General features: G+C 66.2%; 200 protein-coding genes and 5 pseudogenes (1 of these 205 only partly in view). 91 read left to right on the top strand and 114 right to left on the bottom strand.

Going from position 1 to position 228750, the window contains the following annotated elements; genetic code table 11:
- Positions 1-83: 83 nt before the first annotated feature.
- A pseudogene (locus BMZ19_RS07465) lies at positions 84-968 on the top strand (IS110 family RNA-guided transposase); the annotation flags it as partial.
- Between the two features lie 791 nt (positions 969-1759).
- Here BMZ19_RS07465 and BMZ19_RS22085 read toward each other — a convergent pair.
- Positions 1760-2794 (bottom strand): hypothetical protein, encoded by a 1035-nt coding sequence (locus tag BMZ19_RS22085; protein ID WP_139214644.1) that lies wholly within the window; start codon positions 2792-2794, stop codon positions 1760-1762.
- A gap of 334 nt (positions 2795-3128) precedes the next feature.
- Between BMZ19_RS22085 and fabI the strand changes: the two genes are divergently transcribed.
- The 3 genes from fabI to BMZ19_RS07480 all read left to right on the top strand — a co-directional run bounded on the left by fabI (position 3129) and on the right by BMZ19_RS07480 (position 5833).
- The gene (gene fabI / locus BMZ19_RS07470) at positions 3129-3911 is read left to right on the top strand and encodes an enoyl-ACP reductase FabI (protein WP_090309201.1); all 783 of its coding nucleotides are present in this window, start codon (positions 3129-3131) and stop codon (positions 3909-3911) included.
- A gap of 124 nt (positions 3912-4035) precedes the next feature.
- Positions 4036-4611, top strand: a complete 576-nt coding sequence (locus BMZ19_RS07475; protein WP_170847717.1) for a DUF922 domain-containing protein — start codon at positions 4036-4038, stop codon at positions 4609-4611.
- An 85-nt stretch (positions 4612-4696) separates the two neighbouring features.
- On the top strand, positions 4697-5833 hold the full coding sequence (locus BMZ19_RS07480) for a glycerate kinase (RefSeq protein ID WP_090309206.1): 1137 nt from the start codon (positions 4697-4699) through the stop codon (positions 5831-5833).
- Positions 5834-5837: 4 nt separating this feature from the next.
- Here the strand turns inward: BMZ19_RS07480 and BMZ19_RS07485 are convergent, their stop codons facing one another.
- The 10 genes from BMZ19_RS07485 to zwf form a co-directional block, all read right to left on the bottom strand.
- Positions 5838-6299, bottom strand: coding sequence for an Lrp/AsnC family transcriptional regulator (locus tag BMZ19_RS07485; protein WP_090309208.1), 462 nt, complete (start codon positions 6297-6299; stop codon positions 5838-5840).
- A 247-nt stretch (positions 6300-6546) separates the two neighbouring features.
- A complete protein-coding gene (locus tag BMZ19_RS07490) occupies positions 6547-7236 on the bottom strand; it encodes an ABC transporter permease (protein WP_090309211.1) in 690 nt (229 codons plus the stop codon).
- The gene (locus BMZ19_RS07495) at positions 7233-7928 is read right to left on the bottom strand and encodes an ABC transporter permease (RefSeq protein WP_090309212.1); all 696 of its coding nucleotides are present in this window, start codon (positions 7926-7928) and stop codon (positions 7233-7235) included. The genes BMZ19_RS07490 and BMZ19_RS07495 overlap by 4 nt, the downstream gene beginning before the upstream one ends.
- Positions 7929-7979: 51 nt before the next feature.
- Positions 7980-8735, bottom strand: coding sequence for an ABC transporter substrate-binding protein (locus BMZ19_RS07500; protein ID WP_090309214.1), 756 nt, complete (start codon positions 8733-8735; stop codon positions 7980-7982).
- A gap of 14 nt (positions 8736-8749) precedes the next feature.
- Positions 8750-9523, bottom strand: coding sequence for an ABC transporter ATP-binding protein (locus BMZ19_RS07505; RefSeq protein ID WP_090309216.1), 774 nt, complete (start codon positions 9521-9523; stop codon positions 8750-8752).
- A gap of 300 nt (positions 9524-9823) precedes the next feature.
- A complete protein-coding gene (locus BMZ19_RS07510; protein WP_090309219.1) occupies positions 9824-11449 on the bottom strand; it encodes an NADP-dependent glyceraldehyde-3-phosphate dehydrogenase in 1626 nt (541 codons plus the stop codon).
- Positions 11446-13080 carry a pyruvate kinase gene (pyk, locus tag BMZ19_RS07515; RefSeq protein ID WP_090309221.1) on the bottom strand — a complete coding sequence of 545 codons (1635 nt, stop codon included), beginning with the start codon at positions 13078-13080 and terminating at the stop codon, positions 11446-11448. Before pyk ends, BMZ19_RS07510 begins: the two co-directional genes overlap by 4 nt.
- A 197-nt stretch (positions 13081-13277) precedes the next feature.
- Complete coding sequence (locus BMZ19_RS07520; RefSeq protein ID WP_244517125.1) at positions 13278-13967, bottom strand: bifunctional 4-hydroxy-2-oxoglutarate aldolase/2-dehydro-3-deoxy-phosphogluconate aldolase; 690 nt, start codon at positions 13965-13967, stop codon at positions 13278-13280.
- Between the two features lie 17 nt (positions 13968-13984).
- A complete protein-coding gene (pgl, locus tag BMZ19_RS07525; protein WP_090309224.1) occupies positions 13985-14701 on the bottom strand; it encodes a 6-phosphogluconolactonase in 717 nt (238 codons plus the stop codon).
- Positions 14688-16157 (bottom strand): glucose-6-phosphate dehydrogenase, encoded by a 1470-nt coding sequence (zwf, locus tag BMZ19_RS07530; RefSeq protein ID WP_090309227.1) that lies wholly within the window; start codon positions 16155-16157, stop codon positions 14688-14690. The genes pgl and zwf overlap by 14 nt, the downstream gene beginning before the upstream one ends.
- Before the next feature lie 181 nt (positions 16158-16338).
- On the opposite strand from zwf, the gene BMZ19_RS07535 reads away from it, so the two are divergent.
- Positions 16339-17199: a MurR/RpiR family transcriptional regulator gene (locus BMZ19_RS07535; protein WP_170847724.1), complete on the top strand. Its 861-nt coding sequence runs from the start codon at positions 16339-16341 to the stop codon at positions 17197-17199.
- 53 nt (positions 17200-17252) lie between these two features.
- Here BMZ19_RS07535 and BMZ19_RS07540 read toward each other — a convergent pair whose 3' ends face one another.
- The 12 genes from BMZ19_RS07540 to BMZ19_RS07600 all read right to left on the bottom strand — a co-directional run bounded on the left by BMZ19_RS07540 (position 17253) and on the right by BMZ19_RS07600 (position 32507).
- The gene (locus tag BMZ19_RS07540; protein WP_090309233.1) at positions 17253-18476 is read right to left on the bottom strand and encodes a maltoporin; all 1224 of its coding nucleotides are present in this window, start codon (positions 18474-18476) and stop codon (positions 17253-17255) included.
- Positions 18477-18549: 73 nt separating this feature from the next.
- Positions 18550-19707 (bottom strand): ABC transporter ATP-binding protein, encoded by a 1158-nt coding sequence (locus BMZ19_RS07545; RefSeq protein WP_090309237.1) that lies wholly within the window; start codon positions 19705-19707, stop codon positions 18550-18552.
- Positions 19708-19718: 11 nt separating this feature from the next.
- Complete coding sequence (locus tag BMZ19_RS07550; protein WP_090309239.1) at positions 19719-20555, bottom strand: carbohydrate ABC transporter permease; 837 nt, start codon at positions 20553-20555, stop codon at positions 19719-19721.
- Complete coding sequence (locus BMZ19_RS07555; protein WP_090309241.1) at positions 20548-21456, bottom strand: carbohydrate ABC transporter permease; 909 nt, start codon at positions 21454-21456, stop codon at positions 20548-20550. Before BMZ19_RS07555 ends, BMZ19_RS07550 begins: the two co-directional genes overlap by 8 nt.
- A gap of 212 nt (positions 21457-21668) precedes the next feature.
- On the bottom strand, positions 21669-22922 hold the full coding sequence (locus BMZ19_RS07560) for an ABC transporter substrate-binding protein (RefSeq protein WP_090309244.1): 1254 nt from the start codon (positions 22920-22922) through the stop codon (positions 21669-21671).
- Positions 22923-23154: 232 nt separating this feature from the next.
- Positions 23155-24594, bottom strand: coding sequence for an ATP-binding protein (locus BMZ19_RS07565; protein WP_090309246.1), 1440 nt, complete (start codon positions 24592-24594; stop codon positions 23155-23157).
- Positions 24587-25318, bottom strand: a complete 732-nt coding sequence (locus tag BMZ19_RS07570) for a response regulator (protein WP_090309249.1) — start codon at positions 25316-25318, stop codon at positions 24587-24589. The genes BMZ19_RS07565 and BMZ19_RS07570 overlap by 8 nt, the downstream gene beginning before the upstream one ends.
- A 35-nt stretch (positions 25319-25353) precedes the next feature.
- Positions 25354-26334: a glucokinase gene (locus tag BMZ19_RS07575; protein WP_090309253.1), complete on the bottom strand. Its 981-nt coding sequence runs from the start codon at positions 26332-26334 to the stop codon at positions 25354-25356.
- Positions 26331-28157, bottom strand: coding sequence for a phosphogluconate dehydratase (gene edd, locus BMZ19_RS07580; protein ID WP_090309256.1), 1827 nt, complete (start codon positions 28155-28157; stop codon positions 26331-26333). The genes BMZ19_RS07575 and edd overlap by 4 nt, the downstream gene beginning before the upstream one ends.
- A gap of 563 nt (positions 28158-28720) precedes the next feature.
- Positions 28721-30109: a 2-oxoadipate dioxygenase/decarboxylase HglS gene (gene hglS / locus BMZ19_RS07590; RefSeq protein ID WP_090309262.1), complete on the bottom strand. Its 1389-nt coding sequence runs from the start codon at positions 30107-30109 to the stop codon at positions 28721-28723.
- A gap of 135 nt (positions 30110-30244) precedes the next feature.
- Complete coding sequence (locus BMZ19_RS07595; protein WP_090309265.1) at positions 30245-31495, bottom strand: 2-aminoadipate transaminase; 1251 nt, start codon at positions 31493-31495, stop codon at positions 30245-30247.
- A gap of 121 nt (positions 31496-31616) precedes the next feature.
- Positions 31617-32507 (bottom strand): LysR family transcriptional regulator, encoded by an 891-nt coding sequence (locus BMZ19_RS07600; protein ID WP_090309268.1) that lies wholly within the window; start codon positions 32505-32507, stop codon positions 31617-31619.
- A gap of 141 nt (positions 32508-32648) precedes the next feature.
- On the opposite strand from BMZ19_RS07600, the gene amaB reads away from it, so the two are divergent.
- Positions 32649-34139 carry an L-piperidine-6-carboxylate dehydrogenase gene (amaB, locus tag BMZ19_RS07605; protein ID WP_090309271.1) on the top strand — a complete coding sequence of 497 codons (1491 nt, stop codon included), beginning with the start codon at positions 32649-32651 and terminating at the stop codon, positions 34137-34139.
- 127 nt (positions 34140-34266) lie between these two features.
- Here amaB and BMZ19_RS07610 read toward each other — a convergent pair whose 3' ends face one another.
- The 4 genes from BMZ19_RS07610 to BMZ19_RS07625 all read right to left on the bottom strand — a co-directional run bounded on the left by BMZ19_RS07610 (position 34267) and on the right by BMZ19_RS07625 (position 39231).
- Positions 34267-35211, bottom strand: a complete 945-nt coding sequence (locus tag BMZ19_RS07610) for a DMT family transporter (protein WP_244517136.1) — start codon at positions 35209-35211, stop codon at positions 34267-34269.
- 214 nt (positions 35212-35425) lie between these two features.
- Entirely contained in the window at positions 35426-36790 is a 1365-nt protein-coding gene (locus tag BMZ19_RS07615) for an OprD family porin (RefSeq protein ID WP_090309276.1), read from the bottom strand.
- Positions 36791-37088: 298 nt separating this feature from the next.
- The gene (locus BMZ19_RS07620) at positions 37089-38444 is read right to left on the bottom strand and encodes an MFS transporter (protein ID WP_090309279.1); all 1356 of its coding nucleotides are present in this window, start codon (positions 38442-38444) and stop codon (positions 37089-37091) included.
- Between the two features lie 94 nt (positions 38445-38538).
- Positions 38539-39231: a hypothetical protein gene (locus tag BMZ19_RS07625; protein ID WP_090309283.1), complete on the bottom strand. Its 693-nt coding sequence runs from the start codon at positions 39229-39231 to the stop codon at positions 38539-38541.
- 143 nt (positions 39232-39374) lie between these two features.
- Between BMZ19_RS07625 and BMZ19_RS07630 the strand changes: the two genes are divergently transcribed.
- The gene (locus tag BMZ19_RS07630) at positions 39375-40043 is read left to right on the top strand and encodes a flavin reductase family protein (protein WP_090309286.1); all 669 of its coding nucleotides are present in this window, start codon (positions 39375-39377) and stop codon (positions 40041-40043) included.
- A 66-nt stretch (positions 40044-40109) separates the two neighbouring features.
- On the opposite strand, the gene BMZ19_RS07635 is transcribed toward BMZ19_RS07630, so the two are convergent.
- From BMZ19_RS07635 to BMZ19_RS07670, 8 genes are all read right to left on the bottom strand, one after another.
- The gene (locus BMZ19_RS07635) at positions 40110-40901 is read right to left on the bottom strand and encodes an IclR family transcriptional regulator (protein ID WP_090309290.1); all 792 of its coding nucleotides are present in this window, start codon (positions 40899-40901) and stop codon (positions 40110-40112) included.
- Between the two features lie 15 nt (positions 40902-40916).
- Positions 40917-41672, bottom strand: a complete 756-nt coding sequence (locus BMZ19_RS07640) for an IclR family transcriptional regulator (protein ID WP_090309293.1) — start codon at positions 41670-41672, stop codon at positions 40917-40919.
- A 285-nt stretch (positions 41673-41957) separates the two neighbouring features.
- Positions 41958-42731, bottom strand: a complete 774-nt coding sequence (locus BMZ19_RS07645) for an SDR family NAD(P)-dependent oxidoreductase (RefSeq protein WP_170847718.1) — start codon at positions 42729-42731, stop codon at positions 41958-41960.
- A 96-nt stretch (positions 42732-42827) separates the two neighbouring features.
- Positions 42828-43439 (bottom strand): NAD(P)-dependent oxidoreductase, encoded by a 612-nt coding sequence (locus BMZ19_RS07650; RefSeq protein ID WP_090309297.1) that lies wholly within the window; start codon positions 43437-43439, stop codon positions 42828-42830.
- 29 nt (positions 43440-43468) lie between these two features.
- On the bottom strand, positions 43469-44773 hold the full coding sequence (locus BMZ19_RS07655) for a TRAP transporter large permease (RefSeq protein WP_090309300.1): 1305 nt from the start codon (positions 44771-44773) through the stop codon (positions 43469-43471).
- Positions 44766-45293: a TRAP transporter small permease gene (locus BMZ19_RS07660; RefSeq protein WP_090309304.1), complete on the bottom strand. Its 528-nt coding sequence runs from the start codon at positions 45291-45293 to the stop codon at positions 44766-44768. The genes BMZ19_RS07655 and BMZ19_RS07660 overlap by 8 nt, the downstream gene beginning before the upstream one ends.
- 79 nt (positions 45294-45372) lie before the next feature.
- Positions 45373-46401: a TRAP transporter substrate-binding protein gene (locus BMZ19_RS07665; protein ID WP_090309307.1), complete on the bottom strand. Its 1029-nt coding sequence runs from the start codon at positions 46399-46401 to the stop codon at positions 45373-45375.
- Positions 46402-46519: 118 nt separating this feature from the next.
- Positions 46520-48256, bottom strand: coding sequence for an FAD-dependent oxidoreductase (locus BMZ19_RS07670; protein WP_090309309.1), 1737 nt, complete (start codon positions 48254-48256; stop codon positions 46520-46522).
- A 260-nt stretch (positions 48257-48516) separates the two neighbouring features.
- Here BMZ19_RS07670 and BMZ19_RS07675 point away from each other — a divergent pair, with 260 nt between their 5' ends.
- Complete coding sequence (locus BMZ19_RS07675) at positions 48517-49515, top strand: LLM class flavin-dependent oxidoreductase (protein WP_090309312.1); 999 nt, start codon at positions 48517-48519, stop codon at positions 49513-49515.
- A 17-nt stretch (positions 49516-49532) separates the two neighbouring features.
- On the opposite strand, the gene BMZ19_RS07680 is transcribed toward BMZ19_RS07675, so the two are convergent.
- Positions 49533-51092 (bottom strand): sigma-54-dependent transcriptional regulator, encoded by a 1560-nt coding sequence (locus tag BMZ19_RS07680; protein WP_090309315.1) that lies wholly within the window; start codon positions 51090-51092, stop codon positions 49533-49535.
- A gap of 275 nt (positions 51093-51367) precedes the next feature.
- Here BMZ19_RS07680 and BMZ19_RS07685 point away from each other — a divergent pair, with 275 nt between their 5' ends.
- Positions 51368-52561 carry an amino acid aminotransferase gene (locus BMZ19_RS07685; RefSeq protein WP_090309318.1) on the top strand — a complete coding sequence of 398 codons (1194 nt, stop codon included), beginning with the start codon at positions 51368-51370 and terminating at the stop codon, positions 52559-52561.
- Between the two features lie 190 nt (positions 52562-52751).
- Here BMZ19_RS07685 and BMZ19_RS07690 read toward each other — a convergent pair whose 3' ends face one another.
- The 4 genes from BMZ19_RS07690 to BMZ19_RS22345 all read right to left on the bottom strand — a co-directional run bounded on the left by BMZ19_RS07690 (position 52752) and on the right by BMZ19_RS22345 (position 59441).
- The gene (locus BMZ19_RS07690; RefSeq protein WP_090309320.1) at positions 52752-54140 is read right to left on the bottom strand and encodes an amino acid permease; all 1389 of its coding nucleotides are present in this window, start codon (positions 54138-54140) and stop codon (positions 52752-52754) included.
- 298 nt (positions 54141-54438) lie between these two features.
- On the bottom strand, positions 54439-56907 hold the full coding sequence (locus BMZ19_RS07695; RefSeq protein ID WP_090309323.1) for a VCBS domain-containing protein: 2469 nt from the start codon (positions 56905-56907) through the stop codon (positions 54439-54441).
- Between the two features lie 689 nt (positions 56908-57596).
- Positions 57597-59057, bottom strand: a complete 1461-nt coding sequence (locus BMZ19_RS07700; RefSeq protein ID WP_090309326.1) for a sodium-dependent transporter — start codon at positions 59055-59057, stop codon at positions 57597-57599.
- Between the two features lie 246 nt (positions 59058-59303).
- Complete coding sequence (locus tag BMZ19_RS22345; RefSeq protein ID WP_170847716.1) at positions 59304-59441, bottom strand: hypothetical protein; 138 nt, start codon at positions 59439-59441, stop codon at positions 59304-59306.
- 288 nt (positions 59442-59729) lie between these two features.
- On the opposite strand from BMZ19_RS22345, the gene BMZ19_RS07705 reads away from it, so the two are divergent.
- Both BMZ19_RS07705 and BMZ19_RS07710 read left to right on the top strand, forming a co-directional pair.
- Positions 59730-61055 carry an MATE family efflux transporter gene (locus tag BMZ19_RS07705; RefSeq protein ID WP_090309329.1) on the top strand — a complete coding sequence of 442 codons (1326 nt, stop codon included), beginning with the start codon at positions 59730-59732 and terminating at the stop codon, positions 61053-61055.
- Positions 61056-61155: 100 nt separating this feature from the next.
- A complete protein-coding gene (locus tag BMZ19_RS07710) occupies positions 61156-61401 on the top strand; it encodes a DUF2970 domain-containing protein (protein ID WP_090309331.1) in 246 nt (81 codons plus the stop codon).
- A 9-nt stretch (positions 61402-61410) separates the two neighbouring features.
- On the opposite strand, the gene BMZ19_RS22785 is transcribed toward BMZ19_RS07710, so the two are convergent.
- A complete protein-coding gene (locus BMZ19_RS22785) occupies positions 61411-61539 on the bottom strand; it encodes a hypothetical protein (RefSeq protein ID WP_280142146.1) in 129 nt (42 codons plus the stop codon).
- A 143-nt stretch (positions 61540-61682) separates the two neighbouring features.
- On the opposite strand from BMZ19_RS22785, the gene BMZ19_RS07715 reads away from it, so the two are divergent.
- From BMZ19_RS07715 to BMZ19_RS07730, 4 genes are all read left to right on the top strand, one after another.
- The gene (locus BMZ19_RS07715) at positions 61683-63254 is read left to right on the top strand and encodes a GGDEF domain-containing protein (RefSeq protein WP_090309335.1); all 1572 of its coding nucleotides are present in this window, start codon (positions 61683-61685) and stop codon (positions 63252-63254) included.
- Positions 63255-63341: 87 nt separating this feature from the next.
- Positions 63342-64931 carry a sensor domain-containing diguanylate cyclase gene (locus BMZ19_RS07720; RefSeq protein ID WP_090309338.1) on the top strand — a complete coding sequence of 530 codons (1590 nt, stop codon included), beginning with the start codon at positions 63342-63344 and terminating at the stop codon, positions 64929-64931.
- A gap of 219 nt (positions 64932-65150) precedes the next feature.
- Positions 65151-66809, top strand: coding sequence for a nitrite/sulfite reductase (locus BMZ19_RS07725; RefSeq protein WP_090309340.1), 1659 nt, complete (start codon positions 65151-65153; stop codon positions 66807-66809).
- The gene (locus tag BMZ19_RS07730; protein WP_090309343.1) at positions 66793-67287 is read left to right on the top strand and encodes a DUF934 domain-containing protein; all 495 of its coding nucleotides are present in this window, start codon (positions 66793-66795) and stop codon (positions 67285-67287) included. Before BMZ19_RS07725 ends, BMZ19_RS07730 begins: the two co-directional genes overlap by 17 nt.
- 72 nt (positions 67288-67359) lie before the next feature.
- Here BMZ19_RS07730 and BMZ19_RS07735 read toward each other — a convergent pair whose 3' ends face one another.
- The 3 genes from BMZ19_RS07735 to sohB form a co-directional block, all read right to left on the bottom strand.
- On the bottom strand, positions 67360-67701 hold the full coding sequence (locus BMZ19_RS07735) for a hypothetical protein (RefSeq protein WP_090309345.1): 342 nt from the start codon (positions 67699-67701) through the stop codon (positions 67360-67362).
- A gap of 99 nt (positions 67702-67800) precedes the next feature.
- Positions 67801-68796, bottom strand: coding sequence for a YhdH/YhfP family quinone oxidoreductase (locus tag BMZ19_RS07740; RefSeq protein WP_090309348.1), 996 nt, complete (start codon positions 68794-68796; stop codon positions 67801-67803).
- A gap of 27 nt (positions 68797-68823) precedes the next feature.
- Positions 68824-69846, bottom strand: coding sequence for a protease SohB (sohB, locus tag BMZ19_RS07745; protein ID WP_090309350.1), 1023 nt, complete (start codon positions 69844-69846; stop codon positions 68824-68826).
- A 228-nt stretch (positions 69847-70074) separates the two neighbouring features.
- On the opposite strand from sohB, the gene BMZ19_RS07750 reads away from it, so the two are divergent.
- The 11 genes from BMZ19_RS07750 (at position 70075) to BMZ19_RS07800 (ending at position 79862) form a co-directional block, all read left to right on the top strand.
- The gene (locus BMZ19_RS07750; protein WP_090309353.1) at positions 70075-70389 is read left to right on the top strand and encodes an SCP2 sterol-binding domain-containing protein; all 315 of its coding nucleotides are present in this window, start codon (positions 70075-70077) and stop codon (positions 70387-70389) included.
- A 139-nt stretch (positions 70390-70528) separates the two neighbouring features.
- Complete coding sequence (epsC, locus tag BMZ19_RS07755; protein WP_090309355.1) at positions 70529-71464, top strand: serine O-acetyltransferase EpsC; 936 nt, start codon at positions 70529-70531, stop codon at positions 71462-71464.
- A 292-nt stretch (positions 71465-71756) separates the two neighbouring features.
- Positions 71757-72623, top strand: a complete 867-nt coding sequence (locus BMZ19_RS07760; protein ID WP_090309358.1) for an MBL fold metallo-hydrolase — start codon at positions 71757-71759, stop codon at positions 72621-72623.
- A gap of 33 nt (positions 72624-72656) precedes the next feature.
- Positions 72657-74399, top strand: a complete 1743-nt coding sequence (locus tag BMZ19_RS07765) for a bifunctional protein tyrosine phosphatase family protein/NAD(P)/FAD-dependent oxidoreductase (protein WP_090309361.1) — start codon at positions 72657-72659, stop codon at positions 74397-74399.
- Positions 74399-76213 carry a SulP family inorganic anion transporter gene (locus BMZ19_RS07770; protein WP_090309364.1) on the top strand — a complete coding sequence of 605 codons (1815 nt, stop codon included), beginning with the start codon at positions 74399-74401 and terminating at the stop codon, positions 76211-76213. The genes BMZ19_RS07765 and BMZ19_RS07770 overlap by 1 nt, the downstream gene beginning before the upstream one ends.
- A complete protein-coding gene (locus BMZ19_RS07775) occupies positions 76197-76577 on the top strand; it encodes a rhodanese-like domain-containing protein (RefSeq protein ID WP_090309367.1) in 381 nt (126 codons plus the stop codon). The genes BMZ19_RS07770 and BMZ19_RS07775 overlap by 17 nt, the downstream gene beginning before the upstream one ends.
- A gap of 80 nt (positions 76578-76657) precedes the next feature.
- On the top strand, positions 76658-76846 hold the full coding sequence (locus BMZ19_RS07780; RefSeq protein WP_090309370.1) for a YgaP family membrane protein: 189 nt from the start codon (positions 76658-76660) through the stop codon (positions 76844-76846).
- A 31-nt stretch (positions 76847-76877) separates the two neighbouring features.
- Positions 76878-78005, top strand: coding sequence for a glutaredoxin family protein (locus BMZ19_RS07785; RefSeq protein WP_139214645.1), 1128 nt, complete (start codon positions 76878-76880; stop codon positions 78003-78005).
- A 24-nt stretch (positions 78006-78029) separates the two neighbouring features.
- Positions 78030-78212, top strand: a complete 183-nt coding sequence (locus BMZ19_RS22350; protein ID WP_090309373.1) for a hypothetical protein — start codon at positions 78030-78032, stop codon at positions 78210-78212.
- 162 nt (positions 78213-78374) lie between these two features.
- Positions 78375-78905 carry a hypothetical protein gene (locus BMZ19_RS07795; protein ID WP_090309377.1) on the top strand — a complete coding sequence of 177 codons (531 nt, stop codon included), beginning with the start codon at positions 78375-78377 and terminating at the stop codon, positions 78903-78905.
- Positions 78906-79367: 462 nt separating this feature from the next.
- The gene (locus tag BMZ19_RS07800) at positions 79368-79862 is read left to right on the top strand and encodes a Dps family protein (protein ID WP_090309380.1); all 495 of its coding nucleotides are present in this window, start codon (positions 79368-79370) and stop codon (positions 79860-79862) included.
- 163 nt (positions 79863-80025) lie between these two features.
- Here BMZ19_RS07800 and BMZ19_RS07805 read toward each other — a convergent pair whose 3' ends face one another.
- On the bottom strand, positions 80026-80361 hold the full coding sequence (locus BMZ19_RS07805; protein ID WP_139214646.1) for a hypothetical protein: 336 nt from the start codon (positions 80359-80361) through the stop codon (positions 80026-80028).
- 427 nt (positions 80362-80788) lie between these two features.
- On the opposite strand from BMZ19_RS07805, the gene katG reads away from it, so the two are divergent.
- The gene (gene katG / locus BMZ19_RS07810; protein WP_090309385.1) at positions 80789-82963 is read left to right on the top strand and encodes a catalase/peroxidase HPI; all 2175 of its coding nucleotides are present in this window, start codon (positions 80789-80791) and stop codon (positions 82961-82963) included.
- A gap of 183 nt (positions 82964-83146) precedes the next feature.
- Here the strand turns inward: katG and BMZ19_RS07815 are convergent, their stop codons facing one another.
- The 12 genes from BMZ19_RS07815 to BMZ19_RS07870 all read right to left on the bottom strand — a co-directional run bounded on the left by BMZ19_RS07815 (position 83147) and on the right by BMZ19_RS07870 (position 92429).
- On the bottom strand, positions 83147-83383 hold the full coding sequence (locus BMZ19_RS07815) for a hypothetical protein (RefSeq protein ID WP_090309388.1): 237 nt from the start codon (positions 83381-83383) through the stop codon (positions 83147-83149).
- Between the two features lie 147 nt (positions 83384-83530).
- Positions 83531-85087 carry an alkyl hydroperoxide reductase subunit F gene (gene ahpF / locus BMZ19_RS07820; protein ID WP_090309391.1) on the bottom strand — a complete coding sequence of 519 codons (1557 nt, stop codon included), beginning with the start codon at positions 85085-85087 and terminating at the stop codon, positions 83531-83533.
- A gap of 133 nt (positions 85088-85220) precedes the next feature.
- Positions 85221-85514, bottom strand: a complete 294-nt coding sequence (locus BMZ19_RS07825; RefSeq protein ID WP_090309394.1) for a cyd operon YbgE family protein — start codon at positions 85512-85514, stop codon at positions 85221-85223.
- The gene (gene cydX / locus BMZ19_RS07830) at positions 85504-85620 is read right to left on the bottom strand and encodes a cytochrome bd-I oxidase subunit CydX (protein ID WP_090309398.1); all 117 of its coding nucleotides are present in this window, start codon (positions 85618-85620) and stop codon (positions 85504-85506) included. The genes BMZ19_RS07825 and cydX overlap by 11 nt, the downstream gene beginning before the upstream one ends.
- A gap of 16 nt (positions 85621-85636) precedes the next feature.
- Positions 85637-86779, bottom strand: coding sequence for a cytochrome d ubiquinol oxidase subunit II (gene cydB, locus BMZ19_RS07835; protein ID WP_090309400.1), 1143 nt, complete (start codon positions 86777-86779; stop codon positions 85637-85639).
- A gap of 10 nt (positions 86780-86789) precedes the next feature.
- Complete coding sequence (locus BMZ19_RS07840; RefSeq protein WP_090309402.1) at positions 86790-88364, bottom strand: cytochrome ubiquinol oxidase subunit I; 1575 nt, start codon at positions 88362-88364, stop codon at positions 86790-86792.
- Positions 88361-88585: a cytochrome oxidase putative small subunit CydP gene (gene cydP, locus BMZ19_RS07845; RefSeq protein ID WP_090309405.1), complete on the bottom strand. Its 225-nt coding sequence runs from the start codon at positions 88583-88585 to the stop codon at positions 88361-88363. The genes BMZ19_RS07840 and cydP overlap by 4 nt, the downstream gene beginning before the upstream one ends.
- A gap of 167 nt (positions 88586-88752) precedes the next feature.
- Positions 88753-90075: an ATP-binding protein gene (locus BMZ19_RS07850; RefSeq protein WP_090309407.1), complete on the bottom strand. Its 1323-nt coding sequence runs from the start codon at positions 90073-90075 to the stop codon at positions 88753-88755.
- The gene (locus tag BMZ19_RS07855; protein ID WP_090309410.1) at positions 90072-90749 is read right to left on the bottom strand and encodes a response regulator transcription factor; all 678 of its coding nucleotides are present in this window, start codon (positions 90747-90749) and stop codon (positions 90072-90074) included. Before BMZ19_RS07855 ends, BMZ19_RS07850 begins: the two co-directional genes overlap by 4 nt.
- Complete coding sequence (locus BMZ19_RS07860; protein ID WP_090309413.1) at positions 90749-91054, bottom strand: PepSY domain-containing protein; 306 nt, start codon at positions 91052-91054, stop codon at positions 90749-90751. The genes BMZ19_RS07855 and BMZ19_RS07860 overlap by 1 nt, the downstream gene beginning before the upstream one ends.
- Positions 91054-91362, bottom strand: coding sequence for a PepSY domain-containing protein (locus BMZ19_RS07865; protein WP_090309416.1), 309 nt, complete (start codon positions 91360-91362; stop codon positions 91054-91056). Before BMZ19_RS07865 ends, BMZ19_RS07860 begins: the two co-directional genes overlap by 1 nt.
- A 173-nt stretch (positions 91363-91535) precedes the next feature.
- A complete protein-coding gene (locus tag BMZ19_RS07870; RefSeq protein ID WP_090309418.1) occupies positions 91536-92429 on the bottom strand; it encodes a LysR family transcriptional regulator in 894 nt (297 codons plus the stop codon).
- 180 nt (positions 92430-92609) lie between these two features.
- Here BMZ19_RS07870 and BMZ19_RS07875 point away from each other — a divergent pair, with 180 nt between their 5' ends.
- The 4 genes from BMZ19_RS07875 to BMZ19_RS07890 all read left to right on the top strand — a co-directional run bounded on the left by BMZ19_RS07875 (position 92610) and on the right by BMZ19_RS07890 (position 97445).
- A complete protein-coding gene (locus BMZ19_RS07875; RefSeq protein WP_090309421.1) occupies positions 92610-94121 on the top strand; it encodes a CoA-acylating methylmalonate-semialdehyde dehydrogenase in 1512 nt (503 codons plus the stop codon).
- A 166-nt stretch (positions 94122-94287) separates the two neighbouring features.
- Positions 94288-95184: a 3-hydroxyisobutyrate dehydrogenase gene (gene mmsB, locus BMZ19_RS07880; protein ID WP_090309424.1), complete on the top strand. Its 897-nt coding sequence runs from the start codon at positions 94288-94290 to the stop codon at positions 95182-95184.
- Complete coding sequence (locus BMZ19_RS07885) at positions 95181-96260, top strand: enoyl-CoA hydratase/isomerase family protein (protein ID WP_090309428.1); 1080 nt, start codon at positions 95181-95183, stop codon at positions 96258-96260. The genes mmsB and BMZ19_RS07885 overlap by 4 nt, the downstream gene beginning before the upstream one ends.
- A gap of 33 nt (positions 96261-96293) precedes the next feature.
- Positions 96294-97445 carry an acyl-CoA dehydrogenase family protein gene (locus tag BMZ19_RS07890; RefSeq protein ID WP_090309431.1) on the top strand — a complete coding sequence of 384 codons (1152 nt, stop codon included), beginning with the start codon at positions 96294-96296 and terminating at the stop codon, positions 97443-97445.
- Between the two features lie 145 nt (positions 97446-97590).
- Here the strand turns inward: BMZ19_RS07890 and BMZ19_RS07895 are convergent, their stop codons facing one another.
- The 3 genes from BMZ19_RS07895 to BMZ19_RS07905 all read right to left on the bottom strand — a co-directional run bounded on the left by BMZ19_RS07895 (position 97591) and on the right by BMZ19_RS07905 (position 100273).
- Positions 97591-98667: a hypothetical protein gene (locus BMZ19_RS07895; protein ID WP_090309433.1), complete on the bottom strand. Its 1077-nt coding sequence runs from the start codon at positions 98665-98667 to the stop codon at positions 97591-97593.
- Between the two features lie 241 nt (positions 98668-98908).
- Positions 98909-99292, bottom strand: a complete 384-nt coding sequence (locus BMZ19_RS07900; protein ID WP_090309436.1) for a DUF3775 domain-containing protein — start codon at positions 99290-99292, stop codon at positions 98909-98911.
- Positions 99293-99388: 96 nt separating this feature from the next.
- Positions 99389-100273 carry a DMT family transporter gene (locus tag BMZ19_RS07905; protein ID WP_090309439.1) on the bottom strand — a complete coding sequence of 295 codons (885 nt, stop codon included), beginning with the start codon at positions 100271-100273 and terminating at the stop codon, positions 99389-99391.
- Between the two features lie 92 nt (positions 100274-100365).
- On the opposite strand from BMZ19_RS07905, the gene BMZ19_RS07910 reads away from it, so the two are divergent.
- The 5 genes from BMZ19_RS07910 (at position 100366) to BMZ19_RS07930 (ending at position 105083) form a co-directional block, all read left to right on the top strand.
- Positions 100366-101277: a LysR family transcriptional regulator gene (locus BMZ19_RS07910; RefSeq protein ID WP_090309442.1), complete on the top strand. Its 912-nt coding sequence runs from the start codon at positions 100366-100368 to the stop codon at positions 101275-101277.
- A 306-nt stretch (positions 101278-101583) separates the two neighbouring features.
- Complete coding sequence (locus tag BMZ19_RS07915; RefSeq protein WP_170847719.1) at positions 101584-101877, top strand: cupin domain-containing protein; 294 nt, start codon at positions 101584-101586, stop codon at positions 101875-101877.
- A 91-nt stretch (positions 101878-101968) separates the two neighbouring features.
- Positions 101969-102799 carry a hypothetical protein gene (locus tag BMZ19_RS07920; protein ID WP_090309447.1) on the top strand — a complete coding sequence of 277 codons (831 nt, stop codon included), beginning with the start codon at positions 101969-101971 and terminating at the stop codon, positions 102797-102799.
- Between the two features lie 149 nt (positions 102800-102948).
- A complete protein-coding gene (locus BMZ19_RS07925; RefSeq protein ID WP_090309450.1) occupies positions 102949-103827 on the top strand; it encodes a PhzF family phenazine biosynthesis protein in 879 nt (292 codons plus the stop codon).
- An 86-nt stretch (positions 103828-103913) separates the two neighbouring features.
- The gene (locus tag BMZ19_RS07930) at positions 103914-105083 is read left to right on the top strand and encodes a glycerophosphodiester phosphodiesterase (RefSeq protein WP_090309453.1); all 1170 of its coding nucleotides are present in this window, start codon (positions 103914-103916) and stop codon (positions 105081-105083) included.
- A gap of 414 nt (positions 105084-105497) precedes the next feature.
- Here BMZ19_RS07930 and BMZ19_RS07940 read toward each other — a convergent pair whose 3' ends face one another.
- Positions 105498-106427 carry a hypothetical protein gene (locus tag BMZ19_RS07940; protein WP_244517127.1) on the bottom strand — a complete coding sequence of 310 codons (930 nt, stop codon included), beginning with the start codon at positions 106425-106427 and terminating at the stop codon, positions 105498-105500.
- 133 nt (positions 106428-106560) lie between these two features.
- The gene (locus BMZ19_RS07945; protein ID WP_090309458.1) at positions 106561-107532 is read right to left on the bottom strand and encodes a magnesium and cobalt transport protein CorA; all 972 of its coding nucleotides are present in this window, start codon (positions 107530-107532) and stop codon (positions 106561-106563) included.
- 138 nt (positions 107533-107670) lie between these two features.
- Between BMZ19_RS07945 and BMZ19_RS07950 the strand changes: the two genes are divergently transcribed.
- Complete coding sequence (locus BMZ19_RS07950) at positions 107671-108540, top strand: patatin-like phospholipase family protein (protein ID WP_090309462.1); 870 nt, start codon at positions 107671-107673, stop codon at positions 108538-108540.
- Positions 108541-108549: 9 nt separating this feature from the next.
- On the opposite strand, the gene BMZ19_RS07955 is transcribed toward BMZ19_RS07950, so the two are convergent.
- Positions 108550-109356: a YiiX/YebB-like N1pC/P60 family cysteine hydrolase gene (locus tag BMZ19_RS07955; RefSeq protein WP_090309465.1), complete on the bottom strand. Its 807-nt coding sequence runs from the start codon at positions 109354-109356 to the stop codon at positions 108550-108552.
- Positions 109357-109587: 231 nt separating this feature from the next.
- Here BMZ19_RS07955 and BMZ19_RS07960 point away from each other — a divergent pair, with 231 nt between their 5' ends.
- Entirely contained in the window at positions 109588-111534 is a 1947-nt protein-coding gene (locus tag BMZ19_RS07960; protein WP_090309468.1) for a DNA topoisomerase III, read from the top strand.
- A gap of 18 nt (positions 111535-111552) precedes the next feature.
- On the opposite strand, the gene BMZ19_RS07965 is transcribed toward BMZ19_RS07960, so the two are convergent.
- Positions 111553-112503, bottom strand: a complete 951-nt coding sequence (locus tag BMZ19_RS07965) for a helix-turn-helix domain-containing protein (RefSeq protein ID WP_090309471.1) — start codon at positions 112501-112503, stop codon at positions 111553-111555.
- 129 nt (positions 112504-112632) lie between these two features.
- On the opposite strand from BMZ19_RS07965, the gene BMZ19_RS07970 reads away from it, so the two are divergent.
- Complete coding sequence (locus BMZ19_RS07970; protein ID WP_090309474.1) at positions 112633-113262, top strand: cysteine hydrolase family protein; 630 nt, start codon at positions 112633-112635, stop codon at positions 113260-113262.
- A 264-nt stretch (positions 113263-113526) separates the two neighbouring features.
- Positions 113527-115746 carry an LTA synthase family protein gene (locus tag BMZ19_RS07975; RefSeq protein WP_170847720.1) on the top strand — a complete coding sequence of 740 codons (2220 nt, stop codon included), beginning with the start codon at positions 113527-113529 and terminating at the stop codon, positions 115744-115746.
- A 94-nt stretch (positions 115747-115840) separates the two neighbouring features.
- Here the strand turns inward: BMZ19_RS07975 and BMZ19_RS07980 are convergent, their stop codons facing one another.
- A complete protein-coding gene (locus BMZ19_RS07980; RefSeq protein ID WP_090309477.1) occupies positions 115841-116062 on the bottom strand; it encodes a hypothetical protein in 222 nt (73 codons plus the stop codon).
- Positions 116063-116358: 296 nt separating this feature from the next.
- Between BMZ19_RS07980 and BMZ19_RS07985 the strand changes: the two genes are divergently transcribed.
- Together BMZ19_RS07985 and BMZ19_RS07990 are read left to right on the top strand one after the other, a co-directional pair.
- Complete coding sequence (locus BMZ19_RS07985; RefSeq protein WP_090309480.1) at positions 116359-117255, top strand: diaminopimelate dehydrogenase; 897 nt, start codon at positions 116359-116361, stop codon at positions 117253-117255.
- 144 nt (positions 117256-117399) lie between these two features.
- The gene (locus tag BMZ19_RS07990; RefSeq protein ID WP_090309483.1) at positions 117400-118011 is read left to right on the top strand and encodes a hypothetical protein; all 612 of its coding nucleotides are present in this window, start codon (positions 117400-117402) and stop codon (positions 118009-118011) included.
- A gap of 693 nt (positions 118012-118704) precedes the next feature.
- Here BMZ19_RS07990 and BMZ19_RS07995 read toward each other — a convergent pair.
- The 9 genes from BMZ19_RS07995 to hmpA form a co-directional block, all read right to left on the bottom strand.
- On the bottom strand, positions 118705-119790 hold the full coding sequence (locus tag BMZ19_RS07995) for a CaiB/BaiF CoA transferase family protein (protein ID WP_090309486.1): 1086 nt from the start codon (positions 119788-119790) through the stop codon (positions 118705-118707).
- Complete coding sequence (locus tag BMZ19_RS08000; protein WP_090309882.1) at positions 119791-121413, bottom strand: long-chain fatty acid--CoA ligase; 1623 nt, start codon at positions 121411-121413, stop codon at positions 119791-119793. It lies immediately after the preceding gene.
- A 102-nt stretch (positions 121414-121515) separates the two neighbouring features.
- Positions 121516-122289 (bottom strand): enoyl-CoA hydratase, encoded by a 774-nt coding sequence (locus BMZ19_RS08005; protein ID WP_090309489.1) that lies wholly within the window; start codon positions 122287-122289, stop codon positions 121516-121518.
- Between the two features lie 2 nt (positions 122290-122291).
- Positions 122292-123425 carry an acyl-CoA dehydrogenase gene (locus BMZ19_RS08010; RefSeq protein WP_090309492.1) on the bottom strand — a complete coding sequence of 378 codons (1134 nt, stop codon included), beginning with the start codon at positions 123423-123425 and terminating at the stop codon, positions 122292-122294.
- Positions 123426-123436: 11 nt separating this feature from the next.
- Positions 123437-124621 carry an acetyl-CoA C-acyltransferase gene (locus BMZ19_RS08015; RefSeq protein WP_090309495.1) on the bottom strand — a complete coding sequence of 395 codons (1185 nt, stop codon included), beginning with the start codon at positions 124619-124621 and terminating at the stop codon, positions 123437-123439.
- 14 nt (positions 124622-124635) lie between these two features.
- Positions 124636-125400 (bottom strand): SDR family NAD(P)-dependent oxidoreductase, encoded by a 765-nt coding sequence (locus BMZ19_RS08020; RefSeq protein ID WP_090309497.1) that lies wholly within the window; start codon positions 125398-125400, stop codon positions 124636-124638.
- 298 nt (positions 125401-125698) lie between these two features.
- Positions 125699-126706, bottom strand: coding sequence for an AraC family transcriptional regulator (locus BMZ19_RS08025; protein WP_090309500.1), 1008 nt, complete (start codon positions 126704-126706; stop codon positions 125699-125701).
- 210 nt (positions 126707-126916) lie between these two features.
- Positions 126917-128107 carry an NnrS family protein gene (locus BMZ19_RS08030; RefSeq protein WP_090309503.1) on the bottom strand — a complete coding sequence of 397 codons (1191 nt, stop codon included), beginning with the start codon at positions 128105-128107 and terminating at the stop codon, positions 126917-126919.
- Positions 128108-128333: 226 nt separating this feature from the next.
- The gene (hmpA, locus tag BMZ19_RS08035; RefSeq protein ID WP_090309506.1) at positions 128334-129515 is read right to left on the bottom strand and encodes an NO-inducible flavohemoprotein; all 1182 of its coding nucleotides are present in this window, start codon (positions 129513-129515) and stop codon (positions 128334-128336) included.
- Positions 129516-129695: 180 nt separating this feature from the next.
- Here hmpA and norR point away from each other — a divergent pair, with 180 nt between their 5' ends.
- Positions 129696-131249 carry a nitric oxide reductase transcriptional regulator NorR gene (gene norR / locus BMZ19_RS08040; RefSeq protein WP_090309508.1) on the top strand — a complete coding sequence of 518 codons (1554 nt, stop codon included), beginning with the start codon at positions 129696-129698 and terminating at the stop codon, positions 131247-131249.
- Positions 131250-131297: 48 nt separating this feature from the next.
- On the opposite strand, the gene BMZ19_RS08045 is transcribed toward norR, so the two are convergent.
- Positions 131298-132218 carry a LysR family transcriptional regulator gene (locus tag BMZ19_RS08045; protein WP_090309511.1) on the bottom strand — a complete coding sequence of 307 codons (921 nt, stop codon included), beginning with the start codon at positions 132216-132218 and terminating at the stop codon, positions 131298-131300.
- 133 nt (positions 132219-132351) lie between these two features.
- Here BMZ19_RS08045 and BMZ19_RS08050 point away from each other — a divergent pair, with 133 nt between their 5' ends.
- From BMZ19_RS08050 to BMZ19_RS08095, 10 genes are all read left to right on the top strand, one after another.
- Complete coding sequence (locus tag BMZ19_RS08050) at positions 132352-133056, top strand: pirin family protein (protein ID WP_090309514.1); 705 nt, start codon at positions 132352-132354, stop codon at positions 133054-133056.
- 165 nt (positions 133057-133221) lie between these two features.
- On the top strand, positions 133222-133902 hold the full coding sequence (locus BMZ19_RS08055; RefSeq protein ID WP_090309518.1) for a hydrolase: 681 nt from the start codon (positions 133222-133224) through the stop codon (positions 133900-133902).
- Between the two features lie 188 nt (positions 133903-134090).
- Positions 134091-134372, top strand: a complete 282-nt coding sequence (locus BMZ19_RS08060) for a XapX domain-containing protein (protein ID WP_090309521.1) — start codon at positions 134091-134093, stop codon at positions 134370-134372.
- The gene (locus BMZ19_RS08065; protein WP_170847721.1) at positions 134369-136267 is read left to right on the top strand and encodes an amidohydrolase; all 1899 of its coding nucleotides are present in this window, start codon (positions 134369-134371) and stop codon (positions 136265-136267) included. Before BMZ19_RS08060 ends, BMZ19_RS08065 begins: the two co-directional genes overlap by 4 nt.
- A gap of 65 nt (positions 136268-136332) precedes the next feature.
- On the top strand, positions 136333-137931 hold the full coding sequence (locus BMZ19_RS08070) for an MFS transporter (protein ID WP_090309527.1): 1599 nt from the start codon (positions 136333-136335) through the stop codon (positions 137929-137931).
- A gap of 291 nt (positions 137932-138222) precedes the next feature.
- A complete protein-coding gene (aroQ, locus tag BMZ19_RS08075) occupies positions 138223-138663 on the top strand; it encodes a type II 3-dehydroquinate dehydratase (RefSeq protein ID WP_090309530.1) in 441 nt (146 codons plus the stop codon).
- Positions 138664-138671: 8 nt separating this feature from the next.
- Entirely contained in the window at positions 138672-139523 is an 852-nt protein-coding gene (locus BMZ19_RS08080) for a shikimate dehydrogenase (RefSeq protein ID WP_090309533.1), read from the top strand.
- A 107-nt stretch (positions 139524-139630) separates the two neighbouring features.
- A complete protein-coding gene (locus BMZ19_RS08085) occupies positions 139631-140191 on the top strand; it encodes a TRAP transporter small permease (protein WP_090309536.1) in 561 nt (186 codons plus the stop codon).
- Positions 140191-141471 carry a TRAP transporter large permease subunit gene (locus tag BMZ19_RS08090; RefSeq protein WP_090309540.1) on the top strand — a complete coding sequence of 427 codons (1281 nt, stop codon included), beginning with the start codon at positions 140191-140193 and terminating at the stop codon, positions 141469-141471. The genes BMZ19_RS08085 and BMZ19_RS08090 overlap by 1 nt, the downstream gene beginning before the upstream one ends.
- A 50-nt stretch (positions 141472-141521) precedes the next feature.
- Complete coding sequence (locus BMZ19_RS08095; RefSeq protein WP_090309543.1) at positions 141522-142541, top strand: TRAP transporter substrate-binding protein; 1020 nt, start codon at positions 141522-141524, stop codon at positions 142539-142541.
- Positions 142542-142680: 139 nt separating this feature from the next.
- Here the strand turns inward: BMZ19_RS08095 and BMZ19_RS08100 are convergent, their stop codons facing one another.
- The 4 genes from BMZ19_RS08100 to BMZ19_RS08115 are packed head-to-tail and all read right to left on the bottom strand — an operon-like array spanning position 142681 to position 146962.
- Complete coding sequence (locus BMZ19_RS08100; RefSeq protein WP_342028234.1) at positions 142681-143271, bottom strand: nucleotidyltransferase family protein; 591 nt, start codon at positions 143269-143271, stop codon at positions 142681-142683.
- 48 nt (positions 143272-143319) lie between these two features.
- Positions 143320-144303 (bottom strand): XdhC family protein, encoded by a 984-nt coding sequence (locus tag BMZ19_RS08105; protein WP_090309550.1) that lies wholly within the window; start codon positions 144301-144303, stop codon positions 143320-143322.
- A gap of 2 nt (positions 144304-144305) precedes the next feature.
- Positions 144306-146486: a xanthine dehydrogenase family protein molybdopterin-binding subunit gene (locus BMZ19_RS08110; RefSeq protein WP_090309553.1), complete on the bottom strand. Its 2181-nt coding sequence runs from the start codon at positions 146484-146486 to the stop codon at positions 144306-144308.
- A gap of 2 nt (positions 146487-146488) precedes the next feature.
- Positions 146489-146962 (bottom strand): (2Fe-2S)-binding protein, encoded by a 474-nt coding sequence (locus tag BMZ19_RS08115; RefSeq protein ID WP_090309556.1) that lies wholly within the window; start codon positions 146960-146962, stop codon positions 146489-146491.
- A 330-nt stretch (positions 146963-147292) separates the two neighbouring features.
- On the opposite strand from BMZ19_RS08115, the gene BMZ19_RS08120 reads away from it, so the two are divergent.
- On the top strand, positions 147293-147520 hold the full coding sequence (locus BMZ19_RS08120) for a cysteine-rich CWC family protein (RefSeq protein WP_090309559.1): 228 nt from the start codon (positions 147293-147295) through the stop codon (positions 147518-147520).
- Between the two features lie 43 nt (positions 147521-147563).
- On the opposite strand, the pseudogene BMZ19_RS08125 reads toward BMZ19_RS08120, so the two are convergent.
- Positions 147564-147752: pseudogene (locus tag BMZ19_RS08125) on the bottom strand (hypothetical protein); the annotation flags it as partial.
- Between the two features lie 64 nt (positions 147753-147816).
- Entirely contained in the window at positions 147817-150117 is a 2301-nt protein-coding gene (locus BMZ19_RS08130; protein WP_244517128.1) for a heavy metal translocating P-type ATPase, read from the bottom strand.
- Between the two features lie 133 nt (positions 150118-150250).
- Between BMZ19_RS08130 and BMZ19_RS08135 the strand changes: the two genes are divergently transcribed.
- The 3 genes from BMZ19_RS08135 to BMZ19_RS08145 are packed head-to-tail and all read left to right on the top strand — an operon-like array spanning position 150251 to position 153824.
- Positions 150251-150721 carry a DUF2271 domain-containing protein gene (locus tag BMZ19_RS08135; RefSeq protein WP_090309562.1) on the top strand — a complete coding sequence of 157 codons (471 nt, stop codon included), beginning with the start codon at positions 150251-150253 and terminating at the stop codon, positions 150719-150721.
- A gap of 18 nt (positions 150722-150739) precedes the next feature.
- The gene (locus BMZ19_RS08140) at positions 150740-152917 is read left to right on the top strand and encodes a PepSY domain-containing protein (protein ID WP_090309565.1); all 2178 of its coding nucleotides are present in this window, start codon (positions 150740-150742) and stop codon (positions 152915-152917) included.
- Complete coding sequence (locus BMZ19_RS08145; RefSeq protein WP_244517129.1) at positions 152901-153824, top strand: FAD:protein FMN transferase; 924 nt, start codon at positions 152901-152903, stop codon at positions 153822-153824. Before BMZ19_RS08140 ends, BMZ19_RS08145 begins: the two co-directional genes overlap by 17 nt.
- 2 nt (positions 153825-153826) lie before the next feature.
- Here the strand turns inward: BMZ19_RS08145 and BMZ19_RS08150 are convergent, their stop codons facing one another.
- Positions 153827-154642 carry a sugar phosphate isomerase/epimerase family protein gene (locus tag BMZ19_RS08150; protein ID WP_090309570.1) on the bottom strand — a complete coding sequence of 272 codons (816 nt, stop codon included), beginning with the start codon at positions 154640-154642 and terminating at the stop codon, positions 153827-153829.
- A gap of 13 nt (positions 154643-154655) precedes the next feature.
- Positions 154656-155714 (bottom strand): Gfo/Idh/MocA family protein, encoded by a 1059-nt coding sequence (locus tag BMZ19_RS08155; RefSeq protein WP_090309573.1) that lies wholly within the window; start codon positions 155712-155714, stop codon positions 154656-154658.
- A gap of 262 nt (positions 155715-155976) precedes the next feature.
- On the opposite strand from BMZ19_RS08155, the gene BMZ19_RS08160 reads away from it, so the two are divergent.
- Both BMZ19_RS08160 and BMZ19_RS08165 read left to right on the top strand, forming a co-directional pair.
- A complete protein-coding gene (locus BMZ19_RS08160) occupies positions 155977-156378 on the top strand; it encodes a hypothetical protein (protein WP_090309889.1) in 402 nt (133 codons plus the stop codon).
- Between the two features lie 158 nt (positions 156379-156536).
- Positions 156537-158477, top strand: coding sequence for an aconitate hydratase (locus tag BMZ19_RS08165; protein WP_090309575.1), 1941 nt, complete (start codon positions 156537-156539; stop codon positions 158475-158477).
- Between the two features lie 117 nt (positions 158478-158594).
- Here the strand turns inward: BMZ19_RS08165 and BMZ19_RS08170 are convergent, their stop codons facing one another.
- The gene (locus BMZ19_RS08170) at positions 158595-159371 is read right to left on the bottom strand and encodes an IclR family transcriptional regulator (protein ID WP_090309578.1); all 777 of its coding nucleotides are present in this window, start codon (positions 159369-159371) and stop codon (positions 158595-158597) included.
- Positions 159372-159612: 241 nt separating this feature from the next.
- Here BMZ19_RS08170 and BMZ19_RS22355 point away from each other — a divergent pair, with 241 nt between their 5' ends.
- From BMZ19_RS22355 to BMZ19_RS08190, 5 genes are all read left to right on the top strand, one after another.
- Positions 159613-159789, top strand: a complete 177-nt coding sequence (locus BMZ19_RS22355; RefSeq protein ID WP_170847722.1) for a hypothetical protein — start codon at positions 159613-159615, stop codon at positions 159787-159789.
- 77 nt (positions 159790-159866) lie between these two features.
- Entirely contained in the window at positions 159867-160340 is a 474-nt protein-coding gene (locus tag BMZ19_RS08175) for a tripartite tricarboxylate transporter TctB family protein (protein WP_090309580.1), read from the top strand.
- A gap of 10 nt (positions 160341-160350) precedes the next feature.
- Positions 160351-161865 carry a tripartite tricarboxylate transporter permease gene (locus tag BMZ19_RS08180; protein ID WP_090309582.1) on the top strand — a complete coding sequence of 505 codons (1515 nt, stop codon included), beginning with the start codon at positions 160351-160353 and terminating at the stop codon, positions 161863-161865.
- 31 nt (positions 161866-161896) lie between these two features.
- Positions 161897-162898 carry a tripartite tricarboxylate transporter substrate binding protein gene (locus BMZ19_RS08185; RefSeq protein WP_090309585.1) on the top strand — a complete coding sequence of 334 codons (1002 nt, stop codon included), beginning with the start codon at positions 161897-161899 and terminating at the stop codon, positions 162896-162898.
- A gap of 194 nt (positions 162899-163092) precedes the next feature.
- Complete coding sequence (locus BMZ19_RS08190) at positions 163093-164811, top strand: FAD-dependent oxidoreductase (RefSeq protein WP_090309588.1); 1719 nt, start codon at positions 163093-163095, stop codon at positions 164809-164811.
- Between the two features lie 122 nt (positions 164812-164933).
- On the opposite strand, the gene BMZ19_RS08195 is transcribed toward BMZ19_RS08190, so the two are convergent.
- Complete coding sequence (locus BMZ19_RS08195) at positions 164934-165935, bottom strand: zinc-dependent alcohol dehydrogenase family protein (RefSeq protein ID WP_090309592.1); 1002 nt, start codon at positions 165933-165935, stop codon at positions 164934-164936.
- A 107-nt stretch (positions 165936-166042) separates the two neighbouring features.
- On the opposite strand from BMZ19_RS08195, the gene BMZ19_RS08200 reads away from it, so the two are divergent.
- Positions 166043-166921 carry a LysR family transcriptional regulator gene (locus tag BMZ19_RS08200; protein ID WP_090309892.1) on the top strand — a complete coding sequence of 293 codons (879 nt, stop codon included), beginning with the start codon at positions 166043-166045 and terminating at the stop codon, positions 166919-166921.
- Between the two features lie 58 nt (positions 166922-166979).
- Here the strand turns inward: BMZ19_RS08200 and BMZ19_RS08205 are convergent, their stop codons facing one another.
- Entirely contained in the window at positions 166980-167327 is a 348-nt protein-coding gene (locus BMZ19_RS08205; protein WP_139214647.1) for a nuclear transport factor 2 family protein, read from the bottom strand.
- Between the two features lie 504 nt (positions 167328-167831).
- Between BMZ19_RS08205 and BMZ19_RS08210 the strand changes: the two genes are divergently transcribed.
- The 3 genes from BMZ19_RS08210 to BMZ19_RS08220 all read left to right on the top strand — a co-directional run bounded on the left by BMZ19_RS08210 (position 167832) and on the right by BMZ19_RS08220 (position 173594).
- Entirely contained in the window at positions 167832-169472 is a 1641-nt protein-coding gene (locus BMZ19_RS08210; RefSeq protein WP_090309595.1) for a VRR-NUC domain-containing protein, read from the top strand.
- The gene (locus tag BMZ19_RS08215) at positions 169469-171742 is read left to right on the top strand and encodes an ATP-dependent DNA helicase (RefSeq protein ID WP_090309598.1); all 2274 of its coding nucleotides are present in this window, start codon (positions 169469-169471) and stop codon (positions 171740-171742) included. The genes BMZ19_RS08210 and BMZ19_RS08215 overlap by 4 nt, the downstream gene beginning before the upstream one ends.
- A gap of 169 nt (positions 171743-171911) precedes the next feature.
- Positions 171912-173594, top strand: a complete 1683-nt coding sequence (locus BMZ19_RS08220; protein WP_090309602.1) for a SulP family inorganic anion transporter — start codon at positions 171912-171914, stop codon at positions 173592-173594.
- 8 nt (positions 173595-173602) lie between these two features.
- Here BMZ19_RS08220 and BMZ19_RS08225 read toward each other — a convergent pair whose 3' ends face one another.
- The 3 genes from BMZ19_RS08225 to BMZ19_RS08235 form a co-directional block, all read right to left on the bottom strand.
- The gene (locus BMZ19_RS08225) at positions 173603-175009 is read right to left on the bottom strand and encodes a phospholipase D-like domain-containing protein (protein WP_212633205.1); all 1407 of its coding nucleotides are present in this window, start codon (positions 175007-175009) and stop codon (positions 173603-173605) included.
- 121 nt (positions 175010-175130) lie between these two features.
- A complete protein-coding gene (locus BMZ19_RS08230) occupies positions 175131-175871 on the bottom strand; it encodes a sulfite exporter TauE/SafE family protein (RefSeq protein WP_090309606.1) in 741 nt (246 codons plus the stop codon).
- 120 nt (positions 175872-175991) lie between these two features.
- Positions 175992-176762 carry an IclR family transcriptional regulator domain-containing protein gene (locus tag BMZ19_RS08235; RefSeq protein WP_090309609.1) on the bottom strand — a complete coding sequence of 257 codons (771 nt, stop codon included), beginning with the start codon at positions 176760-176762 and terminating at the stop codon, positions 175992-175994.
- 147 nt (positions 176763-176909) lie between these two features.
- Here BMZ19_RS08235 and BMZ19_RS08240 point away from each other — a divergent pair, with 147 nt between their 5' ends.
- From BMZ19_RS08240 to BMZ19_RS08260, 5 genes and pseudogenes are all read left to right on the top strand, one after another.
- The gene (locus BMZ19_RS08240; protein ID WP_090309612.1) at positions 176910-177719 is read left to right on the top strand and encodes a shikimate dehydrogenase family protein; all 810 of its coding nucleotides are present in this window, start codon (positions 176910-176912) and stop codon (positions 177717-177719) included.
- Between the two features lie 23 nt (positions 177720-177742).
- Positions 177743-179498: pseudogene (locus BMZ19_RS08245) on the top strand (FAD-dependent oxidoreductase); the annotation flags it as partial.
- Positions 179486-179806: an NIPSNAP family protein gene (locus BMZ19_RS08250; protein ID WP_090309620.1), complete on the top strand. Its 321-nt coding sequence runs from the start codon at positions 179486-179488 to the stop codon at positions 179804-179806. The pseudogene BMZ19_RS08245 and the gene BMZ19_RS08250, both read left to right, overlap by 13 nt.
- A gap of 137 nt (positions 179807-179943) precedes the next feature.
- Positions 179944-181692 (top strand): FAD-dependent oxidoreductase, encoded by a 1749-nt coding sequence (locus tag BMZ19_RS08255; RefSeq protein WP_090309624.1) that lies wholly within the window; start codon positions 179944-179946, stop codon positions 181690-181692.
- Between the two features lie 185 nt (positions 181693-181877).
- A complete protein-coding gene (locus BMZ19_RS08260; RefSeq protein WP_244517131.1) occupies positions 181878-183218 on the top strand; it encodes an MFS transporter in 1341 nt (446 codons plus the stop codon).
- 152 nt (positions 183219-183370) lie between these two features.
- Here the strand turns inward: BMZ19_RS08260 and BMZ19_RS08265 are convergent, their stop codons facing one another.
- Both BMZ19_RS08265 and BMZ19_RS08270 read right to left on the bottom strand, forming a co-directional pair.
- The gene (locus tag BMZ19_RS08265) at positions 183371-184756 is read right to left on the bottom strand and encodes an FAD-binding oxidoreductase (protein WP_090309627.1); all 1386 of its coding nucleotides are present in this window, start codon (positions 184754-184756) and stop codon (positions 183371-183373) included.
- Between the two features lie 101 nt (positions 184757-184857).
- Positions 184858-187221 carry a DNA polymerase II gene (locus tag BMZ19_RS08270; protein ID WP_090309630.1) on the bottom strand — a complete coding sequence of 788 codons (2364 nt, stop codon included), beginning with the start codon at positions 187219-187221 and terminating at the stop codon, positions 184858-184860.
- A 312-nt stretch (positions 187222-187533) separates the two neighbouring features.
- Here BMZ19_RS08270 and BMZ19_RS08275 point away from each other — a divergent pair, with 312 nt between their 5' ends.
- The 8 genes and pseudogenes from BMZ19_RS08275 (at position 187534) to amrS (ending at position 197702) form a co-directional block, all read left to right on the top strand.
- Entirely contained in the window at positions 187534-188817 is a 1284-nt protein-coding gene (locus BMZ19_RS08275) for a GTPase-associated system all-helical protein GASH (RefSeq protein ID WP_090309632.1), read from the top strand.
- Between the two features lie 172 nt (positions 188818-188989).
- Positions 188990-189775, top strand: a complete 786-nt coding sequence (locus tag BMZ19_RS08280) for a TRAFAC clade GTPase domain-containing protein (RefSeq protein ID WP_090309905.1) — start codon at positions 188990-188992, stop codon at positions 189773-189775.
- Between the two features lie 3 nt (positions 189776-189778).
- Entirely contained in the window at positions 189779-190618 is an 840-nt protein-coding gene (locus BMZ19_RS08285; RefSeq protein ID WP_090309908.1) for a TRAFAC clade GTPase domain-containing protein, read from the top strand.
- Positions 190619-190622: 4 nt separating this feature from the next.
- The gene (locus tag BMZ19_RS08290; protein ID WP_090309635.1) at positions 190623-193112 is read left to right on the top strand and encodes a GAP1-N1 domain-containing protein; all 2490 of its coding nucleotides are present in this window, start codon (positions 190623-190625) and stop codon (positions 193110-193112) included.
- A gap of 26 nt (positions 193113-193138) precedes the next feature.
- On the top strand, positions 193139-194239 hold the full coding sequence (locus BMZ19_RS08295) for a caspase family protein (protein ID WP_090309639.1): 1101 nt from the start codon (positions 193139-193141) through the stop codon (positions 194237-194239).
- A gap of 238 nt (positions 194240-194477) precedes the next feature.
- Positions 194478-194972: a hypothetical protein gene (locus BMZ19_RS08300; RefSeq protein WP_090309642.1), complete on the top strand. Its 495-nt coding sequence runs from the start codon at positions 194478-194480 to the stop codon at positions 194970-194972.
- A 604-nt stretch (positions 194973-195576) separates the two neighbouring features.
- Positions 195577-196435, top strand: a pseudogene (locus tag BMZ19_RS08305) (transposase).
- Between the two features lie 178 nt (positions 196436-196613).
- Positions 196614-197702, top strand: coding sequence for an AmmeMemoRadiSam system radical SAM enzyme (gene amrS / locus BMZ19_RS08310; protein ID WP_090309645.1), 1089 nt, complete (start codon positions 196614-196616; stop codon positions 197700-197702).
- Positions 197703-197766: 64 nt separating this feature from the next.
- Here amrS and BMZ19_RS08315 read toward each other — a convergent pair whose 3' ends face one another.
- From BMZ19_RS08315 to BMZ19_RS08335, 5 genes are all read right to left on the bottom strand, one after another.
- A complete protein-coding gene (locus tag BMZ19_RS08315) occupies positions 197767-198330 on the bottom strand; it encodes a TetR/AcrR family transcriptional regulator (protein WP_090309648.1) in 564 nt (187 codons plus the stop codon).
- A 2-nt stretch (positions 198331-198332) separates the two neighbouring features.
- Positions 198333-199622 carry a beta-ketoacyl-ACP synthase II gene (fabF, locus tag BMZ19_RS08320; protein WP_090309651.1) on the bottom strand — a complete coding sequence of 430 codons (1290 nt, stop codon included), beginning with the start codon at positions 199620-199622 and terminating at the stop codon, positions 198333-198335.
- 207 nt (positions 199623-199829) lie between these two features.
- Positions 199830-202937 carry an efflux RND transporter permease subunit gene (locus BMZ19_RS08325; protein ID WP_090309655.1) on the bottom strand — a complete coding sequence of 1036 codons (3108 nt, stop codon included), beginning with the start codon at positions 202935-202937 and terminating at the stop codon, positions 199830-199832.
- A complete protein-coding gene (locus BMZ19_RS08330) occupies positions 202934-204049 on the bottom strand; it encodes an efflux RND transporter periplasmic adaptor subunit (RefSeq protein WP_090309658.1) in 1116 nt (371 codons plus the stop codon). Before BMZ19_RS08330 ends, BMZ19_RS08325 begins: the two co-directional genes overlap by 4 nt.
- 71 nt (positions 204050-204120) lie before the next feature.
- Positions 204121-204738 (bottom strand): TetR/AcrR family transcriptional regulator, encoded by a 618-nt coding sequence (locus tag BMZ19_RS08335; RefSeq protein WP_090309661.1) that lies wholly within the window; start codon positions 204736-204738, stop codon positions 204121-204123.
- Positions 204739-204841: 103 nt separating this feature from the next.
- Here BMZ19_RS08335 and BMZ19_RS08340 point away from each other — a divergent pair, with 103 nt between their 5' ends.
- Both BMZ19_RS08340 and BMZ19_RS08345 read left to right on the top strand, forming a co-directional pair.
- The gene (locus BMZ19_RS08340) at positions 204842-206296 is read left to right on the top strand and encodes an efflux transporter outer membrane subunit (RefSeq protein WP_090309664.1); all 1455 of its coding nucleotides are present in this window, start codon (positions 204842-204844) and stop codon (positions 206294-206296) included.
- 27 nt (positions 206297-206323) lie between these two features.
- Entirely contained in the window at positions 206324-206608 is a 285-nt protein-coding gene (locus BMZ19_RS08345) for a hypothetical protein (RefSeq protein ID WP_090309667.1), read from the top strand.
- 43 nt (positions 206609-206651) lie between these two features.
- Here BMZ19_RS08345 and BMZ19_RS08350 read toward each other — a convergent pair whose 3' ends face one another.
- Positions 206652-207641 carry a DMT family transporter gene (locus BMZ19_RS08350; protein WP_090309670.1) on the bottom strand — a complete coding sequence of 330 codons (990 nt, stop codon included), beginning with the start codon at positions 207639-207641 and terminating at the stop codon, positions 206652-206654.
- Between the two features lie 103 nt (positions 207642-207744).
- Between BMZ19_RS08350 and BMZ19_RS08355 the strand changes: the two genes are divergently transcribed.
- Positions 207745-208644, top strand: coding sequence for a LysR family transcriptional regulator (locus BMZ19_RS08355; RefSeq protein ID WP_090309673.1), 900 nt, complete (start codon positions 207745-207747; stop codon positions 208642-208644).
- 142 nt (positions 208645-208786) lie between these two features.
- On the opposite strand, the gene BMZ19_RS08360 is transcribed toward BMZ19_RS08355, so the two are convergent.
- Together BMZ19_RS08360 and BMZ19_RS08365 are read right to left on the bottom strand one after the other, a co-directional pair.
- Complete coding sequence (locus BMZ19_RS08360; protein ID WP_090309676.1) at positions 208787-209284, bottom strand: hypothetical protein; 498 nt, start codon at positions 209282-209284, stop codon at positions 208787-208789.
- Positions 209285-209567: 283 nt separating this feature from the next.
- Positions 209568-210131: a TetR/AcrR family transcriptional regulator gene (locus tag BMZ19_RS08365; protein ID WP_090309679.1), complete on the bottom strand. Its 564-nt coding sequence runs from the start codon at positions 210129-210131 to the stop codon at positions 209568-209570.
- 108 nt (positions 210132-210239) lie between these two features.
- On the opposite strand from BMZ19_RS08365, the gene BMZ19_RS08370 reads away from it, so the two are divergent.
- Positions 210240-210740 (top strand): HPP family protein, encoded by a 501-nt coding sequence (locus tag BMZ19_RS08370; RefSeq protein WP_090309682.1) that lies wholly within the window; start codon positions 210240-210242, stop codon positions 210738-210740.
- Between the two features lie 73 nt (positions 210741-210813).
- Here the strand turns inward: BMZ19_RS08370 and BMZ19_RS08375 are convergent, their stop codons facing one another.
- Positions 210814-211473: a glutathione S-transferase family protein gene (locus BMZ19_RS08375; RefSeq protein ID WP_090309685.1), complete on the bottom strand. Its 660-nt coding sequence runs from the start codon at positions 211471-211473 to the stop codon at positions 210814-210816.
- Positions 211474-211555: 82 nt separating this feature from the next.
- Between BMZ19_RS08375 and BMZ19_RS08380 the strand changes: the two genes are divergently transcribed.
- Positions 211556-212119, top strand: coding sequence for a TetR/AcrR family transcriptional regulator (locus tag BMZ19_RS08380; RefSeq protein ID WP_090309688.1), 564 nt, complete (start codon positions 211556-211558; stop codon positions 212117-212119).
- A gap of 76 nt (positions 212120-212195) precedes the next feature.
- On the opposite strand, the gene BMZ19_RS08385 is transcribed toward BMZ19_RS08380, so the two are convergent.
- The gene (locus tag BMZ19_RS08385; RefSeq protein ID WP_090309690.1) at positions 212196-212504 is read right to left on the bottom strand and encodes an AzlD family protein; all 309 of its coding nucleotides are present in this window, start codon (positions 212502-212504) and stop codon (positions 212196-212198) included.
- On the bottom strand, positions 212494-213210 hold the full coding sequence (locus BMZ19_RS08390; RefSeq protein ID WP_090309692.1) for an AzlC family ABC transporter permease: 717 nt from the start codon (positions 213208-213210) through the stop codon (positions 212494-212496). The genes BMZ19_RS08385 and BMZ19_RS08390 overlap by 11 nt, the downstream gene beginning before the upstream one ends.
- A 203-nt stretch (positions 213211-213413) precedes the next feature.
- Here BMZ19_RS08390 and BMZ19_RS08395 point away from each other — a divergent pair, with 203 nt between their 5' ends.
- The gene (locus tag BMZ19_RS08395) at positions 213414-214283 is read left to right on the top strand and encodes a LysR family transcriptional regulator (RefSeq protein ID WP_090309695.1); all 870 of its coding nucleotides are present in this window, start codon (positions 213414-213416) and stop codon (positions 214281-214283) included.
- 88 nt (positions 214284-214371) lie between these two features.
- On the opposite strand, the gene BMZ19_RS08400 is transcribed toward BMZ19_RS08395, so the two are convergent.
- Complete coding sequence (locus tag BMZ19_RS08400; RefSeq protein WP_090309912.1) at positions 214372-214824, bottom strand: Lrp/AsnC family transcriptional regulator; 453 nt, start codon at positions 214822-214824, stop codon at positions 214372-214374.
- Between the two features lie 193 nt (positions 214825-215017).
- On the opposite strand from BMZ19_RS08400, the pseudogene BMZ19_RS08405 reads away from it, so the two are divergent.
- The 3 genes and pseudogenes from BMZ19_RS08405 to BMZ19_RS08415 all read left to right on the top strand — a co-directional run.
- A pseudogene (locus tag BMZ19_RS08405) lies at positions 215018-215482 on the top strand (LysE family translocator); the annotation flags it as partial.
- Between the two features lie 70 nt (positions 215483-215552).
- Positions 215553-216287 carry a 3-methyl-2-oxobutanoate hydroxymethyltransferase gene (gene panB, locus BMZ19_RS08410; protein WP_244517133.1) on the top strand — a complete coding sequence of 245 codons (735 nt, stop codon included), beginning with the start codon at positions 215553-215555 and terminating at the stop codon, positions 216285-216287.
- Positions 216288-216338: 51 nt separating this feature from the next.
- Positions 216339-216812, top strand: a complete 474-nt coding sequence (locus BMZ19_RS08415; protein ID WP_090309701.1) for a MaoC family dehydratase — start codon at positions 216339-216341, stop codon at positions 216810-216812.
- Between the two features lie 75 nt (positions 216813-216887).
- Here BMZ19_RS08415 and BMZ19_RS08420 read toward each other — a convergent pair whose 3' ends face one another.
- Together BMZ19_RS08420 and quiC are read right to left on the bottom strand one after the other, a co-directional pair.
- Positions 216888-217556 carry a TetR/AcrR family transcriptional regulator gene (locus tag BMZ19_RS08420; protein ID WP_090309704.1) on the bottom strand — a complete coding sequence of 223 codons (669 nt, stop codon included), beginning with the start codon at positions 217554-217556 and terminating at the stop codon, positions 216888-216890.
- 239 nt (positions 217557-217795) lie between these two features.
- On the bottom strand, positions 217796-219694 hold the full coding sequence (gene quiC / locus BMZ19_RS08425) for a 3-dehydroshikimate dehydratase QuiC (RefSeq protein ID WP_090309707.1): 1899 nt from the start codon (positions 219692-219694) through the stop codon (positions 217796-217798).
- Between the two features lie 413 nt (positions 219695-220107).
- Here quiC and BMZ19_RS08430 point away from each other — a divergent pair, with 413 nt between their 5' ends.
- A complete protein-coding gene (locus tag BMZ19_RS08430; protein ID WP_090309915.1) occupies positions 220108-221358 on the top strand; it encodes an OprD family porin in 1251 nt (416 codons plus the stop codon).
- A gap of 9 nt (positions 221359-221367) precedes the next feature.
- Here BMZ19_RS08430 and BMZ19_RS22525 read toward each other — a convergent pair whose 3' ends face one another.
- The 9 genes from BMZ19_RS22525 to BMZ19_RS08475 all read right to left on the bottom strand — a co-directional run.
- Positions 221368-221595 (bottom strand): cupin domain-containing protein, encoded by a 228-nt coding sequence (locus tag BMZ19_RS22525; RefSeq protein ID WP_212633206.1) that lies wholly within the window; start codon positions 221593-221595, stop codon positions 221368-221370.
- Positions 221596-222033: 438 nt separating this feature from the next.
- Positions 222034-222513, bottom strand: coding sequence for a MarR family winged helix-turn-helix transcriptional regulator (locus tag BMZ19_RS08440; protein ID WP_090309710.1), 480 nt, complete (start codon positions 222511-222513; stop codon positions 222034-222036).
- A 306-nt stretch (positions 222514-222819) separates the two neighbouring features.
- On the bottom strand, positions 222820-223755 hold the full coding sequence (locus BMZ19_RS08445; protein WP_090309713.1) for a flavin reductase: 936 nt from the start codon (positions 223753-223755) through the stop codon (positions 222820-222822).
- A gap of 47 nt (positions 223756-223802) precedes the next feature.
- Positions 223803-225119, bottom strand: coding sequence for a TRAP transporter large permease (locus tag BMZ19_RS08450; protein ID WP_090309717.1), 1317 nt, complete (start codon positions 225117-225119; stop codon positions 223803-223805).
- Positions 225120-225123: 4 nt separating this feature from the next.
- Positions 225124-225642, bottom strand: coding sequence for a TRAP transporter small permease (locus BMZ19_RS08455; RefSeq protein ID WP_090309720.1), 519 nt, complete (start codon positions 225640-225642; stop codon positions 225124-225126).
- An 11-nt stretch (positions 225643-225653) separates the two neighbouring features.
- Positions 225654-226853: a TRAP transporter substrate-binding protein gene (locus tag BMZ19_RS08460; protein WP_342028236.1), complete on the bottom strand. Its 1200-nt coding sequence runs from the start codon at positions 226851-226853 to the stop codon at positions 225654-225656.
- Complete coding sequence (locus tag BMZ19_RS08465) at positions 226777-227730, bottom strand: PDR/VanB family oxidoreductase (RefSeq protein WP_090309726.1); 954 nt, start codon at positions 227728-227730, stop codon at positions 226777-226779. The genes BMZ19_RS08460 and BMZ19_RS08465 overlap by 77 nt, the downstream gene beginning before the upstream one ends.
- Before the next feature lie 22 nt (positions 227731-227752).
- Positions 227753-228508 carry an SDR family NAD(P)-dependent oxidoreductase gene (locus BMZ19_RS08470; protein WP_090309730.1) on the bottom strand — a complete coding sequence of 252 codons (756 nt, stop codon included), beginning with the start codon at positions 228506-228508 and terminating at the stop codon, positions 227753-227755.
- 10 nt (positions 228509-228518) lie between these two features.
- Positions 228519-228750 carry the end of an aromatic-ring-hydroxylating dioxygenase subunit beta gene (locus BMZ19_RS08475; RefSeq protein ID WP_090309732.1) on the bottom strand. It continues 251 nt past the right edge of the window, so the window shows 232 of its 483 coding nt (coding positions 252-483); its start codon lies off the right edge, out of view — the gene reads right to left on this strand; the stop codon is at positions 228519-228521.

The following is a 228750-nucleotide window of genomic DNA, read 5'->3' on the forward strand; positions in this document are numbered from 1 at the left end:
GCGGCGTCACAGCACGTTGGGGCACATCAGCCCGGAGGCCTTCGAGGCCCGGATGAGTGCTTAAACCCGTGTCCACGACTGCTGGGCAAGATCACTATTGGGGGCGCTTCGCCTAGGCGCTGGGGCATCGGGTGACCCTGCTGCATCCCCGCTACGTGCGTCCCTACCGGCGCCGCAACAAGACCGACCGCAACGACTGCGACGCCATCCTCGAAGCGGCGCGCTGCGCCGACATCCATCCGGTGCCGGTGAAGAGCCACGAGCAGCAACAGCTGCAGCAGCTGCATGGTCTGCGCGAGATCTGGAAGAAGAGCCGCACCCAGCGCATCAACCTGCTGCGCGGCATCTTCCGCGAAATGGGCATCGAGGCCCCGGCGTCGACGGCCGCCTTCCTGCGGGCGGCCAACGAACTGGTCGAGCGCCCCGAGGTCGTGGCTCTGCGGGGTCAACTGCAGATCGTCCTGGCGGAGATCAACCTGTACGAGCAATGCATGGCCGAGTGCGAGCAACAACTCCAGCGCTGGCATGCCGACGACGCCATCGTGCGCAAACTCGACGAGGTCAGCGGCATCGGCGTGCTGACCGCCAGTGCCCTGAAAACCGCGGTCGGCCAGCCCGAGCGTTTTGCCAGTGGCCGCCAGTTGAGCGCCTGGCTGGGCATGACCCCGCGCGAATTCAGCAGCGGCGACCGGCGCAAGCTGGGACACATCAGCCGGCAGGGCAACACCTACGTGCGCACCCTGCTGATCCATGGCGCGCGAGCGGCCCTGCTGGCAGCCCAGCGTTGCCAGGCCAATACCCCGGAACGCCTGACCCGGCTGCAACGCTGGGCGGTGGAGACGGCCGCGCGGATCGGCCACAACAAGGCCGCGGTGGCGCTGGCTAACAAGCTGGTACGGATCTGCTGGGCGGTGTGGTGCCACGAGCGGCGCTTCAGCGGCGACTGGCAGAGCAGACAGCCCGCCTGACGGCGGGCCGGAGTAATCAGGAAGCGGTTTTCTTGTGGTTGTGGTGAACAGCGACACTGTCAGAACAGGCGAGTCCTGCAGCGGAACAAGGCCGATAACAATTCTGATCCCCGTGATCGATTGAACGCTTGGCCCCCGCTGCGCGAACTACAGAGTGGCCCGGGCGGCAACGCCCAGCGAAGGCCGGATATACGAATGAAACCGCACTGACGACAGGGTTTGCACGGCTTTACTCACCACTTGTGGGGAGAGTCCATATACGAGTTAGGCAGAGGAGCCCAGCCGAGCGCAGTGATTGAAGACTACACGAAACGAACAGCGCGCCTGCCAACAAAACGGGAAAAACAGGCACGCTACCGCTCACAGTCCGCACCGAATGAGGGCAGCCATTGATTCCATTCGGGCGCTGAATGTCACGGTCTGATGATGCGTGTGAATCACTTGGCTTTCACGAGCCAACGCATTGCCGCCCGAAAGATTATCCTTGTTAAGCTCGATATCGTGAAAATGGAAATTGCAGCACCAATTATGGCGGAGCCTGAAATAACTCCTTTGGTAATGTGTGATGATTCATGCTCTGAGCGAGTGAAGAAAATAACCCACAATGAAAACCAAGCTAATAACCACCCGATTATATAGGGTCTTCTCCAAGGTGCTGCGATAGGATAGAGCACTAAGAAGATTCCCAGGAGCCAAGGCAGCCCGTCGCCCATAGATCAATGCCTAACGTTTGGTTAAGGGGCGGGCTTTAGCCCGTCCCAGTGAGCGAAGCGAATGGTTTGAACCAGTTTTTATACGTCATTAACGATTACTTCGATAACTTGGGTTTTGACGTTGAGATATTCATACGCGGCTCTGGTTTTATGTATGAAGGCGGCATCCCGAGAGAATAGAAAATCTGAAAACGAAGCTATAGCGGCGTGCCCGGCATCACTCATTGCGGCAGTGAATCTTCTGTCATGCTTCATTTTGGAATCTGGGTAGTAGCCGATAACATTTAACACGTTGTATACAGATGTTACTTTTTCATGCAAATACATTTCTCTGTTGTAAATTGGGTTTTGTGACAAGCCTAAAAATTGCTCTATTGAGAAATTATTCTCCCTGTAGCCATCAAGAGTTTTATAGATGCTCCATATTTTCTCTATAACGTTCGGTGGCTCAATGTTGTTCAGCTGCACCGGCCCGACCTTCATATGATTGCGGTATGTCTGAACGCCAGAATAGTTTAATTCATCCTCTATGTTTTTACGCAGCTCTACTGTTGATTGGGCAAGGGCCTCGTTGAAGCTTTTCTGCATTTCTTTTGTATAGGCAGAGACTGCGGCATCTACTCCAGGAACTAAGTCTTTGACTTCGTCAACTCGGTCTGAAATATAGCTCATAAGGCCGCCAAATGAATCTATCTGCTCTCTGTTGATTTCCTCAAAGTCACTTCCTGCTCGACCGCCATAGAATTTAAGCAATGATTGCGCTGTGGCTTTTTCCATTGCCTCATAAATCGGTTCAATATTTTTGCAGTAATCTTCAAACGCATCGAACGGATTTAATTCTTTTAATATGGCCCGATCAGTTACTTTAAAGCTCTCAGTGACGAAGATTCGAAGGTGCATCGCTTCCAAGCTTTCAAGAGCTTCAAGAAATTGTGAGCCGTTATCTCCTGTACGTTTAATTTCCTTGAGTGTCTCATCTGAGTAAATAATCTGATATTTTTCTTTCAGTTCAGATGCGAATGGTAAATCTCTGGTTTTCACAAATAAATCAAGAATGTTGTGGTCTAGATATACTGTGGGCTTCCCATCATAATTGTTATTCGGAGTCTTCACTCAATACCCCTATGATGTATAACCATTATTAAACGCCACTTGGTGTCTAATACCCCGAACGGGGTTGGTGGATAACATTCTAGGGCGTAAACGCCTGACCGCACTGGAATGCGGTTTTCGGATGGGCGCTGGGGCGAGTTGGCGGTTATACACCATGGCAGCAAGTCCTTTTGCGAGAGAAGTTTGGCAGGTGTCGAGGTTAGCGCGGTGCACCGTGGAAAAACAACCGGGAGTGCGTCCGCAATCCCGGCGTTTCAGGTTAAATGGCCTTGCCGGTTACGACCGCCCCGTCAGCCCTTCGGGGTATCCCACCTGAAAACCGAGGAAAAAGGACATGACTCTGGAAATCCCCCGCCCGCCGCTCAAGGGCGCCAAGGCCCTGGTGGTCGGCGTGGCCAACGAGCACTCGATCGCCTACGGCTGCGCCCGGGCCTTCGCCGAACTGGGCGCCGAGGTGGCCATCACCTACGCCAACGACAAGGCCCGCCCCCATGTCGAGCCGCTGGCCCGGGAGCTGAACGCGCCGATCTTCATGCCGCTGGACGTCACCCGGCCCGGCGAGCTGGAGGCGGTATTCGCCGAGATCGAGCAGCACTGGGGGCAACTGGACATCCTGGTGCACTCCATCGCCTGGGCGCCGAAGGAAGACCTGCAGGGCGGCCTGCTCGACTCCTCTGCGGAGGGCTTCGCCCAGGCCATGGACATCTCCTGCCACTCCTTCGTGCGCATGGCCCGCCTGGCGGCGCCGCTGATGAAAAACGGCGGCACGCTGTTCGCCATGAGCTACTACGGCGCCAACAAGGTGGTGCCCAACTACAACCTGATGGGCCCGGTGAAGGCCGCGCTGGAGGCCAGCTGCCGCTACCTGGCCTACGAGCTGGGCCCCAGGGGCATCCGCGTCCACGCCATCTCTCCCGGCCCGCTGAAGACCCGCGCCGCCTCCGGCCTCAAGGACTTCGACCTGCTGCTCAACGAGGCCGCCCAGCGCGCGCCGCTGGGCGAGCTGGTGGACATCATGGACGTCGGCTTCACCTGCGCGTACCTGGCCACGCCCTACGCGCGGCGCCTGTCCGGCGAGACGCTGTATGTGGACGGCGGAGTGAACATCATGGCGTGAGCGCCGCGGCCGCCCGTCTCCCGCGCGGCGCCGGGATGGTCCCGCGCACTATCCTCATGCAGGACAAACCCGGAAAACAGACCTTCGCCGCCGCATGGATCGCCCGGGGCGACGGGGAGGCTTCATGCGCGGGATCTGGTTGTTGGTGGCGCTGGCCCCGCTGGCGCAGGCGGCCGAGCCGGTCACCTCGACGGTGCGCGAGCAGCACTACCTGGTGTACGGGCGGACCATCGCCGAGATCCGTCGCTCGATCAGCGAACGTACCCCGGTGCGCAACGCCCATGGCGCGTTCGGCGGCGGCACCAAGACCCACTACAGCGCCAGCTACCGGCTGGTCCCCGTATCGGAGACGCAGTGCGTGCTGAAGAATGCCGCGGTGAAGGCCGAGTCCCTGGTCACCCTGCCCCGGCTGGCGCCCGGCACCCTGCCCCCGGCGGTGTCGGCCGAATGGCGACGCTACTACCTGGCGCTGCGCACGCATGAGTACCAGCATGTGGAGAGCGCCAAGGCGTCGGCCCGGGTGGCGCAGCAATGGCTGGCCGGCCTGCAGCTCAGCGGTCCGTGCCATGCGGTGCGGCCCCGCGTGCGTGCCGCCATCGAGGCGCGCATCCGCATGCTGGACGAGCGCGACCGGCTGTTGGACAGCATGACCGATCACGGCCGTTCACAGGGCGCAGAGCTGGATGAGCGGGTCCGCTGAGAGAATCGCTGCTGATTTCGCCCCAGCCGCCGGTCAGAATCAGGCCTGCACCGAGCGCAGCCCATTCGCCAGGAAAAGCCCCGCCATGAATGTCGTCATCGCCCCCGATTCGTTCAAGGAAAGCCTCTCCGCCGCCGAGGTGGCCGCGGCCATCGCCGCCGGGCTGCGCGAGGTGTGGCCGCAGGCCGAACTGGTCTGCCGGCCGATGGCCGACGGCGGCGAAGGCACCGTGACCGCGCTGATCGCGGCGACCGGCGGCGAGTACCGCGAGAGCGTGGTGCGCGGCCCGCTGGGCGAGCCGGTGGCGGCGCTGTGGGGCTGGATCGCGCAGGGCCGCAGCGCGGTGATCGAGATGGCCGCGGCCAGCGGCCTGCAGCTGGTGCCGGCGGATAGTCGCAACGTGCTGCGCGCCTGCACCTTCGGCACCGGCGAGCTGATCCGCGCCGCGCTGGACGCCGGCGCCGAGCGCATCGTCCTCGGCTTCGGCGGCAGCGCCACCAACGACTCCGGCAGCGGCATGCTGCGCGCCCTCGGCGCGCGCTTCGCCGATGCCGAGGGCCGGCCGCTGCCAGCGGGCGGCGCGGCGCTGGCGCAACTGGCGCACATCGACCTTTCCGGCCTCGACCCGCGCCTGCAGGCAGTCGACTTCGAGGTGGCCTGCGACGTCGACAACCCGCTGTGCGGGCCGCGCGGCGCCTCGCAGGTGTTCGGCCCACAGAAGGGCGCGACGCCCGAGCAGGTGCGCCAGCTCGACGCCGCCCTCGGCCACTTCGCCGACCTCTGCGCGCAAACCCTCGGCCACGACGACCGCGAGCTGCCCGGCAGCGGTGCGGCCGGCGGTATCGGCTTCGCGGCGCGCAGCTTCCTTGGCGCGCGCTTTCGCCCCGGCATCGAGCTGGTCGCCGAGGTCAGCGGTCTGGAGCAGGCGCTGGTGGGCGCCGATCTGCTGATCACCGGCGAGGGACGGCTCGACCTGCAGACCCTGCACGGCAAGACGCCGCTGGGGGTGGCGGCCATCGCCAAGCGCCACGGCGTGCCGGTGGTCGCCCTGGCCGGCATGCTCGGCGCGGGCTACGAGCAGCTCTACGGCCACGGCATCGACGCCGCCTTCAGCCTGGCGCCGGGACCGATCAGCCTGGCCGAGGCGCTGGCCGACGCCCCGCGCCTGCTGCGCCAGCGCGCTGCCGACATCGCCCGGCTCTGGCAGCTGGCGAAGGGTTGAACCGCTACAGTCGCCCGCCGCGGTCGATCTTGCAGGACAGGATGATCGAGGTGTTGGTCTTCTCCACCCCGTCCACCGCGCTGATGTCGTCGAGCAGCTGGTCGAGCCGCTCGGGGGTTTCCGCATGCAGCCAGGCGACGAAGTCGAACTCGCCGCTCACCGTACACAGCTGCTGCACCTCGGGCATGTTGCTCAGGCGGCGCAGCACCTCCTTGCCCGAGCGCGGCTGCAGGGTGATGCCGACGTAGGCCTGCAGGCCGCCCTCCAGCACGCGCTGGCCGAGACGCACGCCGTAGCCGGTGATGACCTTGCTCTTCTCCAGGCGGGCGATGCGCGAGATCACCGTGGTGCGGGCGATGCCGAGCCGGCGCGCGAGCATGGCCGCACTCTCGCGGGCATCGACCTGCAGGGCGGCGATCAGCTGACGATCGATATCGTCGAGATGGATGTTGGTTAGCTCGGACATCTGGGTAACCGGCGACTGGAGAGTCGTCATCTTAACAAAACCGGGATCCGGCTCCGGCCAGCGGGGTGCGGCGTAGGGGCGAATTCATTCGCCCGGATGCCTCGTCAAGGCGAATGAATTCGCCCCTACAACGATTGCCCCAGCGCGGCGAAGCCAGTGCGAAAGAAAAACCCGGCCGCCTCGCGGCGACCGGGCAAGGGCATCGCGCCGGCTCATGGCTGACGATGCCAAGCACCACACGCTCAACTCAGCGCCCCTGGCACTGCTCCACCCGCAGGCGCTGTTCCAACAGGCGGAACAGGCGCACCAGGGCGTAGGACGCCAGCAGGTAGAACACCCCGGCCATCAGGAAGATCTCCACCGGCTGGTAGGTGCGGGCGATGATGGTGCGCGACATGCCGGTCAGTTCCAGCAGGGTGATGGTGCTGGCCAGGGCGCTGGCCTTGAGCATCAGGATCACCTCGTTGCTGTAGGCCGGCAGACCGATGCGACTGGCGCGCGGCAGGATGATGTGCAGCAGCGCCTGCCAGCGCGACATGCCCAGTGCCCGCGCCGCCTCGATCTCACCCGGCGGGATGGCCTGGATGGCGCCGCGCAGGATCTCGGCAATGTAGGCCGCGGTGTGCAGGGTCATGGTGATCACCGCGCACCAGTAGGGATCGCGCAGCACCGGCCACAGCGCGCTGTGGCGAATCGCCTCGAACTGCGCCATGCCGTAGTAGACCAGGAACAGCTGCACCAGCAGCGGCGTGCCGCGGAAGAAGAAGATGTAGCCGTAGGGCAGCGCTCGCACCCAGGCGTGCCGCGAGCTGCGCATCACGCCCAGCGGGATGGCCAGGATCAGCCCGGCCAGCACGGCGATGCCCACCAGCTCCAGGGTCAGCCAGGCGCCCTCGAGCAGGCGCGGCGTCCACTTGATCATCAATTCCCAGTTCATGCGTAAGCCCTCCGGAAGCCGCGCGAGGCGCGCTTCTCCAGCAACGCCAAGCTGCTCATGGCAACCACGGTCAGGCACAGGTAGATGCAGGCCGCCGCCAGGTAGAAGGTGAACGGCTGCTTGCTGGCGGTCACGGCGATCTGCGAATGACGCATGATTTCCTCCAGGCCGATCACCGAGATCAGCGCGGTGTCCTTCATCAGGATCATGAACAGGTTGCCCAGCCCCGGCAGCGCGAGACGCCACATCTGCGGCAGGATCAGGCGCCAGAGGATGGTCACCTTGCCGAGCCCCAGAGCCTGGCCGGCTTCGCAGTGGCCCTTGGGAATGGAGAGGATGGCGCCGCGGAACACCTCGGTGGCGTAGGCGCCGAAGCACAGGCCCAGCGCCAGCACGCCGGCGGCGAACGGGCTCAGCTCCAGGCTGTCCATGCCCAGGGCGTCAGCCAGGGCGCGCATCAGGTTGACGCTGCCGAAGTAGATCAGCAGCACCCAGAGCAGCTCCGGCACGCCGCGTACCAGGGTCGAATAGCTCGAACCCAGCCACTGCAGCGCACCGTACCTGGAAGTCTTGGCCAGCGCGCCGAGCAGACCCAGCACCAGCCCCACCGCCAGCGATGCCAGCGCCAGCTGGATGGTGATCCAGGTGCCCGCCAGCAGCGCTGGCCCAAAACCGTGCAAATCGAGAAACATGTTGGTCACCCTCGCCTGCAAGTGCGCCCGGCCGCAGCCGGGCGACGCCCGTCACTTGATGCTGAACGGGAAGTACTTGTCGTTGATTTGCTGGTAGGTGCCGTCGGCGACCATGGCCTGCAGCGCGACGTTCAGCCGCTCGCGCAGGTCGTCGTCGCCCTTGCGCAGGGCGATACCGATCTTGTCGTTGTCGTACACCGGCTCGCCCTTGAACTCGAAGCCCTGGCCCGGCTCGCTCTTGAGCCATTCCCAGTTGACCAGCTTGTCGGCCAGCACGCCGTCGACGCGCCCGGCGGCCAGGTCGAGGTAGGCGTTTTCCTGGGTGTCGTAGAGCTTCATCGTGACCACGTCGCCGAGGTTGTCCTCCAGCCAGGTACCGGCGATGGTGGCGCGCTGGGCGCCGATCACCTTGCCCTTCAGGCTGGCCTCGTCGGTCTTGAACTCGGCCCCCTTGGGCGCGATGAACTGCAGCTTGTTGGTGTAGTAAGGGTCGGTGAATTCCACCGCCTGCTTGCGCTCGTCGGTGATCGACATGGAGGCGGCGATGAAGTCGAACTTCTTGGCGTTGAGCGCCGGGATGATGCCGTCCCAGTCGGAGGTGACCACTTCGCACTCGACCTGCATCTTCGCGCACAGCGCATTGGCGATATCCACGTCGAAGCCGCCGACCTTGCCGCGCGCATCGACCAGGTTGAAGGGCGGGTAGGCGCCCTCGGTGCCGACCCGCAGCTTGTCGGCGGCGACCGCCTGACCGAGCAGGCCGAGGACGCTGGCGGCGACGAGCAGTGCTTTCTTGTAGTTATGCATGGGTATCGCTCCGATCAGTGATTGCTGGACATGAACTGCTGGCAACGCGCGGACTGCGGGTTGTCGAAGACCTGCTGCGGGGTGCCCTGCTCCTCGACGCGGCCCTGGTGGAGGAACACCACCTCGCTGGACACCTGGCGGGCGAAGTTCATCTCGTGGGTGACCAGCAGCATGGTGCGGCCCTCTTCGGCCAGCGCGCGGATCACGTTGAGGACTTCCTGGACCATCTCCGGATCGAGGGCCGAGGTCGGCTCGTCGAACAGGATGACCTTGGGTTCCATGCACAGGGTGCGGGCGATGGCCGCGCGCTGCTGCTGGCCGCCGGACAGCTGGGTCGGATAGACGTGGCGCTTGTCGGCGATGCCGACCTTGGCCAGCAGGGCCTCGGCGCGCTCGGTGGCCTCGGCCCTGGACAGGCCCAGCACGCGGCGCGGCGCCTCGATGATGTTGTCGAGCACGCTCATGTGCGGCCACAGATTGAAGTTCTGGAACACGAAGCCCAGCTCGCTGCGCAGGCGGTTGATCTGCTTGTTGTCGGCGGCGACCAGGTGCCCCTCACGGGCGGTCTTCAGCTTGAGCTGCTCGCCGGCAACGTGGATTTCGCCCTTGCAGGGGTTCTCCAGCAGGTTGATGCAGCGCAGGAAGGTCGACTTGCCGGAGCCGGAGGAGCCGAGGATGGAGATCACGTCACCATCGCGGGCGGTCAGCGAGATGCCCTTGAGTACCTCGAGGTCGCCGTAGCGCTTGTGCAGGTCACGGACTTCCAGAGCGGGGGCGGATGCTTGCATGGCTACACCTTTTGTTGTTCTTGTATCGCGTCTGGCCGTGGGGTTCGGCCGGCACGAAGGCTTTGGTCACGCCTCGATGAAAGCAACTCCGCGAGCAACGCTCAAACGAAAAGAACGATGGTTTCCATTCCGAAAACTACTGTTGCGCGAGCGGGGACACAGCTGGCCGGTGATGGTGCTGGAGGGCGTTGGCGGAGGTGCGTTGAGCGAGGCCGGTTGCAGACGCAGGCCGCGCCGGCAGGCGGGGGTGGCACCGGGGCACCGCGCTGCATCCTGACGAAGACGCAGCGCGGCCCGGTTTCAGAAGATGTAGTCGGTGCTGAGGAAGCCTGACTGGCGGTTGCGGATGATCTCGCTGATCAGCTCCTTGTTGTCCGGCTGGAATTTGGTCGCCACCAGGGTGCGGATGGAGAACACGCGCAGGGCGTCGTGGACCGACAGGGTGCCTTCCGCCGAGTTCTTACGGCCGTTGAACGGGAAGCTGTCCGGGCCGCGCTGGCACTGGGCGTTGATGTTGATCCGCCCCACCTGGTTGACGAAGGCATCCACCAACTGGCTGACCTGCCAGGCGTCGTTGCCGAAGATCGACAGCTGCTGGCCGTAGTCGGACTGCAGCACGTAGTCGATCACCTCCTCCAGCTCGCGGTACGGCACCACCGGCACCAGCGGGCCGAACTGCTCCTCGTGGTACAGGCGCATCTGCGGCGTCACCGGGCTGAGCAGCGCCGGGTAGAAGAAGCTCTGCCGGTGCGTGCCGCCGCCGGCATTGACCACCCGGGCGCCCTTGGCGGTGGCGTCCGCCAGCAGGTCGTTGAGGAACTCCACCTTGCCCGGCTCCGGCAGCGGGGTCAGCGCTACCCCCTCCTCCCAAGGCATGCCCGGCTTGAGCGCGGCGAGCCTGGTGCTGAACTTCGCCAGGAACGGCTCGAGCACGTCCTCGTGGACGAAGAGGATCTTCAGCGCCGTGCAGCGCTGGCCGTTGAACGACAGCGCGCCGGTGATCGCCTCGCTCACCGCGTTGTCGAGGTCGACCTGCGGCAGGACGATGCCCGGGTTCTTGGCGTCCAGGCCCAGCGCGGCGCGCAGGCGGTGCGGGCGCGGGTGCAGCTTCTTCAGGTCGCTGGCGCCCTTGTGTGTGCCGATGAAGGCGAACACGTCGATCTTGCCGCTGGCCATCAGCGCGCTGACCGTCTCGCGGCCGCGGCCGTAGATGATGTTGATCACGCCCGGCGGGAAGCTGTCGCGGAACGCTTCCAGCAGCGGGCGGATCAGCAGCACGCCGAACTTGGCCGGCTTGAACACCACGGTGTTGCCCATGATCAGCGCCGGGATCAGGGTGGTGAAGGTCTCGTTCAGCGGGTAGTTGTAGGGGCCCATGCACAGTGCCACGCCGAGCGGCACTCGGCGGATCTGGCCGAGGGTGCCCTGCTCCAGCTCGAAGCGGCTGGAGCGGCGGTCCAGCTGCTTGAGCGCCTCGATGGTGTCGACGATGTAGTCGCAGGTACGGTCGAACTCCTTCTCCGAGTCCTTGAGGTTCTTGCCGATTTCCCACATCAACAGCCTGACCACCGTGTCGCGCTGCTCGCGCATGCGCGCCAGGAAGCCCTCCACATACTGGATGCGCTCGGCCACCCGCAGGGTCGGCCACAGGCCGCGGCCGTGGTCGTAGGCCGCCACCGCGGCGTCCAGCGCCTCCAGGGCGGCCTCGGCGTCCAGCAGCGGCGTGCTGCCGAGCACCACCTGCCGGTCGCCCTGCTCGGTGGCGAGGAAGATCGGGCTGCGCACCGTGGCCAGCGGGCCTTCCCAGTGGCGCAGCTCGCCGTTCACCAGGTATTCGCGCTGCTCGATGGGCGCACCGACCCGGTAGCGCTCGGGGATCGCGTCCGCGGTGGGGAACAGGCCTTCGAGTTGGCTTGCAGTGGTCATGAACCAGCCTCCATATGAGGGTGCGCGCCGGAGCGCTGCGGGGATGTCTGCGCGGCGGTCGCCACGCCTGGGGCGTAGCCGGGATCGAACAGTTCCTGTTGCTCCGCGCACTCGGCGCGGACATCGAAATCGCGGGGCAGCGCCAGCCTGGCGTCCTGCGCGTCGGCGGGGCTCTCGGCCCGGCACGCCGACAGCAGGTCGCCCACCCGCGCGATGCGCAGGGTGTCGGTGCCGCCCGGGGCATGCTGATCGCCGGCGGTGATCAGCACGTGATCGTCGTCGGCGAGCAATTGGCGGCGTACCAGCTCGGCCACCGCCTGGCGGTTAACTTCGGCGCCGGGAAAGCGCCCGGCATCGAAGGGGATCGGGTGCACGCCGCGAAACAGCGCGACGCGGTTCTGCGTGCGCGGGTGGCGGGAGAAGGCGAAGATCGGCAGCGGCGAGCGGATGCGCGACATCAGCCGCGGCGTGTCACCGCTCTCGGTCAGGCAGATGATCGCCTTGACCCCCTGCAGGTGGTTGGCGGCGTACATGGCGGACATGGCGATCGATTCGTCGATGCGCTGGAACACCCGGTCGACGCGATGCCGCGAGCGCTGGGTGTGCGGGTGCTTCTCGGCGCCGAGGATGATCCGGTGCATGGCCTGCACCGTCTCCACCGGAAAGGCGCCGGCGGCGGTCTCGGCCGACAGCATCACCGCGTCGGTGCCATCGAGCACCGCGTTGGCCACGTCGAACACTTCGGCGCGAGTCGGCAGCGGCTGGGCGATCATCGACTCCATCATCTGCGTGGCGGTGATTACCACCCGGTTCAGCGCCCGCGCGCGGTCGATGATCAGCTTCTGCGCCGCCACCAGCTCGGCGTCGCCGATCTCCACGCCGAGATCGCCGCGGGCGACCATCACGCCGTCGGAAACCTCGATGATCTCCTCCAGCACGGCCATGTCGGCCACGGTCTCGGCGCGCTCGATCTTGGCGATCAGCCCCGCCGCGCCGCCGGCCTCGTGGAGCAGGCGGCGGGCCAGGCGGATGTCGTCGGCATCGCGCGGGAAGGACACCGCCAGGTAGTCGACCTGCATGCCGGCGGCGGTGCGGATGTCCGCGCAGTCCTTGGCGGTCAGCGCGGCAGCCGACAGGCCGCCGCCCTTGCGGTTGATACCCTTGTTGTTGGATAGCGGTCCGCCGACCAGCACCGAGCAGAGCACCCGGCGGCCCTCGACGCGCAGCACCTCGAGCTCGATGCGCCCGTCGTCGAGCAGCAGGATGTCGCCGGGGCGGCTGTCGTCGATCAGCGCCTCGTAGTCGATGCCGACGGCGTGCTCATCGCCGGCGTTCTTGTCCAGTTCGGCGTCGAGCACGAACGGTTGGCCCTTGTGCAGTTGCACCTTGCCTTCGGCGAAGCGGGCGATGCGGATCTTCGGCCCCTGCAGGTCGGCGAGGATCGCCACGAAGCGCCCGTGCCTGGCGGCCAGCTCGCGGACCAGCGCGGCGCGGGCGATGTGCTCGGCGGCGGCGCCATGGGAAAAATTCATCCGGACCACATCGACCCCGGCGCGGATCAGGCCCTCGATGGCCTCCGCCGAGGCGGTAGCCGGGCCCAGGGTGGCGACTATCTTCGTTCTGCGCAGCATGGCTTCTCCCAGAAAGTTGCTCGAACGGCGGGCGGCGCGGCCGCCCGGCCTGTACTCAGCCCCAGGGCAATTGCATGAATGGCTTCCGAGCCTGGTCAATCCGCTGTAGGGGCGAATTCATTCGCCCAAATACCCCGCCAAGGCGAATGAATTCGCCCCTACGGACCGGCAAACTGGCCTCATGCAACTGCCTGTACTCAGCCCAGCATCTGCAGGGCTTCGGCGCTGGCGGTCTGGATGCGGCCCCAATCGCCATTGCGGATCCACTCACGGTCGAGCATCCAGGTGCCGCCCACGCACATCACGTTGGGCTGCGCCAGGTAGCTGCGCGCATTGCCGGGGTGCACGCCGCCGGTCGGGCAGAAACGCAGGTTGCCGAACGGCCCGGCGAAGGCCTTGAGCGCGGCGATGCCGCCGCAGATCTCCGCGGGGAACAGCTTGAAACGGCGGTAGCCCTGGGCGTAGCCGAGCATGATCTCGGAGGCGCTGCCGATGCCGGGGATCAGCGGCAGCGGGCTGTACACTCCGGCGCGCAGCAGCTCGGCGGTGCTGCCGGGGGTGACGATGAACTGCGCGCCGGCTGCCTCGGCCTCGGCCAGCATCAGCTCGTCGAGCACGGTGCCGGCGCCGATGCATAGCTCCGGGCGCTGCTCGCGCAGCAGGCGGATCGCGGCCAGGCCGTACTCGGAGCGCAGGGTGACCTCGAGGGTGCGCAGGCCGCCGGCGGCCAGGGCATCGGCCAGCGGCAGGATGTCCGCCTCGCGCTCGATGGTGATCACCGGCAGGATGCGCGCGGTGTCGCAGAGCCGGTCGATCAGGGCGATCTTGTCGCTCATGCTCGGGACAGACTCGCGCTGGCTGGCCCGGCGGCTGGAGAGAATGGTCATGGGATGGTCCTTCGGGCTCAGGGGCACCAGTAGAGTTCCAGGGGAAGGTGGAGGAAGGCGCGGATCGGCATCTGCTCGGCATCGTCGCCGGCCAGAGCGTCGCCAAGGGTCGCCAGCTTGGCCTGGCCCTGCAGCGCCAGCAGGCGCAGGCGCGCGCCGGCGAGCAGCGGCAGGGTCATGCTGAGGCGCTGGTGCGGCACACTGGGCGCCAGCATCGGCAGGCAGTGCGCCGCGCAGGCGGGGTCGAGCGCCGCCGCGAGATGCGGGCTGCCGGGAAACAGCGAGGCGGTGTGGCCATCCTCGCCCATGCCCAGCACCAGCACGTCGATCGGCTGCGCCAGCCCGGCCAGCGCCTGGTCGGCCTTCGCCGCAGCCTGAGCCAGGCTCGGCTCGGCATGGTAGAGACCGATGAAGCGCGCCGCGGTCGCCTCACCCTGCAACAGGTGGCGGCGCACCAGGCCCTCGTTGCTGTCGGGATGGCTGACCGGCACCCAGCGCTCGTCGGCCAGGCTGACCGCCACTTTCGACCAGTCGAGGGGCTGCGCCGACAGGCGCTCGAAGAAGGCCACCGGGCTGCGCCCGCCGGACACCACCAGGCTGGCCGCGCCGCGTTCGGCGATGGCCGCGCGCAGGGCATTGGCCACGGCGATCGCCAGTTCACCGGCGAGCTGCAGCGGGTCGTTCAGGCTGAAGCCGATGACCTGCGCCGGCAGGTCGAGATTACAGATCGCCATACCAGCTCCTGCCATCACGGGTGATCAATGCGATGGAGGCCACCGGCCCCCAGGTGCCCGCCGCATAGGGCCTAGGCGCGTCGCCCTGCTGGCGCCAGCCGGCGATCAGTTGGTCGCACCACTTCCATGCGTGTTCGATTTCGTCCTTGCGCACGAAGAGGTTCTGGTTGCCCTTCATCACCTCCAGCAGCAGGCGCTCGTAGGCGTCCGGCGTCCGCGCGCTGCGGTAGGTATCGGAGAAGTTCAGTTGCAGCGGGCCGCTGCGCAGCTGCATACCCTTGTCCAGGCCCTGGTCCTTGGTCATCACCTGCAGGGAGATGCCCTCGTCCGGTTGCAGGCGGATGATCAGGCGGTTGCTGATCAGCGGGCGCTGCTCGGGGGCGAAGATGTAGTGCGGAGGCTCCTTGAAGTGGATGACGATCTGCGACAGCTTCTGCGGCATGCGCTTGCCGGTACGCAGGTAGAAGGGCACGCCGGCCCAGCGCCAGTTGCGGATCTCGGCGCGCAGGGCGACGAAGGTTTCGGTGTCGCTGCGGGCGTTGGCGTTGTCTTCCTCCAGGTAGCCGGGCACCGACTGGCCGAGGATGCTGCCGGCCACGTACTGGCCGCGCACCACCTGCTGGCCGAGCTGCTCGGGAGCGATGGGCGCCAGCGCCTTGAGCACCTTGACCTTCTCGTCACGGATGCTGTCCGCCGACAGGTCGCTGGGCGGGTCCATGGCGATCAGGCAGAGCAGCTGCAGCAGGTGGTTCTGGATCATGTCGCGCAACTGGCCGGCCTGATCGAAGTAGCCCCAGCGGCCCTCGATGCCCACCTGCTCGGCCACGCTGATCTCCACGTGGGAGATGTGGTTCTGGTTCCACTGGGTCTCGAACAGGCTGTTGGCGAAGCGCAGGGCGATCAGGTTCTGCACCGTCTCCTTGCCCAGGTAGTGGTCGATCCGGTAGGTGCGGTTCTCCGGGAAGTGCGCGGCGACCGCCTCGTTCACCGCCCGCGACGACTCCAGGTCATGGCCGATGGGCTTCTCCAGCACCACCCGGGTGCGCCCGGCCAGGCCGGTCTGCGCCAGGCCGGCACAGATGGCGCCGTACACCGCGGCGGGCGTGGCAAAGTAGGCGACCAGCCGATCCACCGGGCCCAGCTTGTCGGCCAGCACCGGATAGTCCTCGGCGCAGAGGAAATCCATCGACAGATAGTCGAGGCGCGCCAGGAAGCGCTGCAGCGCGCCCTCCTCGACCTCGTGCGCCGGTACGTGACGACGCAGATTCTCGGCGATGGTCGCCAGGTGCGCGGCGCTATCGCCGTTCTCGCGGGCCAGGGCCAGGACGCGGGTCTCGGCCGCCAGCAGGCCGGCGCGGTCCAGTTGGTAGAGCGCCGGGAACAGCTTGCGCAGCGCCAGGTCGCCGAGGCCCCCGAACAGGGCCAGGGTGCAGGGTTCGACAGCTTGCGAGGTCATGATATTTGTTCTTCTCTCAAACATGAGCTTATGAATACACCGGAAGAAACGACTTACCAAGCCAAATGTAGTAATAAAACTACATTCTCTAAATTCCCAGATTCCTATGGCTCCACCCTGACCCGCTCAGTACGATAGGCCACCGATTGCAGGCCCCTTGCCAGGAACCCCAATGGACCGCGTGCACAATCTCCTGGAGCAGATCCAGAACCGCCTCGCAGAGCTCAACAAGGCCGAACGCAAGGTCGCCGAAGCGATCCTGCGCGACCCGCAGCAGGCCACCCGCTTCAGCATCGCCGCGCTGGCCCAGGCTGCGCAGGTCAGCGAGCCGACGGTGAACCGTTTCTGCCGCTCCTTCGGCGTCAATGGCTATCCCGAGCTGAAGATGCAGCTGGCGCAGAGCCTGGCCAGCGGCGCCGCCTACGTCAGCCGCGCAGTGGAAGCCGACGACGGCCCCGCGGACTACATCCGCAAGATCTTCGGCAGCACCATCGCCTCGCTGGACAGCGCCTGCCAGAGCCTCGACCCGCAGCTGATCAGCAGCGCCGTGGACCTGATGATCCAGGCCCGACAGATCCACTTCTTCGGCCTCGGCGCCTCGGCCTCGGTGGCCCTCGACGCTCAGCACAAGTTCTTTCGCTTCAACCTGGCGGTGTCCGCGCACTCCGACGTGCTGATGCAGCGCATGCTCGCCTCGGTGGCGCGTACCGGCGACCTGTTCGTGATCATTTCCTACACCGGACGCACCCGCGAGTTGGTGGAAGTGGCGCGCCTCGCCCGGCAGAACGGCGCCTCGGTGCTCGGCCTGACCGCCGCCGGCTCGCCGCTGGCCAGGACCTGCACCATCAGCCTGGACATCCCGCTGCCCGAGGACACCGACATCTACATGCCGATGACCTCGCGGATCATCCAGCTCACCGTGCTCGACGTGCTGGCCACCGGCATGACCCTGCGCCGTGGCGTGGACTTCCAGCCGCACCTGCGCAGGATCAAGGAAAGCCTCAACGCCACCCGCTATCCGAGCGACGCGGAGCCGGGCTGAGCGCGCCATCGGCGAGCCCACCCGCGCCCGGCGACTGAGATGCGCGATCCGCATCATTTCCACCAGTACTCGAGCTGCACGCCGAAGTTGGAGCCGTGCAGGGCATCGCCGAAGGCGCCGCTGTCGGACAGCGCCGAGCCAGCCGCCATCTGGCTGGCCGCGCGCTGGGCCGCTTCGTTCCAGCTGGCGTAGGTGTAGTAAACGCGCAGTTCCGGGCGCTGCCAGAAGCCGGGACCGGCCGGCGACCAGGTCGGCGCAACGGTGAACTTGCTCAGCTTGCGGGTGCCGTCGGGCGCATCCACCTGGTCGTGGCCCAGCTCGACGACCAGCTTGAACTGCTCGTTGAGCGCATAGACCGGGCGCACGCCGACCGACAGCCAATCCTGGTCGGCGCCGTCCGGGCGGGTGTCCTTCTGGTAGACCACCTCGAACTGGCCGCCGAAGCGCGGCGTCATCTGCCAGTCGAAGAATTCCACCACGCGCCAGCTCCGGTTGCCGCTGTCCAGCGTCGGATCGCCGGTGTAGCCCAGGCCGGTACCCGGCCCGCGGCCGTACTGCAGGGCGAAGGTGTTCACCCCGCCGAGGAAGACCTGCTGCTTGTGCTGGGCGCTGACCGCCCAGCCGCTGTGCGCATCGGTGCTGTCCGGCTTGTCGATGTAGCTGACGCCGACCTCGACCTCGCCGCCGGGGTTGCTCTGCAAGCCGCCGACGTTGAAGTCGTGGCGGTTGATGTAGGGGTCCTGGAAGTAGCTGTCCTTGCGCGAGAACACGTAGCTGTACTTGAGGTCGCCGATCTTCACCTCGTCGAGGCCGAAGCCGGTGGCGCTCTGGTTCCAGTAGTAGAAGTCGGAGATGTGGATGTCGTTGCGCTTGTAGAAACGGCGTCCGGCCCACAGCGAGCCACCGTTGAGCAGCGGCATGTCGCTCCACTCGGCGTACATCTGGTTCATCCGCGCGAAACCGTAGTCGCCGGTGAACTCGGGGGTGTGGCCGTATTCGTTGTACAGCTGGGCCATGCCCTCGACGCTGATCGTCGAGCCGTCGTCGAGCTTGACCAGGTCCTGGCGCAGGTCCAACTCCATGTACTGCTCGCACTCGTTGCCCAGACGGTACTTGGACTGCGCGCCCGGCAGCTGGAAGCAGGATTGCGTGCCGCCCTCGTCCGCGCCACCGGCGCCGGCACGCACATAGCCGGTGAACTCCACCGCCTGTGCCGGCCCGGAAACCGCGAACAGCGCGCAAGGCAGTACCCACAAACCCTTGAAAGTCGTGCTCATAGCCACTCCAGATTCTTATTGTTGTGTTTGCTTGGATTGCCGGCCGCAGCGGCCGGCGTGGTCCTTTCCGTGCTCAGCGGCCCTTCAGCTGGGCGACCCTGGCCAGGCGCTCGGGACTGCGCGCCTTGCCCAGCGCGCCGAGGCGCTCGCCGCTCTGCGCGTCGAACAGCAGCACCTTGTCCGGGGCGAACTGCAGCTCCAGGCTGTCGCCGGCGCGTGGCGCGGCGTCCGGCGCCAGGCGCACGCACACCTTGGCTTGGTTGATCTCGACGAAGGCCAGGGTGTCCGGGCCGGTCGGCTCGAGCACCTGTACCTCGGCGCGGATGCCCGGCAGCGCGCCGCTGCCGGCGCCAACCAGGACCTGCTCGGGGCGTACGCCGAGGATCACCTCGCGGCCCTCCAGGCCCTCCTCCACCTCGCCCAGCGGCAGCTCGCAATGGCCATCTGCGCTGTCGAGCAGGCCGAACAGGCGGCCTTCGCGGCGCTGCAGGCGCAGGGGGATGAAGTTCATCGGCGGCGAGCCCATGAAGCCGGCGACGAACAGGTTGGCCGGATCGTTGTAGATCTCTCGCGGGGTGCCGAACTGCTGGATGATGCCGTCCTTCATCACCGCCACCTTGTCGCCCAGGGTCATCGCCTCGATCTGGTCGTGGGTGACGTACACCGTGGTGGTCTTCAGGCGCTGGTGCATCAGCTTGATCTCGGTGCGCATCTCCACCCGCAGCTTGGCGTCGAGGTTGGACAGCGGCTCGTCGAACAGGTAGATCTTCGGCCGCCGCGCCAGCGCCCGGCCCATGGCCACGCGCTGCTGCTGGCCGCCGGACATCTGTGCCGGCTTGCGCTCGAGCAGGTGCTCGATCTGCAGCAGCTTTGCCACGCGGGCTACCTCGGCGTCGATCTCCGCCTGCGGCAGCTTGCGGATCTTCAGGCCGAAGGCGATGTTCTCGCGCACGCTCATGGTCGGGTACAGCGCGTAGGACTGGAACACCATGGCGATGTCGCGATCCTTCGGGCTCATGCCGCTGATGTCCTGGCCGTCGACCAGGATGGCGCCGCCGCTGATGTCCTCCAGGCCGGCGATGCAGTTCATCAGGGTGGATTTCCCGCAGCCCGAGGGGCCGACCAGGATCAGGAACTCGCCGGAGTCGATCGCCAGCTCGATGTTCTTCAGGGTATCGGCCTGACCGTTGCCGTAGGTCTTGTTGACGTTGCGCAGTTCGAGGGTTGCCATGGAAGTGCTCCTCAGCCTTTGACGGCGCCGGCGGTGAGGCCGCGCAGGAAGTATTTGCCGGCGAATACGTAGACCAGCAGGGTGGGCAGGCCGGCGATCATCGCGGCGGCCATGTCGACGTTGTATTCCTTGGCCCCGGTGCTGGTGTTCACCAGGTTGTTGAGGGCCACGGTGATCGGCTGGCTGTCGCCGCTGGCGAACACCACGCCGAACAGGAAGTCGTTCCAGATCTGGGTGAACTGCCAGATCAGGCAGACCATGATGGTGGGGATCGACATCGGCAGCAGGATGCGCCCGAAGATGGTGAAGAACCCCGCGCCGTCGAGCCGCGCGGCACTCACCAGCGCATTCGGGATGCTCACGTAGAAGTTGCGGAAGAACAGCGTGGTGAACGCCAGGCCGTAGACCACGTGGACCAGCACCAGGCCGCCGGTGGTGTTGGCCAGGCCGAACTGGCCGAGGGTGAACGACGCCGGCAGCAGCACCACCTGGAAGGGCAGGAAGCAGCCGAACAGCAGCAGGCCGAAGAACAGCTGCGAGCCGCGGAAACGCCACATCGACAACACGTAGCCGTTCAGCGCGCCGAGCAGGGTGGAGATCAATACCGCCGGCACGGTGATCTTCACCGAGTTCCAGAAGAAGCCGCCGATGCTGTCCCAGGCCTTGACCCAGCCGATCAGGGTGAACACGTCCGGGATCGACAGCAGGTTGCCGGTGCGGATGTCGTCGGGGGTCTTGAAGCTGGTCAGCAGCATCACCACCAGCGGCACCAGGTAGACGGCGCAGGCGAGGATCAGCGTGGCGTAGATCGCCAGGCGAGCGAGGCTGAAAGAAGGTTGCTTAGGCATGGCGCTTGTTCCTCAGCTCGGAGTACAGGTAGGGCACCAGGATCGCCAGCACCGCGCCGAGCATCAGCATCGCGCTGGCGGCACCGAGACCCATCTGGCCGCGGGTGAAGGTGTGGGCGTACATGAACATCGCCGGCAGGTCGGAGGAGTAGCCGGGGCCGCCGGCGGTCATCGCCGACACCAGGTCGAAGCTCTTGATCGCGATATGGGCGAGGATCATCAGTGCGCTGAAGAACACCGGACCCAGGCTCGGCAGGACGATGCGCAGGTAGATGGTCGGCAAGCTGGCGCCATCGACCTGGGCGGCGCGGATGATCGACTGGTCGACGCCGCGCAGGCCGGCGAGGAACAGCGCCATGACGAAGCCGGAGGACTGCCACACGGCGGCGATCACCAGGCAGTAGACGACGCGGTCCGGGGCGACCAGCCAGTCGAAGCGAAAACCTTCCCAGCCCCAGTCGCGCAGCAGCTTGTCCAGGCCGAGGCCGGGGTTGAGCAGCCATTTCCAGGCGGTGCCGGTGACGATCATCGACAGCGCCATCGGGTACAGGTAGACGGTGCGGATGAAGCCCTCGCGGCGCACGCGTTGGTCGAGCAGTACCGCGAGCAGCACGCCAAGCACCAGGCTGATGGCGATGAACAGCCCGCCGTAGACCAGCAGGTTCTGGCTGGCCACCCACCAGCGGTCGTTGTCGAGCAGACGCTGGTACTGCTGCAGGCCCACCCACTTGTAGCTGGGCATGAAGCGCGAGTTGGTGAAGGACAGCACGAAGGTCCAGAGGATGTAGCCGTAGAAGCCGACCACCACGATCAGCATGCTCGGCGCCAGCACCAGCTTGGGCAACCAGCGCTGCAGGGCGTCCAGCGGCGAAGGCCGGGCGAAGACTGCGATTGAACTCATGGGCAAGGACTCCATGGTTTGGGCTTGGTTCTCCCCTCTCCCGCTTGCGGGAGAGGGGCCGGGGGAGAGGGTGTTTTTCGGGCAGCCCTCTCCCCAGCCCTCCCCCACATGCGGGAGAGGGGCTGGCGAGAGAGCGCAGGAACCCGTGGCGCCTGCCGGCACCCTCTAAATCGGGAGTGGAAAAGGGGCCGCCGCGCAGGCGGCCCGACCGCTTACTGCACCGCGGCTATCGCGGCGGCCAGTTGCTGCGCGGCCTTCTTCGGGTCGGCAGCCGGGTCGTTGAAGAAGTTGGTGACCACGTCGAACACCGCACCCTGCACGTAGCTGGAGGCGGCCATGCCGTGGGCCAGGCTGGGTTGCAGGCCATCGCCCGCGGCCGCCTGCTTGAAGTCCTGCATGGACTGCTGCGCGCAGGCGTCGAAGCTGCTCATGTCCTGGTCCAGGCGCACCGGGATCGAGCCCTTGTTCTGGTTGAAGAACTGCTGGAACTGCGGCTCCAGCACGGTGCGCGCCAGGTCGGCCTGCGCCTTGCGGTCGCCTTCGTCCTTGAGCGCGAACATGGCCAGCGAGTCGATGTTGTAGGCGAAGCTGCCCTGGGTGCCGGGGAACGGCAGGCACTGGTAGTCCTGGCCCGCCACCTTGCCGGCGGCGCTCCACTCGCTCTTGGCCCAGTCGCCCATAATCTGCATGCCGGCCTTGCCGTTGATCACCAGGCCGGCGGCGGTGTTCCAGTCGCGGCCGGCGGCGTCGGCGTCGATGTAGCCGCGCAGCTTCTTCAGGGCGGCGAACGCCGCGACCATCTGGTCGCCGGTGAGGGTGGCCTTGTCCTGTTCGACGAACGCCTTGTGGAAGCCCTGCGGGCCAAGGATGCTCAGCACCAGGTCCTCGAACAGGGTGCCGTCCTGCCAGGGCTGGCCGCCGTGGGCGACGGCGATGAAGCCGGCCGCCTTGAGCTTGTCGGCGGCGGCGAAGAACTCGTCGAGGGTGGTCGGCGGGGTGGCGCCGGCCTTGGCGAACACCTCGGGATTGATCCACAGCCAGTTGACCCGGTGCACGTTGACCGGCACCGCCACGTAGTGGCCGCCGTACTTCATGATGTCGGCCACCTGCGGGGACAGCAGGCTGTCCCACCGGCCCTCGCCGGCCACCTCGTCCATCTTGGCGAGCAGGCCGAGCTCGCCCCACTCCTGGATGTCCGGACCCTTGATCTGCGCCGCGGACGGCGGATTGCCGGACACCGCGCGGGTCTTCAGCACGGTCATGGCCGCCTCGCCGCCGCCACCGGCGACGGCGAAATCCTTCCAGGTGTGGCCTTTGTCTTCGACGAGTTTCTGCAGGGTATCGGCGGCGCGCTTCTCGCCGCCGGAAGTCCACCAGTGCAGGACTTCCACTTCGCCGGCGAGGGCGGACAGCGGCAACAGCGAGGCGAGGGAAACGACAGCGGTCAGGCGGGAGATGGCATTCATGAAGCGTTCACCTTGTTGTTCTTATCGGTGCAAGTCGAGATGCTTGCCTTGCCATGAAGTCTACCCACGACCCGCTGCGCCGCGGGTAACAAAGGGATGGTGGAAGGTCACCGAACGGTTACAAAAGGCGGGATTTGTCACGCGCCCCCATGGCCTGGCGTAGGGGCGAATTCATTCGCCTTTGCGAGGCATTTGGGCGAATGAATTCGCCCCTACAGGGTTGATCGAGACGTCAGGCGCCCTGGCGCGGCAGCCACAGGGTCACGCGCAGGCCGCCCTCGCGCAGGTTGCGCAGGCTCAGCTCGCCGCCGTGGCTGTGCGCCAGGTTGCGCGCGATGCCAAGGCCCAGGCCGTAGCCCTGCTGCTGGCCAGCCAGGCGAAAGTGCGGCTCGAACACCTGTTCGAGGCTCTGCTCCGGCACCCCCGGCCCCTCGTCGTCGACGTGCAGGGCGAAGGCCTCGGCGTTGTCCTCGATGTGCAGGTGGGCGCGCTGGCCGTACTTGAGCGCGTTGTCCACCAGGTTGCCGATGCAACGGCGCAGGGCCAGCGGCTTGCCGGGATAGGCGGCCAAGGCCTCGCCATCGAGGGTGACCCGGCCGCTGCCGAGGTAGGGCTCGACCAGGCCGTGCAGCAGGTGGTTGAGGTCGACTTGCTCGATGTTCTCGTGGATGTCGGTGTCCTTCACGCACTGGAGGGCGCCCTTGACCAGCAGTTCCAGCTCATCGAGGTCGCGGCTGAATTTGGCCTGAAGCGCCTCGTCGTCGAGCAGCTCGACGCGCAGGCGCAGGCGGGTGATCGGCGTGCGCAGGTCGTGGGAAATCGCACTGAACAACTGGCTGCGCTCGCCGAGATAGCGGCTGATGCGCTCGCGCATACTGTTGAAGGCGCGACTCACCTCCACCACCTCGCTGCCGCCGGCCTCGGCCAGCGGCTCCACCTCGGCGCCGAGCGACATCTCCCGCGCCGCTGCCGCCAGGCGTTTGAGCGGCCGGCTCTGCCAGTGCACCAGCACGCCGATGAACAGCAGCAGAAAGCCGCTGGTGAGCAGGATGAACCACAGTTGCTGGCGCGGCAGGCCCTGGTCTTCCAGGCTGACGTAGGGTTCGGGCAGCAGCGAGGCCAGGTACAGCCACTCGCCCTCGCCGATGCGAATCTGGGTGACCAGAATCGGCGGGTTGAGCGGCTCCAGGCTCAGCGCGTAGTGCGCCCAGGAGCGCGGCAGCTCGTTGAGCTTGAGGCCGCTGTTGAAGACGCGCAGGTCGTCCGGACTGACGAACTGCAGCGACAGCTCCAGCTGCTTGCCGAGGCGCTCGCGCAGCACTGCCTCCACCTCGTCGACCACCGCGCGCTTGCGCGGGGTCTCCGGTAGCACCGGCATCGCCAGAGGCTTGTCGTTGAGGGAGACGAAGAAGCGCGTGCCGCCCATGCTGCGCAACTGGTCGAGCACCATCGGCCGGTAGCCCACCGGCAGGGAACGGAAATAGCTGACGCTGGCCACCATCGACTGCGCCAGGCTGCGCGCGGTGCTGACCAGCCCCTCCATCTGGCTGGCGCGCAGCTGCGACAGCCAGATCAGGCTGGACAGCAATTGGGCGAGCAACACCGCCAGCAAAGTCAGCAGCAGCATGCGCCCGAGCAGCGAGCGCGGCACCAGGCGCCAGCCGCTAGACATGGGGACGCGGCGAGACCTGCGCCGCCAGCAGGTAGCCGGCGCCGCGCACGGTGCGGATCAGCCGCGGCGGCTTGCCGGTGTCGCGCAGGCGCTGGCGCAGACGGCTGACCGCCATGTCGACGATGCGCTCCAGCGGCATCACCTCACGACCGCGGGTGGCGCTGGCGATGGTGTCGCGGTCGAGGATCTGCTGCGGGCGGTCGAGGAACAGCTTGAGCAGGGCGAAGTCGGCGCCGGAGAGGATCACCTCCTCGCCGTCGTGGTGGAACAGGCGATGGCTGACCATGTCCAGGCGCCACTCGTCGAAGGCCAGCACCTCGCTGGCCGCACGCTCCTGGCCGAAACCGGCGCGGCGCAGCAGGGCCTTGATGCGCGCCAGCAGCTCGCGCGGGCTGAACGGCTTGCCCAGGTAGTCGTCGGCGCCCAGCTCCAGGCCGATCACCCGGTCGGCCTCGTCCGAGCTGGCGGTGAGCATGATCACCGGCACCGCGGCGAAGCGCTGGTGCTCGCGCACCCAGCGGCACAGGCTGAAACCGTCCTCGTCGGGCAGCATGACGTCGAGGATCACCAGGTCCGCCGGCTCCGCGGACATGGCCGCGCGGAACCCCGCGCCGTCGCCGACCGCGCGCACCTGGAAACCGGCGCGGCTCAGGTAGGTTTGCAGCAGTTCGCGAATCTCCTGGTCGTCGTCGACCAGGAGGATGGATCTTGCGGCTTGGCTCACTTCGGCCTTCCTTATTGTTCTGTCGCACACTCGAATCAGTGCAACTCGGGACGCTCTTCCAGCGCCTGCTGCAGCGCCACGCCCGCACCTTCCAGACCGGGGTATTCGGCGGTCACCAGCCACACCGGAATGCCGTCGAGATAGCCGCTCATGCAGCCCTTGTCGGCGAGACCGCGGCAGAAACCGCTGGTCTGGAAGAAACCGGCGAAGCGCGGTACCACTCCACCCACTATATACACCCCGCCGCGCGCGCCAAGGGTCAGCACATTGTTGCCGGCGACCCGGCCGAGCCACACGCAGAACTGCTCCAGCACCGCCGACGCCAGCGTATCGCCGGCCAGCGCCGCGGCGGTCACCGCGGCCGGCGAGGCCAGCACCGGGTCGTGGCCGTCGACGGAGCAGAAGGCGCGGTACAGTTGCAGCAGGCCGTTGCCGCTGAGGGCGTCTTCGGCGCGCACATGACCGAGCTGGGCGAACAGCGCCTGCCACAAGGCCGCCTCGCGCGGGTTGCCGATGGGCAGGTCGACATGCCCGCCCTCCCCCGGCAGCGCCTGCCAGCGGCCGCCGCCTAGGGGTAGCAAGGCGCCGACGCCCAGCCCGGTGCCCGGACCGATCACCACCGCCGGGCAACCCGGCTCGGCGACACCCGGGCAGACCTGCAGCCGCTCGTGCGGGCGCAGGCGGGTCATGCCCAGGGCCATGGCGGTGAAGTCGTTGACCAGCAGCAGCCCGCCCGCCGGCAGCCCCAGGCTGCGGCAGAACGCGCTGCGCTCGATGTGCCAGTGGTTGTTGGTGAAGCGGAAATGCTCGCCGCCGACCGGCCCGGCCACCGCCAGGCACACCGCGCCCAGCGCCTCGGCACCGAGGTCCAGGCCGACCAGGTAATGCTCGATGGCCAGCTCGGGAGTGGCGAAGTCGGCAGTGGCCAGCACCTGCACCGACTCCAGTCGTTCGGCGCGCCACAGGGCGAAGCGCGCATTGGTGCCGCCGATGTCTCCGACCAGGGCCAGCTTCACTTCAGGTGCTCCAGGTTGGCGGTGAAGGCGCTCGCGCCCTGCTCGGCGCTGCTGAAGGCCTGGCGCATGAAGGCGAACAGCTCGCGCCCGCAGCCGACGTTCGGCTCCAGATCCCAGCGCGCCGGCTCGCGGGCGGCGAACTCGGCGGCGTCGACCAGCACCTCCAGGGTGCCGGTGTGGCCGTCGACGCGGACCCGGTCGCCGTCGCGCACCCGCGCCAGCGGGCCGCCGTCGAACGCCTCGGGGCAGACGTGGATGGCTGCCGGAATCTTGCCGGACGCACCGGACATGCGCCCGTCGGTGACCAGCGCCACCTTGAAGCCGCGATCCTGCAGCACGCCGAGATAGGGGGTCATCTTGTGCAATTCGGGCATGCCGTTGCTGCGCGGCCCCTGGAAGCGCATCACCGCCACCAGGTCGCGGTCCAGCTCGCCGGCCTTGAAGGCGTCGGCCAGCGCCTGCTGGTCATGGAAGACCCGCGCCTCGGCTTCCACCACCTGATGCTCGGCAGCCACCGCGGACACCTTCATCACCCCGCGGCCGAGATTGCCGACCATCACCCGCAGGCCGCCTTCCGGCGAGAACGGCCGCGCCACCGGACGCAGGATGCTTTCGTCGAGGCTGGCGACCGGGCCCTCGCGCCAGACCAGGCGCTCGCCGTCGAGGAACGGCTCCTCGGTATAGCGGCGCAGGCCGCGGCCCAGCACGGTGTTGACGTCCTCATGGAGCAGGCCGGCGTCGAGCAGCTCGCGCACCAGGAAGGCCACCCCGCCGGCGGCATGGAAATGGTTGATGTCGGCCTTGCCGTTCGGATAGACGTGAGCCAGGGTCGGCACCACCTCGGAGAGGTCGGCCATGTCCTGCCAGGTGAGCTGGATGCCGGCGGCCTGGGCGATGGCCGGCATGTGCAGGGTGTGGTTGGTCGAGCCGCCGGTGGCGTGCAGGGCGACGATGGAGTTGATCAGCACGCGCTCGTCGACGATCTCGGCCAGCGGCAGGAACTGCCCGCCCTGTTTGGTCAGATTGGTGACCTGGCGCGCCGCCTCGATGGTCAGCGCGTCACGCAGCGGCGTGCCCGGATTGACGAAGGAGGAGCCCGGCAGGTGCAGCCCCATCACTTCCATCAGCATCTGGTTGGTGTTGGCGGTGCCGTAGAAGGTGCAGGTGCCGGGGCTGTGGTAGGCCTGCATCTCCGCCTCGAGCAGCTCGCCTCGGCTGGCCTTGCCCTCGGCATAGCGCTGGCGCACATCGGCCTTTTCCTTGTTGGACAGCCCGGACGGCATCGGCCCGGCCGGAACGAACAGCGCCGGCAGATGGCCGAAGCGCAGCGCGCCGATCATCAGGCCGGGGACGATCTTGTCGCAGACGCCGAGGAACAGCGCGGCGTCGAACATGTTGTGCGACAGCGCCACCGCGGTGGACATGGCGATCACCTCGCGGCTGGCGATGCCCAGCTCCATGCCCGGCTCGCCCTGGGTCACGCCGTCGCACATGGCCGGCACGCCGCCGGCGACCTGGCCCACCGAGCCGATGTCGCGCAGGGCCTGCTTGATCTGCTCCGGGTAGTGCTCATAGGGCTGGTGGGCCGAGAGCATGTCGTTGTAGGCAGTGACGATGGCGACGTTGGCCGAATCCATCAGGCGCAGGCGCTGCTTGTCGCCGCCACCGCAGCCGGCCACCCCGTGGGCGAAGTTGGCGCATTGCAGCTTGCCACGCTGCGGCCCCGCGCTGGCTGCCGCATGGATCATCGCCAGATAGCGCTCGCGGGTGGCGCGGCTACGCTCGATCAGGCGCTGGGTGACCTCAAGAACGCGAGGATGCATTGGTTCGACTCCAGGGTGCGGATTATCTTGTTTTTGTACAAACAAAATCCTACCAGATCAACCATAAATCGGAAACAAATGGCGATTTTGTTTTTATAACAACAACCAATCTGAGTGAGAGGCTCCGCAACCAGCCAGCCGACAAGGCCCGCACCCACCGCTCGGTGGCATGCCTCCCGGCGCAGCGGCCCGATGACTGCGAACGCATGTTCGGGGCGGCCGGCTCGCGTTCCGGCATGGGCGGTGGATCAGCCGGGGGTTTGGCAGTTGCGTCGGAGGGGGGCCTGGCCGATTACGACGGACTGCTTGACCGGTTGATTGTCACTGAGCGATTGCAGTCCCTCAAGCTGCATGTAGCGACAACACTGCAGGCACCACTTGTCGCCCTGCGCCAGCCGCATGGCTCCGACCTGCCGTGCGCTTGGGCGTTGCGCCAGCCTCATGCCGGAGTCTTCCAGCTTCGAATGGGGCCCGGTATTGCAGGGCAGCCGCACAGGCGCCAGCCATCCGGCGGCCCATGCCCTGCCCCGCAGGTGCGGCCTCAGCTGGAGCGTCGCCAGCTCTCAAGCCAGAGGCAGGTCCAGCTCCTGCGCACAGGCGGCGAGCGAGGCCTGCTGGGTGCGGGCATACAGCGCCAGCTCGTCGAGCACCGGGCGACCGAGGGCGCGCTCGAACTCGGCGCGGCTGGCCGACTGGTCGTAGGCATCGCGCGTGCTGTCGCCCAGGTTGGACTGGAAGATGCCCGCCGCACTGACCGGCAGGAAGTCCTCGTAGAGCTGCGGCTGCCAGCGCAGCAGGCCGGCCGCCAGCAGCGCCTCCAGGTCGCCCGCCAGGCGGCCCTCGCGCCGCGCGGCGCGACCGGCCTCGGTCACCTGGTAGCGGCCGTAGACCAGCCCCTCGCGGCGCAGCACCGCGTAGTCGTCGGGGAAGTCGGCGAAGCACTGGGCCAGCGCCTCGGCGTAGGCCTGCGGATACTGCGCCGGCGGCACGCCGCGGCAGCGCTCACGGGCGGCGCCGAGCAGCCGGTCGTACAGCGCGCGGCCCCTGGCGGTCAGCGCGGCGCCGCGCTGCTCGATCTCGCCGAAACGCGCGCTGTGCCAGCCCGGCGTGCCGCAGGCGAACTGCACCGCCTCGTCGAGCGCCTTGAAGCTGGTCTGGCGCAGCAGGATCGGGCAGCGCCGCGCCGGCGGCCCCTCCACCAGCTCCTTGGCCGCCATGCCGCGCGCGGGCATGCCGGCCTGCACCGCATCGATGTCCAGGCTGCACGGGGTCAGGTGGTTGATGTGCGGACCCTTGAAGGCCACCACGTCGGCGATCAGCCGGTGCTGCGCCTGCAGCTGCTGGTAGACCTCGGCGCTGACCCGTGCCTGGCGGTGCCAGCGAAAGGTCTGCAGCGCCTCGCGGATGAACACCCCGGCCTGCTCCTCGGTCAGTCCGCCGGCGCGCTCGAACTGCTCGATCAACGCCAGCGCCTGGGCGGTGAAGATCTGCCGGCCGGCGAGGATCTCCGCCGCCTGCTGGCGCAGCGCCGGGTCGTCGATCAGCTCCAGGCGCAGCAGCGAGGTGAACACGCGGAACGGACTGTGCGCCAGCGACGCCTCGTCGACGGCGCGGAAAGCGGTGGCGTGCACCGGGACACCGGCGCAGGCCAGGTCGTAGTAGCTCACCGGCTGCATGCCCATCACCGCGAACAGCCGCGCCATGGTCGCCAGTTCCTGCGCGGTGCCCAGGCGCACGGCGCCGTGGCGCTCCTCCTCGAGTCGCTGCAGGTCGCCGCTGGCGCGCAGCGCTTCGGCCAGCGGCGGGTGGTCGTCCAGCACCCGCCGATTGACCCGGCCGACCAGATCGAGCAGCTCGCCGTACATCGGCACCTCGCTCTGGTACATGGCGGACATGGCCAGGGAGAAACGCCCGCGGATCTCGTCCGGACTGGCAAAGGCATTCTGGTTCATCGCACTGCACTCCTCACTGTGCCCGCCGATGGCGGACGGCGCGGTTGATGTCGATCGGTCTCGCCAGCATTCTGTGCAGGACTGACCGATCGCTCAAACGACTAATTCTCTGTACTTCATTCGCCGCGGGAATCCTCAGAAGCTCACCTGCAGGCTGCGGCGGAAGATCGCCATGCCCTCGTCGAGGATCTCTTCCTCGGCGGTCAGCGGCGCCAGCAGGCGGACGATGTGGCGGTACTTGCCGCTCGGCATCAGCAGCAGGCCGGCCTCGCGGGCGGCGCCCAGCAGGCGGGCGAGGCGTTCGCTGCCCGGCCCGCCGTCGGCGGCGCGCAGCTCGATGCCGCGCATGGCGCCGACGCCGGTCAGGCGCGCCAGCGCCGGGGCCAGCGCGCTGTCCTGCCAGGCCTGGTAGTGGCGCAGGATGCACTGCTCCTGGCGCTCGCCCCAGGTTGCCAGGTTGGCGTCGCTCATCAGCTCGAGGGTGGCCAGTGCCGCCGCACAGGCCAGCGGGTTGCCCGAGTAGGTGCCGCCCAGGCCGCCCTTGGGCAGCGCATCGAGCAGGTGCTGGCGACCGACCACCGCGCCCAGCGGCAGGCCGCCGGCGATGCTCTTGCCGAGCAGCAGCAGGTCCGGCTCGATGCCCAGGCGCGAGAAGGCGAAGCGCTGGCCGGTGCGGCCGAAACCGGACTGGATCTCGTCGATGACCAGCACGATGCCGCGCTCGTCGCAGAAGCGCCGCAGATACTGGGCGAAGCCTGCGTCCAGCGCCTGGAAGCCACCCTCGCCCTGCACCGCCTCGAGGATCACGCAGCCGACTTCCTCGACGTCGATCTCGACGCTGAACAGACGCTCCATGGCGGCGCACGCGGTCTCGACGCTGACGCCGTTGTCCGCGCTTGGGTACGGCAGGTGGTAGACCGGGCCGGGCAGGCTGCCGACCTTCTGCTTGTAGGGGGCGACCTTGCCGTTGAGGTTGAGCGCGGCCAGGGTGCGGCCGTGGAAGCCGCCGTCGAAGGCGATCACCGCGCTGCGCCCGGTGGCGGCGCGGACGATCTTCAGGGCGTTCTCGGTGGCCTCGGCGCCGCTGTTGGTGAGCATGCCGGACAGGCCGTAGGACACCGGCACGAAGCGCGCCAGGGCCGCCAGCAACTGGCTGTAGCCCTCGTGGGGCAGCGCGTTGAATGCCGAGTGGGTCAGCCGCCCGGCCTGCCCGCGCACCGCCTCGACGATGCGCGGGTGGCAGTGGCCGAGGTTGAGCACGCCGATGCCGCCGACGAAGTCGATGTAGCGCTTGCCCTGGGTATCCCAGACCTCGGCGTTGCGGCCGTGGCTGAGGCTGATCGGGTGGACGATGGCCAGGGACTGGCTGACGTGGGTCGCTTGCATGGCGCGCTACTCCGCGAGGGGTTTTGGGTGCGCTTCATGAAATCGACAAGGGTTGCCCCCCGGCAAACGAATTAAACTCGGCCTTTGATTCCTTTTTTTCCTGCAAGAATCGAATGCGCCCTCAGCCGGCGTCCAGCTGGCCACGAATCCACTCCACGAAGGCGCGGATCTTCGGCACGTCGGCGGCATGCTCGGCGTAGGCCATGAAGTGCTTGCCGCCACTGGGCAGCTCGTGGTCCCAGGCGATCACCAGCTTGCCGTCATTGAGCTCGTCCTCCACCAGGAAGCGCGGCACCAGCGCCACGCCGCAGCCGGACTGGGCGGCGCGGATGCACATGTAGAAGGTCTCGAAGCGCGGCCCGTGGTAGCTGTTGCTGCTCTGCAGCCCCTGGCTGTGGAACCAGTCGTGCCAGGCCTCCGGGCGCGACACGCACTGCAGGAGCACCTGCTCGCCGAGCTGTTCGGCGCTGGCGATGCCGCCGGCGCACAGGTCCGGCGCGCAGACCGGCACCATCGACTCGCCGAACAGCTCGATGCATTCGGCCCCGGGCCAGGTGCCCTGGCCGAAGAAGAACACCACGTCGGCCTTGCCCTGCAGCAGGTCGAACGGCTCCAGCACGTTGTGCAGGTCGAGATGGATATTGGGGTTCGCCGCGCCGAAACCCTTGAGGTGGGGAATCAGCCAGCGCGCACCGAAGGTCGGCTGGGTCGCCACCTTGAGCACCTCGGTGTTGCCGCCGTAGGAGAGGATGTAGTGGGTGGACATCTCCACCTGCTTGAGGATCTTGTTGACCTCGGTCAGGTACAGCGCACCGGCCGGAGTCAGTTGCAGGCGGCGGCGGATGCGGCGGAACAGCAGGTGCTGGAGCATGTCCTCCAGCTGGGCGACCTGCTTGCTCACAGCGCTCTGGGTCAGGTGCAGTTCCTCGGCGGCGCGGGTGAAGCTCAGGTGGCGCGCGACGGCTTCGAAGCACTGCAGCGCGGTCATGGATGGCATCAGGCGTTTGGACATGGCGTTCTCGGCGGCCGGGGCAGGCCAAGCATGAATTCAAGGAATGACATAACAAAAAACGCTCGCTTGTGAGCGCGCAATATGCGGATTAATACTGGTCGGGAGGCCAAATTTCAATCAAACCTGCGACAGGAGCTATCCATGGTCGACAATCTTCTCAGCCGTCTGGGCGTTAGCGCCCAGGCCGCCAGCCAAGGCGCCCACGTCATCCACAGCCCCATCGACGGCAGCCGCATCGGCGCCGTGGCGCTGGAGCCGGCCAGCAGCGTCCCGGCCCGGATTGCCGCCGCCCAGCAGGCCTTCGAGGCCTGGCGCAGCGTACCGGCCCCGCGCCGCGGCGAACTGGTGCGCCTGTTCGGCGAAGTCCTGCGCGCCCACAAGGCCGACCTGGCCGAGCTGGTGTCCTGGGAGGCCGGCAAGATCACCCAGGAAGGCCTGGGCGAAGTGCAGGAAATGATCGACATCTGCGACTTCGCCGTCGGCCTGTCGCGCCAGCTGTACGGTCTGACCATCGCCTCCGAGCGCCCCGGCCACCACATGCGTGAGAGCTGGCACCCGCTGGGCGTGGTCGGTGTGATCAGCGCCTTCAACTTCCCGGTCGCCGTGTGGGCGTGGAACGCCACCCTGGCACTGGTCTGTGGCAACGCCGTGGTGTGGAAGCCGTCGGAGAAGACCCCGCTGACCGCCCTCGCCTGCCAGGCGCTGTTCGACAAGGCGCTCAAGGCCTTCGGCGACGCACCGGCCGGCCTCAGCCAGCTGATCGTCGGCGACCGCGATGCCGGCGAAGCCCTGGTCGAAGATCCGCGCGTGGTGCTGGTCAGCGCCACCGGCAGCACTCGCATGGGCCGCGAAGTCGCCCCGCGCGTCGCCGCCCGCTTCGGCCGCTGCATCCTTGAACTGGGCGGCAACAACGCAATGATCCTGACGCCGAGCGCCGACCTGGACATGGCCGTGCGCGCCATCCTGTTCAGCGCCGTCGGCACCGCCGGCCAGCGCTGCACCACCCTGCGCCGCCTGATCGCTCACGAGTCGGTCAAGGACGAGATCGTCAGCCGCCTCAAGGCCGCCTACGCCAAGGTGCGCGTCGGCCACCCGCTGCAGGGCAACCTGGTCGGCCCGCTGATCGACAAGCAGGCCTTCGAGTCCATGCAGAACGCCCTGGTAAAAGCCCGTGACGAGGGCGGCCAGGTGTTCGGCGGCGAGCGTCAGCTGGCCGACAGTTATCCGGACGCCTTCTACGTCACCCCGGCGCTGGTGGAGATGCCGGCACAGAGCGAGGTGGTGCGCCACGAGACCTTCGCGCCGATCCTCTACGTGCTGGGCTACCGCGACTTCGACGAGGCGCTGCGCCTCAACAACGAAGTGCCGCAGGGCCTGTCCTCGTGCATCTTCACCCTCGATGTGCGTGAGGCTGAGGCCTTCCAGAGCGCGGCCGGCAGCGACTGCGGCATCGCCAACGTCAACATCGGCCCGAGCGGCGCGGAGATCGGCGGCGCCTTCGGTGGCGAGAAGGAAACCGGCGGCGGCCGTGAATCCGGCTCGGACTCCTGGAAGGCCTACATGCGCCGGCAGACCAACACCGTCAACTACTCGCGCGAACTGCCGCTGGCTCAGGGCATCGTGTTCGACTGACCGGGCAACACCGACCGCGCCGCGCCATGCCTCCCCACATGGCGCGGCGCGGCCGTTTCTCCGCTCCACCCTTCCCTCTGGAGCGCCTGAAAAAGACGCTCAACGTTGCTCCCGCGCAGGTGGATGCCTAGGAGCATGGCCTGCTCCGGCCGCGTCCATCGACGATCCCCGGAGTGCAATCGAGCGCTTTCCCGGCGGCCCGCCCCGGAGCAGTCTCTGCAGCGCCACGCGCACTGCTGAGCAGCGTCCCCCCCAGCACCGCCACCACGCCGATGAAATGCCAGTACGTCAGCGGCTCATCGAGCAGCCACGCGGCGAAGCCCACCCCGAATACCGGGATCCACGCCAGATAGACGGCCGCCTGGCCAATGCCCAGCGCAGCGATACTGCGCCCCCACACCACGGCCCCCATGGCCGTGGCCAGCACGCCGGAAAACAGACAAAACCCCCAGCCCAAGCCACTCAGCGCCACTAGCGCGGGGAGTGCCTCGTCCACCGTGACGCCGGCATGAGCCGTCAGCAGCAAGGCTCCCAGCACATGCAGAAAACCACCAATGGCCAATGGGCTGCTGTTGCGCGCCAGGCGCTGCACTATCACCCCGCCACAGGCGAAGGAGGATATGGAAGCCAGAATCAGGAGGTCGCCGGCGGCGACACCAGACCAGCCAGCCCCCGGCCGATTGAGAATCACCAAGGCAACGCCTCCAAATGCCAGCAAAACCCCAGCCATGTAGGGCACTGTGAGGCGCTTGCGAAATATCAGGGCCTCCAGCAGCCCGGAAATCATCGGGGAAAGCGCCATGATCAAGGCACCATTGGTAGCTGTGGTGCGCTCCATCCCCGCGGCAAAAAGCACCTGATTGGCATAGACCATCAGAAAGGCGCAGAGCAATCCCAGCAACAGGGTGCGTCCCCGCCAGCGAGGAAAACGGCCTCTGCAGCAGTACAGCAAGACCACCAGCGCTACTGCCGCCAGGACCATGCGCACACTGGCCACCAGCATGACATCGAGCATGCCGGTCAACTGCTTGACCACCGAGATGTTCAGCCCCCAGACCACCATGAGTGCCATCAGGGCCAAATGGACCCTCAAGCTGCTCCCTGTACCGTGCATATATCTGACCCTCGACCTGAATAGCCGAGCTTCTGCCACGAGCAATGCAAAAGCCATAGGCAAAAAAAAGGGTAGCCCCGACAAGTGCTACCCCTGCTCTCCAAATGAGTTACCTCTCGCTGCCAGGCGGAAGAGCCAAGTTGCCGTGTTTCAGTCGTCCCCGTTAGATGACTTAGAACACGTTAAGCGGATACTCGGCGATGACGCGAACTTCATCGATATCGGTATAGCGATAGCCGGTAGTGCTGCGGTGGGTGGCATGGCGCACGCGCATGGACAGATTCTTCGCCGGGCCACTCTGGATGACGTACTTGACCTCCAGGTCGCGCTCCCAGTGCTTGTTGTCCTTGCTGGTGTCGTACACATGCCGCGCTGTGTAGCGAGCGTTGTTGCTGTCGGCGTTGTCCATGTCGTCGCCGCGGATATAGCGCGCCATGAAGCTCAGCCCCGGCACGCCATAGGCGACCATGTCCAGGTCATAACGCAGCTGCCAGGACTTCTCGTTGGCTTCGGTGAAGGTGGCGAATTGCGCGGCGTTGCCGATGGCGACGTTGCCACCCATGCTGCCGAAACCGACCCAGTCCAGCGGTTCGTCGCCATGCAGGCTCTGGTAGCCCACGGTGAAGGTATGTCCACCCAGGATATAGCTGGTGAGCAATGACCAGGAGGTGTTGTCGATCTCGCCGCCCAGGCTCTGCCCATGATCCTGCGTGTGATAGCCGGTGAGGTTGAAGCTCAGCGCCTGCCCGGTGGCCAGCGGCAGACGGTACTTGGCATTGCCGTAGTACTGGCGCCAGACGTCTTCCAGCTCGGAGCCGTACAGACTAGCACTCAAGTCGTTGCTGAACTTGTAGTTGGCCCCCAGGTAGTCGACCTTCTTCGAGGTGATGCCGACGGCGTAGTCGGTGGTCAGTTCGCCGTCGCTGTTGGTGGAGTCGACACCATTGACCGAGGTGAAGCGGCCGTAGTCGAGATTGAGGTCGGCGATCTCGTTGACACTCAGGGTCCAGCCGGTCGCGGTGGCCGGAAGCAGGCGCACGGTACTCACGGCAAAGACCGGGGCGGCGGGCATCTGGGCGCCGTACTTCAGTACGCTCTTGGAGACCCGCGCTTTCACCGAGCCGCCCAGCTCGGAATAGGCATCCTCGGGGTGACCCTCGGTATCCACGGCCAGCAGGTTGGTACCGGTGCGGCCACCACCGCTGTCCAGTTTAAGCCCCAGAAAGGCATGCGCATCCAGGCCGAAGCCAATGGTGCCTTGGGTGAAGCCGGAGGTGTATTGCGCCATCACGCCATGCGCCCACTCCTCGCGGTAACCGTTGCGCTCGGCAATCGGCTTGAAGCGGTTGCGGCCCGCCGAGTTGAAGGTGCCGTTACGCAGATCGCGGTGAAAGTAGAAGTTCCGATTGAGCACATCCAGACGACCGTCTTCGATGAAGCCCTTGGCGTCAGCCTGATTGGCCTGAGCGGTGCCGGAAGCAATGGCAATGGCGCTCAGCAGGGGAAGCGCCGCGAGATTGAGCGGAAATTTTTTCATGGTGTCCCTTTCTTGTTGTTGGAGCCGGGTCAGGTGACGTGATCGGACGCATGTCGCCGTTCCACCTGCCCTACGCGGGAAAAGCATCGGCAGAGCCTCGCCGCAGACGCCATTCAAATTATCCATAAACAAATTTATTTGCCAATACAAAATTTAAAAACTTCTCACCGACAAGAAAGCGAATAGAAATTCATCGAAAAAAGACAAAAACAGGCCATCCCCATTGAAAGGGAGATAGCCTGTCGAGCCAATGGAATGGGCTAGCTAGAAGCGGAATAGACCAACTGCGGACCGATGCTCAGTCCTCGCGGGCCCCCACATGGACGGCGCTCTGCGGGACCAGGAAGATCATCACCAGAGCGGACAACAACATCACGCCACCGATGGTGATCAGTCCAGCACTGCTGCTTCCGGTAAGGTCGCGGGTGTAGCCGATCAGCCAGGGCGCGGCGAAGCCGCTGAGGGTGGCCAGCGAGCTGACCATGGCGATGCCGGCAGGCGCCGCCTTGCCCTTCAGGTAGGTCGCCGGCAGCGACCACGCCACGGTGACGCCGCCGCTGAAGCCGAACCCGGCCAACCCCAGCAGCAATAGCGAGGTCAGCAGCGAACCCTGCCACTGGCTGGCCACCGTCAGCATCACGGCCGCAAACAGCATGCTCAGGGCATAGTGCCAGCGGCGCTCGCGGCGCAGGTCGGAGCTGCGTCCCACCAGCAGCATGCCCATGGCGGCCATGGAGAAGGGAATCACCGCGTACAAGGCGATCTGCGACACGTCCTTGATGCCCATCTGCTGGATCATGGTCGGCAGCCAGAAATTGAAGGCATAGGAACCGCAGTAGGCGCTGAAGGCCAACAGAGCCAGCAGGTAGACACGCGGATCGATCAGGGCGGAGAGAATGGCATCACGCCCGTGCCCATCGTCGTGCCCGTGGGACTCGCGGTCCTTGCGCATGATCTGCTCGTGCAGCTGCTGCTCCCCGGCCGAGAGCCAGCTGGCACCTTCGGGCTTGTCGCTCAGACAGAGGAAGCAGACCACGCCCACCAAGATGATCGGCAGCGCCTCGAGCAGGAACATCCACTGCCAGCCGGCCCAACCATTGATCCCGCCCATGTTCTGCATGATCAGCCCTGAAACGGGGCCGCCCAGGATCGGGGCGGTCAGGGTAGCCAGCAGCAGGATCGAGGTGACGCGACCACGCAGGTAGCTGGGGAACCAGTAGCTCAGGTAGAGGATGACGCCGGGGAAGAAGCCGGCCTCGAACACGCCGAGCAGGAAGCGCAGCACATACAGCTGGCTGGCGGTGGTGACGAACATGGTCATCGCCGAGGTGATGCCCCACAGCACCATGATGCGCGTCAGCGTCTTACGTGCACCGATCTTGTCCAGCAGCAGGTTGCTGGGAATCTCGAACAGGGCGTAGCCCAGGAAGAAGATGCCGGCGGCCAGTCCGTACTGGGTTTCGGTGATGCCCAGCAGCGGCTGCATTTGCAGCTTGGCGTAGCCGATGTTGACCCGGTCGAGGAAGGAGAAGAAGTAGGCCACGAAAAGGATGGGCAGCAGGCGCCAGAGCACCTTGCGGAACAGCTCTTGCGCAGCGTCAGGGCTGACAGCCAGGCCTCCGCCAACCGGGTAGCTCAGGGTTTGAGTCTTCATTGTTGTCTCTCTTGTATTTGTTTAGTGCCGCACCCATGGCAAGGGGGGGATTTCAAATATTCGTACTCATCCCTGATGCTGCTCAACGCGGCGCTCAGGCCGGCTTCAGTACATGCTCCCTGGCAAAGAACCTGTGGGTCCCGCCGCCGATGAAATGCCCGATGTCGTGCAGGATTTCTTCCTGTCCACGGGGCGAGTCGAAATAGCGTTCCAGCAGGGCCTCCTCGCTGGGGAAATGCAGCTCCGACAAGCCGCGAATGGCGGGCGCGTCCTCCGAGAGAACCTCGTCGACCCAGTGCCGCACGTAGCGCGCCAGACCGACATGCACCTTCACCGCCAGATGCTGGTGACGTTCCCAGCTGCGCTGGACCGCGCTATCGGGCATGTCCTCGTGGAAGAACAACCCGCGCAGCAGCTTGTAGCCCGGTGTGGGCTTGCCCACCAGCAAGTCGGGCTTGTGCAGGACCTCCGTCTCGGTGATGCGATAGCAGTGCAGCACCTCCACCCATTCCTGCAACTCGGCCTCGCCAACCGCGAGCAGCCGCTCGAAGTCGGCGCCGGACTCGCACCAGACCTGCAGGATCACCTCGTACTGCGGCCCGACCGTCACCTCCGCACCGCCATAGATGGCAAAGCCAGCAGGCGGGCAATCCGCAAGATTGACGATCAGCCGTTGTACCGGCACCGGCGCCATCTCCAGCAAACGAGGCGCAAGGGACTCGAGAAACCATTGGCGGAAGGCTCCGGTTCTTTCGGGGCGCGCTTTCAGGAAACACATGAACTGCATGGACATCCTCCTGATCCGGACGGTGACAGCCTGGGACTGCTGAACAGGCACAAACCAAAATTACGCTTTTGCAAATAACTTTGTCAATATGCAATAGTAGACCAAGGAAGTCGACAATCACCGCACACCTGGAGAACGACACCATGAGCAGTAACGCAGGCAGCGCATCCCCGGCTCAGCAGTCGGTGAGCTTTGACACCAGCGAGCTGGGCTGGGCCGATCAGTACAAACTGCTGTCCAGCACCATCATCCCCCGCCCCATCGCCCTGGTTTCCACCGATGGACCGCTGGGGCCTAACGCAGCCCCCTTCAGCGCCTTCAACTACATCAGCATCGATCCGCCGATGCTGATGTTCAGCGTCGGCCCCAACCAGGGCGCCAAGAAGGGCCAGGAAAAGGACACGCTGGTCAACGTGCGGGCGACCGGCGAGTTCGTCGTCAACGTGGTCGACGAGGCGAATATCGAAAAGATGAACCTGTGCGTGCCGGAGTACGCGGCCGGCGTAAACGAGATCGAACTGGCCGGCTTCACCACGGCCCCCTCGGTGCGCATCCAGCCGCCGCGCATCGTCGATGTGCCGGTACAGTTCGAATGCAAGCTGGTGCAGATCCTCGAACTGGGCAACAGCCCCTACCACGTGGTGATCGGCGAGGTGGTACAGGTGCACTGCCGTGAGGACGTGATCGACGAGCGCAAGCATATCGACATGGCGCGCCTGAACCCGATCGGCCGGCTGATCGGCCCCGGCATGTACTCGCGCATCACCGACAACTTCCAGCTACTGCCGCCCGCGCTGCCGGAACAGGCCTGAAACGACAGCGGCCAGCTCCGCAAGGGAGCTGGCCGCGCTTTACGTTCCGCTGTTGGGTGTGCCGCGTTACTGGCCGAAATGCCCCAGCCGCATGGACAACTCGCCAGCCCTGCGCCGCAGCTCTTGTGCCGTCTGGCCATCGAGTGCGAGGTCCATCGCCGGGGTTTCGTCGAACAACGTCAGCGCGAAGGCCATCTCGCCGCTGAGACCGAACACCGGCGCGCTCATCGCGCTCAGCCCAGGCATCGGCGCATCCTGGCGAACCTCCATGCCCTGGCTGCGGATCGTCGCCAGCCCGTCGATGAATCTCTTGCGCTCGGCCGCGCTCAGACTACGCCCGGCTGCCCGCACACCCTCCTGTGCCAGCGCTCCCTCGACGATGGCCTGCGGCATCCAGGCCGAAAAGACCCGGCCGATCGAGGAGTTCACCAAGGACATGACCGAGCCCAGGCGGATTTCCGAGTACAGGCTGTAGCGCGACTCCTCCATCCGCACCACCGTCGGCCCCAGGGCGCCCCAGACGCTGAGCGCCACGGCATGCCCGGTCGCACCGGCCAGCTCTCTGACCACCACCTCCGCCTCGTCCAGCGGGTTCAGATAGTGCAGACCGAGGATGCCCAGCTCCTGCGACAGCAGGCCCGGCTCGTAGAGCCCGGTCGCCTCATCCTTGTGTGCCAGTCCGGCGCGCACCAGGCTCACCAGGTAGGGGAAGGCCCGCGCCGAACTCATGCCCACCGCCGCAGCAAAGTCCTTCAGCGATACCGCCCCGCCAAAGCCGATCAACGCCTCCAGCAGCTCGGCGGCGACCTCCACCGACTGAATGCCACGCTGCTGCTTTTCTTCGTTCTGTTCGCTCATGCTCGCGCTCCCGACTCAGGGTTGGGCCGACAGGCCGTCGGCTGCCAGACGTATCGCTTCGGTCACCTCGGCGATGCGCCCCTCATCGAAGCTGGTGGCTGACGAGAAGACGCTCAGCGCCAGCAGCAGGCGTCCCTCGGCATCGAATATCGGTGCGGAGAAGGCGGACACCGAAGGCGTCGGATAACCCAGCGCCATCGACAGGCGCTGGGCCCGGATCTCCGTCAGGTCCTGCTGGAACTGGCCGGAGCGGAAGGCATCCAGGCTGTCGCGGGTGAAGGTCTGGTTGGCGATCACCTCCTCGCACAGCGCCTGGGGCTGGAAGGCCGAAAACAGCCGACCGGTCGCGGTGCGCGTCAGCGACATGATGGTACCCAGACGAAAGCCGATATTGAGCACCATGCCGTGCTCGATGTAGCGCACCACGGTCGGGCCGTGCCTGCTCCATACCGCGAGAAACACGTTCAGCCCCAGACGGCGACCCAGCTCGTCGGCGACCGGCATGGCTTCGCGCACCTTGGGCAGGTTGTGCAATGCGGCAACCCCGAGCCGGAAGGACAGAGGCCCCGGCTCGAACTCCTGGGTAAAGGGGTTACGCTTGAGGAGGCCGACTCGCGTCAGGCTGACCAGGTAGGTGAATACCTGCGCCGCAGGCGTATCCACCAGCTCTGCAATCTCCTTGAGTGTCAGCGGGCGTGCCTGAGCGACCACCGTCTGCAGGATCTGTCCCGCCACCTCGACACTCTGAATCCCTCTCTGCGTCGCCTTCATCGGTTCCCTTTCCAAAAAACAACACCGGCCGGGGCCGGTGTCGATGTTGTCTACACGCTGCCCCTGTCTGAAGCTTCAGCCAGGGTCGCGAGGTCAGCGCACTGTATAGCCCCCGTCGGCCATGTAGCAACTGCCGGTCACGAAGGATGCGCGCAGAGCTTGGCATCCTGCGCCACCTTGCCGGCGAACTCGTCGCCATCCTTGTTGAGTTCATGCGTGTTCTCCTCTACCCGGCCTTCACGGAGTGCCCATGCAAAGGCCGGGCTGGATAGCCAATCCGGACCATCAGGAGACCAGATAGCCACCGTCTACCGGCAGCACCACGCCGGTGACATAGCTGGCGGCCGGCGAAGCCAGGAAGGCGATCGGCCCGATCAGCTCGCTCGGATCGGCAGCACGCTTCATCGGCACGTGCTGGAGGAAGCTGGCCAGTGCCTGTTCGTTACCGCGGGTGCTGGCCGACATGGCAGTAGCGAACATGCCCGGAGCAACCGCGTTGACGCGGATGCCGTCATCGGCCAGCTCGGCTGCCAGGGTACGGGTGAACTGCGCTACGGCGCCCTTGGAAATGGCATAGGTCGGAGCAGTAGTGGCGGCGACGAAGGACTGGATCGAGGCCACATTGATCACGTTGCCGCGGGTGCTTTTCAGTGCCGGCAGGAAGGCCTGGGTCACGTTGAACGGACCATGGACGTTCACCGACAGGGTGATGGACAGCGCATCGCAGGCTTCCGGAGAGGCGAAGGGCACGCGCTTGAGCAGGCCGGCGTTGTTGACCAGCACGTCGATCTCGCCGATCTCTGCAGCAACCATTTCCGCCAGACCTTCACAGGCAGCGCGGTCGCTCACATCCAGGGCGAAGCCCCAAGCCTCGCCGCCGGAGGCACGGATGGAGGCAGCCGTGTTGGCGGCACCTTCTCCGTCGATGTCCACCACTACCACCTTAGCCCCGAGAGCGGAAACGCCTCTGGCGACCGCTTCGCCGTTGCCGCGTGCGGCACCGGTGATCAGGATCAGTTTGCCCGCCAGGGAGAACAGGGTTTGGTTTTGCTGAGTCATGATTGCTTCCTTATTGTTTTCGACGGGCCAGCCCATAAGCAGGGACTGGCGCTACACCGTGGCTACGCAAGGTATTTGCTTGGGTTCAGGGACTGCTCAATAACCGACCGTGATGCGCTGGGATGGATGGCGGCCTCTTTGCAGTTCATCCAGCAGGGCAATGGCGAAATCCTCCACCGAGATCCAGCTCTTGCCCTGCTCGTCCACCAGCAGGCGATCCAGGCCCAGGCGATAGCGGCCGGTTCGCTCGCCGCGGGCAAACTGCGCCGATGGCGCAATGAAGGTCCAGCTCAGCTCGGACTGGCTGGCCAGCGCGGCAAGAAACTCGCAACCGGCCAGCGCCTCGGCGCGAGCGACCGCAGGGAAGCTCGGGCTGTCCACCAGCCGGCTGCCATCAGGCAATTGCAGGCTTCCAGCACCACCCACGACCAGCAAACGCCCTACCCCGCTGGCTCGCACCGGCGCCAGCAAGGTCGCTGCAGAGAGTTGCAGGAAACGCACGCTGCTGATCACCGCATCGTGTCCGCGCAGCACTTCGCTCAACGACGCCATATCGGCAACGTCCAACTCGGCCACCGTCAACCCCGGACGGGGCGCCAGCGCTGCGGCATGCCGGGCAATCGCTGTGACCTGATGGCCGCGGCCAAGAGCCTCCTCCAGCAGAACGCCACCGACATTGCCGGTTGCACCTATCAAGGCAACTTTCATCTCAACACCTCGTTTCCTAGCAAATTGCCTCAGCCCATCTGCGAGGGCAGATAGAGCACCAGCATGGGGAAGGCGACCAGCAGGACCAGGCGGACGATATCCATCAGCACGAAGGGAAACGCCCCGCGCATGATCTGGACCAGATTGGTATCGGGGGCCACCGACTTGATGACGAACAGGTTCATGCCCACCGGCGGCGTGATCAGGCCCAGTTCCACCGCCACCACCATGATGATGCCGAACCAGATCGGGTCGAAACCGAAGTGCACGATCACCGGGAACACGATCGGCACCAGCAGGATCATCATCGCCATCGACTCCAGCACGCAGCCGAGCAGGATGAAGAAGCTGAGGATCAGCGCCAGCGTGCCCATCGGGCCGAGGCCCAGGCCGACCAGCAGGTCGGCCACCTTCTGCGGAGTCTGGGTAACGGTCAGGAAGTAGCCGAACAGCAACGCACCGATGATCACCGTATAGATGGACACCGAAGTCTTCAGCGCGTCGACCAGGCAAGTCAGGGTTCCACGCCAGGTCAGGCTCCTGCGGACGAAACCGATGATCAGGGTGACCACCGCACCCAGTGCTGCGGCCTCGGTCGGCGTGACGATGCCCTGATAGATACCGCCGATGATGGCGACGAAGACCAGCGCAATGGCCCAGGTGCCGCGCAGGGAGGCGAATTTCTCCGTCCAGCTGGTCTTCTGCCCGGCCGGCACGGTCCCTGGCCGGAAATAGCCAATCAGCCAGATCACCGTCATGTGCATCAGCACCGCGATCAAGCCGGGAATGACACCCGCGATGAACAGCCTGCCGACGTCCTGCTCGGTGATGAAGGCGTAGACCACCATGATCACCGACGGCGGAATCAGGATGCCCAGGGTGCCGCCCGCGGCGATCATCCCGGTAGCCAGGCTGTCGGAGTAACCCAGCCGGCGCATTTCCGGCAGGGCGATCTTGGTCATGGTGGCCGCGGTGGCAACCGACGAACCGCAGATCGCCGAGAAGCCGGCGCAACTGGCGATGGTCGCCGTGCCCAGCCCGCCGCGCCGGCCGCCGAACCAGGCGTTGGCCGAGCGGAACAGCTCGCTGCTCATGCCGCTGGCCGTGGCGAACACACCCATCAGCACGAACATGGGAATCACGCTCAGTTCGTAGTTGGTCACCGCCCGCAGGGGTGACATAGCCAGCAGATTCAGCGCCGGATCAATGCCCACCACAGCGGCGAAGCCGCCAACCCCCACCAGGCTCATGGCAATACCCACCGGCACCCTCAGCAACATCAGGGCAAAAAGGGAGATAAAGCCAATGATCGCAATGATATCGCGCTCACTCATAGTAATTGCTCCCTTCTTCTTTCTGACGCAGGCAATCGCTTTCTTCACCGGAAATAATCAAACGCATCAGCCTCAGCAAAGCCATCAGTGCTGCAGCCAGCACACCGAGCCAGGCCAATGCATAGGCCGGCCATATAGCCAAGCCCAGATCGAAGGTTTCCTCATTGGAGAGATAGGTCTTTTCCACCGTGCCAAACAATTTCCAGGCGAACAGCACTACAAAACAGAACACCAGAGACTCGGCGAATATATCCACCTTGCGCCGGGCCCAGGGACTCAGCACCGAACAAAAGATATCAACCTTGATATTTTCATTATGGCAACAAGCCGCTGCCAGACCCCACAGCACGGAAATTCCCAACAGCAAGCGCGATATGTCGTAGCCATCCGGCAGTGTGAACGGCATGAGGTAGCGCACCATTGCCGTGAGAAAAATCAGGACAGTCATAAGTCCCAGCATCACACCGGAAACGATCTCGATTTTCTTGGCAGTTCTATCTATCAAATCGAAAAATTGCACAAGGCCACCCTCCCCGCCAGCAACTGACGGAAAACCGGCCTCCCGGCACAGGAGGCCAGTTCAGACTTTTTGGTTATTTTTACTCGAACGCAGAGGAATGACTTTTCAAGCTGGCAATCAGATCACTCCAGACCTTACCGGCGTCATAACCCTGCTTGTTGACGCGCTCGGCCCATGCTTCACGGAGAGACTCACCATTCTTGATCCAGGCTTGGGTTTCTGCCTCGGAAGGCTTGACCATGATCTGGTTGGAGTCGGCACGCAGGCGATCAAGGCCAGCCATCTCGAACTCATTCCAGGGTTTGGCCAGACGCTCGGCCCACTCGGCGGTGCAATGGGCATCGATGACCGCCTTCTGCTCGACGTTCATCCCCTCGTACGCTGCCTTGTTGATGACTACCGTCGCCGCGTTGGTATAGAGCGGCAGATCGACGTGGTACTTCGCCACCTCATCCAGGTTGTACAGCCAGAAGGAGCCATTCGGATAGAAGATGGCGTCTGCCGAGCCCTTCTCCAGAGCGTCACGCGCCTCAGGTGCGGCAACCTGGACATTGGCGCCGCCCATCTTGGTGATATAAGTGGCCACCGATGCGTTGGAGGCGCGAATATTCAGCCCCTTCAAGTCCTCGGGGGCGCTGATCCTGGTTTTCGAGTGCAGGGTACCCGGGGTGTTGACGTGGGTGATGCACACCTTCACATCTTTCATCTCGCGCTTGGCATAGGGTGCATACCACTCATGCACTGCTGCGCTGCCCTTATCGCCATCGGTCAGGATAAACGGGAATTCGACCGCGCCCAGAACTGGGAAGCGACCCGGCTGGTAGCCCGGATTGACCCAGGTGACATCCGCCACGCCATCGCGGGCCATATCGTAGTGATCCTTGGCCGCGCCCAGTTGCTGTGCTGGGTAGAACTCGAACTTGATGGTGCCGCCCGAAGCCTCGGTAATCGATTTCGCCCAGTCGGGAAAACTGTGCTGTGCCAGCGGATGCTGATCGGGCAGCCAGTGGGCGAATCGCAGGGTTACATCGTCAGCAGCCAAGGCATGGCCGGTGAACAGCATGCCGACAGCTGCAGCAGAGAATACTTTCTTGTTGTTTTTGAACATGCTTTTGCCTTCTTGTAGTTGTAGTGGAGACACTAGCGCTACGACCGGGCGACAACTCCGACCCGGCTTTGTAAACCCAACCGGCAGCTGCCAAGGCAACCGGTCGGGATAACCCTGATCAGGACACTTTTTTCGCGTCCTTGATTTCCCTTACTTGCCCTGCCTGACTCAGGTGCATGCCCACGGCGTAGCCGAAGGTCAATGCCGGGCCAAGGGTGATACCCGCCCCCGGATAGTTACCGCCCATGATGCTGGTGGCGTCGTTGCCGACCGCATAGAGGCCGGCAATCGGCTGCTTGTCGGCACCCAGCACGCGCGAGTGGCGGTCGACCGGGATGCCGTCATAGGTGCCGATATCGCCAGGGACGATCTTCACGGCATAGAACGGGCCGTTCTCGATCGGCGCCACGCAGGGGTTCGGCGCGTGGTAGGCATCGCCCTGGTAGCGGTTGTAGGCCTTCGAGCCCTTGCCGAACTCGAGATCCTGACCGGTACGCGCCTGACGATTGAAGTTCTCCACCGTCTGCACCAGTTGCTTGGCATCGATGCCCGCGGTACTGGCCAGTTGCGCCAGAGTGCGCCCCTTGAGCAGGTAGCCGGACTTCAGATGGCGACCGATCGGCAACGGGAAAGGTGCAACGCAACCCAGACCGTAACGACGCAGGGTGCGGTGGTCGCAGATCAGCCAGGAGGCGACTTCATCCTCATGCTCACAGGCCTTGACCATCGCCTGCACATAGTCGTGGTAGGAGTTGGCCTCGTTGGTGAAGCGCTTGCCATGGCGGGTCACCGCGATCACCCCCGGCTTGGCGCGGTCGATGAAGTGCGGCATCACGCCCTGACTGCCGTCCTCGCGCTTGGTCAGCGAGACTGGCGCCCAGGCAGCCGGGTTCGGCAGGTGGGTATCCCCACGTCCGCCGATGGCCTCGAACATCTTCAGGCTGTCACCGGTATTGGTCTTCGGCGTCGGGCTCCAGTGTTCCATGCCGGTCGGTGCATGGGCATACAGTTCCTTGCGGCGGGCGATGTCATGGGGGAAACCACCCGCAGCCAGGACCACGCCGCGCGCGGCCTGGATGGTCACCTCACGACCGTCACGCAGGACCTTGGCACCGACCACCGCGCCCTTGTCCTGGATCAGCTCGTGCACCGGCGAGTTAAGCCACATCGGGATGTTCAAGTCGAACGCCGACTTGGCCAGTCGCCCGACCAGGGCGTTGCCGTTGGTCAGGGTCATCCCGCGACCCAGCTTGAAGGTCTGCCAGAGGTGCTTGGACAGGCGCTTGGTGGCGTAGACCGCGGACTCGACCGAGCGGGTGGCGCGCATGAAGTGCTTAATGTCGTTGCCCGAGCCGATCATCATGCCGAATACCGTCAGCTCCGGCAGCGGCGGTTCCAGCTCGTCCATGCGCTCACCCAGCTCACGGGCATCGAACGGCCGGGCGACCATGGAGCGCCCACCCTGGGCGGCCCCCGGCGCCTCGGCATGGTAGTCGGGGAAGGTCAGCGGCATGTCGAACTGCACGGCCGTGTGCTTGGTGAAGAAGTCGACCGCCTTGCCGCCGCTCTCCAGGAAGGCATCCACCCGCTCTTCGTTATAGGCACTACCGCCCTCGTGCTTGAGGTAGGCCTTGACCGCCTCAGGTGTGTCGGCATGACCCCAGGCCTTGCCCAGAGCGGTGCAGGGAATCCACAGCCAACCGCCCGAACGCGCCGAGGTACCACCGTAGGTGGCGCCCTTTTCGACCATCAGCACATTCAGCCCGTGGTACTTGGCGGTGATCGCCGCCGCCATACCTGCCGCACCAGTACCCACCACCAGTACGTCACAGCTGTAGGTTTCTTGTTGTGTCATGGAGTCCTCCAACCACTGCCGACCGTCCGCAGACGGCGCTTGTTGTTCACGCAGCCCATTCGGCTGCTCGGTGGAGGAAAACTAGCAGTATGTTAATCATTGTGCAATTGGTTTGATAAAGGATAATTTTAGTGAGGCACGTCCGTGTGACCACAGCCCTGCTGGCAAGGCCCACAAAAAAGCAGGCCGGCCAAGGCAACGCAGCCCTGCTGGGCTGCGGCGCATAGCCGCCGGCTTACCTGAATGACGAAGGAAAACTGATGAAATTTCTCTCTGAAGCCCGACTTTCGGCGCTGGATCTCGCCCCCATCACCGAGGGCGGCTCGGCCGGGCAGGCGCTGCGCAACTCCCTGGAGTTGGCGCAGCAGCTCGACAACCTGGACTTCACCCGTTTCTGGCTGGCCGAGCACCACAACCTCATCGATGTTGCCTGTGCGGCGACACCGCTGGTCATCGGCTACCTGGCGGCCAACACGCACAGGATCCGCGTCGGCTCGGGCGGGATCATGCTGCCCAACCACTCGCCACTGGTGATCGCCGAGCAGTTCGGCACCCTGGAAACGCTCTACCCCGGCCGTATCGACCTTGGGCTTGGCCGCGCTCCGGGGACCGATCAGGACACCTTGCGCGCCCTCGGCCGGGAGCCGGGCGATGGCTCCGAGTTCCCGCAACTGGTGGAGGAATTGCAGCATTTCCTGGCCGTCCCGAGTCCCGGACAGAGCGTGCGGGCCATCCCGGGCGCCGGCCTGGAGATTCCCCTGTGGCTGCTCGGCTCCAGCCTGTTCAGTGCCCATCTGGCAGCACAGCAGGGATTGCCCTTTGCCTTCGCCGCCCATTTCGCCCCGGATCACCTGCAGCAGGCCCTGCAGCTTTACCGCGCGCAATTCACGCCCTCGCCAGCGCTGGCAGAGCCCTATGTGCTGGTCTGCGTCAATGCCGTTGCGGCCCCCACGGCAAGCGAAGCCCGCTTTCTCGCCAGCACCGAGCAGCAGAAATTTCTCGGCCTGATCCGCGGCAAGCGCAGCCTGCTGCCGCCCCCCGTGGAGAACATGGACGAGCTGTGGAGCCCCGCCGAGGCCCACCACGTTCGGCGGATGCTGCGCGAGTCGATCGTTGGTGACCGCGAGCAGGTGCGCGAGGCTCTACAGGGGCTTGTGCAGAGAACGCAGGCGGACGAAATCATGATCAACTCGTGGATCTTCGATCAGCAGGCCCGCCTGCGTTCCTATCGAATCATCGCCGAAGCCTGGAAGGATTGAAGCCTCTGAGGCACGCCCTACCCCTTCTCCCCACCAATCCCGTACATGCGCAGCTTGTTGGCGATGGTGGTGTGCGACACGCCCAGGCGCTTGCCCAGCAGGCGGCTGCTCGGGTGCTCGCGGTAGAGGGTTTCCAGCACCACCTTCTCGAAGCGGCCGACGATCTGCTCGAGGCCGCCGTCGAGGCTGAATGCGCCCAGCGGCTGCGGAGTGTCGTAGTCCGGCAGGCGGATCTGTTCGGGCTTGATCAGCTTGCCGTCGGACAGCGACACCGCCTGGAACAGCACGTTTTCCAGCTGGCGCACGTTGCCCGGCCACTGATAGTGGCGCAGGCGTTCCAGCGCGCGCGGGGCGAGCTGCGGCAGCGGGCAGCCGATCTGCCGGCTGGCCTGGTCGATGAAGTGCGCTACCAGCGCATCCAGGCCGTCCAGGCATTCGCGCAGCGGCGGGATATGCAGCGACAGCACGTTGAGGCGGTGGTAGAAGTCGCGGCGGAATTCGCCGCGGGCGCACAGCTCGGAGAGGTCCTGCTGGGTCGAGCAGATCACCCGCACGTCGAGATGCACCTCCTCCTCGCTGCCGACCCGGCGGAAACCGCCATCCTGAAGGAAGCGCAACAGCTTGCCTTGCAGGCGCGGGCTCATCTCGCCGACGCTGTCGAGGAACAGGGTGCCGCCGGCGGTGAGTTCCAGCAGACCCAGCTTGCCTTCCGGGCGCGCGCCCTCGAAGGCGCCGGGGCCGTAGCCGAACAGTTCGGTCTCGGCCATCGACTCGGGCAGGCCGGCGCAGTTGAGCGCCATGAACGGCGCCTTGCCGCGCGGGCTGGCCAGGTGGCAGGCGCGCGCCAGCAGCTCCTTGCCGGTGCCGGTCTCGCCCTCGATCAGCAGCGGCGCATCCAGCGGCGCCATGCGCCGCGCCTCGCGGACCACCGCGGCGAGCACCCTGGAGCTCTGGAAGATGCTGTCGAAGCCGCGCAGCTCCTGGCGGCGCACGTTGTAGATGTGTTCGCCGATGCGGTCGGCGCGCTGCAGGGTGAGCACCGCGCCGGCCAGCGCCTCGCTGTCCTCGCCCTCGCTCTGCAGCGGGGCGATGTCGGCGAGGTAGACGTCGCCCTTGACCTTGACCCGCAGGCCGTTGATCCGCGCCTTGTTGGCGCGCACCAGCGCCGGGAGGTCGAAATCCTCGGTGTAGCGCGACAGGGCGATGCCCGGCACCTCGTCGACGCGCACGCCGAGCAGCTGGGCGGCGGCACGGTTGGCGGCGACGATCTGCCCGGCCATGTCCACCGACAGCACCGGGAACTCCAGGGCGCCGAGCAGCGCGTTGAGTTCGAGGGCGCGCCGCTCGCTGGGCATCAGGCCGACGCGCTGCACGCTGAACACGCCGGGAATCGCCTCGAAGCGCGGTCGCAGGGACTGCAGCTGCAGGTTGAACAGGTTGGGGCAGTTCAGATAGATGGCGTTGCCCTGCTCGCCGCCCACCTCGCCACGGGCGACGTTGACGCCGTAGTCGACCAGCAGGTTGAGCATGTCGCGCAGGATGCCCACGCGATTCTGACAGTGAACCTTGAGACGCATGTAAGTGCCCGTCTTGTGCTTGTTGTCGGGTCGCAAGCGCCTGACGGCGCATTCTTTCGTCAAGAATATGTGACAAATACTGGCCACGGAAGGGCCTCCAAGTCGCTGGCGGCCGGCGGCTTGCGGTTTTTCGTAACGAAAACATGACGCGCACGCCGGGGCAGCTGCGGCCGCCTGCCACAGGGAGGGCTGCGGACGGCCGGCCGCTGGGGTATCCATGACGTTCGACAGCCGCATGACATGGCGACCCCGCTCGCCACCGCAGAGGAACTTCCATGAGTCATTTCCAGCCTGTTGCCCGGGTACCCGGCGACCCGATTCTCGGCCTGATGGACGCCTACCGCGCCGATCCCAGCCCGGCCAAGCTCGACCTCGGCGTCGGCGTGTACAAGGACGCCCAGGGCCGCACGCCGATCATGCAGGCGGTCAAGCACGCCGAGCAGCGCCTGCTGACCAGCGAGACCACCAAGAGCTACACCAGCGGCCACGGCGATGCCGCGTTCGGCGATCTGCTGCTGCAACTGGTGCTCGGCCAGGATTCGCCGCTGCTGGCTGGCCAGCGCGCCGGCACCACCCAGACTCCGGGCGGCACCGGCGCCCTGCGCCTGACCGCGGACTTCCTCAGCCACTGCCTGCCGGGGCGCGGCATCTGGCTGAGCGACCCGACCTGGCCGATCCACGAGACCATCTTCGCCGAGGCCGGCCTCAAGGTCGGCCACTACCCCTACGTCGGCGCAGACAACCGCCTCGACGTGGCCGCCATGCTCGCCGCGCTGGAGCAGGTGCCGAGCGGCGACGTGGTGCTGCTGCACGCCTGCTGCCACAACCCCACCGGCTTCGACCTGTCCCATGACGACTGGCGCCAGGTGCTGGAGGTGGTGCGCCGCCGCGAGCTGCTGCCGCTGATCGACTTCGCCTACCAGGGCTTCGGCGACGGCCTGGAGGACGACGCCTGGGCGGTGCGCCTGTTCGCCGCCGAACTGCCGGAGCTGCTGATCACCAGCTCCTGCTCGAAGAACTTCGGCCTGTACCGCGAGCGCACCGGCGCGCTGATCGTCTGCGCCGCCGACCACGACAAGCTGCTCGACGTGCGCAGCCAGCTGGCTTCGCTGGCGCGCAACCTGTGGTCGACCCCGCCAGCCCACGGCGCCGCAGTGGTCGCCACCATCCTCGGCGACGCCGCGCTGCGCACCGAATGGCAAAGCGAGCTGGACCTCATGCGCGACCGCGTGCTGCGCCTGCGCCTCGGGCTGGTCGAGGCGCTGCAACCGTTCGGCCTGGCCGAGCGCTTCGCCCACATCGCCGCGCAGCGCGGCATGTTCTCCTACACCGGCCTCAGCCCGGAGCAGGTGCGCCGCCTGCGCGACGAGTCCAGCGTGTACATGGTCGGCAGCGGCCGCGCCAATGTCGCCGGGCTCGACGAGCAGCGACTGGGCGAGCTGGCCGCGGCCATCGCCAGAGTCTGCTGAGAGCCGGCTCACGATCTGCTGCGCGTCGGCCATGCTGCGTTGAAATCGGTTTCGGAATGCTCATTTGCACCCAGCAAACTCCGCTTCCTCAACCGATTTCGCCTTGCCTGGCTCTAGCTCGCGAGATCGTGAACAGGCTCTGACTCCCGCAATGCAACAGGGCGCCTTCTGGCGCCCCGCTCTCCCCCCTTCAGCGCCGCGCCGCCAGCGCCAGCTTCAGCCGGTAGCCGATCCAGATCAGCAACAGCCAGCCCGGAATCGCATAGACCGACAGGTTGATCCCCGGGATCTGCAGCATCACCCCGAGAATCAGCAGCACGAAGGCCAGGCACAGGTAGTTGGCGAACGGATACCAGAACGCCGGGAAGCCCGGCTGTACCCCTTCGCGCACCTTGCTGGCGCGGAACTTGAGGTGCGAGTAGCTGATCATCGCCCAGTTGATCACCAGCGCCGACACCGCCAGCGACATCAGCAGCTCCAGTGCGCCGGTGGGCAGCAGGTAGTTGACCAGCACGCCGAACAGGGTGATCAGCGCCGACAGGCCGATGGCCAGCACCGGCACGCCGCGCCGGTTGAGGCGCAGGAACACCCGCGGCGCATCGCCCTGCTCGGCAAGGCCGTAAAGCATGCGGCTGTTGCAGTACACGCCGCTGTTGTAGACCGATAGCGCGGCGGTCAGCACCACGAAATTGAGGACGTTCGCGGCCGCGTCGCTGCCGATCAGCGCGAAGATCTTCACGAACGGACTGCTGCTGTAGGGATCGCCCGCGGCATTGAGGCTGGCCAGCAGCGAATCCCATGGATACAGGCAGAGCAGCACGCTCAGCGCGCCGACGTAGAAGATAAGGATCCGGTAGACCACCTGGTTGATCGCCTTGGGGATCACCTTGCGTGGCTCGGCCGCCTCGGCGGCGGTGATGCCGACCAGCTCCAGGCCGCCGAAGGAAAACATGATGAAGGCCAGCGCCATCACCAGACCGGCAATCCCGTTGGGGAAGAAGCCGCCGTGCGCCCACAGGTTGCTGACCGTGGCCTGCTCGCCACCGGCGCCGCTGACCAGCAGGTACAGGCCGAGGACGATCATGCCGACGATGGCCACCACCTTGACGATGGCGAACCAGAACTCGGCCTCGCCGAACAGCTTCACGTGGGTCAGGTTGATCGCGTTGATCAGCACGAAGAACGCCGCCGCGGTGGCCCAGGTCGGCACCTCCGGCCACCAGAACTGGATGTACTTGCCCACCGCGGTCAGCTCGGCCATGCCCACCAGGATGTACAGCACCCAGTAGTTCCAGCCGGACAGGAAGCCCGCGTAGCTGCCCCAGTACTTGTGGGCGAAGTGGCTGAACGAGCCGGCCACCGGCTCCTCGACGATCATCTCGCCGAGCTGGCGCATGATCAGGAAGGCGATGAAGCCGGCGATGGCATAGCCGAGGATCATCGACGGCCCGGCGGTCTTCAGCACCCCGGCCGAGCCGAGGAACAGGCCGGTACCGATGGCGCCGCCCAGGGCGATCAGCTGGATGTGGCGGTTCTTCAGACTGCGCCGGAGTTCGCCCGGGTGCAGGTGGGTATCCATGGTCGGTACGGCCCTCTGGAATGGAAAAGCGACGCCGCGGCAGCCTCGTGAGCCGGCGGGTCAGGATGATTCACGTCGGGTGAACGGATTGCCTGTGCCGGCTGGCATCAAGCATGGTCGAGCACGGCCGTTTTCACACGGCCGGCGCACTGTAGCCCGGCGCGAAGGGCGCGCAGTATAGCGGCGACGTGGAGGGGACAGAAACCGGCGGGGGGCGCCAAAAAGAACCCCGGTCTCCTTGCGGGAGACCGGGGCTCGCAGGCTTGAACCATCCCCGAGGCTAGGGGGACGGGGTGGATCAGATGATATCGCTGGTAGTGAACTCGCCTGACAGGTTCACCCCTGTCAGGACGAGCAGGCTGTCACCGACATCGACCGCACCACTGTCGTTTTCGTCGATGACCAGCCAGCCGTTACCGGACCCCGCTGCGTTCCAGGCCATGTAGGCATCATTGGCGCCTGCACCGACGGCCAGTACAGCGTTGGCCGCGGAAAGGAAGGCGTCGAAGTCCGCCAGGCCCGCGCCATTGGCGATGGTGACGTTGCCTGCCACCTGGGAGGTGGCGATCACGTCATCAGCTGTAGTGAAGTCAGCGATGGTGTCGGCGGCCGCCAAGGTAATGCCGGTGTCGCCGGAGGCGAACGCGAAAGTGTCGATACCACCTCCACCATAGAGAATGTCGACGCCTGCGCCGCCGTGAATGGTGTCGTTCCCATTTTGGCCAAAGACGGTATCGTTGCCTGAGCCGGCCAGGATGATGTCTGCGCCATTTCTGCCATAGATGATGTCGTCCCCGGTGCCGAAGTCGAAACCACTATCGGGCAAGCTCTCAGCGGCATTGGTCCCGGTAACGATGCTGAAGGTTTCGTTGTAGGTAGCTGCGCCTTGGCTTACCTGAATGGTTACTTCATAAACACTGTCTCCAGCCAAACCCGCCGCAGCACTGGTGCGGAGTTCTCCGGTGCTGGCGTTGACCGAGAACAGTGCTGTCGCATCATCAGCGATCAGCGTATCGTCCAGTGCCCCCACTTTAGCGCTGACCAGGCTATAGCTGTACGCACCGCCATCATCCGGGTCGGCAGCTGCGGGTACGCCGATGTCACCGATCTTCGTATCCGCTCCGGGTATCCCGTTGCCATTTGCAAATGACACTGCAGCCAGAGCAAGGTCGCGTGGCGCATCGTTGGCGCCCGTAATGTCGATGGTGATGGTCTGGCTGTCCGAAGCCGCGCCGTCGGCCGAAGCCGTCACATTGAACACCACACTCGGATCGGAGCCCGCTTGCAGGGCCTCGATCGCGCCATCGTTGGCCACGAACTTGTAGGCACCGGTGAGGCTGTTCAGGTATATCGTGCCGTAGGCGCTGCTGGTGTTCTGCAGGTCAAACCCCGCGGTCTTTTCCGCCCCGTCCGGTGTCGCACTGCTGCCGTCCAGGGCAAAGGCGAAGCTGCTGTCGCCGTCGCGGCTGGTCACGCTCAGGGTGCCGGTCAGGTCGGCAAAGGTGTCGTCCGCGGCCGTGTCCTCATACGCGACGACCACCGCCGCCACCTCCGGCTTGTCTTCCGCACCATCAAGGGTGATCGTCAACATTTGGGTTGCGGTGGCACTGGAGCCGTCAGCCACCTTGAGGGTGAAGCTCTCGCTGGTGCTCGCTTCGAGTGCTTCGATCGCCGTATCGAGGGGGACGAACTCATAGGCGCCGCTGGCGTTCAGGTACAGCGTGCCGTGGCTACCCACCAGCTTCTGGCTGTAGCTGTTCAGGCCTACGGTGTAACTGCCGGTCTCCACGCCCACGTCATCGATCGAGTAGGTCGCCGTTTCGCCACTGTCGCGGTCTGCCGTCGACAGCGTGCCGGTCACGTTGGTGAAGCCGTCATCCTCTGCGGTGTCGGTGTAGGTGTGCGCAGTCAGCGTGGCCGAGAGTTCCGGCGTGTCATTGAAGCCGTCCAGGGTGATGGTGATCGTCTGCGGCGCGCTGTCGGCAACGCCATCCGAGGCATGGACCACGAAGTCCACTGTCTGGGTGGTCTTCAGGGCCTCCACCGCACCGTCGTCGGCCACGAACTTGTAGTCGCCGCTCGTCGTGTTCAGGTAGAAGGTGCCGTAGGCCGAACTCTTCTGAACATTGAAGCCTGCATCCTTTTCCGCACCGTCGGAGGTAACCGAGGAGTCGGACAGCGCAAAGGTCACCGTGGCGCCGTCGGGGTCCGCACCGCTCAGCTGACCGGTCACGTCGGCATAGGTGTCGTCGGCTGCCGTGTCGGTCACCGTGCCGCCACTCACGACCGCCAGGGTCGGAGCCTGGTTGCTGCTACTCAACAGGGTGCCGCTAGAGTCCACGAACTTGCCGTCGCCACTGAGCGAACTGGTGCTGGTGGCGCGGACGCCGATCGTCAGTAACGCCGGATCTGTTTCGAGCAAGGATGTGAGCGCAGGGGGGAGTTGCAGTGCATCCAGCGAGAGCGTTATCGACTCTCCTGCGGTGAGGTAGCTTGCCTTGGCTTCGCCCTCGGAGCCGAGTCCCGTGCTCGACACCTTGTAGTAGTCGTCCCAGGTGATGCCGATGCCGTTCAGGTTGAGGCTGCTGTCCGATTTCGTGAGCGTGGTTGCTCCCTCAACGGTTTTGTCTCCATCCGAGAACCAGAGAGCATTGAGATCCATTGATCCCGATATGCAGGTCACGGTGAAATTGGTGCCATCAAAGACAACCGTGAACTGCAAGCCGGACTCGACGGATCCGAAATCCCACTGATAAGAATCGCTCATGATCACCCCCTCAAAATTGAAATTTCAGCGCGTCGGAAAACCTTTTCCTCGCCCCCTTCCGCGAATCCCTGAATCAGGAGCCAGCGGATACGGAGCACAGGCTTTTCGAGTAGCCCAGCGGAACTGCAAATTTCTTGATCAGTACAGCCAGAACGAGGAGGGCCGTCATCGCCCAAAGGCCGCTGCTGGGAATCATGCCAACGCTCATTGAAACCTCCGTCCCTGTGACCGTTGCGGTCATTATTTTCGCGATATGGCTTTCGATCCCAGTGGATTCAGTGACGCTCGGGGCACCGGCAGCGGGAGGCTTCAGCACGGCATGCCGATCTTCCGGCTACTGATCTATGCTGAATCCACCGCAGTTCTTGCGACACAAGCGGACTTGAACCTCCCCTCTGAAAAAGTAGCCCACCGCGAGAGAATCGCCGTTAATTTGGCGAATTCCTATCAATCAATCACACTTTCAACCATAACTGACGCCTACCTGGCGTTCCCGTGGATCATCTGGGTGACCCTGCCCCCTGTCGCTGCACACAGCCAGCCGAACCAACGGTCTCCGCTGCACCGGCAATGCGCCGCCACTGATGTGCCTCCCAAAAGCAAACGCCCCGAACAAGGTCGGGGCGTTTGCGAAGGCCGCTGCCTTCTGCTTTCACAGCGTGGCAGGGGCGGGACAGAACCGCGCGGGATCAGCGCACGGCGAACTCCAGGCGCACGCGCGGGGCGAGTACCTCGCCGAGGATGGCCAGCACGCCGATGGCGCCGGCGATCCAGTACCAGCCGGCAAGCGGATCGAAACCCAGCCAGCCGAGGGCGTTGAGGAACACCACGAGGATCAGCACCGGGCTGACGTAGCGGACCATGAACAGCCACAGGGCGTAACCGACAGTCGGCAGCTGCAGCTCGTCACGCATGATCTCGCTGCGCAGGCAGTAGCCAACCAGGATGACCATGAGGATGCCGCCCAGGGGCATCATCCAGCGCGAGGTGACGTAGTCGAGGATGTCGAAGAAGTTCATGCCGAACAGCTTCCACTCGGCGCCGACGTTGAACGACAGCATGGCCAGCATGCTGATGACGATCAGCACCGCGCCGGAGGCGATGGACGCCTTGATGCGGCTGACGCCGTGCTTCTCGTTGAGGTAGGCAACGGTCGCCTCGATCATCGAGATGGCCGAGGTCAACGCGGCGACCGAGACCATGGCGAAGAACAGTACGCCGAACAGGGTGCCGAACGGCATCTGCTGGAAGGCCAGCGGCAGGCTCATGAAGATCAGCCCCGGACCGGCGCCCGGGCTCATGCCGTTGGCGAAGATCACCGGGAAGATCGCCAGGCCGGCGAGCAGCGCCACGCAGGTGTCGGCGATGGCGACCACGAAGGTGGTGCGGGCGATCGACTGGCCGTCCGGCAGGTAGGAGCCGTAGGTGAGGATCGCGCCCGAGGCCAGGCTGAGGGTGAAGAAGGCATGGCCGAGGGCAGCCAGGAAGGCTTCGCCGGTGACCTTGCTGGCATCGAAGGTGAACAGGAACTCGAAGCCCTGGCTGAAGCCGCCGCTGGTCAGTGCATAGCCGACCAGGATCAGCAGCATCACCGCCAGGCCCGGCATCATCCAGCGCACCGAGCGCTCGACACCGGCCTGCACGCCCTTGCCGACGATCCACAGGGTCAGCAGGGCGACCACGATGCTCCAGCTGCCGAGCAGCCAGGGGCTGGAGTTGTGCGACTCGAACACGCCGGCCAGCGCGTCGACGCTGGTGGCGGCCAGGGAGCCGTCGACCATCTTCCACGTGTAGGCGAAGGCCCAGCCGGCCACCACCACGTAGAAGCACAGGATCAGGAAGCCGCATAGCATGGCCATGCCGCCGACGGCCTTCCAGAGCGGATTGCCGTTGTTCTCCTTGGCCACCCGGGCGATGGCGTCCAGCGGGCTGCCGCGGCCGCGCCGACCCAGGGCGATCTCGGCCATCATCACCGGGATACCGATGGCGAGGATGCAGCCCAGGTACATCAACACGAAGGCACCACCGCCGTATTCGCCAGTGATGTAGGGGAATTTCCAGATATTGCCCAAGCCCACTGCGGAGCCGGTTGCAGCAAGGATGAAGCCCCAGCGGGACTGCCAGAGGTTCTTCGGTTTTTCACGGGTCATACGTCACCTGGTTTGTTCTTGTCTGTGACGGAAAATCACCCACCGGGCTTGTGGCGCGGCGGAATCTGCAAGGCGGTTTACCTTAGGTTCATGGCGCGTCGGGCTGCACCTCCGCTCGGCTGGCACGAGGCCTCGGCAGATCGGCAGCGCCCGACGAACGCCACGCTGCGTGGGTACGCAAGGGGGTCACAGGCGAAGCGGCGGGCATTGTACACCGACCATCACGGTCGGAATTGGCGGCCAGACTCATGCGCCGAACACCCGGTCGGCCAGGTATCGCAGCGAGTGGCCGCTGCGTTCGGCGGGCGCTGCGCTGTACTCGACGAAAGCGAAGTCGTCGGTGTCGATGGGATTGTGCTGCTCGATCTTGCTCAGGGCGTTCATGGCGCCTCCACCTTGTTGTTGTGCGCAAGCCGCTGGCGCGGCCTGGATGGCTGCATATCACCCTGTGTCGCCATGCTGAACAAGCCGCCCGCGCCACCATGGCGGCCCCAGCAGATACGTTGAAGTGGCACGTTTTCATTACAGCCACCCTGAGCGCGCGGAACTCCGCGTTCACACCCTGCAGTGCGTAACGAATTTGTTACAACCGAATGCGCAACCGAGCCGACCGGTCATGCCTGTGGCTTCTGCGGTAAACTGCCCGCCCCCTCGCCTGAGACCTCCACACCCATGCTCGAGCGCCAGCGCCTGCGCCAGATTCTCGTCCTCGGCCTGCCGATCATCGGCGGCATGCTCAGCCAGAGCCTGATCAATCTGGTGGACGCGGCCATGGTCGGGCATCTGGGCGAGACCGCCCTGGCCGGCGTGGGCATCGGCAGCTATGCGAACTTCATGGCCATCGCCCTGGTCATGGGCCTCGGCTCCGGGGTGCAGGCGTTGGTGGCGCGCCGGCGTGGCGAGGGGCGCCTGGATCAGGTGGCCACGCCGCTCAACGCCGGCCTGCTGCTGGCCCTGCTGGTCGGCCTGCCGCTGGGGCTGCTCTGCTGGCTGGCGGCGCCCTGGATCATCGGCCTGCTGGCCTCGGACCCCGAGGTCGCCGCCATTGGCGAGGATTACTTCCAGTGGCGGGTGCTGGCAGTCTGCGCGGTGGGGCTGAACTTCTCCTTCCGCGGCTTCTGGAACGGCAGCCACCGCTCCGGCATGTACCTGCGCATCCTGCTCGGCATGCACCTGCTCAATGCCGCGCTGAGCTACTGCCTGATCCACGGCCTGCTGGGCCTGCCGGCGATGGGCGCGGAAGGCTCGGGACTGGGCACCTGCATCGCCCTCTATCTCGGCTCGCTGGTCTATACGGTGCAGACCTGGCGGGTGGCGCGCCAGGGCGGTTTCCTGCGCCGCCGGCCGAAGGCCATCGAGTTCCGGGTGCTGCTGCGCCTGGCGCTGCCCAACTCGCTGCACCAGTTCCTGTTCGCCACCGGCATTACCCTGCTGTTCTGGATCATCGCCCAGATCGGTACCGCCGAACTGGCGGTGGCCCATGTGCTGATCAACCTGACCCTGCTGCTGATCCTGCCGGCCATCGGCCTGGGCATGGCGGCGACCACCCTGGTCAGCCACAGCCTCGGCGAGGGTGATGTCGACGCCGCCCACCGCTGGGGCTGGGAGGTGGTACGCATCGCCGCCCTCGGGCTGGCCCTGCTGGGCGTGCCGTTCTGGCTGTTTCCTGCCGAGATCCTCGGCCTGTTCGTCAACGATCCGGCGTTGATCGAGCTGGGTACCCTGCCGCTGCGCCTGACCGGGCTGGGCATGGTGCTGGATGCCGGCACCCTGGTGCTGACCCAGGCGCTGCTCGGCGCCGGCGCCAGCCGCACGGTGATGGCAATCAGCCTGGGCAACCAGTGGCTGGTGCTGCTGCCGCTGACCTACCTGATCGGCCCGGTGCTGGGCTACGGTTTGCTGGCGATCTGGAGCCTGTACATTCTGCAACGCGGGATCATTTCGGCGATCTTCGCCCTGATGTGGCAACGCCGCGGCTGGGCGCGGATCGAGCTTTAGTCACCCGCCGCTTGCGCAGTCGCCGCCGGCAGACAAAGCTTGTAGAAAACCAAGCTTGTGACAGACTAGGCTTGTGGCAATCACCGCTGCGGAGTTCGCCATGAACGACAGCAAACAACCCGCCGACCAGCAGGACGCTGACGCCCGGCCACTGACCCTCAAGCAGATGCTGCACAGCGTGCTGGCCGCCGCCCTCGGCGTGCAGAGCAGCAAGAACCGCACCCGCGACTTTACCCACGGCAAGCCCAGCCACTTCATCATCTTGGGCCTGCTGTTCACCGGTCTGTTCGTGCTGCTGCTGTTCGCCTTGGTCAAGCTGGTGCTGCACCTCAGCGGTGCCAGCTGACAATGGTTGCTACTGCTGACTGACCCACACCAGCGCCGTGACCACCGCGATCAGGATCAGGGCCAGAGCGGCCCGCGCATCCACCGTGCTGTCTGCCGTGTTGTCCGCCGTTTGCGGCTTGTGGTACTGGTTCACCATGACGTCCCCCTCGACTTGCCTATCCAGCAGTCAAGCCGCTAATCCGGACAAACTCAAGGCGCCCTCTCGCCCTGCGTGGCCAGCGGGATAACATGCTAGGATTTGCCAAACACATCACAAAACAATACCGGCGGCATCGCAACATGCACCTCCCCTCCGCGTTCAGGCTCGATCTGCGTCGCCTGATACTGCTGTTTGCGGTGACCACGGCCTTGCTCACACTGGCGAACACCTTCTATGCCAGCTATGTGACTCAGCGCGACCTGCTGATCCGCCAGACCCTGGAAACCAATCGGGTCTATGCGGCCAAGCTGGCGGACAGCACCGAGGGCCTCCTGAATCTTGCCCGCCAGCAACTGGCCTACAGCGTGGCCGTACTGGCGCCGGTCTTCGACCAGCCGCAGAAGCTGATGGCGGAAACCGAACGACTCAAGACCCAGACCAGCATCTTCAACTCGACCTACGTGGTCAGCGCCGATCGCAGTCTGCTGGCGATCTCGCCGCAGGCGCTGGCCAAACCGGGCAGCGTGGTCAACAGCGACGGCGCGCGGGAAGCCGTGGCCATGCGGCAACCGCTGGTCAGCCAGCCCTTCGTGTCGGTCATCGGACGCCTGGTGATCGCCGTGTCGCACCCGGTGTTCGCCACCGACGGCCGCTATCTCGGCTATGTCGGTGGCTCCATCTACCTGCGCGAGCGCAGTGCCCTCGACGTCCTGCTCAGCGACCACCACTACCGCGACGGCTCAGGCCTGTATGTGGTCGATCGGCAACGGCGCATCCTTTATCACCATGATGCCGAACGGATCGGCGAAGTCATGCCAGGCAACCCGGTCATCGAAGCGGCGATCAGCGGCGATGCGGGTGCGCAGCGGGTGACCGATACCGATGGGGTCGACATGCTCACCGGCTACGCGTCGGTCACCAGCACCGGCTGGGGCATAGTCGCGCAACGCCCCACCGAGGCCACCCTGGCCAAGCTGCATGGGCTGATGCTGGAGATTCTGGGCAACAGCCTTCCGGTGTCGCTGTTGACCCTGCTGTGCATCTGGTGGCTGTCCCGGCTGATTGCCCGACCGCTCTGGCAACTGGCCAGCAGCGCCCGGCAGATGGACTCGCAGCCGGCCGCGGAACAGATCCGCCAGGTCAGCTCCTGGTATTTCGAGGCCGCCGAACTCAAACGCGCCATGCTGGCCGGACTCGCCCAGTTCAACCACAAAATCGGCCAGCTCAATCACGACACGATAACCGACCCGCTGACCGGCCTGCTCAACCGCCGCGGCATGCTGGCGCGACTGGAGCAATGGCAGGCCGGCAACCGCCCCTTTGCGGTCATCGCCATCGATGTCGACCACTTCAAGCAGGTCAACGACAGCCTCGGCCATGACGCCGGCGACCAGCTGCTCCGCCAGCTGGCGCAACTGATGGAGCAGGTGGCGCGCAGCAACGACGTGCTGTGCCGCAATGGCGGCGAAGAATTCATGGCCCTGCTGCCGGAGACGTCCCTGGCGGATGCCTGTGCGGTGGCCGAGCGCCTACGCCAGTGCGTGGCCGACAGCCCGATCCCGGAGGGCATGTCGGTGACCATTTCCCTGGGCGTCGCCCACTGCCCGCTGAGCAGCGCCGGCATCGAGCATGCGCTGAAACAGGCGGACCAGGCGCTGTATGTCGCCAAGCACCAGGGGCGCAACCGGGTGGTGACTGCTGGGGCCGCGTGAGCGGCGTGCCCATCCCCAGTGGGAGCTTGAGATGGTTAATGTGTTAAAGTCTCGCGCCTTCCACGCAATGAACTCACCGGCGACGCAATGCCTTCACCCAGATTTCACCTGCGCTTCGACCTGCGCCGTCTGATCCTGCTGCTGACCATCACCACGGCCCTACTCACCCTCGCCAACACCTTCTATGCCAGCTACCTGGTGCAGCAGGACCTGCTGATCCGTGAGAGCCTGGAGGCCAACCGTGTCTATGCGGTGAAGCTGGCCGAAACCACCGAGCACTTTCTCGCCGGCAGCCGGCAGCAGCTAGCCTTCAGCGCCAGCCAGTTGTCCGAGCGGATGGACGACAGCACCGTACTGACCCAGGAAGTTGACCGCCTGCGCCTGCAGACCGCCAACTTCAACTCGGTGCTGGTGGTCGACGCCACAGGCACCGTGCTGGCCACCTCGCCGCAGACCTTGCAGCTGGTAAGCCGCCAGCTGAAGAGCCCCGGAGCTCTGCAGGCGCTGCGCGAGCAGCGGCCGCTGATCAGCGCCCCCTACATCTCTGCCGCCGGCAACCTGGTGGTGAACATTTCCCATCCGATCCGCGATCGTCAGGGCCACTACCTCGGCTATCTCGGCGCCAGCATCTACCTGCAGCAAAACAATATCCTCTACAACCTGCTCGGCGAGCACCACTACAAGGACGGCTCCTACCTGTACGTGGTCGACCGCGAGGGTGGCCTGCTCTATCACCCCGATCCGGCCAGGATCGGCGAAGTAGTGCACGGCAACCCGGTGATCGAGGCGGTAAACCAAGGTCACACCGGCAGCCAGAGGCTGGTCAACTCGCGCGGCGTGGACATGCTGGCCGGCTACGCGCCGGTCACCAGCACCGGCTGGGGCGTCGTCGCCCAGCGCCCCACGGCCAGCGTCCTGGCCAAGCTGGAAAGTCTGATGCTCGGCGTACTGCGCAACGCCATCCCCTTCTCGCTACTGAGCCTGCTGGCCATCTGGGGACTGGCGCGCCTGATCGCCCAGCCGCTGAGCCAGCTGGCCAACACCGCCCGGCAACTGGACTCGCCGGCGGCCAGCGAGGAGCTCGGCAAGGTACGCTCGTGGTATTACGAGGCGGCCCAGCTCAAGCGCGCCCTGCTCGCCGGACTGACCCTGCTGCAGCAGAAGATCGGCAAGCTCAACCTCGACAGCCTGACCGACCCCCTCAGCGGCCTACTCAACCGCCGCGGCCTGCAGATCACCCTGGAGCAATGGCGAGCCCGCGAGCAGCCCTTCGCCGTTCTGGCCCTCGACATCGACCACTTCAAGCAGATCAACGACAACCACGGACACGAGATCGGCGACCAGGCCATTCGCCACCTTGCCGACCTGATGCGCGAGTGCTCGCGCCGCGACGATGTGCTGTGTCGCTCCGGCGGCGAGGAATTCATCATGCTATTGCCCGGTACCGGTCTGGAGGGCGCCTGCCTGACCGCCGAGCGCCTACGCCTGCGCACCGAGGCCAGCGAAGCGCCGGGCGGCATACGCTTCACCGTCTCGGCTGGCGTCGCCCACTGGCCTGCCTGCGGCCAGACAGTGGAGGGCATCCTGCAACTGGCCGACCAGGCGCTGTACCGGGCCAAGCGCGAGGGACGCAACCGTGTGGGCCGCGCCGAGGAGCAAGTCGCTCCTCTGGCGTGACGGACCGTAGCCGGGCTTGGGCGATTCAGCCGGGCTATAAATCTATTTTGGTTATGTACTTATAGTTATTCTTCACTTTGTTGCATAAGAGCGAGCTGCTATCGTGCCGCCACTCCCTCGGAGTGCGCCGCAGTGCGCGCCGCCGATGCCCCGCGCGGGCCACCGGATGCCCCGCAGAGGGCAGCGGCCACCGCTGACAGCCTGAGAGCAGACCATTACATGTACGTATACGACGAATACGATCAACGGATCATCGAGGAGCGGGTCGCGCAGTTCCGCGGCCAGACCGAGCGCTACCTGGCCGGCGAACTGGGCGAAGAGGAATTCCGCCCGCTGCGCCTGCAGAACGGCCTGTATATTCAACGCCACGCGCCCATGCTGCGCGTCTGCGTGCCTTACGGTCTGCTCTCCGCTCCGCAGTTGCGCATGCTCGCCAAGCTGGCCCGCGACTACGACAAGAACTACGCGCACATCAGCACCCGCCAGAACGTGCAGTACAACTGGCCGAAGCTGGAAGACGTGCCGGACATGCTCGCCGAGCTGGCCAGCGTGCAGATGCACGCCATCCAGACCAGCGGCAACTGCATCCGCAACGTGACCACCGACCAGTTCGCCGGCGTCGCCGCCGACGAGGTGATCGACCCGCGTCCGTGGTGCGAGATCATCCGTCAGTGGGCCACCTTCCACCCGGAATTCGCCCACCTGCCGCGCAAGTTCAAGATCGCCGTGAACGGCTCGGCAGCCGATCGCGCCGCCATCGAGGTGCACGACATCGGCCTGGAGCCGGTGCGCAACGCAGCCGGCGAGCTGGGCTTCCGCGTACTGGTCGGCGGCGGTCTCGGCCGTACCCCGATCGTCGGCAGCTTCATCAATGAATTCCTGCCCTGGCAGCACCTGATTACCTACCTGGAAGCCATCCTGCGCGTGTACAACCGTTACGGTCGCCGTGACAACAAGTACAAGGCGCGGATCAAGATCCTGGTCAAGGCGCTGACCCCGGAAGTGTTCGCCGAGCGCGTCGCTGCCGAGTGGGCGCACCTCAAGGATGGCCCCGCCACCCTGATCCAGGAAGAACTGGACCGCGTCGCCCAGCACTTCGTCGATCCGGCCTACCAGGCCCTGGAAGACCAGAGTGCCGCCCTCGCCGCGCTGGATGCCGAGCACCCGGGCTTCGCCCGCTGGCGCTCGCGTAACGTGGTCGCCCACAAGAAGCCGGGCTACGCCGCCGTCACCCTGTCGCTCAAGCCCACCGGCATCGCTCCTGGCGACGTCACCGACCAGCAGTTCGACGCCATCGCCGACCTGGCCGAGCGCTACAGCTTCGGCGAGGCGCGCACCAGCCACGAGCAGAACATCATCCTCGCCGACGTCGAGCAGTCCAAGCTGTTCACCCTGTGGGGCGAGCTGCGCGAACTGGGCCTGGCCACGCCGAACATCGGTCTGCTGACCGACATCATCTGCTGCCCAGGCGGCGACTTCTGCTCGCTGGCCAACGCCAAGTCGATCCCGATCGCCGAAGCCATCCAGCGCCGTTTCGACGACCTCGATTACGTGTTCGACCTCGGCGAAATCGACCTTAACATCTCCGGCTGCATGAACGCCTGTGGCCACCACCACATCGGCAACATCGGCATCCTCGGCGTCGACAAGAAGGGCGAGGAGTTCTACCAGGTGTCGCTGGGCGGCGAAGCCGGCCGCAATGCCAGCCTCGGCCAGATCCTCGGCCCATCCTTCGCCCAGGATGACATGGCCGACGTGATCGCCAAGGTCATCGAGGTTTATGTGGAGAAGCGCAATGAAGAAGAGCGTTTCATCGATACCTTCCGCCGTATCGGCATCGATTCCTTCAAGGAGCGCGTCTATGCAAAGAATCATTAAGAACGGCGAGGTAATCGACGAGCGCTGGCACCTGCTGCCGGTCGACGCCACCCTCGACGGCATTTCCAACAGCGACGACCTGATCGTGCCGCTGGCTCTGTGGCTGGAATCCAGCCACGCCCTCAAGGTGCGCGACGGCGGCCTGGGCGTGTGGCTGCAGAGCCACGAGCAGATCGAGGACATCGTCGACGACCTCAAGTACTTCCAGGTCATCGCCCTCGACTTCCCCGCCTTCACCGACGGCCGCCACTTCTCCAGCGCCCGCCTGCTGCGCGAGCGCTATGGCTACCAGGGCGAGATCCGCGCCATCGGCGACGTGCTGCGCGACCAGCTGTTCTTCATGCAGCGCTGCGGTTTCGACGCCTTCGCCGTGCGCCCGGACCGCGACCCGTACGATGCGCTCAAGGGCCTGTCGGACTTCTCGGTGACCTACCAGACCGGTGTCGACCAGCCGCTGCCGCTGTTCCGCCGTCGCTGAGGCCGCCCGCCGCACCAACAAAAAGCCCCCGCTCATGAGCGGGGGCTTTTTTACGTCTGACGCAGCGAAAACTCAGCGATTCAGCTGCTCGTACAGGTAGTCGGGAAGCGGATCGATGACGATTTCCTGACCCTGATAACGGCCCTTGACCGACTCCAGGGGAATCACGCCGTGCGGCACACCGCTCTTGTCGTCCAGCTGCTGGGCGGCGCGGTAGTCGATGACGCAGCCTTCCGCCTCTACCCAGAAGTGCGGATAAACAACCTTGTCTTGCAGCTCCAGACGCCCCAGCATCACCCGATACGGGATGTGCTTCTTGGCCAGGCGGGTCACCACCAGACGGCTGACGCCATCGCCCGCGGCCTTGGTGGAATCCAGATCATCAAGCAGGTTCTTTAGCTGGGGATCGTTCACGAGCACTGTCCTCGGTGGACCGGTTTTGATGGTGCATATCTTAGACTAAGGTCTAAGGAATATGAATAACATCGAAACAATTTTCTGCTCGCAACCGCTTCAGTCGACCCGCACCAGCACGCGGCCCACCATGCGCCCGGCGAGGATGCGCTTGATCGCCTCCGGCAACTCCTCGAGGCCGATCTCGTGGCCCAGCTGCTCCAGGCCCTCGAGCTTCCACGGACCGGCCAGCTTCTGCCACATCGCCGCCTTGACCGCGCGCGGCAGCTCCACCGAGTCGATGCCGAGCAGGTTGACCCCGCGCAGGATGAACGGCAGCACCGAGGCAGTGGCCATCGCCGCGCCGGCGGTCAGCCCGCAGCAGGCCACGCTGGCGCCGTACTGAAGCGACTTGACCACGTTGAACAGGAGATCGCCACCCACCGAATCCACCGCACCGGCCCACTGCATCTTCAGCAGCGGCTTGTCGGCACCGTCGAGCAGCACGGCCCGGTCGATGATCTGCTGCGCGCCGAGCCGGTGGAGGAACTCGACCTGCTGCAGCTTGCCGGTGGAGGCCGCCACGGTGTAGCCGAGGCGGGTCAGCAAAAGCACCGCGACGCTGCCCACCCCCCCGCAGGCCCCGGTGACCAGCACCGAGCCGGCGCTGGCATCGAGACCGACATGCTGCAGCTTTTCCACGCACAAACCGGCGGTGAGACCGGCGGTGCCCAGCAGCATGGCTTCGCGTGGGCTCATGCCGGCCGGGCAACGCACCACCCAGGCGGCCGGCACGCGGATGTACTGGGCAAAGCCACCGGAGGTATCCATGCCCAGGTCATAGCCGGTGACGATCACCTCGTCGCCGGGCTGAAACTCGCTGGAGGCGGACTCCACCACCTCGCCGGCCGCATCGATGCCGGGCGTTTGCGGATAGTGACGGGTCACCCCGCGGGCGCCGGTGGCGGACAGCGCATCCTTGAAGTTGAGCGAGGAGTAGCGCACGCGAATCAGCACCTCCCCCGCGGGCAGTTCGGCGAGATCGCGCTCGATCACCTGTTGATCGAATACCCCTGGGCGACTTTCGGTGACCCACAGGGCCTTGAAACGGCTCATCATCGACTCCTTGCTGCGAAAACGGGATTACTGCCAGAAACGCGGCTGGGAAAGACGGCTCCACCAGCGCAGCAGCACGGTGTCGAGCACCAGGCTGGTGGCCAAGCCGACGCGTTCCTGCAGGCTCTTCTTCTCGTGGTAGCGCAGCTGGAACAGCTCGACGTGCTGGGCACGCTCGGACAGGTACTCATCACTGGTCTTCAGCTCGTCGACCAGCCGCATGCCCAGCGCCGCCTGGCCGAGCCAGACCTCGCCGGTGGCGACCTCGTCGATGGCCAGCTGCGGGCGGTAGCGGGCGACGAAGTTCTTGAACAGTTCGTGGGTGATGTCCAGGTCTTCCTGGAACTTCTCCCGGCCCTTGTCGGTGTTCTCGCCGAACACGGTCAGGGTGCGCTTGTACTCGCCGGCGGTGAGCACCTCGAAGTCGATGGCATGCTTCTTCAGCAGGCGGTGGAAGTTGGGCAGCTGCGCCACCACGCCGATGGAGCCGAGGATGGCGAAGGGTGCGGCGAGGATCTTCTCGCCGATGCAGGCCATCATGTAGCCGCCGCTGGCGGCCACCTTGTCGACGCACACGGTCAGCGGCACGCCGGCCTGGCGGATGCGCGCCAGCTGCGAAGAGGCCAGGCCGTAGCTGTGCACCATGCCGCCGCCGCTTTCCAGACGCACCACCACTTCGTCCTGCGGGGTGGCCAGGGTCAGCAGCGCGGTGACTTCATGGCGCAGGTGCTCGCCGGCCGAGGCCTTGATGTCGCCGTCGAAGTCCAGCACGTAGACCCGCGGCTTGTGGCCGGCAGCCTTCTTCTCGGCCTTCTCGGCCTTGGCCTCCTGCTTGCGCAGCGCCTTGAGCTGCTCCTTGTCCAGCACGCCATCCTGCAGGCGGTCGCGCAGGCTCTTGTAGAAGTCATTGAGCTTGTGCACTTCGAGATGCCCACCGGCGCGCCGCTCGCGTTGGCGCATCACGGCAATGGCGACCAGGACGATGAGGATGGCCGCCAGCACGGTCGCTGTCCTGGCCAGGAAACCGGCATACTCGACAAGAAACTCCACGGATTCTCCTTGGATGGCGAAGGCGCTCCACAGCGAGCGTCAATGGGCCAAGCATACCGGCGCAGCCCGATGGCGGCCAGCCGCAGGCGCTGGCGCGGGGGCCCGGTGGCGATTCAAACGCACGTATGCCTGGCCGTTGACAGCCCACGGGGCGCCCCATACGCTCGCTGGCATGAAGCCGCCTGCCGCCGGCACGAACTCACCTCCGCAATTAGTAAGGACGAAATCATGAGCAGCGTCGCCAAAGTCATCGAAACCATGCAGTCTCGCTTCAACGCCAGCGCCGCTGCGGGTCTCGACATGGTGTTCCAGTTCAATATCGAGGACGCGGAAAACTACTACCTGAGCATCAAGAACGGCACCTGCACCCTCACCCCCGGCGATGCCCCGTCGCCCAGCGTCAGCCTGATCATGAACAGCGACACCCTCAAGGGCATCCTCAAGGGCGAGATCAGCGGCATGGAGGCCTTCATGGGCGGCAAGCTGCGCACCGAAGGCGACATGATGCTGGCCCTCAAGCTGGGCGAACTGTTCCCGTCCTGACTGCCGCCGAAGTCCACGAAACCGGAGCCCATGCTCCGGTTTTTTTTCGCCTACCATTACTGCATGGACGAGTCAAGGAAAGGAGTGCCACGACGGCTTCCCACCCCACGTGGGAACCAACGACCCTTCGGGAGGCAACATGACCGATCAGCACTTGAAGCTGGCAGCTTTGCGACAGGACGGCTGGCAGTTGGAAAACATTGTCAAAAGATTGCGAGCCGTTCGCTGCGAATGGCTGGCCCAACATGGCCGCAGCAGCGAGCCGGACGAACGCGAGCTGCCGTCGAGCAAGATCATGGCCGAGGTGGTCGAGACTTTGTCGGGCGCATTGTTTCCCATGCTCCTGGGACCGCCCGACCTGCGCCAGGAAAGCGAGGATTTCTACGTCGGGCATACCCTGGACGAGGCGCTCAACTCCCTGCTGCAACAGGTATGCCTGGAACTGGGTCATGGTTTGCGACCGAGCCTGGAGATCGAGCGACAGGCTCGACGCATCGTGCAGGACTTTGCCCTGACGCTTCCCGAACTGCACCGACTGCTCGACGACGACGTGATGGCGGCCTTTCGCGGCGACCCGGCAGCGCGCAGCGTCGACGAGGTACTGCTGTGCTATCCCGGAATCAGGGCCATGATCCACCACCGCATCGCCCATCACCTGTTCAGGGACGGGCTACCGCTGCTGGCGCGGATCACCTCCGAGCTGGCGCATTCGGCCACCGGTATCGACATCCATCCGGGCGCACAGATCGGCCGCAGCTTCTTCATCGACCACGGCACCGGCGTGGTCATCGGCGAAACTGCCGTGATCGGTGAACGGGTACGCATCTACCAAGCGGTGACCTTGGGCGCCAAGCGTTTCGAGGCCGACGAGGCAGGTCAGCTGATCAAGGGCCAACCGCGCCACCCTATCGTTGAAGACGACGTAGTGATCTACGCCGGGGCCACCATTCTCGGGCGTATCACCATCGGGGCAGGCTCATCCATCGGCGGGAACGTCTGGCTGACTCGCAGCGTGCCTCCTGGCAGCAACGTCACCCAGGCGAACGTACAAAACCAGGTGGGCAACGCGGGGTAGTCGCATGCAACGAACCTTCCGGCCCGATCTAGCCGTGATCACTCAGTAGGTTGTTCATCCGGGGCATAAACCAGTACACCAGGAGCCCCGGATGAACCTCTGACATCGCCCCCCCCTCACCCCATACCCCCTGCAAACCACGCCGCCTGGCATCTTGGTCCACACTGAAGGGCCAGGATATTGGCCGCCTTTGAATATACGAATTAATTCTATGCATAGAACCAAAATTAGCAGTAGGCTTTAGGAACGATATACCCCGCCGGGTATCCAGCCACGCACGGAGAACCGTCCCATGAACGCCCATGTTGAAGCCTTCTTCGATCCTGCCACCTTCACCTACAGCTACGTGGTGAGCGATCCGCACAGCCGCCAGTGCGCCCTGGTCGATCCGGTGCTGGACTACGATCCCGCCGCCGGACGTACCTCACACCACAGCGCCGACCAGCTGATTGCCTACGTGCGCGAACATGGCCTGACGGTACAGTGGATCCTCGAAACCCACGTGCACGCCGACCACCTCAGCTCCGGCCACTACCTCAAGGAACAGCTCGGCGGCACCCTGGCCATCGGCGACCACATCACAGTGGTACAGAACACCTTCGGCAAGCTGTTCAACGTCGAGCCGGAGTTCACCACCGACGGCCGCCAGTTCGATCACCTGTTCCACGACGGCGAGACCTTCCAGGTCGGCGGCGTCGAGGCCCGCGCGATACATACCCCCGGGCACACCCCTGCGTGCATGACCTACCTGATCGGCGACGCCGCCTTCGTCGGCGATACCCTGTTCATGCCCGACTACGGCACCGCCCGCTGCGACTTCCCCGGCGGCGACGCGCATGCCATGTACCGCTCGATCCACGACAAGCTGTTCGCCCTTCCGGACGACACCCGGGTGTTCATGTGCCACGACTACAAGGCACCGGGTCGCGAGGAATATCTGTACGAGACGACCATCGGCGCCGAGCGCGAGAACAACGTGCACATCCACCAGGGCATCGGCGAAGAGCAGTTCGTCGCCATGCGCAGCGCCCGCGACGCCACCCTCGGCATGCCGACGCTGATCCTGCCCTCGGTGCAGATCAACATGCGCGCCGGTGAGCTGCCACCGGCCGAGGACAACGGTACCCGCTACCTGAAGATCCCGCTCGACCTGCTCTGATTCGGCCCAGGCAACCCTGAGGAGAACAACAAGATGCAACCGATCAAGCGTCTCACCCCGTTCATCGCCGTGGCTGGCCAGCTGGAACCCGCGGACATGGGCACGCTGGCCGCCAGCGGCTTTCGCTGCGTGATCAACAACCGTCCGGAAAACGAAGGCGAAGGCCAGCCGAGCAGCGCCGAAATGCGCACCGCCGCCGAAGCCTCCGGCCTGGAGTACCACGACCTGCCGGTGATTTCCGGCAAGATCACCGACCAGGACGTCATTGCCTTCCGCGAGTTGCTCGACCAGGTGAAGGGCCCGGTGCTAGCCTTCTGCCGCACCGGCACCCGCTCCACCACCCTGTGGGCGCTGGCCGAGGCCCATCACCTCGATCCCGAGGCGCTGCTGGCCACCGCCAAGGAGGCCGGCTACGACCTTGCCGCCCTGCAGCCGCGCCTCGAGCAGCGCTGGCAGACCCTGCCCAACCAGCCCCAGCCGGTGGCCGCCTACGCGCACACGCCGCGCTACGATGTGCTGGTTATCGGTGGCGGCGCCGCCGGCTGCGCAGTCACCGCCAGCCTGCTCAAGCGCGACCCGGGTCTGCGCATCGCCATCGTCGAGCCGCGCGACCAGCACTACTACCAGCCCGGCTGGACCCTGGTCGGTGCCGGGGTGTTCGACCGCGCGCGCACCGAGCGCGCCATGGCCCGCTGCATCCCCAGCAAGGCGCAGTGGATCCGCGCCGCCGCCAGCGCCTTCGAGCCGGAGCAGCAGCAGGTGGTGCTGGAAGACGGCAGCCGCCTCGGCTACCGCGCCCTGATCGTCTGCCCCGGCCTGACCCTAAACTGGGACGCCATCGAGGGCGCCCGGGAAACCCTCGGCAAGAACGGCGTGACCAGCAACTACGTGTTCGAGCTGGCGCCCTACACCTGGCAGCAGGTACAGGGTCTGCGCAGCGGACGGGCGCTGTTCACCCAGCCGCCGATGCCGATCAAATGCGCCGGCGCGCCGCAGAAGGCCATGTACCTGTCCTGCGACCACTGGCTGCGGCAGGGTGTGCTGCCCAGCATCCAGGTGGACTTCTGCTCGGCCGGCGCGGTGCTGTTCGGCGTTGCCGACTTCGTGCCGCCACTGATGAAGTACGTCGAGCGCTACGGCGCCCACCTCAACTTCAACGAGACCCTGGTCAAGGTCGACGGCGAGGCGCACAAGGCCTGGTTCAAGGTCGCCGGGGCCGACGGCACGACCAGCACGGTGGAGCGCGAGTTCGATCTCCTACACTTGGTGCCGCCGCAGCGCGCCCCGGACTTCGTCCGCAACAGCCCGCTGGCCAACTCCGACGGCTGGGTCGAGGCCGATCACGAAACCCTGCGCCACCCGCGCTACGGCAACATCTTCAGCCTCGGCGACGTCTGCGCCGCGCCCAACGCCAAGACCGCCGCGGCGGTGCGCAAGCAGGCGCCGGTGGTGGCCGAGAACGTGCTCAGCGTGCTCGGCGGGCGTGGCCTGCGGGCGATCTACGATGGCTACGGCTCCTGCCCGCTGACCGTCGAGCGCGGCAAGGTGATCCTCGCCGAGTTCGGCTATGGCGGCAAACTGCTGCCCACCTTCCCCCTCGACCCACGGGTGCCGCGTCGCCTGGCCTGGGAGCTGAAGACCAAGTGGATGCCGAGCATCTACTTCGACCTGATGCTCAAGGGCCACGAGTGGATGGCCGAACCCAAGCACCTGGACTTCGAGCCGCGCCCGGTGGAATCCCCCGCCGCCTGTGACTTCACCCAGGAGAAGAAGTAATGAGAGAGCGGCTCGCCCGCTACCTGCCTTGCCTGGAATGGGCACGGCAGTACGACCGCGAGGCCGCCGGCAAGGACGGCCTCGCGGCAGTGATCGTGACCCTGATGCTGATCCCGCAGAGCCTGGCCTACGCCATGCTCGCCGGGCTGCCGCCGGTCACCGGCCTGTACGCCAGCATCCTGCCGCTGCTGGCCTACACCCTGTTCGGCACCAGCCGAGCCCTGGCGGTCGGCCCGGTGGCGGTGGTCTCGCTGATGACCGCCGCCGCGCTGGGGCCGCTGTTCGCCGCCGGCAGCGCCGAATATGCCGGCGCCGCCCTGCTGCTGGCCATGCTCTCCGGCGCCATGCTGCTGCTGATGGCGGTGCTGCGCCTGGGCTTTCTCGCCAACTTCCTCAGCCATCCGGTGATCTCCGGCTTCATCAGCGCCTCGGGCATCCTCATCGCCCTCGGCCAGCTCAAGCACATCCTCGGCATTCAGGCCTCCGGCGAGCACGCCATCGAGCTGCTCCAAGGCCTGCTGCTCGGCCTGCCCGCCACCCACCTGCCGACCTTGGCCATCGGAGGCAGCAGCTTGGTATTCCTGTTTCTGGTGCGCAACAAGCTCAGCGGCTGGCTGCAGGCCGCGGGCTTCACCCCGCGCCTGGCCGGCAACCTGTCTAAGGCTGGTCCGGTGGTCGCCCTGCTGGCATCGGTACTGGCGGTCAGCCTGCTCGGCCTCGCCGATGCCGGCGTGCGCGTGGTTGGCGCCGTACCTACCGGGCTGCCGGCGTTCAGCCTGCCGCCGCTGGACCTGGGACTGGCCACCCAGCTGCTGCCGGCCGCCCTGCTGATCAGCCTGATCGGCTTCGTCGAATCGGTGTCGGTGGCGCAGACCCTCGCCGCCAAGCGTCGCCAGCGCATCGAGCCCAACCAGGAGCTGATCGCCCTCGGCAGCGCCAACGTGGCGGCAGCCCTGAGCGGCGGCTTCCCCGTCACCGGCGGCTTCGCCCGCTCGGTGGTCAACTTCGATGCCGGCGCGCAGACGCCGCTGGCCGGCGCGCTGACCGCAGTGGGCATCGCCATCACCGTGCTGTTCTTCACCCCACTGTTCCACAACCTGCCGCAGGCGGTGCTGGCCGCCACCATCATCGTCGCCGTACTCAGCCTGGTCGATCTGGGCGCATTGAAGCGCACCTGGCGCTACTCCCGACAGGATGCCGCCGCCATGGTCGCCACCATGCTCGGCGTGCTGCTGGTCGGCGTCGAGGCCGGCATCCTGCTCGGCGTCGGCCTGTCGCTGCTGCTGTTCCTCTGGCGCACCAGCCAGCCGCACATGGCGGTGGTCGGCCAGCTGCCGGGCAGCGAGCACTTTCGCAACATCGAGCGCTTCGCCGTGGTGGAAAGCCCGAAGGTCCTGTCGGTGCGCGTCGACGAGAGCCTGTACTTCCCCAATGCGCGTTACCTGGAGGACCACATTGCCGCACTGGTCAGCCAGCATCCAGAGGTCGAGCACCTGGTGCTGATGTGCCCGGCGGTCAACCTGATCGACGCCAGCGCCCTGGAGAGCCTGGAAGCGATCAGCGTGCGCCTCAAGGTCGGTGGTATCCAGCTGCACCTCTCGGAAGTGAAGGGCCCGGTGATGGATCGCCTGCGCCAGTCCGACTTCCTCGAGCATTTCGGCGGCAAGGTGTTCATCAGCCAGTTCGAAGCGCTGGCCGAACTCGATCCGCAGACCACCCATCACGCCCTGAGCCTGCGCCGCCACGGCCTCGCCGGCAGCCCTCTCCCCCTCAAACCCACAGTGCAGGAAAGCGACAGTGAAAAGCGCCCATGATCTAGTGGCCGAAGCCAAGGCCCGCATCCAAGAAATCGACCTCGATGCCACCGACGCCGCGATCCGCGACGCCGACGTGCTGCTCGACGTGCGTGAGGCCGACGAATTCCACGCCGGACACATCCCCGGCGCGGTGAGCATCCCCCGCGGCCTGCTGGAGTTCAAGCTCAGCAACACTCCGGAGCTGACCTCTCGCGATCTCAACATCGTCCTGTACTGCAAGACCAGCGGCCGCGCCGCGCTGGCCGCCTGCGCCCTGCACGACATGGGCTACCTGCAGGTGCAGTCGATCGCGGGCGGCTTCGACGCCTGGAGCGCAGCCGGCAAGACGGTGGTCACGCCGAGCCTGCCGGTATTCGACTGAACAGCCCTCACAACGCAGATGGATTGGCAAGGGCTGTGCCCGCAGGCACGACCCGTAGATCACCGAAGAGGAGCAACACCATGCAAACGAACGTTGGCGGCATCGACAAGATCATCCGCATCGTGGTCGGCATCGCCCTGATCGTCTGGGCCATCGCCGGCGGCCCGGTCTGGGCCTGGATCGGCGTCCTGCCGCTGGCCACCGGCCTGCTCGGCTGGTGCCCGGCCTACAGCCTGCTCGGCATCAAGACCTGCCCGATGAAGAAGTAGGGCTGCACTCCTGCGTCAAGCTACAGCAGGGATGGCCAGCCGACTCTGCGCGCTGCTCATCCTGCTGCTGATGCAGCCCATCGCAGCATCAGCAGTAGAGTCCCCTACAGCACCAGCCACGTCGCCGGTGCTCAAGGTCTTCGTCCGCGACGGCTGCCTGCACTGCGCCGCCGCCAAGGCTTGGCTCGCCGATCTGGCGGCCGAGCGCCCTGAGTTGCGCATCGTGCTGCGTCCGGTGGACCGCGATGCCAGAGCGCGCGCCGACCTGCTGCGTATCTCCCGCCAGGCCGGCTACTGGCCGCCAGGCGTACCGACCTTCGTGATTGGCGACCGCGTGCTGGTGGGCTTCGACGACACCGAGCACAGCGGCGCACAACTGCTCGCCTTGCTCGCTGACGGCCAGCCTGCAATCACCAGCGTCCAGAGCGGGCTGTTCGGCACCCTCAGCGTGGAGCGCCTCGGCCTGCCGCTGTTCACCCTCGCCCTTGGCCTGCTCGACGGCTTCAACCCCTGCGCCATGTGGGTGCTGCTGTTCCTGCTCTCGCTGCTGGTCCACCTGCGCGACCGCACGCGCATGGCGCTGATCGCCGGCACCTTCGTGCTGATCAGCGGCGCGGTCTACTACGCCTTCATGGCCGCCTGGCTCAACCTGTTCCTGCTGGTCGGGCTGTCGACCCTATTGGCCTGGGCGCTGAGCGCGGCTGCCATCGCCATCGGCGTGGTCAACCTGCGCGACGGACTGCGCCCGAATGGCGACTTTAGCCTGTCGATCCCGGCTGCCGCCAAGCCCGGTCTGTACGCACGCATGCGTGCCATCCTCCAGGCCGACAGTCTCCTGCCAGCACTCGCCGGCGTGGCGGCCTTGGCGGTGATGGTCAACTTCATCGAGCTGCTCTGCACCGCCCGCCTGCCGGCGCTGTACACCGCGGTACTCACCCGGCAGGGGCTGACTACCCTCGCCCACTACGCCTACCTTGGCCTGTACATCCTCGGCTACATCGCCGACGACGCGCTGATGGTCGCCACCGCGGTGATCGCCCTGAGCAGTCGCAAGCTGTCGACACGGGCCGGGCGCGGGCTGAAGATCCTCAGCGGCTTGGTCATGCTGGCTCTGGGCGTGGTCATGCTGCTGCGCCCGCAATGGCTGTTGCAGGGGTGAGGCCGGCGCCTGGGCAACAAGACCATGCGCAACGGCTTCTGCATCGGCGACCGCTCCAACGAGGCGTTCTGCCAGTCCTGCCACGTCGGCTATGGCTGGAAGGACGCCAGCTTCGACTTTCGCGCAAGCGCTGGCTGCTCGAAGTGGCGCAAGGCGAGCAGTTCGGAAATGTACGCAGGCTCGTGCCTGGCGAACCAGGCATCGTAACGCTCGTGATGCGTCTCGAAAGGGGCTGCGTTGGACATCCGCCGAGACCTCCATGGTTGCGGCATTGCGACGGCTGGGCCATAACACCGTTCATTTCACGGTTTAGCGATTAGACTGAATGTTGCTCTCCTTACCTTATAAGTATAGGCAGGACTCCCCCCCATGAAAGAGCAACTGGTGGAGCTGATCACCCTGATCAGCTCGGGCTGCATGCGTGACGAAGACATCCAGCGGATTGCCGGCGAGGCCGCCCTGGCCTATGCCGATCCGCCGGCCTTCCTCGCCACCAATCCGGACTCCGGCTACGACGACAGCCTGAGCATCCCGCTGGGCGAATGGGTGGTGGTCTGCAGCCTGCCGGATAATGTGCTGATCCAGGCCAGCCAGGCCGACGAATTGTTCCAACAGGTACTCGCCTCATTCGGTGCGCCGGTGCCTCTGACTCTGAAGGCCCGGGACGATCTGCTCAGCGCCCTGGAGCACATCCAGGTACAGCTGAGCAGCCTGTACCCGGAGAAAGAGGGCTATGTACTGGTCGACTTCAGCGAACCGATGGAGGACGAACTGCAGATGGTGCTGGTCTACTCCGTGGATCTGCCCCGGGTGCTGGATCTGTCGGCGCAGATCGGCATCTACGCTGCACCGGCCTACGAGAGTCGCTTGATCGTGGGCGGCGACGGCGAGGACGGCTGAGCCGTTGCGGATGCCCTTTCGTAAAAACCCTCCGCTCTGATCCAGAACAAGGGAATGCATCGGCCCGCTCGGGATAATCAATGTGAGCCGAGAGAAGAACGACCAAGGAAGCCCCCCGAGGAAGATGCTGACCGCCAGCCTGCTCTGCGCCGCCAACGTCTGTGACAGCGCGCCCAGCAACGAGCCCTTCCTTTAGGCGTAGAACAACGAAACCCCGTAACACAAGCCGTTCGATTGAAATTGCGGACGTCCCTTGCCGGGGTAGCCCGAGCCGGTTACAAATGAGAAGGCATCTCGGCACTGGAGCTGTCGTGACTGTCGGAGCAACTCCGCGCAATGGAGAGGCGGCGCTGGCCGCCACCAGCGAGCTGTCTTGACCTGCTGCACATACATGCGCGGGAGCGCCGATGGTATTGGATACCACTTTGGGCTAGAACCAGCCCAGTTGATAAGGAACGCCCCATGGCTACCAAGAAAGTTAAAGCGCAGAACATCGATATCGGCATCAGCGCCGGTGATCGCGAAAAAATCGTCCAGGGCCTGTCCGGACTGCTGGCCGATAGTTACACCCTCTATCTGATGACCCACAACTTCCACTGGAACGTGACCGGCCCGCAGTTCAACAGTCTGCACACGATGTTCATGACCCAGTACACCGAGCAGTGGAACGCCCTAGACATGATCGCCGAGCGTGTCCGTGCCCTTGGCTACCCGGCGCCGGGCACCTACAAGGAGTTCGTCAAGCTGGCCTCGATCAAGGAAGTGGAAGGCGTACCAAAAGCGACCGACATGATCCGCCATCTGGTCGAAGCCCAGGAAGCCACCGCCCGCACCGCGCGCAAGCTGTTCCCGGTGGTCGACGCGGCCAACGATCAGCCGACCGCCGACCTGCTCACCCAGCGCCTGGAAGTGCACGAAAAGACCGCTTGGATGCTGCGCAGCCTGCTCGAGGAGTAAGCGCTCGTCTTGCAATGGAGCTGCCATGAGCTCCATTGCGGGAGCACCCATTCGGGTTAATGTGCGGATCAATGCCCGTCAGGCTCACCTAGCTGGGCGACGGCGAAGACGGTTGAACCGCCGCACGTGCGCCCGACCCACGCCAGGCGCACGTCGGCGGCCCTCAGTAGTTGTAATCGTTGGCGGTGGTCAGCTCGCGCAGTTCGCCATAGTGGACGGCGTCACTGAACAACAGCGCACCACTCACCTCTGTGGGCAGAGCGTCGGCAGGACAGAAGCCGTCGTTGCAGGCCACATCGACCACCCAACAGCCACGGATGAAGTTCACCGCGTAGCCATCCCGGCCCAGCGCCGCCTCGGCTCGCTGCAACGCCTCGTGCAAGTCGTTGGCGCCGACATAGACATTCAGCTGGGCACTGACGAACTCCTCGGCCAAGGGGTTGGTCGAGTGCGGCGTGATCTCGGCACCCACGCAGAACAGATGTTTCTTCATTGTCATCGTTGTCCTCCTCGCAGACTTCATCTGTCGCCGGCCCGCCAGACGGCAGCCGGGAAGAACATCATTGCAAGCATGGCACATGGGCCAGACAGCAGACGCCATTTTCAGCAAGGCGCTGCGTCTCAGGACGAAAGGGGCTTGGATCAGTGCCGACATACCGCCATGGCCGCTGCCCTCCTCGACATGCCTGCCCCAGTGGTCAGCCCAAGCCATTCGAGTGATAAATCGCGGCCCGGCACCTGGGCAATTTTGCCTATCGGGCAGATAAATTTAATCCATGCCCTTTTTGGCTATGCTCCGGCACGACTGGGCTATAAAGGTTAGGACTGTTTCGAGCAGCCCACACGGAACCGTACCCACCCTCTGCCGGGGGTATGTCGCAAGATGCGCCAATTTTCAGGCTACGAAGACATGATCGGAGACGGATATGAGTGAGAACAATATGAAGACTGCCGGCAAGTGCCCGGTGATGCACGGCGCCAATTCGGCCACCGGCAACTCGAGCATGGATTGGTGGCCGAATGCCCTCAACCTGGACATCCTCCACCAGCACGACAGCAAGACCAACCCGCTGGGCAAGGCCTTCAACTATCGGGAAGAGGTCAAGAAGCTCGACGTCGCCGCGCTCAAGAAGGACCTGCAGGCGCTGATGACCGACAGCCAGGAATGGTGGCCGGCCGACTGGGGCCACTACGGCGGACTGATGATCCGCATGGCCTGGCACGCCGCCGGCTCCTATCGCGTGGCCGACGGCCGTGGTGGTGCCGGTACTGGTAACCAGCGCTTCGCGCCGCTGAATTCCTGGCCGGATAACGCCAACCTGGACAAGGCGCGTCGTCTGCTCTGGCCGATCAAGAAGAAGTACGGCAACAAGCTCAGCTGGGCCGACCTGATCGTCCTCGCTGGCAACATGGCCTACGAGTCGATGGGCCTGAAGACCTTCGGCTTCGGCTTCGGCCGTGAGGACATCTGGAGTCCGGAGAAGGACATCTACTGGGGCTCGGAGAAGGAATGGCTGGCGCCCACCGAGAACCCCAACAGCCGCTACTCTGGCGAGCGCGATCTGGAGAACCCGCTGGCCGCGGTGATGATGGGCCTGATCTACGTCAACCCGCAGGGCGTCGACGGCCAGCCCGATCCGCTCAAGACCGCCAAGGACGTGCGCGAGACCTTCGCGCGCATGGCGATGAACGACGAGGAAACCGTAGCCCTGACCGCCGGCGGCCACACCGTGGGCAAGGCGCATGGCAACGGCGACGCCGCGCTGCTCGGCCCGGAACCGGAAGCGGCAGACGTCGAGGAGCAAGGCCTTGGCTGGAACAACAAGACCAAGCGCGGCGTCGGTCGCGACACCGTGACCAGCGGCCTGGAAGGCGCCTGGACCACCAATCCGACCCAGTGGGACTACGGCTACTTCGACATGCTGCTCAACCACGAGTGGGAACAGAAGCTGAGCCCGGCCGGCGCCCATCAGTGGGAACCGATCGACATCAAGGAAGAGGACAAGCCGGTCGGTTCCGAGGATGCCTCGGTTCGCTACAACCCGATGATGACCGACGCCGACATGGCGATGAAGATGGACCCGGAGTACCGCAAGATCTCCGAGCGCTTCCAAAAGGACCCGGCAGCCTTCGAGGATGCGTTCGCCCGTGCCTGGTTCAAGCTGATCCACCGCGACATGGGACCCAAGGTGCGCTACCTCGGCCCGGATGTACCGCAGGAAGATCTTCTCTGGCAGGACCCGGTGCCGGCCGGTCGCAGTGACTACGATGTCGCCGCCGTGAAGGCGAAGATCGCTGCCAGCGGCCTGTCCGTGAGCGAGATGGTCAACACCGCCTGGGACAGCGCACGGACTTTCCGCGGCTCCGACATGCGTGGTGGCGCCAACGGTGCGCGCATCCGGCTGGCTCCGCAGAAGGACTGGGAAGGCAACGAGCCGGCGCGTCTGGCCAAGGTGCTGGCGGTATACGAGAAAATCGCTGCGGAGACCGGTGCCAGCGTGGCCGACGTCATCGTGCTGGCCGGCAACCTCGGCGTCGAGCAGGCGGCCAAGGCCGCGGGCTTCGACATCAGCGTCCCGTTCGCGCCGGGGCGTGGCGATGCGACCGACGCGATGACCGACGCCGCCTCCTTCGAGGTGCTGGAGCCGGTCCATGACGCCTATCGCAACTGGCTGAAGAAGGACTACAAGGTCAGCGCCGAGGAGCTGATGCTCGACCGTACCCAGCTGATGGGCCTGACCGCCCACGAGATGACCGTGCTGGTCGGCGGCATGCGCGTGCTGGGCACCAACCATGGCGGCAGCAAGCATGGCGTGTTCACCGATCGGGTCGGTGCGCTGAGCAACGACTTCTTCGTCAACCTCACCGACATGGCCAATACCTGGAAGCCGACCGGCAACAACCTGTACGAGATCCGCGACCGCAAGACCGACCTGGTCAAGTGGACCGCAACTCGCGTGGATCTGGTGTTCGGCTCCAACTCGGTGCTGCGTGCCTACGCTGAGGTCTATGCCCAGGACGACAACCAGGAGAAGTTCGTCAAGGACTTCGTCGCCGCCTGGACCAAGGTGATGAACGCCGACCGCTTCGATCTGGCCTGACGCCAGCCACACATCCCCCCGCAGCGTCCGCGCTGCGGGGGGATTTTTGTTTGCACGGTTTCTTTCCCTTGCGCCGCGTCCCCCTTTTCCCAGCCCTCTCCCTCCCGCGGGATTGAGCACAGTGCCTGCCAGCTGAGCCGCGTGCCCTCGGCTATCTGCAGGCCGGCACGGCGGAGTGGCCCTTCAGGTTATGCTCGGCTGCAGTGCCCGTGCGTAGTAGAACAGGAACAGGTTGTGCAGCAGCTCCTTGAGCACCGACGGCTCGCTGCTGGTGAGGCTGGCCAGGTCGAGGTCGCCCTGCTCCTGCAGTTCGGCGATGGCCTGCGGGCCGAACTGGGCGCAGACTCGGCCGCTGTCGCGGTCGAGGATACGCAGCCAGGGTTGCGGGCGATCCAGCCAGGCATCGATCAGAAAGGTCATGGCAGCACTCCTGTTAGGAAATCTCATTTGAGATTAGTTCCTATTTAAGGCTTAGCCAAGCCCCTTCATCGATTTCGAACACAAAAAAACGCCCGCCGCGGATCACTCCGCGGCGGGCGTTGCTACTAGTTGCTAGTGGAGGGCTGATCAGCCTTGGCGGATCAGGTGGTCGAAGGCGCTCAGCGAGGCCTTGGCACCTTCGCCAACGGCGATGACGATCTGCTTGTAGGGCACAGTGGTCACGTCGCCGGCAGCGAACACGCCGGGGACGCTGGTCTGGCCCCTGGCATCCACCACGATCTCGCCGAAGCGGCTCAGTTCGAGGGTGCCCTTGAGCCAGTCGCTGTTGGGCAGCAGGCCGATCTGCACGAAGATGCCTTCCAGTTCGATGGTGTGCACCTCGTCGTGGTGGCGATCCTTGTAGATCAGGCCGGTGACCTTCTGGCCGTCGCCCTTCACCTCGGTGGTCTGCGCCATGGTGATGACGGTGACGTTGGACAGGCTGCGCAGCTTGTTCTGCAGCACCGCGTCGGCACGCAGGTGCTCGCCGAACTCCAGCAGGGTGACGTGGGCGACGATGCCGGCCAGGTCGATGGCCGCCTCGACGCCGGAGTTGCCGCCGCCGATCACCGCCACGCGCTTGCCCTTGAACAGCGGACCGTCACAGTGCGGGCAGTAGGCCACGCCGCGGCCGCGGTATTCCTGCTCGCCCGGTACGTTCATCTCGCGCCAGCGGGCGCCGGTGGCAAGGATCACGGTCTTCGCCTGCAGCTCGCCGCCGTTGTCGAATTGCACGGTGTGCAGGCCGTCCTCGGTTTCGGCCGGAATCAGCTTGCTGGCGCGCTGCAGGTTCATGATGTCGACCTCGTACTGGCGCACGTGCTCTTCCAGGGCGCGGGCCAGTTTCGGGCCTTCGGTTTCCTGCACCGAGATGAAGTTCTCGATGGCCATGGTATCCAGCACCTGGCCGCCGAAGCGCTCGGCGGCGACACCGGTGCGGATACCCTTGCGCGCGGCGTAGATGGCGGCGGAAGCGCCGGCCGGGCCGCCACCGACCACCAGCACGTCGAAGGCGGTCCTGGCGTTGAGTTTTTCGGCGTCACGGGCACCGCTGCCAGTGTCCAGCTTGGCGAGGATCTCCTCGATGTCCATGCGGCCCGAACCAAAGGGCTCGCCGTTGAGGTAGATGCTCGGCACCGCCATGATCTGGCGCTGGTTCACTTCGTCCTGGAACAGCGCGCCGTCGATGGCCACGTGCTTGATGTTGGGGTTGAGCACCGCCATCAGGTTCAGCGCCTGCACCACGTCCGGGCAGTTGTGGCAGGACAACGAGAAGTAGGTTTCGAAGCTGAATTCGCCTTCGATGCCCTTGATCTGCGCGATCACCTCGTCGGAGACCTTCGGCGGATAGCCGCCGACCTGCAGCAGGGCCAGCACCAGCGAGGTGAACTCGTGGCCCATGGGCAGACCCGCGAAGCGCACGCCGACTTCCTGGCCGTCGCGGCGGAAGCTGAACGACGGTACGCGGGCATCGCTGCCGGCGGTGCTCAGGGTGATCTTATCGCTCAGGGCATTGATATCCTCGAGCAGGGCAAGCATTTCCCGCGACTTGGCGCCGTCATCCAGGGACGCGACGATCTCGAACGGCAGGGTGACTTTCTCGAGGTAGGCCTTCAACTGGGTTTTCAGGTTGGCGTCCAACATAGTGACGTTATCCTCTGGATCAGAATTCGGGGTGGAAAGTTGATGGAGAGAATCCTACGCCGCACCGCAGATCGCTCACAGTTGATTGATTCAAGCCTGCTGATTTGTTTTATCTATCACTCGACATCCGCATTCAGCCGCGGGCCTGCCACAAGATTCCATAGCCCAGTCCCATCAGCAGCCAGCCGCCCAGCGGATGGAACGCGGTGCGCCACAGCCGGCTGTAGGGGTCGAAGCCGACACCATGGATGAAGCCGCTGGAGATGCCCCACATCACCAGCATCAGCAGACCGTGGCTGTAGCCGCCCTCGGCGTCGAGCATGGCGGCGGGATGGATCAGCAGCACCAGCGCCAGCGGCGTGGCCAGCAGCAGGGAGACAACGCGGCTGGGGCCGCGCCGTAACCAGGGACGTGCCTCAGTCGTCACCCACCGTCTCCTCGTCGAGGTTCTGGGTGGTTTCCAGCCACAGCGCGTTGACGATGCCAAAGCTGCAGGCCAGCAGTACGCCGAGAATCCAGGTGAAGTACCACATGTGTCGTTCTCCTTGGTCAGTACAACCCGTGGGGGTTGCTCTCGATGGTCTGGTTGGTCACTCGGCCCCACATGCGGGTGTAGCACCACAGGGTGTAGAGCAGGATCAGCGGCACGAAGATCCCCGCCACCACCAGCATGATGCCCAGGGTCTTGTAGCTGGACACCGCGTCCCACATGGTCAGGCTCGACGCCGGGTCGAGGCTCGACGGGAACACAAAGGGGAACAGCGCAAAGCCCGCGGTGCAGATCGTGCCGACGATGGCCAGGCTGCTGCCGAGGAAAGCCACGCCGCCACGATTGAACAGTGCGCCGAGCAGCGCCAGCAGGCCGCCGGCCAGCCCCGCCAGCGGGGCGATGCGGGTCCATGGATACTGGGCGTAGTTGGCCAGCCAGCCGCTGTTGTCCAGACTGACCTGCTTGTTGAGCGGGTTGAGCGCTGCGCCCAGATCGCTGAAGCCACCGACTAGACTGAAGCCCTGGATGCCCAGCGCCAGCCAGGCCCCGGCCCCGGCGAAGGCGAGCAGGAACACCAGTGCGCACAGCTGGGTCGCCTTGCGCGAGCGCTGGTGCAGCTCTGCGTCGGTACGCATCATCAGCCAGGCGCCGCCATGGGCGCACAGCATGCTCAGGCTGACCACCCCGGCGAGCAGGGCGAAGGGATGCAGCAAAGCGAAGAACGAGCCCTCGTAGGTGGAGCGCATCAGCTCGTCGAGGCGGAACGGCAGGCCAAGGAACAGGTTGCCGAAGGCCACGCCGAACAGCAGCGCAGGTGCCGCGCCGCCGACGAACAGCGCCCAGTCCCAGGCGCTGCGCCACTGCTGGTTCTCCAGCTTGCTGCGGTAGTCGAAGCCGACCGGGCGGCAGAACAGCGCGAACAGCACCAGCAACATCGCCCAGTACAGTCCGGAGAAGGCCACCGCATAGACCATCGGCCAGGCGGCGAACAGCGCGCCGCCGGCGGTGATGAACCACACCTGGTTGCCGTCCCAGTGCGGGGCGATGGTATTGATCGCCGCGCGGCGCTCGTTGTCGGTCTTGCCGACGAAGGGCATCAGCGCCATGGCTCCCATGTCGAAGCCGTCGGTGAGGGCGAAGCCGATCAGCAGCACGCCGATCAACACCCACCACACCAGTTTCAGGGTTTCATAGTCGAACATGACGCTCTCCTCAGGCCTGGGCGGATTGTGCGGCGGCCTGCCGCTCGAAGTGGTAGCGGCCGGTGTGCAGGCTGGACGGGCCGAGACGGGCGAACTTGATCATCAGGTACATCTCGATCACCAGCAGCAGGCTGTAGAAAGCCACCAGGGCGATCAGCGAACCCCACACGTCGCCAGTGGTCAGGCTGGAAGCCGACAGGTGGGTCGGCAGCACCTCGCCGATCGACCAGGGCTGGCGGCCATGCTCGGCCACGTACCAGCCGGTCTGTGCGGCGATCCACGGCAGCGGCAGGCTGAGCAGCGCCCAGCGCAGCAGCCAGGGTTTGGACTCCTCGTTCTTGCGCGCCGAAGCCCAGAAGGCGCAGGCGAACAGCGCCAGCATCAGGAAGCCCGAGGCGACCATGGCGCGGAAGCTCCAGAACAGACTGAACACATGGGGAATGGTGTCCTGTGCGGCGAGCTTGATCTGCTCCTCGCTGGCATCCACCACGTTGCCCGTGTACTTCTTCAGCAGCAGGCCATAGCCGAGGTCGTGCTTGACCGCCTCGAAGGCCGTGATGGTTTCCGCGCTCTTGTCGCCGCCGCGCAGCTGCTCGAGCAGGGCGTAGGCGCCCATGCCGTTGCGGATGCGCCCCTCGTGCTCGGCGATCAGATCCTTGATGCCCTTGACCTCCTCGTCCAACGAACGGGTGGCGATCAGCCCCAGCGCCCAGGGTATCTTCACCTCGTAGTCGGTGCGCATCTCCTCCTGGTTGGGCAGGCCGAACAGAGTGAAGCCAGCCGGTGCCGGGTGGGTTTCCCACTCGGCCTCGATGGCCGCCAGCTTGGTCTTCTGCACGTCGCCGATCTCGTAGCCGGACTCGTCGCCGAGGACGATCACCGAGAGGATCGAGGCCAGGCCGAAGGCCGAGGCGATGGCGAAGGAGCGGCGGGCGAAGCCCAGATCGCGTTTCTTCAACAGGTAGTAGCTGGAGATGGCGAGGACGAAGATCGACCCGGTGACGTAGCCGGCCGCCACGGTGTGCACGAACTTGACCTGCGCCACCGGATTGAAGATCAGCGCGCCGAAGTCGACCAGCTCCATGCGCATGGTCTGATAGTTGAACTCGGCGCCGACCGGGTTCTGCATCCAGCCGTTGGCGATCAGGATCCACAGCGCCGACAGGTTGGAGCCCAGCGCCACCAGCCAGGTGACCACCAGGTGCTGCACCTTGGAAAGCCGATCCCAGCCGAAGAAGAACAGGCCGATGAAGGTCGATTCGAGGAAGAACGCCATCAACCCCTCGATGGCCAGTGGCGCGCCGAAGATGTCGCCGACGTAGTGGCTGTAGTAGGCCCAGTTGGTGCCGAACTGGAACTCCATGGTCAGACCGGTGGTGACGCCGAGGGCGAAGTTGATGCCGAACAGCTTGCCCCAGAACTTGACCATGTCCTTGTAGACCTGTTTGCCGGTCATCACGTAGACCGACTCCATGATCGCCAGCAGGAAAGCCAGCCCGAGCGTCAGCGGCACGAACAGAAAGTGATACATCGCGGTCATGGCAAATTGCAGACGCGACAGGTCGACGACGGCTTCCGAGATCATCTCGGTTCCTCCTCGTTCAGGGATGCAGGTGATGCGGGAGAGATTTGGGACGTGCCAAGCAGACGCTCGCTGACCCGTTCGCTGCCGTTGACCGGCACGATCGGTTCGGTGAACCAGACCGCCTTGATGGTCAGCAGGATGGCCAGCTTGATCAACAGGATGATGCCGATCTCGCGCACCAGGGGGATGCGCCAGGGCGACTGCGGAGGTACTTGCGGCATAGTGACAGCTCCATGACCTGCGTTCGCCAATCCGGCGGCGACCAGTAATCCACTCTAGTCGCTGTTCGGAACACCGTTGGCGTGCGGGCTGGAGCCATCATACTCCCCTGAGTATGACGAAAGACCTAGCGAGACACTTGGTCGCAGTGGCGGGCCGCTCTGCGCCGCTAGTTGCGACCTCGGCGCGGCAGGCGCATCCGCGCGCACAGCCCGCCCAGCTCGGCGCTGTCCTCCAGGCTCAGCTTGCCGCCGCAGGCCTGGACGATGTCGCGGACGATGGCCAGGCCCAGGCCGTGGCCGGCCACCTGCTCGTCCAGCCGGTTGCCGCGGTCGACCACCGCCTCGCGCTGCGCCAGGACGATGCCCGGGCCGTCGTCCTCCACGCACAGCCAGTAGCCCTCGGCCTCCTCGCCGGCACTGACCTTGACGGTGCTGTCGGCCCATTTGCAGGCGTTGTCGAGCAGGTTGCCGAGCGCCTCCAGCAAGTCCTCGCGGTCCCACGGGAGGCGCAGCCCGGCTGGCGCCTGCCAGTCGATATCGACGTGCGGGTGGATCTGCCGGAGGGTGGCGCACAGTGCCGGCAGCTCGGCGGCGCAGTCGAAGTGCGCACCGGGCAGCGCCTCGCCAGCCAGCCGCGCGCGGCCCAGCTCGCGGGCCAGGCGCTGGTCGATCTGCGTCAGCAGTTCGACCAGGGTGGCGCGCAGGGCCGGATGGGCGCGCAGTTCCTCACGATTGGCCAGGCTGACCAGCACCGCCAGTGGCGTCTTCAGGGCATGGCCGAGGTTGCCGAGGGCGTGACGCGAGCGCCTGAGGGTGTCTTCGGTGTGCCTGAGCAGGTGGTTGACCTCCCCGACCAGAGGCTCCAGCTCGCGCGGCACCCGACTGTCCAGAGCGCTGAGGCGGCCGGCCTGCAGCTCGGCGATCTGCCGGCGCACCCGCTCCAGCGGCGCCAGTGCGCGGCGCACGGTCAGCCATTGCAGCAACAGCACCAGCAGCAGACTGCCGGCACCCAGGCCCAGGCCCAGCCAGCGGATGCGCGCCAGACTGCTGAGCACCGGCGTGTAGTCCTGCGCCACGCTGATGCTCAGCTGCTGGCCGAAACGCCGATAGTCGCCGCGAAACACCAGCAACCGCTGGCCGGCGACGCCCTCGGCCAGCGCCGGCGCCAGCCCCTTGCCTGCCGGGCGCGGCAGTTCGCTGTCCCACAGCGAACGCGAACGCCAGATATCGTCGGCGAAGTCGATGCGGAAATAGCGCCCGGAATAGGCGCGCTGGTAGGCCGGGTGCAGGCGGCGCTCGTCCAACTGCACGCCCCCCTCGCCGCGCACCAGGGCGGTGAGCAGGGTTTCCGCCTCGTCCTGCAGGTTGCTTTCGTGGTAACGGCGCAGGCCGCTGTCGAACAGCCACAGGCTACCCTGCAGCAGCGCCAGCATGACCAACAGCAGAGTCGCCGCCAGACCGAGGCCGAGGCGGCTCTGGATCGACTTCACCGGCCCTGCTCCGCGTCGCCGGCGTAGCGGTAGCCCTGACCGCGGCGGGTCTCGATCACCTCGCGACCGAGCTTGCGGCGCAGGTGGTTGACGTGCACCTCGATGACGTTGGAGTCGCGTTCGCTCTCGCCGTCGTAGAGATGCTCGTTGAGCTGGGTCTTGGAGAGGATCTGCCCCGAATGCAGCATGAAGTAGCGCAGCAGACGGAATTCGCCGGCGGTGAGCACCACCTCCTCGTCACCGCGGCGCACGCACTGGCGCGCCTCGTCGAGTACCAGGCCGGCGGCCTTCAGCTCGTTCTGGTTGGCCAGCCCGTGGGCGCGGCGCAGCAGCGCCTGGATGCGCAGGGCCAGTTCCTCGGGATGGAAGGGCTTGCTCAGGTAGTCGTCGGCACCGGCCTTGAGGCCCTCGATGCGCTCGGCCCAGCTGCCGCGCGCGGTGAGCACCAGCACCGGGGTGGCCAGTCCGTCGCCACGCCACTGGCGCAATACGTCCAGCCCCGGCATGCCGGGCAGGCCGAGGTCAAGGACGATCAGGTCGTAGGGTTCGGTGGCCCCCTGCACCAGGGCGTCGCGGCCGTCGGCCAGCCAGTCGACCGCGTAGCCCTGGCGGGTCAGGTCGGCGAGCAGTTCGTCGGCGAGGGCGACGTTGTCCTCCACCAGCAGCAGGCGCATCAGTCGTCCTCCTCGTCCTTCAGCACGCGGCCAGTGACCGCATCCAGCTCCAGTTCGCGCACCTGGCCACCTTCGGTGAGCAGCTCAACTTCGTAGACGTAGTGATCGCTCTCCTCCTCCAGCTCGGCCTCAAGCAGGCGTGCGCCGGGGTAGCGCTGCATGGCCTGCTGCAGCAACTGCTGCAGCGGCTGGATCACGCCCTCCTGGCGCAGGCGCAGGGCCTCGTCCTGGTCGAGGTCGCGGGCCTGCGCCGTGGCGATCAGGCACAGGACAAGAGCGGCGAGGAAGGGCGTGGTTCTGATCATCAGTCGTCCTGGTGGTCCTTGAGGATCTGGCCGCTGGTGGCATCCAGCTCGAGGTCCCACTGTACGCCCTGGGCGTCACGCAGCTCGACCTGGTAGACGTAGCGGCCGTATTCCTCTTCCAGCTCGGTTTCCTCGACGGTGGAACCCGGGTGCTTGGCGATGGCGGCGGCGTTGAGTTTCTCGAAGGACATGATGGTACCGGCATCGCGCAGTTTCAGCGCCTCGTCCGGACCCAGATCGCGGGCCTGGGCGACACCGGCGGTGGCGGCGATGAGGGCAGTGGCAAGCAGAGCGGTCAGTTTGTTCATTTTTCAGTCTCCTGGGGAGTGAGTGGCTTTCGATGGGTTCACTGTAGCCCGTGCCGCTTAATCGAAACTGAATGGTCACCGACACCTGGCGCACGTCGATCTGTAGGGGCGAATTCATTCGCCTGACGGGGCCGCGCTGGCGAATGAATTCGCCCCTGCTGCGCTGGAGATCATTACCCGCGCCCCATCATCAGATCCTGGTTCTGCCCGGCCATCTCGCGCAGGAAGTCCCAGCACACGCGCATGCGCGCCAGGTCCTTGTTCTCCGCCGGCATCAGCATCCAGAAGGTGCGCACGAACTCGATCTCGTCGGCCAGCACCTCCTGCAGGCCCGGCTCGCGGCGAGCGCTGAAGCTCGGCAGGATCGCCAGCCCGGCGCCGGCCAGCACGGCGTTCTGCTGGGCGAGGATGCTGGTGCTGCGCAGGGCAACCTGGCCGGGACGGCCGATCTCGTCCAAGTAGTACAGCTCCTTGCTGTACAGCAGGTCCTCAATGTAGCTGACGAAGCGGTGCTCGCGCAGGTCCTCGCGGCGGCGGATCGGCGGGTGGCGGGCCAGGTAGTCGGTCGAGCCGTACAGGCGCAGCACGTAGTCGGTCAGCTTGGTGATGATGTACGGGCCACGCTCGGGACGGTCCAGGGTGATGACGATGTCGGCTTCGTGGCGCGCCAGCTGGACCATGCGCGGCACCGCCAGCAGGTCGATGCCCAGGTGCGGATAGCGCTGACCGAGGCCGGCCAGCTGCCCGGCCAGCAAGGCGACGCCGTAGCCTTCGGTGGCACCGATGCGCACCAAGCCGGACAGCGTGTCGGCACCGCCCTCCCCCGGCTGCTCGATGGCCAGGAAGGCGCTTTCCATTGCCTCGGCCTGCGCCAGCAGGCGCCGACCGGCCTCGGCCAGGCTGTAGCCGGCGCCGCCGCGAATGAACAGCGGCTGGCCGAACTGCTTCTCCAGCGCCTGCACGCGCCGCGCCACCGTGGTGTGGTCGACGTTCAGGCGGCGCGCCGCCGCGGTCAGCGTGCCGGCGCGCGACAGTTCGAGAAAGTAGCGCAGGTTGTCCCAGTCCATCGGTGGCTCCCGGATAACGCCCGTGAAACAGCCGGGCTTGAGCCATTGTGCAAAAACGCAGAGCAACTGTGCAAATCACCCGGCTATGCCAAGCAATTTTCCACTGCTAGTTTTGTTCCAACACGCCGGCAGCCCCCGGCAAGAACAACAACAAGGCAAGCCTGCAAAGGCGAGGTGACCATGACTGCTACCCGCTCCATCCCCACCGTCAAGCTGCTGATCAACGGCGAATTCGTCGAGTCCACCACCAGCGAGTGGCGCGACGTGATCAACCCGGCCACCCAGGAAGTGCTGGCCCGCGTGCCCTTCGCCACTCAGGACGAGATGAACGCCGCCGTGGCCAGCGCCAAGGCCGCCTTCAAGACCTGGCGCAAGACCCCGATCGGCGCCCGCGCACGCATCTTCCTCAAGTACCAGCAGCTGATCCGCGAGAACATGAAGGAGCTGGCCGCGATCCTCACCGCCGAACAGGGCAAGACCCTGCCGGACGCCGAGGGCGACGTGTTCCGCGGCCTGGAGGTGGTCGAGCACGCTGCCGGCATCGGCAACCTGCAGCTCGGCGAGCTGGCCAACAACGTCGCCGGCGGCGTCGACACCTACACCCTGCTGCAACCGCTGGGCGTATGCGCCGGCATCACCCCGTTCAACTTCCCGGCGATGATCCCGCTGTGGATGTTCCCGATGGCCATCGCCACCGGCAACACCTTCGTCCTCAAGCCCTCCGAGCAGGACCCGATGGTCACCATGCGCCTGGCCGAGCTGGCGCTGCAGGCCGGCATCCCGCCGGGCGTGCTCAACGTGATCCACGGCGGCGCCGAGGCGGTCAACCTGATCTGCGATCACCCGGACATCAAGGCGGTGTCCTTCGTCGGCTCGACCAAGGTCGGCACCCACGTCTACAACCGCGCCTCGCAGAACGGCAAGCGCGCGCAGTGCATGATGGGCGCCAAGAACCACGCCATCGTCCTGCCGGATGCCCACAAGCAGCAGACCCTCAACAACCTGGTCGGCTCCGCCTTCGGGGCCGCCGGCCAGCGCTGCATGGCGCTGCCGGTGGTGATCCTGGTCGGCGAGGCCCAGGCCTGGCTGCCGGAGCTGGTCGAGAAGGCCAAGACCCTCAAGGTCAACGCCGGCTGCGAGCCCGGCACCGACGTCGGCCCGGTGGTGTCCTGCGCGGCGCTGGAGCGCATCAACGGCCTGATCGAGCGCGGTGTGCAGGAAGGCGCAGAGCTGCTGCTCGATGGCCGCCATCCGCAGGTCGCCGGCTACCAGGACGGCAACTTCGTCGGCCCGACGATTTTCTCCGCCGTCAGCACCGACATGACCATCTACAAGGAAGAGATCTTCGGCCCGGTGCTCTGTGTGCTGCAGGCCGCGACCATGGATGAGGCGATCGCCATCATCAACGCCAACCCCAACGGCAACGGCACCGCCCTGTTCACCCGCTCCGGCGCCGCCGCCCGCCACTTCCAGGAAGAGATCGACGTCGGCCAGGTCGGCATCAACGTACCGATCCCGGTGCCGGTACCGACCTTCTCCTTCACCGGCTCGCGCGGCTCCAAACTCGGCGACCTCGGCCCCTACGGCAAGCAGGTGGTGCAGTTCTACACCCAGACCAAGACCGTCACCCAGCGCTGGTTCGACGAGGACGAGGTCGGCGGCCCGGTCAACACCACCATCACCCTGAAGTGAGGCACCGGCAGACGCATAAATGGTGTTCTCCCCTCTCCCATTCATGGGAGAGGGGCTGGGGGTGAGGGCCAGCAGGACCACCCTCACCCCGGCCCTCTCCCGCCAGCGGGAGAGGGCGCGCCTGCCCTGCGCCAGCCGTACCACCAGAACAAGAAGAGGACTCACCATGCATATCGGCTTTCTCGGTCTCGGCAACATGGGTGCGCCGATGGCGCGCAACCTGCTCAAGGCCGGCCACCAACTGACCGTATTCGACCTGTCCGTCGCGGCCGTCGCCTCGCTGGTCGAGGCCGGCGCAACCGCAGCGAACTCCCCGGCCGCGCTGGCCCGGGCGGACGTCGAGCTGATCATCACCATGCTGCCCGCAGCGGCGCACGTCAAAGCCGTCTACCTCGGCGACGACGGCCTGCTCGCCAACGCCCACCCCGGCGTGCTGCTGATCGACTCCTCGACCATCGACCCGCAGAGCGCCCGCGAAGTCGCTGCCGCCGCGCGCCAGCATGGCAACCCGATGCTCGACGCGCCGGTCTCCGGCGGCACCGGAGGCGCCGCGGCCGGCACCCTGACCTTCATGGTCGGCGGCGAGTCCGGCGACTTCGACCGCGCCCAGCCGATCCTCGCCGCGATGGGCAAGAACATCGTCCTCTGTGGCGGCGCCGGCAACGGCCAGGCGGCCAAGGTGGCGAACAACATGCTGCTCGGCATCTCGATGATCGGCGTAGCCGAGGCGATGAGCCTGGGCGTGGCGCTGGGCGTCGACCCCAAGGTGCTGGCCGGCATCATCAACACCTCCAGCGGCCGCTGCTGGAGCTCGGACACCTACAACCCCTTCCCCGGCGTGATGGACAACGTGCCCGCCGCGCGCGGCTACAGTGGCGGCTTCGGCAGCGACCTGATGCTCAAGGACCTCGGCCTGGCCAGCGAAGCCGCCAAGCAGATCCGCCAACCGGTGATCCTCGGCGCCCTCGCCCAGCAGCTGTACCAGACCTTCAGCACCCAGGGCCACGGCAACCTGGACTTCTCGGCGATCATCAACCTGTACCGCAAGGACGACCAGGCATGAGCGAAGCCCCCGTACTGGCCACGGTGTGCAACCGCATCGGCCATCTGACCCTCAATCGCCCGGCCGGCCTGAACGCCGTCAACCTGCCGATGGTCCGTCACCTGCACAAGCAGTTGCAGATCTGGGCGGACGATCCGGAGATCCTCGCCGTGGTCCTGCGCGCCAACGGCGAAAAGGCCTTCTGCGCCGGCGGCGACATCCGCGCGCTGTACGACAGCTACCAGCGCGGCGACGGCCAGCACGAGCAGTTCTTCGTCGAGGAATATGCCCTCGACCAGTACATCCACGCCTACCGCAAGCCGATCCTGGCGCTGATGGACGGCTTCGTCCTTGGCGGGGGCATGGGCCTGGTGCAGGGCGCCTCGCTGCGGGTGATCACCGAGCGGACGAAGATGGGCATGCCGGAAACCGCCATCGGCTACTTCCCCGACGTCGGCGCCAGCTACTTCCTCTCGCGCCTGCCGGGCGAGCTGGGCACCTACCTCGGCGTCACCGGGGTGCAGATCCGCGCCGCCGATGCGCTGTATGCGGGCCTCGCCGACTGGTGCCTGCCCAGCGAACAGATCGCCGAGCTGGACCGCTGCCTCGACAACCTGAGCTGGACCGTGCACCCGCAGGAAGCCCTGCGCACCCTGCTCGCCACCCTCGCCTCGCGCAAGCTGCCGGGCGCCGAACTCAAGGCCCTGCACCCGGCCATCGAGGAACACTTCGCCCAGCCGGACCTCCCGGCGATCCGCGCCTCGCTGCAGGCCGAGGCACGCCCGGAGTTCCAGCACTGGGCCGAGGAAACCGTCAAGCTGCTCGACAGCCGCTCGCCGCTGGCGTTGTGCATCACCCTGGAGCTGCTGCGCCGCGGCCGTGAGCTGCCGCTCGCCGAATGCTTCGCGCAGGAACTCGAGCTGGATCGCCAATGGTTCGCCCGCGGCGACATCATGGAAGGCGTGCGCGCGCTGATCATCGACAAGGACAAGGCGCCGCGCTGGAATCCGCCCAGCCTCGACGCCGTCACCGCGGAGCGGATCGCGAGCTTCTTCAGCCGCAACCCGCCTGCCGACAAGGCCCGCCACGCGGGCTGAGCGATCAGCCGAGAACAACAAGAGAGAACGGCGATGAACGACCTCGAACTGACCGAAGAACAACGCATGATCCGCGACATGGCCCGCGAGTTCGCCCACCGCGAGATCGCCCCGCACGCCCAGGCGTGGGAAAAGGCCGGCTGGATCGACGACCACCTGGTCGCCCAGATGGGCGAGCTGGGCCTGCTCGGCATGGTGGTGCCGGAGGAATGGGGCGGTAGCTACATCGACTACGTCGCCTACGCCCTGGCCGTGAAAGAAATCTCCGCCGGCGACGGCGCCACCGGCGCGCTGATGAGCATCCACAACTCGGTGGGCTGCGGCCCGCTGCTCAACTACGGCAGCCAGGCGCAGAAGGAAACCTGGCTGCCCGACCTGGCGGCCGGCCGGGCTATCGGCTGCTTCTGCCTGACCGAACCGCAAGCCGGCTCCGAGGCGCACAACCTGCGCACCCGCGCCGAACTGCAGGGCGAGCACTGGGTGCTCAACGGCGCCAAGCAGTTCGTCAGCAACGGCAAGCGCGCCAATCTGGCCATCGTCTTCGCCGTCACCGACGCGGAGCTGGGCAAGAAGGGCCTGTCGGCCTTCCTGGTGCCCACCGACACCCCCGGCTTCACCGTCGAGCGCAGCGAACACAAGATGGGCCTGCGCGCCTCCGACACCTGCGCGGTGACCCTCGACAACTGCCGCATCCCGGCGGCGAACCTGCTCGGCGAGCGCGGCAAGGGCCTGAGCATCGCCCTGTCCAACCTGGAAGGCGGGCGCATCGGCATCGCCGCCCAGTCCCTCGGCATCGCCCGCGCCGCCTTCGAGGCCGCCCTCGCCTACGCCCGCGAGCGCGTGCAGTTCGGCAAGCCGATCATCGAGCACCAGAGCATCGCCAACCTGCTCGCCGACATGCACACCCGCCTCAACGCCGCCCGCCTGCTCACCCTGCACGCCGCCCGCCTGAAGAGCGCCGGCCTGCCCTGCCTCAGCGAAGCCTCCCAGGCCAAGCTGTTCGCCTCGGAAATGGCCGAACAGGTCTGCTCCAACGCCATCCAGATCCACGGCGGCTACGGCTACCTGGAGGACTACCCGGTCGAGCGCTACTACCGCGATGCAAGGATCACGCAGATTTATGAAGGGACCAGCGAGATTCAAAGGATGTTGATTGCAAGGGAGTTGGGGAGTTACTCGTTGTGAAACTGCGTAGCGGTTGCGCCTGAGTTGACCATCCCGACCTGCAGTAAATTGCAGGCCGGGATCGGTAAGAAGTGGACAATCGCCTCGAGCTGAACGAGTAGCTGATGCCGAGGCTCGTCACTGCAAACTCAAACCCGCGGGCAACTCAAGCACTCCAATACTTCTTGTCATTCACCCAACGGTATCGGGTTGGATCATCTGCCAACAGCGCAGCCTTGATGGCTTCGCGCTTGGCCTTCTCCGTTCTCTGGAAAATGCTGCGCAGCTCGGTGTCGATGCTGCGCTCGCTGGCCCCTCGCTCCTCTGCCTTGGCATACCAGTCCAGGCCCTCGCCCAAGTTGCCCAGCTCAATATGCACGGCCCCGAGCAAAGTGCATGGCCGGAAGTTCCGCGGCTGGAATTCATGCCCCTGTTCGCCCAACTGTCGGGCCTCGTCAAGGCGGCGCATGTCGCGCATGACACCGCCGCGGGTGGTACACATGGCAGACTTGACCTTGGAGTCTTTGAGGCGATTGGCAGGCACGCTATCGAGCAGTTCAAGCGCCGTTTTTGGCTGATCACACTTTCGATAATGGCCGCTGCCGTTGACCGCGTTCCACGGATCCTGAGTGCGGCGAAACTCGCCAGCGTAGAACTCGGCCTCGCGCAGGTGATAGGCCTTCTGCAGTTCCTCCGAGAAGTACTCCCTGGCCACTGTGGTGAGCCAGACAAAGTCGTCCTCGGCGAGACGATTGCCGGCGTCGATACGCTTGAGAATGTCCATCATCCGTGCAAACAGAGGTTGCTCGACGAAGTCCATCCCGTATTTTCTGCGCAGAGCCTGGCTCTTCATCTTGGCGATGTACTTGGGATCGCTCTCGCGGGCAACACGGGCGGCTTCAGCTGCCTCGCGCTCGCGCTTGTTCTTCGCCGCCTGCTCGGCCTTTCGGACTCGATACGCGGCTTCTTGGGCTTGTCGTTCTAACGCGGCAGTTTTTTCACGGGCCGGGCGCTCTGCATCGGCGACTACAAGGTAGGCCTCGTAGCTGATCTGACCAGTGGCCAGTTGGTGCAAAGCCTTAAGATTCTTCTCTTTCAAGTACTCAAGGGATGTTGCGGCAAGCAGGCGCCCGTTGTGCATAGTGTCCAGAATATTGCTCAAGCGAAGAAACGGCGTCATCGCCTCGGGAATGTCGCTTACGCGGTAGTGACGAGCAATGTCGCCGACAGTCATGTATTTCATAGTATGGCGGGCTACCTACCTCGGTCCCGGTGGGTTCCGAGAAGGCACTTCCGTGTGACTCCGGTATTGATTGAGTGGCGGACTTTCACGTCCATGTAGGCTTGCTTCAAATCGGGGGAAGCTTTCGAGGCAATTATGCTGGGGGCGCTGGGTATTGTCGAAGCATGACCTCACAATCAGCGCGTAGGGTAGGCAACGGCGCAGTACCAACGGTGGGTAATCGCTACGCGAGTTACCCACCCTACTCCTCCCCATACCCCTGCAAATCCAGCCCCTCGCGCAGATACTCCGCCAGAAACGGATGGGCGATCAGGTAGTCGGCGGTGCGCGTGTTCCACTGCTCGCCAGCCTGCTTGAGCAGGTCGTCCCACTCCTCCAGGGTGCCGTCGCCGCGACCGAGCCACATCAGCGCCACCACCTCCTGCTGCTGGTCGGGCTCCAGGTCGTCAATGATCGACTCGAACTCGGCGTAGTACTCGTCATCGTCGTGATCGGCCAGCGCCTGCAGGGCCCAGTCGTCGCTCGGGCTGTTGGGCTCCTGGGGGATGACCACCTGCTCCTTGGCGTGGAAGGTGCGGGCCAGGTCCATGAGGCGGGAAATGGTATCTAGGTTGACGGTGATCATGTGCGTGCTCCTCTTGGCTGTGCTGGCCCGAAAGGCAAGTATGGGCCCGATTGCGCAAGTTGCCGGCTACGCCTGTCGTGATCGCGAGGTCGCTGCTCACGGACGGCTCCGTGACAGGCTGGCCCAGAGCATCGCCGCCACGACCAGCAGGCCGCCGAGCCAGGCCACCGGCGTCAGCGTCTCGCCCAGCCAGAGCACGGCGAACAGCGCGCCGAACAGCGGCTCGCTGCCCATCAGCAGGCTGACCCGGCTCGGGCTGCTGCAGCCGAGCGCCCGGTTCTGCACGAAGAAGGCGAACAGGGTGGCGAACAGCACCAGGTAGAGGGTTGCGCTCCAGAAGGCCGGTGCCGTCGGCAGCGCCGGCAGGCCGCCGGGGAGCAGCACGCCGAGCAGCAGGCAGCCGCAGCCGACCACCCCGCTCTGCACGGCGGTCAGCGCCAGCAAGGGCACCTCGCGGCCGCTGCCGAGCCTGCGGGTCAGGCAGACCAGCACGGCGCGCAGCAGCGCCGCCGCCAGCATCAGGCCGTCGCCCAGGTTGAAGTCATGCTCGATGCCGCCGCTGAGCAGCCAGGTGCCGAGCAGCGACAGGACCACCGCCGGCCACAGGCGGGCATCCGGGCGCTGGCCGAGCAGCAGCCATTCGACGAAGGGCGTCAGCACCACGCACAGGCTGATCAGGAAGGCCGCGTTGCTGGCACTGGTGTGCGCCAGCCCGTAGGTTTCGCAGAGGAAGATGGCCAGCAGCACCAGCCCCAGCGGCAGGCCGGGCCGCCACGCGGCACGGCCGGCGCCGCGCAGCTGCGGGGCCAGCAGCAGGAAGGTGATGCAGAAGCGCGTGGCGAGAAAGCCCAGCACCGGGTAGAAGACCAGCGCCTGCTTGGCAACGCCGTAGCTGGTACCCCAGACCATGGCCACCAGCAGCAGGAGCAGGTCGCTGCTCTGCAGCAGGCGAACGGGCAAGGGGCGGCTGAGGGTATGCATGGCGGGCTCCGGCTTTCGGGTAGGCTGAGCCGCATTGTTCATTGCAGCGCACGGCGCGATAATCCAGTTCGAATACACAACACTTGTTCCCCATGAACACGAATCAGAGCAATCAGCTGCTGCCACTGATGGCCAGCTTCGTCCGTGTGGTGGAAAGCGGCAGCTTCTCCGCCGCGGCGCGCCTGCAGGGCGGCAGCCCGTCGGCGCTGAGCCGGCAGATCGCCCAGCTGGAGCAGGCGCTCGGCCTGCGCCTGCTGGAGCGCACCACCCGCCGCCTGCGCCTGAGCGCCGCAGGGGCGGAGGTGTTCGAACGCTGCCGGGAGATGCTGGTCGCCGCCGAAGCCGCGGTGGCGGTCGGCGAGCGGTTGATGAGCCACCCGCGCGGCCAGGTGCGGCTGTCGGTGCCCAAGGCGTTCGGCAAGTATCTGGTGGCGCCGCTGCTGGCAGAGTTCCTCGCCCGCCATCCCGAGGTCGACGTCAGCCTCAACCTCAGCGACCGCACGCCGGACCTGATCGCCGAAGGCTTCGACCTGATCGTCTGCATCACCGACCAGCCGCCGCCGAACCTCGCCGGCCGGCCGCTGTGCCAGGTGCTCCAGTTGCTCTGCGCCAGCCCGCAGTATCTGGCCGAGCATGGCGTGCCGCAGCACCCGGACGAGCTGGTGCGCCACCAGTGCCTGTACCTGGACGAGCGCCCGGACGACCATCGCTGGCACTTCGCCCACGCCGGCGAGCAGTGCGTGGTGGCGGTGCGCGGCCGGCTGGCCAGCAACCACAGCGAGGTGCGCCTGAACGGCGCGCTGAACCATCTCGGCATCGCCTGCCTGCCGCAGTTCACCGCGGCCCAGGCGCTGGGCGACGGCCGCCTGCAGCAGGTGCTGGCGGACTGGCGCTACACCGGCTCCTACCAGGGCACCGCCTGGGTGCTCTACCCACCCAACCGCCACTTGCCGCCGAAGCTGCGGGTGCTGATCGACTTTCTCGCCGAGCGGCTGGCCGGTTGACCCCGGCGGCCCGGGTGCCGACAACCGCGACACGACGGGACGACCGCGGACCTGCCAGCGACTACGCTGAAAGTGCCGCAAACGCTGCTACGCCCTCGGTCTCGTGACACGCGGCGGCAAAGCCGCTGCCAGATGTGCTCGACGTGCTACCCGAGCGTGTTCGGCGTCTGAGGAGGTCATGAAATGGCTAATCTGCCGGGTATCGCTGTTGCGCTGGTCGCGCTCCTCGCCACTCTATCTTCGGCGGCCCAGGATGAGGGGCCGGCAAAACCCCCGCCCCCGCTCCTCAAGGAGCTGGTGCAAGGCATGCCCAGGGGCGAACACCAGGAGGTGCGGGTGGTCCAGGCGACCCTCAAACCCGGCGAGGCGACGCCCTTCCATTCCCACCGCTTCCCGGTGACCGTCTATGTGCTGGAGGGCACCTTCACCCTGGAGATCGAGGGTCGCGCGCCCCTCGTGGCCAACGCCGGGCAGGCATTCGTCGAGCCGCCGCAAGTGAGGATGACGGGCTACAACCGCAGCAGCAGCGAACCCATGCGGGTGGTGATCTTCTACGTGAGCGACCCGGACACCCCCTTCCTCGACCCGGTGCAGCGCTGAGCGCGGCCGCTGCCCGGCCATCGCGCCGGCGCGGCGACAGGTTCCAGGCCATAGGCGGGGGCAACTCGTGACAGGCCAGACAATCCCGGGCATGGCGCCCACCCTGCTGTTCGGCGCCTTCGACCGGCACAACTTCGGCGACCTGCTGTTCCCGCATATCGCCGCCGCGCTGCTGCCCGGGCGCGAACTGCGCTTCGCCGGGCTGGCCGCGCGCGACCTGCGGCCATGGGGCGGCCATCGGGTCGAGGCGCTGGCGGCGCTGGCCCGCGAGTTCGCCGGGCGACCGGTCAACCTGCTGCACGTCGGCGGCGAGATGCTGGCCTGCGAGCTGTTCGGCGCACGGATCGAGCGCCACGCCGCGCAGGGCGAGGTCGCCGAGCTGCGCCGCGCCTTCCCGCAGGTCTATCTGGCCGTGCAGTTCAGCGCCGACTTCGGCGACGACGCCAGCCTGACGGCCATCGCCGCGCAACTCGAGCGCATCACGCAGGCGCATGGCTTGGGTATCGCGCTGTTCCGCGCCAGCGCCGCGCCTTGGCACGACGACCTCGACTGCTACCAGCGCATGGCGGCGCACCTGCGCGCGCCGACGCGCATCGCCGCCACCCTGAACCTGTGGGACATCTGCGCGCTGCTCGCCCATAGCCGCGGCTTTCTCGGCAGCAGCCTGCACGGGCGGATCGTCGCCATTAGCTACGCTCTGCCCCGCCTTAACCTGCACCGCGCCGCCCCCGGCAAGCCGGCCGCCTATGCCGCCACCTGGGAGGCCGCCGGGCTACCGCTCAGCGTGGCGGTGGCGGAGATCGCCGCCGGCCTCGACGCAGCCCTCGTCGCCAGCCGGCGCCCACTGCGCGAGCTGGCCCGTGCGCTGGCCGCACGCTACCGCGAGGGCTTCGCGGCACTGTGTGCCCAGATGGCGCCCTGAAGCCGCCCTGCGTACGCATGGCCGCCGGCAGGTCGGGTGACGATTCCGCGCAAACTGCACCCATTGATTTATCCATTTTTTGTATCTGTACCCATAAATTCCGGTTGCCTAGGATGGGCGCCAGAATCCAATCCGCCAGAGAGATCGCGATGCGCAACGTCCCGTTCAAGCAAGTCGACGTGTTCACCAAGGTTCCGTTCAAGGGCAATCCGGTCGCCGTGGTGCTGCAGGCCGAGGGCCTCTCCACCGAGCAGATGCAGCAGATCGCCCGCTGGACCAACTTGTCCGAGACCACCTTCGTGCTGCCGGCGAGCAGCGCCGCGGCGGACTACCGGGTGCGCATCTTCACCCCCGCCTCCGAACTGCCGTTCGCCGGCCACCCGACCATCGGCACCGCCCACGCACTGCTGGAGGCCGAGGTGATCGCCCCGCGCGACGGCCGGCTGGTGCAGGAATGCGCGGCCGGGCTGATCGGCCTGGAGGTGAGCGAGGGCGGCGACGGCGAACGCTGGATCACCTTCGACCTGCCGCAGCCGGCGATCACGCCGCTGGACGACGCCGAGGTCGACGAGCTGGAGGCCATCCTCGGCTGCGCGGTGTCCCGCGAGGCACGGCCGCGGCTGATCGACGTCGGCGCGCGCTGGATCGTCGCCCAGCTGGCCAGCGCCGCGGCGGTGCTGGCCTGCCAGCCGGACATGGCGCGCATGAAGCTGATCGAGCAGAAGCCGCAGGAAACCGGGGTGACCATCTTCGGCGAACACGCGCCCGGTGCGCCGGCGCGCATCGAGGTGCGCTCCTTCGCCCCGGCCTGCGGCATCGACGAGGACCCGGTGTGCGGCAGCGGCAACGGCTGCGTCGCCGCCTTCATCCGCGACAGCGGGCAGACCGGACGCTTCGGCAACGAGTACCGCGCCGCCCAGGGCGCCGCCATCGGCCGCGCCGGGCTGCTGCGCATCGCCATCGACGACGACCGCATCCAGGTCGGCGGCATGGCGGTGACCTGCATCGACGGGCAGATGGCATACTGAATCAGCGGAACATCCCGGCCAGGCCGGCAGCCTGGCCGGGAGGCGCTAGCCTTGGAGTGACGCTTCAATCACTGCCGAGGTGAAACATGCCCCAAGCCGCTGTAAGTACGCTGATGCTGGCCTTGGTCTCCGCGCTGCTGCTGACGGCCTGCGGCGGTGGCACGGGCGTGAAATACCCCACGCTGGATGGCGCCCGGCCGCTGGTGATCGGCCATCGCGGCGCCGCCGGCTACCTGCCGGACCACACGCTGGAGGGCTACCGCAAAGCCATTGAGCTGGGCGCCGACTTCATCGAGCCCGACCTGGTGGCCACCAAGGATGGCGCGCTGGTGGCGCGCCACGAGCCCAACATCATCGCCACCACCGACGTGAAGGATCGCCCCGAGTTCGCCAGCCGCAAGACCCGCAGAACGGTCGATGACGTCGAGGAGGAAGGCTGGTTCGTCACCGACTTCACCCTCGCCGAACTCAAGACCCTGCGCGCCATCCAGCCGTTCCCCGACCGCGATCCGGCGTACAACGGCAAGTTTCAGATTCCCACCTTCGAGGAAGTGCTCGACCTGGCCCGTAGCGAGAGCGCGCGCGTGGGACGCAGCATCGGCGTGTATGCCGAGACCAAGCATCCCACCTGGCACGCCAGCCTGGGACTCAAGCTCGAGGACCGCCTGCTCGATACCCTGGACCGCTACGGCTACACCAGCCGGACCTCGCCGGTGATCCTGCAGTCGTTCGAGGTGGCGAACCTCAAGTACCTGCGCGGCAAAACCCAGTTGCGCCTGGTGCAACTGGTCGACGCCAGCGATATCAATGCCGATGGCAGCATCCAGCTGGCCGCGCCGTTCGACAAACCCTACGATTTTGCCGTGGCCGGCGATGCGCGCACCTTCGCCAGCCTGCTGACCCCGGAAGGCCTCAAGGAGATCAGCACCTATGCCGACGGCATCGGCCCATGGAAGCCCTACCTGATTCCGTCAAGGCTGCTCGATGACAACCGCGACGGCCAGCCTGACGACCGCAACGGCGACGGCCAGATCGACGAGCGCGACCGGGTGATGATGGCGCCCACCGACGTGGTCAAGGACGCCCACGCCGCCGGCCTGTTCGTGCACCCCTACACGTTCCGCAGCGAGGCCAAACGCCTGGCGTCCGACTTCAAGGGCGATCCCGCGGCCGAATACCGGTTGTTCTACAACCTGGGGGTGGACGGCGTGTTCAGCGAGTTTGCCGACCACGCCAAGGCGGCGCGGGACAATTGATGCAGGTCGGAACCACGCTCGGAAACGACATTGAGGCTCGCATCAGCGGGCCTCGTTAGCGCACACCATCCGTTGCCGGCGGCGGCAGGTTCAGCTCTCGGCCAGTGGAGCCTGCCGGAGTCACGACAAGCTCTGCCCAAGCGTCAGCCTCAATCAGCCGACCGCGGCGCCGGCGCCTGGCGTTGAGACGCTGATGGAGCTCGCGGTAGAAGTCCAGCTCCAGCACGCCGAGGAACAGGGTCAGGTTGGCGAACACACTCAGCCAGGCCAGCTGCCAGCGCCGCGCGCCGCGCGCCGATCAGGAGTCGGCATGGGATCGCCAGCAGCAGCGGCGCGATGCCGAACACCACCAGGAGCAGGTCGAAGCGCAGGCCGGGGCCGGCTGTGGCCAGGGGGTCGCGCATGACGCATGGATCAGCTTCCAGTGGCGAGGCGTTGCAGTTTCAGCACGCGGTTGCGGCCCTGCTCGGCGAGCAGGTAATGACCGGGGGTGGTTTCGATCAGGGTCTGCGCCGAGCGCAGATGGGACAACACCGTATGCAACTGCCCGCCCTGGTCGAGCAGCAGCAGGCGCGCCATGTGCGTGGCGTCCTCGCTCACCCATAGTCCTTCGTCATTGCACAGCAGGAAACCGGGCTGGTTGAGACCCGCCAGCACCGTGGGATCGCTGCCATCGGCGCTCAACTGGCGAATCCACCCTTTACCCTTCTCGCCATAGAACAGGCGACCATCCGGACAGACGGTCACCGCCTCGGCCTCGTCCAGGTCACGGCGCAGCACCTCGACGACATCGCGTTCGGGATCGAAGCGCAACAGGCTGCCATCACCATGACGATCCTCGATGGCGTAGAGGTAGCGGCCGTCGCTGGCCAGCCCCTCGACGCTGCGGCCGACGAACAGCGCACGCGTGCCATCGGGCGTCCGCCAGAGCACGGGCAGCTCCCCTTGCTCCTGGCTGAAAACCACGCCGCCGCGAAAGCCGATCATACCGTCGGGCTTGGACAAGCCGACCTGCACCTCGCTCAGTTCGCCTCCCGATGCCAGGCGCAGCAGGCGCCCCTTGCCCCCACCCAGCTCCTGGCTGAGCAGCAGGCCACCCTCGCCGTCTTCGACCAAGGCGCTGACCTTCTCGACCTCGTCGAGGTGGGTAGCGTAGGACCAGCCGGCCTCGGTCCGCACCGGGTAGAGGTGGCGCCAGCCTGCCAGCGCCAGGCCCGCCAGCAGCAGCAAGGCCAGGGCCAACAACAGCTGCACGATGCGCGCCCGCCAGACGCCCGACGGACACAGGCTCTCCGGCAGGGAGCACACGCGGGATGCCAGCGAAACGGCAAGGATGTTCGACATGTTATTCGTCAGCAGCGGCAAATCGCCCAATGCTAGGCAACACTCCGTCAAGCCGGCATCAAGCCAAGGTGAAAAATTCGTCATTTGCGGACCGGGATGCGCCGGGAAGGCGCCCGACAGGAACGTCCCGGCCCTACAACCAGCCCAATCGCTTGAAGTTGGCGTACAGCCCGCCGCAGCCGAGGACGATCACCGCGAGCACGCCGAAGTAGCCGTACTGCCAGGTCAGCTCGGGCATGTGGTCGAAGTTCATCCCATAGATCCCGGCCAGCGCGGTCGGGAAGGCGAGGATCGCCGCCCAGGCGGCGAACTTGCGCTGCACCACGCTCTGCCGCGAGGCCTCCAGCAGCAGGCCGAGCTCGATGGCGTGGTCGGCCATTTCGCGCTGTCCGGTGAGGTCTTCCTGCAGGCGGCTGACGTGAATGGCGATGTCGCGGAAGTACGGGCGCATCGGCTTGTCGATGAACGGGAAGTCGAGCTGCTGAAGCTCGCGGCAAATCTCCGCCAGCGGCGCGACCTGCCGGCGCAGGCGTAGCAGATCGTGGCGCAGGCTGGCGATGTGCTCGATATCGGCCTTGCTCAGCGAGCGGCTGAGCACCGTCTGCTCGAGTTCTTCGAGCTCCTCGAAGATGCCGTCCAGCAGCGGCCGGTAGTTCTCGATGACGAAGCTGAGCAGGGCATAGAGGACGAAGTCCTCGCCCTGCTCCAGCAGCAGCGGGCGCGCCTCGCAGCGCTGGCGCACCGTGGAGTACGGCGCCGAATCGCCGTAGCGGGCGCTGATCACGTAGCCCTTGCCGGCGAACAGCTGGGTCTCGACGAAGGTCAGCTTCCCGTGCTCGCGGATCGGCGAGTAAACCACCATGAACAGCGCGTCGCCGAAAGTTTCCAGCTTGGGCCGGGTGTGCTGGGTGATGGCATCTTCCATGGCCAGCTCATGCAGGTTGAACTGCTGCTGCAGGTACTCAAGCTGGCTGCGGTCGGGGTCGCGCAGGCCGATCCACACCACATGGCCGGGTTTTGCGGCCCACTCCCGGCCTTCCTCGAGGCGGATATCGGCGACCTTTCTGCCCTTGTGATAAACCGCGGCGGCAACGACCTGGCCCATGGCTGTTCCTGAGCTGGAGAAAAGCAGCAAGCTTATCCGAGGCGTCGCCGGCCTGCAGCACGCATGGCCATGCATGAATAGCGATTAGCAGGCCACGCACCGTCTACCCTTGGCAGATGGCAGACGCACGGGGGCAGCATGGATCGGCAAGCGGGCAAGACGGCATTCGTGCTCGCCGGCGGCGGCAGCCTCGGCGCCGTGCAGGTGGGCATGCTCAAGGCATTGCAGTCAGAGGGCGTGGTCGCCGATCTGGTGGTCGGCTCTTCGGTAGGCGCGATCAACGCGGCCTACTTCGCCGCCGCGCCCGATCGCGAGGGCATCGCCCGCCTGGAACGCATCTGGCTGGAGCTGCGCCGCAGCGACATCTTTCCCTTTTCGCCGGCCGATACCCTGCTGGGCCTGATCGGCAGGCGCGACTACCTGATGCCACCCCGGCAATTGCAGCGACTGATCGCTTCGCGCCTGCCCTACCGGCAGCTGGAGGACGCCGCACTGCCCTGCCATGTGGTCGCCACCGACGTGCTGACCGGCAGGGAAGTGATCCTCTCCAGTGGCGAGGCGCTACCCGCGCTGCTGGCCAGCGCGGCCATTCCGGCGGTATTCCCGACGGTGAGCATCGGCGGGCAAGCGCTGATGGATGGCGGCATCGCCAGCAACACGCCGATTTCCGCCGCAGTGACGCTGGGCGCCAGCCGCGTGCTGGTGCTACCGACCGGCACGCCCTGCGCGCTCAAGGCACCGCCCCACGGGGCACTGGCCACCGCGCTGCATGCCGTCAACCTGCTGGCCATGCGCCAGTTGCTCGCCGATGTCGACCGTTTCGCCTCACGCTGCGAGCTGATCGTGCTGCCGCCGCTGTGCCCGCTGGCGGTCAACACCTACGACTTCTCGCACAGCGCCGAACTGATCGAGCGCGCCGAGCTGGCCGCCCGCCGCTGGCTGCAGGACGGGATGCAGCGCCTGCAGGGCAAGGATCCGCACCAACTGCTGGAGCCCCACAGTCATTGAACGACGCGCCTAGCCGCCAGCCGACGGCGGCCGTACTACGTGCTCATCCGCGGAGCACGAATCCACAGCCCACTGCAGGCGGTGAAAATCAAAGGAGTGCTGCAACTGCGGCTTGACGATACGGAAGTACGGCGAGACGTCAAAATCGCGCGGCACGTACAGGCTGTAATGGCGGATGTGCAGTTGCTCATGACGCGCCTGCTCCAGCGCCGGGTGCTGAGGATCGCAGCTGACGATCTCCGGCAGTATCGGGTAATGGATCGACTCGAAGGCCTGCGCCAACAGCGTCGAGCAAATCGCGCGGGTGGGCGATCCACTGCCAAGGGCGATCATCCGCCGCTTCAGCCGCCCCGGCAGGGGCGGCCGCACCAGGTAGCGCGCGAGATCGAACAGGTTGCGCAGGTCGTAGCCCTGCCCCAACCGCGCACGCATGAAGTCCAGCAGTGCCGCGATGTCGGCCTCGTCCAGCCCGATCGGACGACAGATGCGCGTGTGCTGGCCCTGGTAGTGCGCCAGGGGAATCAGCCGTACCCCTTCCACCACATCCGCCTCGATCAACGCGCGTACCGGCTCGCCGGCACCCGGCAGCGGACCCAGACGGTCGCCGACATACAGCGCCGCGTGCGACCAGGTGGACTGGGTCAGGTACTTGATAGCGCTGGAGAAGCGGCTGGTGCCCTCCACCAGGAGCACGTCGCCCACCCGCAGGGTGGCGGCGAGGTGTGCTGGAGGGAACGCCGGCAGCTGGCTGTGCCCCGGACGCGGACGCGCCAGATAGCGGGCCAAGCGTAAACCAAGGGTATGCAGCAGCGACATTGCCTGCTCCGGGCGGATGGAGAAAAAGCCTAGCGCAAAATCCATGGGGCGATCGGGCGCGGCGGCTGTGGCGTCTGAAACCGCGGCACCCTCGAAGACTGCCGAGTGGTACGCTGGGACGCACCGCCTCCTCCCCAACTCAACACCTGTACACCCATACAGACAAAGCTTGCCCAGCCGCTGCATTGCCTACATCCTGTGCGCCATCGAACCTCCTGGATCACGGCAACCATGCGGCTCTACCTCTGCGAAAAACCCTCTCAGGCCAAGGACATCGCCAAGGTGCTCGGCGCCAGCCGGCGCGGCGACGGCTGCTGGCTGGGCGCCAACGTGACGGTGACCTGGTGCATCGGTCACCTGCTGGAAACCGCGCCGCCGGATGCCTACGACGCCCGCTACAAGCGCTGGAGCCTGGCCGACCTGCCTATCGTCCCCGAGAAGTGGAAGATGCTGGTCAAACCGAAGACCGCCAGCCAGTTCAAGGCGGTCAAGCGTCTGCTCGGCGAAGCCAACGAGCTGGTGATCGCCACCGACGCCGACCGCGAGGGCGAGATGATCGCCCGCGAGCTGGTGGAGCACTGCCGCTATCGCGGGCCGATCCAGCGGCTGTGGTTGTCGGCGCTGGACGATGCGTCGATCCGCAAGGCGCTCAAGGCGCTCAAGCCGGGCGCGGAGACCTTCAGCCTCTACCACGCCGCGCTCGGCCGCTCGCGCGCCGACTGGCTGATCGGCATGAACATGAGCCGGCTGTTCACCCTGCTCGGCCGCCAGTCCGGCTACCAGGGCGTGCTGCCGGTGGGCCGGGTGCAGACACCGACCCTGCGCCTGGTGGTGGACCGCGACCGCAGCATCGCCGACTTCGTGCCGGTACCGTTCTGGGCCATCGACGTACAGCTGCTGGCCGACGGCACGACCTTCACCGCCCAGTGGCGCGCCCCGGAAGACGCCTGCGACGAGCAGGGCCGCTGCCTCAAACCGGAGCTGGCCCGTGACGCCGCCGAAGCCATGCGCCGCGCGGCCAGCGCCCGGCTGGTCAAGCTGGCGACCGAGCGCATGCGCGAGGCGGCGCCGCTGCCGTTCGATCTCGGCACCCTGCAGGAGGTCTGCTCGAAGAAGCTCGGCCTCGGCGCCCAGGAAACCCTCGACATCGCCCAGGCGCTCTACGAGACCCACAAGGTCATCACCTATCCGCGCAGCGACTGCGGCTACCTGCCGCTGAGCCAGCACGGCGAGGCACCAGGGATCCTCGCCGCACTGGCCAAGGCCGATCCGGCGCTGGCCGCTCTGCAGCCCTACCTCGACCCGCAGCGCCGCTCGCGGGCCTGGAACGACGCCAAGGTCAGCGCCCACCACGGCATCATCCCCACCGCCGCCGCCAAGGACCTCGATCGTCTGGTCGGCAAGCAGCGCGCCGTCTACACCCTGATCCGCGCCCGCTACCTGGCGCAGTTCCTGCCCAACCACGAGTACGACCGCACCCAGGCCGACTTCGACTGCGCCGGCCACGCCCTGCGCGCGGTGGGCAAGGTGATCGTCGAGCCCGGCTGGCGGCGCGCGTTGCCCGAAGCGCTGACGCCGGCCAGAGGCCGCGAAGCGGCCGAGCCACAGGCTTTGCCGGCGCTACGCCAGGGCCAGGACTGCGCGATCAAGGAGGTAACACTCAAGGACCTGTGGACCCAGCCGCCCAAGCCGTTCACCGAGGGCGACCTGATCAAGGCGATGAAGAACGTCGCCAAGCTGGTCGACGACCCGCGCCTCAAGCAGAAGCTCAAGGACACCACCGGCATCGGCACCGAGGCGACCCGCGCCGGGATCATCCAGGGCCTGCTCGATCGCGGCTACCTGACCAAGCAGGGTAAGGCGCTGGCCGCCACCCCGGCGGCGTTCAGCCTGATCGACGCGGTGCCGCGGCCGATCGCCGATCCCGGCACCACGGCGATCTGGGAGCAGGCGCTGGACATGGTGCAGAGTGGCGAGATGCCGCTGGAGGAGTTCGTCGCCAAGCAGTCGGCGTGGATGAGCAAGCTGGTCGAGCGCTGCGCCGGGCTGCGCCTGTCCATCAGCGGCCCGGCGGCGCCGGCCGGACGTGGCGGCACGCCCTGGAAGAAGAAGCGCAAGGCGACGCCGCGCAAGGCCGCGCCGGGCAAGAGGGTCAGAAAGCCAGTCGCCCCGGATTGAGCGCGACGTGCGCTGCGCTCAATCGCCCTGAAAAGTCTGGCGCCAGGCCTTGGGGGAAACCCCGAAGGCCTGGCCGAAGTGATGGCGCAGCGACGCTGGCGAACCGAATCCGGCGAGCGCGGCAACCTGCTCGATCGGCTGCTCGGTGCTCTCGAGCAGGCGCTGACTCAGGGCGAGGCGCTCGGCAAGCAGCCAGTCGCCCACCGTGGCGCCGGTCAGCTGGCGGAAGTGGCGGGTAAAGGTGCGGCGACTCATCAAGGATTTCTCCGCCAGGCTGTCGAGGCTGTGTGCCTGCTGCAGGTTGGCGCGCACCCAGTCGAGCAGTCCCGCCAGACGGGAATCGCGGGCGGTGGCCGGCAGCGGCTGCTCGACATACTGGGCCTGACCACCCTGACGGTGCGGCGGCATCACCAGCCGTCTCGCCACCGAATTGGCAATTTCGCTGCCGTACTGCAGGCGCAGCAGATGCAGGCAGCAGTCGATCCCGGCGGTCGTGCCGGCCGAGGTGAGCAGGCTGCCGTCCTCGACATAGAGCACATCGGCATCCACCTGCACGTCCGGATAGCGCGCGGCGAACTGTTCTGCCCAGGCCCAGTGGGTGGTTGCCCGCCGTCCCGCCAACAGGCCGGCCTCGGCCAGCACGAAAGCACCGAGGCACAAGCCAACCATCTGCGCGCCGCGGTCGCGGGCCGCGACCAGAGCTGCGAGCAACGGCTCGGACGGTCTTTCCATCGGGTCGCGCCAGCTCGGCACTATCACCGTCTGTGCCCGCTCCAGAGCCTCCAGTCCGTGATCGACCGCCACCCGGAAGCCCGCCGTGGTGCGCAGCAGACCGGCCTCCGCCGCGCACACCTGAAGCTCGAACGGCGGCACGCCGGGGTGATGATCGCCGAACACCACGCAGGGCACCGACAGGTGAAAGGGGCTGATGCGGTCGAAGGCGACCACGGCGACCGTATGACCAGGCATGCGCGATTCCCTCTGCTCGGGCTTCATCGAATGGCCTGATCCTAGCGAATACTGTCCATCGGGTCACTCACAGCAAGCTGCCAAGCTGCGAATAATTCCTTCCATCCCAATACACCCCAGGAGTCCGACATGTCCCGCCAACCCAAGCGCGCCCTGATCGTCATCGATGTGCAGAACGAATACGTAAGCGGCAACCTGCGGATCGAATACCCCGATGTGCAGCTGTCGCTGAGCAATATCGTTCGCGCCATGGACGCCGCCCGCGCCGCTGGCATCCCGGTGGTGGTCGTCAGGCACCTGACGCCGGAGGGCTCGCCAATCTTCGCCCGCGGCAGCGAGCAGGCCGAACTGCATCCGCTGGTGGCCGATCGGCATCACGACCTGCTGGTCGAAAAGAGCATGGCCAGCGCCCTCACTGGCACCGGTCTCGGCGCCTGGCTGCGCGAACGCCAGATCGACACCCTGAGCATCGTCGGCTACATGACCCACAACTGCAACGATTCCACCGTGCGCCAGGCCAAACACGAGGGCTGGAACGTCGAACTGCTGCACGACGCCGCCGGCTCGGTGCCCTACGCCAATGCTCGCGGCGCAGCCACTGCAGAGGAGATCCACCGGGTGTTCACCGTGGTCATGCACACCGGTTTCGCCGCCGTGGTGAGCACTACGGAATGGCTGGCAGCCATCGAACGCGGCGAGGCGCTGCAGGCCGACAACATCTACCTGTCCAATCAGCGGGCACTGGCTGGTCTGATCTAGAGAAACTCCGAAACAACCGCTTACCGTCGCTCCCTCGCAGGTGGGAGCCCAGGGGCCACGGGCCTTCTGGATTCCCGCCTGCGCGGGAATGACCACTTTTTCAGAGTTCCCCCAGCGGCCTGAGCGGTCACAGGCAAATCCCGTCTAACGCGACCATGCCCCCGGATTTGGCACAAGAACTTTCCGGGTCCGACGCTGCCAAAAAAGATGTGCGACACCAACTAGCATGGTTTCATGAACATCTGATGGCGTGACGCTTTCCTCGTGAACATCATCTCGCGCTGCCTGCAACATCCGCACTCCTCCCTCGCCAGCCTGACCGGTCTGGTGCTCGCAATTCCATTGTGCATCCGCCTTGCCTTGGGCTGGTCCGACCCTCTCGGTTATCTGTCGGACCTGGGCATCGCCAGCCTGTTGATCGTGCTGCTGTACCGCCTTTCCTGGTGGCTGGCCCTGCCAGTGTTGCTGGCGTGGGCCCTGCTGACGGTGGCGGCTGTCGAACTGGTCAGCGCCGTAGGCCGGCTGCCAGACGCCGCAGACTTGCGGTACCTTGGCGATCCGCAGTTCATGGAAAGCTCCACCGCCGGCAGCCTTGCCCACCCATGGGTTGCCGCAGCCCTGTTGATCGGCCTGATCATCTGGCTGGCCAGCCTATGGACAGGCCGCTCGCGACCTTCTCCTTGCCTGCATGGCCATGCTTGGACATTGCCGCTTTCCATCCTCCTGGCACACGGCGGCATGCAGTATCTGAGCCCCAGCGCGGCGGATCAGTGGCAGTTGTTCAACCTCCCGCACCAATGGCTGGCGGCAGGCGTTGGCAATGTACAGCTGCGCCTGGAGGAATGGCTGGAAGGCGATGTCGTTGACACGCCACCGCAGATGGCGGGTCTTACCCGACTCGACCTGAACGGACAGAAGCTGCTCAGAGCCCCGGGACGCGCCCGCAATGTGCTGATCGTCGCCCTCGAAGGCATTCCCGGCGCCTACATCGGCGTGAACCGCCAGGCCCTGAATGGCAGCTATCGCGAAAACCTGATGCCCAACCTGAGCGCATGGGCCGAGCGCGGCATGAACACGCCCGACTATGTGCTGCACAATCACCAGACCATTCGCGGCCTCTACGCGATGCTCTGCGGCGACTACGACAAGCTCGACAACGGCACGCCCAAGGGCATCGAGATGCTGACCCAGCAGCAGCGCAACCGGGCCTGCCTGCCAGCCCAGTTGCGCAGCCGCGGGTTCGCCACGCACTACCTGCAGGGCGCGGGCCTCAGGTTCATGGCCAAGGATAGGATCATGCCGCACATCGGCTTCGACGCCACCCGGGGCATGGAGTGGTTCAAGAAGCCTTCCTACCTGGATTTCCCGTGGGGCAAGGACGACAAGTCCTTCTTCGAAGGTGCGCTAGATTACGTCGAGCAGCTGCGCCGCAAGAAGCAACCCTGGATGCTCACCCTGCTGACGGTTGGCACCCACCAACCCTACGCCGCGCCAGCGGAGTATCTGCAGCGCCACAAGAGTCCCAAGCAGGCCGCCGTGAGTTACCTGGACGATGCGCTGGGGCGATTTCTGACCGAACTGGAGCGCCAGGGCGTACTGAAAGACACCCTGATCATCATCACTTCGGACGAGTCCCACGGCATCGAGGGCTTGCGCCTCGCCTCGGCCTGGGGCTTCAACCTGGTGCTGGCCCCCGAACAGGACCAGTTGCCTCGGATCAAATCCGGGGTCTATGGACACATCGACCTGAGCGCATCGGTACTCGACTATTTCGGCTTCCCGGCACCCAAGGCCCTGAGCGGTCGCTCGCTGTTTCGCGACTATGAGCATGGCCGGGAAATCATGTCGTACACCAACGGCAAGCTGCGCTACCACGATGGCCAGGGAACCCTGACCGAGTGCGACTTTCAGCAGCGCTGCCGGTATTACGCCAGCCAGGGCTTCATCGCCGAGCGTGCGATCTTCCTTGGCCAGTATGGCGGTCAGCGCGCGCGCCAGATGGTGGCAAGGGCAACCGAGCTCGATCACTCGTTGCTGCGTACCGCGCTGAACCAGCTCTATCAGTTCGGCAGCCCGGCCATCATCCGGCTCAAGGCGCAGGTGAAGGATGACTGGACGGACAATCTGATCGGCGCCCAGTACCTGGAGCTGCCCAAGGGCTCGCTGACTCGCGTGCGCCTGACCGTACGCTCGGTGGGGCCGAAGCAGAAAGCCTACATCCTGCTCAAGGCCAAGGAATTCGAGCAGGATGTGCCGCTGGACATCCCGGCGAGGATGCTGGTCACCCCTGAACAACCGCTGCAGATGGACTTCAGCTTCTACAACCTCGAGCCGCGCAAGGCGTTCTCCTTCCACCTGCTCGGCTATGGGCGGGGCGCCATTGAAGTAAGTGATTTCAGTGTGATCACCGAGTCAGCGGAGCCACAGGGCGCCATGGATGAGCTGCCGCTCCCGAAAGATGGCGACAAGTCCCGCTCGAGCTGACTGGCGGTTATCAACGACAGCCGGGCAGCGCCAGCGAGGGCGCCGCCCAACGCCCCATTCAGGCGACTGCGCGAAAGAAAAGCGCCGCCATAGCTCAGCGACTCTTGCCGCCGAAGACGAGGAGCAGACCGCCAGCAACGATGGCTGCGATGCCAGCCCATACCGGAACGTTGACGGTTTCCTTCTCTTTGACCGAAAGCTCGACCGAACCGAGCTTCACTGCTGTGGTGTCCTTGGTGTAGCTGAAGCCGCCGTATGCCAGGCCAAGAGCACCAGCGACGATGAGAGCGATTGCGACGAGTTTGATGGCGTTCAAGGTTCAGCCTCCTGTGAGTGAATCTCGGCTGCGGCCCTGAAACGGCTGGCTTCGATTCATAGCAACACAGTAGCCGAGGCGCCGAACAATGCGAGCTCATGCAGCCTTGACCATCGGGAATGCCATACGCGTCGATGGCTCTCGAGGTACAGCCATGACCAGCGGGTGACCAGGCCCATGCGGACCACGCTGCCCGGCTGTTGCGCTTGTCTATAGTGTCCCCATGCCCTCTCTGACCTCCTGCCCGCACGGGTTGGGCAGTCAGCCCCCCATCAACCTGGCGGACACTCGGCACCATGAGAAAAAGACAGATCGCGGTGATCGGCCTAGGCAATCTGGGCCGCAAGTGTGCCGAAGCGCTGCTGGTCGATCCGAGCCTGGCGCTGGCCGGGGTGGTGCGGCTCAACCCCGGGCCGGTCGATTGGCTGAAAGACATCCCGGTCGTCAGCCATATCAGCGAACTGAGCAATGTCGATGCCGCGCTGCTCTGCGTGCCCGCGGACATGACCCGGGGCACCGCGCAGGAGATTCTGCAAAGACGTACCCCGATCGTGGAATGCGCGCGCCTGCACGGCGAGGCCTTTGTCGCCCACCAGGCGGAAATGCAGCGGATGGCACATCTCTACAAGGCAACCGCCATCGTCGGCGCGGGCGGCGATCCGGGCATCCTCTCCCTGCTGCGCAGCCAGTTCGCCCTGCTGATCCCCCATGGGCATAGCCAGAGCAGCCTGCACACCGCCGGCAGCCTGCATCACACACTGGCCGCCGAAGGCGTCGAGGGTGTGCGCAAGGCGCTGGCGACCGAGCTGAAAACCCCGCAAGGGCTCCTCCAGCGCTACGTGTATGTCGAGCTGGAAGCCGGGGCCGATGCGGCTGCGGTGGAAGACGCCATCAGCCGTGACCCGCTGTTTCTGGACGAGGAGACGCTGGTGTTCCCGGTGGAGAGCATCGCCGCACTGGAGGAAACCGATCGTGGGCTATCGCTGGAGCGCCACGCGGCCGCTGGCGACGCCAGCCATGCCGCCCTGCTGCTGGAAGCCCGCTACAACGAAACCGAACTGGCGGCGCGCATGATGCTGGCTGCCGCGCGGGCGCTGCCACTGCTGCAGCACAGCGCCTACTCCCTGTTCGACCTGCCGCCGCGGGTGCTGTGGGGCGAAGAGGGTGCGGCTGCGCAGTTGGAGTGGATGTGAACAGCCTTGATCGGCGCTTCCCATCCGGCTCCCCGGCCCGGCTCGCTGACCGTCCCTGTTGACACATGTTGCCTTGTAAAACAGCGACTACGCTGCAGATGGAGTGCGCCGGAAACCGCGCACAACGATCTCAAGGAGAGCCAGATGTCTGTGATTCGCAACCTTCCCCTGTTGGTCGGCATCGCCCTGCTCGGCGCCTGTGCCAGCCAACCCGACAACCAGTCACTTACCAGCACGCTCAGCCAGAGCGCCGTCGCAGCCGAGGGCGTGCCCGGAGGCATCATCATCGAGGAGGAGAAAGTCGAGGCAACGGTGGTCGCCCTCGACCGCAGCAAGCGCACCTTCACCCTGCGGGATGAGCAGGGCAACCAGCGTACCGTGCAGGCTCCGCCGGAAATGCGCAACTACCCGCAACTGGAGGTTGGCGACAAGGTTACGGCGACAACGAAGGTGGAAAGCGCCATTTACCTGCGTGAACCGGGCAAGGCCGACGAGGAATCCCGCGAGGGTGCAGTGATGGTGCTGACCCCGCCGGAAGGCAGCAAGCCGGGCCTGCTGATTGCCGGTACCAATTCGACCATCGCCGTGGTCAAGGCAATCGACACCACCGCGCACACTGCCACCCTGCAGTTTGCCGATGGCAGCAGCCGTACCTACAAGGTGCGTCCGGATGTGCAGATCAAGCCCGAGTACCTCAATCGCGAGGTGGTGATTCGCCAGGACTCGGAATTTGCCGTGACCGTGGAAGCTCAGTAAATCCCACCCACCGGCGGGCTCCCACCCGCCGGGCTGACTGAACCCGGCCAGCGGCTCGTCGATACTGATCCGCCCACAACCTCGGCGCCGCGCGGTCAGCACCAGGCGCGACAGAAAGGCCAAAACGCAGAAAGCACAAGGGGAGCCGAGGCTCCCCTTAAGTGATCTGGTGCTGTGTTCTTGTTGTTTTGACAGGCTTGTTGTTTTTGTTGGCCGCCCGCCCGGGCCTGTGGCCCGGTAGTAGTCCCAAGACGGGACCCAAGAATAAACGTATTCCTTTGGACGCTGATGTCGCCACTACCCTTGCGGGCTCAACCGGTTGTGGACGCTGCCTCGGGGCAGTTTTATTGTTCTCGGTCCGGTCGTGGGAGACCCAATCGGGCAACTCCTCTCCAAAAGAATCTGTTTGCTGCGCCTCCACCCTGTTGTTCTTGTTGTGTTGGAGCCGTTACGTCTTGTTTTTATTGTGTTGGAGCGGTGTTCTTGTTTTTGTTATGCGAATACTAAAGCAGATGCCGTGCCAACTTTTAAAATTCCTTTAAAATCAATAAGTTGAGCTTTACACCAGGCAACGTCGGGGAGAAAAAAGGCGGGCCCCGTTACCGGCTGCCCCAGATGCCGTTACAGCATGATGCCGCGGTAACACCTCGGCCCGACCAGGTAACCGTCGCCGCCCTGTCGTTACCGCGACGCTCAGGCCACCCCGCATGCCGCCTTCTCCCCCCACACCGGCGCGGCCGCGTCCAGCCTGAGCGAAGGTCGCGCCTGCCCCGGCGTGCGCGACAGGCGCGGTGCGGGCGCCACCTGCAGCATGCCGTCGAGCGGCTGGTACACCCCGCGCGCCTGCAGGTGCGGATGCTGCGGCGCCTCGTCCAGCGTCAGCACCGGCGCGAAGCAGGCGTCGCTGCCTTCCAGCAGCGCGCACCACTCGGCCTGGGTGCGGGTGGCGAACAGCTCGGCTAGGCACTGGCCGTGCGCCTCCCAGTTGGCCGGCTCCTCCCGCCCTTCGTAGAGGTGCTCCGGCGCGTCGCTGCGTTCGAGCAGCTCGCGGTAGAACTGCGGCTCCAGCGGGCCGACGGCGATCTCGCGGCCGTCGGCGCAGGTGTAGCAGCGGTAGTACGGCGCGGCGCCGCCGAGCAGGCTCTGCTCGCGCGCCAGCTCCAGGCTGCTGCCGGCGAAGAAGCTCATCAGCGAGGACACGCCGTCGACGATGGCCGCATCGATCACCTGGCCGAGGCCAGAACGCTCGCGCTCCCACAGCGCCGTCATGATGCCGAAGGCGAGGAACATCGAACCGCCGCCGAAGTCGCCGACCAGATTGAGCGGCGGAATCGCCGTGCCTTCGCGGCCGCCGATGGCGGCCAGCGCGCCGGTCAGGGCGATGTAGTTGATGTCGTGGCCGGCGGCCCTGGCCAGCGGGCCGCTCTGCCCCCAGCCGGTCATCCGCCCGTAGACCAGCCGCGGATTGCGCGCGCGCAGCACCTCCGGCCCGAGGCCGAGGCGTTCCATCACCCCGGGGCGGAAGCCCTCGATCAGCACGTCGGCCTGGTCGGCCAGTTCCAGGCAGCGCTCGCGCCCGGCCGCGCTGCGGATGTCCAGCACCAGCACCGAGCGCCCGCGGTCGGCCACCGGGTTGGGCCAGCCGTTGCCGCCCTCGCGCTCGATGCGCACCACGTCGGCGCCCATGTCGGCGAGCAGCATGGCGCAGTGCGGTCCGGGGCCGATGCTGGCGAATTCGAGCACGCGCAGGCCGGCCAGCGGCCCCGGGTTGGTCGTCATTCAGAAGCCCTCCGCCTGTTCGCCACTGATCAGATGGTCGCGATAACGCTCGCGCAGCACCTTCTTGTTGATCTTGCCGGTGGCGGTCAGCGGCACCTGGTCGATGACCACCGCATCGGGCATCCACCACTTGACGATGTGCGGCTCCAGGTGGGCCAGCACGCTGCGCACGCAGATCTCCACGTCATGGTGCGGCTCGATCACCAGCAGCGGACGCTCCTCCCATTTCGGGTGGAACACGCCGACCACCGCGGCGATCTTCACCCCCGGGCAGGCGGCGGCGACGTTCTCGATGTCGATCGAGCTGACCCACTCGCCGCCCGACTTGATCACGTCCTTGCTGCGGTCGGTGATGCGCATGAAGCCGTCGGCGTCCAGGGTCGCAATGTCGCCGGTGTCGAACCAGCCGTCGGCGTCCAGGGCACTCTTCTCGCTGCGGAAATAGCGCTCGATGGTCCACGGGCCGCGTACCAGCAGCTGGCCGGGGCTTTCGCCGTCGCGCGGCAATTCATTGCCGTCCTCATCGACGATCTTCAACTCGATGCCGAATTGCAGGCGGCCCTGGCGGGTCCAGATCACCTCGTCGGTGGCCTCCTGGCCACGGGCGGCCAGTTTCGGCGTCGGCGTCGATATCACGCCCAGCGGGCTGGTCTCGGTCATGCCCCACAGCTGGCGAATGGTCACCCCGTACTTGCCCTGGAACTTCTCGGCCATCGCCCGCGGCACGGCGGAGCCGCCGATCACCAGCCGATCCAGGCTGCCGGCGTCCTCGCCGCTGCGCTCGAGGTGGTCCAGGTACATGGTCCAGATGGTCGGCACGCCGCCGGAGAAGGTCACCCCTTCACTCTTGATCAGTTCCTGCAGGCTGCGGCCGTCCATCTTGTCGCAGGGCAGCACGAATTTGCAGCCGTTGATCGCCGCGGCGAACGGCAGGCCCCAGGCGGTGCCGTGGTACAGCGACGAGCACGGCATCACGCAGTCGAAGGCCGACAGACCGAATGCCCCGCTGAGGCCGGCGGCCAGTGCGTGCAGCACCACCGAGCGGTGGCTGTACAGCACGCCCTTGGGATCGCCGGTGGTGCCGGAGGTGTAGCAGAGCACCGCGCCGGCGTTCTCGTCGAAGATCGGCCAGTCGAGCGGTTGCTCGGCGGCGATCAGCGTCTCGTAACTGGGCGCCGGCATCTCGCCCGGTTCATCGCAGTCGCGATCCGACAGGACGATGAAGTGGCGGATGTGCTCGAGATGCGGCAACAAGCGCGCCACGATGGGGGCGAAGCTGCGATCGAACAGCAGCACGCTGCTGCCGGCATGGTTGAGGGTGTAAGCGATCTGCTCGTCGGACAGCCGTGGGTTAGCGGTGTGCAGCACCGCGCCGATGCCCGGTACGGCGAAGAACAGCTCGTAGTGGCGGTGGGTGTTCCAGGCCAGCGAGGACACACAATCGCCCTCGCCGATGCCGAGGCGCTGCAACATCGCCGCCGCCTGGGCGGCGCGGGTCGCGAGCCCGCGGTAGTCGTAGCGCCACAGTGGCTCGTCAACCAGCCTCGAGACAATCTCGGTGTCACCATGGGCGCAAGCGGCATGTTTGAGGATGCCGCTGATCAGCAGTGGGGCCTTCTGCATCAGACCTTCAAGCATGTTGATTTCCTCTTCTTGTTCTTGTTTTCAACGAATATCGTCGGCCAATGGCCGTAAAGCGCAGGGAAATCCAGACCTACAGTCAGGTCACTGGTGGGTGAAGCGCGGCTCGCGCTTCTCGACGAAGGCGGCCATGCCCTCCTTCTGGTCGGCGGTGGCGAACACCGAATGGAACACCCGGCGCTCGAAGCGCACGCCCTCGCTGAGGCTGGTTTCGTCGACGCGGTTGATGCACTCCTTGATCATCATCGCCGCAGTCAGCGACTTGCCGGCGATGGCGTGCGCCGCCTTGAGGGTTTCCTCGAGCAACTGATCGACTGGGAACACCCGCGCCACCAGCCCGGCGCTCTCGGCCTCGCTGGCCAGCATCATGCGTCCGGTCAGGCACATCTCCATGGCCTTGGCCCGGCCGATGGCACGGGTCAGGCGCTGGGTGCCGCCGATCCCGGGCAGCACGCCGAGGGTGATTTCCGGCAGGCCGAAACGGGCGTTGTCGGCGGCGTATATGAAGTCGCACATCAGCGCCAGCTCGCAGCCGCCGCCCAGCGCGTAGCCGGCGACCGCGGCGACGATCGGCTTGCGCCGCGCGGCGATGCGGTCGGCCTGGGCGAAGTGGTCGTCGTGGTAGATCTGCGGAAACTGCTTGTCCGCCAGTTCCTTGATGTCCGCGCCGGCGGCGAAGGCCTTGCTCGAACCGGTGAGGACGATGCAGCCGATCTGCGGATCGGCCTCCAGGCGGTCGAGCACCTGGTTGAGTTCGCCGACCAGCTGCGAGTTGAGCGCATTCAGCGCCTGGGGGCGGTTCAGGGTGACCAGGGCGACGCGCTCCTGGATCTCAAGCAGCAGGGTTTCGTAGCTCATGTTCATTCTCCGAGGTTGCGCGCAATCACCAGGCGCTGGATGTCGCTGGTGCCTTCGTAGATCTGGCAGACACGCACGTCGCGGTAGATGCGTTCCACCGGGAAATCCTTGAGGTAGCCGTAGCCGCCGAGGGTCTGGATCGCCGCGGAGCAGACCTTCTCGGCCATTTCCGAGGCGAACAGCTTGGCCATCGACGCCTCCACCAGCGCCGGGCAGCCGGCGTCGCGCAGGGCGGCGGCGTGCAGGACCATCTGCCGCGCCACGGCGATCTGGGTCGCCATGTCGGCCAGGCGGAAGGCCACCGCCTGGTGCTCCAGCAGCGCCTTGCCGAACGCTTCACGCTCACGGGCGTAGTCGCGCGCCACCTCGAAGGCCGCGCGGGCCATGCCCACCGACTGCGCGGCGATGCCGATGCGCCCGCCTTCGAGGTTGGCCAGGGCGATGCGGTAACCGTCACCCTCCTCGCCCAGGCGCTGGGAGACCGGTACGCGCAGGTCCTCGAAGGCGATCTGGCAGGTGTCCGAGGCATGCTGGCCGAGCTTGTCCTCGACGCGCACCACCTGGTAGCCGGGGCTGTCGGTAGGCACGATGAAGGCGCTGATGCCGCGCTTGCCGGCCGCCGGATCGGTGACGGCGAAGACGATCACCGTGCCGGCGTGCTGGCCGGAGGTGATGAACTGCTTGGCGCCGTTGAGCACGTAGCTGTCGCCGTCGCGACGGGCGCGGGTGCGCAGGTTGCTGGCGTCGGAGCCGGCCTGCGGCTCGGTGAGGGCGAAGGCGCCGATCTGCTCGCCGCGCGCCAGCGGGACGAGGAAGCGGCGCTTCTGCTCGTCGTTGCCGAAGCGCAGGATCGGCACGCAGCCCACCGAGTTGTGCACGCTCATGATGGTCGAGCAGGCGCCGTCGCCGGCGGCGATCTCCTCCAGCGCCAGGGCATAGGCCTGGTAGCCGGTGTCGCTGCCGCCCAGCTCCTCCGGTACCAGCATGCCGAAGAAGCCGAGTTCACCCATCTCGCGGATCGCCTCGGTGGGATAGCGGTGTTCGCGATCCCACTCCTCGGCGAACGGGCGCAGGCGTTCCTGGGCGAACTGGCGCGCCATCTCGCCGATGCTCAGTTGTTCGTCGGTCAGCAGCATGGCCAGTCTCCTCAGTCCAAAAGCTCGACGGCGACGGCCGTGGCCTCGCCGCCGCCGATGCAGATGGCCGCCACGCCGCGGCGCAGGCCGTGGCTGCGCAGCGCCGCCAGCAGGGTCACCAGGATGCGCGCGCCGGAGGCGCCGATCGGGTGGCCGAGGGCACAGGCGCCGCCGTGAACGTTGACCTTGGCGTGGTCCAGGCCCAGCTCGCGCATCGCGACCATGCTGACCACGGCGAAGGCCTCGTTGATCTCGAACAGGTCGACCTGGTCCAGACTCCAGCCGGTACGCTGCATCAGGTTGCGGATCGCGCCGATGGGCGCGGTGGGGAATAGGTTGGGCGCATCGGCAAAACCCGCATGGCCGCAGATCACCGCCTGCGGGCGCAGGCCGTGGCGCTCGGCTTCGGACTGGCGCATCAAGAGCAGCGCCGCGGCGCCGTCGGAAATCGAGCTGGAGTTGGCCGCCGTCACCGTGCCGCCGTCGCGAAACGCCGGGCGCAGGGTCGGGATCTTCTCCGGGCTGGCCTTGGGCGGCTGTTCGTCATGGGCGACCAGGCGCTGCTCGCGGCCCTGGGTCTGCAGCGGGACGATCTCATCGGCGAAGTAGCCGTCGGCCATGGCATCGCGGGCGCGCTGCAGCGAAGCCAGCGCGTAGGCGTCCTGCTCCTCGCGGCTGAAGCCGTACTGCTGGGCGCAATCCTCGGCGAAGGTACCCATCAGGCGGCCCTTGTCGTAGGCGTCCTCCAGACCGTCGAAGAACATATGGTCGAGCACCTTGCCGTGGCCCATGCGGTAGCCGCCGCGGGCCTTGTCGAGCAGGTAGGGGGCGTTGGACATGCTCTCCATGCCGCCGGCGACGATGATCTCGGCGCTGCCGGCGCGCAGCAGGTCGTGGGCGAGGATGACCGTCTGCATGCCCGAGCCGCACATCTTGTTCAGGGTGTTGCACAGGGTGGAGCGGGCCAGCCCGGCGCCGAGGGCGGCCTGGCGCGCCGGGGCCTGGCCGAGGCCGGCGGGCAGCACGCAGCCCATCAGCACTTCCTGCACCGCGTCCGCCGGCAGGCCGCTGCGTTCCACCACCGCGCGGATGGCGGCGGCGCCCAGTTCGGTCGCCTTGAAGCCCTTGAGGTCGCCCTGGAAGCCGCCCATAGGGGTGCGGGCGCTGCTGACGATGACGATCGGATCTTCTTTCATGGACTTTTCCCCTTTCATTTGGCGGCCATGCGCAGGGCGCCGTCGAGACGGATCACCTCGCCGTTGAGCATGCTGTTCTCGACGATGTGCCGCACCAGCGCGGCGTACTCCTCGGGCCGGCCGAGGCGCGGCGGGAACGGCACGCCGGCGGCCAGCGAGGCACGCACCTCGTCGGTCATCCCGGCCATCATCGGCGTCTCGAAGATCCCCGGGGCGATGGTCATCACGCGGATGCCGTAGCGCGCCAGCTCGCGGGCCGCCGGCAGGGTCATGGCGACCACCCCGCCCTTGGAGGCGGCGTAGGCGGCCTGGCCGATCTGCCCATCATAGGCGGCGATGGAGGCGGTATTGATGATCACCCCGCGCTCACCGCCCGCGTCCGGCTCGCCCTCGGCCATCGCTTCGGCGGCCAGGCGCAGCATGTTGAAACTGCCGATCAGGTTGATGCCGACGATGCGGCTGAAGCTTTCCAGGCCGTGCGGGCCATTGCGGCCGAGAACCTTCTCGCCGCCAACCACGCCAGCGCAGTTGACCAGCCCGTGCAGCGCGCCGAAGGTTTCGCGCGCCGCCGCCACGGCATTGCGGGCGGCATCTTCATTGGTGATGTCGGCCACCAGGCCGCGGGCGTTGGCGCCCAGCTCGGCGGCGCGGGCCTCGACGGCGGCGGCGAGATCGACCAGCAGCACCTTGGCGCCCGCCTCGATCAGCCCCTTGGCGGTGGCCGCGCCCAGCCCGGAGGCCGCGCCGGTGACTAGAAAAACCTTGTTGTGGATTTGCATGGCGAATCTCTCTCGAACAGCCGCGAAGCGGCCTTGCTGCGTGCAGCCGGGTGCCCGCGCACGGACGGCGCAACGTCTTGATCTGGATTTTTTGGGAGGTGGCGAACGACTAGTCGGGCAGGCCCGCGGGGGGATGCACGATCGGGAAGCAGGGCGGCATGGCGGTTTCCTTTCTTGTTATGGGCCCCGACGCACACTCAGCAACCGCTGGCAGTTGTCGTCTAGAGCCTTGGAAGCACGGCAAGCGTGTTGACTTCATATTGGTCAGCCACCGCCCGCCCGACAATGGCCGTTCTTCTCAATCTGCGTGACCGTTTTGGCCAATCGCCGGCGCGAGGATCAGCGTGCGGTAGTGGCCGGGGTTGGTCCCCGTCCACTTGCGAAAGGCCTTGTAGAACGCACTGACGTCGGCGAAACCAAGGCGCTCGGCGATCTCGCCGAAGGTCACCTCGGCGTCGGCCAGCCAGGCGGTGGCCATCTCCTGGCGCACGGCATCCTTGATCGCCTGGTAGGACTGACCGACCTCGGCCAGACGCCGGCGCAGGGTCGAGGGCGACATGCACAGCGCCTGCGCCAGCGCCTCGCTGGTCGGCCACTGCTCGGCGGGCAGGCTGCGCAGATGGACCTTGATGCGGTGGGCCATGCTGCCGGTGTCGCGGTACTTGACCAGGATGTTCGACGGCGCCTTGGCGAGGAAGGCCTGCGCCTCGGCCTCGCTGCGCCGCACCGGCAGATCCAGTACCTCGGCGGCGAAGATGAAGCGCGTCGAGGGCCGGCCGAAGCGCAGGTTCTCCGAAAACATCACCCGGTAGTCGTCGGTGTACGCCGGCGCAGCGCAGCGCAGCTCGGCCGCCAGCAGGGGAAAGCGCCGGCCGACCAGCCAGCAGGCCAGGCCGTGCAGCATCAGCCAGAAGGTGAAGTAGGCAAAGGGCCGGCAGGGTTCGCCGCTACGCTCGCGCAGCACCACCTCGGCCAGGCTCTGGCTGCGGCTGAGGGTGGCGCGAAAGTTCTCGAAGGTCAGGGCGAAGAACTCCAGAGCGGTATGCAGCGCCTCCTCCAGAGTAGCCTGGCTCCGGCAGGCGCGGCAGAGGAAGGCGAAGCTGCCCGAGCGCATGCGTCGTGGGTCCATGCCGAAGAACTCGTCGTCGAAGCGCCGGGCCAGACGCAGCCACAGGCGGCTGTACACGCCCACCTCCACCCGCGCCGCAGGATCGGCCAGCACAGCCGGCTCCAGACCCACCTCGCGCAGCAACGCCTCCAGCGGCTCGCCGCGCCGGGCGAAGGCCTGCAGGGCCTCCTCGACCATGCGAATGGAGATGGTGTCCTTCTGCCTTGGCACTGCGCGCTGGTTCACGGGTCCTGGTTCCGCTGAAAGGGGGCGGACACCATAAAGAAGCCGGGGCGACAAAACCAGACTGGCGGGAGGTCTGCGCGCCACGGTTGAGCCTGGAGGAGCGAATTCATTCGCGACCCTGTCGCGAAGTCGCGAATGAATTCGCTCCTCCAGAAGATTGTCCTACCCCGGCTGACCGTCCAGCCGCGGCTGGCACAGCATCGGCGCGTAGTACCAGACGAACAGGCCGAAGGCGGCGGTCCAGGCGGCGCCGGCCAGCAGCAGGCTGCCCTGCGGCCAGAACGGCGGCAGCAACACCCGCGCCGCGGTGCCGAGGTTGACCAAGGCGAAGGCCCAGGCCATGGCTGCCGGCGGTTGCAGCGGCCGGCCGGTGTGGCCGAGGCTGACCCGCGCGACCATGGCGAGGATCAGCCCGCCCATGCCGCCCACCCCCAGCGCGTGCAGCGCCAGGCTGGCATTGGCGAGCAGACCGAAGTGCCACAGCGCCTGCCCGGCCAGGGCGAGCACCAGCCAGGCGTAGGCCAGGTGCAGCGACCACAACAGCGGCACCCGCCACAGGCCGGCGTCGTGCCAGCGCGCCAGGCGCACGCCATGCAGCAGCGCCACCAGGGCGAACAGCGCGCCCAGCCAGGCCTGCGCCTGCAGCGCCGGCCCCGTGGCGGTGAGCACGGCGAGCAGCACCAGGCCGCCCTGCGCGCTCCACTCCAGCCACGGCAGCGCCGGTACCTGCGCGGTACGGCCGAGGCCGCGCTGGGTGAAGAACGGGATCACCCGCCCGCCGATCAGGCCCATCATCGCCGCCACCAGCCACAGCGCGGCGATCACGCCCTGGCGCTGCCAGGCCTCGTTACCCTGGGCGAGACCGAGCACGACCTGCAGATCGGCCAGGGTCAGCAGGGTGAGCACGCCGACGATGGGGTAGTTGCGCACCTGGCGCACCGCCCAGAGCATGCGTCCGAGCAGCAGCGCCACCGTGGGCAGGAAGGCCAGTTCGAGGGGGATCAGCAGCCACAGCGGCGCGCCGAGCAGCCAGGCCAGGCGTGCGGCCAGCCACAGCGCGGCCAGCGCGGCGAGCGGCGGGCCGCTGAGGCCGGGCCTGCCGGTCCAATTCTGCGCCGCGGTGAGCAGGAAGCCGGCGATGATCGACGCACCGAAGCCGAACAGCATCTCGTGACGATGCCAGCCCAGCGCGCCGCCGGCCGGTTGCCAGGCGGGCCACCAGCCAGCCAGCACACCGAGCCAGAGGGGAATGGCCAGCGCTGCGAAGGCCGCGCCGGCGAGGAAGAAGGGACGAAAACCGAGGCGCCACAGCGGCGCGATCTGCAACAGGGCCTTGCGGTCGACCAATTGCATGGGGATTCCTTAACGGTGATGGTGCGCACGCCCCCGCGTGGGCACCGGGGTGGACGCCCCGCCTCCCTGTTGGGGACGCGGGGCACCATCCTGTAGGGGCGAATTCATTCGCCAAAAGGCCTCGTAAAGGCGAATGAATTCGCCCCTACACCGCCGGTAGGGCGCCCTCGGCGCATGGCGACAGTCCGCCGCCGGCAGCGAGTACGCCCTACCCGCTGAGCCTAGCTCAAGCCTCCAGCGCCGCCGCCGGGCCGAAGAACTCGTAGCGGCACTGCGCTTCCGGCACGCCCAGCTCGTTCAGCTGCTTCTTCACCTGGGCCATGAACGGCTTCGGACCGAGGAAGTAGGCGTCCAGGTCGCGCTGCTCGGGCAGCCAGTCAGCCAGCAGCGCGGTGCTGCTGAAGCCCTCGGCGTCGGCGGCATCGCCTTCGCGCGGCTCGCTGTAGCAGTAGAAGCGGGTCAGCTGCGGGTGCTGCTCGCTCTTGGCGTCCAGCCACTCGCGGAACGCGTGCACGCCACCGTGACGGGCGAAGTGGATGAAGCGCACTTCACGGCCGCTCGCCAGCGCCTGCTCGAGCATGGCCACCGCCGGGGTGATGCCGACACCGGCGGTGATCAGCGCCAGCGGCTTGTCGCTGTCGGCGAGGACGAAGTCGCCGGCCGGCGGGAAGACTTCCAGCTCGTCGCCGACCTGCACCTGGTCGTGGAGGAAGTTGGAGATCACCCCGCCCTCCTCGCGCTTGACGCTGATGCGCAGCTCGCGGCCGTTCGGCGCGGCGGACAGCGAGTAGTTGCGGCGGGTTTCCTCGCCGTCGATAACGAAGCGCAGGCCCAGGTACTGGCCCGGCACGAAGTCCGGCACCGCGCCGCCGTCGACCGGCTGCAGGTAGAAGGAGGTGATCTCCTCGCTCTCGGCTTCCTTGCGCGCCACGCGGAACTGGCGCGAACCGCGCCAGCCGCCTTCCTTGCTCTCGTTGGCGGCGTATACCGCCTCCTCGGCGCCGATCAGGATGTCGGCCAGCTGGCCATAGGCGGCAGCCCAGGCGGCGATCACCTCGTCGGTGGCGATTTCCTCGCCGAGCACTTCGCGGATGGCGCGCAGCAGGCAGGCGCCGACGATCGGGTAGTGCTCCGGGAGGATCTGCAGGGAGACGTGCTTGTGCACGATCTGGCCGACCAGCGGGCCGAGCGCCTCGAGGCGGTCGATGTGGCGGGCGTACATCAGCACGCTGTTGGCCAGCGCGCGCGGCTGGTCACCGCTGGCCTGGTGGGCCTGGTTGAACAGCACCTTCACCTGCGGGTATTCGCCGAGCATGATCTTGTAGAAATGCTTGGTCAGCGCTTCGCCGCCGGTTTCCAGCAGCGGGACGGTGGCCTTGATGATGGCGCGGTGTTGATCGGACAGCATGGACGACTCCTGAAAGTGATCAATCGGTGAGCGGCCATCGACAGGCCGCGATACTGCAAGCACAATGGATATATCAGTTTTCGTGCCATGTTTTTTATTCAATAAAATCAATGACTTATTGTTTTCTAAAGTCATCATGACAACATAAATTCGCTGTCAAACAGACAACAAGCTATCAAAATGACAACGCATCCCCTGCTGCGCGCCCTGATCCCACTGGTGGCCGACCTGTCCCGCGACCTTCCCGAGGAGGAACGCTACCGCCGCCTGCTCGGCGCGCTGCGCGCGCTGCTGCCTGCCGATGCCGCCGCCCTGCTGCGCCTGGACGGCGACACCCTGGTGCCGCTGGCCGTCGACGGCCTGAGCCCCGATACCCTCGGCCGGCGCTTCCGGGTCAGCGAGCACCCGCGCTTCGAGAGCCTGCTGGGGCACCGCGGCCTGACCCGCTTCGCCGCCGACTGCGCGCTGCCCGACCCCTATGACGGTCTGGTCGAGGGTCTCGACGGCCATCTGGAAGTGCACGACTGCCTGGGCTGCCCGCTGTACGTCGACGAGCAGCCCTGGGGCCTGCTGACTCTGGATGCCCTCGACCCGGCGAGCTTCGACAACCTCAACCTGGACAACCTGGAAGCCTTCGCCAGCCTGGCCGCCGCCACCGTGCGCGCCGCCGAGCGGATCGACGCCCTGACCCGCCGCGCCGAGCACGACGAACAACTGGTCGAGGTCTACCGCGAGGCTGCCGGCCAGCAGGCCAGCCGCGAACTGGTCGGCCAGAGCCGCGAGCACCGGCGCCTGCTCGATGAGATCGCGGTGGTCGCCGGCAGCGACCTGAGCGTGCTGATCAGCGGCGAAACCGGCGTCGGCAAGGAGCTGGTCGCCCAGGCGATTCACAACGCCTCGCCGCGCGCGCGCAAGCCGCTGATCAGCCTCAACTGCGCGGCGCTGCCGGACACCCTGGTGGAAAGCGAGCTGTTCGGCCACGCCCGCGGCGCCTTCTCCGGCGCGGTCAGCGAGCGCCACGGCAAGTTCGAGCTGGCCGACGGCGGCAGCCTGTTCCTCGACGAGGTCGGCGAACTACCGCTGGCCGTGCAAGCCAAGCTGCTGCGCGTGCTGCAGAGTGGCCAGCTGCAGCGGGTCGGTTCGGACCGCGAGCACCACGTCGACGTGCGGGTGATCGCCGCCACCAACCGCGACCTGGCCGAGGAAGTGCGCGCCGGGCGCTTCCGCGCCGACCTCTATCATCGGATCAGCGTCTATCCCCTGCCGGTGCCGCCGCTGCGCGAGCGCGGCCGCGACGTGCTGCTGCTGGCCGGCTTCTTCCTCGAGGAAAACCGCGCCCGCCTCGGCCTGCGCAGCCTGCGTCTGACCAGCGAGGCCCAGGCCGCGCTGCTGGGCTACGACTGGCCGGGCAACGTGCGCGAGCTGGAGCACCTGATCGGCCGCGCCGCGCTCAAGGCGATGGCCGCCAGCGGCGAGCGGCGGCGCATTCTCAGCATCGGCGCCGAACTGCTGGATCTGCAGGGCCGGCACGCCACTGCGCCGCCGCCCGACAGCCCGGCCAGCAGCCCGCCCCCAGCGGTCGGCGACCTGCGCGAGGCGGTCGAGCAGTTCCAGCGCCAGCAGATCGGCGCCGCGCTGGAGCAGCATCAGCATAACTGGGCCGCCGCCGCCCGCGAGCTGGGCATGGACCGCGCCAACCTGCACCGCCTGGCCAAGCGGCTGGGGCTGCGCTGAGGCATCCCAGCGATCGGAGCGAAGGTTTCATCGCCCCGCTGGACAGCGCTAGTCGATGTGCCGTGCCCAAGGGGCGCCGGCGAAGTATTCGACCAGGTAATCCATCAGCGCCTGCACGCGCGCGGGGCGGCTGCGCCCGGGCGGGGTGACCAGGTGCAGGGCGATCGGCTCCACCTGCCAGTCGTCCATCACGGTCTCCAGCGCGCCCGACTGCAGGTCCTGCCAGACCAAGAACTCGGGCTGCAGGGCCAGTCCCAGCCCGGCGTGCAGCGCGGGCGCCAGCGCTTCGGCGTTGTTCACCCGCAGCGGCGTGCTCATCGCCTGGGTGAATTCGCCGTGGCGCGGGTGACGGAAGCGCCAGCTCGGGCCGCTGCGCGAGTAGGCGTACTGCAGGGCGCGATGATTGGCCAGGTCACGGGGATGCTGGGGCCGGCCATACTGCGCGAAGTAGGCCGGCGCCCCGACCAGATGGATGCGCACGGTGCACAGGCGACGGGCAAGCAGGCTGGAGTCGGCCAGGGTGGAGATGCGCAAGGCCAGGTCGAAGCGATTCGCCACCAGGTCGACCAGTTCGTCATCGAACTCGATGTCGAGCGTGACCTCCGGGTGGAGAGCCATGAACTGCGGCAGCGCCGGGGCCAGGCGCGAGAGTCCGAAGGACATGGGCGCCGCGATGCGTATCGGTCCGCGCAGGCTGGCCGATCGCTCGGCCACTTCGGCCTCGACGGCTTCGCCGGCCTCGAGAATGCGCGCGGCATGCTCCAGCGCAAGCAGGCCGCTATCGGTCAGCGACATGCGCCGCGACGTGCGGTGAAACAGCATGACTTTCATGCGTTTTTCCAGTCGCGTGATGGCTTTCGACACCGTGGCCTGTGACAGGGACAGTTCCTCGGCGGCTCTGGCGAAAGAGCCGGCTTCCGCGACCTTGGCGAAGATCGCCCAGGCTTCCAGGTCCGGCAATCTGCTCATGCTGAAGCTACCCCGCTGCGCGCCACGATCACATCAATAATGGAAAGAATGGTATTCCATACCTTCCATTCTGGCGAACATGTGCAGCGTCTATAGTGATTCCCATCGATGTTTCAGCAGCGGGAGAATCACCATGATCGAACGTCGCCCCTTCGCCAGCCTCGGAGGAGTCGATCACGGCTGGCTCAATGCCAAACACCACTTTTCCTTTGCCGAGTATCACGATCCGGCACGTGTGCACTGGGGCGCGCTGCGGGTCTGGAACGACGACATCATCCAGCCGGGCACCGGCTTCCCGGCGCATCCGCACGCGGACATGGAGATCATCACCTACGTCCGCGAAGGTGCGATCACCCACCAGGACGACCTGGGCAACAAGGGGCGTACCAACGCCGGCGATGTGCAGGTGATGAGCGCGGGGGCCGGCATCCGCCACTCCGAGTACAACCTGGAGCCGGGCATCACGCGCATTTTCCAGATCTGGATCTTCCCGGACCGGCGCGGCGGGCAGCCGTCCTGGGGCGCCAAACCCTTCCCGAAGGCCGACCGCTCCGGCCGGTTCGTGGCCCTGGCCAGCGGCATCGAGGGGGATGAGGACGCCCTGCCGATCCGCAGCGCTGCCCGGGTGCTGGGCGCGACACTCAAGGCCGGGGAAACCGCCGAGTACCGCTTTGCCGGCAAGGACCGCTATGGCTACCTAGTGCCGGCCAGCGGGCAGGTGGAGATCAACGGCATTGCGCTGCAGGCCCGGGATGGCGCGGCCATCAGCGGCGAGGAAGTCATTCGGGTCACCGCCCGCGAGGACAGCGAGCTGGTCCTGGTGGACGCGGCCGGCTGAGCCATCGGCAAAGCGGCACCAGGGATTTTCGCGGCATCCCTGGCGCCCGCCGCATGCGACAAGACGGGGACCGATGCCTCGGACGTCGGTACGCCGGGTGTCGCCGGCATGCACAACTGTCCCATCCGCCGCCCCTCGATGTTCGTCCCATGAAGGAGAGACACCATGTCCAAGTACCTCGAAGTGCTCACCCCGCAGAACAGCCAACTGATCTTCATCGACCAGCAGCCGCAGATGGCCTTCGGCGTGCAGTCGATCGACCGCCAGGTGCTGAAGAACAACGTCGTGGCGCTGGCCAAGGCCGCCAAGGTGTTCAACGTGCCGACGACCATCACCACCGTCGAGACCGACGGCTTCTCCGGCAATACCTATCCCGAGCTGCTGGCGGTGTACCCCGAGCACAAGATCCTCGAACGCACCTCGATGAACTCCTGGGACGACCAGAACGTGCGCGACTCGCTGGCCGCCGCCGGGCGCAAGAAGGTCATCGTCTCGGGGCTGTGGACCGAGGTGTGCAACACCACCTTCGCGCTGTGCGCGGCGCTGGAGGGCGGCTATGAAATCTACATGGTGGCCGATGCCTCCGGCGGCACCTCGGCCGATGCGCACAAGTACGCGATGGATCGCATGATCCAGGCCGGTATCGTGCCGGTGACCTGGCAACAGGTGCTGCTGGAATGGCAGCGCGACTGGGCGCGCAAGGAAACCTACGACGCGGTCATCGGCATCGTCCAGGAGCACTCCGGCGCCTACGGCATGGGTGTCGACTACGCCTACACCATGGTTCACAAGGCCCCGGAGCGCGTGCAGCACGGCGAGCGCATCGGCCCGAACCCGGCCAAATAAGGCGCGCGGCGCACAAGCCGCCGGGGCCGCGTCGGACCGGCGGCAACTCCGCCGGTCCCGATGTCCCGCCCGGGTGGCCTCTGCAACCCAGCAGCGGCGGGCGCAGCGTCTAGCCTTGGTACGGATCGGAGTCGCGGGCGCCCGCCGTGCGCTCACCGCTGCGCACCGTACATGTAGCGAGGTGAAGCATGAAACTCTACGTCCTGTCAGCTGGGGCCGGCCTGCTGGTCGGCATCATCTACAGTCTGCTCAACGTACGCTCGCCGGCACCGCCACTGGTCGCGCTGATCGGCCTGCTCGGCATCCTGATCGGCGAGCAGGTCATCCCGGTCGGCAAGCAATGGCTCAGCGGCACGGCATTCTCTACCGCCTGCGCCAAGGCGCAGGCCGTCAACCATGTATGCGGGCAACTGCCCGGCCGCCAGCAGGCCGGGCAACAGGCGCAATCCGCAGAGGAGAAGCAGTCATGAGCACGCCAGACATTGCCGAGGTGATCCTGCATCACGGCCGCATCACCACGCTGGACCACAGCAAGCCGCAGGCCAGCGCGGTCGCCATCAAGGATGGCAGGTTCCTGGCCGTGGGCGACGACGCCGAGGTCGTGGCCCTGGCCGGCCCCGCCACCAGGGTCATCGACCTCAAGGGCCGCAGCGTGCTGCCCGGACTGTTCGACAACCACACCCACGTGGTGCGCGGCGGCCTGAACTACAACCTGGAACTGCGCTGGGACGGCGTGCGTTCGCTGGCCGATGCGATGGACATGCTCAGGCGCCAGGTCGCCATCACTCCCGCGCCGCAATGGGTACGCGTGGTTGGCGGCTTCAGCGAGCACCAGTTCGTCGAGAAGCGCCTGCCCACCATCGCCGAGATCAACGCCATCGCCCCGGACACCCCGGTATTCCTGCTGCACCTGTACGACCGCGCCCTGCTCAACGGCGCCGCGCTGCGCGCCGTGGGCTATGGCAAGGACACCCCCGAGCCGCCGGGCGGCGAGATCACCCGCGACGCCAACGGCAACCCGACCGGCCTGCTGCTGGCCAAACCCAACGCGATGATCCTCTACGCGACCCTGGCCAAGGGGCCCAAGCTGCCGTTCGACTACCAGCTCAATTCCACCCGCCACTTCATGCGCGAACTCAACCGCCTGGGCGTGACCGGCGTGATCGACGCCGGCGGCGGCTTCCAGAACTACCCGGACGACTACGCGGTGATCCAGAAGCTGGCCGACGACGGCCAGATGACCGTGCGCCTGGCCTACAACCTGTTCACCCAGAAGCCCAAGGAGGAGAAGGATGACTTCCTCAACTGGACGTCCAGCGTGAAGTACAAGCAGGGCAGCGACTATTTCCGCCACAACGGCGCCGGCGAGATGCTGGTGTTCTCGGCTGCCGATTTCGAGGACTTCCGCCAGCCGCGGCCGGACATGCCGGCGGAGATGGAGGGCGAGCTGGAGGAAGTGGTGCGCATCCTCGCGCAGAACCGCTGGCCCTGGCGCCTGCACGCCACCTACGACGAGACCATCTCTCGCGCGCTGGACGTGTTCGAGAAGGTCGACCGGGAGGTGCCGCTGGCCGGCCTCAACTGGTTCTTCGACCACGCCGAAACCATCTCCGACAAGTCCATCGACCGGATCACCGCGCTCGGCGGCGGCATCGCGGTGCAGCACCGCATGGCCTACCAGGGCGAGTACTTCGTCGAGCGCTACGGCGCCGCGGCGGCCGAGGCGACCCCGCCGGTCGCCCGCATGCTGGAGAAGGGCGTGAAGGTCTCGGCCGGCACCGACGCCACCCGCGTGGCCTCCTACAACCCCTGGGTGTCGCTGGCGTGGATGGTCACCGGCAGAACCGTCGGCGGCCTGCGCCTGTATCCGCAGCGCAACTGCCTGGACCGCGAAACGGCGCTGCGCATGTGGACCGAGAATGTCGCCTGGTTCTCCAACGAGGAAGGCAAGCGCGGCCGGATCCAGGCCGGGCAGTTCGCCGACCTGATCGTGCCGAGCAAGGACTACTTCGCCGTCGCCGAGGACGAGATCAGCTTCCTGACCGCGGACCTGACGGTGGTGGGCGGGCGCGTGGTGTACGGCGCCGGCGACTTCGCGCCGCTGGATGACAACTCGCTGCCGCCGGCCATGCCCGACTGGTCGCCGACCCGCACCTTCAAGGGCTACGGCGCCTGGGGCGAGCCCGAGGGCGCCGGCAGGAACTCCCTGCAGCTGCTGCGTCAGCAGGCCGTCGCCGGCTGCGGATGCGCCAGCAGCTGCGGCCTGCACGGCCATGACCACGCCCGGGCCTGGGCCTCCAGCGCCCCGGTGGCCGACCTCAAGGGCTTCTTCGGCGCCCTCGGCTGCTCCTGCTGGGCCGTGTAGGAGGAAGCTGCCATGTCGAGATCCCGTTCGCTCGCCCGCCGGCCGGATGCCCGGCAGGTGCAACCATGAGCCGCGCGGGCGAGACATCGGCGGGCGGCCTTGCGCCCCTGCGGCAGACGCTGTTCGCCGTCCTCTGGGCGGCGACCATCATCGGCAACACCGGCAGCTTCATCCGCGACGTCGCCAGCGCCTGGCTGATGACCGACCTCTCGCCCTCGCCGGCCGCGGTGGCCCTGGTGCAGGCGGCGGCGACGCTACCGATCTTCCTGCTGGCGATCCCGGCGGGCGTGCTGGCCGACATCCTCGACCGCCGCAAGCTGCTCATCGCCATCCAGTTCCTGCTGGCCGGCGTCAGCATCTGCCTGATGCTGCTGTCGGCGACGGGGCTGCAGTCGGTCGCCTCGCTGGTCGCGTTGACCTTCCTCGGTGGCATGGGCGCGGCTCTGATGGCGCCGGCCTGGCAGGCCATCGTGCCCGAACTGGTGGACCGGAAAGACCTCAAGAGCGCCGTCGCGCTCAACTCGCTGGGCATCAACATCGCGCGGGCTATCGGCCCGGCGCTGGCCGGCCTGATCCTGGCCAGCCTGGGGGCGGCATTCACCTACGGCGTGGATGTCGTCAGCTATGCGTTCGTCATCGCGGCGCTGCTCTGGTGGCGGCGCCCGGTCGCCGCCCATGACGAGCTCGCCGAGCGCTTCCCCGGCGCCTTCCGCGCCGGCCTGCGCTACGCCCGCGCCAGTCGCGAACTGCATGTGGTGCTGCTGCGGGCCTTCCTGTTCTTCGCCCTGGCCAGCTCCGTGTGGGCGCTGCTGCCGCTGGTGGCGCGCCAGTTGCTAGGTGGCGGCGCCGGCTTCTACGGCATCCTGCTCGGCGCAGTCGGCCTGGGGGCGATCGGCGGCGCGCTGGTCATGCCCCGGCTGCGCGCCCGGCTGAGCGCCGACGGTCTGCTGCTGCTCTCCGCGCTGCTGGCGGCGCTGGTCATGGTGGTGCTGGCCTGCGCACCGCCGCAGTGGGTGGCGCTGGCGGCTCTGCTGGTGCTGGGCGCGGCCTGGATCACCGCGCTGACCACGCTCAGCGGCGTGGCGCAGTCCATCCTGCCCAACTGGGTGCGCGGCCGTTCGCTAGCGGTGTACCTGACGGTGTTCAACGGCGCGATGACCGCCGGCAGCCTGGCCTGGGGCGCCATCGCCCAGTGGAGCGGCGTGCCGTTCGCGCTGCTCGCCGGCGCCGGCGGGCTGGTGCTGGTCGGCCTGCTCGCCCATCGGGTCAAGCTGCCCCGCGGCGAGGCCGACCTGGTGCCGTCCAACCACTGGCCCGAGCCGCTGACGGCCGAACCGGTCGAGCATGACCGCGGCCCGGTGCTGATCCTCATCGAGTACCGCATCGATCCCGCCGAGCGGGCCGCCTTCGCGGCGGCGCTCTCCAGGCTGTCCACCGCACGCCGGCGCGACGGCGCCTATGCGTGGGGACTCACCGAGGACGCGGCTGATCCCGGCGTGATGCTCGAGTGGTTCCAGGTCGAGTCTTGGGCCGAGCACCTGCGCCAGCATCGTCGGGTATCCAGGGCCGACGCCGATATCCAGCAGGAGGTGCTGCGCTTTCACATAGGCGAGCGGCCTCCGCTGGTACGCCACCTGCTGGCGGTCGACCAGGGCGCCGGCTGACCCTGGCGGTTGGCCGCAGTCTGGCCTTGCCGCCATTTCGCTCGATAACCGAACACTTTGTCAGCCCTGCCGGCCCGCCCGATCGCTGCGCCGAACCCCGCCAGTAAACGCCTCAACCCCTCGAAAGCCGCGGCCTTGACGCGTTACACCGACGATTCCCGCCCCCGCACCGCCCTCCTCGCCTCACCTTCGCGGGCTGTTTGCGCCATTGACTGAATTAACTAGTTAGTACATTTTTATTTCAAGGCCGGCCTACGTCCGGTGACAAAAACAACAATGGAGAGCGCGAGCATGTCGCACCTTATCCTCGTCCTCAACGGTCCCAACCTGAACATGCTGGGCACCCGCGAACCCGCCACCTACGGCCACGAAACCCTCGCCGACGTCGAAGCCCTCTGCCAGCGCAGCGCCGCCGAGCATGGCCTGGAAGTCGAGTTCCGCCAGACCAACCACGAAGGCCAGCTGATCGACTGGATCCACCAGGCGCGTGGGCGCTGCGCCGGCATCCTGATCAATCCCGGTGCCTGGACCCACACCTCGGTGGCCATCCGTGACGCCCTGGTCGCCGCCGAACTGCCGGTGATCGAGGTGCACCTCTCCAACGTGCACAAGCGCGAGGAGTTCCGTCACCACTCCTTCGTCTCCGGCGTTGCCGTCGGCGTGCTGTGCGGTTTCGGCACCCACGGCTACCGCATGGGCCTGACCCACTTCGCCCACCTGCTCAACGGTTGAGAACACCCATGACCCAGACCTCCAGCATCCTCGCCGGCCTGATCGGCGCCGGTATCCAGGCCTCGCGCACCCCCGCCATGCACGAGCACGAGGGCGACGCCCAGGGCATCCGCTACCTGTACCGACTGATCGATCTCGACCAGCTCGGCGTCACCAGCGAAGCCCTGCCGGAACTGCTCGACGCCGCCCAGCGCCTGGGCTTCACCGGTCTGAACATCACCTTCCCGTGCAAGCAGGCGATCATCCCGCTGCTCGACGAGCTGTCGCCGGAAGCCCGCGGCATCGGCGCGGTGAACACCGTGGTCTTCCAGGACGGCAAGCGCATCGGCCACAACACCGACTGCCTGGGCTTCGCCGAAGGCCTGCGCCGCGGCCTGCCGAACGTGGCTCGCGAGCGCGTGGTGCAGATGGGCGCCGGTGGCGCCGGTGCCGCGGTGGCCCACGCCCTGCTGCAGGACGGCGTGCAGCAGCTGACCATCTTCGACGTCGAGCCGGCGCGCGCCGCCGAGCTGGCCGCCAACCTCAACGCCAGCTTCGGCGCCGGCCGCGCCCAGGCCGGCAGCGACCTGCCGGCGGCCATGGCCGAGGCCCAGGGTCTGGTCAACACCACGCCGGTGGGCATGGCCAAGCTGCCGGGCCTGCCGTTGCCGGCCGAGCTGCTGCGTGCCGACCTGTGGGTGGCGGAGATCATCTACTTCCCGCTGGAAACCGAGCTGCTGCGCGCCGCCCGCGCCCTCGGCTGCCAGACCCTCGACGGCGGCAAGATGGCGGTGTTCCAGGCGGTCAAGGCCTTCGAGCTGTTCACCGGCCGAGAAGCCGATGCCGAGCGGATGATGGCGCACTTCGCCAGCATGGGCTGAGGCGCGCCACGAGTGGCCGCCGCGGCGGCCACGCAAACCGGGGCAGGCAGCGATGGCAGGGAGGGCCATGCACCTGCCAGCCCCGGGACAACCCAACGAGGTCAATCATGAAAAAAATAGCCGACCTTTACTTCCGCCTGCTCAAGCTGCTCATCGTGCTGTGCATGCTCGGCATGGTGGTGCTGGTCTTCGGCAACGTGGTCTTGCGGTATGCCTTCAACTCCGGAATCAGCGTGTCCGAGGAGCTGTCGCGCTGGTTCTTCGTGTGGATGGTGTTCCTCGGCGCGCTGGTCGCCCTCAAGGAACGCGCCCACATCGGCCTGGACAGTCTGGTCAAGCGCCTGCCGCCGCTGGGCAAGCGCTTCTGTCTGGTGGTCGGCCATCTGCTGATGCTGTTCGTCACCTGGTTGATCCTCAGCGGCAGCTGGCAGCAGGCCGCGATCAACCTCGACGTGGTCGCCCCCGCCTCAGGTCTGTCGATGGCCTGGTTCTACGGCATCGGCGTGGTGTTCGGCGTAACCGCCGGGCTGATCCTGCTTTATGAACTGTTCCTCGCCCTCACCTGCCGCCTGGCCGACGCCGAACTGGTGATGGTCAAGGGCAACGAGGCCGCCGAGGAAATCGAACACCTGCAACAGCAGCAAGCCCCTGCCGTGAGGAACGCCTGATGACCCTGACCATCTTCCTCGGCACCCTGCTGGGCGGCATGGCCCTGGGCATTCCGATCGCCTTCGCCCTGCTGCTGGTCGCCGTCGCGCTGATGCTGCACCTCGACCTGTTCGATGCGCAGATCATCGCCCAGAACCTGCTCAACGGTGCCGACAGCTTCCCGCTGATGGCCGTGCCGTTCTTCATGCTGGCCGGCGAGATCATGAACGCCGGCGGCCTGTCGCGGCGCATCGTCAACATTGCCATGGCCCTGGTCGGCCACAAGCGCGGCGGCCTCGGCTACGTGGCGATCATCGCCTCCTGCCTGCTCGCCTCGCTGTCCGGCTCGGCGGTGGCCGACGCCGCCGCGCTGGCCGCGCTGCTGGTGCCGATGATGGTGCAGGCCGGCCACAGCCGCGAGCGCTCGGCGGGCCTGATCGCCGCCGGCGGCATCATTGCGCCGATCATCCCGCCGAGCATCGGCTTCATCATCTTCGGTGTCGCCTCGGGCGTGTCGATCTCCAAGCTGTTCATGGCCGGCATCGTGCCGGGGATCATGCTCGGCGCCGCGCTGGCCATCGCCTGGTGGTTCGTCGCCCGCAAGGAAAACGTCGAGATGCCGCCCAAGCGCTCGCGCCAGGAAGTGCTGCGCGCGCTGCTCGACGGCAGCTGGGCCATGGGCCTGCCGGTGATCATCATCGTCGGCCTCAAGTTCGGCATCTTCACCCCGACCGAGGCGGCGGTGGTCGCCGCCGTCTACGCGCTGTTCGTCGCCGTGGTGATCTACCGCGAGCTGAAGATCAGCCAGCTCTACGAGGTGATCCTCGGCGCCGCCAAGACCACCTCGGTGGTGATGTTCCTGGTCGCCGCGGCGATGGTCTCCGCCTGGCTGGTCAACATCGCCGACCTGCCCGGCCAACTGACCGAACTGCTCGAGCCGTTCATGGACAACCCGACCCTGCTGCTGCTGGTGATCATGCTGCTGATCGTGCTGGTCGGCACCGTGATGGACATGGCGCCGACCATCCTGATCCTCACCCCGGTGCTGATGCCGGCGGTGGTCCAGGCCGGCATCGACCCGGTGTACTTCGGCGTGCTGTTCCTGATCAACACCTCGATCGGCCTGATCACCCCGCCGGTGGGCACCGTGCTCAACGTGGTGTGCGGCGTCTCCAAGCTGAAGATGGAAGAGATCGTCCGCGGCGTCGGCCCGTTCCTGATCGCCCAGTTGCTGGTGCTGCTCCTGCTGGTGCTGTTCCCGGCGCTGGTGCTCGTACCGATGAAGTTCCTCGCCGGCTGACCGGCGCAACCCTGTCGCTCCCTCCAACAACAATAGAAAAGGCACATGACATGACCAAACTGCTGAAAACCCTGCTCGCCACCGCCTGCGCCGCCGGCCTGCTGGTCGCCGGCGCCGCCAGCGCCGCCGAGATCAAGGAGCGCACCCTGCGTTTCGCCTTCCAGAACGTCAAGGAACACCCGCAGGGGCAGGGCGCGCAGAAGTTCGCCGAGCTGGTCGGCGAGAAGTCCGGCGGCAAGATCAAGGTGCGCCTGTTCCCCGGCGGCACCCTGGGCGGCGACCTGCAGACCGTCTCCTCGCTGCAGGGCGGCACCCTCGACCTGACCGTGCTCAACTCGGGCATCCTCGCCGCCCAGGTGCCGGAATTCGCCATGCTCGACTTCCCCTACCTGTTCAACAACACCGCCGAGGCCCACGCGGTGATCGACGGCGAAGTCGGCCAGCAGCTGCACGCCAGCCTGGAGAACAAGGGTCTGGTCGGCCTCGGCTACTGGGATCTGGGCTTTCGCAACCTGACCAACAGCAAGCGCCCGGTCACCAAGCCCGAAGACATGCAGGGCCTGAAGATCCGCGTGATCCAGTCGCCGATCTACCTGGAGACCTTCAAGGCGCTCGGCGCCAACCCGGTGCCGATGCCGTTCCCGGAGGTCTACACCGCCCTCGAGCAGCGCACCGTCGATGGCCAGGAAAACCCCTACACGGTGATCCTCGGCAACAAGTTCCACGAAGTGCAGAAGTACCTGTCGGCCACCAACCACATCTACAACCCGCAGTCGTTCGTGATCGGCCAGAAGACCTGGAAGAAGCTCAGCAGCGACGAGCAGGCGCTGATCCGCGCGGCCGCCGCCGAAGCGCAGACCTTCCAGCGTGAAGTGACCGCCAAGGCGCAGACCGAGGCGCTGGACAAGCTCAAGCAGGAAGGCGTCGCCGCCAACGAGATCGCCCCCGAGGAGATCGACCGCTTCCGTGACAAGGTCAAGCCGGTGGTCGAGCAGTTCGCCAAGGACCTCGACCCGGCCATGGTCAAGGCCATGTACGAGGCCATCGAGAAGGTGCGCGCCGGGCAGTAAACCGCCGATCCGCTTGCCGCAACGCAAACGCCCGCTGCTGACAGTGGGCGTTTGCGTTTCGAGAGAAATGACCTGACCGGAAAGCGTTGCCAGGATGCGGCGCTCGGCTGACAGGCAACTGCCGCCCGCGCGGCTGCCGTCACTCGATGCACTGCGGGGTATCGACGTCGCGCAGGATGGCGGGATCGCTAACTGCCACGCGGCGCACTGCCTGCGGATTGGCGCGGATCACCTCGCGCGCACCGTTGTCCCCGCGCAGGAGCTGGAGCTCCGGCCAGAAGCTCCGGCCGAAGAGCACCGGATGGCCAGGTTGCCCCGCAAAGGTCGGTACGACGATGGCGTCCGGCGCGGCCTGCGCCAGCAGACAGCGCAGGGAGTCGGCGCCGATCCAGGGCATGTCGCCGAGAAAGATCGCCAGCACCTCGGCCTCCGAGTGTGGCGCCAGACTGCGAACCCCATCGGCCAGGCTATGTCCCATGCCATGCGCGGCATGCGCGCTGTGCAGCACCCGCACTCCGCGCGGGACGCTCAATTCACGCGGATCGTCCTCGGGACGCAGCACTACCCAGACCTCCGGCAACTCGCTAAAGGGCAGCGCCAGACTGGCCGCCAGCAGGGTCTGCCCGCCAGCCAGGCGGGCCCGACGTTTGTCGCTGCCAAAGCGCCGCGAGAAGCCGGCGGCGAGCATCAGCCCGGCCACCCGGCAGCAGCCCTGTCCTGCGGCAGTCAAACGCCCATCCCCACGATGCCGACGCTGGCTGGGCGATCAGTCGTCTCCTTAAAGCGCATCGCGCGGCCTGCCACGCAGCACGCGCACGACATCGGCCATCACCGCCAGGGCGATTTCGGCCGGGGTCTTGCTGCCCAGCGCCAGGCCGATGGGCATGTGGATGCGCGCGATATCCGCGTCGCCGAGTCCCCCCGAGCGACGCAGGCGCTCGGCGCGCGCCCGGGAGGTCTGCCACGAGCCCATGACGCCGATATAGAACGCCGGTGTGCGCACGGCCTCCATCATCGCCAGGTCGTCGATGCGCGGGTCATGGGTCAGGGCGACCACCGCCGTGGCCGTATGGCAGCCTCCCGTGGCGATGAACAGCGAGGGCAGGACTGGCTGCACGGCAATCCCGGCCAGGCTGAATCCAGCGAGCCTCTCCTCTCGCGGGTCGCAGACGATCACCTCGAAGCCCAGGGTGCGCGCGAACTCCGCACAGATCACCGAAACCGGCGAGATCCCGGCGAGGATCAGGCGGGCAGCCGGGCCGATGCGCACCTGCACGGACTCGCAATCGCCGCGTTCGACGACCCGCGGCCCCAGTCCATCATCGTCGAGAAACTGCACCTGCCCATCCGTCAGCTGCACCTGGCGAATCAGATGATGCTGCCCGCACAGGGTCGCGCGCATGACCTCCAGCTGGTCCAGCGTCGCCGCATCCGCCGGCAGACGCTCGACCAGCACCTTGAGGGTGCCGCCACAGGGGAGCGCCACCCGCGCGCCCGCTGCCCCGCCCTCCGGGTCACCGTAGCGCAGCAGGGTGACGCTGCGATCGAAGGCGCCCGCCTGCAGGCGTTCCAGGAAATTCTCCTCGACACAGCCGCCGGACAGCGAACCGGCATGGTGGCCATCGGCGCGCGCCACCAGCAGGGAGCCGGGCTCGCGTGGCGACGAACCGAAGGTGGCCAGCACCGTGCACAGCCAGACCGTTTCGCCGCTGCGCGTCCAGTCCAGTGCCCGCTCGACGACCTGCAGATCGAGATGCTGCATGCTCAACTCGTCAGCTGCGTGCCGATCGGCAGACGGCGGATGCGCTTGCCGGTGGCCGCCGCCAGGGCGTTGACCACAGCCGGCGCCAGCGGCGGCACGGGCGGCTCGCCGATACCGGTCGGCGCACTGGCCGAGGCCACGATATGCACCTCCACGGTGGGCATTTCGCTGATGCGCAGCAGTTCGTAGTTGTGCAAGTTGGACTGCTCGACCTTGCCGTCGGTGAAGGTGATCGCCTCGCGCAGGGCGGCCGACAGGGCGAAGCCCACCCCTCCCTCCACCTGGGCGCGGATCACGTCGGGGTTGATCGCGACGCCGCAATCGACCGCACAGACCACGCGGTCCACATGGAAACGACCGTCGCTCTGCACGGTAACCTCGGCGACCTGGGCGACGAAGGAGCTGAAACTCTCGTGCACCGCAACGCCGCGTCCGCGCCGCTCGCCCTCCTTGCCGGCCGGCAGCGGCTGCTCCCAGCCCGCCTTCTCCGCCGCGAGCTTGAGCACGCCGGCATGCCGCGGGTGCTCGCCGAGCATCGCCAGACGCCAGGTCACCGGGTCCTTGCCGGCCGCCTGGGCCAGCTCGTCGAGGAAGCACTCGGTCGAGAACGCGGTGTGCGAGGAGCCCACCGAGCGCCACCACTGCACGGGCACCATGCCATCCTCGGGAGAATGCAGGTCCACCCGCAGGTTGGGAATGCGGTAGGGCAAACTCGCAGCGCCCTCCACCGAAGCAGGGTCGATGCCGTCCTTGATCAACGACGCGAACGGCGACCCGCCCAGCACCGACTGCCCGACCAGGCGATGCTGCCAGGCGACCAGATTACCCTCGGCATCCAGGCCGGCGCGCAGGCGGTGATGGAACATCGGCCGGTAGTTGCCGGCCTGCATGTCGTCCTCGCGCAGCCATACCAGCTTCACTGGCGCGCGGCCCTCGATGGCCTTGACGATGTGAGCGGCCTCGAGGCTGTAGTCGGCGTTCTTGCTGGCGCGCCGGCCGAAGCTGCCGCCGGCGTACAGCGTGTGGATCCGCACCTGCGCAGGCGCGAGGTCGAACAGCTCGGCGAGCACGGTCTGGTCGTAGGTCTGGCTCTGCGCGCCGTACCAGGCCTCGCAGCCATCCCCGGTCAGGCTGACCACACAGTTCATCGGCTCCATCGCCGAGTGCGCGAGATAGGGAAAGTCGTACTCGGCCTCCAGCGTACGGGCGGCCTTCGCCAGCGCCACATCGCTGTCGCCCTCCTGACGCGCCACCTGCCCCGGCGACCTGGCCAGCTCGCGATAGTGCTCGAGCAGTTGCGCCGAGTTCTGGTTGAAGGCGGCTGCTTCGTTCCACTCGACCACCAGCGCATCGCGGCCGCGCTTGGCGCTCCAGGTATCCCGCGCGAGCACCGCGACCCCGCTGGGGATCTGCACCACCTCGACCACCCCGTCGACCGCCAGCGCTGGTTTGGCATCGTATGCCTTGACGGTGGCGCCGAACCTGGGGGGATGGGCGACCACGGCAGTGAGCATGCCGGGCAGTTGGATGTCCTGGGTAAAGATCGCCTTGCCGGTGACCTTGTCGTCCGAGTCCTTGCGCGGGATATGCCGGCCGATCAGCCTGAACTCACCGGGTTCCTTGAGCCTGACCTGCTCGGGCACCGCTTGTTGCGCCGCGGCCCTGGCCAGTTGGCCGAAGGTTGCCTGCCGGCCGGATCCCGCATGGCTGACCACACCGCCAGCCACCGTGATGTCGTCCGCAGGCACCTTCCACTGGGCTGCGGCCGCCGCGACCAGCATGGCACGCGCCGAGGCACCGGCCTTGCGCAGCTGCTCCCAGGAGTTGGCGATCGCGGTACTGCCGCCGGTGCCCTGCGCCGGGCCCCAGAACAGGTTGTTGTAGCGCGAGGCATCGGCGGGTGCGCTCTCCACCCGCACCTGCGCCCAGTCCGCATCCAGCTCCTCGGCCAGGATGGTGGCCAGACCGGTATAGGTGCCCTGGCCCATTTCCAGGTGCTTGGCGACGATGGTGACGCTGTCGTCCTCGCCGATGCGCAGGAAGGCGTTGGGCTCGAACGCCTCGGCCTGCTCCTGGCCGACCGCCCCCTGCGCCAGCGGCCAGGGGAAGTAGATGGCCAGAGTCAGGCCAGCGGCCCCCTGGAGAAAACGCCGACGACTCTGGTTGACGATGGACCGGCTCATGTTCAACTCCCTGCTCGTAAGGCCAGCGACCTGGCGGCCTCATGGATCGCCGCGCGAATGCGCACGTAGGTGCCGCAGCGGCAGACATTGCCGCCCATGGCCCGGTCGATATCGCTGTCCGAGGGGCTGCGATTGCCTTCCAGCAGCGCCACCGCACTCATGATCTGGCCGGGCTGGCAGTAGCCGCACTGCACGACATCGAGACTCTTCCAGGCCTGCTGCACCGCACGCCCGGTCGGGCTCTGTGCGACACCCTCGATGGTGACGACATTCGCCTTGTCGGCCATCGACACCGGCGTCACGCAGGCACGCACGGCCTGCCCGTTCATGTGCACGGTGCATGCCCCGCACAGCGACATGCCGCAGCCGAACTTGGTGCCGGTGAGCTTGAGGTTGTCGCGCAGCACCCACAGCAGGGGGGTATCGGCGGCGACTTCCACCGACATTTCCTTACCATTGATGTTGAGCGTGATCATGCAGTTCTCCGCAGTCGTGATGTGTCGTCCGGCCGCTGCCCATGGCTCCTTGCTCAGGGACGGGGAATGAATCCGTTGAGCGAGGCGTCAAGCCACAGGAACGCGACCACGTGCTCTTGGTCACGTCAGCTCCTTTCCCCGACTCGGATCGAGGAGCCGCATTCGTGAATGCAGTAGCCATCAAGTTAAGAACAAGAATCGCACCGGGCGGGGACCGAGCGTCCCCCTCTGACCAACGGCGGCGGGCGTCGGGACCAATGCCGGCAGCTCGTCCAACGTTGCCCGAATTGCGATAGCCTTCCCCCTGGATCACCTCCATCGGAACCCGTCATGCAGCCGCTAGCCAACCATGTCTGCCCACTCTGCGGTGGCGCCAATCAGTGCGCACCAGCCAAGGCCGGCACGCTCGATGTCGAATGCTGGTGCTCAACGGTCTCTATCAGTCCGGAAGCCTTGGCACGCGTTCCGGCTGAACTCGTCGACAAGGCCTGCCTGTGTCCGAGGTGCGCGGCCGCCGTGAGCCCGACGCAACCGGGCCAGGCCGCTCCCGACGCGTAAGGCCATAGGCCAGACCGCCTGCGGTATCGGCGCGCGCCCAGGTTCAGAACAGTTGCATCTGCCCATCCAGCAGACGCTGGAAATCACTGTGCACGAAGGGCAGGATGGCGTCCGCCACCGGCTTGAGCTGGCGCGTCACGTCGTGATCGTAGTCGATGGGGGACTGGCGATTCTCCAGGGGCTCGGGCCCGACAAGCGTGACCACGTTGCTGATCCAGCCACCACGCGGGTACGACACTGCAATACCCGCTGGAGACAGCGGGCGTTCTTTATCGCCCCGGGAAGAATCGCACCGGTCAACGCCTGTCCAGGTACTGGAACAGTTCCTCCTCCTGCTCGAAGTGCAGGCGCACCAGGGTATCCAGGCGGATCAGCAGGATCTGTACCTCATCGGCCGGGACCGCGGCAGGGTCCTGGAGAAGATCATCGCGCATGCGCGCCAACAGGTGGATCGCCCGGAAGATCTCGCGGTGGCCGCGGCTGAGGGCCGACAGCGGATCGTCGCCGGCGAGGTGGGCGGAGAGCCACGGGTATAGCTGTCGTTCGTCGTCGTGTTCGTGCTCGGCAAGCAGCACCTGCAGATCCGCCACCAGCGCCACCAGCGCCTGACGGGCAGCCTCCGGCTCCAGGCGGGCGAACTCCCCGGCCAGCTGCTGCAGGCTGGCCAGCAGGCGCGCCAGCTGCGCATGCTCGTCCTGCAGGCGATCGATCTGCTCGCCGCTGAGCCACTGCACCGAGGGCCTGTGCAGGCCGAGCGCGCGCAGCGCATAGAGGATCACCGCCACGTCTATCAGCTCCTGCACCACCGCCCCGGCCAGCGCCGGCAGGTAGCCGAAGGCTGCGACCAGCATGGCCAGCAGCGACAGTCCCATGCCGGCCAGCACGCTCTGGCGGGCGATCGCACGGGTCTGCCGGGCGATCTCCAGCGCCTCGACCAGACGATCCAGACGGTCGACCAGCAGCACCACCCCCGCTGCCTCCGCGGAAGCCGTGGCGCCGGCCGCGCCCATCGCCACGCCGACGTCGGCCGCCGCCAGCGCCGGCGCATCGTTGATGCCGTCGCCGACCATCAGGGTCGGCCCGCCGCTGCGCCCGTCTTGCACGGCGCACACCTTGTCGGCGGGAGCCAGCCCCGCGCGCAGCTCGTCGATGCCAGCGGCCAGGGCGATCATCTCGGCGGTTTCCAGGCGGTCGCCGGTGAGCATGACGATGCGCCGGATGCCGGCGGCGCGCAGGCGCCTGACCACCCGCGGCGTCTCGCTGCGCACGCTGTCGGCGAACAGCAGGGCGCCGACCAGCTCGCCATCGACCCTGACGAAGCTGCCGCCGCAGGCGGCGTAGTCCATGCGGCGCAGGATGGTGGCCGCCCAGCGGCTGTCCGGCTGCTCGGCCTGGGCGAACGACAGGGTGCCGAGCCGCACCCGGTGCCCGCCCACCTGACCTGACAGGCCGGCCCCGGCACTCTCCTCCACCCCCTGCGGCGCCTGCAGCGCCAGCTGTTGCTGCTGGGCAGCGCGGACGATGGCCTGGGAGATCGGATGCACCGAAGCCTGCGCCAGCGACGCCGCCCAACCAAGCACCTGCTGCGGATCGCCCTCGCCCTTGACCTCCACCGACTGCAGCCGGGCCTGGCCACTGGTGAGGGTGCCGGTCTTGTCGAGAAATAGTTGCTGCACCCCGGCCAGCGCCTCCAGGGTGGCGCCGTCCTTGATCAGGATGCCGCGCCGCGCCGCCCGCGAGATGCCGCCCATGATGGCGATCGGCACGGCGAGGATCAGCGGACAGGGGGTGGCCACCACTAGCACCGCCAGCGCGCGCAGCGGATCGCCGCTCAGCCACCCGGCCAGCGCCGCCAGCGCCAGGCTCGGCGGGATGAAGAACAGCGCGTAGCGGTCGGCCAGCCGCACGAACGGCGCGCGCGAGCGCCGCGCCGCCTCGGCCAGGCGCACCACCCCGGCATAGGTACTCTGCGCGGCCGTCTGCGTGGCCTGCAGCTGGAACGGCTCGCCGATATTGACCACACCGCTGGCCAGCAGGCTGTCGCGCTGGCGGGTCACCGGCAGCGATTCTCCGGTCAGCGCCGATTCGTCGAGGCTGGCGGTGGGGCTGAGCAGCCGGCCATCGACCGGCACCACCTCGCCCAGGCGCACCAGCAGCACCTGGCCGACCCGCACCTGCTCGACCGGAATCCGACGCAGGTCGCCGCCTTCGTCCAGCCAGGCCTCGCGTGGCGCGCGATCGATCAGCGCGCGCAGCTCGCGCTCGGCGCGCCGGCTGGTGAAGAACTCCAGGGTGCGCCCGGTGGCCAGCATCAGCGCCACCACCGCGGCGACCAGCCATTGCTCGAACGCCAGGGCGGCGCCGATGGCCAGCAGGGCGAGCAGATCGACACCCGTCTCGCCGCGCAGCAAGCGGCGGACGATCTCAACGGCCAGCAGCAGCGCCATCAGCAGGCTGCCCGCCGCCCAGCTCGCCGCCGACAGCTCGCTGGCGCCCCACCACTGAGCCAGTCCGCCCGCCAGCAGCGCCAGGCTGGTCAGCAGCAACAGCGCCGGGTCACGCCAGCGCAGCACTCGCGCCCAGGTTCCCTGCTCCACGCCCACCTCCCTCGCCACACAGCCGTACACACATCAGCTTAAGCCCTGATTAAGCCCCGACCCGGTGGCCTTCAGCCTGAATTCAGCCTGGCCCCTTACTGTAGTCCCATCGAATCCGCAGGAGCTTGCCCCCATGAACAAGACGCTCATCACCCTAGCCTTGGCCGGCGCCACCGCCGCACCGCTGCTGGCCCATGCCCAGCCGCAGCCGCTGACCCTCGACGTCAGCCTCAAGGAATACCGCGGCAAGGGCGCCTACCTGGCCATCTACCTGACCGATGCCGACGGCCAGTACCAGAAGACCCTGTGGGTCGCCGGCAAGAAGGCCAAGTACTACCGCCACCTGCGCGACTGGACGGCTGGCGGTGGCGCGCAGCGCGCCGAGTTCGACGGCCTGACCGGGGCCAGCGTCGGCAGTGGCGACAGCCTGACGGTGGAGGTCGAGCTGGAACCGGCCCTGCTCGATGCCGGATACGAAATCCGCATCGACAGCGCGGTCGAGGACAAGCGCGACAACCGCGCCGAGGTCCGCCTGCCGCTGACCCGCGAGCCGGGCGAAGCCAGCGGCAGCGGCTACGTCGATCGCGTCAGCTACCGTTTCTGACCCCCACGAGGCCCTCACATGAATCGTCGCCTGCACCTGCTGGTCAGCCTCCTGCTCAGCGCCCTGCTGCTGGGTTCCGCAGCCACCGGGCTGGTGCTGTCGGGCGCCAGCCTGACCGAACAGTTCGGCCAGCTGAGCGCGCCCGGCGACAGCGTGGCCGTCGTCGCCGAGCGCATAAGCCAGCAACTGCCGAACATCGAGCGCCTGGAGCGCAGCGCCAACGGCACCCTTCTCGCCACCCTCGGCGGCGACGTCGAGGAGCCGGTCCATGTCGTCGATCCGGCCACCGGCGAGGATCTGGGACCCTACGCCCCGTCGGCTACCCTCGAGTGGCTGCGCGACCTGCACCGCGAGCTGCTGCTCGGCTCCACCGGACGCTGGCTGAGCGGCCTGGCCGCGCTGGCCCTGGTGCTGCTGACGCTCAGCGGCACCATTCTGCTGGCCCGCCGCCTCGGCGGCTGGCGGCACCTGCTGATGCCGATCCGCTCCGCCCAAGGCGCCTTGCACTGGCACACCGTGATCGCCCGCTGGGCGCTGCCGGGACTGGCCGTGCTGGCCGTCAGCGGCCTGTACCTGTCGGCGACCAGCCTGGGGCTGCTCGGCGACGGTTCGGACAACGAGCCAGCCTGGCCCGAAGGCATCCAGGCTGCCCCGCACCAGCAGGTCGGCAGCCTCGCGGCGCTGCGCCAGGTGGAGCTGGCCGAGCTGCGCGAGATGGAATTCCCCAATGCCGCGGACGACAGCCACTACTTCAGCCTGCGCACCGCCAGCGGCAGCGGCTTCGTCAACGCCGCGAGCGGCCAGTGGATCAGCTTCCAGCGCAACGGCGCGGCGCAGAACCTCTACGAAACCGCCTACGCCCTGCACACCGGCGAGGGCATGCCGCTGTGGTCCCTCGCGCTGGCCGGCCTGGCACTGTCCACCCTGTTCCTCGGCGGCAGCGGCCTGCTCGGCTGGTGGCAGCGCCGCAGCCGGGCCGGCGTACAGGACCAGGGCGTGCCTGCCGAACAGGCCGAGGCGGTGATCCTGGTCGGCAGCCAGGGCGGCTCGACCTGGGCCTACGCCCGCCAGCTGCAGGCGCAGCTCGAAGCCGCCGGCTGGCCGGTGCACACCGCCGCCATGAACGCCGTGCAGGACGACTACCCGCAGGCGCGCTGCGTGCTGCTGCTCGCCGCCACCTATGGCGACGGCCAGGCGCCGGACAATGCCGGGCAGTTCCTCGACCGTCTGGCCACGGCCCGCTGGCCCGAGCGCGGCCTGCCGGTGGCAGTGCTCGGCTTCGGCGACCGCCAGTTCCCGCGCTTCTGCGCCTATGCCGAAGCGGTCGATCAGGCCCTGCAACAGCGCGGCTGCCAGCCGCTGCTGCCGCTGCAGCGTGTCGACCGCCAGGCCAGCGGGGAGCTGAACGCCTGGGCCTCTGCGCTCAGCGCACGCCTCGGCACCCCGCTGCGCCTGCAGTCGGCGCTGCTGCCGACCAGCGCCGTGCACCTGACCCTGCAACAGCGCCAGTGCTACAGCGAGCGCGGTGGCCAGCCGGCGGCGGTGCTGCGCTTCGCCGTGGCCCCCGGCGGCACCGACTTCGCCCCCGGCGATCTGCTGGCCATTCGCCCTCAGAGCGAGGCCGCACCGCGCCTGTACTCCATCGCCAGCGCCACTGACGATGGCTTCGTGGAGATCTGCGTGCGCCTGCATCCGCAGGGACTCTGCTCGAACTACCTGCACGCGCTGGAGCCGGGCGCCACGCTTGAGGCGAGCATCCAGGCGCATCCGGGCTTCCGCCCTCTGGCCGGCGAGCATCCAGTGCTGCTGATCGGCGCCGGGGTGGGCGTGGCGCCGCTGATCGGCTTCGTGCGCAAGAATGAGTCCCGCCGCCCCATCCAGCTCTACTGGGGCGGCCGCCACGCCAGCGACCAGCTGTATGGCGAGGAACTCCAGCAGTGCCTGGCGGACGGCCGCCTGCAGCGGCTGCAGCGGGCCTACTCCCAGGGGCCGACGCCGGGCTTCGTGCAGGACCGCCTGCGCGAGGATGCCGCCAGCGTGCGCGCGCTGCTGCAACAGGGCGCCCAGGTACTGGTCTGCGGCTCGCGGGAGATGGCCGCCGGCGTGCGCGCCGTGCTGGAAACCCTGCTGGCCGAGATGGGCAGCAACCTCGATCAACTCAAGGCACAGGGGCGCTTCCGTGAAGACGTTTACTGAGGGTGAACCGCTGCAGCGCTACAGCCTGAGCGGGCCGACCATGGGCAGCCGCTTCGCCGCGGTGTTCTACGCCGCCGCCGGGCTCGACACCCAGCCCATCCAGGCCGAGCTGCAGGGGGCGGTGGACCGGGTCGATGGGCAGATGTCGACCTGGAAGCCGGACTCCACCCTGATGCGCCTGAACCGGGCGCCGCTCGGCGAGTGGTTCGAGCTGCCGGACGAGCTGTACCAGGTGCTGCTCGCCGGCCTGCATGTCGGCAGCCTGTCGCACGGCGCCTTCGACATCGCCCTCGGCGCCCAGGTCGGCGCCTGGGGCTTCGGCCCGACGCCGTCAGGTGCAAGCGAAACGCCCCGTTGCCCCGCCGCCACCGCACTGACCCTCGACCGCGAGCGCCGTGCCGTGCGCAAGAAAGTCGAGGTCAGCCTCGACCTCAATGGCATCGCCAAGGGCTTCGGCGTCGACGAGCTGGCCCGCGGCCTGGAACGCCACGGCATCCAGCGCTATCTGGTCGGCATCGACGGCGAGCTGCGCGCCCGTGGCGAGAAGCCCGACGGCGCCTGGCGCGTCGCCCTGGAGAAGCCCGAGTACGGTCGGCGCGAGCCGTTCGCCAGCCTGGAGCTGGCTGACACCGCCCTCGCCACCTCCGGCGACTACCGCCACTGGCGCGAGCGCGACGGCCAGCGCTACTCGCACACCCTCGACCCGCACAGCGGCGCGCCGCTGCACAACGGCATCGCCTCGGTCAGCGTGCTGAGCGGCAGCTGCCTGTACGCCGACGCCTGGGCCACCGCGCTGATGGTGCTAGGCGTCGAACGCGGCGCCCGCCTCGCCCGCGAGCAGGGCTTGGGTGCGGTGTTCCTGGTGCGTGATGGCGAGGACATCCGCGAGGTCACCGTCGGACTCTGACTTCAGATCCGCGCCAGCAGGGTACGCGCCTTGTCGATGGCGATCTGCGCCCGCTCCAGCGCGCCGACGCCCTGCTCGAGCAACTGCCGGCTAGGTACTTCCAGACTCAGCGGCAGATCGGCCGGCAAGGCGCGCAGCAGACCGAGCAGGTCGCAGTCGCCGTCGCCGGGGAAGCGCCGCTCGTTGCGCGCCTGGCGGAGGATCTCGTCCATGTCGTCCGGCACCGGACCGGCCACGTCGCACAGTTGGGCGTAGCGCATGCGCGAGGGATCGAGGCGGGCCAGGTCCTCCAGCCGCGAGCCCGAACGGTTGAAGTGGAAGGCGTCGACCAGCACGCAGCCGTTGGCACGCCCGGCGTTCTCCACGATGCGCATGGCTTGAACCAGGTCCCTGGCGTCGGTCCAGGGCATGAACTCCAAGTGCGGATAGAGGCCGAAGCCGCCCGCCAGGTCGCAGAAGGCCGCGAAGTTCTCGGTCAGCCGCGCCTCGTCGGGATCGTTGCCGGCCACCAGCACCGTGCTGGCCCCCAGTTCGGCGCCGGCGGCGAGGATCGGCTCGAAGTCGGCGACCCGAGTCTCGGGCTTCAGGCGCAGGATCTCGATATCGAATACCTGCACACCGCTGTCGCGCAGGCGCGCCTGGGTCTGCCGGCGCAGGCCGGCGTCGGCCACCAGCGAGAAGTGGTGCTCCTCGGCGGTCGCTGGCACCAGGCGCAGGCCGACGTGGCTGTAGCCGGCACGGGCGGCCACCTCGACCATGTCCGGCGGGGACAGTTCGAGCACGGTCAGGGCGGCGAGGGAAAGGTTGCGTTCGCTCATGGCGGTTCTCTTCTTATTGGACGGAAAGGAGTTCGGGGGCACAGGCGCGGCCGCTCGCGGCGGCGCGCTGGATGGCTTCGAGCAGCGCCAAGGTGTTGCCGGCATCGGCGGCGCTGACCAGCGGCGCCTGCTCGCCGCGGGCGACGCGGACGAAATGCTCGAGCTGGCAACGCAGCGCCTCGGCGGGGGTGAAGCTTTCCTGGCTGCTCAGCAGCGGCTGGTGCCAGCCGGCGCCGGGCTCGGCGTACTGCCAGCGCCTGAGCTGCGGGATGCTCAGCGCGCCGCGGGTGCCGGCCAGCAGGTAGCACGGCTGATCGGCCTGACGCGGATAGACCGGGTTCTCGCCGGAATCCAGCTCCCAGCTCCAGGGCGCGGCCACCGCATCGGAGCCGGTCAGGGTGCCGAGGGCGCCGTTGGCGAAGCGCAGCAACACTGCGGCACTGTCCTCGTTGGCGAAGCCGCGCACGCCATCGCTGGTGATCGCCTGCACCTCGGCCACCTCGCCGCACAGGTGGCGCAGCAGGTCGAGGTCGTGGATCAGATTGGTGAGCAGCATCCCGGCGCCTGGCTCGCGGCGCCAGGCGACGTCGAAGTAGCTGTCCGGCTTCTGCAGCTGCCACAGCGCGGTGACCGTGGTCAGCCGACCGAGGCAGCCGTCCTGCACCAGCTCGCGGGCGCGGGCGATCAGCGGGTTGTGGCGACGATGGTGACCGACCAGCACCGGCACGCCGCTGTCTGCCGAGGCGGCGACCAGCTCGCGCACCTCGTCGAGGTGCACGCCGACCGGCTTTTCCAGCAGCACCGGCACACCGGCGGCGATGCAGTCCAGCGCGGTGGCCACGTGCAGGGCGTTGGGGTTGGCGACGATGACCGCCTGCGGGCGGACCTCGTCGAGCATCCGCCGGTGCTCGGCGAAGTACGCCACCTCGCATTCGGCGGCGAACGCCACAGCCTGTGGGCCGGGATCGGCCACCGCGCAGAGCCGGGCTTCGGGCAGGTCCTTGAGGTGCTGATGGTGCTGGCGTCCCATGACGCCAGCACCGATCAGGGCGATACGCAGTGGCTCGGCCAAGGCGGGTTCCTCTTGTTGTTGTCGGTGGCGAGCGGGGAGGCTCGCCAGTGCAGCGCGCAGCTCCCGAGTGCTTCTTGCGACATTTAGAACCTAGTTCTATTTTCAGGCAAGACGCGCAGAGCCATGTCCGTTCGATTAACGAACAACCGGCTGCAGCAAGGACAGCAGGCCACGGCCGGCTCGCCATGGAGCCGGACGGGTTGTCCGGGAAGACTCAAGAGAGTGAGAGCAAGAGAGATCGCGGGCCGCTATGATCGATTTCATGACGCTGCCTTTCCCGATCCGCCAGCCCTGCCCGCCCGGCGCCTGCATCTGCGGGCACGAACGGCTGCTGGCGGCAGACGGCGACGACCTGCGCATCCTGCGTCTGACCCGCCAGGAGGAAAAGCGCCTGCTGGAGCGTCTGGAAAACATCGCGAGCCTGGACGACCTCGAGCACATGCAGCGGCGGATGTACGAGCAGCTGGGCATCCGCCTGCACATCGCCCCAGGCTTCAACGAGGTGCGCAGCATGCGCGGCATCGCCATTCACATCGACGAACTGCCCGGCCTGTGCCGCAAGACCCGCCAGTCGATCCCGGCGGCGATCCGCCGCGGGCTGGCCAAGCATCCGGAGATCGCCTGGCGGCTGCTCGATGCGCATGACCTGTTGCGCGATGCCTGAGCGGATCCTGGGGGCGGTCGGAGCATGCCGTTATTAAAAAACACACTGGGATAACGAATACTCCGTTCACAAGCCCGGTCCGGCTATTTACCGGGATAAGGTGCGGGTGTCTTATAGACGGTGGGTAATGCGTCCTTATCTCCGCCAGGAGACGTCCCATGCCGCAAAACGTCACCCAGAAACTGATCGCCTCGCACCTGCTCGAAGGAACGATGCGCGAGGGTGAATCGATCGCCCTGAAAATCGACCAGACCCTCACCCAGGACGCCACCGGCACCATGGTGATGCTCGAACTCGAGGCGATGGGCCTCGAGCGCGCCAGGACCGAGGTCTCGGTGCAGTACGTCGACCACAACCTGCTGCAGACCGACTTCAAGAACGCCGACGACCACCTGTTCCTGCAGAGCGCCTGCCGGCGTTTCGGCATCTGGTTCAGCCGGCCGGGCAACGGGGTGAGCCACCCGGTGCACATGGAACACTTCGGCAAGCCCGGCCGCACCCTGCTCGGCTCCGACAGCCACAGCTGCGCGGCCGGCTCGATGGGCATGCTCGCCATCGGCGCCGGCGGCCTGGAAGTGGCGCTGGCGATCGCCGGCGAGCCCTTCCACGTCAGGATGCCGCGCATCGTCGGCGTCCGCCTGACCGGGCGCCTGCCCGACTGGGTCAGCGCCAAGGACGTCATCCTGGAAATGCTGCGTCGCTACGATGTCAGCGGAGGGGTGGGCAAGATCTTCGAGTACTACGGCGACGGGCTTGAAGGCCTGAGCGCCATGGATCGCCACGTCATCGCCAACATGGGTGCGGAACTCGGGGCGACGACCAGCGTGTTCCCCGCCGATCACGTGCTGAGGGCGTTTCTCGCCTCCCGCGGCCGCGAAGAGGACTGGAGCGAACTGCTCGCCGACCCCGCCGCCGACTACGACGAGGAGATCGAGATCGACCTCGCCACGCTGGTGCCGCTGATCGCCTGCCCCAGCAGCCCCGGCAACGTGGTCCCGGTCAGCGAGGTGGCCGGCAGGCCGGTGCACCAGTGCGTGGTCGGCTCCTCGGCCAACCCGGGCCTGCGCGATTTCGCCATCGTGGCGATGATGCTCGAGCAGCATGGCGTCCATGCGGACGTCTCCCTAGACGTCAACCCCACCTCGCGGCAGATCCTCGAAAACCTCGCCGCGCTGGGCTACCTCGGCACCCTCGTCCACCGCGGCGCGCGCATCCACCAGGCCGGCTGCGGTGGCTGCATCGGCATGGGCGAGGCCCCGGCGACGGAAAGCATCAGCCTGCGCACCATGCCGCGCAACTTCCCCGGCCGCTCGGGCACCAAGGAGGACAAGGTCTACCTGTGCAGCCCGGAGACCGCCGCCGCCGCGGCGATCACCGGGGTCATCACCGATCCGCGTACCCTCGGCTTCCCCTACCCCCAGTTCAAGGAGCCCGAGCGCTACCTCCTCAACACCGAGGCGCTCGCCCCGCCGGCCGAGGATGGCCGGCTGGTCGCCCTGATCAAGGGGCCCAACATCGCCTCGCTGCCCGAGTTCGATCCGCTGCCGGAGGCGCTCGCGGGACCGGTACTGATCAAGACCGGCGACAACGTCTCGACCGACGAGATCATGCCGGCGGGGGCCAAGGTGCTGCCGCTGCGCAGCAACATTCCCGAGATATCGAAGTTCACCTTCTACCAGCTCGACGAGAGCTACTACGAGCGAGCCATGCAGTTGAAGGGCGGCGCGTCCTTCATCGTCGGCGGCGACAACTATGGCCAGGGTTCGAGCCGCGAACACGCCGCCCTCGCGCCGCGCTACCTCGGCGTGCGCGCGGTACTGGCGAAGAGCTTCGCGCGCATCCACTGGCAGAACCTGTGCAACTTCGGCATCGTGCCGCTGACTTTCGACAAGGACGCCGACTACGAGGCGATCCAGCCCGGCGACCAGCTGACGATGCCCGGGATCAGGGAGGAGATCCAGCGCGGCGAGAGCGTCACCGTGGTCAACGCCACGCAGGGATCCACCTTCACCATGCGCCATGCCATGACGCCACGGCAGGTGCAGATGGTCCTCGCGGGCAGCATCATCAAGATGAGCCGCGGCAGCCCGCAGGCGTAGCAGCCGCGGCGCTGCCCATGCCCGGCCCATCAACGAGCTCCGGCCGTTGCCCACATCGCACTGGCGCGGTCAGGCAACCGCCCGCCTCGCCCGGAGACCGGCGGCACACCGCATAGCTCAGGAAAACAGCTCCGAAGCCTGGCTGGCCTGCGACAGCTCCTCGCCGGCCTCCAGCAGGCGCGGCGCCAGTGCGTGCATGCGCGCTTCGCCGAGGCGGGCGCTGGGGCCGGCGAGGCTGAGCACGCCGATGGGGTGCTGGTCGCGCGGGTGGCGGATCACCGAGGCCATGGCGGCGGTGCCCACCGCCGAGCTTTCCATCACCCAGGCGTAGCCATGCTGGCGGGCCAGCTGCAGGCGCTTGAGCAGCGCGGCCTCGCTGCGCGGGGCGTTGGGGCCCAGTTCCGCCGGATCGACCGGGGTCTGCCGTGCCACCTTCGCCAGCGCCTGTTCGTCGCCCATGCTGGCCAGCCAGGCGTGCCCGGAGGCGGTGGAGGACAGCGGCGCGTCACGGCCCATGTCCGGGTCGTAGCGCAGCCCACCGCGGGCGCCCTGGGACTTGGCAATCCAGGTCAGGCGCTCGCCGTCGATCACGCCCAGGCGCACCAGCTCGCCGGTTTCCTCGGCCAGGCGGTCGAGAATCGGCTGGACCACGTCCGCGCCGCTGTTGGCCAGGTAACGGAAGCCCAGCGCCACCAGCTTGGTGGACAACTGGTAGCGGCTGCTCTGCGGGTCCTGGCGCACGTAGCCGAGGCGGATCAGCTCGGCGAGCATGCGGTGGGTGGCGCTCTTGGGGATCTGCAGCTGGTCGGCCAGGGCCTGCATGGGCATCCCGCCAGGGTCGGCGGTCAGGCTTTCCAGAAGACTCAGTGCGCGTTCGATTTGACTGCCTGCCATGTTGGGTATCCAAGCGTTAGATGCGGAGATTCTAAAAGAGCCCGCGTTCTGGCGGAAACAGCGCGCTCCGGAGCGGGTTCAGGACCGGCAATGGCGAAAATGTTCCAACCGGTTAGTTTTTGTTCGGTTATCGGGCATCCCGAATTGTATTTATGAAACCAGGTTCCAATAATCTCGTCACCTGCAACGTCACTCACCCGACGCTGCGTACCAATAAATATAAGAACGCAGGTATGCCCCCATGCACCACGCTTCGCACCCTCGCACCCCCACCGCCTTCGTCGCCATGACGGATTGCTGGACCGGCCTCGCCCCTCTCGTCCATCTCGACGGCCACTCGACACCGCCGCCACAGGCATCCCGACCAGGCCGGCCCTTCGCCGCTCGCCTGCGACGCCTGTTGCGCCTGATCGCCTGATTCCCGGGCACCGCCCGCTCTCCACCGCCTGGCCATCTGGAGGGTTCGTCCGCGAACCTCCAGCGGAGTGACACGTCATGCAAAACACCCTCGAGAAACGACTGGTCGGCGAACTCGCCTTCGTCTGCCTGCTGCTGGCCCTGGCCGCCGGCATCGCCGTAGAGGCCTGGGGCATCGCCGGCTTCAGCGGCATCAGCTCGCCGGGGGCCTTCCCCCTCGGCATCAGCGCCATCCTGCTGCTGGCCGGCGGGCGCATCCTGTTCGACACCCTGCGCAGGCCGGACTCCGGCGCCGGCAACTGGCTCGCCGCCGCGCGGCAGTTCTGCGCGCAGCATTTCCCTCGCCGCATCCTGGTGTTCACCGTGCTGGCGGTGGCCTACCTGGCGAGCATCCAGTGGGCCAGCTTCTACATCAGCACCTTCGTTTTCCTGCTGCTGTCGATTCTCTACCTGCGCAGCGGCCGGCCGCTGGCGGCGCTGCTGACCAGCGCCCTGCTGGTGGGCCTGATCTACCTGCTGTTCACCCTCGCCTTCAGCGTCTACCTGCCTTGAGGAGCTCACCATGAGCGAAACCATCTCCTACCTGCTGATGGCCTGGTCGGACCCGAACCTGTTGCTGCTGACCGCGCTGGGCACCTTCGCCGGCATCTACATCGGCGCGATTCCCGGCCTTTCGGTGACCATGGCGGTGTCGATCCTGGTGTCCTTCACCTTCTCCTGGGAGGTCAACAGCGCGCTGGCGCTGATCGTCGGCATCTACATCGGCGGCGTGTACGGCGGCTCGCGCAGCGCCATCCTGCTCAACATCCCCGGCGCGCCCTCCTCGGTGGCCACCGCCTTCGACGGCTACCCGCTGGCCAAGCTCGGCGAGGCCGGTCGCGCCATCGGCCTGAGCACGGTGATGTCGGTGATCGGCGGTCTCGCCGGCACCCTGGTGTTGGCCAGCGCCGCGCCGGTGATCGGCGACATGGCGCTGAAGTTCGCCCCGCGCGACTACTTCCTGATCGCCGCCCTCGGCCTGCTGCTGGTCGGCAGCCTGGCCGAAGGCTCGCTGGCCAAGGGCGTGTTCGCCGCTGCGCTGGGCACGGTGATCGGCCTGGTCGGCATGGACCCGGTCACCGCCCAGGGCCGTTTCACCCTCGGTCAGGTCGAGCTGATGGGCGGCATCCACTACGTGGTGGTGATGATCGGCCTGTTCGGCGTCGCCGAAGCCTTCTACCAGCTGCACAGCCTGGACGTGCCGGCGGTGCGCCAGCAGGTCACCAAGATCATCCCGTCCGTGGCGATGGTGCTGAAGTTCCTGCCGCTGTCGCTGCGCACCGCGGTGATCGGCGTGCTGGTCGGCGCCCTGCCCGGCGTCGGCGGCGACATCGCCGCGCTGATGGCCTACGACCACGCCAAGCGCACGGTGAAGAAACCCAGCCGGCCGTTCGGCCAGGGCGCCTACGAGGGCCTGGTGGCCCCGGAAACCGCCAACAGCGCGGCGGTCGGCGGTGCCTACGTGCCGATGCTGACCCTCGGCATCCCGGGCGATGCGGTGACTGCGGTGATCATCGGCGCGCTGGTGATCCACGGCCTGAACCCCGGCCCGATGCTGATGGTGGAGAGCCCGCACATCTTCTGGTTCACCGTGGGCAACCTGGCGCTGGCCAACATCTTCCTGCTGGTCTTCGGCCTGATGGGCATCAAGCTGTTCGCCAAGCTGGTCGAGCTGCCCAAGGCGATGCTGATCCCGCTGATCCTGGTGCTCTGCGTGGTCGGCACCTACTCGATCAACAGCAGCATGACCGAGGTGTACTGGATGCTCGGCTTCGGCCTGTTCGGCTACTTCCTCAAGGTCTTCGGCTTCCAGATGGGCCCGGTGATCCTCGGCGTGATCCTCGGCCCGATGATGGACAACTCCTGGCGCCAGGCGATGGCCTCGGTCGGCGACAACCCGGTCGAGCTGCTCGGCGAACTGCTCAGCAACCCGGTGTCGCTGATCCTCACCGTCGGCATCACCCTGATCCTGCTCGGCAAGACCCCCGTATCGGGCTGGCTGAAGAAGAAGTGCAAGTGCACCCCTGTGACCCACTGATCCAAAAACAACAACAAGCGGAGTAACACCCATGCTCAAGAAACTGCTCGTCGGACTGACCCTCGCCGCCAGCGCCGCCGGCTTCAGCCTCGCCGCCCACGCCGCCTACCCCGAGCGCAGCATCCAGGCGGTGATCCCCTGGGGCGCCGGCGGCGCCACCGACAACGTGATGCGCAGCCTGACCCCCTACGTGGAGAAGGAGCTGGGCGGCAAGGTGATCCTCAACAACCGCCCCGGCGGCACCGCGGTGATCGGCACCAGCTACGTGCTCGGCCAGCAGCCCAACGGCTACACCCTGCTGCTCGGCGCGGAAAACCCGCAGCTGTATCCGGTGCTCGGCCTGGCCAAGTTCGACTACAGCGCGCTGTACCCGATCAACCTGATCGGCCAGAACGTGGCGGTGATCGCCGTGCATGCCGACAGCCCGTGGAACAGCATGGCCGACCTGATGGCCGCGGCCAAGGCCAACCCCGGCAGCCTGCGCATGGGCGGTGCCGGCGCCGGCGCCCTGCCGAGCACGGTGCACGCGATGATCAGCGCGGTGGACCAGCTCGACGTGCGCGAAGTGACCTTCGGCGGCGACGGCCCCGGCATCACCGCGCTGATGGGCCAGCACATCGACTTCATGCCGCTGAGCCTGGCCGCCGCCAAGGAGCTGATCCGCACCGGCAAGCTCAAGGCGCTGGCCGTGGTGAGCACCGAGGAGATCCCCGAACTGCCGGGGGTCGAGCCGATCAGCAAGACCCTGCCGGCCATCGCCGACTACCTGCCGTGGGGACCGTTCTGGGGCGTCTGGGTGCACAAGGACACCCCCGACGACGTCAAGCAGAAGCTGACCGCCGCCTATGCCAAGGCGGTGGCGACTCCCGAGTTCCAAGCCTTCCTGAAGAACTACGGCGCCAAGTCGCTGAACCTCAGCGGCGACGAGGCCAGCCAGTTCCTCAACCGCTGGCAGTCGGTCACCACCTGGTCGATGTACAAGGCCAAGGCCATCGATATCGCCCCGGACAGCGTCGGCATCGCCAAGCCCTGATCCCCCGCAGCACCCCGGGCCCGGCACTCTGCCGGGCCCGCCTGTTTTCGCCCCACGCCCATTCTTCCCGTCGCTTGCCGCAGTTCGCACTTGGCGAGCACTCGCCCAAACCCTATTATTGGAACCATGTTCCAAAAACAACGATGCGCGCTAACGAGGCCCTCCTCGCCAAGCCGCCCTCTCGGAGAACCACGATGCCTGCAAGTGCCCTGCCCCCTACGCTCGAATGCGATGTCCTGGTCATCGGCTCCGGCGCCGCCGGCCTGTCGGCCGCGGTGACCGCCGCCTGGCACGGCCAGAAGGTCGTCGTCGTGGAGAAGGACCCGGTGTTCGGCGGCGCCACCGCCTGGTCCGGCGGCTGGATGTGGGTGCCGTGCAACCCGCTGGCGCGCCGCGCCGGCATCGTCGAAGACCCCGAGCTGCCGCGCACCTACCTCAAGCACGAGCTGGGCGACAGGTACGACCCCGCGCGCATCGACGCCTTCCTCGAAGCCGGCCCGCGCATGGTGGAGTTCTTCGAGAAGCACACCGCCCTGCAGTTCGCCGACGGCAACCAGATCGCCGACATCCACGGCGACACCCCCGGCGCCGGCACCGGCGGCCGCTCGGTGATCGCCGCGCCCTACGACGGCCGCGAGGTCGGCGAGCTGATCCACCGCCTGCGCAAGACCATGCGCGAGACCTCGTTCCTCGGCATGCCGATCATGGCCGGCAAGGATCTGGCCGCGTTCATGAACGTCACCCGCTCGCCGGGCGCGTTCGTCTACGCCGGCAAGCGCTTCGGCCGTCACCTGGTCGACCTCGCCCGCCACGGCCGCGCCATGCAGCTGGTCAACGGCGTGGCGCTGGTGGCGCGGCTGGCCAAGTCGGCCGCGGATCTCGGCGTGCAACTGATCGAATCGGCGCCGGCCAAACGCCTGCTGCGGAAGGACGGCGCCGTGCGCGGCGCGGTGGTGGCCACCGGCCAGGGCGAGGTCAGCATCCGCGCGCGCAAGGCGGTGGTGCTCGCCGCCGGCGGCTTCCCCAACGACATCGAGCGGCGCAAGGCGCTGTTCCCACGCACGCCCACCGGCCACGAACACCTGGCCCTGCCGCCGCTCGGCGCCTCGGGCGACGGCCTGCGCCTGGGCGAAGCTGCCGGCGGCCAGGTGGCCACCGACCTGGTGTCGCCGGTGGCCTGGGCACCGGTGTCGCTGGTGCAGCACAAGGACGGCAGCAGCGGCCACTTTCCGCACATCATCGAGCGCGGCAAGCCCGGCATCATCGGCGTGCTGGCCGACGGCAAACGCTTCGTCAACGAGGCCAACGGCTACTACGACTACACCTCGGCGATGGTCGCGGCGGTGCCGCTGGGGCAGGAAGTCGCCTCCTGGCTGATCTGCGACCACCGTTTCCAGCGCCGCTACGGCCTGGGCATCTCGCGCCCGGCGCCGGTGCCGCTCGGCCCGTGGCTGCGCAACGGCTACTTGAAGAGCGGCCAGAGCATCGAGGAACTGGCCCGCGCCTGCGGCATCGACCCGGCCGGCCTGGCCGCCACCGTCGCCGACTACAACCGCCATGCGCGCAACGGCGAGGACCCGGCGTTCGGCCGCGGCTCCACCCCCTACAACCGCAAGCAGGGCGACGCCAGCCACCAGCCCAACCCGTGCGTGGCGCCCATCGAGCACGGCCCGTTCTACGCGGTGAAGGTGCAGCCCGGCTGCTTCGGCACCTTCGCCGGCCTGAAGACCAACGCCAGCGCCCAGGTGCTGGATGGCGAAGGCCAGCCCATCGACGGCCTGTACGCCGCCGGCACCGACATGGCCAGCATCATGGGCGGCCACTACCCGGCCGGCGGCATCAACCTCGGCCCGGCGGTGACCTTCGGCTACATCGCCGGCCGGCACATCGCCGGGGCGAGTGGCTGGGAGTGATGGAAGACGAGTGGGAAAGGTCGTGGCGGAGTAGGCCATCACGGCCATGGTGATGGCCGGCAGGGAACGGCCAGAAGCGGACGCTTCCGGCCATAGGCATTTATTGAAAAAAGTACTGGCGACTATTCGCTCACCAATCGAATGACCGTCTTGCCCTTGCCGCGACCTTCCGCGACCTGGCGAAACGCCTCGTTGACCTCATCCAGTGCAAAGGGCTGCTGATCCACTCGGATCGTCAGTTGCCCGGTATTGGCCAGCACAGCCGCCTCGCGCAGGATGGCCCCATGGTGTTCGCGCCCCTGGCCGGTGAGCAACGGCGTCAGCGTGAATACGCCCGAATAAGTGGCGCTCTTGAACGATAGCGGCGCGAGGCTGTGCTGGCCCCAGCCAAGGCAGCTCAGTACGTGCCCGGTATAAGGTTTCACGGCCTGGAAGGATGCATCCAGCGTGCTGCCACCTACCGTGTCATAGACGATGTCGAAACCTTCGCCGGCCGTATATTGCTCGACATAGGCCTCCACGCTCTGCGCCTGATAGTCGATCGCCGTGGCCCCAAGCGAGCGGATGAAGTCGAGACTCGCCGCCGAACCGGTGGCGTACACCTCGGCACCACGCGCCTTGGCCAGTTGCACCGCGACTTGGCCGACGCCACCTGCGCCGCCATGAATCAGCACCCGCTGGCCGGCACGGACGTTGGCGCGATCCACCAAACCTTCCCAGGCGGTGATGAACACCAGCGGCAGGGCAGCTGCCTCATGCATGCTGAGTGCGTGCGGCTTTGCCGCGATCAGCCGGGCATCCACGGCGATGTACTCGGCCATGGTGCCCTGGGCGCCGCCAATACCACCGGCCATGCCGAAAACTTCCTGGCCTGGAGTGAAGCCCTCGACCGCCTCGCCCAACTCGACGACGGTGCCGGCGAGATCCAGCCCGAGTACCGCCGGCAGCGCCTGGCGGGCATGCGACCCTGCGCCGGTGGCGATCTTGGTATCGAGGGGGTTGACCCCCGCTGCATGAACCCTGACCAAAACCTGCCCCTTGCCGGGAACGGGGCGGGTGATGTGGCGCACAGCCAGCGGGGCCTGGGCGGACTCGGCGATAGCGGCAAGCATGGTCTGATTCATGACGGGAACCTCTGATTGAGTGGACGCTTACAGGTTGCTCCGCCTTCTCCATTCCGATAAGAAACTAAATTTGCATATCACTTATTCCCCGAAGAGACCTAATGGCGATGGATCTGTTCGACAGCATGCGCATCTTCGTACGCGTCGTGGAGCGTGGTTCGTTCTCGGCGGTCGCGCGCGAACTGAACATGGGGCAACCGGCAGTGAGCAAGCAGATCCGCGCCCTGGAGCAATACCTGGGCGGCCCGGTATTCGCCCGCAGTACCCGGCACTTGGCCCTGACCGACCAGGGGCAAGGTTTCTACAGGCACTGCCAGGAGATCCTCGGCCAGCTCGATACCGCCACCCGCAGCTTCGCCAGCGGCCAGGAGCAGATCGCCGGCCCCCTGCGCATCACTGCACCGGTCAGCTACGGGAGGTTGTGCATTGCGCCGCTGATCGCGAGTTTTCTGCAGCGCTATCCCGAGGTGCGGATCGACCTGCGCCTGAGCGATCACAACGAAGACCTGCTCAAGGAAAACATCGACCTGGCCATCCGCATCGGCGTGGTGAAGAGCGAGGGCCTGGTGGCCCTGTCCCTCGGCACCAGCACCCGGCGGGTATACGCCTCGCCCACCTATCTGCAGGACCTTGGCCTACCACACGAGCCCGCCGAACTGGCAGGCCACAACTGCATCGCTTTCACCTTGCTGGAGCATTACGACCACTGGCACTTCACTCACGGTGCGCAAGCGCTCGATGTCGCCATCAAGGGAAACGTCACCAGCAACAGCAGCGAGGCCATTCGTGAAATGGTCCTCGGCGGCCTGGGCATTTCCCTCTCTCCAGATTGGCTGTTCGCCGCAGACGTCCAACAGGGCCGCGTACGTAGCGTGCTTGACGATTACCAGACCACCGCGCTGCCGGTCAACGCCGTGTTCAGCCGTGAGCGACGACGCTCGGCGCGGACGATGGCGTTCGTCGACTTTCTTCGCGCGCATTTGTAGGTTCACCTGACGGTGCCGGGAAACGACGCCGCGAGCAGCCCGTGTTCATTGCAGGCGTTCACTCCAGATCAGCGTCGATGCGCATGATCTGCCCGTCAGTATTGACGGCAATTTGCAGCAGGCCGATCTCGTGGCCGAAATCTCCGGTGAAGTCGACCCGCACGCTGGCAAGGTTGGCACCGAGAGGCTTGATCGACAGCATGCGAGTCACCGTGTTACAGCCGATAAAGTACTGCTCTACATAAGTGCGAATGCCCGCATGGCCGTCGAAGCGATGCCCGGTGGACGGGTCATCGATCACCGCATCCGCTGTGAACAGTTTCAGAACACCCTCGACGTCGAATGCATTGGTTGCGCCGATCAGGGCATCAGCGACCCTGCGCAGGTTGTCTTTGTGCGGGGTCATCGCATCAGCTCCCATGCTGCCAGTTTTGTGTAGATGAAAGTGACGCTACAGCCACATGGGATCCATGCCTGCACCGCGCAATGCTCAAGATCGGAGTGAAAGGGGGCAACCCTCTCGCACACCCGCGCTTGGTCGTAATCGTCGTACTTATACATCCCACCACCTCTTCAGCCACCGCAAGGCGGGTTCAAAGCGGGTGACTATGCCGTGACAAAGTGGGGACAGAACAGGCTCAGATTGGCGGTAAAAAATACGGAGCAGATGGTATGCGGCTGCTCTATGGCGTCACGCAAGCCGGGGGGCGACTCGACTGGAATCGGCGGATTCAATGGCGCCGTGCAGGCCTGCCGGAAAGCCTGCCTACTTAGCCCTTGTGCACACGATCCCCTCGGCCCCGTCGCGGCGCAGACCCGGCTGGGTGACGACGTAGGCGCAGGCGCCGGACGCTGAACAATCCGACACACAGCCTTGGCAAGGCTGGATGCTTGTACATAACATCCCGCCATGCCCACGTCCCTGCCCCCCGAACTCTATTACCTCAGCAACTTTCGCACCGCGCTCGCCTGGATCGGCGAGCGCTCTGCCGACCTGCTGAGCGACGAAGAACGCACCTTCATCGCCCAGTTCGCCGCGCTTGCCTGGCCTGCGCAGGCGCTGCTGGTGCGCATGGTCATGCGCCAGGGCAGCCACTTCCGCGCCAGCAAGCTGCAGTACGCCGAGATCGGCGATATCCACGCGGCCGCCCGGGCGCTAATCCACTCCGGCTGGCTGAGCGACCAGGCACTGCTGGAGCCTGCGGAGATCGCCGCCCTGCTGCGCAAGGACGAGCTGCTGACCCAGCTGCCGCTGACGGATCGGCGCGCCGCGCAGAAGAAAACCGCGCTGCTGGAGCAGCTCCTCGCGCTGGAGCTGCCCGCGCAACCCTTCGCCGCCTGGTGCCCGACGCTCGATGACCGCCTGTACAGCCTGCAGGTCGGCGAGCTGTGCGATCGCCTGCGCCTGCTGTTCTTCGGCAACCTGAGCCAGGACTGGTCGGAGTTCGTCCTCGCCGACCTCGGCATCTATCGCTACGAGCCGGTGGCGATCAGCCCGGAATCCCGCGGTTTCCGCTGCCGCGAAGACGTCGAGCAGTACCTGTACCTGCGCGAGCAGCGCCTGCGCTTCGAGGCCGGCGAGCCCGTCGAGGAGCTGCTCGGCGCGCTGCTCGGCTTTGCCTCGGACAACCCCTACCTGCAGTCCCGCCACGCCAGGCTGCTGTTCCGCATCGCCCAGCAGCTGGAGAAGCAGGACGAAGCGCAGCGCGCGCTCGCCGTCTACCAGCGCTGCGCCCATGGCGAGGCGCGCTGGCGGCAGATCCGCGTGCTGGAAAAGCTCGAGCGGCATGCCGAGGCCCATGCGCTGGCGCAAGCCCTGAGGGCCGCCCCGCACAACGACGAGGAGGCGCAGCGGCTGGAACGGGCGCTGACCCGCCTGCAGCGCAAGCTCGGCCTGCCCGCCGGCAAGCGCCCGCCAGCCCAGCGCGAATGCCGGATGGAACTGGTGCTGGAGCGCCCGCAGCACGGCAGCGTCGAGCTGGCGGTGCGCGACCATCTGCACAGCGAGCAGGCGCCCGCGCACTACGTGGAAAACACCCTGCTGTGCAGCCTGTTCGGCCTGCTCTGCTGGGAGGCCATCTTCGCGCCGCTGCCGGGCGCCTTCTTCCATCAGTTCCACACCGGCCCGGTCGATCTGTACAGCGCCGAGTTCCATCCGCGGCGCCGGGAACTGTTCGACGTCTGCCTCGGTCGGCTGGACGGCCCGGCCTGGCAGACGCAGATCCGTCAGCGCTATCGCGACAAGTACGCCACCCAGTCGCCCTTCGTGTTCTGGAATCTGCTCAGCGAGGAACTGCTCGAGCAGGCGCTGGCGTGCATCCCCGCCGCGCACCTGCGCGCCTGTTTCGAGCGGCTGCTGCGCGACCTCAAGGCCAACCGCGCCGGCATGCCCGACCTGATCCAGTTCTATCCCGCCGAGCGCCGCTACCGGATGATCGAGGTGAAGGGCCCCGGCGACCGCCTGCAGGACAACCAGAAGCGCTGGCTGGCCTTCGCCGCCGAACACGGCATCCCGGTGGAAGTCTGCTACGTGAGCTGGGCCGAGGCATGACTTATGCCGTAGCCGTGCGCGCGCTGTGCGAGTTCACCGCCAAGGAAGGTGATCTCGACCTGCGCTTCACCCCCTCGCCGACCGCCCAGGAGGGCATCGCCGGGCACCAGACGGTGGTGGCGCGCCGCGGCGCGGACTACCAGTCCGAGCTGCCCCTGGTCGGCACCTGGCCGGGCCTGGTGGTCAGCGGTCGCGCCGATGGCTACGACCCGGAGCAAAACCTCCTCGAGGAGATCAAGACCCACCGCGGCGACGTCGCCCGCATCCCGGAAAACCACCGCCTGCTGCACTGGGCGCAGGTCAAGGTGTATGGCTGGCTGCTCTGCCAGAGCGAGGGGCTGGACGAGGTCGAGCTGGCGGTGGTCTATTTCAACGTGCTGACGCAGAAGGAAACGGTGTTTCGCGAAGCCTTCACCGCGGCGCAGCTGCAGGCCTTCTTCGCCCTGCAGTGCGGGCGCTTCGTCGCCTGGGCGCAGCAGGAGGAGGCGCATCGCGAGGCGCGCGATGCCAGTCTGGAAAGGCTGACCTTCCCGTATGCGGAGTTTCGCCGTGGCCAGCGCCAGCTGGCCGAAGCGGTCTACCGCGCCGCCCGCGATGGCCATACCCTGATGGCGCAGGCCACCACCGGGATCGGCAAGACCCTCGCCACGCTGTTCCCCCAGCTCAAGGCCTTCCCCGGACAGAAGCTCGACCGCCTGTTCTTCCTCACCGCCAAGACGCCCGGCCGGCGCCTGGCCCTGGATGCCCTGGACAGCCTGCGCCGCCAGGAAGCGGACATGCCGCTGCGCGTGCTCGAACACGTGGCGCGCGACAAGGCCTGCGAGCATCCGGACAAGAGTTGCCATGGCGAATCCTGCCCGCTGGCCCAGGGCTTCTACGACCGCCTGCCCGCCGCCCGCCTGGCCGCCCTGCGGCAGCGCTGGCTGACCCAGGCGCAGGTGCGCGAGATCGCCCTCGCCCACCAGGTCTGCCCCTACTACCTGAGCCAGGAGCTGTGCCGCTGGGTCGATGTGGTGGTCGGCGACTACAACTACTACTTCGACCTCAGCGCCCTGCTCTATGGCCTGACCCTGCTCAACGAATGGCGGGTGGCGGTGCTGGTCGACGAGGCGCACAACCTGGTCGAGCGCGCGCGCAGCATGTACACGGCGGAGCTGGACCAGGACGTTTTCCACGACATGCGCCGCGCCGCCCCGGCAGCCCTGAAAGGCGTGCTGGAACGGGTGAACCGCCACTGGAACCAGCTCAACCGGGACCAGGAAGCCGCCTACCAGATCCATCCGACGCTGCCGGACCTGTTCGTCATGGCCTTGCAGAAAGCCGTCAGCGCCATCACCGATCACCTGACCGACCAGCCCAACGGCAACGACCGCGCCCTGCTGCAGTTCTACCTGGACGCCATGCTGTTCTGCCGCCTCGCCGAGGCCTACGGCGCGCACTCGCTGTTCGACATCAGCCGGCATGAAAGCTCGATGGTGCGTAGCCGCTCGACCCTGTGCCTGCGCAACGTGGTGCCGGCGCCCTTCCTGGCCAGCCGCTTCGCCGACGCCCACAGCACGACCCTGTTCTCCGCCACCCTGCGCCCGGCGAACTACTACCGCGACCTGCTCGGCCTGCCGGAGGAAACCCGCTGGCTCGAGGTGGAGTCGCCCTTCGCGGCCGAACAGCTGGAGGTGCGCATCGTGCGCAACCTGTCGACCCGCTACCAGCATCGCGACGCCAGCCTCGCGCCGATCTGCCGGATCATGGCCGAGCAGTACCAGGCCCGCCCCGGCAACTACCTGGCCTTCTTCAGCAGCTACGCCTACCTGCAACAGGTGCGCGAACTGTTCCTGACCCTGCATCCGCAGATACCGAGCAGCGTCCAGACCCGCAGCATGAACGAGAACGAGCGCCAGGCGTTCCTCGATGGCTTCACCGACAGCTCGCGGGGCATCGGTTTTGCCGTGCTGGGCGGTGCGTTCGGCGAGGGCATCGACCTGCCCGGCGAACGCCTGATCGGCGCCTTCATCGCCACCCTCGGTCTGCCGCAGGTCAACGAGATCAACGAGGAGATCAAGGCGCGCATGCAGCAGATGTTCGGCCAGGGCAGCGGCTACGACTACGCCTACCTGTATCCGGGCCTGCAGAAGGTCGTGCAGGCCGCCGGCCGGGTGATTCGCACCACCTCGGACCAGGGCGTGGTGTACCTGCTCGACGACCGCTTCGGGCAGGCCAGGGTCAGGGAGTTGCTGCCGGGCTGGTGGGAAGCAGCGCTGGTGAAGTGTTGAATCACCCGGCCAGACCGGCCGCCTCCAGCCCATGAACGAGCGGGAATCGGGCCGCTGGCCCAGCGGGCCAACCTGAGGCAGATCCCGAGCGGCTCCTCGACGACGCCGTGCATCCGGCGGCGGCGACTATCGTTACCCCATCGGCCCCCGATCAGGCGTTCAACGCGCGATGCCCACCCTCCCTGCCCGTTCCGCCACTCCATCCTGGCTGCCCGACCTGCTGGCCGGGCTGGCCGTGGCCGGGTTGCTGGTGCCCGAGGCGGTCGCCTATTCGAGCATCGCGGGTCTGCCGCCGCAGTACGGGGTGATCGCCTTGCTGGCGGGGCTGATCTGCTACGGACTGGTGGGCCGCAGCCGCTTCGCCATCGTCTCGGCCACCTCCTCCTCGGCGGCAGTGCTGGCCGCCGCCACCGTGTCCCTGGCACCAGGCGATGCCAGCCTGAAACTGGCCCTGGCCACCGGTCTGGTGCTGCTCACCGGAAGCTTCTTCCTGCTGGCGGGGTTTGCCCGCCTGGGGAACATCTCCGCGTTCATTGCCAAGCCGGTGCTGCGCGGTTTCACCTTCGGCCTGACCCTGATCATCATCGTCAGGCAACTGCCGCATATTCTGGGGGTGCAACCGCCGCACAATGACATCCTGCGCAGCAGCTTCGATCTCCTCGTCCAGTTTCGCCTCTGGAACCCGGTCTGCGTTGGCCTGGGCGTGGGCGCCCTGGCATTGCTGTTCGCGCTCAAACCCTACCGGCACATCCCTGCCCCCTTGCTGGTCATCGTCCTGGGCATCGCCACCCAGGCGGTCTGGGGCCTGGATCCGCATGGGGTGGCCCTGGTGGGCAGCATCGATCTGCAGTTCAGGGCGCCGAGCCTGCCCGAACTCACCCGCAGCGAATGGCTGCAGCTGGCCGAGCTGGCGTTCGCCCTGCTGTTCGTACTGTATGCGGAGTCCTATGCCAGCATGCGCAGCTTCGCCTTCAAGCATGGCGAACCCTTTTCGGCCAACCGCGAGCTGATCGCCCTGGGGCTGGCCAATGTCGCCTCCGGCCTGTTCGCCGGCCTGCCGGTCGGCGCCGGTTATTCCGCCACTGCAGCCAACGAGGCCGCCGGTGCCCGCTCCCGGCTGGCGGCCTGGGCCGCCGCGCTGACGGTGCTGGTGGCCGTGCTGACCCTGCTGCCCTGGATGGCGCTCACCCCGATGCCGGTACTGGCCGCCATCGTCATCTACGCCGTCAGCCATACCCTGAGCCCTGCTGCGCTGCGGGTGTATTTCCACTGGCGCCGCGACCGCCTGGTCGTTCTGTGTGCGATCTCCGCCGTGCTGCTCCTCGGCATTCTGCCCGGCCTGCTGGTGGCGGTGGGCGCCAGCGTGCTGATGGCCCTGCGCGGCTTTTCCCAGCACAAGGTGTCGGTGCTCGGCCGGCTGGGCCAGGGGCACGACTTCGTGGACATCCGGGCGCATCCCGAGGCGCAGCCGATTCCCGGCGTGCTGATCATGCGCCCGGAAACCCCGCTGTTCTTTGCCAATGCCGAGCAGATCATGGCCATCGTCCAGCAGCGGCTCGATGCCCTGGCCCGCAAGGCGGCGGTCCCCCCGCAAGTGCTGATCCTCAGCCTGGAGGATTCACCGGATCTCGACGGCAGCAGTATCGAGTCGCTGATAGAGCTGGCCAGATTTACCCGTGAGCGCGGTATCGAACTGTCGCTCGCCCGCCTGCATGAGCCGGCCAGGGCCGTGCTCGCCCGCGCCGCGGGGCCCGGCCTGCCGGACCTGGCCTTGACCAACTGGAGCGTGGACGACGCGGTGGCCAGAGCATTGGCCACGCTCACCCCGCCGCAGGCAGGCTCCCCCGACTGACCGGCTGTTCATAGCTGGAAGCCCAGCAACTGCACTATCCCCTCGGCCGCGTCGCGGAGCAGACCCGGCGGCGTGGCAATGTAAGGGCTGGCGGTGATCCTTTCCCGGTCGAACCACGCGGCAAAGCGGCGCACATCCTCGCCCTGGTGAAACGCGACCATCAGTTCGTAGTTGAGGAACAGGCTGCGGCTGTCGAGGTTGGCGGAGCCGCTCAGCGCCAGCGCATCGTCGATCACCGCCAGCTTGGCGTGCATCATCCCCCGCGCCAGCCAGATGCGCCCACCGGCCGCGGCCAGCGCGCGCAGCGAGCGGCCGCGCGCCAGGTCGGACATTGGGTGATTGGAATGCGCCGGCAGCAGCAGATCGACCGTAACCCCGCGGCGCGCCGCCAGGCACAGCGCCATCAGCAGGGCCGACTCCGGAACGAAGTACGGCGTGGCCAGGGCGATGCGCCGCTGGGCCCGGTAGGCGGCGGTGACCAGCAGCGCGTAGACCGTGTCGTCGGCCTGGTCCGGGCCGGAGGCGACCAGTTGCGCACCGTCGAGCGCCGGCGCGGCCGGGGGCGGTTCGGGTTGCAGAGCGGTCGGGGCGACGGGCGGCCGCTTCCTGGCGAATCTCCAGTCGTGCTCGAACAGGGCGCTGGCCTGGGCGGTCAGCGGTCCGCGCAGGTCGAAGCTCAGGTCGCGCCACGGCGCGCAGCCGGGCGCACCGTCGAAGTATTCGACGGCCAGGTTGCGCCCACCGCACCACAGGCGGCTGCTGGCCAGGCCCGTGTCGGCGATCAACAGCTTGCGATGGTTGCGCAGATTGGTCGGCGACCGCGGCGGGAAGTGCAGCGGCGGCACGAACAGCGCCAGTTCCCCACCGGCCTCGGTCAGCCGCGTCAGGTTCGGGCGACGAGCCATCAGGATGCCCATGCCGTCCAGCAGCAGGCGGACGCGCACCCCTGCCTGGGCCTTGTGGCATAGCCGGTCGAGTACGGCCTCGCCCAGGCTGTCGCGGCCGATGATGAAGGTGCACAGGTCGATGGAGACTTGCGCCGCGTCGATGGTGGCCAGCAATGCCTCGCCGGCCTGCTGGCCGTCTGCATGCACGCTCAGGTCGCCGTAGCGCGCCGGCGCGGGCTGGCCGAGCGCCATGATGGTGTCGATGGCCCAGCCGTCGGCGCTATGCAGCCCAAGCGGGACGGGCAATGTGCTCGACGGCGGACGCGACAACTTGCGGGTGCCGAACAGCAGGAATGCCGGCAGCGCCAGGTAGGGCAGCAGCAGGATGAACAGCATCCAGGCCACCGCCGCAATGGGATGCCGCCGCTGGCGCATCACGTGCGAGTTGATGACGTAGATGAGGATGGTCACCACGGTGATCAGTCCGTCCAGCGTCAGCCAGTGGATGAGGGACATGTCGGAGAGCATGGAGCACACCTCGGCCGGTGGGCGGGCGATGGCGCCTCCATGAAGTGTCGCCGGTCGTGGCGGAACTGCGAGGGCAATCTCGCTATCCGCTCGCCGTTAAGCCCGCATGGTGAACAGCCCCTTACCAGTGCTTGACCAGCAACTGCACGCCCGCCAGCAGCATGCCGGCGCGGGCGATGCGGTAGAACCACAGGTGGTTGACCTTGTCCTGCAGCCACAGCCCGGCCCACACGCCCAGCGGCACGAAGGGCGCCAGCAGCAGGCTGGTCAGCAGGTTCTCCTGGGTGAACTGGCCGAGCATGCCGTAGGGCACCAGCTTGACCGCGTTGGTGAGCAGGAAGAACACGTTGATGGTGGCGACGTAGCGCACCTTGTCGAGCTGCTGCGGCAGCAGGTGCATCATGATCGGCGGGCCGCCGGCGTGGGCGACGAAACTGGTGAAGCCGGCCAGCGAGGAAAACAGCGTGCCCGTGCCCTTGGCCGGCGGCGCGCCCGGGGTGGCCTTCGGCGGATGGATCAGGTTGGCCAGCACGAAGGCCACGGCGATGCCGCCGATCAGCAGGCCGATGACCCGCTCGTTGAGCATGCCGAAGGTCAGCGAGCCGATCAGCACGCCGATCAGCGCCCCCGGCAGCATGATCTTCAGGTTGGCCACGTCCCACTTGCCGTAGTAGGCGCGCAGGCCGACCAGATCGGCCACGCAGAGGATCGGCAGCATGACCGCCGCCGCCTGGGTCGGCGCCATGCCCAGCGCCAGCAGCGGCACGGCGATGCCGCCGAGGGCGCCGCCGAAGCCGCCCTTGGACAGGCCGGTGAGCAGCACCGCCGGCAGGCCGAGCAGGAGGAATTCGGTCAGCGACATCGAGGCAGTTCCATTCAAGACAGGGGATGGGGATGGCCGCCCGGCGAGGGGCGCGCCTATTTCAACAGAGAATCGCACGCAGCGGCGGTTGTGCTGTCCGATAACCGCACACTGCTTGCCTCAATCGAACACCGGCTTGAGCAGCGCCTGCGCCTCGTACAGCGGCAGCAGGTAGCGCAGGCGCATTTCCTCGAGGCTCAGGCGCGAGGCGTGGGTGGTGATCGACAGGGTCGCCTGCAGCCGCCCGCCGCGCCCGTACAGCGGCACCGCCAGCACGCGCATGCCCACCTCGAACTCCTGGTCGACGAGGGCGTAACCCTGCGCGGCGACCAGCACGAGCTCCGCGCGGATCGCCGCCTCGTCGGTCTTGGTGAAGGGCGTCAACTGGCGGCGCGGCACCCGCGCGAAGTAGCCGGCCAGCTCCTCCTCGTCGAGCTGCGCCAGCCAGATCCGCCCGCTGGCCGCGCAGTACAGCGGCGTCCGCGAGCCGGGACGGATCGACAGCGAGGCGATGTGGCTGTAGCGGCTGCGCACCACGTGGACGATCTCGTCGCCGTCGCGCAGCCCCACCGCGACGTGTTCCTGTGTAGTGCGCGCCACCTGCTCGACCACCGGCCGCAGCATGCGCGGCATCTGCGCCGAATCGACGTAGGCCTGGCCGATGCGCAGCGCCTTGGCGGTCAGCCAGTACTGGCGGCCGTCGCTCTCGGCGAAGCCCTCGTGGACCAGGGTGAGCAGAAAGCGCCGCGCCGCGCTGGGGGTCAGCCCGGACAGGCGGGCCGCCTGCGCCACGCTCAGACGCGGATGCTCCTCGCTGAACAGCTGCATCAGCGCCAGGCCCTTCTGCAGGCCGGCGATCAGGTCGCGCGGGTGGATCTCCGCTTGGCTCATGGACGCTCCTCGGGAATTTTCGCCAGTTAGTGCGATTATCGCAGCGTCGATGCGATTAACAACCAAAACGACCGTTCAGCGCGTTGTTGGCCCGGCGAGCGCCTCGCGATACTCGCCGCACAACAAGCACAACAGCTGGAGGTCAGCATGATCCGCGGTTCGACCGAACTGGTAGCCATCGTCGGCTCCCCCATCGCCCAGGTGAAATCCCCGGAAAACTTCAACACCTGGTTCGCCCAGCACGGCAGGGACCTGGCGATGATCGCCATCGACCTGAACGAGGCGGCGCTGGACGACTTCCTCGCCACCCTGCGCGGCTGGCGCAACCTGCGCGGCTGCGTGGTCACCGTGCCCTACAAGCAGGTGCTGGCCGACCGCCTGGACGGCGTCAGCCCGCGCGCCGCGGCACTGCGCTCGGTCAACGTGATCCGCCGCGAGGCCGACGGCCGCCTGCTCGGCGACAACGTCGACGGCGACGGCTTCCTCAACGCCGCCCGCCTCCACGGCTTCATCGGTCACGGCCAGCGCGCCCTGGTGGTCGGTTCCGGCGGCGTCGGCAGCGCCATCGCCTACGCCCTCGGCGAGGCCGGCGTCAGCGAGCTGACCATCGCCGACGTCAGCGCCGAGCGCGCCCAGGCGCTGGCGGCGATCCTGCGCGACGCCTTCCCGCTTCTGGCGGTGCACACCGACTACCCGTCGCTGGCCGGCTTCGACCTGGTGGTCAACGCCTCGCCGGTGGGCATGGGCGGCATCGGCGAGCTGCCTCTGCCCCTCGCCCAGTTGGAAACCCTCACCGCTGGCACCCTGGTGGCAGACGTGGTGACCTCGCCGGAGATCACCCCGCTGCTCGACTTCGCCCACCGCATGGGCTGCCCGGTGCAGACCGGCGCGGAAATGGCCTTCGCCCAGCTCGGCAACCTCGGCGCCTTCATGGGCGTCACGCCGCAGCAGATCTGACCGCGCACTAGGAGCAGCGACACATGAATACAGCAGTTCATCCCGCCATCACCCCGACCACCGCCGTGCACGAATACGACCTGGTGGTGCTCGGCAGCGGCGCGGCCGGCTTCGCCGCCGCCACCACCGCCGCCTGCCGCGGCCTGCGCGTGCTGATCGTCGAGAAGGCGAGCACCTTCGGCGGCACCTCGGCGATCTCCGGCGGCGCCGTGTGGGTCTACGGCACCGACCAGGCCCGCGCGGCCGGCATCGAGGACTCGCCCGAGGCGGTACGCACCTATCTGAAGAAGACCATCGGCGCGGGCTTCGATGCCGAGCTGGTCGACACCTACATCGAGCGCGGCAGCGAGGCGCTGCGCTATCTCGAGCAGCACAGCGAACTGGCCTACGCCCTGCGCCCGCTCTCCCCGGACTACTACCCGGACGAGGACGGCGCCACCGAGCGCGGCCGCGCCCTGGAGATGGTCGAGTACGACGGCCGCCGGCTGGGCGAGCGCTTCAAGGACCTGAAGACCCCGCCGCAGGGCATGCTGCTGTTCGGCGGCATGATGGTGAACCGCGTCGACATCCAGCACTTCCTCAACTTCCGCCGCTCGCCGCAGTCGCTGTGGCACTGCCTCAGGCTGATGGCGCGCTATGGCCGCGACCGCCTCAGGCACCCGCGCGGCACCCGCCTGACCGTGGGCAACGCGCTGATCGCCCGGCTGGCCACCACCGCCTTCGCCAAGGGCGTCGAGCTGTGGCTGGACTGCCAGGCCGACAGCCTGATCGTCGAGGACGGCGCGGTGCGCGGCGTGCAGCTGCGCCGCAACGGGCGCAGCGAGCGGGTGCTGGCGCACGGCGGGGTGGTCTGCGCCACCGGCGGCTTCGGCGCCGGCGCCCAGGCCGCGGCCGAGCGCCCGCAAAGCGCGGCGGCGCACTGGAGCATGTCGCCGGAAACCAACACCGGCGACGCCCTGCGCCTGGCCGGAGCGGTCAACGCCGCCAGCGGCCAGGACCTGGCCGCCAACTTCTTCTGGGCGCCGGTATCGGTGCTGCGCCGCCCGGACGGCACTCTCGAGCGCTTCCCGCACCTGGTCACCGACCGCGCCAAGCCGGGGATCATCGCCGTCGACAAGAGCGGCCGGCGCTTCGTCAACGAGTCCAACTCCTACCACTGCTTCGTCGAGGCGATGTTCCAGGGCCACGCGCCCTGCTGGCTGATCGCCGACGTCGAGGCGCTCGGCAAGTACGGCATGGGCCTGGCCCGGCCGAAGCCGGTCGACAACTCGGCGCTGATCGCCGCCGGCTACCTGCACCGCGCCGACACTCCGGAGCAACTGGCCAAGGCCATCGGCGTCGATCCGCAGGGCCTGCGCGCCACCCTCGAACTGCACAACGGCGATGCCCGCGCCGGGGTCGACCGCCAGTTCGGCAAGGGCGGCAACAGCTACAACCGCCACCTCGGCGACCCGCACCACCAGCCCAACCCGTGCCTGGCGCCGCTGGTCAAGGCGCCGTTCTACGCCATCCGCATCGACACCGGCGACCTCGGCTCGGCGCGCGGCCTGCGCACCGACCGCCATGCCAACGTGCTGGACCTCGACGGCGCACCCATCCCCGGGCTGTACGCCGCCGGCAACGACATGAACTCGATCATGGACGGCACCTACCCCGGCCCGGGCATCACCCTCGGCCCCGGCATCACCTTCGGCTACATCGCCGCCAGCCATATCGCCGAGCGCCTGCTACCGGCCAAAGCCTGACTTTTCGACGGAGAACCCACCATGTACTACGAACTGCGCACCTACACCATCAAGCCGACCCGCCTCGCCGACTGGCTGGCCCTCTACCAGAGCGATGCTCTGCCGGTGCAGACCGAGCACCTCGGCAAGCTGGTCGGCTTCTTCACCACCGAGTTCGGCGAGGCCAACCAGGTGGTTCACATCTGGGCCTGGGAGAGCCTGGATGATCGCGCCGCCCGGCGCGCCAGCATGGCCGCCGACCCGCGCTGGGCCGCGTTCTCGCGCAAGAACCGCGAACTCGACGCGGTGGAGCGCCTGGAGTCGCGCCTGATGCGGCCGACCGGCTTCTCGCCGCTGCAGTGAGTCACCTGTAGGGGCGAATTTATTCGCCATGGGCCGCAACGCGGCCCCGATGTTGCCAAGGGCAGGCCGATGGCCTGCTTGGCGAATGAATTCGCCCCTACAACTGATCGCCGAACCACAACAACAAGAGGCAGAACATGCAGACGCCCGACAGAATCGAATGCGACGTGCTGGTGGTCGGCTCCGGCGCCGCCGGCCTCGCCGCCGCGGTCACCGCCGCGCACCACGGCCTCAAGGTGGTGGTCGCCGAGAAGGAGCCGCTGCTCGGCGGCACCAGTGCCTGGTCCGGCGGCTGGCTGTGGATTCCGCGCAACCCGCTGGCGGTCGCCGACGGCCAGCTCGAGGAGCCCGGCGCGCCCGAACGCTACCTGCGCGAGCAGTTGCAGCGCGCCGAACTGGACGAGCGCCAGCGCGCCTTCCTCGCCCACGGCCCGGCGATGGTCGAGTTCTTCCAGCGCCACACCGCCGTGCAGTTCCAGTCCGGCAGCCGCATGCCCGACATGCACGCCGGCGCCGGCGCGGCGCGCGGCGGCCGCTCGCTGTGCGCCCAGCCGTTCGACGGCCGCCAGCTCGGCGAGTGGATCGACAAGCTGCGCCCGCCGCTGGACCTGATCAGCCTGGCCGGCATGGGCATCGCCGGCGGCGCGGACCTGGCCCACTTCCTCGACGCCAGCCGCTCGCCGCGCTCGGCGCTATACGCGGCCGGGCGCCTGCTGCGCCATTTCCGCGACCGCCTGCGCCATGGGCGCGGCCTGCATCTGGTCAACGGCAACGCCCTGGTCGCCCGCCTGCTACGCAGCGCACTCGACCGCCAGGTCAGCCTGCTCAGCGAGGCGCCGGTGCGCCGTTTGCTGCAGCGCGATGGCCGCGTTGTCGGCGCCATGCTCGACCATCTGGGCACGCCGACCGAAATCCACGCCCGTCGCGGCGTGGTGCTGGCCTGCGGCGGCTTTCCCCACGACCGCGCGCGCATCGCCCAGCTGTTCCCCCACGCGCCGGACGGCCACGGCCACCACTCGGCGGCGCCAACCTGCAACAGCGGCGACGGCCTGCGCCTCGGCGAGGCGGTCGGCGCCCGGGTGGCCAACGATCTGGCCCACGCCGGGGCCTGGGCGCCGGTGTCGCGGGTGCCGCGCCGGGACGGCAGCGTCGGCGCCTTCCCGCACCTGATGGAGCGCGCCAAGCCGGGCTTCATCGCCGTGCGCGGCGACGGTCGGCGCTTCGCCAACGAGGCCGACTCCTACCACGCCTTCATGACCGCGCTGTTCGCCGCCACCTCGCCCGGCGAGGCGCCGGAGGCCTGGCTGATCGGCGACCGCCGCGCACGCAACCGCTACGGCATCGGCGCGGTGCGGCCGTTCCCCTTCCCCGACGCGCCCTGGCTGCGCAACGGTTACTTGAAACGAGGCGACAGCCTCGCCGAGCTGGCCCGTCAGTGCGGTATCGATCCGGAGCAACTCGCCGCCAGCGTCGCGCGCTTCAACCGGCACGCCGCCCGCGGCGAAGACCCCGACTTCGGCCGCGGCGCCTCGCCCTACAACCGCGCCCAGGGCGAGGCCCAGCATGCCCCCAACCCGTCGCTGGGCGCGCTGGAACAAGGGCCGTTCTACGCCGTGAAGCTGGTCCCCGGCAGCCTGGGCACCTTCGCCGGGCTGCGCACCGACGCCACGGCACGGGTGCTCGACGCACAAGGACGACCGATTGGCGGGCTGTTCGCGGTGGGCAACGACATGGCCAGCGTGATGGACGGCCATTACCCCAGCGGCGGCATCACCCTCGGCCCGGGGATGACCTTCGGCTATCTGGCCGGGCTGGAGCTGGCCGGTTTGCGGCCCGCGACGGACGCCAATAGACCATTGGCTATAGCCAATCCCTGCTCAGGTTAAAATGTACTAACTGGTTAGGTTTTGTTCGATCATCGAACAGATGGGCGTTTATCGAATTGACCCGCGCCCGCTCGAATCTCAACATTCAAGCCAGACCGGATACCTGCCTTGCCTGCCGCATATCGGTAGCCGGCCCAATCAGCGCTAGCTGATCCATAACAATTTCAAGAAACGGGTAAACGCTCATGTCCAACTCCACGGCTCGCCCAGTCGTATCGCCGCAGACGTTCGCCTCGGTGCACCCCCACGCCGGTGTCGGCGAGAAGATCCGTGCCGCCCTCGCCGTCGGCAAGATGCGCTGGGGCATGCTGGCCCTGGTGTTCTTCGCCACCACGCTGAACTACATCGACCGCGCCGCGCTGGGCGTGATGCAGCCGATCCTAGCCAAGGAGATGAGCTGGTCCACCATGGACTACGCCAACATCAACTTCTGGTTCCAGGTCGGCTACGCCGTCGGCTTCCTGCTGCAGGGTCGCTTCATCGACAAGGTCGGCGTCAAGCGCGCCTTCTTCCTCGCCGTGCTGCTGTGGAGCCTGGCCACCGGCGCCCACGGCCTGGCGACCTCGGCGGTCGGCTTCATGATCTGCCGCTTCATCCTCGGCCTGACCGAGGCGGCCAACTACCCGGCCTGCGTGAAGACCACCCGCCTGTGGTTCCCGGCCGGCGAGCGCGCCCTGGCCACCGGCATCTTCAACGCCGGCACCAACGTCGGCGCCATGGTCACCCCGGCGCTGCTGCCGCTGATCCTCTCCGTCTGGGGCTGGCAGGCCGCCTTCGTCGGCATGGGCCTGCTGGGCCTGGTCTGGCTGGTGTTCTGGGCGCTGAACTACTACAACCCGGAAGAGCACCCGACCGTCAGCAAGGCCGAGCTGGACTACATCCAGCGCGACGTCGAGCCCGAAGCGACCAAGGTGCCTTTCTCGCAGATCCTGCGCCGCCGCGGCACCTGGGCCTTCGCCGTGGCCTACATGATCACCGCGCCGGTGTTCTGGTTCTACCTGTACTGGCTGCCGCCGTTCCTCAACCAGCAGTATGGCCTGGGCATCAGCGTCACCCAGATGGGCATCCCGCTGATGCTGATCTGGCTGACCGCCGACTTCGGCAGCATCGGTGGCGGCATCCTCTCCTCGTTCCTGATCGGTCGCGGGGTCAACCCGATCCGCGCCCGCCTGGTATCGATGCTGATCTTCGCCGCCTGCATCTGCTCGGTGGTGTTCGCCGCCAAGGCTAGCGGCCTGTGGGCCGCGGTGCTGGCCATCGCCCTGGCCGTGGGCGCCCACCAGGCCTGGACCGCCAACATCTGGAGCCTGGTGATGGACTACACGCCCAAGCACCTGATGAGCACCGTGTTCGGCTTCGGCGGCATGTGCGCGGCGGTCGGCGGCATGTTCATGACCCAGATCGTCGGCTACGTGCTGACCGTCACCAACAACAACTACGCCGTGCTGTTCACCATCATCCCGGCCATGTACTTCCTCGCCCTGACCTGGCTGTACTTCATGGCGCCGCGCAAGCTGGAGAGCTGATCCGCCCGCCCACCGTTGCCCACCACGCCAATGCCGCGCACAAGCGCGGCATTGGCGTTTCTGTCTGGGAGGAAATCTTCGGTTGCGGCCTGCCGAGCAGAGCTGGACTCAGGCGCGCCGACAGCATGACACCGGCTGGGTCGTTACCCCCTTCAATCCGGCTTGATGTTCTGGTTCATCCGGAAGAAGTTTGTCGGGTCGTACTTCTTCTTGATCTCCACCAGTCTCTTGTAGACCGTGCCATAGGCAAAGGCGATCCGGTCGCTCTCGTCCTGGGTAAGGAAGTTGATGTAGGCGCCGCCACTGGCGAAGGGCTTGGATCGGGCGAAGAACTCTCGCGCCCAAGCGATGCAGCGCTCGTCCTCGGCAGCCGAATCCCAGCGGCCATGCACGTTCATCACGTAGTTGGCGTCCCGGCTCGAGTAGGCCATCGCCTCCGGCGCCACACGGGTCGTCTGTCCGCCAATGGTGCCGATGAAGATTTCGCACTGCGGCGACGGCAGCTTGGCGGCGTATTCCATGATGACTTCCCTGGCTTCGTCACCGATGCGGGAAAAGTTGTGCGACTTCCAGTAGTTACGCGCGCCTGGGGTCAGCAGCGGGTCGAAGGCCTGCTGCCAGGCGGTATAGGGCTGTACGCCTATGTGTTCCCCGAGCACCTTGCCGAAGCCGCGCAGCGGCTGGATCAGCTTCTCACCCTCGGCGGGGCTGCCTGCATAGCACAAGGCCAGGGCGACCATCTCTTTGCCGTGGGTCTCTTCGGGAAGGAAAGGCAGGGGCGGCGCCTTGCGGATGACCATCCAGATATTGAGATCGTCCGGCATCTGCTCGGTGAAACGGGCGAAGGCGGTGATAACGGATCGGGCCTCATCGAACGGGAAGACGATCAGCCCGCTCAGCACCTCGGGGCCGACGGGATGGAGCTGGAACTCGAAGCGGGTGACGATACCGAAGTTGCCACCACCGCCGCGAAGCCCCCAGAACAGATCGGCGTTCTCGGTTTCGCTGGCGTGTAACTGGCGACCATCCGCCATCACGACATCGGCACCCAACAGATTGTCCACCGTCATGCCGTACTTGCGGCTCAACCAGCCAAAGCCTCCCCCCAGGGTCAGCCCGGCGACACCCGTGGTCGAATTGATGCCGAGTGGAGTGGCTAACCCATGGGCTAGCGCAACTGCGTCGAAATCGGCCAGGGTGCAGCCCGGTTCCACGCTTGCCCTGCGGGTTTGGGCATCGATCTCGACCCGTTTCATGGGGGAGAGATCGATCATCAGCCCGTCGTCGCAAACGGCATTGCCGGCAATGTTATGCCCGCCCCCGCGGACCGATACGAGCAAGCCGTTCTGCCGGGCGAAATCGACGGCTTGCACGACAGACTCGGGAGAGCTGCAACGGGCGATGATGGCGGGACGTCGGTCGATCATGGCGTTCCAGATCTGCCGCGCTTCGTCGTATTCCGCGTCTGCGGGAAGGAGCACGGTCCCTTGGAAGAGCGTTTTGAACTGGTCTATTGCCGCTTTCGGTAATTGCAACATGTTCGCCTCCATTTTCAGTGCCGGCGCCGGGCCGGGGGGCGACTTGGAAGTGTAGCTTCTCGATGCGGAACAACACGCCCGGACCATCGTCCAGCCCGGCTTCAGAACAGCTCCATCTGCCCATCCACCAGGCGCCGGAAGTCGCTGTTTACGAAAGGCAGGATGGCGTCCGCCACCGGCTGCAGCTGGCGCGTCACGTAGTGGTCGTAGTCGATGGGCGCCTGGCGGGCCTCCAGCGGCTCGGGGCCGGCGGTGGTGATCACGTAGCTGATCCAGCCGCCGCGCTGGTACTGCAGCGGGCGCCCGTGGCGGGCGTTGAACTCGTCGGCCAGCCGCGCCGCCTTCACATGGGGCGGCACGTTGCGCTCGTAGTCGTCCAAGCGCCGGCGCAGGCGCTTGCGGTAGATCAGCTGCTCGTCCAGCTCGCCGGCCAGGGTACGGCGCACGTAGTCGCGCACATAGTCCTCGAACGGCTGCCGCCTGAAGATGCGCTGGTACAACTCCTGCTGGAACTGCCGGGCCAGCGGCGACCAGTCGGTGCGCACCGTCTCCAGGCCCTTGAACACCATCTCCTCGCTGCCGTCGGCGCGCAGCACCAGGCCGGCGTAGCGCTTCTTGCTGCCCTCCTCGGCGCCGCGGATGGTGGGCATCAGGAAGCGCCGGTAGTGGGTCTCGTACTGCAGCTCCAGGGCACTGCCCAGGCCGAACTCGGCCGCCAGGTGCTCGCGCCACCACTGGTTGACCTGCTGCACCAGCTCGCGGCCGATGCGGTCGGCGTCCGCCTCCGCGTGCCCGCTGCCCAGCCAGACGAAGGTGGAGTCGGTGTCGCCGTAGATCACCTGGTAGCCGCGCGCCTCGATCAGCTCGCGAGTGCGGCGCATGATCTCGTGCCCGCGCATCGTGATCGAGGACGCCAGTCGCGGGTCGAAGAAGCGGCAGCCGCTCGAGCCAAGCACGCCGTAGAAGGCGTTCATGATGATCTTCAGCGCCTGCGCCAGCGGCTTGTTGCCGTCGCGCTTGGCCGCATCGCGCCCCTCCCACACCCGCGCGACCATCGCCGGCAGGCTGTGCCGGGTGCGCGAGAAGCGCGCGCCGCGAAAGCCCGGCACCGAATGCGCGTCATCTGGGTGGCGCAGCCCTTCGATCAGGCCGACCGGGTCGATCAGGAAGGTGCGGATGATCGACGGGTACAGGCTCTTGTAGTCCAGCACCAGCACCGACTCGTACAGGCCCGGGCGCGAATCCATGACGAAACCGCCGGGGCTGGCTTCCGGCAGGCGCTCGCCGAGTTTGGGCGCGACGAAGCCCAGACGGTGCATCAGCGGCAGGTAGAGGTGGGTGAAGGCCGCCACCGAGCCGCCGCTGCGGTCGGCGGCGAGGCCGGTGACCGTGGCCCGCTCAAGGAGGAACGGCAGCAGCTCGGTCTTCGCGAAGATGCGCGTCACCAGCTCGCAGTCCTTGAGGTTGTAGCGCGCCAGCGCCGGCTTGTCCTCGGCGAAGCGGCGGTCGATCTCGGCCATGCGCTGGTAGGGGTTGTCGATCGCCTTGCCCTCCCCCAGCAGCGTCTGCGCCACGTTCTCCAGGCTGAACGAGGGGAAGTTCCAGGTCGCCGAACGCAGCGCCTCGATGCCGTCGATGATCAGCCGCCCGGCGGCCTCGGCGAAGAAGTGGCCGTTGCCGCTGCCATGTTCGCGCCAGCCCATCTCCTCGCCGCCGCGCCCCAGGCGCAGCGGCACGCGCAGGCGCTGGGCGTGGTCGCGCAGCACGCGCAGGTCGAACTGCACCAGGTTCCAGCCGATGATGGCGTCGGGATCGTGTCGCGCCAGCCAGTCGTTGAGCCGCTCCAGCAGCTGCGCGCGGCTGGCGCAGTACTCCAGGTCGAAGTCCAGCCCGCGCGCGTCGCCATTGGCCGGGCCGAGCATGTAGACCTGGCGCTGGCCGCAGCCTTCCAGGCCGATGGAATACAGCTCGCCGCGGCTGTTGGTCTCGATGTCGAGGGATGCCAGGCGCAGCCGCGGGCGATAGTCCGGCGCGGGGCGCAGCTGGGCATCCAGCAGTACACCTCCGTCGCCCGGCGTGCCGCCGAAGGACACCGGCGCGGTGATGAAGCGCTCCATCAGGAAACGCTCGGGCGGACGGATGTCGGCCTCGTATACATCCACGCCGCCGGCGCGCAGGGCCTTTTCCAGACGCAGCAGCTGCGCGTACTGCCGGCAGTAGAGACCGAGCACCGGGCGGTGGTGGAAGTCGCGCAGCTCCAGCTCGCGCAGCTCGGCATCCTGCTCACCGCGCAGCAACTGCCCGGCGCGCTGGCGCTGCTCGGCGGGGACGAAGGCCACCGCCGGCTGCACGGGCACCCGCACGCGACGCGGGCCGGCATCGGTCGCCAGCCAGAACTCGACCTCGGTGCCCGCCGGCGTGTCGCGCCAGTGCCGCGTCAGCACGAAACCCAGTTGCCCTTCCACGCCGATGACCTTGAGAAAACCCTGAGAAGGGAATTCTACGTGCTCGGCGGTGGGGCGGCGAACTGGTGCTGCTGCTGATGCCCGCGGTGGAGGTAGGCGCAAGGCACATCCCGGACGGACCGGCTGACCGTATGTAGAATCGAGCTCATGCGGTCTGGGGATGTCTGGCTTCGGCCAGATGCGGTCATTAACAATCTACGAACTCAGAGGCGATTCGGCCACCTTAAGTCGGAGTTCACTCAGATAGGGACAGACCACAACGCACTCAAGTATGATTTTTCGGCATCACAGCACGGGTCGGGAGGCCATGGAATGGAGCAGGAATTTTTGTTGGAGTTTCTTGAGATTGGAGTCATCGACCTCAAGGGTGATGACACCAAACTCGAGAAGCTTCGGTCCACAGCCAAAGACCTATCCGCCATTCTTCGAAAGGCTCCCTCAAAGACCGCCAGCTTCACGATGGTGGCGGCCGACCCCAACATTGCGGCTACTGACCCAACCGTAGAGGAGGCAATGGCCGCCTTGCGCAAGCAATGGGAGACGGTTGCAAACGCTTTTTCAGGGCGGCCCGTTAGCGTCTTGCGAGCCATCTTGCTAGATGCAATCGTGCAGGCGGCTAGCTCGGACGATGCGATTGCCGTCGCCTTTGTTAACACTGCGCGCAATGCCCTGGCCCATGCCGAAACGTCCGACGAAGCCGAGATTTGGCGTGAAGCAGTTAGCGAAGTTGAGACGAAGGTCGATACGCGCGCCGAGGCTGAGTGGGCAACGCCAGAGATGATTACGGTCGATCCGTTGCAGTACTCGCCGCCAGCCCCAGTGTCTGCGGACTATGAGGCACCCATTGTCAATCAGGATGAGCTTAAGGCAAAGATCCACTCCGCCGCGGCGCCGAATCCTCATCATCCCAGTAACAATATCAATGCATGGTCGCAAGAGTTCGCAAACAAGATGAGTGTCGCCATCGCAGAGGCTTTGGATGGGATGGCCGAGGAGCTTTCGCCAACCCCCGTCGACCTCTCGGGCCCGCTGTCTACGCTGGCGAATGCCGTCACTTCTCACGTGGACAAGGCACTAACCAGCTTCAGCGGCGCGACGGCAGGTCTGCAGCGTCGCACGAACCTGCTTTGGTGGAAAGAAGCGCTGTATTCCCCGAGTGTTCATGCAAGCTACCGTGACTTACCACCATTCGAGGCCGCAGCTTTGATGGCGCTCGACCTACATGAGCAGGTGCCAACCTATTCACCAGCGAGCGTATCGGTCTTCCTGCGGGAGGCTATCCGCTGTCTGCCAGCTGATAACGGTGAACGAGACATTGCCAGTCTTGTGCACGACGCCAAGACAACTGAGTTCTTGCAGCCTTTCCGCACATTGGCTGCTCAGTACGCGCCGGTACCAGTTGGTCGAGGCCCGCTGCTGTCGTTGATTGGACACCCGCAGGCTTCAGGCGCAATCGAAGCGACGACCCTGCGCGCCCTGGCTGGCTTGGACGCTTCCATCAAGATGACCCCCTCCGACTGGGGAATATACCTATTCCGTGAGCTCCAGAGCGCACGCGCCACCAGCAGCCCTGCAAAGCGGGCCAAGAAGAGGTAAGGCGCCTATGGACAGATGCCCCCACCCCCACTGTTTTGCTGACGACAATACCACCTGCACGCTGGGCCACATCCGGCTCGATATGTGCCCCGAGTGGAAACGTGTCAGCAAGAGCGCGGTAACCGCCCCGTCTGACTCCGACCAGATGCTGCTTCCATGGAGCGGCTTGGCGATGGGTGAGTCTGACCTCAACTTCGTCAGCGGCAGGATCAAACCCATCACTGTCGGTATCGTTGGGCCGGAAAGCGCAGGTAAGACGACCATCCTGGGTGCGCTTTACCTGCTGCTGGGTCGAGGTGCACTGACTACTGACGCCAGTTCTTTCAGCAACTCTTACACACTGGCAGGTTGGGAGGCGGTGGCGACCAGTCTGCGCTGGAAGCCGGGGCAGCCCCCAAGCTTTCCACCCCACACGCCCAGCGGAGCGGCTCGAGCACCCGGCATGCTTCACCTTGGTTTTCGCCGTGGGGATGGGTCGCTGCGCGACCTGCTTTTTGCCGATGCCCCCGGTGAGTGGTTTCAGAAATGGGCGATCAACGAGCAGGCAGCTGACGCGGAAGGGGCCCGTTGGATTGCCCGCCACGCAGACGTCACGCTACTGATTGCTGACCGTCAGGCACTTGCTGGCCCCAAGATGGGGGCCGCTCGAAACGACTTTCAGCTGCTTGCTCAGCGTGCAGTGGCCGAGGCCCGCGGACGGCGCCTGGCACTCGTCTGGACGAAGGGGGACGTAGACGTGGCGCCAGCCATGGAGGCGCAGATCAGAAAAGCGGTGGCATCGGACTCATTAAGCGTCCCGGAGTTCACAGTCAGCGTGTACCCCCGTGGCGAGGTTGACGCTGCAGAAGGCTTCCGCGAGCTATTTGGCTGGATTCTTTGCAGCAAACGCGCAGGAGTGGATTTGCCCACGACAGAAACGTCTGGTCACGACCCGCTTTTTCGATTCGGGAGGAGATAGTTGGTGGCAGCTCAACACACCATCTTGTTGGTCGGCGAGTCGAACGTCGGGAAGACTCACTACGGGGCCCAGTTTTTGAAGCGGCTCATGGTCAAGGCGGGTGCGCTCAAGATGTCCGGCGCTCCAACGAACTTGGAGGCATTCACTACAGCGCTCAGTTGCCTGACTGAGGGAAAGTCGACCGACCACACCCCGGCCAGCACCTACGTCGAAAGCGTATGGCCTATTACGGACGAGGCCGGCCGCCACGCCGAACTGGTTTGGCCGGACTACGGCGGCGAACAGGTCCGCAACCTTGTCACGCAGCGCCGGATTCCGGCCGCCTGGCGCGAGCGCGTACTCGGAGCCACGGACTGGGTCTTGCTCATCAGACTGCATTCGCTTCGGTCCGAAGACGACCTGCTCTCGCGCCCGCTGCACTCATTCGCTGCGGCTGAGTCCCAGGGAGAGGCCGCCGCCGCATACGAGTTGTCAGACCAAGCAAGGACAGTGGAGCTCCTCCAAATGCTGCTCTACCTGGCGCAGTTCCACTTGGACCAGCCGCTTCGCAAGCCTCGCTTAACCATCTTGCTGAGCTGCTGGGATGAGCTTGACACGACGGAGCTTCCAGCTGACCTCCTGGCGTCTAGACTGCCGCTGCTGTGGTCGTTCGTGCGCAGCAATTGGCTCTCGCCCACTATCATTGGCCTGTCGGCCCTTGAACGCGCGCTCAGCAAGACGGATGCGGATCAGGAGTACGCAATTCGCGGCCCCGAAGAATTCGGCTACGTGGTGCTACCCGACGGAGTGAAGAACATCGACATTACCTTGCCGATTCAACGCTTGATGGCTGGCGGGAGCTGAGCAAATGCGAGTCGAGCAGGCTGTTTATGGCGAGATCCCTGGCCGTGGTCACGGACTCAGAACATCGAGTACGAATGCGCCAATAGCCGCTGTCATCGCATCAAAGCTCGACCTGCCAGATGCAGTGCCCCAAGGTGTCCAGGCTTGGTCGCCATTCGTTCGCGGCTTTCCCATCGACGACCACTACGTCCTCGCTCGCACGCTCCTGGATTCGAGCGCGTCGCGCAGTGGCATGGTGCTAACTCACGCGCTAATCGTCAGCTTGGACGATATGTGCGAGGTTGGAAGCCTGACCGCGTTGTTTGGGTGGCTGGCACCCTCGGCCACAGACTGCCCCGGTTCGGTGGCGACGCTTGAGCTTGACACTGTAGGCAGCATCCACGCGCCGGCTGCTGACCTGATCGGTACGGCCAACGCGCTGACAGCCCAAGGACTAGCTCCAGTTGTCCGACTGGGTGTAGAAGGATTCGAGCACCTCGTCGACTCACTTTGGAGGAACCTCTGGCCGGCTTTAAGACGATCCTTCGCGTTCCGGCTGAGCTTCGGTCCGAAGGACGTGGTAGAGCAACCCACTCCGACGCTTGTATGCACGCCCGAGCAGCTCCAAGCTCGCTGGACGAAGCACCACATAGTCAAGCCAGACGATCAAACCCCGAATTCTGAGTCCGCCGGAATTCTCTGTGGCCAGCGCGACGTGCAGCCAATCTTGGCGCTCGCCAAAAACCTGGGCCGTGAAGTTCATACCCTCAGAGAATTGAGCAGGCTTGAACGGCTGCACTCCCTCCTCTCTGACGGCGAAAGCTTCGATGATTTGCTGGCTGCCATACGCTTGGCTGACGGCATCTCAAGTCAGCCTACGCTCGGCGCAAGCATCAAGGGCAACCTCATCGGTCGGTTCACGACTTTGATTCCGGGCGCAGGATGCAAGCAGTTACTGCTAATGAGAAATTTGGCGCTGTCTGGCTTTGCCAACAAGCGCTTGTTGTGGTCGGCCGTTGAGCTCCTCGTCAGTAACCTCGGATTTGCGCCAGCGGACGACAGCGACTTAATGGAAATGGTCGCAGCCTCGGTTGATGAGGAACTCGCATTGCCTCCTTGGCGCTCTGCAGTGACAGCCGGCTTATCGACTGCCGCTCGTCGAGACACACCCGCCATTTCCCAAGCAATCTGGAGATGGGCCGAGCATAGCCAAGCTGCGTTCGCCGCGGCCATAGGCACCCTACCGGCTGACGCGGCAGTTGAACAGCGACTAGCGGGGGAAGTGCCCAGAAAGCTCCTCGTTGCCACCCCGGCTGCTCTGCTCTCGCCGCTGCTGAAGAAGCGCTGGCTGACCGCGTACGGCGCTGTACTAGCTTCAACGCTGCCCCCTCTCGATGCCATAGGCCAGCAACTCAAGGTGGACAAGGACCCAGACCACAGTGCTGGTTTACGGTCAGCTCTTCGGTACGCTAGCCCTCCCCAGACGTTGGAGTGCACACTTGCGCATAAGGACTTGCGATTGGTTGGGTTGTGCGCAGAACTGGCCGCTGCCCATCCTCAGATTCTGTCTAACATCAGCTGCGATGACATTACCGAGCAAGAGGTGTGGGGAGCAGGGATTGGCAAGGATTCTTCCCTGTGGAGCGCACCCAGCAATCCCATTGGTGTGCGTGACACTGTTTTAGCTCAACTCGCCGAAGGACTGCCCGTCGACACCGGCTTACTCGAAGCGCTGGCACAGACCCCCCTAGCTGACCTCAGCGCCGCTCCGGGGCGGGCGCGTCTATGGTCGCTTCTCCCCGCTTCGCAGCGTGATCGTTACCTGCAGACGACCGTAGCCGGCTGGCTAGACGTCGCCGCGAAAGGCACAGTAATGATTCCCCCTGAAGCCGCGCTTGAGCATGCAATCATGGCGAGTTTGAGCTTACAGTCCGTGCTTGAAAGATCATCAGTGACGGTTGCTGCACGCCTCTCAATCGTCAGGGCCCTTCCGTCGTTCCCCGAAGATGTGTTCATCACATGGCTGAACAACCTCTTGAGTAGCGTTCGCATTCTTTCTCAAGCGGATTCCGAGAGGCTGGGTACGCTTGTGGCATCCCGACGTTGGGAGCGTGCAGCCAAACAGCTTGCGGACCAGTTTGCCGACCATCGTTCAGATCTCAAGCCGGGGCTGCGGCTGTGCGCAGACTTGCTCAACTTTTATACGCGTTGGATGCTTGGGATCTCCAAACCAAGTGCTGCCGAGAAGTGGAACGCATTCGAGAAAGAGGCTTGTGAACTCTATCCAAGCGGCCCGGATTGCGACGAGCTCTGGTCACGCGCCGGAGGCAAGAATTCCGACCTGCCGGGACGGCTTCAAAACGGGGCAACACGTTGGCACACTGCATTGAATTCAATCCGATACGGCGGCCGACCGAATACGCATGCGCTCCTTGCAGTGATGCGCCAGGACTTCCCTTGGAACGAGAAGCTGCGCCTGTATGCCAGTGACACGGACATCGTTGGCTGGCGTTGACACTCCCACATACCCATGGTCGAAACATGAACCCGACTGGTTACCCACAAGGCCACGCCCTTCTTATCGGCGTGGCGAACTATCAGCAAATCTCCAGCCTGCCTGCTGCGATACTGAACGATGTTAATGATGTTGCCGCGACGCTCTCATCGCCGCATTACTGCGCCTATCCCCCTGCCAACGTCGTCACACTCTTAGACACAAACGCTACTCGGGCAGCAGTGCTGAAGGGGCTAGAGGAACTGGCTGCTCGGGCGGGCCCTGATGACACAGCCTGCGTATTCTTCTCCGGCCACGGCGGCATCGTAGGCAGCCCAGGTAATGAAGAAAGCGTGCTGGTCACCGTGGATAGCGATCTCGCTGACATTGAAAACACATCCATTAGCTCGAATGAGTTAGCGGTGGCACTTGCGCAGATCAAGGCGAAGCGACTGCTGGTCTTCATAGATGCCTGCCATGCTGGGGGCGCTGCAATCTCAAAGCGATTGATTGATGGCAAAGGTCACGAGCTCAAGTCTGGCTATACCCAAGACGTCCTCGCAAAGCTGGCAGTCGGGAGCGGACGTGCGCTGATGGCATCGTGTCGTGCTGATGAGGTGTCGGCCGTATTTCCCAGCGCGAGAAACAGCGTTTTCACGACTGCACTGCTGGCAGGTTTGCGCGGAGCTGCCGACAAGAGTTCCAGCGGCTTCATAAAGGTCTTTGACCTGTTTAACTACGTCTCCGAAGAGGTGCCTAAGCTGATCCCAGCCGACCAGCACCCAATTTTTAAGGCTGACAACCTTGAAGTGAACTTCGCTATCGCGCTGAGCCAGGGCGGAAAGAAGTCGCCGCACAGTCCCGAGACCACGCCAATGGTGCAAAAGGAGGTCCCTTGGTCGGTGCTAGAGAAGATCCTGGTCGAGCTCTACCCATTCGGACCGCGGGACCAAGAGGTGTGGAGCCGTGCCGGTGGTGACCTGTCCCGTCTCCAGCTTCATCCTACCGGTCAGGCTGCTTGGCATGCAGCGCTTCGCACACTTAAACAGGGCGGCGGAGGCAGGAATATCAACTTCGGCAGCTTGCTTAGTACAGCGAAGGAAGATTTTGCGAACCATCCGCAGTTGGCGATGCTGAAGATACCTTGAACACGACCGTTTGAGCATACTTGCCTGACGGACACAGCTACAGATAGCGCGGATGAATGTCCCGCATGAGTCGACTTGGACTATGCAGCAATCCGACAAGTCCTGGATTCTGTGGTAATCGTTCAGCTCATCGCCTATCCAGTCGGCGAACTTTTTAGGCGACTTGCATGCCATATATCAGTGGGGTGGGCTTAAGCCGCCCCTTAACCAAGCGCCATAGGATTACTCAGATACCCATATGAAAACGACACTGGATTACCTAAAAGATCGCTACAGCGAAGAGCAATCCAGATTTGACCACTTTGAAAACAAATGTACAAAGTTGCTAACATTTACAACAATAGTAATAGGCGTGGTGACTGCAGTTGCCGGAGCAAATAAAGGGGCTATATTTCACCCCCAATCTCCAGCAGGCTGGATTGCTCTCGCGGCATTCTTAGCAGGTGCCTTTTCTATTATTTGTGCATGGGGACACGCCTTGCTGGCGCTGCGCATTGGGGAATGCCCTGTACTTCCTCGCAGCAGAGCCGCCGCGGAGTATCTTGCTACAGTTGATGCTGACTCTCAGTCCACTTACCTCTACAACTGTCACATAGACACACTGGAACACCTTGCAGAAGTAATTGATGAGAAGTCAAGAAATATTGAATTAGCCTATCAAGAGATCTCTATTAGTGCTTGGGGGCTAGCTTTTTCTGCTGTATTAACCATGATCATGGAGATTGCAAAATGAGTGACACAGAAAAGAAAGCTCAAGATAACGCCAAAAACCCACCTCCATCGCCACCAACCACTGAATATGTAAAGAAATCTAAAGAGCCAGCAGTGAACCAGAAAAAAAGGTAGCTCAAACCTCTATTAGTCCGGCAATACAATAGGACACTTGTTCGCGTTGATTTTTTCCTTGAGCATCAATGACTTACCATGATCTGGCGCACACCTTGTTTGTGCTGTTGTATTGCCGGATTAATATCTACCGATTCAAGTCGCTCGCCTCAATTTCTTGCCGGACGTTCGCCCCCATAAACTCAGCGTTTTTTCGATCTGGATCCTGCTCCGCCCTAGCGGAGTAGATCGGCACTAGCTGGGGTGATAGCGCTGCGACACCAGTGCGCGACACTTGCAGTGCCCGCTTTTGGCCGGTTTCTGCCGGCTCCCACCGGCAGTTTCGGGCCAAGTGCCGCCGGTCATGACAGGCCGGCCTTGCCTCCAAAATCGGCGACTCACAAGCAACAATATCCTGGCCTGATCCTGCATGTTCCCCCCCGGTGTCAGGATAGTTGTCGCCTGATCGGATTCACCCAAACTGAACCTCCGGGGGCGGAAAGAGCTGTGCAATGCCGCGTTACTCTGCTGAACGAAAAGCCGCCCTGCTGAAGAAGCTGCTGCCACCGGTGAACCTGTCCGTGGCCGAGCTGGCCCGCCAGGAGGGTATCTCCGAGGTGACCCTGTATGCTTGGCGCAAACAGGCCAAGGCTGAAGGAGCCCCCGTGCCAGGAGACAAGAAATTGCCCGATGACTGGGCGGCCGAGGCCAAGTTCGCCGTCGTGCTGGAAACCGCCGCGCTCTCGGAAATCGAGCTGAGCGAATACTGCCGGCGCAAGGGGTTATATCCCGAGCAGGTGCAGGCCTGGCGGCAGGCCTGCATCACCGGCCAGCAGTCAGCAAAGGCGCAGCGCCAAACCGAGCGGGAACAGGCCAAGGCGGACAAGAAACGCATCCGCGAACTGGAGCGCGAGCTACACCGCAAGGACAAGGCGCTGGCCGAGGCCGCAGCGATCCTGGTGCTGCGAAAAAATGATGTACGACCTGGGCGTCACGCCGTCGCACAGTCGTCCGCGGGGGAGCGACGACAATCCGTACTCGGAATCGCTGTTCCGCACGCTGAAGTACTGCCCGCAGTGGCCGAAACAGGGCTTTGCCGACCTGGAGGCAGCACGCAGTTGGGTCAGGGATTTCATCCGCTGGTACAACCACGAGCACCGGCACAGCCGCATCGGTTTCGTGACGCCGGCAGAGCGCCATCGGGGCGAGGATCACAGCGTGCTGGCTCACCGCCATGCGCTGTACCAGGAAGCCCGCAACCGAATGCCGGAGCGCTGGTCAGGGACCACACGCAACTGGACACCCGCTGGGGCGGTGACACTCAACCCTGAGCGGGAGCAGGAACAGCAGCCGCTGAAAAAGGCGGCCTGAAAACACGGTCTACGCGACAACTACCTTGAAAAACGCCGTTCCTCGCATTGTTGGGGTACGCCATCAGTGGCATAGTGACAGCATGCCGGCGTGCCCGCGGCACCCTCCTGCCGCAAGCCCCTGCCCTGACCGGTAGGCTTCTTCGCGCAGACCGTTGGCACACGGTAGGAGGCTTGCGATGAATGACCTGTCCGCCCATTACCCGGGGCGCTGGTGGCACGGCCTGCCCGATGGCCGGATCCAGTGTGATCTCTGCCCGCGTGACTGCAAGCTGCGCGACGGCCAGCGTGGCGCCTGCTTCGTGCGCATGCGCGAAGGCGAGCAGGTGGTGCTGACCACCTACGGCCGCTCTTCCGGCTTCTGCATCGACCCCATCGAGAAGAAGCCGCTCAACCACTTCCTCCCCGGATCGGTGGTGCTGTCCTTCGGTACGGCCGGCTGCAACCTGGCCTGCAAGTTTTGCCAGAACTGGGATATCAGCAAATCGCGGGACATGGACCGTCTGATGGATCAGGCCAGCCCGCAGCAGATCGCCCTGGCGGCGGAGAATTCGGGCTGTGCCAGCGTGGCCTTCACCTACAACGATCCGGTGATCTTCGCCGAATACGCCATCGATACGGCTATCGCTTGCCGGGCGCGCGGCATCCGCACGGTGGCGGTGACCTCCGGCTACATCCACGCCGAACCGCGCCGCGAATTCTTCGCGGTGATGGACGCGGCGAATGTCGACCTCAAGGCCTTCACCGACGACTTCTACTTCAAGCTCACCGGCGCGCATCTGCAGCCAGTGCTGGATACCCTGATCTATCTGCACCACGAAACCGACGTCTGGACGGAGATCACCACCCTGCTGATTCCGGACTACAACGATTCGGACTGGGAGATCGAGGCCCTGTGCGCCTGGGTATTCAGGGAGCTGGGGCCGGATGTGCCGCTGCACTTCACCGCCTTCCACCCCGACTTCAAGATGCTCGAAACCCCTCGCACGCCGCTGGCGACACTCAGGCGCGCCCGGCAGATCGCCCTGGCGCAGGGCCTGCACTATGTCTACACGGGCAATGTGCACGATCCCGAGGGCGGCACGACCTTCTGTCCGGGCTGCGGCGCGCCTCTGATCGAGCGTGACTGGCACCGCATCCGGCACTACCGGCTGAGCGCCGAGGGTCGCTGCCCGCAGTGCCACACCGCCATCGCCGGGCGCTTCGACCAGCATGCCGGCACGTTCGGCCAGCGGCGGATTCCGCTAAGGATGAATCCTCAGCCCTGAGCGGATGGGGGCCTATCGATGGGGAGTCTCGGCAGCTGTGGCAATCGTATCGGGTGCCCCCATCTCACGCATAGGCCTGGACGAACAGCTCCACGGCGGCGCTGACGCGCGATTCGTTCACCGCCATGAGGTTGCGGCAATCGATGCTGCCGACCGCCAGCAACAGGAACTGAATGGCCGCCTGCCCAGGGTCGGTGCAGCGGGTGGATCGGGATAGGGCCTTTTCCAGATAGGCCTGATACGGACGATGGCGTTGTCGCCAGCGCTTGTGCGGTATCCGGTTGGATCGCAGCAGTATATGGGTGAGCGCCTGAGAGGCTGGATGCTCGCTTTGCTGCAGCAGTTCACGTGCAACTTTCTGCAAACAGACGCGCAACCCGCCCTTCGTTGGGCATGACAACTTCGGCTCCGGCAGCGCCTCCAGCCAGTAGTCGATGACCGCGTGGAAAAGTTGCTCCTTGTCGCCGAAGTGCGCATACAGGGTGCCCTTCGTCACGCCCGCGGAATCGGCGATGGCCTGCATGTTCGCCAGGTCGTAGCCGAACGCTGTGAACACGTCGCTCGCCGCCCACAGCATCTCTCGCCGGCGCTTGTCCCGGCACGCGCCTTTCTGCTCGGGTTGGCTCATGCTCAGGGCTCCCAGCGATGGAACAACAGGCTGGCGTTGACGCCGCCAAAGCCGAAACCGTTCGACAGGGCGTAGCGGATCGGCATGTGCCGGGCGCTCAGAGCCACCAGGTCGAGCCCGTCGGCCGCCTCGTCGGGGTTGAGGAGGTTCAGCGTGGGCGGGACGACCTGATCACGTAGCGCCAGGACGGTGAAGATGGCCTCGACCCCGCCTGCGGCTCCGAGCAGATGCCCGGTGCTGGACTTGGTCGAGGTGATCGCCACACCCGATCCGCTGCCGAACACCGAGCGGATGGCGGCCAGCTCGCCACGGTCACCCACCGGCGTGGAGGTCGCATGGGCGTTGATGTGCTGCACCTCGCTCGCCTCGATACCGGCCTGGCGCAACGCCAGTTCCATGGCGCGGCGCGCGCCGTCGCCGTTCTCCGGGCCGGCGGTCAGGTGGTAGGCATCGGCGCTGGTGCCGTAGCCGACCAGTTCCGCCAGCGGTTGGGCGCCGCGGGCCAGCGCATGTTCCAGCGATTCGATCACCAGCAGGCCGGCGCCCTCGGCCATGACGAAGCCATCGCGGTCACGGTCGAACGGGCGCGACGCTTCATGGGGGCGGTCGTTGAATCCACTGGACAGGGCACGCGCGGCGGCGAAGCTGCCGAGCGTGACACGATGGATCGCGGCTTCGGTCCCACCGCATACGGCGATATCCGCTTCGCCACTACGGATCAGTCGGGCCGCATCGCCGATGGCTTGTGCGCCGGCCGCGCAGGCGGTCACCGGCGCCCCGAGCGGCCCTCTGAAACCGTGCCGGATGGATACATGCCCGGCGGCCATATTGGCCAGGAACGAAGGTGCGGTGAATGGCGAAAGCCGCCGCGGACCGCGTTGGTCCGTGGTGCGTACCGCCTCGGCGATGGCGCCGAACCCGCCGACACCGGAGGCGATGATGGTCGCGGTGCGCTGCCGCTGCGCCTCGTCTGTCGGCTGCCAGCCAGCCTGTGCCAGGGCTTCCTCGGCGGCAACCAGGGCGAACTCGATGAAGCGATCCATCTTCTTGCGTTCCTTAACGGCGATGGTTCGCTCCGGGTCGTAGCCGGCCTGGCTGTCCTCTTCCCGCGAGGGTACCTGCCCGCCCACCGCGCAGCCGGTACCTTCAGTCAGATCGGCAGACAAAGTGCGGATGCCTGACTGTCCTGCCAACAAACGGGACCAGACCGCCTCGCTGCCACAGCCCAACGGGCTGACCACACCGGTTCCCGTGACTACGATCCGTACGCTGTTTTCTCTATGGGTTGCCATATCTCGCTCCTGGAAAAGCTTGGGGAGGAAAAGCCGGAACTCTCTCAGCCGATGCCGAAGGTTTTGCGCACCCCCGCATCGACCGGACCAGCCGGCATGAAGCGGCGCAACTTGCTCAGCAGGGAGGCTTCGCCCTTGGGCATGCGCCGACGACAACAGTGGAACTCGGCATGGCGATTCCTCTCGATGAGTTGGATACGTGCCGACTCATGCAGGCTGCGCCTGCATGAGTCGCTCATGGCTGATTGGCCGGATGCCGAACCAGATGGCATACATGGCCGGCAGGAACACCAGGGTCAGCACGGTGCCAGCGAAGGTGCCGCCGATCAGGGTGTAGGCGAGCGTTCCCCAGAACACCGAGTGGGTCAGCGGAATGAACGCCAGGATCGCCGCCAGCGCGGTGAGGATCACCGGGCGGGCGCGCTGTACGGTGGCCTCGACCACCGCCCGGAATGGATCGAGACCGGCCTGTTCGTTGTGGCGAATCTGCCCGATCAGGATCAGCGTGTTGCGCATCAGGATGCCCGACAGGGCGATCAGCCCGACCAGCGCGTTGATGCCGAACGGCTGCTGGAACAGGATCAGCGTGGGCACCACACCGATCAGCCCCAGCGGGCTGGTCAGGAAGACCATGATCATCGCGGAGATCGAACGCACCTGCAGAATGATGATGATCAGCGTGGCGGCCAGCATGATCGGGAACAGCGGCAGCATCGCCCTGCTCGCCTTGCCCGACTCCTCGATGGCACCTGCCTGCTCAATGCGATAGCCGCTCGGCAGTTTCTCGATGAGGGGTTGCAGCTGCTGGGTAATGGCCGTCGACACATCCGGCGGCTGCAGACCCTCGGCGATGTCGCCGCGCACGGTGATCGTCGGCATGCGGTCGCGCCAGCGCATGATCGGCTCTTCCATGCGCACCTCCACCTCGCCGACCTGCGACAGCGGGACGCGCTGCCCGCTGGCACCGGCCAGGGTGAAATCCATGACCCGGGTCGGATCGAAGCGGATATCCCCGGCCGCACGGGCCATGACCTGTACCGTGCGGATGTCCTCGCGCACTGCGGTGATGGGCACGCCGCTGAGCAGGAACTGCAGCTGCTGGGCGACGGCACTCGAGGTCAGCCCCACGGCCTGCAGGCGATCCTGTTGCAGGCTGAAGTGCAGCGTGGGCAGGCGCGTGCCCCAGTCGGTGTTGGCCGTGCGCATCAGCGGACTGGCGTCCATGACCTGCTGCACCTCGGCCGCGATTTCGCGCAGCCTGTCCGGGTTCGGACCGGTGACCCGGTAGGCGACCGGGTACGGCGAGTACGGGCCGAACACCAGCTGGGTGACGCGCACGCGCGCTTCGTTGGCCAGACCCTCGGCAATCGCCTGGCGCAGCCGATGTTTCAGCGCCTCGCGCTCGTCCTGGTTGTCGGTACGCACCACGATCTTGGCAAACGACGGATCCGGCAGCTCCGGCCCCATGGCCATGAAGAAGCGTGGCGCGCCCTGGCCGATATAGGCCGTGACGATCCTGGCTTCCTTCTGCTCGGCCAGCCAGGCCTCGACCTTCTCCGAGGCGGCGCTGGTCTGGGCGATCGAGGTGCCATAGGGCATCTGCACCTCGACCAGCACTTCGGGACGGTCGGAGATCGGGAAGAACTGCTTCTTGACCAGTGCCATGCCGAGCACGGCCGCGACGAACAGCCCAACTACCGAGCCAGCGACCAGCCACTTGTGGGCGATGACGCGTCCCAGTAGCTGACGAAAGCGGTTGTAGCGCGGCGTGTCATAGATCGCGTCATGACCGCCCTCGACTTTCTTGCCCCCTTCTACTTTTTTGACGGCAGGCAGCAACTTGACGCCGAAGTAAGGGGTGAACAGCACGGCGACCAGCCACGATGCGATCAGCGCGATACCGACGATCCAGAACATGTTGCTGGTGTATTCGCCCGCCGTGGAGCGGGCGAAGCCATTGGGCATGAAGCCGATGGCGGTGACCAGGGTGCCGGACAGCATCGGCGCCGCCGTGTGGCTCCAGGCGTAGGCGGAGGCTTGGACACGGCTGTAGCCCTCCTCCATCTTCACCACCATCATCTCGATGGCGATGATGGCGTCGTCCACCAGCAGCCCCAGCGCCAGGATCAGCGAGCCCAAGGTGATGCGGTCGAAGTTCTTGCCGGTCGCGGCCATGACCACGAAGACCATCGCCAGGGTCAGCGGCACCGCCACCGCGACCACCACGCCCACCCGCCAGCCCATGCTGACGAAGCTCACCAGCATGACCACCAGCAGCGCGACGAAGAACTTGACCATGAACTCGTCGACCGAGGCGCTGATGTTGACGGCCTGATCGGTGACCTTGCTCAGACTCATGCCCAGCGGCAGCTCGGCGTTGATCGCACCCACCTCGTCGTTCAGGGCCTTGCCCAAATCGAGGCCATTCCAGCCCTCGCGCATGACGATGCCCAGCAACAGGGCCGGTTCGCCGCCGTTGCGGATCAGGAAGGTCGCCGGGTCTTCATAGCCGCGCCTGACCGTGGCGACGTCCGACAGCTTCAGCGTGCGGCCTTGCGCCACCACTGGCGTGTCGCGGATCTTCTGCAACTCATCGAAGGCGCCATCCAGGCGCAGGAACACCTGCGGCCCCTGGGTTTCCACGGAACCGGCCGGGGTCAGGGCGTTCTGCCCGTTGAGCGCGGCGAACACCTCCTGCGGGCCGATGCCCAGGGTGGCCAGGCGCTCATGGGAGAACTCGACGAAGATGCGCTCGGCCTGCTCGCCGATGATGTTGACCTTCTTCACCCCCGGCACGTGCAGCAGCCGCTGGCGCAGCACCTCCGCGTCGCGCACCAGCCGGCGCTGCGGTTCGCCCCTGGCCTTGAGCGCGAACAGGGCGAAGGTGACGTCGGAATACTCGTCGTTGACCATCGGGCCGATCACGCCGGCCGGCAGCGTCTTCGCCTCGTCGCTGATCTTCTTGCGGGCCTGGTAGAACTGCTCCGGCACTTCTGCCGGTGGAGTGGTGTCAAGCAGGCTCAACGTCGTGAAGGCCAGGCCAGGTCTGGTGTAGGTTTCGCTGCGGTCGTACCAGCGCAGCTCCTGCAGGCGTTTTTCGATCTTCTCGGCGACCTGATCCTGCATTTCCTGGGCAGTGGCACCGGGCCAGGCGGTCACGATGGTCATCACCTTGACCGTGAATGCCGGATCCTCGGCCCGCCCCAGCTTGAAGAAGGCGACCAGCCCCGCCAGCGATATCAGGCAGACCAGGAACAGGGTGATGGAGCGCTCGCGTACGGCGAGCGCCGACAGGTTGAAACGACCCTCGCTCATGGCCGCACTCCCTCGACCGCCGCGACGGCAGCCTGACCGGCCACCCGCACCTGCTGGCCTTCGCGCAGCAGGTGTGCGCCGAGTGCGACTATCCGTTCCCCTTGCCTGAGTTGGCCGGCGATGCGTGCGTGTTCGTCATCCAGATGCCGGATCGCAACCGGCTGCCAGGACACCTTTGCCGGTTCCCCTTGAATGACCCAGACCCCCGGCCCCTTGCCCGTGTCGTACAGGGCGCCGATCGGCACCTGCAGATCGTTTTGCGCATCCGCCTGCCCATTCGCTATCTGCACGGTGATGGTGGTGCCCAGCGGTGCATTGGCCAGTTCGCCTTCAAGCACGTAGCGCGCCTCGAAGGTACGGGTCAGGCGGTCGGCGACGTCCGAAAGCTGGCGGAGAGTGGTCGCAACGCTGATGTCGTCGTTGCCGAACAGCGTGGCCTCGGCGGCGGAGCCGACCGCGGGGCGCAGGGTTTCCGGCAACTGGACAACCGCTTCCCGTGGTCCGGCGTGCGCCACCCGCACCACCGGCTGGCCGGCACTGATGACCTGGCCGGGCTCGACCAGCGTTTCCATGATGATGCCGTCGGCATCGGCCAACAGCTCGGCATAGCGGGTCGCATTGCGGGCGGCCTCGGCCCGCGCCTCGGCTGCACCGAGCTGGGCCCGGGCGGCATCCGCCGCAGCCTTGTACTGGTCGTAGGCCGATGCCGATATCGCACCGGTGCCGCGCAGGGCGCGATAGCGGGCTTCATCGTCACTGGTCTGCTGCGCCTGCGCGCGCGCGGCGGCGACCGCTTCGCGCTGCGCATGGGCGGCGAGCTTCAGGTCGACGGGATCGAGGCGCAGCAGTACCTGGCCGCGCCTGACCGTTTGCCCGGTATCCACCAGCCGCTCCAGAACCTTGCCGGACACGCGAAAGCCCAGGTCGCTCTGGACCCTGGCCGCGACTATGCCTGTGAATGAACGCGGCGCAGGGGCCGCCGACTGAGTGAGGGCGACCCGCACCAGCGGCGCCTCGGTACGTGGATCGGATGGCGCTTGTTCGCCGCAGGCGACCAGCGCAAACGGCAATGCGCAGATGACGATGGGGGAAGCGAGGCGGCGCGGCAGCATGAGAGTCCCATTGGCGAGTGGGTTGGGACTCTCACTTTGAATCTAGTGACCAATTTAGTCAATAGTCACAATCATGGGGACAGGCTCCGCAGTATCAGACTGGACAGCAGGAGCGGCGCCTCGTCGGTGTAATCGAGGCCGTGCTGCAGGAGCAATGGATTGAGATAGGGGCGCATGACCAGAAGGATCGCCATGGTTGCCTCGTCCAGAGGCGTCTTGCGCTCGAAGTCGCCGGTCTGCCGGCCTTGCTGCAGGATGTCCTGGATCAGTTCCCGGATGCGCCCTTCATAGGCACGCGCCGCCGGCCAGCGCTCGGTCGCCGCCGACGCGGCGATTTCGTAGAGCTTACGGTCCTGAAAAAACAGGCGCAGACCCGATTCGACCAGCGCCTTGAACATCCGCCGCAGCTTCTCTGGCGGGCGCTCGACCTCATCGACGGCGGCCCGGATCTCGGCTTCGATCTGGCGCAGGCAGTTCGAGCAGATCATCTCGCCGATGGCCTGCTTGGACTCGAAGAACTTGTAGATGTAGGCCTTGGAAAAGCCGATGGCCTTGGCCAGATCGGAAACCGTGGTCTTTTCGTAGCCATAGCGGCTGAAGTGCTCGGTGGCCGCGGCCACGATCTGGTCGCGCACCTCGTGATCCACCGGGCCGCGGGCTGTCACTTTGGGAGAGGATGTCTTGTTCATGGGACATAGCCTACAGAGCAGTCGGGATATGGACAACAAGTGACCAAAATGTATTATGGTCACACTTCGTTCGATTCCCACCCTGTCCCGGAAGAAGATGCCCATGCCATCCAAACGCACCCTCGCCGTACTGATCAGCGCCAGTCTCTCGGCAGGCTGCGTGGTCGGCCCTGACTACACCCGCCCCGAGCTCGCCATGCCGGAGCACTTCCTGGGTCAGGCGGCAGTCGATCGGCGGCCTGCCCGCTCCAATGCCGATCTCATCGCCTGGTGGACGGGGTTTGGCGACCCGCAACTGACCCACGTCGTGACCCTGGCGCTGGAGCAGAACCTCGACCTCGCCCAGGCCGCCGCGCGCGTCGCCCAGGCACGCGCAGGGTTAGGGGCAGCCAACGCCGCGCTATTACCCTCCGGCTCGATCAGCGGCCAAACAGGCAGAGCCTACCAATCGGTTGAGACGCCGCAGGGACAGGTGCTGAACTCGACGCCCGGCTTCGACCGCTACGGCAACACCTATGAGGCCAATCTCGGCGCCAGCTGGGAACTGGACGCTTTCGGCGGCCTGCGTCGTGGGCGTGAAGCGGCGCTGGCCGAGTATCAGGCCTCGCAAGCAGGGGCCGCTGCGACCGGACTCGCCGTGGCGGCACAGACTGCCGATATCTATATCGCCATCCGCGGGTTGCAAACCCGCATCGCCGTTGCACGCCAGCAGGTGCAGACGCAGGAGGAGCTGCTGGCAACCGTCAACCTGCTGTATAGCCAGGGGCTGGCTGCCGAGCTGCAGGTGCATCAAGTCGAGGGGGCGCTTGCGCAGGTTCGGGCATCCGTCCCCGTGCTTGAGACGGGACTGGACGCGGCTATGAACGCGCTGGACGTGATGCTGGGCGCGCCGCCCGGCACGCATCGGGGGGAACTGGCCGATGCCGGCGCCATCCCGGTCGCCCCGCACATTGCGGCGGCGGGATCGCCGGGCGAGCTGCTGAGACGCCGGCCCGATCTGATCGCAGCCGAGCGTCGACTGGCCGCCTCGAACGCGCGTATCGGCGTCGCCATCGCCGAGTATTACCCCAAGCTTTCCCTGAGCGGGCTGATCGGCAGCGCGACAGCAGTGTCCGGGGGCAACCTGTTCAGCAGCGGTGCCAGCCAGGCCGCCGGCGTGCTGGGCCTGCGCTGGCGGCTGTTCGATTTCGGCCGTATCGACGCGCAGATCGACCTGGCCAAGGGCCAGGAAGCCGAGAGTCTGGCGGCGTATCGACTGGCCGCGTTGCGGGCCACCGAGGACGTGGAAAACGCCTTCTCCGCCTTGGTCAAGCGCGAGGAGCAGGCGTACTTGCTCGAGCAGGGTGTGGATTCGCTCGCTCATGCGCGGCAAGCATCCTTTGCCGCCTACCAGCAAGGCGTCGTCAGCCTGATCGAGGTGCTGCAAGCCGATGAAAACCTGCTGCGTGCCTCCGATGCGAAAGCTCAGGCGCAGACCGAATCGGCTCGCGCAGCGGTCGCGGCGTTCAAAGCGCTGGGCGGGGGCTGGAACGCTGCTCAGTCGGTTGCAGCCAACTGATCGGTAGCTCCCAGCAAATCGCGGGACATGGACCACCTGGTGGATCGGGCCAGCCCGCAGCAGATCGCCCTGGCGCAGGGGCTGCACCATGTCTACACGGGCAATGTGCACGATGCCGAGGGCGGCACGACCTTCTGCCCGAGCTGCGGCGAGCCTTTGATCGAGCGTGACTGGCACCGCATCCTGCACTACCGGCTGAGCGCCGAGGGCCGCTGTCCGCAGCGCCACACCACCATCGCCGGGCGCGTCGACCAGCAGGCCGGCACGTTCGGCCAGCGCCGGATTCCGCTGCGGCTGCACCCTCAGCCCTGAGCGGCTGGCGTCCTGTGAGTGGGCGGCAGCGCCGCTACGTCGGCTAGCGCCCGGGCGGAGCGACGGCGGCCGATGCCGGTTGGGCGCCGGCAACAGCGGCAGCCTCGGCGACCGGGTGCGGCTGGGCCGGGGCCGCACGCCGCGCCACCAGCAGTACCCCCGCCAGCACCAGGCCAGCCCCGGCCAGCTGCGCCAGGGAAACCGGCTCGGCGAGCAACAGCCAGCCGAAGAAGATCGTCAGAACCGGGCCCAGGGTGCCGATCAGCACGGTGCGCGCCGCGCCGATGCGCTGCACGGCGGCCGATTGCCAGAACACCGGCAGCACCGTGGAAAACAGGGCCATGCCCGCGCCGTACAGGTAAACCGGTGCAGGCTGGTTCAGCGCGGAAAGCGGCTGGCTGAGCACGAAGTGAATCTGCGTCGCCAAGGTCGACACGATGATCCCCAGCGCGGCAAAGCGCATGGAGCCGACGCGCTTGATGGCGATCTCCGCGCCGGCGCTGTACAGCGCATAGGACAGCGCCGAACCGAACACGAAGGCCCCGCCCAGCAGCACCACCCCCATGTCATCGGCCACCAGCAGGTCGTGGGCGAACGCCAGGCCAATGCCGGCGTAGGACAGCAGCAACGCGCCGATCTGGCGCCGCTCCAGGCGCTTGCCCATGAACAGCACGCCGATCAGCACGGTCAGGGTCGGATAGATGAAGAGAATCAGCCGTTCCAGGGCGGCGGAGATGTACTGCAAGCCGACGAAGTCGAGGATGCTGGCCCCGTAGTAACCGAGCAGCCCCAGCAGGATCAGCAGCCCCCAGTCCTGGCGAGTCAGCGCGGGGCCGCTGCGCAACAGCGAAAGGCTGACCCAGAGCACGACCGGCAAGGCAAAGGTCATCCGCAGGGTCAGCAGCGTGACGGCATCCACGGGCGCTGCGGCATAGGCCAGCTTGACGAAGATCGCCTTAAACGAAAAACCGAATGCAGCGAGTATCGCCAGCACGATGCCCCAGCGCTCGGCCGACCAGTTGTTCCACGCCATGGCAGAGCACCTCTCAGACTTTTTCTGAGACGAATGATCACGCCAAGCGAAACCCGGTTAAATTGGCTTTTCCGCAATACAGCGTTCGGATTCGACCAAGCCTATGCACTACGACCTGACCGACCTGCGCCTGTTCGTCGCCATTGCCGAGGCGCGCAACCTCACCCGCGGCGCCGAGCGCGTCCATCTGGCGGCCTCTTCGGCCAGCCATCGCATTCGCCTGCTGGAAGAGTCGACGGGCACCCCGTTGCTTGTTCGCCAGGCCCGCGGCGTCAGCCTGACCCGCGCCGGCGATGTGCTGCTGCGCCACGCGCGCCAGGTGTTCGCCCAGCTCGAACAGATGCATGCGGACCTCAGCCCCTATGCCAAGGGGGTGCGCGGGCATGTCAGCCTGTGGGCCAACACCCACGCCACCCATGCCTTCCTGCCGGACAGCCTGGCGACCTTCCTGCAGCGTCATCCCCAGGTGGGTATCTCGCTGGAAGAGCACACCAGCCCCGAAGTGGTCCTGGCCGTCGCCCGCGGCGAGGTGGAGGTCGGGGTCGTGGCCGATACGGTGGCCGGTGCCGAAGTGGAGCTGATCCCCTACCGCGCCGACCGCCTGGTACTGATCGCCCCGCCCGACCACCCGCTGGCCAGGCGCGCCCGTACCGCCTTTGCCGAGGTGCTGGACTACCCCTTCGTGATGCTGCATGCCGGCTCGGCCATTCACACCTTCACCATGAACGCCGCCGCCGCGCTCGGCCGCCATCTGGAGGTGCGCATCCAGGTGCGCAGCTTCGAGGCCGTGTGCCGCATGGTCAGCGCCGGCGTCGGTCTGGGCCTGGTGCCGCGCAGCGTCATCGCCGAACACAGCCAGCGCTTGCCGCTGGCCGTTGTCGAACTGGAGGAGCCCTGGGCACAGCGCGACCTGCAGGTGTGCGTGCGCAAGCGCGAGCTGCTGTCGCGCTTTGCCGCGGACCTGGTCGACTGCCTGACCGGCAGCAGGTTGGAACCGAGATGACATAGGCGTCATCGGCCAGGTAGCCGCATCGCACAGCGACCGCCAACTAGAAAGAACGGCCAAGAGCAGCCATAGGGCAGACCCAGTGCAATGAGCGCTCTCGGTCGAATGGACTTGCCAGCAGTGGCTGCTCAGCGCGCGGCTAAACTCGGGCACTTGAGGTGCCGCGAGCGTACTTCTTCTGCAGGATCATCGACGCTTCGTTGTAGGCAGTCTGGAAGGCGTCGCCGCCGATCCAATTCACTGCCGTGTCTTCGTCTTCACCGTGGAAGATCCCGCGATAGGCGATCAGCAGGCCCATCATAAAGTCGATTGCAGAGTCTTCCGCTTCCTCAGCGACCACCAGCTCCAACACCGGGTACTGCAGGAACACCAGGCACATCGCTAGTAGGCTGATGCCTTCGCCGACTTTCATCGCCTGGAACAAGTCATCGAAGTGCGCCGGGTCGAAACCGTTCTCTTCGATGTCTTTGAAGTCGAAGGTGCTCAGGTCGATTTCGACATCATCGAATGGTTCGTTGACCAGCGGATTGGTCAGCAGCGGATGTACGACATTGGCCTTGGCACTGCCCGAACGGTTCTGCTTGGTCTTGGCTTTGGCCCGCTGGGCACGCTTTTGCTGTTTATCCGGGGAGGCCATGGAGGCGAGTTCCTTGTTCAATGCAGCCATGTTCATGGCTCAGGGTAATCGGGCACAAATTGTATTGAGTCTTGGCTAGGTTCGTCGGCCAAGGGGGCAGATTTTTGTGCTCTAAACGTTTGCTTCCGCCCAGAGGCAGCCCTTTGCTCAAGGCTGCTTTTGGGCGAAAGCAGTCAACTGCTTGAGCCACACACGGCATAGCAAATGATCAGCCTGCGTCCCGATCCTATACCCTTCCCGGGTTTCCCCCAGCAAACCTCAAGCGAGCCGTTTTTTAAGCTTTCTAACCTGCTGCGCCACCCTGCACGTCAGCCAGCACCCCCACCATCTCCCGCGCCGAATCGATCATCTCCTGCGACGCCCCCCCGACCTGACAGGCAACGATCAACCCCTCGCCAATAAGGAACAGCTGGCGCGCGGCCGCCAGCGGCTGGCGGAACCCAGCGCGGGCGCAGACCTTCTCCAGATAGGCGAGCACCTGCTCCTTGTGCTGTCCGGCCAGTACATGCGGCGGTTCGCCCGCCTCGGCGTATTCGGCGGCGGCGTTGATGAAGGCGCAGCCGTGGAAGTCGGGCTCGCGGGTCCAGGTGGCGATGAAGTCGATGTAGGCCAGCGGCCGTTGCGCCTCGGCGGCCGGTTCCATGGCGGCCTGCATCTTCGCCATGAACTGGGCGTCGCGCAGGCGCAGCGCTGCCTCGACCAGATGTTCCTTGCTCGGGAAGTGCCGGTACAGGGTCTTCTTGGTGACGCCGGCCACCTGGCTGAGTTGCTCCACGCCCGAGGCGTGGAAGCCCTGGCGGTAGAACAGGCCCAGGGCCGCCTCGGTGATGCTGTCCGCTGTGCTCATGGCGCGAGCCTCCTGAATGACTGGCCACCAGTATATACCGATCGGTTGACTTTCAGGTAAACCGATCGGTATCCTTCCACCACTTCATCCCGCACAGGAACCACCGCCATGCCCCTCCCCTCGCTGCTCAAGTCGGGCGCGCCGCCGGCGCCTTCGCTGCACTTCACTCTGGTTTCCTTCGTCGGCACGGTGGTCGCCATCGCGGTCACCGGCTGGCTGAGCCTGATGTCCGGCACGCCCTGGCTGATGGCCTCCTTCGGTGCCAGTTGCGTGCTGGCCTTCGGGTTGCCGGACTCGCCGCTGGCCCAGCCGCGCAACATCGTCGGCGGGCATCTGGTGTCCACGCTGATCGGCCTGGTGGTGCTGCATACCCTCGGCAATTCCTGGTGGTCGTGCGCGCTGGCCGTGGGCCTGGCGCTGGCGGCGATGCAACAGACTCGCACCCTGCACGCGCCGGCAGGCGCCAATCCGCTGGTAGTGATCGCCTCGGGGGCGTCGTTCGGCTTCCTGCTCACCCCGGTGCTTGCCGGCTCGCTGGTGGTGGTCGCGGTCGCCTGGTGCGTGAACAACGCACGCAGTCGCGGCAGCTATCCGAAGTACTGGGTCTAGAACGAGTTCGCTGGAAGCGACGGCCCGACGCTTCCAGCGGACGTTGCCACGGACAGAAACCGCAACCCGCCTGCTAGCCGGCCGGCCGCAACTCGCAGAAGTCGGGCGCGACCAGCACCTCGCGCCCCGAGGGCCGCTGACGCATGTGCTGCAGATAGGCCGCGAGCCCGTGCCGCGTGGCCAGCCATTCGCGGCCCGGAATGCGCGTCAGGTAGTCGAGCATCGGTGCCAGCAAGGCGTCGGCCAGGCTATAGCGGGCGCCGCAGAGGAAGTCCTGCTCGCCAAGCTGGTGCTCGAGCGCATCCAGCGTCTGGTCGACGGCCGTCTCGGCCTGGGCCAGCGCGACGCCTTCGAGCGGCGCCGCGTTGCCCGGCCCGGCGACCTGCAGCAGGTAGCGGCGAATCAGGCGGGTATCCACCGTGGTGATCAACGCGCTGGCCCACTGATCGACCAGGGTTCGGCTGGCGGCATCCTCCGGCTCCAGGGAGCAATCGGGGAAGGCCCGGTCGAGATAGCGACAGATGGCAACCGTCTCGAAGACCCTGTTGCCATCGTGAAGCAGGACCGGCACCTGACCGAAGGGATGCAAGGCCAGATGCGCCGGGCTGCGCATCGGCACGGGCTGGCCATCGACGGTCATGCCGACGCTGACGTCCACACCCTTCTCCATGCAGTACAGCCGCACGCTACGTACCAGCGAACTGAAACCGGGGCCGTAGATGTGTAAAGCCATCGGGTAACTTCCTTATTGGGAGGGAGAGCTGCATGCTGCCAAGCGGCACCTTATGTTCAAGAACATAATTTAGAGGATTCACATGGCTTGGCCAGAAAACCGCAGCGACCAGACCAGGGAACGCATTCTCGACAGCGCCGCCCGGCTGTTCTCGCTACGCGGCTTCGATGCGGTAGGGATCGACGAACTGATGGAAGACGCCGGCCTGACGCGCGGCGCTTTCTACCACCACTTCCGCAGCAAGTCGGAACTCTACGGCCAAGCCATCGCCCACGCCGCCCGAGTCGGCGCCGCACACTTCGACACCTTGGGCGAGCAAGGCCTGAGCAGGCTGGTGGACGGCTATCTGCAATACGACCACGCGCAGGGCGGCAACCCGAGCTGCCCGCTGGCGTTCATGGCCATCGATGTGGCGCTGCGGAAAGACCGCGTCCGGCACAGCTACACGCGCACGTTCAGCGGCTTTGTCGAGCGTCTGCAAGCCGCACTGCCGGAGGGCGCCGGAAGCAGAGAACAGGCGCTGCAACTGGCTGTGACAATGATCGGCGGCGTGACACTGGCACGCGCGCTGGACGATGCGGAGCTGAGCGAGGAACTGCTGGCCGCGTGCCGCGAGCGCAGTCGGGCAATGCTGGAGGGATCTTGAGAGTGGCGGCGCCCGACCACTACAAGTGGCAACAGACAGAACTACTAACCGCCTCTCTGCAAGCTGCATTGCCCAGTCAAAACTGCCTGAATATCGCCGCGGTCAGGATGCCGGCAGCGATCGCCGGCAGCGGTTTTTTCAGGAGCAGCATGGTGGCGGCCGTGGCCAATAAAGCCAGCCTTGCGCCGTTGTCACCCTCAAGCGCCATGGGGGCCAGGAGCGCCACCAGCACGGAGCCAGACGTGGCGCCGATGAACTGTTTCACCCGGTAGCCAATGGGCACGAACGACATCACGTAGACACCGCCCCAACGGGTCGCCAACGTCACCACCGCCATGATCGACACAAGGATCAGTGCGCTGGAACCTGTCGTCTCAATGTTCATTTTTCTTCTCCGTCCAGAACGTCCCGGCAAGACCGCCAGCCAGCGCTCCCACAACGACATGACTATTGTCCGGCAAGTACCAGTAGGCCAGCAGGGATGCGCAGGCGGCGACGATCCAGATCATCAGCAGGCGCAGGTTCTTTTCCCCTCCGACCACCATGGCCAGCAGGAAACAGCCCATCACCATATCCAGCCCCAAACTCCTGGGCTCTTGAATGGCCCCGCCAAAATAGATGCCCAGCCAGGTACCCACTACCCAGAATGACCAGAGGGCGAGGCCACCGCCCAGCAGAAGCCCGATGCCTGGCTGTCCGCGGTTAAACGCCTGCAGGGACATGGCCCAGTTGGCATCGGAGGCAATGAGCATGACGCCATAGCGCTTTGCCGGCGGCAGATGGCGCAGCCACGGATAGAGCGTTGCCCCCATCAGCAGATGTCGGGCATTGATGGCAAACACGGTAATCACCAGCGTGAAGAGCGAAACCTGAGGCCCCCACAATTCCAATGCCGCGAACTGGGAAGCACCGGCGAAAACCAGCGTGCTCATGGCCACGATGACGGAGCCCTGCAGCCCTGCCTGAATGGCTGCCAGCCCGAAGGCTGCCCCAAATAGCGTGACGAACACGGCGATAGGAACGAGTTGCCTGAAGCCGGCCCATACCATCTGGCGATTGAACTCATGAAGATTCTTATCGGCGTCTGTCATGCCGCAACCTCGCTACTTCGCTACTTCGAAATGTCTGTCGATGTCCGGATCGGAGATGACGCCTTGCTGCAAGGCCGGGGAATCGGTGCCATGTACAGGCGTCGCCCTATGCCCAGGCCAGCACTATGCGCCGAGATTTTCATCAATAAAATCGCATAATTCAGCTATATACTATTATCTTTACGAATACAAAGACATGAGCCATGACCTACCAGGACCTACAGATCGACTGGTTGAAATGCTTTGTCGCCGTGGTGGATGCAGGCTCGCTATCCGGCGCCGCACCGGAAGTGCATCGCTCCCAGTCAGCCGTCAGCATGCAACTCAAGAAGCTGGAGGCAGCCCTGGATTGCCAGCTTCTGGTGCGTGGCCCTCGACAGCACCAACTCACGCCACAAGGGCAATTGCTACTGGGCTATGCGCGGCGAATGCTCGACCTGCATGCCGAGACCCAGGCGGCCTTTCACGGGGAGGAACTGACTGGCCGCATCCGCCTGGGCGTTCCGGATGACTATGCCGCGCGTTATCTCACACCGGTGCTCAAGCGCTTTGCTCCGCACCATGGCGCAGTGGAAATCGAGCTGAACTGCGAGCAATCGACCTCACTGATCCCTCGTGTCGAGCGCGGCGATCTCGATTTGGCACTGGTCTCGCGGGATCATCCCCGGCACGGAACCTTGCTGTTTCACGAGCCGATGGTGTGGGTCGGCGCTGCCCAGTTTCAGGTATGGCGACGCGACCCGCTGCCCGTCGCCGTTTATGAAAACACCAGCCTTGCCAAGCGCAGCGCCATCAACTCCCTGGCGCTGCAAGGACGCCGCTACAAGGTGGTCTACAACAGCTCCAGCCTGGCCGGGCAAATTGCAGCCGTTGAAAGCGGTTTGGCTGTCGCGGTGTTGACCCAGTGCAGCGCACCAGCCCATCTGGAAATACTGGGCAGTGAACATGGATTGGGGCCGCTAGAGCCCATGGAGGTGGCGGTTTATCGCAGCCGAGCCTCGCAGGGCTCCAAAGCGGTGGACAGCTTGCATAACCTGCTCATCAAGACTCTCAGGCTTTCTGCTTCACCTTGAGTTGGTCGTGAGGGTGTAGGCGCTCGCCAATACCTTATCCCGCGCCTATGGCCGGCCGCTTCAGTGGTCGCATGCCTGCAACCGATCATCAAAGCGGCAGGGGCCGGTCGGTAACCACCCGCTTCATGACCAGGGTCGAAGTCAACCGCTGGACATTGGGCAGCGCCGACAATCGCTCGTCGTACAGCTGCTGGAACGCCGGCAGATCCCGGGTGATGACGTGGAGGAGATAGTCGGGATCGCCGAACAGGCGTTGCGCCTCGATGACTTGTGGAATTTCCTGCACTGCAACCTCGAACTCACCAACGGCACGGTTGGTGCCTTCGCGCATGGTCACGAACACCAGGGCCGAGAAGTTCAGCCCCACCGCCTCCGGCGCAAGGTGTGCGCGGTAGCCCTGAATCACCCCCGCCTCCTCCATCGCTCGCAGCCGACGATGGCAGGGAGAGAGGCTCAGCCCGACCCGCTCCGCCAGCTCCGTCACCGATAGGCGACCATCAGCCTGAAGCTCGGCAAGCATCTTTCTATCGATCCGGTCAATTTGGAAGGAGTTACTCATTTCCGCCGCTCACCTTGGAATGTTTGCAAGAAAATTCTATCAGAGCCTCTCTATCCTTCTCTTTCAACGATGAATCTCGGCAGCCCTCGCTGGACCTGCGGGCTGCCTCCTGACGACACGAGAAAGAGCCAATGCCGCTGTCCGCAACCCATTCACTGGCCAGAGGTGCGGTCTGATGAGCCTCAGCCTGCTGGCCGCCTTCTGGGCGGTCTCCTTACTGTTCATCATTTCGCCCGGTGCCGATTGGGCCTACATGATTTCCGCCGGCATGCGCGGCCGAGGCGTGGTTCCAGCGGCTGGAGGACTGCTGTCCGGCCATCTGGCGGCCACCCTGATCGTGGCCGCCGGTGTGGGCGGGATAGTCGCCGGCACTCCCCTGGCGATGGCGGCGCTCACGCTGGCCGGCGCCGGCTACCTGCTGTGGCTTGGGATCGGCATGCTGAGCAACCCGCCCATTCCACAGGCATGCGACGTTCAGCAAAGACGCACCTGGTCGCACTGGGCCTTGAAGGGCGCCTGCGTCAGCGGCCTGAACCCGAAGGTCTTTCTGCTGTTTCTGGCCCTGCTGCCACAGTTCACCGACCCTCGGGGAACCTGGTCCGTACCGGTGCAGATCGTCACCCTGGGCCTGCTGCCAGCAACCCCGGTCCGTCGCTCGGGTGCGCATCCCCTATCTGCAAGAACTCAAGGCCCAAGGCCGCAAGTGGGCGATGCTCACGGCGTACGACATGTACACCGCTGCGATCTTCGAGGAGGCAGGCATTCCGGTACTCCTGGTGGGCGATTCCGCCTCCAACAACGTGTACGGCAACGAATCGACGCTGACAGTGACCGTCGATGAACTGATCCCCCTCGTGCGCGCCGTGAGCAGGGCTACCCATCGGGCATTGGTCATCGCTGACCTGCCTTTCGGCTCCTACCAGGCCTCGCCGGAGCAGTGCTTCCATACCGCCGTCCGCTTCATGAAGGAAGCCGGTGCACACGCGGTCAAGCTGGAGGGGGGCCTCGAAATGCTGCTGCAGGTTCGCAAGCTCGCCGCTTCCGGCATTCCGGTCATGGCGCATATCGGCTTCACCCCGCAGCATGAACACCAACTCGGCGGCTATCGCGTCCAAGGGCGCGGTGAAAGTGCGCAACACTTGGTCGAGGTTGCACAGGCCTTGGAGGAAGCCGGCGCATTCGCCTTGCTCATCGAAATGGTTCCGTCTGAAACTGCTGCCGCGGTCACAGATGCCGTCTCCATTCCCACGGTGGGAATCGGTGCGGGTAATCGGTGTGACGCCCAAGTCCTGGTCTGGCAGGACATGGCGGGCCTGAGCAGCGGGCGCCTGCCTCGGTTCGTCAAGCAGTTCGCCGATGCGCGCTCAGCCCTTGCCGGCGCCGCACGCGACTTCGCGACTGAGGTGGAAGCCGGTACCTTCCCCGGGCCGGAGCACAGTTTCTGATACCCCCTCGCGGGAACACGATGGATAGCAAAACAACATATGGGAGACAGCATGGAAAGCCTCAGACAGCGCGCTATCAAAGGTCTTCAGGTCGGAGACAGGTTCGTGGTGACCCGGATCTTCTCCACGGAAGACATCCAGCAATTCGCGCACCTGTCGCGCGACTACAATCCGGTTCACCTCGATGCGCCCTATGCCGAATTGCGCAACTTCCGGGCTCCGGTTTCGCACGGTCTGCTGACCGCCAGCCTGCTGACAGAGATCGGCGGCCAAATTGGCTGGCTTGCCTCCGGCATGAGTTTCCGTTTCAAGCGCCCGGTCTATGCCGGCGAAACCCTGACCTGTGATTGGATCATTACCGAGATCGACGAGCGCGGCCGGGCCAAAGCGGAAGTCATCATCACCAACCCAGAGGGCGTGATCGTGCTGGAGGCGGAGACCACAGGTGTCATTCCCGGCGAAATGGAGCGGGCACGACTGGCGGAGATGCTCGCCGAGGGCGATCCCACCAATGGGGGATCTTAGCGAGCAAGATGTCCGCTTCGAGTCAGCAGCTGCCCCTCACCCCCACGGCATGCCCCGCATGCCGCAGGCAACGACTCAAGCCCTCACATACCTAATCACCGCCTCGCAGATCATTTCCTTGTGGCGCGCGCGGGTCTCGGGCTCGCTGAAATCGATCTGGTGGATGGTGGAGAAGGTGTGGCGGTTGGAGACGCGGAAGAAGCAGAACGAGCTGATCAGCAGGTGCAGGTCGCGCGGCTCGATGCCGGGACGGAAGATGCCGGCGGCCACGCCGCGGTCGAGGATGCTCGCCACTTCGGCGAGGATCGACTTGTTCAGCGAGCGGATCACCTGCGACTGGGCCAGGTGCGCAGCGTTGTGGATGTTCTCGATGCTGACCAGGCGGATGAAGTCGACGTTGCTGTCGTGGTGCTCGAAGGTGAACTCGACCATGCGCCGCAGCGCCGCCTCCGGGTCCAGCTGATCCAGCTTGAGGGACGCTTCGGTGGCGCGGATGTCGCCGTAGAGCTTCTCCAGCACGGCCAGGTAGAGCTGCTCCTTGCTGGTGAAGTAGTAGTAGATCATCCGCTTGGAGACGTTGGTGCGCTCGGCGATGGCATCCACCCGCGCGCCGCTCAGGCCGTGCTCGGCGAACTCGGCGACCGCGGCGAGGAGGATGTCCTGGCGGGTCTTCTCCGGGTTGTTCTTGCGCGGCTGGCGCGCTTGGCTCGGCTTGGCGGGGGGCTGCGGTAAGGCTGGCGACATGGCTCGCGGACTCGATCAGAAAAGGCTTGCGCGATTATCGGCTGCTACCCGGCGGGAGGGAAGCCACGCCGCCCTCGGCGGCGTGGCTTTGATCTCCCAGAGCCTGCTCACGATCTCGCGAGCTAGAGCCAGGCAAGGCGAAATCGGTTGAGGAAGCGGAGTTTGCTAGCTGCAAATGAGCATTCCGAAACCGATTTCAACGCCGCATGGCCGACGCGCAGCAGATCGTGGGCAGGCTCTCACAGCTTGGGGCTGCGCCGGCCGGACCGCGCCTGGGCCATCGCGGAGAGGCGCACGGCAACGTTGGCGGCGCCGTAGCCGGCGTAGTCCTTGCGCTGCAGGATCTCGAAGAAGAAGCGCTCGGCGAACGGCTCGGTGTAGACGTGGAACAGCTCGCCGCCCTGGGCATCGCGGTCGTAGAGGACGTTGAAGTAGGCCAGCTGGCTGAGGAACTCGTCGTCGAAGTCGAAGCGCGCGGCCAGGTCATCGTAGTAGTTCATCGGGATGTCCAGCAGCGCCACTCCCGCTTCCTTGGCCTGCTCGACGGCGACAAAGATGTCGTCGCAGTCGAAGGCGATATGGTGCACGCCGGAGCCGCGGTAGGTGGACAGCGAGTGGGCAATCGCGGTGTTGCGGTTCTCCGAGATGTTCAGCGGCAGGCGCACGCTGCCGCAGCGGCTGCGCAGGGCGCGGCTCTTGACCAGACCGTAGGGGTCGGGGAGCACCACCTCGTCGTCGGCGGTGAAGTCGAACAGGCTCTTGTAGAACAGCACCCAGGAATCCATGCCCTCGGCCGGCAGGGCCATGGCCACGTGGTCGATGCGCTTGAGGATGCCGAGGTCTGCGGTGTCCTTGAGGTCGAAATCGGTCTCGTAGATGCTGTGGCCCTGGGCATCGCGGTCGGCCAGGTAGATCAGGCTGCCGTCCGGCGCGCGCACCGCGGGGATCTCGCGTTCGTTGGGGCCGACCAGGCTGCGGTACGGCTGGCCGCCGAACTGGCTGGCGCGCTCCAGCGCCTGTTTGCCGTCGCGCACGCGCAATGCGGTGGCGCATAGCGACGGGCCGTGGGCCTCGAAGAAGCTGTGGGCGAAGGAGTACGGCTCGGCGTTGAGCACCAGGTTGATGTCGCCCTGGCGCAGCAGGCTGACGTTCTTCGAGCGATGGCGACCGGCCTCGACGAAGCCCAGGCGAGTCAGCCACTGGCCGAGCTGGGCGCCGTGCGCCTCGTCGACGGCGAACTCGAGAAACTCGATGCCGTCGTAGCGGCTGGCCGGCGGCGGCGCGAACAGCACGCCGGGCTCCACCGGCTGGTGCTGTTCTTCGAGTAGCAGACGGGTCTTCTCCTCGAGGTAGAGCAGCGAGCGATGGCCATCCACCGCGGTGCTGCGCGGCGGCGCGGCGCGGAAGCCGTCGTTGAAGATTTCCAGCGACAGCGGGCCGCGATAGCCGCTCTTGAGGATCGGCGCGAGGAAGCCCGGCAGGTCGAAGTCGCCCTGCCCCGGGAAGCAGCGGAAATGCCGGCTCCACTCCAGCACGTCCATGTTCAGCAGCGGCGCGTCGGCCATCTGCACGAAGAAGATCTTGTCGCCGGGAATCTCGGCGATGGCGCTCGGGTCGCCCTTGAGCGACAGGGTGTGGAAGCTGTCGAGCAGCACGCCGAGGTTGGGGTGGTCGGCGGCGCGCACGATGTCCCACACCTGCTGCCAGGTGTTGACGTGGCGACCCCAGGCCAGCGCCTCGTAGCCGATGCGCAGGTCGCGGGCGCCGGCGCGCTCGGCCAGCAGGTGCAGGTCGTCGATGAGGATCTGCCGGTCGCCCAGGGAGTCGGCGGCGACGTTGCTGCACACCAGCACCAGGTCGGTGCCCAGTTCCTGCATCAGGTCGAACTTGCGCTCGGCGCGGTCGAGGTTGCGGTGCAGGCGGTCGCGACGCACGCCCTCGAAATCGCGGAACGGCTGGAACAGGGTGATCTCCAGACCCAGGTCGGCCGCCAGCTTGCGTACCTCGCGCGGACTGCCGCCGTAGTAGAGCAGGTCGTTCTCGAAGATCTCCACGCCGTCGAAGCCGGCGGCGGCGATGGCCTCGAGTTTTTCCGGCAGGGTGCCGCTGAGCGAGACGGTGGCGATTGAGCGATGCATGCGTCCTCCTGGGATGAAGGCGGTCGGCGCGGCGGAACGGCAAGGCAGGCGCGCGGCGACGGGATGGGGTGAGTCGAGTATCGGGCAGGGTTTCGCCAGCGACAACAGAAATGTACTAACTGGTTAGTTTTGCGTTCGATTATCGAACCAATCCGCTTCCGGCCGATTGACCCCGCCTCCCGGCGCCCGCCACCATGCAGCCATCCGACGGGCCGCCACGCCACGCTTTCCGTCCGGTGCAGCCGCATTCCACGACAACAACAAGATCGAAGCCGCCATGCCCCGAAGCCCCGATACCAGACCCGGCGTCAGCCCCTGACACCCCGCAGGTGAATCACCCGATCTTCCCGACTGCGCTGCTCCGTGAGCCGCACGGGATCGCTCGTCCATGAAAACGGAGAACAACAACAATGATGTCCCGCACCCCTCTTGCCCTCGCCGTCGCCACCGTCGCCAGCCTGTCCGCCCTGTCCCTGCCGGCCATGGCCGCAGGCTTCGTCGAGGACTCCAAGGCTTCGCTGAACCTGCGCAACTACTACATCAACCGCGACTTTCGCCATGCCGACAGCAGCGCGCAGAGCCGCGCCGAAGAGTGGACGCAGAGCTTCATCCTCAACGTGCAGTCCGGCTACACCCCGGGCCCGGTCGGCTTCGGCGTCGACGCCCTGGGCCTCTACTCGGTGAAGCTTGACGGCGGCGAAGGCACCCGCGGCACCCAGCTGCTGCCGATCCACGACGACGGCAAGCCGGCCGACGACTTCGGCCGCCTGGCGGTGGCCGGCAAGGCCAAGCTGTCCAATACCGAACTGAAGGTCGGCGAGATGATGCCGGTGCTGCCGATCCTGCGTAGCGACGACGGCCGCTCGCTGCCGCAGACCTTTCAGGGCGGCATGCTGACCTCCCGGGAGATCACCGGCCTGACCCTGCACGGCGGCCAGTTCCGCCAGAACAGCACGCGCAACGACGCCAGCATGGAAGACATGTTCGCCTTCGGCGCCAGCTCCGACCGCTTCAACTATGCCGGCGGCGAGTACCGCTTCAACCAGGAGCGCACCCTGGTCGGCGTCTGGTACGCCGAGCTGCAGGACGTCTACAACCAGCAATACTTCAACCTCGTGCACAGCCAGCCGGTCGGCGACTGGACCCTGGGCGCCAACCTCGGCTACTTCATCGGCGGCGAGGACGGCGACGAACTGGCCGGCGAGCTGGACAACAAGACCGCCTCCGGCCTGTTCTCCGCCAAGTACGGCGCCCATACTTTCTACGTCGGCCTGCAGAAGGTCAGCGGCGACAACGGCTGGATGCGTGTCAACGGCACCAGCGGCGGCACCCTGGCCAACGACAGCCTGAACGCCAGCTTCGACAACCCCGACGAGCGCTCCATGCAGGTGCGCTACGACTACGACTTCGCCGCCCTCGGCGTGCCCGGCATGACCAGCATGGTGCGCTACATCAAGGGCGACGACATCGATGTCAACGCCAGCATCGACGACGGCGAGGAGTGGATCCGCGACATCGAGCTGGCCTACACCGTGCAGGCCGGTCCGCTGAAGGCCCTCAACGTCAAGTGGCGCACCTCGAGCATCCGCAAGAACTGGGTGAGCAACGGCACCGACTTCGACGAACACCGCCTGATCGTCAACTACCCGCTGAACATCTTCTGATCGTCTGCACTACCGGCCGCTGTGGCAGCGGCGGCCGTCTCCACGGAATAGTTCGTCCCACTTCGCCCGTCCTAGTGACGGGCTTTTTTTCGTTTCTGCTTCGCTGACGATCTCGTTCTCCAGCGCCGCGACCCAGCGGGTGAGGACGCGGCCCTCGAGCACGGAGATGCCCGTCTCGTAACCAATGTGCAGGTGCGGTACGGCTCGCCCGCCTGGCGGGATGACCACCAGATGCATGGACAGCCCCTGCGCCTCGACCGTCTGCTCCGAGATGCCGCGGCCAGACGCATCGACTCCTCGGCACCGCTCTTGGGACGGCGCGGGTTGGCGAGAGCTATTCGCTGATCCAGCGTTTGGCCTTGTCGAGTTCCTGGTTATTGAACACCCGGACGTGCCCCGACATCGCCAGCGGACGCGGGGTCTGGCGGCGTGATTGAGGCAAGTTGAAGGCGGCGGCATCGCCGAAGGGTAACCCAATAGATATCGTTGCACTTGACCGAAGTATTGAGCGAGGCACCGCGAGCCTCGCGAGATACAGCCAAGACCTCGCGCGACGCAAATGTCGCGCTGGAAATGATATCAACGCCGCTACGGAATCATTCACGACCACGCGGATGCTGTTCTCCTGGCCCGCCTCGGTCCATTTGCTGCTTCAGACGGAGGCAGGAACAGCAGTCAGTCGGAGAGCGCCTTCAGATTATCGAACAGCTTCGACAGCAATACGTTGGTACGGTGAACCTCGGCTGAACTCAAACCCTGGAAGCTGCTGCGAAACAGCTTGCTGACCGAGCCGCGAATCAGCTCCAGGCTTTCCACCCCCTTATCGGTCAAAGAAACCAATGTCACTCGACCATCCTCGCTGGATGTCACCAGGTTCACCAACCCTTCATCCCGCATGCGGTAGACGATCTTGGTGGTGGTCGGCAGCTTCGCTACGGCCTGACTGGCGATGTCGGATATGCTCAGTTCCGAATGTTCCTTCAGAATCATGATGATGCGCCAGCGCGGCACATCCATGTCGACACGCTTCAGCAACCGCTCCATCTCTTGGCTATACAGTGCGTTTATCTGCGCAATCCAATAGAAGGGAAATTCGCGACGCTTGAAGTTTTCGCTCAGCGGGTCGTACATGTCGACTTTGCGTTTACTGGTCATCGGACAGCAAGATCTCCGGCCGTATCCGACTATTCGGATCGGGTAATAATTGACCCGAAATTTTAGTGTGATTCGGGGGGAGGCGCGAGCATTTTCCCGGTCGGGGAGCGGCAACAGGACCCGCTCTTCGCCAGTGGAACTCCGTGAGAATTGCACGATGACATGACAGCCCCATGCCGGGGCTTCCCGGGCTGCTCGCGATAAGAGCGCTTTCGCAACAGAGCTAAAGCCTGCCCATGCGGAGGCAGCCTGCATGCCCAATCAGATCACCCAAGACACCCGCCACGCCAAAACCGGCATCGAAAATCACACTCCTGATTCCCCCTTCTGGATTGAGCTGTAGATCATTTTCAACATGGCCTTGAGGGCTGCTTGCTCGTCCGCATCGAGCGGTGCAAGCATCTTGTGCTCATGCTCGATCGCGGTATCGAGGAGCTGAGCAGCCAAACGCTTGCCTTGTTCCGTCAGCACAAAACAGCTCCCATCCACTTGCAACAGGCCTCTTTCCTTCAGCCACTCGCCAATGGATACCAGCTCCTTCAGGGGCTGGGACACGAAACGGCAGATCTGCTCCTGCTCCATCAGTTCGCCATCGGCCAGCAGGGTGAGCACCCGCCACTCCTCGGCGGTGACCCCGAAGTGACTCAACCGCGGATAGAAATCGCTGGCATAGGCGTTGAGCGTCTGGCGCAGCTGGTACAACAGATAGTCGCCGAGAAGGCCCCGGGCTTCGAGCGCCTCGGTCGGAGCCTGTACAGCCGGATGGACTTCCGGCACTGCATAGCGTCCATTGTGGAACACCAGCGAACTGACGTTCTCCTCGTAGGCGTAGTCGATGACCTCCCCCACGATGATGAAGTGGTCCCCCCCCTCATAGACATTCCAGGTCTTGCACTCAAACGAGGCCGAGGCCCCGGGCAGCAGGGGGCAGCCGTGTGCATCGTCGCGGGTGTGCAGACCGGCGAACTTGTCCTCGCCACGGCGGGCGAAGCGATTGGACAGGTCGATCTGGTCGTTGCGCAGCACGTTGATGGCGAATGCCTTGCCTTGCGCGAAGGCGTCCAGGCTCCAGGCACCCTTGTCGATGCTCCAGAGCACCAGCGCCGGCTCGATCGACAGGGTGTTGAAGCTGCTGGCGGTCATGCCGATCGGCTGCCCCTCGGCATCGCGGGTGGTGATAACGGTGACGCCGGTGGGGAACTTGCCCAATGCCCGACGGAAGTCTTTAGGATCGAATTTCATGGGGGCTCCGGTTCAATTCAAAACGGCAGGAAACTTTCGTCCGGACATCAGCCCAGCGAATGGGGCAGCAGAAGCGACAGCGCGGGAATGGCGATGATCAGTCCCAACCTCACCACATCGGCCACCACGAACGGGGTCACCCCCCTGAAGATGGTGGACAGCTTCACGTCGGGAACCACCCCGCGCAGCACGAAAACATTCATGCCGACCGGAGGCGTGATCAGGCTGATCTCGGTCACCACCACCACCAGGATGCCGAACCAGATCAGATCCATGCCCATGGCCTGCACCATCGGATAGAACACCGGCACGGTCAGCAGGATCATCGACATGCTTTCCAGCACGCAGCCCAGCAGCATGTAGATCACGATCAGGACCAGAATCACCCCGAACAGGCTGAACCCCTGCCCCATCACCCAGTCACGCAGCATCATCGGCAGGCCGGTCAGATTGATGAAGTTGGAAAAGACCAGCGCGCCGATCACCAGGAAGAACAGCATCGCGGTGGTGCGCACCGCATTGCTGAGCGAGCTGTACATCATGCTGAAGCTCAGCTTGCCGCTGAACAGCGCGATCAGGAAGGCACCGGAAGCGCCGATACCCGCCGCCTCCGTGGGGGTGAAGATGCCGGCGTAGATCCCGCCCATCACCACGATGAAGATCAGATTGATCCCCCAGACCCCCTTGAGAGCGCTCAGTCGCTCCTTCCAGCCGGAACGGGCCCCGGCCGGCCCGCTGCCCGGATTCAGGCGCACCGTGACCATCACCGCAGCCATGTAGAGCAGGATGCCGATCAACCCCGGGATCAGGCCGGCGATGAACAGCTTGCCGATGTCGGTTTCGGTCATCAGCCCGTAGACCACCAGGATCACGCTCGGCGGGATCAGGATGCCCAGGGTGCCCCCGGCCGCGATGGCGCCGGTGGCCAGGCTGTCCGAGTACTTGTATTCGCGCATCGAAGGCATGGCCACCTTGGACATGGTGGCCGCGGTGGCCATGGAGCTGCCGCACACGGCCGAGAAGGCGCCGCAGGACACCACGGTGGCCAGCGCCAGGCCGCCCTTGAAGTGGCCCAGAAAAGCATTGGCCGCCCGGTACAGCTGTTTCGACATGCCCGATTCGGTGATCAGGTTGCCCATCAGCAGGAACAACGGTACCACCGACAGGCCGTAGGCCAGACCGGTATCAAAGGCCGTCGAGGACACCATGTTCAGCGCCGCGCTCCAGCCACGCGGATTGCCGAAGCCGATCTGCTGCATCAGCGCAAACCCGACAACCCCGACAACGCCCATGGCCACCCCCAGAGGTACCCGGGCCAGAATCAGCACCATCAGTGCTGCAAAGCCGATCAGACTCGCCTCCATCAGGTTATTCTCCTCGAACGCTATGCATGCTGCTGCCGAGCAGCAGGCGAATGATCAGGGCAAGGGTGGCAAGACCGGTGGTCAGGGCCATCATGAAGGCCAGCCAGGCCAACGGGATCTGCAGCACCGCCGTGGTGTCGGCATAGCGCTGCACCTTCAGCGCGTGCTGCCAGAGCACCCAGGTGAAGGCGCCGAACGCCAGGACGTTGATCGCCCCGATCAGCCAGTACTGGATACGCTGGACCAGCGGACTGAGAGCCGCGTCGAGCAGGTCCACCGCGATGTGCCCGTCCTCGGCGGTCACCAGCGCCAGACCGATGAAGATCACCGCGGCCAGCATCAACTCGGTCAGCTCGAACGCTCCGTTCACCGGAGCGGAAAACAGGTAGCGGCCGACCACGTCGACCAGGGTCATGGCCATCATGAGGAACATCACGATGGCAGCCGTGCCACCGAGCAGGTGGCGGTACAGCAGTACCACCACCTCCCGGCCGCCGGATGAAGCTCTGAACGATGCTTTCATCGGCGCCCCCGTCACTTGCTGGCCAGGTTGTGGCTTAGTTGATTGCTCAGTTGACGGAACTCTGCCAGTGCATCCTGGCCATTCACGCCGGCCGCTTCAGCCTGCTTCAGCCATTCCTGCTCCATCGGCTCGCTGGCAGCACGGATTTCGCCCATGAAGGTATCGGTGGCGGTCAGCACCTCGTTGCCGTTGGCCTTGATGGTCTGCAGCCCTTTGGCATCCTCAACGTCCCACATGTGGCCGGCCAGGCGCGCGAGGGCTTCGCCGGAAACCTTGTCGATAGCGGCGCGATCCTGCTCGGGCAGACTCTCGAAGCGCTCCTTGTTCATCACCACGAAGAAGCTGAAGTTGTACAGGCCGCCCGGCACCAGGGTGGTATGGGTGGCCTTCTTGTCGATGTTGAAGGCCGGCACCGACTCCAGCGGGAACAGGGTGCCGTCGGCCACGCCGCTGGAGATCAGCTCGTAGGTGCTGGAGGACGGCTGCTGCAGCGGCACATAGCCCAGGCCCTTGGACAGATCGTTCATGATCCCGCCGCCGACCCGCAGCTTCATGCCCTTGAGGTCGGCGGAGCTGCTGACGCTGTGCTTGCTGTTGTGGATATGGCCCGGCCCGTGGGTGAAGAGCCCCAGCAGCTTGGTGTCCTTGTGCTCGCCGGCCGCGCTCAGGTACTTGTTGTAGACCCGCCAGTAGGCCACCGAAGTGGCTTCGGCGCTGTTACCGCCGAACGGGAACTCGACCATCTTGTAGAGGCTGAAGCGGCCCGGCGTGTAACCATGGGCGCCATAGGTGATGTCGGCCTGCCCCTCGGCCGCGATGTCGTAATGTACCCGCGGATGCCCCAGCGCCGATGGCAGCATCACCACCTTCACGCGACCCTCGGTCACCTGCTCCACGCTCTTGGCCCAGGGCTCCATCACATCTCGCACCAGAGGATGCCCCGCGGGCAACCACGAAGACATGGTCAACCGGGTTTCCGCCTGCACACCCGAAGCCAGGAAGGCCATCGTCGTCATTACCGCTACACGCCAGATCTTTTTCATTGTTATTGCCTCGCTTCTTGTTTTGAGTTCCGCCCGAACGAGAGTTCGGGCAGGGCAATGAACCACTCCAACCTTTAACGCCAACTGCCTTTCAAATATCCACCACCAGACGCGCGCTCTTCGCCCGCGAGCAACACAGTGCGATCTGGTCGTTGTCCGCCTTTTCATCGTCAGTGAGGAAGCGATCGCGATGCTCGGGGATACCTTCGAGCACATCGCAGATACAGGTCCCGCAGACGCCCTCTTCACAGGACATCTGCACCTTCACGCCCGCCGCCTTCAGCGCCATGGAGATGCTTTGGTTCGGACCGACCTGCACGGTCACATCACTAATTTGGGCGTACACCTCGAACGCCTCGCCGCTGACGTCCACCTCGGCACTGAAGTACTCGAAGTGGATCTGTCGGTCGGGCAGACCGGCGCCCCTGGCCTGCTCGATCACCCAGTCCATGAACCCGCCGGGCCCGCAGACGTAAAGGTGAGTGCCAGGCGGAGCCGCGCGGCACAGCTGCGGCGGGTCGAGACGCGCGGCTTCGCCAGCATCGTCGAAGTGCAGGGTCAGGCGCTCGCCGAACGCGCGCTCGAGCTCGACGAGAAACGCCGCCTTGCTCTCGCTGCGGCTGCAGTAGTGCAGCTCGAACGACTTGCCGGCGGCCTTGAGCGCATAGGCCATGGCGATCATCGGCGTGATGCCGATGCCGCCGCCGATCAGCAGGCTGTGCGTGGCATCCATGTCCAGGGGGAAGTGGTTGCGCGGGGCACCGATCTGCACCCGACTACCCTCCTCCAGGCTGGCGTGAATCTGCCGCGAGCCGCCGCGGGAGCCGGGATCGTTGAGGATCCCCAGCCGGTAGCCGGCACTGCCCGGCGCATTGCAGAGGGAGTACTGGCGGATCAGCTCCGGCCCCACGATCACGTCGATGTGGGCGCCGGCTTCGAACGCCGGCAGCGGGCTGCCATCGGCCGCGGCCAGCTCGAACACCGCGATCTCGTCGGTCTGGTCTTCGCGCCGGGTCACGATGGCGTCGATAAGGCTATTGCTCATAGTGCTTGTCATGGGAAGTGCCTCAGCGCATGAATAGGCCGCCGTTGATATCCAGGGTCGTGCCGGTGGTGAAGTAGGCTTCCGGGCGCGCCAGTTGCACGACCATGTCGCCGATGAAATCGGCATCGCCCAGCCGGCCGACCGGAATGGCACCGAGCAGGCCCGGCAGGCGCTCCTCGGGAACCAGCGCCTTGACCATCGGCGAGTCGATCGGCCCGGGAGCGATCGCGTTCACCGTCACGCCCTGGCCGGCCAGCTCCTTGGCGAACACCTTGGTCAGGGTGACGATGGCGCCCTTGGAGGCGGCATAGTGGGCGCCGGTCGAGGTGCCGCCGTTCTGCCCCGCGAGCGAGGCCATGTTGACGATGCGGCCGTAGCCCCGGTCGGCCATGTGCCGCCCGATCACCTGGCAACCAGAGAAGGTGCCACCCAGATTGATGTTCACCACCTCGGCGAACTCCTCCGGCGAGATCTCCATCAGCGGTGTCGCCCGGGTGACCGCGGCGTTGTTCACCAGCACCTGCAGATCGCCCCAGCGCTCCAGCACGGCAGCCAGGGCAGCCTCGAAGTCGGCCTTGCGGCCCACGTCCAGCGCCAGCGACATGACCCGCTCGCCGCTGGCGTCCATGGCCCGGGCGGCCGTCTCCGCCGCCGGCAGCGAGCGATCGGTCAGCACGACCCGATAGCCGGCCGCCAGCAGACGGGCGGCGATACGGTTACCCAGGCCCTGGGCGGCTCCCGTGACCAGCGCTACATGGGATTGTGTCGGGTTGCTCATTCGCTACTCCTCAGAAGATGAAGCTGACGGTGCGCAGGAAGCCGTCGGCATGCAGCAGCTTCACCACCTTCTGCTCCATCCGGAAGCCGTCGCCGACGCGCCGGAGGATGTACTCGACGTTGGCCGGGTAGCTCACCAGCTTGCCGTGGCGCAGCTCGTTGAGGGTCATGGCGCAGCGGGCGATGACCACCTCGTCTCCGGCCTCGAGGATGCGCACCCGCGACATCATGCGCACCGTGTCG

This window comes from Pseudomonas linyingensis (genome assembly GCF_900109175.1).
Taxonomy (GTDB): domain Bacteria; phylum Pseudomonadota; class Gammaproteobacteria; order Pseudomonadales; family Pseudomonadaceae; genus Geopseudomonas; species Geopseudomonas linyingensis.

Bases quoted from the DNA above. Each gene is read 5' to 3' on its own strand.
- BMZ19_RS08215 (WP_090309598.1), top strand. From the start codon at position 169,469: ATGACTTATGCCGTAGCCGTGCGCGCGCTGTGCGAGTTCACCGCCAAG.
- cydP (WP_090309405.1), bottom strand. From the start codon at position 88,585: ATGCCGCAAGTACCTCCGCAGTCGCCCTGGCGCATCCCCCTGGTGCGC.
- BMZ19_RS07595 (WP_090309265.1), bottom strand. From the start codon at position 31,495: ATGCAAGCGACCCACGTCAGCCAGTCCCTGGCCATCGTCCACCCGATC.
- BMZ19_RS08055 (WP_090309518.1), top strand. From the start codon at position 133,222: ATGTCCAAGTACCTCGAAGTGCTCACCCCGCAGAACAGCCAACTGATC.
- BMZ19_RS07495 (WP_090309212.1), bottom strand. From the start codon at position 7,928: ATGTTTCTCGATTTGCACGGTTTTGGGCCAGCGCTGCTGGCGGGCACC.
- BMZ19_RS07795 (WP_090309377.1), top strand. From the start codon at position 78,375: ATGAAAGAGCAACTGGTGGAGCTGATCACCCTGATCAGCTCGGGCTGC.
- BMZ19_RS08315 (WP_090309648.1), bottom strand. From the start codon at position 198,330: ATGAGCCAACCCGAGCAGAAAGGCGCGTGCCGGGACAAGCGCCGGCGA.
- BMZ19_RS07730 (WP_090309343.1), top strand. From the start codon at position 66,793: ATGCAAAGAATCATTAAGAACGGCGAGGTAATCGACGAGCGCTGGCAC.
- BMZ19_RS07965 (WP_090309471.1), bottom strand. From the start codon at position 112,503: ATGCCTGGTCATACGGTCGCCGTGGTCGCCTTCGACCGCATCAGCCCC.
- BMZ19_RS08045 (WP_090309511.1), bottom strand. From the start codon at position 132,218: ATGAGCAGATTGCCGGACCTGGAAGCCTGGGCGATCTTCGCCAAGGTC.
- BMZ19_RS07700 (WP_090309326.1), bottom strand. From the start codon at position 59,057: ATGACCCGTGAAAAACCGAAGAACCTCTGGCAGTCCCGCTGGGGCTTC.
- aroQ (WP_090309530.1), top strand. From the start codon at position 138,223: ATGTCGCACCTTATCCTCGTCCTCAACGGTCCCAACCTGAACATGCTG.
- BMZ19_RS08085 (WP_090309536.1), top strand. From the start codon at position 139,631: ATGAAAAAAATAGCCGACCTTTACTTCCGCCTGCTCAAGCTGCTCATC.
- BMZ19_RS07565 (WP_090309246.1), bottom strand. From the start codon at position 24,594: ATGTCTAGCGGCTGGCGCCTGGTGCCGCGCTCGCTGCTCGGGCGCATG.
- BMZ19_RS08300 (WP_090309642.1), top strand. From the start codon at position 194,478: ATGAAAACGACACTGGATTACCTAAAAGATCGCTACAGCGAAGAGCAA.
- BMZ19_RS08095 (WP_090309543.1), top strand. From the start codon at position 141,522: ATGACCAAACTGCTGAAAACCCTGCTCGCCACCGCCTGCGCCGCCGGC.
- BMZ19_RS08160 (WP_090309889.1), top strand. From the start codon at position 155,977: ATGACGCTGCCTTTCCCGATCCGCCAGCCCTGCCCGCCCGGCGCCTGC.
- BMZ19_RS08345 (WP_090309667.1), top strand. From the start codon at position 206,324: ATGGACCACCTGGTGGATCGGGCCAGCCCGCAGCAGATCGCCCTGGCG.
- BMZ19_RS08225 (WP_212633205.1), bottom strand. From the start codon at position 175,009: ATGCTCTCCGACATGTCCCTCATCCACTGGCTGACGCTGGACGGACTG.
- BMZ19_RS22525 (WP_212633206.1), bottom strand. From the start codon at position 221,595: ATGCATCTGGTGGTCATCCCGCCAGGCGGGCGAGCCGTACCGCACCTG.
- BMZ19_RS07600 (WP_090309268.1), bottom strand. From the start codon at position 32,507: ATGTCCAAACGCCTGATGCCATCCATGACCGCGCTGCAGTGCTTCGAA.
- BMZ19_RS07875 (WP_090309421.1), top strand. From the start codon at position 92,610: ATGACTGCTACCCGCTCCATCCCCACCGTCAAGCTGCTGATCAACGGC.
- BMZ19_RS07550 (WP_090309239.1), bottom strand. From the start codon at position 20,555: ATGCCTAAGCAACCTTCTTTCAGCCTCGCTCGCCTGGCGATCTACGCC.
- BMZ19_RS07485 (WP_090309208.1), bottom strand. From the start codon at position 6,299: ATGTCCGAGCTAACCAACATCCATCTCGACGATATCGATCGTCAGCTG.
- BMZ19_RS07800 (WP_090309380.1), top strand. From the start codon at position 79,368: ATGGCTACCAAGAAAGTTAAAGCGCAGAACATCGATATCGGCATCAGC.
- BMZ19_RS07780 (WP_090309370.1), top strand. From the start codon at position 76,658: ATGCAAACGAACGTTGGCGGCATCGACAAGATCATCCGCATCGTGGTC.
- BMZ19_RS08295 (WP_090309639.1), top strand. From the start codon at position 193,139: ATGAACCCGACTGGTTACCCACAAGGCCACGCCCTTCTTATCGGCGTG.
- BMZ19_RS07615 (WP_090309276.1), bottom strand. From the start codon at position 36,790: ATGAAAAAATTTCCGCTCAATCTCGCGGCGCTTCCCCTGCTGAGCGCC.
- BMZ19_RS07685 (WP_090309318.1), top strand. From the start codon at position 51,368: ATGAGTCATTTCCAGCCTGTTGCCCGGGTACCCGGCGACCCGATTCTC.
- BMZ19_RS08395 (WP_090309695.1), top strand. From the start codon at position 213,414: ATGACCTACCAGGACCTACAGATCGACTGGTTGAAATGCTTTGTCGCC.
- BMZ19_RS08195 (WP_090309592.1), bottom strand. From the start codon at position 165,935: ATGAATCAGACCATGCTTGCCGCTATCGCCGAGTCCGCCCAGGCCCCG.
- BMZ19_RS07925 (WP_090309450.1), top strand. From the start codon at position 102,949: ATGCGCAACGTCCCGTTCAAGCAAGTCGACGTGTTCACCAAGGTTCCG.
- BMZ19_RS07740 (WP_090309348.1), bottom strand. From the start codon at position 68,796: ATGAGCCGTTTCAAGGCCCTGTGGGTCACCGAAAGTCGCCCAGGGGTA.
- BMZ19_RS07870 (WP_090309418.1), bottom strand. From the start codon at position 92,429: ATGGACTGGGACAACCTGCGCTACTTTCTCGAACTGTCGCGCGCCGGC.
- BMZ19_RS07855 (WP_090309410.1), bottom strand. From the start codon at position 90,749: ATGCGCCTGCTGCTGGTGGAGGACAACGTCGCCCTCGCCGACGAACTG.
- BMZ19_RS07695 (WP_090309323.1), bottom strand. From the start codon at position 56,907: ATGAGCGATTCTTATCAGTGGGATTTCGGATCCGTCGAGTCCGGCTTG.
- BMZ19_RS07805 (WP_139214646.1), bottom strand. From the start codon at position 80,361: ATGACAATGAAGAAACATCTGTTCTGCGTGGGTGCCGAGATCACGCCG.
- BMZ19_RS08185 (WP_090309585.1), top strand. From the start codon at position 161,897: ATGCTCAAGAAACTGCTCGTCGGACTGACCCTCGCCGCCAGCGCCGCC.
- BMZ19_RS07915 (WP_170847719.1), top strand. From the start codon at position 101,584: ATGCCCAGGGGCGAACACCAGGAGGTGCGGGTGGTCCAGGCGACCCTC.
- BMZ19_RS08025 (WP_090309500.1), bottom strand. From the start codon at position 126,706: ATGGTCGAGGAGGCCCTGCAGGCCTTCGCCCGGCGCGGCGAGCCGCTG.
- BMZ19_RS08135 (WP_090309562.1), top strand. From the start codon at position 150,251: ATGAACAAGACGCTCATCACCCTAGCCTTGGCCGGCGCCACCGCCGCA.
- BMZ19_RS08375 (WP_090309685.1), bottom strand. From the start codon at position 211,473: ATGGCTTTACACATCTACGGCCCCGGTTTCAGTTCGCTGGTACGTAGC.
- BMZ19_RS07760 (WP_090309358.1), top strand. From the start codon at position 71,757: ATGAACGCCCATGTTGAAGCCTTCTTCGATCCTGCCACCTTCACCTAC.
- BMZ19_RS07510 (WP_090309219.1), bottom strand. From the start codon at position 11,449: ATGACCACTGCAAGCCAACTCGAAGGCCTGTTCCCCACCGCGGACGCG.
- BMZ19_RS07475 (WP_170847717.1), top strand. From the start codon at position 4,036: ATGCGCGGGATCTGGTTGTTGGTGGCGCTGGCCCCGCTGGCGCAGGCG.
- BMZ19_RS07675 (WP_090309312.1), top strand. From the start codon at position 48,517: ATGAAATTTCTCTCTGAAGCCCGACTTTCGGCGCTGGATCTCGCCCCC.
- BMZ19_RS07505 (WP_090309216.1), bottom strand. From the start codon at position 9,523: ATGCAAGCATCCGCCCCCGCTCTGGAAGTCCGTGACCTGCACAAGCGC.
- ahpF (WP_090309391.1), bottom strand. From the start codon at position 85,087: ATGTTGGACGCCAACCTGAAAACCCAGTTGAAGGCCTACCTCGAGAAA.
- BMZ19_RS08265 (WP_090309627.1), bottom strand. From the start codon at position 184,756: ATGTTGCAATTACCGAAAGCGGCAATAGACCAGTTCAAAACGCTCTTC.
- panB (WP_244517133.1), top strand. From the start codon at position 215,553: ATGCTCACGGCGTACGACATGTACACCGCTGCGATCTTCGAGGAGGCA.
- BMZ19_RS08460 (WP_342028236.1), bottom strand. From the start codon at position 226,853: ATGAAAAGGCGGACAACGACCAGATCGCACTGTGTTGCTCGCGGGCGA.
- BMZ19_RS08350 (WP_090309670.1), bottom strand. From the start codon at position 207,641: ATGGCGTGGAACAACTGGTCGGCCGAGCGCTGGGGCATCGTGCTGGCG.
- BMZ19_RS08150 (WP_090309570.1), bottom strand. From the start codon at position 154,642: ATGAGCGAACGCAACCTTTCCCTCGCCGCCCTGACCGTGCTCGAACTG.
- BMZ19_RS22350 (WP_090309373.1), top strand. From the start codon at position 78,030: ATGCGCAACGGCTTCTGCATCGGCGACCGCTCCAACGAGGCGTTCTGC.
- mmsB (WP_090309424.1), top strand. From the start codon at position 94,288: ATGCATATCGGCTTTCTCGGTCTCGGCAACATGGGTGCGCCGATGGCG.
- BMZ19_RS08080 (WP_090309533.1), top strand. From the start codon at position 138,672: ATGACCCAGACCTCCAGCATCCTCGCCGGCCTGATCGGCGCCGGTATC.
- BMZ19_RS08140 (WP_090309565.1), top strand. From the start codon at position 150,740: ATGAATCGTCGCCTGCACCTGCTGGTCAGCCTCCTGCTCAGCGCCCTG.
- BMZ19_RS08230 (WP_090309606.1), bottom strand. From the start codon at position 175,871: ATGTCGCTGACCGAATTCCTCCTGCTCGGCCTGCCGGCGGTGCTGCTC.
- BMZ19_RS08355 (WP_090309673.1), top strand. From the start codon at position 207,745: ATGCACTACGACCTGACCGACCTGCGCCTGTTCGTCGCCATTGCCGAG.
- BMZ19_RS08105 (WP_090309550.1), bottom strand. From the start codon at position 144,303: ATGCAGCATCTCGATCTGCAGGTCGTCGAGCGGGCACTGGACTGGACG.
- BMZ19_RS07630 (WP_090309286.1), top strand. From the start codon at position 39,375: ATGAGCAGTAACGCAGGCAGCGCATCCCCGGCTCAGCAGTCGGTGAGC.
- BMZ19_RS08415 (WP_090309701.1), top strand. From the start codon at position 216,339: ATGGAAAGCCTCAGACAGCGCGCTATCAAAGGTCTTCAGGTCGGAGAC.
- BMZ19_RS07945 (WP_090309458.1), bottom strand. From the start codon at position 107,532: ATGGGCCAGGTCGTTGCCGCCGCGGTTTATCACAAGGGCAGAAAGGTC.
- BMZ19_RS07750 (WP_090309353.1), top strand. From the start codon at position 70,075: ATGAGCAGCGTCGCCAAAGTCATCGAAACCATGCAGTCTCGCTTCAAC.
- BMZ19_RS08450 (WP_090309717.1), bottom strand. From the start codon at position 225,119: ATGGAGGCGAGTCTGATCGGCTTTGCAGCACTGATGGTGCTGATTCTG.
- BMZ19_RS07910 (WP_090309442.1), top strand. From the start codon at position 100,366: ATGAACACGAATCAGAGCAATCAGCTGCTGCCACTGATGGCCAGCTTC.
- BMZ19_RS07640 (WP_090309293.1), bottom strand. From the start codon at position 41,672: ATGAAGGCGACGCAGAGAGGGATTCAGAGTGTCGAGGTGGCGGGACAG.
- BMZ19_RS08360 (WP_090309676.1), bottom strand. From the start codon at position 209,284: ATGGCCTCCCCGGATAAACAGCAAAAGCGTGCCCAGCGGGCCAAAGCC.
- BMZ19_RS08380 (WP_090309688.1), top strand. From the start codon at position 211,556: ATGGCTTGGCCAGAAAACCGCAGCGACCAGACCAGGGAACGCATTCTC.
- BMZ19_RS08000 (WP_090309882.1), bottom strand. From the start codon at position 121,413: ATGCAGAAGGCCCCACTGCTGATCAGCGGCATCCTCAAACATGCCGCT.
- edd (WP_090309256.1), bottom strand. From the start codon at position 28,157: ATGCATCCTCGCGTTCTTGAGGTCACCCAGCGCCTGATCGAGCGTAGC.
- BMZ19_RS07645 (WP_170847718.1), bottom strand. From the start codon at position 42,731: ATGACTCAGCAAAACCAAACCCTGTTCTCCCTGGCGGGCAAACTGATC.
- BMZ19_RS07895 (WP_090309433.1), bottom strand. From the start codon at position 98,667: ATGAAATACATGACTGTCGGCGACATTGCTCGTCACTACCGCGTAAGC.
- BMZ19_RS08120 (WP_090309559.1), top strand. From the start codon at position 147,293: ATGCAGCCGCTAGCCAACCATGTCTGCCCACTCTGCGGTGGCGCCAAT.
- BMZ19_RS07545 (WP_090309237.1), bottom strand. From the start codon at position 19,707: ATGGCAACCCTCGAACTGCGCAACGTCAACAAGACCTACGGCAACGGT.
- BMZ19_RS07560 (WP_090309244.1), bottom strand. From the start codon at position 22,922: ATGAATGCCATCTCCCGCCTGACCGCTGTCGTTTCCCTCGCCTCGCTG.
- BMZ19_RS07940 (WP_244517127.1), bottom strand. From the start codon at position 106,427: ATGTCGAACATCCTTGCCGTTTCGCTGGCATCCCGCGTGTGCTCCCTG.
- BMZ19_RS07715 (WP_090309335.1), top strand. From the start codon at position 61,683: ATGCACCTCCCCTCCGCGTTCAGGCTCGATCTGCGTCGCCTGATACTG.
- quiC (WP_090309707.1), bottom strand. From the start codon at position 219,694: ATGCATCGCTCAATCGCCACCGTCTCGCTCAGCGGCACCCTGCCGGAA.
- BMZ19_RS08170 (WP_090309578.1), bottom strand. From the start codon at position 159,371: ATGGCAGGCAGTCAAATCGAACGCGCACTGAGTCTTCTGGAAAGCCTG.
- BMZ19_RS07900 (WP_090309436.1), bottom strand. From the start codon at position 99,292: ATGATCACCGTCAACCTAGATACCATTTCCCGCCTCATGGACCTGGCC.
- BMZ19_RS08110 (WP_090309553.1), bottom strand. From the start codon at position 146,486: ATGAGCCGGTCCATCGTCAACCAGAGTCGTCGGCGTTTTCTCCAGGGG.
- amrS (WP_090309645.1), top strand. From the start codon at position 196,614: ATGAATGACCTGTCCGCCCATTACCCGGGGCGCTGGTGGCACGGCCTG.
- BMZ19_RS22355 (WP_170847722.1), top strand. From the start codon at position 159,613: ATGCACCACGCTTCGCACCCTCGCACCCCCACCGCCTTCGTCGCCATG.
- BMZ19_RS07865 (WP_090309416.1), bottom strand. From the start codon at position 91,362: ATGAACAAACTGACCGCTCTGCTTGCCACTGCCCTCATCGCCGCCACC.
- fabI (WP_090309201.1), top strand. From the start codon at position 3,129: ATGACTCTGGAAATCCCCCGCCCGCCGCTCAAGGGCGCCAAGGCCCTG.
- BMZ19_RS07480 (WP_090309206.1), top strand. From the start codon at position 4,697: ATGAATGTCGTCATCGCCCCCGATTCGTTCAAGGAAAGCCTCTCCGCC.
- BMZ19_RS08370 (WP_090309682.1), top strand. From the start codon at position 210,240: ATGCCCCTCCCCTCGCTGCTCAAGTCGGGCGCGCCGCCGGCGCCTTCG.
- BMZ19_RS07680 (WP_090309315.1), bottom strand. From the start codon at position 51,092: ATGCGTCTCAAGGTTCACTGTCAGAATCGCGTGGGCATCCTGCGCGAC.
- amaB (WP_090309271.1), top strand. From the start codon at position 32,649: ATGGTCGACAATCTTCTCAGCCGTCTGGGCGTTAGCGCCCAGGCCGCC.
- fabF (WP_090309651.1), bottom strand. From the start codon at position 199,622: ATGGCAACCCATAGAGAAAACAGCGTACGGATCGTAGTCACGGGAACC.
- BMZ19_RS07555 (WP_090309241.1), bottom strand. From the start codon at position 21,456: ATGAGTTCAATCGCAGTCTTCGCCCGGCCTTCGCCGCTGGACGCCCTG.
- BMZ19_RS07995 (WP_090309486.1), bottom strand. From the start codon at position 119,790: ATGACGACCAACCCGGGGCCGCTGGCCGGCCTGCGCGTGCTCGAATTC.
- BMZ19_RS08440 (WP_090309710.1), bottom strand. From the start codon at position 222,513: ATGACCAGTAAACGCAAAGTCGACATGTACGACCCGCTGAGCGAAAAC.
- BMZ19_RS08190 (WP_090309588.1), top strand. From the start codon at position 163,093: ATGCCTGCAAGTGCCCTGCCCCCTACGCTCGAATGCGATGTCCTGGTC.
- BMZ19_RS08470 (WP_090309730.1), bottom strand. From the start codon at position 228,508: ATGAGCAACCCGACACAATCCCATGTAGCGCTGGTCACGGGAGCCGCC.
- BMZ19_RS07890 (WP_090309431.1), top strand. From the start codon at position 96,294: ATGAACGACCTCGAACTGACCGAAGAACAACGCATGATCCGCGACATG.
- BMZ19_RS07650 (WP_090309297.1), bottom strand. From the start codon at position 43,439: ATGAAAGTTGCCTTGATAGGTGCAACCGGCAATGTCGGTGGCGTTCTG.
- BMZ19_RS07765 (WP_090309361.1), top strand. From the start codon at position 72,657: ATGCAACCGATCAAGCGTCTCACCCCGTTCATCGCCGTGGCTGGCCAG.
- BMZ19_RS08020 (WP_090309497.1), bottom strand. From the start codon at position 125,400: ATGCAAATCCACAACAAGGTTTTTCTAGTCACCGGCGCGGCCTCCGGG.
- BMZ19_RS08340 (WP_090309664.1), top strand. From the start codon at position 204,842: ATGCCATCCAAACGCACCCTCGCCGTACTGATCAGCGCCAGTCTCTCG.
- hglS (WP_090309262.1), bottom strand. From the start codon at position 30,109: ATGAACCAGAATGCCTTTGCCAGTCCGGACGAGATCCGCGGGCGTTTC.
- BMZ19_RS08220 (WP_090309602.1), top strand. From the start codon at position 171,912: ATGCCCACCCTCCCTGCCCGTTCCGCCACTCCATCCTGGCTGCCCGAC.
- BMZ19_RS07985 (WP_090309480.1), top strand. From the start codon at position 116,359: ATGAGAAAAAGACAGATCGCGGTGATCGGCCTAGGCAATCTGGGCCGC.
- BMZ19_RS08115 (WP_090309556.1), bottom strand. From the start codon at position 146,962: ATGATCACGCTCAACATCAATGGTAAGGAAATGTCGGTGGAAGTCGCC.
- BMZ19_RS08070 (WP_090309527.1), top strand. From the start codon at position 136,333: ATGAGCCGCGCGGGCGAGACATCGGCGGGCGGCCTTGCGCCCCTGCGG.
- BMZ19_RS08050 (WP_090309514.1), top strand. From the start codon at position 132,352: ATGATCGAACGTCGCCCCTTCGCCAGCCTCGGAGGAGTCGATCACGGC.
- BMZ19_RS07610 (WP_244517136.1), bottom strand. From the start codon at position 35,211: ATGGCACTCATGGTGGTCTGGGGGCTGAACATCTCGGTGGTCAAGCAG.
- BMZ19_RS07665 (WP_090309307.1), bottom strand. From the start codon at position 46,401: ATGTTCAAAAACAACAAGAAAGTATTCTCTGCTGCAGCTGTCGGCATG.
- BMZ19_RS22785 (WP_280142146.1), bottom strand. From the start codon at position 61,539: ATGGTGAACCAGTACCACAAGCCGCAAACGGCGGACAACACGGCAGAC.
- BMZ19_RS08390 (WP_090309692.1), bottom strand. From the start codon at position 213,210: ATGACAGACGCCGATAAGAATCTTCATGAGTTCAATCGCCAGATGGTA.
- BMZ19_RS08385 (WP_090309690.1), bottom strand. From the start codon at position 212,504: ATGAACATTGAGACGACAGGTTCCAGCGCACTGATCCTTGTGTCGATC.
- BMZ19_RS08420 (WP_090309704.1), bottom strand. From the start codon at position 217,556: ATGTCGCCAGCCTTACCGCAGCCCCCCGCCAAGCCGAGCCAAGCGCGC.
- BMZ19_RS08030 (WP_090309503.1), bottom strand. From the start codon at position 128,107: ATGCAATTGGTCGACCGCAAGGCCCTGTTGCAGATCGCGCCGCTGTGG.
- BMZ19_RS08010 (WP_090309492.1), bottom strand. From the start codon at position 123,425: ATGCTGCTGACCGACGAACAACTGAGCATCGGCGAGATGGCGCGCCAG.
- BMZ19_RS08445 (WP_090309713.1), bottom strand. From the start codon at position 223,755: ATGAAATTCGATCCTAAAGACTTCCGTCGGGCATTGGGCAAGTTCCCC.
- BMZ19_RS07655 (WP_090309300.1), bottom strand. From the start codon at position 44,773: ATGAGTGAGCGCGATATCATTGCGATCATTGGCTTTATCTCCCTTTTT.
- BMZ19_RS07540 (WP_090309233.1), bottom strand. From the start codon at position 18,476: ATGAGCACGACTTTCAAGGGTTTGTGGGTACTGCCTTGCGCGCTGTTC.
- BMZ19_RS07710 (WP_090309331.1), top strand. From the start codon at position 61,156: ATGAACGACAGCAAACAACCCGCCGACCAGCAGGACGCTGACGCCCGG.
- BMZ19_RS08065 (WP_170847721.1), top strand. From the start codon at position 134,369: ATGAGCACGCCAGACATTGCCGAGGTGATCCTGCATCACGGCCGCATC.
- BMZ19_RS08365 (WP_090309679.1), bottom strand. From the start codon at position 210,131: ATGAGCACAGCGGACAGCATCACCGAGGCGGCCCTGGGCCTGTTCTAC.
- BMZ19_RS08165 (WP_090309575.1), top strand. From the start codon at position 156,537: ATGCCGCAAAACGTCACCCAGAAACTGATCGCCTCGCACCTGCTCGAA.
- BMZ19_RS07920 (WP_090309447.1), top strand. From the start codon at position 101,969: ATGGCGCCCACCCTGCTGTTCGGCGCCTTCGACCGGCACAACTTCGGC.
- BMZ19_RS08210 (WP_090309595.1), top strand. From the start codon at position 167,832: ATGCCCACGTCCCTGCCCCCCGAACTCTATTACCTCAGCAACTTTCGC.
- BMZ19_RS07520 (WP_244517125.1), bottom strand. From the start codon at position 13,967: ATGACCATTCTCTCCAGCCGCCGGGCCAGCCAGCGCGAGTCTGTCCCG.
- BMZ19_RS08430 (WP_090309915.1), top strand. From the start codon at position 220,108: ATGTCCCGCACCCCTCTTGCCCTCGCCGTCGCCACCGTCGCCAGCCTG.
- BMZ19_RS08335 (WP_090309661.1), bottom strand. From the start codon at position 204,738: ATGAACAAGACATCCTCTCCCAAAGTGACAGCCCGCGGCCCGGTGGAT.
- hmpA (WP_090309506.1), bottom strand. From the start codon at position 129,515: ATGCTGTCCGATCAACACCGCGCCATCATCAAGGCCACCGTCCCGCTG.
- BMZ19_RS08235 (WP_090309609.1), bottom strand. From the start codon at position 176,762: ATGAGCCAAGCGGAGATCCACCCGCGCGACCTGATCGCCGGCCTGCAG.
- BMZ19_RS07705 (WP_090309329.1), top strand. From the start codon at position 59,730: ATGCTCGAGCGCCAGCGCCTGCGCCAGATTCTCGTCCTCGGCCTGCCG.
- BMZ19_RS08200 (WP_090309892.1), top strand. From the start codon at position 166,043: ATGGATCTGTTCGACAGCATGCGCATCTTCGTACGCGTCGTGGAGCGT.
- BMZ19_RS07490 (WP_090309211.1), bottom strand. From the start codon at position 7,236: ATGAACTGGGAATTGATGATCAAGTGGACGCCGCGCCTGCTCGAGGGC.
- BMZ19_RS07720 (WP_090309338.1), top strand. From the start codon at position 63,342: ATGCCTTCACCCAGATTTCACCTGCGCTTCGACCTGCGCCGTCTGATC.
- BMZ19_RS08325 (WP_090309655.1), bottom strand. From the start codon at position 202,937: ATGAGCGAGGGTCGTTTCAACCTGTCGGCGCTCGCCGTACGCGAGCGC.
- BMZ19_RS07725 (WP_090309340.1), top strand. From the start codon at position 65,151: ATGTACGTATACGACGAATACGATCAACGGATCATCGAGGAGCGGGTC.
- pyk (WP_090309221.1), bottom strand. From the start codon at position 13,080: ATGCTGCGCAGAACGAAGATAGTCGCCACCCTGGGCCCGGCTACCGCC.
- BMZ19_RS07960 (WP_090309468.1), top strand. From the start codon at position 109,588: ATGCGGCTCTACCTCTGCGAAAAACCCTCTCAGGCCAAGGACATCGCC.
- BMZ19_RS07500 (WP_090309214.1), bottom strand. From the start codon at position 8,735: ATGCATAACTACAAGAAAGCACTGCTCGTCGCCGCCAGCGTCCTCGGC.
- BMZ19_RS08290 (WP_090309635.1), top strand. From the start codon at position 190,623: ATGCGAGTCGAGCAGGCTGTTTATGGCGAGATCCCTGGCCGTGGTCAC.
- BMZ19_RS07670 (WP_090309309.1), bottom strand. From the start codon at position 48,256: ATGACACAACAAGAAACCTACAGCTGTGACGTACTGGTGGTGGGTACT.
- zwf (WP_090309227.1), bottom strand. From the start codon at position 16,157: ATGACCTCGCAAGCTGTCGAACCCTGCACCCTGGCCCTGTTCGGGGGC.
- BMZ19_RS07690 (WP_090309320.1), bottom strand. From the start codon at position 54,140: ATGGATACCCACCTGCACCCGGGCGAACTCCGGCGCAGTCTGAAGAAC.
- BMZ19_RS22345 (WP_170847716.1), bottom strand. From the start codon at position 59,441: ATGAACGCCCTGAGCAAGATCGAGCAGCACAATCCCATCGACACCGAC.
- BMZ19_RS07950 (WP_090309462.1), top strand. From the start codon at position 107,671: ATGGATCGGCAAGCGGGCAAGACGGCATTCGTGCTCGCCGGCGGCGGC.
- BMZ19_RS07905 (WP_090309439.1), bottom strand. From the start codon at position 100,273: ATGCATACCCTCAGCCGCCCCTTGCCCGTTCGCCTGCTGCAGAGCAGC.
- cydX (WP_090309398.1), bottom strand. From the start codon at position 85,620: ATGTGGTACTTCACCTGGATTCTCGGCGTACTGCTGGCCTGCAGCTTT.
- cydB (WP_090309400.1), bottom strand. From the start codon at position 86,779: ATGTTCGACTATGAAACCCTGAAACTGGTGTGGTGGGTGTTGATCGGC.
- BMZ19_RS07955 (WP_090309465.1), bottom strand. From the start codon at position 109,356: ATGTCGCTGCTGCATACCCTTGGTTTACGCTTGGCCCGCTATCTGGCG.
- BMZ19_RS08015 (WP_090309495.1), bottom strand. From the start codon at position 124,621: ATGAAAGAAGATCCGATCGTCATCGTCAGCAGCGCCCGCACCCCTATG.
- BMZ19_RS08455 (WP_090309720.1), bottom strand. From the start codon at position 225,642: ATGAAAGCATCGTTCAGAGCTTCATCCGGCGGCCGGGAGGTGGTGGTA.
- katG (WP_090309385.1), top strand. From the start codon at position 80,789: ATGAGTGAGAACAATATGAAGACTGCCGGCAAGTGCCCGGTGATGCAC.
- BMZ19_RS08465 (WP_090309726.1), bottom strand. From the start codon at position 227,730: ATGAGCAATAGCCTTATCGACGCCATCGTGACCCGGCGCGAAGACCAG.
- pgl (WP_090309224.1), bottom strand. From the start codon at position 14,701: ATGGCGATCTGTAATCTCGACCTGCCGGCGCAGGTCATCGGCTTCAGC.
- BMZ19_RS08255 (WP_090309624.1), top strand. From the start codon at position 179,944: ATGCAGACGCCCGACAGAATCGAATGCGACGTGCTGGTGGTCGGCTCC.
- BMZ19_RS07785 (WP_139214645.1), top strand. From the start codon at position 76,878: ATGGCCAGCCGACTCTGCGCGCTGCTCATCCTGCTGCTGATGCAGCCC.
- BMZ19_RS07970 (WP_090309474.1), top strand. From the start codon at position 112,633: ATGTCCCGCCAACCCAAGCGCGCCCTGATCGTCATCGATGTGCAGAAC.
- BMZ19_RS08205 (WP_139214647.1), bottom strand. From the start codon at position 167,327: ATGACCCCGCACAAAGACAACCTGCGCAGGGTCGCTGATGCCCTGATC.
- BMZ19_RS07930 (WP_090309453.1), top strand. From the start codon at position 103,914: ATGCCCCAAGCCGCTGTAAGTACGCTGATGCTGGCCTTGGTCTCCGCG.
- BMZ19_RS07860 (WP_090309413.1), bottom strand. From the start codon at position 91,054: ATGATCAGAACCACGCCCTTCCTCGCCGCTCTTGTCCTGTGCCTGATC.
- BMZ19_RS07625 (WP_090309283.1), bottom strand. From the start codon at position 39,231: ATGCAGTTCATGTGTTTCCTGAAAGCGCGCCCCGAAAGAACCGGAGCC.
- BMZ19_RS07620 (WP_090309279.1), bottom strand. From the start codon at position 38,444: ATGAAGACTCAAACCCTGAGCTACCCGGTTGGCGGAGGCCTGGCTGTC.
- BMZ19_RS07770 (WP_090309364.1), top strand. From the start codon at position 74,399: ATGAGAGAGCGGCTCGCCCGCTACCTGCCTTGCCTGGAATGGGCACGG.
- BMZ19_RS07840 (WP_090309402.1), bottom strand. From the start codon at position 88,364: ATGATCTCGGAAGCCGTCGTCGACCTGTCGCGTCTGCAATTTGCCATG.
- BMZ19_RS08250 (WP_090309620.1), top strand. From the start codon at position 179,486: ATGTACTACGAACTGCGCACCTACACCATCAAGCCGACCCGCCTCGCC.
- BMZ19_RS08060 (WP_090309521.1), top strand. From the start codon at position 134,091: ATGAAACTCTACGTCCTGTCAGCTGGGGCCGGCCTGCTGGTCGGCATC.
- BMZ19_RS08090 (WP_090309540.1), top strand. From the start codon at position 140,191: ATGACCCTGACCATCTTCCTCGGCACCCTGCTGGGCGGCATGGCCCTG.
- BMZ19_RS08240 (WP_090309612.1), top strand. From the start codon at position 176,910: ATGATCCGCGGTTCGACCGAACTGGTAGCCATCGTCGGCTCCCCCATC.
- BMZ19_RS08260 (WP_244517131.1), top strand. From the start codon at position 181,878: ATGTCCAACTCCACGGCTCGCCCAGTCGTATCGCCGCAGACGTTCGCC.
- norR (WP_090309508.1), top strand. From the start codon at position 129,696: ATGACAACGCATCCCCTGCTGCGCGCCCTGATCCCACTGGTGGCCGAC.
- BMZ19_RS08180 (WP_090309582.1), top strand. From the start codon at position 160,351: ATGAGCGAAACCATCTCCTACCTGCTGATGGCCTGGTCGGACCCGAAC.
- BMZ19_RS07885 (WP_090309428.1), top strand. From the start codon at position 95,181: ATGAGCGAAGCCCCCGTACTGGCCACGGTGTGCAACCGCATCGGCCAT.
- epsC (WP_090309355.1), top strand. From the start codon at position 70,529: ATGACCGATCAGCACTTGAAGCTGGCAGCTTTGCGACAGGACGGCTGG.
- BMZ19_RS08280 (WP_090309905.1), top strand. From the start codon at position 188,990: ATGGGTGAGTCTGACCTCAACTTCGTCAGCGGCAGGATCAAACCCATC.
- BMZ19_RS08275 (WP_090309632.1), top strand. From the start codon at position 187,534: ATGGAGCAGGAATTTTTGTTGGAGTTTCTTGAGATTGGAGTCATCGAC.
- BMZ19_RS08175 (WP_090309580.1), top strand. From the start codon at position 159,867: ATGCAAAACACCCTCGAGAAACGACTGGTCGGCGAACTCGCCTTCGTC.
- BMZ19_RS07635 (WP_090309290.1), bottom strand. From the start codon at position 40,901: ATGAGCGAACAGAACGAAGAAAAGCAGCAGCGTGGCATTCAGTCGGTG.
- BMZ19_RS07815 (WP_090309388.1), bottom strand. From the start codon at position 83,383: ATGACCTTTCTGATCGATGCCTGGCTGGATCGCCCGCAACCCTGGCTG.
- BMZ19_RS07990 (WP_090309483.1), top strand. From the start codon at position 117,400: ATGTCTGTGATTCGCAACCTTCCCCTGTTGGTCGGCATCGCCCTGCTC.
- BMZ19_RS08330 (WP_090309658.1), bottom strand. From the start codon at position 204,049: ATGCTGCCGCGCCGCCTCGCTTCCCCCATCGTCATCTGCGCATTGCCG.
- BMZ19_RS08005 (WP_090309489.1), bottom strand. From the start codon at position 122,289: ATGAGCTACGAAACCCTGCTGCTTGAGATCCAGGAGCGCGTCGCCCTG.